The 226,244-nt window shown below is 70.8% G+C and carries 216 protein-coding genes, 1 tRNA gene, 3 rRNA genes, 1 pseudogene and 1 riboswitch (2 of these 222 cut by a window edge); of the genes and pseudogenes, 104 read left to right on the plus strand and 117 right to left on the minus strand.

The annotated features are described in order from the left end of the window. Positions 1-390: the final stretch of a phosphate acyltransferase PlsX gene (plsX, locus tag HNR23_RS18995; RefSeq protein WP_281381848.1), read on the plus strand. It extends 702 nt beyond the left edge of the window; only the last 390 of its 1,092 coding nucleotides appear in the window; the start codon falls outside the window, past its left edge; it ends in the stop codon at positions 388-390. A 59-nt stretch (positions 391-449) separates the two neighbouring features. On the opposite strand, the gene HNR23_RS19000 is transcribed toward plsX, so the two are convergent. Beyond that, on the minus strand, positions 450-1,556 hold the full coding sequence (locus tag HNR23_RS19000; RefSeq protein ID WP_184077325.1) for an oxidoreductase: 1,107 nt from the start codon (positions 1,554-1,556) through the stop codon (positions 450-452). 141 nt (positions 1,557-1,697) lie between these two features. On the opposite strand from HNR23_RS19000, the gene HNR23_RS19005 reads away from it, so the two are divergent. Further along, positions 1,698-2,072 (plus strand): ArsR/SmtB family transcription factor, encoded by a 375-nt coding sequence (locus HNR23_RS19005; protein WP_184077327.1) that lies wholly within the window; start codon positions 1,698-1,700, stop codon positions 2,070-2,072. A gap of 162 nt (positions 2,073-2,234) precedes the next feature. Further along, positions 2,235-3,512: a hypothetical protein gene (locus tag HNR23_RS19010; protein WP_184077329.1), complete on the plus strand. Its 1,278-nt coding sequence runs from the start codon at positions 2,235-2,237 to the stop codon at positions 3,510-3,512. 1 nt (position 3,513) lies between these two features. On the opposite strand, the gene HNR23_RS19015 is transcribed toward HNR23_RS19010, so the two are convergent. The 3 genes from HNR23_RS19015 to HNR23_RS19025 all read right to left on the minus strand — a co-directional run bounded on the left by HNR23_RS19015 (position 3,514) and on the right by HNR23_RS19025 (position 5,673). Continuing rightward, a complete protein-coding gene (locus HNR23_RS19015) occupies positions 3,514-4,065 on the minus strand; it encodes a TetR/AcrR family transcriptional regulator (protein ID WP_184077331.1) in 552 nt (183 codons plus the stop codon). Next, positions 4,065-4,586: an SRPBCC domain-containing protein gene (locus tag HNR23_RS19020; protein ID WP_184077332.1), complete on the minus strand. Its 522-nt coding sequence runs from the start codon at positions 4,584-4,586 to the stop codon at positions 4,065-4,067. The genes HNR23_RS19015 and HNR23_RS19020 overlap by 1 nt, the downstream gene beginning before the upstream one ends. Positions 4,587-4,665: 79 nt before the next feature. Then, positions 4,666-5,673, minus strand: a complete 1,008-nt coding sequence (locus HNR23_RS19025; protein ID WP_184077334.1) for a helix-turn-helix transcriptional regulator — start codon at positions 5,671-5,673, stop codon at positions 4,666-4,668. Positions 5,674-5,782: 109 nt separating this feature from the next. Here HNR23_RS19025 and HNR23_RS19030 point away from each other — a divergent pair, with 109 nt between their 5' ends. Next, positions 5,783-6,208, plus strand: coding sequence for a DUF3224 domain-containing protein (locus tag HNR23_RS19030; protein ID WP_184077336.1), 426 nt, complete (start codon positions 5,783-5,785; stop codon positions 6,206-6,208). Between the two features lie 187 nt (positions 6,209-6,395). After that, positions 6,396-7,118, plus strand: coding sequence for an SDR family oxidoreductase (locus tag HNR23_RS19035; protein ID WP_184077338.1), 723 nt, complete (start codon positions 6,396-6,398; stop codon positions 7,116-7,118). A gap of 13 nt (positions 7,119-7,131) precedes the next feature. On the opposite strand, the gene HNR23_RS19040 is transcribed toward HNR23_RS19035, so the two are convergent. Then, a complete protein-coding gene (locus HNR23_RS19040; protein WP_184077340.1) occupies positions 7,132-7,551 on the minus strand; it encodes a thiol-disulfide oxidoreductase DCC family protein in 420 nt (139 codons plus the stop codon). Beyond that, on the minus strand, positions 7,548-8,048 hold the full coding sequence (locus HNR23_RS19045) for a DoxX family membrane protein (RefSeq protein WP_184077342.1): 501 nt from the start codon (positions 8,046-8,048) through the stop codon (positions 7,548-7,550). The genes HNR23_RS19040 and HNR23_RS19045 overlap by 4 nt, the downstream gene beginning before the upstream one ends. 230 nt (positions 8,049-8,278) lie before the next feature. Between HNR23_RS19045 and argS the strand changes: the two genes are divergently transcribed. From argS to HNR23_RS26955, 5 genes are all read left to right on the plus strand, one after another. Next, a complete protein-coding gene (gene argS / locus HNR23_RS19050; RefSeq protein ID WP_184077344.1) occupies positions 8,279-10,015 on the plus strand; it encodes an arginine--tRNA ligase in 1,737 nt (578 codons plus the stop codon). A 905-nt stretch (positions 10,016-10,920) separates the two neighbouring features. Next, positions 10,921-11,574 carry a YqcI/YcgG family protein gene (locus HNR23_RS19055; protein ID WP_184077346.1) on the plus strand — a complete coding sequence of 218 codons (654 nt, stop codon included), beginning with the start codon at positions 10,921-10,923 and terminating at the stop codon, positions 11,572-11,574. Positions 11,575-11,582: 8 nt separating this feature from the next. After that, on the plus strand, positions 11,583-11,951 hold the full coding sequence (locus HNR23_RS19060) for a hypothetical protein (RefSeq protein WP_246421805.1): 369 nt from the start codon (positions 11,583-11,585) through the stop codon (positions 11,949-11,951). Beyond that, positions 11,941-13,188 (plus strand): MFS transporter, encoded by a 1,248-nt coding sequence (locus HNR23_RS19065; RefSeq protein WP_184077348.1) that lies wholly within the window; start codon positions 11,941-11,943, stop codon positions 13,186-13,188. Before HNR23_RS19060 ends, HNR23_RS19065 begins: the two co-directional genes overlap by 11 nt. Next, the gene (locus HNR23_RS26955) at positions 13,157-14,464 is read left to right on the plus strand and encodes an ATP-grasp domain-containing protein (RefSeq protein ID WP_184077350.1); all 1,308 of its coding nucleotides are present in this window, start codon (positions 13,157-13,159) and stop codon (positions 14,462-14,464) included. Before HNR23_RS19065 ends, HNR23_RS26955 begins: the two co-directional genes overlap by 32 nt. On the opposite strand, the gene HNR23_RS19075 is transcribed toward HNR23_RS26955, so the two are convergent. From HNR23_RS19075 to HNR23_RS19090, 4 genes are all read right to left on the minus strand, one after another. Then, a complete protein-coding gene (locus tag HNR23_RS19075) occupies positions 14,461-15,063 on the minus strand; it encodes a prolipoprotein diacylglyceryl transferase (RefSeq protein ID WP_184077352.1) in 603 nt (200 codons plus the stop codon). The genes HNR23_RS26955 and HNR23_RS19075 overlap by 4 nt on opposite strands. A gap of 273 nt (positions 15,064-15,336) precedes the next feature. After that, positions 15,337-15,924: a hypothetical protein gene (locus tag HNR23_RS19080; protein ID WP_184077354.1), complete on the minus strand. Its 588-nt coding sequence runs from the start codon at positions 15,922-15,924 to the stop codon at positions 15,337-15,339. A 427-nt stretch (positions 15,925-16,351) separates the two neighbouring features. Further along, positions 16,352-17,260 carry a ribokinase gene (gene rbsK, locus HNR23_RS19085; RefSeq protein WP_184077356.1) on the minus strand — a complete coding sequence of 303 codons (909 nt, stop codon included), beginning with the start codon at positions 17,258-17,260 and terminating at the stop codon, positions 16,352-16,354. Positions 17,261-17,300: 40 nt separating this feature from the next. Next, positions 17,301-18,104, minus strand: a complete 804-nt coding sequence (locus HNR23_RS19090; protein WP_184077358.1) for an exodeoxyribonuclease III — start codon at positions 18,102-18,104, stop codon at positions 17,301-17,303. A 346-nt stretch (positions 18,105-18,450) separates the two neighbouring features. On the opposite strand from HNR23_RS19090, the gene HNR23_RS19095 reads away from it, so the two are divergent. The 4 genes from HNR23_RS19095 to HNR23_RS19110 all read left to right on the plus strand — a co-directional run bounded on the left by HNR23_RS19095 (position 18,451) and on the right by HNR23_RS19110 (position 24,367). Next, entirely contained in the window at positions 18,451-19,362 is a 912-nt protein-coding gene (locus HNR23_RS19095; RefSeq protein WP_246421806.1) for a response regulator transcription factor, read from the plus strand. 65 nt (positions 19,363-19,427) lie between these two features. After that, on the plus strand, positions 19,428-20,849 hold the full coding sequence (locus HNR23_RS19100; protein WP_184077360.1) for a sensor histidine kinase: 1,422 nt from the start codon (positions 19,428-19,430) through the stop codon (positions 20,847-20,849). Positions 20,850-21,091: 242 nt separating this feature from the next. Next, positions 21,092-23,029 (plus strand): acyl-CoA dehydrogenase family protein, encoded by a 1,938-nt coding sequence (locus HNR23_RS19105; RefSeq protein WP_184077362.1) that lies wholly within the window; start codon positions 21,092-21,094, stop codon positions 23,027-23,029. Positions 23,030-23,152: 123 nt separating this feature from the next. Further along, complete coding sequence (locus HNR23_RS19110) at positions 23,153-24,367, plus strand: winged helix-turn-helix domain-containing protein (RefSeq protein ID WP_184077364.1); 1,215 nt, start codon at positions 23,153-23,155, stop codon at positions 24,365-24,367. A gap of 18 nt (positions 24,368-24,385) precedes the next feature. Here HNR23_RS19110 and HNR23_RS19115 read toward each other — a convergent pair whose 3' ends face one another. Together HNR23_RS19115 and HNR23_RS19120 are read right to left on the minus strand one after the other, a co-directional pair. Next, complete coding sequence (locus HNR23_RS19115; RefSeq protein ID WP_184077366.1) at positions 24,386-25,528, minus strand: acetyl-CoA C-acetyltransferase; 1,143 nt, start codon at positions 25,526-25,528, stop codon at positions 24,386-24,388. A 117-nt stretch (positions 25,529-25,645) separates the two neighbouring features. Beyond that, positions 25,646-27,694 (minus strand): MFS transporter, encoded by a 2,049-nt coding sequence (locus tag HNR23_RS19120; protein WP_184077368.1) that lies wholly within the window; start codon positions 27,692-27,694, stop codon positions 25,646-25,648. 213 nt (positions 27,695-27,907) lie between these two features. Between HNR23_RS19120 and HNR23_RS19125 the strand changes: the two genes are divergently transcribed. Continuing rightward, positions 27,908-29,050, plus strand: a complete 1,143-nt coding sequence (locus HNR23_RS19125) for an acyl-CoA dehydrogenase family protein (protein WP_184077370.1) — start codon at positions 27,908-27,910, stop codon at positions 29,048-29,050. A gap of 40 nt (positions 29,051-29,090) precedes the next feature. Further along, a complete protein-coding gene (locus HNR23_RS19130; RefSeq protein WP_184077372.1) occupies positions 29,091-29,276 on the plus strand; it encodes a hypothetical protein in 186 nt (61 codons plus the stop codon). 328 nt (positions 29,277-29,604) lie between these two features. On the opposite strand, the gene HNR23_RS19135 is transcribed toward HNR23_RS19130, so the two are convergent. The 3 genes from HNR23_RS19135 to pdxH form a co-directional block, all read right to left on the minus strand. Further along, positions 29,605-31,866: a SpoIIE family protein phosphatase gene (locus HNR23_RS19135; RefSeq protein WP_184077373.1), complete on the minus strand. Its 2,262-nt coding sequence runs from the start codon at positions 31,864-31,866 to the stop codon at positions 29,605-29,607. A 196-nt stretch (positions 31,867-32,062) separates the two neighbouring features. Then, positions 32,063-32,773 carry a metal-dependent transcriptional regulator gene (locus HNR23_RS19140; RefSeq protein ID WP_184077374.1) on the minus strand — a complete coding sequence of 237 codons (711 nt, stop codon included), beginning with the start codon at positions 32,771-32,773 and terminating at the stop codon, positions 32,063-32,065. Between the two features lie 349 nt (positions 32,774-33,122). Continuing rightward, the gene (gene pdxH / locus HNR23_RS19145; protein ID WP_184077376.1) at positions 33,123-33,788 is read right to left on the minus strand and encodes a pyridoxamine 5'-phosphate oxidase; all 666 of its coding nucleotides are present in this window, start codon (positions 33,786-33,788) and stop codon (positions 33,123-33,125) included. A gap of 143 nt (positions 33,789-33,931) precedes the next feature. Here pdxH and HNR23_RS19150 point away from each other — a divergent pair, with 143 nt between their 5' ends. The 4 genes from HNR23_RS19150 (at position 33,932) to HNR23_RS19165 (ending at position 38,257) form a co-directional block, all read left to right on the plus strand. Further along, on the plus strand, positions 33,932-35,038 hold the full coding sequence (locus tag HNR23_RS19150) for a citrate synthase 2 (RefSeq protein WP_184077378.1): 1,107 nt from the start codon (positions 33,932-33,934) through the stop codon (positions 35,036-35,038). A 208-nt stretch (positions 35,039-35,246) separates the two neighbouring features. Continuing rightward, positions 35,247-36,380: a phosphoserine transaminase gene (gene serC / locus HNR23_RS19155; protein WP_184077380.1), complete on the plus strand. Its 1,134-nt coding sequence runs from the start codon at positions 35,247-35,249 to the stop codon at positions 36,378-36,380. A 107-nt stretch (positions 36,381-36,487) separates the two neighbouring features. Beyond that, positions 36,488-37,483 carry a glycerophosphodiester phosphodiesterase family protein gene (locus HNR23_RS19160; protein WP_184077382.1) on the plus strand — a complete coding sequence of 332 codons (996 nt, stop codon included), beginning with the start codon at positions 36,488-36,490 and terminating at the stop codon, positions 37,481-37,483. A gap of 186 nt (positions 37,484-37,669) precedes the next feature. Then, on the plus strand, positions 37,670-38,257 hold the full coding sequence (locus tag HNR23_RS19165; RefSeq protein WP_184077384.1) for a Uma2 family endonuclease: 588 nt from the start codon (positions 37,670-37,672) through the stop codon (positions 38,255-38,257). A gap of 15 nt (positions 38,258-38,272) precedes the next feature. Here HNR23_RS19165 and HNR23_RS19170 read toward each other — a convergent pair whose 3' ends face one another. Beyond that, entirely contained in the window at positions 38,273-39,331 is a 1,059-nt protein-coding gene (locus tag HNR23_RS19170; RefSeq protein WP_184077386.1) for an SdiA-regulated/phytase-like domain-containing protein, read from the minus strand. Positions 39,332-39,431: 100 nt separating this feature from the next. On the opposite strand from HNR23_RS19170, the gene HNR23_RS19175 reads away from it, so the two are divergent. Next, positions 39,432-40,157, plus strand: a complete 726-nt coding sequence (locus HNR23_RS19175) for a 3-keto-5-aminohexanoate cleavage protein (RefSeq protein WP_184077388.1) — start codon at positions 39,432-39,434, stop codon at positions 40,155-40,157. Between the two features lie 240 nt (positions 40,158-40,397). Here HNR23_RS19175 and thpR read toward each other — a convergent pair whose 3' ends face one another. The 4 genes from thpR to HNR23_RS19195 form a co-directional block, all read right to left on the minus strand. After that, positions 40,398-40,946 (minus strand): RNA 2',3'-cyclic phosphodiesterase, encoded by a 549-nt coding sequence (gene thpR / locus HNR23_RS19180; RefSeq protein WP_184077390.1) that lies wholly within the window; start codon positions 40,944-40,946, stop codon positions 40,398-40,400. 111 nt (positions 40,947-41,057) lie between these two features. Then, positions 41,058-42,326 (minus strand): MFS transporter, encoded by a 1,269-nt coding sequence (locus HNR23_RS19185; protein WP_184080596.1) that lies wholly within the window; start codon positions 42,324-42,326, stop codon positions 41,058-41,060. Between the two features lie 155 nt (positions 42,327-42,481). Further along, on the minus strand, positions 42,482-42,931 hold the full coding sequence (locus HNR23_RS19190; protein WP_184077392.1) for a MarR family winged helix-turn-helix transcriptional regulator: 450 nt from the start codon (positions 42,929-42,931) through the stop codon (positions 42,482-42,484). A gap of 75 nt (positions 42,932-43,006) precedes the next feature. Next, complete coding sequence (locus tag HNR23_RS19195; RefSeq protein WP_184077394.1) at positions 43,007-44,494, minus strand: solute carrier family 23 protein; 1,488 nt, start codon at positions 44,492-44,494, stop codon at positions 43,007-43,009. Between the two features lie 187 nt (positions 44,495-44,681). On the opposite strand from HNR23_RS19195, the gene HNR23_RS19200 reads away from it, so the two are divergent. Both HNR23_RS19200 and HNR23_RS19205 read left to right on the plus strand, forming a co-directional pair. Beyond that, on the plus strand, positions 44,682-45,011 hold the full coding sequence (locus HNR23_RS19200) for a DUF2530 domain-containing protein (RefSeq protein ID WP_343070620.1): 330 nt from the start codon (positions 44,682-44,684) through the stop codon (positions 45,009-45,011). Positions 45,012-45,054: 43 nt separating this feature from the next. Then, positions 45,055-46,563, plus strand: coding sequence for a DUF7059 domain-containing protein (locus HNR23_RS19205; RefSeq protein WP_184077396.1), 1,509 nt, complete (start codon positions 45,055-45,057; stop codon positions 46,561-46,563). 111 nt (positions 46,564-46,674) lie between these two features. Here the strand turns inward: HNR23_RS19205 and HNR23_RS19210 are convergent, their stop codons facing one another. The 4 genes from HNR23_RS19210 to HNR23_RS19225 form a co-directional block, all read right to left on the minus strand. After that, positions 46,675-49,767, minus strand: coding sequence for a sacsin N-terminal ATP-binding-like domain-containing protein (locus HNR23_RS19210; RefSeq protein ID WP_184077398.1), 3,093 nt, complete (start codon positions 49,765-49,767; stop codon positions 46,675-46,677). A gap of 99 nt (positions 49,768-49,866) precedes the next feature. Then, positions 49,867-50,616: a DUF3027 domain-containing protein gene (locus HNR23_RS19215; RefSeq protein ID WP_184077400.1), complete on the minus strand. Its 750-nt coding sequence runs from the start codon at positions 50,614-50,616 to the stop codon at positions 49,867-49,869. Between the two features lie 309 nt (positions 50,617-50,925). After that, positions 50,926-51,309, minus strand: a complete 384-nt coding sequence (locus tag HNR23_RS27270; RefSeq protein WP_184077402.1) for a cold shock domain-containing protein — start codon at positions 51,307-51,309, stop codon at positions 50,926-50,928. 540 nt (positions 51,310-51,849) lie between these two features. Next, complete coding sequence (locus tag HNR23_RS19225) at positions 51,850-52,668, minus strand: HAAS signaling domain-containing protein (RefSeq protein ID WP_184077404.1); 819 nt, start codon at positions 52,666-52,668, stop codon at positions 51,850-51,852. 189 nt (positions 52,669-52,857) lie between these two features. Here HNR23_RS19225 and HNR23_RS19230 point away from each other — a divergent pair, with 189 nt between their 5' ends. The 4 genes from HNR23_RS19230 (at position 52,858) to HNR23_RS19245 (ending at position 57,148) form a co-directional block, all read left to right on the plus strand. After that, positions 52,858-55,305 (plus strand): helicase-associated domain-containing protein, encoded by a 2,448-nt coding sequence (locus tag HNR23_RS19230; protein ID WP_184077406.1) that lies wholly within the window; start codon positions 52,858-52,860, stop codon positions 55,303-55,305. Positions 55,306-55,517: 212 nt separating this feature from the next. Further along, positions 55,518-55,934, plus strand: coding sequence for a CD225/dispanin family protein (locus HNR23_RS19235; RefSeq protein WP_184077408.1), 417 nt, complete (start codon positions 55,518-55,520; stop codon positions 55,932-55,934). Between the two features lie 101 nt (positions 55,935-56,035). Then, a complete protein-coding gene (locus HNR23_RS26965) occupies positions 56,036-56,605 on the plus strand; it encodes a hypothetical protein (protein ID WP_246421807.1) in 570 nt (189 codons plus the stop codon). A 123-nt stretch (positions 56,606-56,728) separates the two neighbouring features. Further along, positions 56,729-57,148, plus strand: a complete 420-nt coding sequence (locus HNR23_RS19245) for a hypothetical protein (protein WP_184077410.1) — start codon at positions 56,729-56,731, stop codon at positions 57,146-57,148. A gap of 34 nt (positions 57,149-57,182) precedes the next feature. Here the strand turns inward: HNR23_RS19245 and HNR23_RS19250 are convergent, their stop codons facing one another. Both HNR23_RS19250 and HNR23_RS19255 read right to left on the minus strand, forming a co-directional pair. Beyond that, positions 57,183-57,794, minus strand: a complete 612-nt coding sequence (locus tag HNR23_RS19250; RefSeq protein ID WP_184077412.1) for a TetR family transcriptional regulator C-terminal domain-containing protein — start codon at positions 57,792-57,794, stop codon at positions 57,183-57,185. A 96-nt stretch (positions 57,795-57,890) separates the two neighbouring features. Next, positions 57,891-58,946, minus strand: a complete 1,056-nt coding sequence (locus HNR23_RS19255; protein WP_221308176.1) for an agmatine deiminase family protein — start codon at positions 58,944-58,946, stop codon at positions 57,891-57,893. A gap of 303 nt (positions 58,947-59,249) precedes the next feature. Between HNR23_RS19255 and HNR23_RS19260 the strand changes: the two genes are divergently transcribed. Then, entirely contained in the window at positions 59,250-60,896 is a 1,647-nt protein-coding gene (locus tag HNR23_RS19260) for a DNA repair helicase XPB (RefSeq protein ID WP_184077416.1), read from the plus strand. Positions 60,897-60,968: 72 nt separating this feature from the next. Here the strand turns inward: HNR23_RS19260 and HNR23_RS19265 are convergent, their stop codons facing one another. Beyond that, a complete protein-coding gene (locus HNR23_RS19265) occupies positions 60,969-61,205 on the minus strand; it encodes a hypothetical protein (protein WP_184077418.1) in 237 nt (78 codons plus the stop codon). 182 nt (positions 61,206-61,387) lie between these two features. On the opposite strand from HNR23_RS19265, the gene HNR23_RS19270 reads away from it, so the two are divergent. Together HNR23_RS19270 and HNR23_RS19275 are read left to right on the plus strand one after the other, a co-directional pair. Next, the gene (locus HNR23_RS19270; RefSeq protein ID WP_184077420.1) at positions 61,388-62,377 is read left to right on the plus strand and encodes a R2-like ligand-binding oxidase; all 990 of its coding nucleotides are present in this window, start codon (positions 61,388-61,390) and stop codon (positions 62,375-62,377) included. Between the two features lie 66 nt (positions 62,378-62,443). Next, a complete protein-coding gene (locus tag HNR23_RS19275; RefSeq protein ID WP_184077422.1) occupies positions 62,444-62,872 on the plus strand; it encodes an NUDIX hydrolase in 429 nt (142 codons plus the stop codon). A 121-nt stretch (positions 62,873-62,993) separates the two neighbouring features. On the opposite strand, the gene HNR23_RS19280 is transcribed toward HNR23_RS19275, so the two are convergent. The 3 genes from HNR23_RS19280 to HNR23_RS19290 form a co-directional block, all read right to left on the minus strand. Then, positions 62,994-63,950, minus strand: coding sequence for a CPBP family intramembrane glutamic endopeptidase (locus HNR23_RS19280; RefSeq protein WP_184077424.1), 957 nt, complete (start codon positions 63,948-63,950; stop codon positions 62,994-62,996). Next, positions 63,943-64,674, minus strand: coding sequence for a phytanoyl-CoA dioxygenase family protein (locus HNR23_RS19285; RefSeq protein WP_184077426.1), 732 nt, complete (start codon positions 64,672-64,674; stop codon positions 63,943-63,945). The genes HNR23_RS19280 and HNR23_RS19285 overlap by 8 nt, the downstream gene beginning before the upstream one ends. A gap of 68 nt (positions 64,675-64,742) precedes the next feature. Further along, positions 64,743-65,360, minus strand: coding sequence for a TetR/AcrR family transcriptional regulator (locus tag HNR23_RS19290; RefSeq protein ID WP_184077428.1), 618 nt, complete (start codon positions 65,358-65,360; stop codon positions 64,743-64,745). Positions 65,361-65,512: 152 nt separating this feature from the next. Between HNR23_RS19290 and HNR23_RS19295 the strand changes: the two genes are divergently transcribed. Both HNR23_RS19295 and HNR23_RS19300 read left to right on the plus strand, forming a co-directional pair. Further along, positions 65,513-67,324 carry an ABC transporter transmembrane domain-containing protein gene (locus tag HNR23_RS19295; protein WP_184077430.1) on the plus strand — a complete coding sequence of 604 codons (1,812 nt, stop codon included), beginning with the start codon at positions 65,513-65,515 and terminating at the stop codon, positions 67,322-67,324. Then, positions 67,321-69,171 carry an ABC transporter ATP-binding protein gene (locus HNR23_RS19300; protein ID WP_184077432.1) on the plus strand — a complete coding sequence of 617 codons (1,851 nt, stop codon included), beginning with the start codon at positions 67,321-67,323 and terminating at the stop codon, positions 69,169-69,171. Before HNR23_RS19295 ends, HNR23_RS19300 begins: the two co-directional genes overlap by 4 nt. A gap of 66 nt (positions 69,172-69,237) precedes the next feature. Here the strand turns inward: HNR23_RS19300 and HNR23_RS19305 are convergent, their stop codons facing one another. Together HNR23_RS19305 and HNR23_RS19310 are read right to left on the minus strand one after the other, a co-directional pair. Further along, positions 69,238-69,570: a DUF397 domain-containing protein gene (locus tag HNR23_RS19305; protein WP_184077434.1), complete on the minus strand. Its 333-nt coding sequence runs from the start codon at positions 69,568-69,570 to the stop codon at positions 69,238-69,240. A gap of 18 nt (positions 69,571-69,588) precedes the next feature. Beyond that, the gene (locus tag HNR23_RS19310) at positions 69,589-70,464 is read right to left on the minus strand and encodes a helix-turn-helix domain-containing protein (RefSeq protein ID WP_221308177.1); all 876 of its coding nucleotides are present in this window, start codon (positions 70,462-70,464) and stop codon (positions 69,589-69,591) included. Positions 70,465-70,591: 127 nt separating this feature from the next. On the opposite strand from HNR23_RS19310, the gene HNR23_RS19315 reads away from it, so the two are divergent. Then, positions 70,592-71,056, plus strand: a complete 465-nt coding sequence (locus HNR23_RS19315; RefSeq protein ID WP_221308178.1) for an ATP-binding protein — start codon at positions 70,592-70,594, stop codon at positions 71,054-71,056. Positions 71,057-71,273: 217 nt separating this feature from the next. Further along, the gene (locus HNR23_RS19320) at positions 71,274-71,624 is read left to right on the plus strand and encodes a hypothetical protein (RefSeq protein WP_184077436.1); all 351 of its coding nucleotides are present in this window, start codon (positions 71,274-71,276) and stop codon (positions 71,622-71,624) included. On the opposite strand, the gene cyaB is transcribed toward HNR23_RS19320, so the two are convergent. From cyaB to HNR23_RS19340, 4 genes are read right to left on the minus strand one after another with little or no spacing between them, the layout of a single operon-like run. Then, positions 71,604-72,323, minus strand: a complete 720-nt coding sequence (gene cyaB, locus HNR23_RS19325) for a class IV adenylate cyclase (protein ID WP_184077438.1) — start codon at positions 72,321-72,323, stop codon at positions 71,604-71,606. The genes HNR23_RS19320 and cyaB overlap by 21 nt on opposite strands. Positions 72,324-72,329: 6 nt before the next feature. Next, positions 72,330-72,560 carry a hypothetical protein gene (locus HNR23_RS19330; RefSeq protein ID WP_184077440.1) on the minus strand — a complete coding sequence of 77 codons (231 nt, stop codon included), beginning with the start codon at positions 72,558-72,560 and terminating at the stop codon, positions 72,330-72,332. A 44-nt stretch (positions 72,561-72,604) separates the two neighbouring features. Then, positions 72,605-72,829, minus strand: a complete 225-nt coding sequence (locus HNR23_RS19335) for a hypothetical protein (protein ID WP_184077442.1) — start codon at positions 72,827-72,829, stop codon at positions 72,605-72,607. Beyond that, positions 72,826-72,996, minus strand: a complete 171-nt coding sequence (locus HNR23_RS19340) for a hypothetical protein (RefSeq protein ID WP_184077444.1) — start codon at positions 72,994-72,996, stop codon at positions 72,826-72,828. The genes HNR23_RS19335 and HNR23_RS19340 overlap by 4 nt, the downstream gene beginning before the upstream one ends. A gap of 100 nt (positions 72,997-73,096) precedes the next feature. Here HNR23_RS19340 and HNR23_RS19345 point away from each other — a divergent pair, with 100 nt between their 5' ends. The 3 genes from HNR23_RS19345 to HNR23_RS27665 all read left to right on the plus strand — a co-directional run bounded on the left by HNR23_RS19345 (position 73,097) and on the right by HNR23_RS27665 (position 75,400). Beyond that, the gene (locus tag HNR23_RS19345) at positions 73,097-74,431 is read left to right on the plus strand and encodes a transcriptional regulator (protein WP_184077446.1); all 1,335 of its coding nucleotides are present in this window, start codon (positions 73,097-73,099) and stop codon (positions 74,429-74,431) included. 41 nt (positions 74,432-74,472) lie between these two features. Continuing rightward, positions 74,473-75,003: an NUDIX domain-containing protein gene (locus HNR23_RS19350; protein ID WP_184077448.1), complete on the plus strand. Its 531-nt coding sequence runs from the start codon at positions 74,473-74,475 to the stop codon at positions 75,001-75,003. Positions 75,004-75,112: 109 nt separating this feature from the next. Continuing rightward, the gene (locus HNR23_RS27665; RefSeq protein WP_394353827.1) at positions 75,113-75,400 is read left to right on the plus strand and encodes a hypothetical protein; all 288 of its coding nucleotides are present in this window, start codon (positions 75,113-75,115) and stop codon (positions 75,398-75,400) included. Here HNR23_RS27665 and HNR23_RS19360 read toward each other — a convergent pair. The 3 genes from HNR23_RS19360 to HNR23_RS19370 all read right to left on the minus strand — a co-directional run bounded on the left by HNR23_RS19360 (position 75,298) and on the right by HNR23_RS19370 (position 76,705). Next, a complete protein-coding gene (locus tag HNR23_RS19360) occupies positions 75,298-75,777 on the minus strand; it encodes a helix-turn-helix domain-containing protein (RefSeq protein WP_343070621.1) in 480 nt (159 codons plus the stop codon). The two genes, HNR23_RS27665 and HNR23_RS19360, sit on opposite strands and share 103 nt — an antisense overlap. Positions 75,778-75,792: 15 nt before the next feature. Then, the gene (locus HNR23_RS19365; RefSeq protein WP_184077452.1) at positions 75,793-76,317 is read right to left on the minus strand and encodes a flavoprotein; all 525 of its coding nucleotides are present in this window, start codon (positions 76,315-76,317) and stop codon (positions 75,793-75,795) included. A 79-nt stretch (positions 76,318-76,396) separates the two neighbouring features. Beyond that, the gene (locus HNR23_RS19370) at positions 76,397-76,705 is read right to left on the minus strand and encodes a nucleoside triphosphate pyrophosphohydrolase (protein ID WP_184077454.1); all 309 of its coding nucleotides are present in this window, start codon (positions 76,703-76,705) and stop codon (positions 76,397-76,399) included. Positions 76,706-76,911: 206 nt separating this feature from the next. On the opposite strand from HNR23_RS19370, the gene HNR23_RS19375 reads away from it, so the two are divergent. Then, positions 76,912-77,274, plus strand: a complete 363-nt coding sequence (locus HNR23_RS19375) for a helix-turn-helix domain-containing transcriptional regulator (RefSeq protein WP_184077456.1) — start codon at positions 76,912-76,914, stop codon at positions 77,272-77,274. A 32-nt stretch (positions 77,275-77,306) separates the two neighbouring features. Here the strand turns inward: HNR23_RS19375 and HNR23_RS19380 are convergent, their stop codons facing one another. From HNR23_RS19380 to thrC, 7 genes are all read right to left on the minus strand, one after another. Then, positions 77,307-77,771 carry a hypothetical protein gene (locus HNR23_RS19380; protein WP_221308179.1) on the minus strand — a complete coding sequence of 155 codons (465 nt, stop codon included), beginning with the start codon at positions 77,769-77,771 and terminating at the stop codon, positions 77,307-77,309. An 848-nt stretch (positions 77,772-78,619) separates the two neighbouring features. Next, entirely contained in the window at positions 78,620-80,137 is a 1,518-nt protein-coding gene (locus HNR23_RS19385) for a condensation domain-containing protein (protein ID WP_184077458.1), read from the minus strand. Between the two features lie 2 nt (positions 80,138-80,139). After that, entirely contained in the window at positions 80,140-81,570 is a 1,431-nt protein-coding gene (locus HNR23_RS19390) for a condensation domain-containing protein (protein WP_184077460.1), read from the minus strand. Continuing rightward, a complete protein-coding gene (locus tag HNR23_RS19395) occupies positions 81,564-83,081 on the minus strand; it encodes a condensation domain-containing protein (RefSeq protein ID WP_184077462.1) in 1,518 nt (505 codons plus the stop codon). Before HNR23_RS19395 ends, HNR23_RS19390 begins: the two co-directional genes overlap by 7 nt. A gap of 460 nt (positions 83,082-83,541) precedes the next feature. Continuing rightward, positions 83,542-85,167: a chaperonin GroEL gene (groL, locus tag HNR23_RS19400; RefSeq protein WP_184077464.1), complete on the minus strand. Its 1,626-nt coding sequence runs from the start codon at positions 85,165-85,167 to the stop codon at positions 83,542-83,544. A gap of 332 nt (positions 85,168-85,499) precedes the next feature. Continuing rightward, entirely contained in the window at positions 85,500-85,778 is a 279-nt protein-coding gene (locus tag HNR23_RS19405) for a MoaD/ThiS family protein (protein ID WP_184077466.1), read from the minus strand. A gap of 98 nt (positions 85,779-85,876) precedes the next feature. Continuing rightward, positions 85,877-87,145: a threonine synthase gene (gene thrC, locus HNR23_RS19410; protein WP_184077468.1), complete on the minus strand. Its 1,269-nt coding sequence runs from the start codon at positions 87,143-87,145 to the stop codon at positions 85,877-85,879. Positions 87,146-87,158: 13 nt separating this feature from the next. After that, positions 87,159-87,302, minus strand: a riboswitch (SAM riboswitch). Positions 87,303-87,784: 482 nt separating this feature from the next. On the opposite strand from thrC, the gene HNR23_RS19415 reads away from it, so the two are divergent. Then, positions 87,785-89,224: a trehalose-6-phosphate synthase gene (locus HNR23_RS19415; RefSeq protein WP_184080610.1), complete on the plus strand. Its 1,440-nt coding sequence runs from the start codon at positions 87,785-87,787 to the stop codon at positions 89,222-89,224. Between the two features lie 85 nt (positions 89,225-89,309). Here HNR23_RS19415 and HNR23_RS19420 read toward each other — a convergent pair whose 3' ends face one another. Next, positions 89,310-89,924, minus strand: coding sequence for a GrpB family protein (locus HNR23_RS19420; protein WP_184077470.1), 615 nt, complete (start codon positions 89,922-89,924; stop codon positions 89,310-89,312). A gap of 79 nt (positions 89,925-90,003) precedes the next feature. Continuing rightward, the gene (locus tag HNR23_RS19425; RefSeq protein ID WP_184077472.1) at positions 90,004-91,284 is read right to left on the minus strand and encodes a S8 family peptidase; all 1,281 of its coding nucleotides are present in this window, start codon (positions 91,282-91,284) and stop codon (positions 90,004-90,006) included. Between the two features lie 309 nt (positions 91,285-91,593). Here HNR23_RS19425 and HNR23_RS19430 point away from each other — a divergent pair, with 309 nt between their 5' ends. The 7 genes from HNR23_RS19430 to HNR23_RS19460 all read left to right on the plus strand — a co-directional run bounded on the left by HNR23_RS19430 (position 91,594) and on the right by HNR23_RS19460 (position 99,977). After that, positions 91,594-91,917, plus strand: coding sequence for a DUF3263 domain-containing protein (locus HNR23_RS19430; protein WP_184077474.1), 324 nt, complete (start codon positions 91,594-91,596; stop codon positions 91,915-91,917). A gap of 100 nt (positions 91,918-92,017) precedes the next feature. Beyond that, the gene (gene otsB / locus HNR23_RS19435; RefSeq protein ID WP_184077476.1) at positions 92,018-92,851 is read left to right on the plus strand and encodes a trehalose-phosphatase; all 834 of its coding nucleotides are present in this window, start codon (positions 92,018-92,020) and stop codon (positions 92,849-92,851) included. Positions 92,852-92,994: 143 nt separating this feature from the next. Beyond that, positions 92,995-97,005 (plus strand): type VII secretion protein EccCa, encoded by a 4,011-nt coding sequence (gene eccCa, locus HNR23_RS19440; RefSeq protein WP_184077478.1) that lies wholly within the window; start codon positions 92,995-92,997, stop codon positions 97,003-97,005. Next, complete coding sequence (locus HNR23_RS19445) at positions 97,002-97,433, plus strand: hypothetical protein (RefSeq protein WP_184077480.1); 432 nt, start codon at positions 97,002-97,004, stop codon at positions 97,431-97,433. Before eccCa ends, HNR23_RS19445 begins: the two co-directional genes overlap by 4 nt. Next, positions 97,430-98,479, plus strand: a complete 1,050-nt coding sequence (locus HNR23_RS19450; protein WP_184077482.1) for a DUF6177 family protein — start codon at positions 97,430-97,432, stop codon at positions 98,477-98,479. Before HNR23_RS19445 ends, HNR23_RS19450 begins: the two co-directional genes overlap by 4 nt. 130 nt (positions 98,480-98,609) lie before the next feature. After that, a complete protein-coding gene (locus HNR23_RS19455; RefSeq protein WP_343070622.1) occupies positions 98,610-99,515 on the plus strand; it encodes a helix-turn-helix transcriptional regulator in 906 nt (301 codons plus the stop codon). A 156-nt stretch (positions 99,516-99,671) separates the two neighbouring features. After that, positions 99,672-99,977, plus strand: coding sequence for a putative quinol monooxygenase (locus tag HNR23_RS19460; RefSeq protein ID WP_184077484.1), 306 nt, complete (start codon positions 99,672-99,674; stop codon positions 99,975-99,977). 231 nt (positions 99,978-100,208) lie between these two features. On the opposite strand, the gene HNR23_RS19465 is transcribed toward HNR23_RS19460, so the two are convergent. The 3 genes from HNR23_RS19465 to HNR23_RS19475 form a co-directional block, all read right to left on the minus strand. After that, the gene (locus HNR23_RS19465; protein ID WP_246421809.1) at positions 100,209-100,769 is read right to left on the minus strand and encodes an RDD family protein; all 561 of its coding nucleotides are present in this window, start codon (positions 100,767-100,769) and stop codon (positions 100,209-100,211) included. A gap of 241 nt (positions 100,770-101,010) precedes the next feature. Continuing rightward, positions 101,011-101,649, minus strand: coding sequence for a response regulator (locus HNR23_RS19470; protein WP_184077489.1), 639 nt, complete (start codon positions 101,647-101,649; stop codon positions 101,011-101,013). Then, the gene (locus HNR23_RS19475) at positions 101,646-102,920 is read right to left on the minus strand and encodes a sensor histidine kinase (RefSeq protein WP_184077491.1); all 1,275 of its coding nucleotides are present in this window, start codon (positions 102,918-102,920) and stop codon (positions 101,646-101,648) included. Before HNR23_RS19475 ends, HNR23_RS19470 begins: the two co-directional genes overlap by 4 nt. Positions 102,921-103,150: 230 nt before the next feature. On the opposite strand from HNR23_RS19475, the gene HNR23_RS19480 reads away from it, so the two are divergent. The 4 genes from HNR23_RS19480 to HNR23_RS19495 all read left to right on the plus strand — a co-directional run bounded on the left by HNR23_RS19480 (position 103,151) and on the right by HNR23_RS19495 (position 106,058). Then, entirely contained in the window at positions 103,151-104,260 is a 1,110-nt protein-coding gene (locus tag HNR23_RS19480; RefSeq protein ID WP_184077493.1) for an FtsX-like permease family protein, read from the plus strand. Then, the gene (locus HNR23_RS19485) at positions 104,257-104,967 is read left to right on the plus strand and encodes an ABC transporter ATP-binding protein (protein WP_184077495.1); all 711 of its coding nucleotides are present in this window, start codon (positions 104,257-104,259) and stop codon (positions 104,965-104,967) included. The genes HNR23_RS19480 and HNR23_RS19485 overlap by 4 nt, the downstream gene beginning before the upstream one ends. A 181-nt stretch (positions 104,968-105,148) precedes the next feature. Further along, on the plus strand, positions 105,149-105,790 hold the full coding sequence (locus HNR23_RS19490) for a hypothetical protein (RefSeq protein WP_184077498.1): 642 nt from the start codon (positions 105,149-105,151) through the stop codon (positions 105,788-105,790). A gap of 124 nt (positions 105,791-105,914) precedes the next feature. Next, complete coding sequence (locus HNR23_RS19495) at positions 105,915-106,058, plus strand: hypothetical protein (RefSeq protein ID WP_184077500.1); 144 nt, start codon at positions 105,915-105,917, stop codon at positions 106,056-106,058. A 94-nt stretch (positions 106,059-106,152) separates the two neighbouring features. Here HNR23_RS19495 and HNR23_RS19500 read toward each other — a convergent pair whose 3' ends face one another. Genes HNR23_RS19500 through HNR23_RS19510 form a run of 3 tightly spaced genes read right to left on the minus strand, consistent with a single transcriptional unit; the run spans position 106,153 to position 106,720 of the window. Next, positions 106,153-106,371: a hypothetical protein gene (locus tag HNR23_RS19500; RefSeq protein ID WP_184077502.1), complete on the minus strand. Its 219-nt coding sequence runs from the start codon at positions 106,369-106,371 to the stop codon at positions 106,153-106,155. Beyond that, entirely contained in the window at positions 106,368-106,583 is a 216-nt protein-coding gene (locus tag HNR23_RS19505; protein WP_184077504.1) for a hypothetical protein, read from the minus strand. The genes HNR23_RS19500 and HNR23_RS19505 overlap by 4 nt, the downstream gene beginning before the upstream one ends. Beyond that, entirely contained in the window at positions 106,583-106,720 is a 138-nt protein-coding gene (locus HNR23_RS19510; protein WP_184077506.1) for a hypothetical protein, read from the minus strand. Before HNR23_RS19510 ends, HNR23_RS19505 begins: the two co-directional genes overlap by 1 nt. 164 nt (positions 106,721-106,884) lie before the next feature. On the opposite strand from HNR23_RS19510, the gene HNR23_RS19515 reads away from it, so the two are divergent. Then, entirely contained in the window at positions 106,885-108,015 is a 1,131-nt protein-coding gene (locus HNR23_RS19515) for a helix-turn-helix domain-containing protein (protein WP_184077508.1), read from the plus strand. A 135-nt stretch (positions 108,016-108,150) separates the two neighbouring features. On the opposite strand, the gene HNR23_RS19520 is transcribed toward HNR23_RS19515, so the two are convergent. From HNR23_RS19520 to HNR23_RS19530, 3 genes are read right to left on the minus strand one after another with little or no spacing between them, the layout of a single operon-like run. Continuing rightward, entirely contained in the window at positions 108,151-108,615 is a 465-nt protein-coding gene (locus tag HNR23_RS19520) for a hypothetical protein (RefSeq protein ID WP_184077510.1), read from the minus strand. 8 nt (positions 108,616-108,623) lie between these two features. Then, entirely contained in the window at positions 108,624-111,107 is a 2,484-nt protein-coding gene (locus tag HNR23_RS27565) for a DNA/RNA non-specific endonuclease (protein WP_184077512.1), read from the minus strand. Between the two features lie 43 nt (positions 111,108-111,150). Further along, positions 111,151-111,519, minus strand: a complete 369-nt coding sequence (locus HNR23_RS19530) for a DUF6507 family protein (protein ID WP_184077514.1) — start codon at positions 111,517-111,519, stop codon at positions 111,151-111,153. Between the two features lie 832 nt (positions 111,520-112,351). Between HNR23_RS19530 and HNR23_RS19535 the strand changes: the two genes are divergently transcribed. From HNR23_RS19535 to HNR23_RS19560, 6 genes and pseudogenes are all read left to right on the plus strand, one after another. After that, positions 112,352-112,687, plus strand: a complete 336-nt coding sequence (locus HNR23_RS19535) for a hypothetical protein (RefSeq protein ID WP_184077516.1) — start codon at positions 112,352-112,354, stop codon at positions 112,685-112,687. A 64-nt stretch (positions 112,688-112,751) separates the two neighbouring features. Further along, entirely contained in the window at positions 112,752-113,057 is a 306-nt protein-coding gene (locus HNR23_RS19540; protein WP_184077518.1) for a pore-forming ESAT-6 family protein, read from the plus strand. A 234-nt stretch (positions 113,058-113,291) separates the two neighbouring features. After that, positions 113,292-114,320, plus strand: a pseudogene (locus tag HNR23_RS19545) (TNT domain-containing protein); the annotation flags it as partial. Positions 114,321-114,524: 204 nt separating this feature from the next. Next, complete coding sequence (gene eccD, locus HNR23_RS19550) at positions 114,525-115,850, plus strand: type VII secretion integral membrane protein EccD (protein WP_184077522.1); 1,326 nt, start codon at positions 114,525-114,527, stop codon at positions 115,848-115,850. 67 nt (positions 115,851-115,917) lie between these two features. Continuing rightward, positions 115,918-116,826, plus strand: coding sequence for a MinD/ParA family ATP-binding protein (locus HNR23_RS19555; RefSeq protein WP_184077524.1), 909 nt, complete (start codon positions 115,918-115,920; stop codon positions 116,824-116,826). Positions 116,827-116,881: 55 nt separating this feature from the next. After that, a complete protein-coding gene (locus HNR23_RS19560; RefSeq protein ID WP_184077526.1) occupies positions 116,882-117,160 on the plus strand; it encodes a hypothetical protein in 279 nt (92 codons plus the stop codon). Between the two features lie 84 nt (positions 117,161-117,244). Here the strand turns inward: HNR23_RS19560 and HNR23_RS19565 are convergent, their stop codons facing one another. Next, positions 117,245-118,504: a hypothetical protein gene (locus tag HNR23_RS19565; RefSeq protein WP_184077527.1), complete on the minus strand. Its 1,260-nt coding sequence runs from the start codon at positions 118,502-118,504 to the stop codon at positions 117,245-117,247. 342 nt (positions 118,505-118,846) lie between these two features. Between HNR23_RS19565 and HNR23_RS19570 the strand changes: the two genes are divergently transcribed. Then, positions 118,847-119,092 carry a hypothetical protein gene (locus HNR23_RS19570; RefSeq protein ID WP_184077529.1) on the plus strand — a complete coding sequence of 82 codons (246 nt, stop codon included), beginning with the start codon at positions 118,847-118,849 and terminating at the stop codon, positions 119,090-119,092. Positions 119,093-120,101: 1,009 nt separating this feature from the next. After that, positions 120,102-120,521, plus strand: a complete 420-nt coding sequence (locus HNR23_RS26975; protein WP_184077531.1) for a TIGR03668 family PPOX class F420-dependent oxidoreductase — start codon at positions 120,102-120,104, stop codon at positions 120,519-120,521. Between the two features lie 99 nt (positions 120,522-120,620). On the opposite strand, the gene HNR23_RS19580 is transcribed toward HNR23_RS26975, so the two are convergent. Continuing rightward, positions 120,621-120,803 (minus strand): DUF397 domain-containing protein, encoded by a 183-nt coding sequence (locus HNR23_RS19580; RefSeq protein ID WP_184077533.1) that lies wholly within the window; start codon positions 120,801-120,803, stop codon positions 120,621-120,623. After that, the gene (locus HNR23_RS19585) at positions 120,787-121,602 is read right to left on the minus strand and encodes a helix-turn-helix domain-containing protein (RefSeq protein WP_184077535.1); all 816 of its coding nucleotides are present in this window, start codon (positions 121,600-121,602) and stop codon (positions 120,787-120,789) included. The genes HNR23_RS19580 and HNR23_RS19585 overlap by 17 nt, the downstream gene beginning before the upstream one ends. Before the next feature lie 200 nt (positions 121,603-121,802). Here HNR23_RS19585 and HNR23_RS27280 point away from each other — a divergent pair, with 200 nt between their 5' ends. After that, on the plus strand, positions 121,803-121,925 hold the full coding sequence (locus HNR23_RS27280; RefSeq protein WP_281381850.1) for a hypothetical protein: 123 nt from the start codon (positions 121,803-121,805) through the stop codon (positions 121,923-121,925). Further along, positions 121,922-122,365 (plus strand): hypothetical protein, encoded by a 444-nt coding sequence (locus tag HNR23_RS19590; RefSeq protein WP_184077537.1) that lies wholly within the window; start codon positions 121,922-121,924, stop codon positions 122,363-122,365. Before HNR23_RS27280 ends, HNR23_RS19590 begins: the two co-directional genes overlap by 4 nt. A 146-nt stretch (positions 122,366-122,511) precedes the next feature. On the opposite strand, the gene HNR23_RS19595 is transcribed toward HNR23_RS19590, so the two are convergent. From HNR23_RS19595 to cysS, 3 genes are all read right to left on the minus strand, one after another. Beyond that, positions 122,512-122,584: transfer RNA gene (locus HNR23_RS19595), tRNA-Thr, on the minus strand. 40 nt (positions 122,585-122,624) lie between these two features. Further along, on the minus strand, positions 122,625-123,611 hold the full coding sequence (gene rlmB / locus HNR23_RS19600; RefSeq protein WP_184077539.1) for a 23S rRNA (guanosine(2251)-2'-O)-methyltransferase RlmB: 987 nt from the start codon (positions 123,609-123,611) through the stop codon (positions 122,625-122,627). 162 nt (positions 123,612-123,773) lie between these two features. Continuing rightward, on the minus strand, positions 123,774-125,177 hold the full coding sequence (gene cysS / locus HNR23_RS19605) for a cysteine--tRNA ligase (RefSeq protein ID WP_184077541.1): 1,404 nt from the start codon (positions 125,175-125,177) through the stop codon (positions 123,774-123,776). A 318-nt stretch (positions 125,178-125,495) separates the two neighbouring features. On the opposite strand from cysS, the gene HNR23_RS19610 reads away from it, so the two are divergent. Further along, entirely contained in the window at positions 125,496-127,352 is a 1,857-nt protein-coding gene (locus HNR23_RS19610) for a hypothetical protein (protein WP_184077543.1), read from the plus strand. A 108-nt stretch (positions 127,353-127,460) separates the two neighbouring features. Here the strand turns inward: HNR23_RS19610 and ispF are convergent, their stop codons facing one another. From ispF to phoU, 3 genes are all read right to left on the minus strand, one after another. Beyond that, a complete protein-coding gene (gene ispF / locus HNR23_RS19615) occupies positions 127,461-127,934 on the minus strand; it encodes a 2-C-methyl-D-erythritol 2,4-cyclodiphosphate synthase (protein ID WP_184080613.1) in 474 nt (157 codons plus the stop codon). 36 nt (positions 127,935-127,970) lie between these two features. Beyond that, the gene (locus HNR23_RS19620) at positions 127,971-128,453 is read right to left on the minus strand and encodes a CarD family transcriptional regulator (protein ID WP_184077545.1); all 483 of its coding nucleotides are present in this window, start codon (positions 128,451-128,453) and stop codon (positions 127,971-127,973) included. Between the two features lie 421 nt (positions 128,454-128,874). Then, positions 128,875-129,537: a phosphate signaling complex protein PhoU gene (gene phoU / locus HNR23_RS19625; protein WP_184077547.1), complete on the minus strand. Its 663-nt coding sequence runs from the start codon at positions 129,535-129,537 to the stop codon at positions 128,875-128,877. Positions 129,538-129,660: 123 nt separating this feature from the next. Here phoU and HNR23_RS19630 point away from each other — a divergent pair, with 123 nt between their 5' ends. After that, on the plus strand, positions 129,661-130,836 hold the full coding sequence (locus HNR23_RS19630; RefSeq protein WP_394353789.1) for a sensor histidine kinase: 1,176 nt from the start codon (positions 129,661-129,663) through the stop codon (positions 130,834-130,836). Further along, positions 130,833-131,531: a winged helix-turn-helix domain-containing protein gene (locus HNR23_RS19635; RefSeq protein ID WP_184077549.1), complete on the plus strand. Its 699-nt coding sequence runs from the start codon at positions 130,833-130,835 to the stop codon at positions 131,529-131,531. The genes HNR23_RS19630 and HNR23_RS19635 overlap by 4 nt, the downstream gene beginning before the upstream one ends. A gap of 85 nt (positions 131,532-131,616) precedes the next feature. Here the strand turns inward: HNR23_RS19635 and dtd are convergent, their stop codons facing one another. Both dtd and HNR23_RS19645 read right to left on the minus strand, forming a co-directional pair. Beyond that, positions 131,617-132,042, minus strand: a complete 426-nt coding sequence (gene dtd, locus HNR23_RS19640; protein WP_184077551.1) for a D-aminoacyl-tRNA deacylase — start codon at positions 132,040-132,042, stop codon at positions 131,617-131,619. 22 nt (positions 132,043-132,064) lie between these two features. After that, positions 132,065-133,858, minus strand: a complete 1,794-nt coding sequence (locus HNR23_RS19645) for a DUF2207 domain-containing protein (protein ID WP_184077553.1) — start codon at positions 133,856-133,858, stop codon at positions 132,065-132,067. A gap of 197 nt (positions 133,859-134,055) precedes the next feature. On the opposite strand from HNR23_RS19645, the gene HNR23_RS19650 reads away from it, so the two are divergent. The 3 genes from HNR23_RS19650 to HNR23_RS19660 all read left to right on the plus strand — a co-directional run bounded on the left by HNR23_RS19650 (position 134,056) and on the right by HNR23_RS19660 (position 138,496). Continuing rightward, entirely contained in the window at positions 134,056-135,018 is a 963-nt protein-coding gene (locus tag HNR23_RS19650; protein ID WP_246421810.1) for a neutral zinc metallopeptidase, read from the plus strand. 81 nt (positions 135,019-135,099) lie between these two features. Further along, a complete protein-coding gene (locus HNR23_RS19655) occupies positions 135,100-136,047 on the plus strand; it encodes a neutral zinc metallopeptidase (RefSeq protein WP_246422385.1) in 948 nt (315 codons plus the stop codon). Positions 136,048-136,132: 85 nt separating this feature from the next. Further along, positions 136,133-138,496 (plus strand): hypothetical protein, encoded by a 2,364-nt coding sequence (locus HNR23_RS19660; protein ID WP_184077555.1) that lies wholly within the window; start codon positions 136,133-136,135, stop codon positions 138,494-138,496. On the opposite strand, the gene HNR23_RS19665 is transcribed toward HNR23_RS19660, so the two are convergent. The 3 genes from HNR23_RS19665 to HNR23_RS19675 all read right to left on the minus strand — a co-directional run bounded on the left by HNR23_RS19665 (position 138,419) and on the right by HNR23_RS19675 (position 140,195). Then, the gene (locus tag HNR23_RS19665; protein ID WP_184077557.1) at positions 138,419-138,724 is read right to left on the minus strand and encodes a DUF2516 family protein; all 306 of its coding nucleotides are present in this window, start codon (positions 138,722-138,724) and stop codon (positions 138,419-138,421) included. The genes HNR23_RS19660 and HNR23_RS19665 overlap by 78 nt on opposite strands. A gap of 156 nt (positions 138,725-138,880) precedes the next feature. After that, on the minus strand, positions 138,881-139,822 hold the full coding sequence (locus HNR23_RS19670) for a M56 family metallopeptidase (RefSeq protein WP_184077559.1): 942 nt from the start codon (positions 139,820-139,822) through the stop codon (positions 138,881-138,883). Between the two features lie 4 nt (positions 139,823-139,826). Then, entirely contained in the window at positions 139,827-140,195 is a 369-nt protein-coding gene (locus HNR23_RS19675) for a BlaI/MecI/CopY family transcriptional regulator (protein WP_184077561.1), read from the minus strand. 201 nt (positions 140,196-140,396) lie between these two features. Here HNR23_RS19675 and HNR23_RS19680 point away from each other — a divergent pair, with 201 nt between their 5' ends. From HNR23_RS19680 to HNR23_RS19700, 5 genes are all read left to right on the plus strand, one after another. Beyond that, on the plus strand, positions 140,397-140,924 hold the full coding sequence (locus HNR23_RS19680) for an O-acetyl-ADP-ribose deacetylase (RefSeq protein WP_184077563.1): 528 nt from the start codon (positions 140,397-140,399) through the stop codon (positions 140,922-140,924). Positions 140,925-141,112: 188 nt separating this feature from the next. After that, positions 141,113-142,105: an alpha/beta hydrolase-fold protein gene (locus HNR23_RS19685; protein ID WP_184077565.1), complete on the plus strand. Its 993-nt coding sequence runs from the start codon at positions 141,113-141,115 to the stop codon at positions 142,103-142,105. A gap of 183 nt (positions 142,106-142,288) precedes the next feature. Further along, entirely contained in the window at positions 142,289-143,587 is a 1,299-nt protein-coding gene (mshA, locus tag HNR23_RS19690; RefSeq protein ID WP_343070625.1) for a D-inositol-3-phosphate glycosyltransferase, read from the plus strand. Positions 143,588-143,677: 90 nt separating this feature from the next. Beyond that, positions 143,678-144,187, plus strand: a complete 510-nt coding sequence (locus tag HNR23_RS19695) for a YbjN domain-containing protein (RefSeq protein ID WP_184077569.1) — start codon at positions 143,678-143,680, stop codon at positions 144,185-144,187. Between the two features lie 74 nt (positions 144,188-144,261). Next, positions 144,262-145,008, plus strand: coding sequence for a phosphoglyceromutase (locus tag HNR23_RS19700; RefSeq protein ID WP_184077571.1), 747 nt, complete (start codon positions 144,262-144,264; stop codon positions 145,006-145,008). Positions 145,009-145,150: 142 nt separating this feature from the next. On the opposite strand, the gene HNR23_RS19705 is transcribed toward HNR23_RS19700, so the two are convergent. Then, entirely contained in the window at positions 145,151-145,513 is a 363-nt protein-coding gene (locus HNR23_RS19705; RefSeq protein WP_184077573.1) for a DsrE family protein, read from the minus strand. A gap of 80 nt (positions 145,514-145,593) precedes the next feature. Beyond that, positions 145,594-146,370 carry a GIDE domain-containing protein gene (locus HNR23_RS19710; protein ID WP_184077575.1) on the minus strand — a complete coding sequence of 259 codons (777 nt, stop codon included), beginning with the start codon at positions 146,368-146,370 and terminating at the stop codon, positions 145,594-145,596. 439 nt (positions 146,371-146,809) lie between these two features. On the opposite strand from HNR23_RS19710, the gene HNR23_RS19715 reads away from it, so the two are divergent. From HNR23_RS19715 to HNR23_RS26980, 4 genes are all read left to right on the plus strand, one after another. Next, positions 146,810-147,349: a nitrobindin family protein gene (locus tag HNR23_RS19715; protein ID WP_184077577.1), complete on the plus strand. Its 540-nt coding sequence runs from the start codon at positions 146,810-146,812 to the stop codon at positions 147,347-147,349. 351 nt (positions 147,350-147,700) lie between these two features. Then, complete coding sequence (locus tag HNR23_RS19720) at positions 147,701-148,183, plus strand: Fur family transcriptional regulator (RefSeq protein ID WP_184077579.1); 483 nt, start codon at positions 147,701-147,703, stop codon at positions 148,181-148,183. 10 nt (positions 148,184-148,193) lie between these two features. Then, on the plus strand, positions 148,194-149,225 hold the full coding sequence (gene ygfZ, locus HNR23_RS19725) for a CAF17-like 4Fe-4S cluster assembly/insertion protein YgfZ (RefSeq protein WP_184077581.1): 1,032 nt from the start codon (positions 148,194-148,196) through the stop codon (positions 149,223-149,225). Positions 149,226-149,623: 398 nt separating this feature from the next. Then, complete coding sequence (locus tag HNR23_RS26980) at positions 149,624-150,415, plus strand: GIDE domain-containing protein (protein ID WP_184077582.1); 792 nt, start codon at positions 149,624-149,626, stop codon at positions 150,413-150,415. Positions 150,416-150,463: 48 nt separating this feature from the next. On the opposite strand, the gene HNR23_RS19735 is transcribed toward HNR23_RS26980, so the two are convergent. The 10 genes from HNR23_RS19735 to HNR23_RS19775 form a co-directional block, all read right to left on the minus strand. Continuing rightward, entirely contained in the window at positions 150,464-151,174 is a 711-nt protein-coding gene (locus HNR23_RS19735) for a type 1 glutamine amidotransferase (RefSeq protein ID WP_184077584.1), read from the minus strand. Between the two features lie 12 nt (positions 151,175-151,186). Then, on the minus strand, positions 151,187-152,443 hold the full coding sequence (locus HNR23_RS19740; RefSeq protein ID WP_184077586.1) for a MurT ligase domain-containing protein: 1,257 nt from the start codon (positions 152,441-152,443) through the stop codon (positions 151,187-151,189). Between the two features lie 329 nt (positions 152,444-152,772). Continuing rightward, a complete protein-coding gene (locus tag HNR23_RS19745) occupies positions 152,773-154,860 on the minus strand; it encodes a hypothetical protein (protein WP_184077588.1) in 2,088 nt (695 codons plus the stop codon). 292 nt (positions 154,861-155,152) lie between these two features. After that, positions 155,153-155,461: a DUF1416 domain-containing protein gene (locus tag HNR23_RS26985; RefSeq protein WP_184077590.1), complete on the minus strand. Its 309-nt coding sequence runs from the start codon at positions 155,459-155,461 to the stop codon at positions 155,153-155,155. After that, entirely contained in the window at positions 155,458-156,297 is an 840-nt protein-coding gene (locus tag HNR23_RS19755; protein WP_184077592.1) for a sulfurtransferase, read from the minus strand. Before HNR23_RS19755 ends, HNR23_RS26985 begins: the two co-directional genes overlap by 4 nt. A 105-nt stretch (positions 156,298-156,402) precedes the next feature. Beyond that, positions 156,403-156,825, minus strand: a complete 423-nt coding sequence (locus tag HNR23_RS19760) for a DUF4395 domain-containing protein (protein WP_184077594.1) — start codon at positions 156,823-156,825, stop codon at positions 156,403-156,405. 136 nt (positions 156,826-156,961) lie between these two features. Further along, positions 156,962-157,087, minus strand: coding sequence for a putative leader peptide (locus tag HNR23_RS27670; RefSeq protein ID WP_394353790.1), 126 nt, complete (start codon positions 157,085-157,087; stop codon positions 156,962-156,964). Positions 157,088-157,104: 17 nt separating this feature from the next. Further along, entirely contained in the window at positions 157,105-157,449 is a 345-nt protein-coding gene (locus HNR23_RS19765; protein WP_246422400.1) for a TlpA family protein disulfide reductase, read from the minus strand. Between the two features lie 102 nt (positions 157,450-157,551). Beyond that, complete coding sequence (locus tag HNR23_RS19770; protein WP_184077598.1) at positions 157,552-158,250, minus strand: LmeA family phospholipid-binding protein; 699 nt, start codon at positions 158,248-158,250, stop codon at positions 157,552-157,554. A gap of 285 nt (positions 158,251-158,535) precedes the next feature. Next, on the minus strand, positions 158,536-159,768 hold the full coding sequence (locus tag HNR23_RS19775; protein WP_184077600.1) for an antibiotic biosynthesis monooxygenase: 1,233 nt from the start codon (positions 159,766-159,768) through the stop codon (positions 158,536-158,538). A 185-nt stretch (positions 159,769-159,953) separates the two neighbouring features. Here HNR23_RS19775 and HNR23_RS19780 point away from each other — a divergent pair, with 185 nt between their 5' ends. Continuing rightward, the gene (locus HNR23_RS19780; protein ID WP_184077602.1) at positions 159,954-160,787 is read left to right on the plus strand and encodes an HAD family hydrolase; all 834 of its coding nucleotides are present in this window, start codon (positions 159,954-159,956) and stop codon (positions 160,785-160,787) included. A gap of 14 nt (positions 160,788-160,801) precedes the next feature. On the opposite strand, the gene HNR23_RS19785 is transcribed toward HNR23_RS19780, so the two are convergent. The 5 genes from HNR23_RS19785 to hemL all read right to left on the minus strand — a co-directional run bounded on the left by HNR23_RS19785 (position 160,802) and on the right by hemL (position 165,349). Continuing rightward, on the minus strand, positions 160,802-161,842 hold the full coding sequence (locus HNR23_RS19785; protein WP_184077604.1) for an NAD-dependent epimerase/dehydratase family protein: 1,041 nt from the start codon (positions 161,840-161,842) through the stop codon (positions 160,802-160,804). A 104-nt stretch (positions 161,843-161,946) separates the two neighbouring features. Beyond that, positions 161,947-162,045 (minus strand): 30S ribosomal protein bS22, encoded by a 99-nt coding sequence (locus HNR23_RS19790; RefSeq protein WP_017621272.1) that lies wholly within the window; start codon positions 162,043-162,045, stop codon positions 161,947-161,949. 273 nt (positions 162,046-162,318) lie between these two features. Further along, on the minus strand, positions 162,319-162,954 hold the full coding sequence (locus HNR23_RS19795) for a histidine phosphatase family protein (RefSeq protein ID WP_184077606.1): 636 nt from the start codon (positions 162,952-162,954) through the stop codon (positions 162,319-162,321). A gap of 18 nt (positions 162,955-162,972) precedes the next feature. Further along, entirely contained in the window at positions 162,973-163,932 is a 960-nt protein-coding gene (locus HNR23_RS19800) for a LysR family transcriptional regulator (protein ID WP_184077608.1), read from the minus strand. A gap of 121 nt (positions 163,933-164,053) precedes the next feature. Further along, the gene (gene hemL / locus HNR23_RS19805; RefSeq protein WP_184077610.1) at positions 164,054-165,349 is read right to left on the minus strand and encodes a glutamate-1-semialdehyde 2,1-aminomutase; all 1,296 of its coding nucleotides are present in this window, start codon (positions 165,347-165,349) and stop codon (positions 164,054-164,056) included. Positions 165,350-165,532: 183 nt separating this feature from the next. Between hemL and rraA the strand changes: the two genes are divergently transcribed. Beyond that, complete coding sequence (gene rraA, locus HNR23_RS19810) at positions 165,533-166,021, plus strand: ribonuclease E activity regulator RraA (RefSeq protein WP_184077612.1); 489 nt, start codon at positions 165,533-165,535, stop codon at positions 166,019-166,021. Positions 166,022-166,141: 120 nt separating this feature from the next. Here rraA and HNR23_RS19815 read toward each other — a convergent pair whose 3' ends face one another. From HNR23_RS19815 to HNR23_RS19850, 8 genes are all read right to left on the minus strand, one after another. Further along, positions 166,142-166,801: a bifunctional DNA primase/polymerase gene (locus tag HNR23_RS19815; protein WP_184077614.1), complete on the minus strand. Its 660-nt coding sequence runs from the start codon at positions 166,799-166,801 to the stop codon at positions 166,142-166,144. 96 nt (positions 166,802-166,897) lie between these two features. Next, on the minus strand, positions 166,898-167,881 hold the full coding sequence (gene hemB / locus HNR23_RS19820; RefSeq protein ID WP_184077616.1) for a porphobilinogen synthase: 984 nt from the start codon (positions 167,879-167,881) through the stop codon (positions 166,898-166,900). 59 nt (positions 167,882-167,940) lie between these two features. After that, positions 167,941-169,593 carry a uroporphyrinogen-III synthase gene (locus HNR23_RS19825; protein WP_184077618.1) on the minus strand — a complete coding sequence of 551 codons (1,653 nt, stop codon included), beginning with the start codon at positions 169,591-169,593 and terminating at the stop codon, positions 167,941-167,943. A 149-nt stretch (positions 169,594-169,742) separates the two neighbouring features. Further along, complete coding sequence (hemC, locus tag HNR23_RS19830; protein ID WP_184077620.1) at positions 169,743-170,696, minus strand: hydroxymethylbilane synthase; 954 nt, start codon at positions 170,694-170,696, stop codon at positions 169,743-169,745. Continuing rightward, positions 170,693-172,525 carry a glutamyl-tRNA reductase gene (locus HNR23_RS19835; protein WP_184077622.1) on the minus strand — a complete coding sequence of 611 codons (1,833 nt, stop codon included), beginning with the start codon at positions 172,523-172,525 and terminating at the stop codon, positions 170,693-170,695. Before HNR23_RS19835 ends, hemC begins: the two co-directional genes overlap by 4 nt. A gap of 75 nt (positions 172,526-172,600) precedes the next feature. Then, positions 172,601-173,299, minus strand: a complete 699-nt coding sequence (locus tag HNR23_RS19840; RefSeq protein WP_184080622.1) for a redox-sensing transcriptional repressor Rex — start codon at positions 173,297-173,299, stop codon at positions 172,601-172,603. A 265-nt stretch (positions 173,300-173,564) separates the two neighbouring features. Beyond that, on the minus strand, positions 173,565-173,834 hold the full coding sequence (locus HNR23_RS19845) for a glutaredoxin family protein (RefSeq protein WP_184077624.1): 270 nt from the start codon (positions 173,832-173,834) through the stop codon (positions 173,565-173,567). Between the two features lie 49 nt (positions 173,835-173,883). Next, the gene (locus HNR23_RS19850; RefSeq protein ID WP_184077626.1) at positions 173,884-174,144 is read right to left on the minus strand and encodes a MoaD/ThiS family protein; all 261 of its coding nucleotides are present in this window, start codon (positions 174,142-174,144) and stop codon (positions 173,884-173,886) included. Positions 174,145-174,259: 115 nt separating this feature from the next. Between HNR23_RS19850 and HNR23_RS19855 the strand changes: the two genes are divergently transcribed. The 8 genes from HNR23_RS19855 to HNR23_RS19890 all read left to right on the plus strand — a co-directional run bounded on the left by HNR23_RS19855 (position 174,260) and on the right by HNR23_RS19890 (position 183,576). Next, a complete protein-coding gene (locus tag HNR23_RS19855) occupies positions 174,260-175,054 on the plus strand; it encodes a winged helix-turn-helix transcriptional regulator (protein WP_184077628.1) in 795 nt (264 codons plus the stop codon). Between the two features lie 291 nt (positions 175,055-175,345). Then, on the plus strand, positions 175,346-176,485 hold the full coding sequence (locus HNR23_RS19860; protein ID WP_184077630.1) for a hypothetical protein: 1,140 nt from the start codon (positions 175,346-175,348) through the stop codon (positions 176,483-176,485). A gap of 313 nt (positions 176,486-176,798) precedes the next feature. Beyond that, the gene (gene mshD, locus HNR23_RS19865; protein ID WP_184077632.1) at positions 176,799-177,791 is read left to right on the plus strand and encodes a mycothiol synthase; all 993 of its coding nucleotides are present in this window, start codon (positions 176,799-176,801) and stop codon (positions 177,789-177,791) included. Positions 177,792-178,111: 320 nt separating this feature from the next. Next, on the plus strand, positions 178,112-179,227 hold the full coding sequence (gene pstS / locus HNR23_RS19870) for a phosphate ABC transporter substrate-binding protein PstS (RefSeq protein ID WP_184077634.1): 1,116 nt from the start codon (positions 178,112-178,114) through the stop codon (positions 179,225-179,227). Positions 179,228-179,486: 259 nt separating this feature from the next. After that, on the plus strand, positions 179,487-180,467 hold the full coding sequence (pstC, locus tag HNR23_RS19875) for a phosphate ABC transporter permease subunit PstC (protein ID WP_184077636.1): 981 nt from the start codon (positions 179,487-179,489) through the stop codon (positions 180,465-180,467). Continuing rightward, positions 180,468-181,562, plus strand: a complete 1,095-nt coding sequence (gene pstA, locus HNR23_RS19880; protein ID WP_184077638.1) for a phosphate ABC transporter permease PstA — start codon at positions 180,468-180,470, stop codon at positions 181,560-181,562. A gap of 71 nt (positions 181,563-181,633) precedes the next feature. Continuing rightward, a complete protein-coding gene (gene pstB / locus HNR23_RS19885) occupies positions 181,634-182,413 on the plus strand; it encodes a phosphate ABC transporter ATP-binding protein PstB (RefSeq protein ID WP_184077640.1) in 780 nt (259 codons plus the stop codon). An 827-nt stretch (positions 182,414-183,240) separates the two neighbouring features. Next, positions 183,241-183,576, plus strand: coding sequence for a serine protease inhibitor (locus HNR23_RS19890; RefSeq protein WP_184077642.1), 336 nt, complete (start codon positions 183,241-183,243; stop codon positions 183,574-183,576). 293 nt (positions 183,577-183,869) lie between these two features. Here the strand turns inward: HNR23_RS19890 and HNR23_RS19895 are convergent, their stop codons facing one another. Beyond that, a complete protein-coding gene (locus tag HNR23_RS19895; protein ID WP_184077644.1) occupies positions 183,870-184,487 on the minus strand; it encodes a DUF47 family protein in 618 nt (205 codons plus the stop codon). Between the two features lie 643 nt (positions 184,488-185,130). Between HNR23_RS19895 and HNR23_RS19900 the strand changes: the two genes are divergently transcribed. From HNR23_RS19900 to purM, 3 genes are all read left to right on the plus strand, one after another. Next, a complete protein-coding gene (locus HNR23_RS19900) occupies positions 185,131-185,598 on the plus strand; it encodes a sterol carrier family protein (protein WP_184077646.1) in 468 nt (155 codons plus the stop codon). 82 nt (positions 185,599-185,680) lie between these two features. After that, the gene (purF, locus tag HNR23_RS19905) at positions 185,681-187,168 is read left to right on the plus strand and encodes an amidophosphoribosyltransferase (RefSeq protein WP_184077648.1); all 1,488 of its coding nucleotides are present in this window, start codon (positions 185,681-185,683) and stop codon (positions 187,166-187,168) included. A 96-nt stretch (positions 187,169-187,264) separates the two neighbouring features. Further along, on the plus strand, positions 187,265-188,320 hold the full coding sequence (gene purM / locus HNR23_RS19910; RefSeq protein ID WP_184077650.1) for a phosphoribosylformylglycinamidine cyclo-ligase: 1,056 nt from the start codon (positions 187,265-187,267) through the stop codon (positions 188,318-188,320). A gap of 155 nt (positions 188,321-188,475) precedes the next feature. Here purM and HNR23_RS19915 read toward each other — a convergent pair whose 3' ends face one another. Continuing rightward, a complete protein-coding gene (locus HNR23_RS19915) occupies positions 188,476-188,757 on the minus strand; it encodes a DUF3073 domain-containing protein (RefSeq protein ID WP_184077652.1) in 282 nt (93 codons plus the stop codon). 407 nt (positions 188,758-189,164) lie between these two features. On the opposite strand from HNR23_RS19915, the gene HNR23_RS19920 reads away from it, so the two are divergent. Continuing rightward, positions 189,165-190,094: a hypothetical protein gene (locus HNR23_RS19920; protein ID WP_246421811.1), complete on the plus strand. Its 930-nt coding sequence runs from the start codon at positions 189,165-189,167 to the stop codon at positions 190,092-190,094. 683 nt (positions 190,095-190,777) lie between these two features. After that, positions 190,778-190,981, plus strand: a complete 204-nt coding sequence (gene bldC, locus HNR23_RS19925; protein WP_017621302.1) for a developmental transcriptional regulator BldC — start codon at positions 190,778-190,780, stop codon at positions 190,979-190,981. A 312-nt stretch (positions 190,982-191,293) separates the two neighbouring features. Here bldC and HNR23_RS19930 read toward each other — a convergent pair whose 3' ends face one another. The 3 genes from HNR23_RS19930 to HNR23_RS19940 are packed head-to-tail and all read right to left on the minus strand — an operon-like array spanning position 191,294 to position 193,851. Further along, entirely contained in the window at positions 191,294-192,112 is an 819-nt protein-coding gene (locus HNR23_RS19930; protein ID WP_184077654.1) for an ABC transporter ATP-binding protein, read from the minus strand. Positions 192,113-192,145: 33 nt separating this feature from the next. After that, entirely contained in the window at positions 192,146-192,949 is an 804-nt protein-coding gene (locus tag HNR23_RS19935; protein ID WP_343070626.1) for an ATP-binding cassette domain-containing protein, read from the minus strand. After that, positions 192,946-193,851 (minus strand): ABC transporter permease, encoded by a 906-nt coding sequence (locus HNR23_RS19940; protein ID WP_343070627.1) that lies wholly within the window; start codon positions 193,849-193,851, stop codon positions 192,946-192,948. Before HNR23_RS19940 ends, HNR23_RS19935 begins: the two co-directional genes overlap by 4 nt. Before the next feature lie 371 nt (positions 193,852-194,222). Here HNR23_RS19940 and HNR23_RS19945 point away from each other — a divergent pair, with 371 nt between their 5' ends. Continuing rightward, positions 194,223-195,509 carry an ROK family transcriptional regulator gene (locus HNR23_RS19945; protein WP_343070628.1) on the plus strand — a complete coding sequence of 429 codons (1,287 nt, stop codon included), beginning with the start codon at positions 194,223-194,225 and terminating at the stop codon, positions 195,507-195,509. Positions 195,510-195,548: 39 nt separating this feature from the next. On the opposite strand, the gene HNR23_RS19950 is transcribed toward HNR23_RS19945, so the two are convergent. Both HNR23_RS19950 and HNR23_RS19955 read right to left on the minus strand, forming a co-directional pair. Then, a complete protein-coding gene (locus tag HNR23_RS19950) occupies positions 195,549-196,811 on the minus strand; it encodes an RNA polymerase sigma factor (RefSeq protein ID WP_343070629.1) in 1,263 nt (420 codons plus the stop codon). Further along, positions 196,808-197,161, minus strand: coding sequence for a YciI family protein (locus HNR23_RS19955; protein WP_184077660.1), 354 nt, complete (start codon positions 197,159-197,161; stop codon positions 196,808-196,810). Before HNR23_RS19955 ends, HNR23_RS19950 begins: the two co-directional genes overlap by 4 nt. Before the next feature lie 189 nt (positions 197,162-197,350). On the opposite strand from HNR23_RS19955, the gene HNR23_RS19960 reads away from it, so the two are divergent. Together HNR23_RS19960 and HNR23_RS19965 are read left to right on the plus strand one after the other, a co-directional pair. Next, positions 197,351-197,755 (plus strand): DUF6463 family protein, encoded by a 405-nt coding sequence (locus HNR23_RS19960; protein WP_184077662.1) that lies wholly within the window; start codon positions 197,351-197,353, stop codon positions 197,753-197,755. Between the two features lie 140 nt (positions 197,756-197,895). Continuing rightward, on the plus strand, positions 197,896-198,363 hold the full coding sequence (locus tag HNR23_RS19965; protein WP_184077664.1) for a DoxX family protein: 468 nt from the start codon (positions 197,896-197,898) through the stop codon (positions 198,361-198,363). Between the two features lie 47 nt (positions 198,364-198,410). Here the strand turns inward: HNR23_RS19965 and HNR23_RS19970 are convergent, their stop codons facing one another. Further along, the gene (locus HNR23_RS19970) at positions 198,411-198,743 is read right to left on the minus strand and encodes a putative quinol monooxygenase (protein ID WP_184077666.1); all 333 of its coding nucleotides are present in this window, start codon (positions 198,741-198,743) and stop codon (positions 198,411-198,413) included. Positions 198,744-198,959: 216 nt separating this feature from the next. On the opposite strand from HNR23_RS19970, the gene HNR23_RS19975 reads away from it, so the two are divergent. Both HNR23_RS19975 and HNR23_RS19980 read left to right on the plus strand, forming a co-directional pair. After that, the gene (locus HNR23_RS19975; RefSeq protein WP_184077668.1) at positions 198,960-199,415 is read left to right on the plus strand and encodes a MarR family winged helix-turn-helix transcriptional regulator; all 456 of its coding nucleotides are present in this window, start codon (positions 198,960-198,962) and stop codon (positions 199,413-199,415) included. A gap of 630 nt (positions 199,416-200,045) precedes the next feature. Continuing rightward, positions 200,046-200,306 (plus strand): GntR family transcriptional regulator, encoded by a 261-nt coding sequence (locus tag HNR23_RS19980; RefSeq protein ID WP_184077670.1) that lies wholly within the window; start codon positions 200,046-200,048, stop codon positions 200,304-200,306. A 734-nt stretch (positions 200,307-201,040) separates the two neighbouring features. Here HNR23_RS19980 and rrf read toward each other — a convergent pair. The 6 genes from rrf to HNR23_RS20010 form a co-directional block, all read right to left on the minus strand. Further along, positions 201,041-201,156: ribosomal RNA gene (rrf, locus tag HNR23_RS19985) — 5S ribosomal RNA — on the minus strand. A gap of 168 nt (positions 201,157-201,324) precedes the next feature. Beyond that, positions 201,325-204,427, minus strand: a 23S ribosomal RNA gene (locus tag HNR23_RS19990). Positions 204,428-204,811: 384 nt separating this feature from the next. Further along, positions 204,812-206,346 (minus strand): 16S ribosomal RNA (locus tag HNR23_RS19995). The 16S, 23S and 5S rRNA genes sit together here, the layout of an rRNA operon. Positions 206,347-206,975: 629 nt before the next feature. Beyond that, positions 206,976-208,064: an ABC transporter permease gene (locus HNR23_RS20000; RefSeq protein ID WP_221308183.1), complete on the minus strand. Its 1,089-nt coding sequence runs from the start codon at positions 208,062-208,064 to the stop codon at positions 206,976-206,978. 9 nt (positions 208,065-208,073) lie between these two features. After that, positions 208,074-209,651, minus strand: a complete 1,578-nt coding sequence (locus tag HNR23_RS20005; protein ID WP_184077672.1) for an ABC transporter substrate-binding protein — start codon at positions 209,649-209,651, stop codon at positions 208,074-208,076. Positions 209,652-209,740: 89 nt separating this feature from the next. Then, positions 209,741-210,103 carry a DUF1232 domain-containing protein gene (locus tag HNR23_RS20010; RefSeq protein ID WP_184077674.1) on the minus strand — a complete coding sequence of 121 codons (363 nt, stop codon included), beginning with the start codon at positions 210,101-210,103 and terminating at the stop codon, positions 209,741-209,743. 165 nt (positions 210,104-210,268) lie between these two features. On the opposite strand from HNR23_RS20010, the gene HNR23_RS20015 reads away from it, so the two are divergent. Genes HNR23_RS20015 through HNR23_RS20025 form a run of 3 tightly spaced genes read left to right on the plus strand, consistent with a single transcriptional unit; the run spans position 210,269 to position 212,534 of the window. Beyond that, entirely contained in the window at positions 210,269-211,180 is a 912-nt protein-coding gene (locus HNR23_RS20015; protein ID WP_246421812.1) for an N-acetylmuramoyl-L-alanine amidase, read from the plus strand. 51 nt (positions 211,181-211,231) lie between these two features. Continuing rightward, the gene (locus HNR23_RS20020; RefSeq protein ID WP_184077676.1) at positions 211,232-211,789 is read left to right on the plus strand and encodes a DivIVA domain-containing protein; all 558 of its coding nucleotides are present in this window, start codon (positions 211,232-211,234) and stop codon (positions 211,787-211,789) included. A 34-nt stretch (positions 211,790-211,823) separates the two neighbouring features. Continuing rightward, positions 211,824-212,534, plus strand: a complete 711-nt coding sequence (locus tag HNR23_RS20025) for a DivIVA domain-containing protein (protein WP_184077678.1) — start codon at positions 211,824-211,826, stop codon at positions 212,532-212,534. A 15-nt stretch (positions 212,535-212,549) separates the two neighbouring features. On the opposite strand, the gene HNR23_RS20030 is transcribed toward HNR23_RS20025, so the two are convergent. Then, complete coding sequence (locus tag HNR23_RS20030; RefSeq protein WP_184077680.1) at positions 212,550-213,200, minus strand: TetR/AcrR family transcriptional regulator; 651 nt, start codon at positions 213,198-213,200, stop codon at positions 212,550-212,552. Positions 213,201-213,493: 293 nt separating this feature from the next. Here HNR23_RS20030 and HNR23_RS20035 point away from each other — a divergent pair, with 293 nt between their 5' ends. From HNR23_RS20035 to HNR23_RS20045, 3 genes are all read left to right on the plus strand, one after another. After that, the gene (locus tag HNR23_RS20035) at positions 213,494-213,745 is read left to right on the plus strand and encodes a DUF6504 family protein (protein ID WP_184077682.1); all 252 of its coding nucleotides are present in this window, start codon (positions 213,494-213,496) and stop codon (positions 213,743-213,745) included. A 234-nt stretch (positions 213,746-213,979) separates the two neighbouring features. Beyond that, positions 213,980-214,660, plus strand: a complete 681-nt coding sequence (locus HNR23_RS20040) for a response regulator transcription factor (RefSeq protein ID WP_184077684.1) — start codon at positions 213,980-213,982, stop codon at positions 214,658-214,660. A 3-nt stretch (positions 214,661-214,663) separates the two neighbouring features. After that, positions 214,664-216,163, plus strand: coding sequence for an ATP-binding protein (locus HNR23_RS20045; RefSeq protein WP_184077686.1), 1,500 nt, complete (start codon positions 214,664-214,666; stop codon positions 216,161-216,163). 11 nt (positions 216,164-216,174) lie between these two features. Here HNR23_RS20045 and HNR23_RS20050 read toward each other — a convergent pair whose 3' ends face one another. Beyond that, positions 216,175-217,095 (minus strand): TAXI family TRAP transporter solute-binding subunit, encoded by a 921-nt coding sequence (locus HNR23_RS20050; protein ID WP_343070630.1) that lies wholly within the window; start codon positions 217,093-217,095, stop codon positions 216,175-216,177. Positions 217,096-217,427: 332 nt separating this feature from the next. Between HNR23_RS20050 and HNR23_RS20055 the strand changes: the two genes are divergently transcribed. Continuing rightward, positions 217,428-218,957, plus strand: a complete 1,530-nt coding sequence (locus HNR23_RS20055; RefSeq protein WP_184077688.1) for an SLC13 family permease — start codon at positions 217,428-217,430, stop codon at positions 218,955-218,957. Between the two features lie 333 nt (positions 218,958-219,290). Continuing rightward, positions 219,291-220,838, plus strand: coding sequence for an SLC13 family permease (locus HNR23_RS20060; RefSeq protein WP_184077690.1), 1,548 nt, complete (start codon positions 219,291-219,293; stop codon positions 220,836-220,838). A 33-nt stretch (positions 220,839-220,871) separates the two neighbouring features. Here HNR23_RS20060 and HNR23_RS20065 read toward each other — a convergent pair whose 3' ends face one another. The 5 genes from HNR23_RS20065 to HNR23_RS20085 form a co-directional block, all read right to left on the minus strand. After that, positions 220,872-221,363, minus strand: a complete 492-nt coding sequence (locus HNR23_RS20065) for an NUDIX hydrolase (protein ID WP_184077692.1) — start codon at positions 221,361-221,363, stop codon at positions 220,872-220,874. 166 nt (positions 221,364-221,529) lie between these two features. Beyond that, positions 221,530-221,901 (minus strand): anti-sigma factor antagonist, encoded by a 372-nt coding sequence (locus HNR23_RS20070; RefSeq protein ID WP_184077694.1) that lies wholly within the window; start codon positions 221,899-221,901, stop codon positions 221,530-221,532. A gap of 312 nt (positions 221,902-222,213) precedes the next feature. Further along, entirely contained in the window at positions 222,214-223,245 is a 1,032-nt protein-coding gene (meaB, locus tag HNR23_RS20075; protein ID WP_184077696.1) for a methylmalonyl Co-A mutase-associated GTPase MeaB, read from the minus strand. Beyond that, on the minus strand, positions 223,242-225,464 hold the full coding sequence (scpA, locus tag HNR23_RS20080; RefSeq protein WP_184077698.1) for a methylmalonyl-CoA mutase: 2,223 nt from the start codon (positions 225,462-225,464) through the stop codon (positions 223,242-223,244). Before scpA ends, meaB begins: the two co-directional genes overlap by 4 nt. Next, on the minus strand, positions 225,461-226,244 hold the 3' end of the coding sequence (locus tag HNR23_RS20085) for a methylmalonyl-CoA mutase family protein (RefSeq protein ID WP_184077700.1). It continues 1,166 nt past the right edge of the window; 784 of the gene's 1,950 nt are visible here — the last part of the coding sequence; the start codon falls outside the window, past its right edge; it ends in the stop codon at positions 225,461-225,463. The genes scpA and HNR23_RS20085 overlap by 4 nt, the downstream gene beginning before the upstream one ends.

The following is a 226,244-nucleotide window of genomic DNA, read 5'->3' on the forward strand; positions in this document are numbered from 1 at the left end:
GGCGAGGTGGACGTAGTGGTCACCGACGGGTTCACCGGCAACGTCGCCCTGAAGTCGATCGAAGGGGCGGTCGGCTTCGCCTTCGACACCATCCAGGAGGCGCTGACCTCCAGCCGCCTCGCCAAGGCGGGCACGCTGCTGCAGCGGCGCGCCCTGCGCGAGCTGAGCGAGCGCTTCGACAGCGACACCTACGGCGGCGCGGTGCTACTGGGGCTCAACGGCACCGTGGTCATCGCCCACGGCGCCAGCAGCGCACGCGGCATCGAACGTGCCTGCCTGCTGGCGGCCGATCTGGCCGGCGGCCGGATCGTCGACCAGGTGCGCCGCCGCCTGCACGCCCCCTCGCGCCCGCACGGTTGGCTGCACCGGCTCAGCCACGCCGACGAGTAGCCGAGCAGGCGTACGGCGGCGCCGCCGGCCTTCGCCGGCGCCGCCGTACGCCCTTCGTGTCAGCCGCGGCGCCGGACGGCATGACCGTACTGGTCCGGCCAGCGCGGCTCGGCGCCGAGCTCGGCGGCGGCGCGCTGCGGCCAGTAGGGGTCGCGTAGCAGCTCGCGGCCGAGCAGGACGGCGTCGGCCCGGCCGGAGGCGACGATGTCCTCGGCCTGCCGCGGCTCGGTGATCAGGCCGACGGCGCCGGTCGCGAGCCCGGTCGCGTCGCGGACCTGGGCGGCGAAGGGGACCTGGTAGCCGGGCTCCACCGGGATCCGGGCGTCGGGCACCATGCCGCCGGTGGACACGTCGAGCAGGTCGACGCCGCGTGCCTGGAGTTCCTTGGCCAGCCGGACCGTGTCCTGCGCGGTCCAGCCGTCGCGGACGTCCTCGGGGTTCTCCGACAGCCAGTCCGTGGCAGAGGTCCGGAAGAACACCGGAAGGTGGTCGGGCCACACCTCGCGGACGGCCTCGACGACCTCCAGCGGGAACCGCAGGCGGTTCTCGAAGCTGCCGCCGTAGGCGTCGGTGCGGTGGTTGGCGGCCGGGGAGAGGAAGGAGTTGATCAGGTAGCCGTGGGCGCCGTGCACCTCCACCACGTCGAATCCGGCGGCCAGCGCGCGCCGGGCCGAGTCGGCGAAGTCGCGGACGAGCTCGCCGATCTCCGCCTCGGTCAGGGCGTGGGGATCGGGCAGGCCGGGGAACGCCTCGGCGGTGGGGCCGACGGTCCGCCAGCCGCCCTCGGGCCCGGGCAGGTGGCGGTCGCCCAGCCAGGGCTTGTCGGTCGAGGCCTTGCGTCCGGCGTGGGCGAGCTGAATGGCCGGCACCGACCCGTAGTCGCGGATGGCGGCGGTGACGCGGGCGAACGCGTGCTGCTGGCGGTCGTTCCACAGGCCCAGGTCCCACGGGCTGATGCGGCCGTCGGGCCGCACGCCCGTGGCCTCGACCATCACCAGTCCGGCGCCCCCGGCGGCGCGGGCGGCCAGGTGGGTGAGGTGGAAGTCCGTGGGGGCGCCGGTCTCCGGCCCCTCGGGGGCCGCCGAGTACATGCACATGGGGGACATCCAGACGCGGTTGGGGATGTCGAGCGACCGCAGGGTCACAGGGGTGAACAGCGCACTCACCGGTGGTCTCCTCGTTGCCAGGAATCAGGGCCGGCCCGGAGCGGCCGACGACTAGTACGGTAAACGACGTACTACGAGGCTTGTCAAACTACGACGCTATTCGTACTTTGTGCAGTGAGTCCCGACGCACGGAGGTCACCCATGCCCACCCCCGACCGGACCTCCGCGTCCGGCCGCCGGTCGGCCCATCCGAACCGGGAGGACATCCGGCTGGAGTCCGTGCTGCACGCGCTGGCCGACCCCATCCGGCTGCGCATCGTGAGCGAACTCGCGGACGGCCACACCGAGATGGCCTGCATCGCCTTCGACCTGCCGGTGAGCAAGTCGACGTGCACCCACCACTTCCGGGTGCTGCGCGAGGCGGGCGTCATCCGCCAGCACTACGAGGGAACGGCCCGCATGAGCCGACTACGCGCCGACGATCTGGAGGCGCTCTTCCCGGGCCTCCTCCCCGCGGTCCTGCAGGCCCACCGCCGCACCGCGGCACGGGCGGACCGGCCGCACCGGGCGGACTGACCGCCTCGGGCCGCCCCCCTCGCGATGGTCATGGCGTCCGGCAGGACGAAACGGACCGAATCGCCACCTGGCGCCATGCTCATCCTCGGGAGGGAACCCATGCCCCCTGCTTTTCCAGACCGGCGCAGGTCGCCGTGGAGGACGGCGGCCGCCGTCCTGTCCGTGCTCCTGGCAGTGGCGTCGACGACCATCGTCGGGCTGTCGACGATCCGGTCCTACACCCCCTCTCCCCTCTCTCGGCCCGTGTCGGAGGGGGTGACCGATGCCCCTGTGCGGCTCGCCTTTCTTCGATCGGAATTGGAGTCCGGTGGCGGGGAGCGGATGCAGGCGCTGTTCCCCGAGGGCTACTTCTTCACCCATGCCCTGTACGGCCTGAGCTGGATCAACGTGGCCCGGCTGGATCGCGGGTACGGTGATCGGGCGCTCCAGGAAGCCCGCTGGGCGCTGGCCCGGTTGGAGTCGCCGGCGGGCACCGGGCCGTTCCCGACCGACGCCGAACCCGCCTACGGGGTGTTCCACGCGGGGTGGACCGCCTGGCTGCGTGGACGGATCGTCGAGCTGGCCGGTGGTCCCGAGCAAGCGCCGGACGAGGCCGCAGCGCTCCGCGCCGATGCCGAGGAGCTTCGGGACGCATTCGACGACGCGCTCGACTCCGGAACGCCTTACCTCGCCGCCTACCCCGGTCAGTCGTGGCCGGTGGACAGCGTCGTAGCGGTGGCTGCGCTGGAGCTCGATGACCGACTCCACGGATCGTTCGTACATGCCGACACCGTCAGAGCCTGGACGCACGCCGTCCAGGCTCGGCTCGACCCCGTGACCGGGCTCATCCCCCACCGGGTCGACGCCGGGACCGGCGAACCGATCCAGGGCGCGCGGGGCAGTTCGCAGGCCCTGCTCCTCCGCTTCCTGGCCGAGATCGACCCGGAGTGGGCCGCCGCGGACTACCGCACGTTCCGGTCCCTCTTCACCTCGGACGTCGGCATGCTGCCCGGCGTCCGCGAGTACCCCCGCGACGACGACTCCCCTGGCGATATCGACTCCGGTCCACTCATCTACGGGCTGTCGGCATCCGCGAGTACCGTGGCACTCGGCAACGCGATCCTCTTCTATGACAAGCCGACCGCCGACGCGCTGACCGGCTTCGCCGAGGCCACCGGCATGGCCGTCGAGTCGGGAGGTCGACGCTTCTACCTCGGGGGCGCGGTGCCGGTCGGTGACGCGTTCATGGTGTGGTCGCTCACCGCGCTGGGCGAATCTGCAGGCGTGTCCGCCGATACCGGGATGAACCCCACCAGCGAGACACCCGGGTGGTGGCGCGTTCCCTGGCATGTCGGCACCGGCGCCGTGCTCGTGCTGCTGTGGTCGGCGGCGTTCTACGCCTGGCGGCCCCGTATCCGGCGCCGGCCCCTCCCGGGTGCGGCAGGGGCGTCCGCGCCGTGACCTACATGTCCGCTCCGGCCCCGCCACCGCGGAAAGCCGCGCTTCCGGTCTCCCAGGTGCGATCGAGGTCGGAGCCGGCCGGGAAGCGGCCGTCGATCTCCAGGATCACCATGCCGTGCGCGAACGCCCACAGCGCCTGAGCCTGCTCGGGGTCACCGGTGAGGAGGAAGAAGGGCTTGCCCGACCAGTCTTCGAGGCCGGGGGCGAGCCGCTCGCGGGGCAGGGGGCCGGTGGTGGCCAGCCGGTAGAGGTTGGGTGTGGTGAGGGCGTGTGCGCGGTAGGTCCGCAGAACGGCGCCGAAGGGGTCCGGTTCCTGCAGGGCCGCGTGCAGCGCTTCACCCATCTCCGCCAGGCCCTGCTCGATGAGTGCGGCTTCGAGCGCCGCCTTGTCGGGGATGTGCTTGTACAGCGATGGCGCCCGGATGCCGAGCCGAGCGGCGAGCGCACGCAGCGTCAGGGCGTCGCGCCCCTCCTCTTCGAGAAGGCCTCGGGCCTCCACGACGATCCGTGCCGCTCGCGCGGTGAGGGGTGTGCGCTGGGGGTGCTCGCTCATCAGGGGGTCAATCGGGGCATCGTCTCAACGCGCTGCTTCAGTGCCGAATTCATCGCGGTGAAGTCGGCTTCGACGTCGAGCGCACGGCGGGCGAGCGGCACGGCGACACCGGTGAACATCTCGCCGTGGATGAGCCTGGCGCGTCCGTCTCCCGCCTCCTCGATGAGGAAGTAGTGCTCGCCGTCCACGAGTCCGGGGATGCCGAACCGCCCGAGCCAGCGCAGTTCGCGCCCTGCTTCGGCCACCAGGACCGTGGGTTCGAAGACGGTGACGCGCCCGCCGGACGACAGCTCCACCCTCAGCCGCCGCCCCGCCTCGATCTCTCCCTCCGCCCGCACGATGAACGGATTCCACTCCGGGTGGGCGCCGAAGTCGGTGAGCACTTCCCAGACGTCATCGGGCGAGGCGTCGATCTCCACCTCGGTGCGGATGCCGTACGGACGGAGCCGGCTGGCGAGGTAGAGCCCGATGCCCGCGACGAGCAGGAGCGCGGCGGGCAGCGCCAGGATGAGCCGAACCATGGTGAACCCCCGAAGCTAACGTTGTTAGCCCAAGCCTAGGCTAACAACGTTAGCCCGACAAGGCCCCCATGGCCTCCGCCTACGCCACCCCGTAGCGACGCGCCAGCCGCTCCACTGCGGCCGCAACCGCCTCCCGCAGTTCCGGGGGGCCGAGCACGTCGGCCTCGGTTCCGAGTCGGAGCAGGTCGGACACGGCGACGGGTCGACTTTCGACCGGCAGCTCGACCCGCACCCAGCCGTCCCCATCGGGGGGTCCGGCACCGTCCACGGCCTGTCGGCCCACGGCCCCGAACTGCACGGGGAGCAGACGCAGCGCCCGCGGCGAGACGCGCAGCAGGGCGGTTCCCTGGTAGCGCGTCGCTTCGAGCCGCCGGGTCGATTCCGCCCAGTGAGCGGCCAGGTCGAAACCGTCCGGTCGCTCGAACCGCTCCCCTGTGTCCTCCAGAGAGATCATCCGCGAGACACGATAGGTGCGAACGACGGCCCCGGCGGCGGTCGCGGCGCCTCCCTCCGGGCCGCCACCCTCCACATGCGCCACCAGGTACCAGATTCCGCCCTTGAGAACGAGGCCGAGCGGACGCAGCTCCCGGTGCACCTCACCGCGCCATCGGCGATAGTGGGCTCGCAGGACGCGCTGCTCCCACACCGCCTCGGCCGCCTGAGCCAGGAGCGGCACCGGGTCGGCCTCCCGGAACCATGCCGGCGCGTCGAGGTGGAAGCGCTCCCGCACCCGCTGCGCCCGCTCCCCCAGCTCGGCGGGCAGGGCGGCCTGCAGCTTCAGCCGGGCCGCGGCCAGTTCCGCACCGAGCCCCAGATCGGCGGCGGGGCCCGGAACGCCCCCGAGGAAGAGCGACCCCGCCTCCGCCCCCGTGAGGCCGGTGAGTCGGGTGCGGTAGCCGCCCATCAGGCGATACCCACCCAGTGGACCGCGGTCGGCGTAGACGGGAACGCCCGCCGCTCCCAGCGCTTCGACGTCGCGGTAGACCGTGCGGACGGAGACCTCCAACTCCTCGGCCAGCTGAGGAGCGGTCATGTGGCCGCGGTTCTGGAGCAGGAGGAGCAGGGACAGCAGGCGGTCGGCACGCATGGATCCATTGTCCTTCCGTACCTGACAGGAGGTGTCACGTACAGGACCGAGATTGTCCACCACAGCCCGCCGCGCGGACCCGCCGCGCGACCGAGGGGAAGGAATCCTCATGCAGTACGCACACACGACCTCCGGCGGATTCGGCTTCGCGAACTGGGAGGAGCAGACCATCGGCCGGCACGACCGCCCTGCCGGGGATGGCCCGAAGCTCGCACACGCCTCCGTCACCAACACCTTCTCCGGCGGTATCGAGGCGCAGGACACCACCTGCGGCTACACGATCACCTACCTGACGGAGACGACCGGGACGTTCACCGGCTCCGAGCTCGTCCACGGGACCGTCGACGGCCGGAACGGCGCATTCATCCTCGCGGAACACGGCTCCTTCGACGCCGACGGAAAGGTGCACTGCACCTTCGACGTCGTCGCCGGCTCCGCCACCGGGGAGCTGACCGGCCTGCGCGGCACGGGACGCTTCACCGCCCACCACGGGAAGCCGTCCACCCGCTACACGTTCGATTACAGCCTCGGCTGACGCCGCGGCGGACCTGCGAGGCGGGAGGGGGCAGCCGCGGACCGTTCGAAGACGAGCCGGTGGGCGGCTACCAAGTCGCCGATACTCGGCGTAATGCCACGTCCTCCACCGATGCCCGCATGCCTTTCCCGAAGCCATGCCTTTTCGTTCTTGTGGGGGTGAGAAAGCGCTCCCTAGCATGGCCCACATGGCGAAATCGCTGACGGTGATCACGGGGGCGAGTTCCGGGATCGGGGCGGCGACCGCGCGGGCGTTCGCGGGGGCGGGGCATCCGCTGCTGCTGCTCGCGCGGCGGGTGGGGCGGATGCGCGAGCTCGATCTGCCCAAGGCGATCTGCCGGGCCGTGGATGTCACCGACCGCTCCGCCGTGACGGCGGCCGTCAAGGAGGCCGAGGACACCTACGGCCCGGCCGACGTCCTCGTCAACAACGCGGGCGTGATGCTCAACGGCCCCGCGGCCGCTCAGGACCCCGGCGAGTGGGACCGGATGATCGACATCAACGTCCGCGGCCTGCTCAACGGCGTATACGCCGTCCTCCCCGGGATGGTGGAGCGGCGGCACGGCACCATCATCAACGTCAGTTCGATCGCCGGGCGCAAGGCGCTCCCCGGGAGTGCGGTGTACTGCGCCACCAAGCACGCCGTCCACGCCTCGTCGGAGGCGATCCGAGCCGAGGCCGCGCCCCACGACGTCCGGGTCATCGTGATCTCCCCCGGCTACGTGGACACCGAACTCAGCTCCCACATCACCGACCCGGACGTGCGCGCGGCCTACCAGGCGCAGGAGGCCGCCCTCGAAGGCGGGCTCACCGCGACCACCGTCGCCGACGCGATCCTCTACGCTTACCGCCAGCCGCACGACGTGTGTATCCGCGAAATCGCACTAGCGGCCACCGGGCAGACGGTCTGACCCGAACGGCCGACTACCCTGGTGCGCCACGCGCCCCCGGACGCTCCGCCGGCGGCAGCCGACAGGCCGGAGTGGCGCCGGGCAGCCGGTACCGGTTCGCCGCGATGCGACGGTACCCCCACACCGCCGCCGACCGGATGACCGGCAGCTTCATCGCGCCCCCGAGGAGCGGCCACGGGCGGCGGGCGTGCCGGAACACCTCGGCGACGGCGTCGGCGCCACCCTCGACCCTGCCGGACGGCTCCACCCACAGCACCTCGTGCGCGGCCCGTTCCTCGCTCACCCCCAGCCGGACCAGGTCCGCCTCCTGCCAGGGAATGAGGTCGGCCCGCACCGGCAACCGCTCGGCCAGGCGGACGGTACGGGTGCAGAAGCCGCAGTCGCCGTCATAGACGAGCATCGGGGCGGCAGCGGTCCTACCCTCGCCGGTCATGCCCGCACCCGCTGCTCCGTACCGCCGAACCGGCGCGGCGCGGCCGGCAGCCGCGCCGGGGCGAGGATTCCGACCACGCGGTGCCAGTCCCAGCACAGCAGGTAGACCGTGCCGAGCAGCAGGAGAGAGGTGACGGTCGGAGTTCCCGCACCGAAGTCGAGTGTGGTGGTCACGATCACGATGCCGATGCTGATCGGGAGGTAGACCAGCGCTCCGAGCGCGGCGGTGCGCGGTACGAGTAGCAGCACCGCCGCGACCACCTGGCACAGGCCGATGGCGAAGTACAGCGCGCCGAAGTGGTCGTAGAGGGCGTCGAACATGAGGCTGACCTCGCCGATGTCCTCCTTGGTGAACCGGTCGCCCATGATCTTCCGGTAGCCCGAGGGCAGGAACGCCAGCGCCAGCATGATGCGCACGAACCACGTGTAGTAGTGCAGAAACGCGATTCGGCGGACGCGCGCGTGTATCTCGCCGAGCCGGTCGAGCAACCTGTCCATGGGCATCACCGTTCGGTCCGTGGTCGTCGGGGGCGTGGCGGCAGCCTCGACCCTCCCCCGGTTCCCCCGGTTTCACATCCCCCACCGGAATGGTTCGTGGGCACACCAAGGATGGGCGGGTTTCGGGCGCTCCCCCGACCTAAGTCGGTGGTCCGCCGCCGTCCCGATACGCCCACCAGGGCGAATCCGAGCCGCCCGTGCCAGTGACGCGAGGTCGGTAGGCTTGGGGGATGGCCGACCCGCAGGAAGTTCTCGCGCAACGGGTCCGATCCGCACTCGCCGCCGCCTTCGGCGACGAGTTCGCTGAGACCGACCCCGTCATCCGTCCCTCACAGTTCGCCGACTACCAGGCCAACGCCGCGCTGGCGCTCGCCAAGCGCCTGGGCCGAAAGCCGCGCGATGTCGCCTCCGCGATCGAGGAGCGACTGGACGTCGATGACGTGTGCCGAGAGGTCGAGATCAGCGGGCCCGGCTTCATCAACCTGACTCTGCGCGACGACTGGATCGCCGCCCAGACGCAGGCGGTTCTCGGCGACCCGCGGCTCGGTGTCGCGACGCAGCAGCGGCAGAACATCCCCATCGACTACTCCGCGCCGAACGTGGCCAAGGAGATGCACGTCGGCCACCTGCGCACCACCGTGGTGGGCGACGCACTGGCCCGCATCCTGGGGTTCCTCGGGCACAACGTCATCCGGCAGAACCACATCGGCGACTGGGGTACGCCGTTCGGCATGCTCATCGAGCACCTGCTCGACTGCGGTGAGCACTCCGCCGAGGCCGACCTCCTCAAGACCGACCCGAACGCCTTCTACCAGGCGGCCAAGGCCAAGTTCGACGCCTCGGAGGAGTTCGCGACCCGCGCCCGCAGCCGCGTCGTGCTGATCCAGAGCGGCGACGACGAGACGCTGCGCCTGTGGCGGGAGCTCGTCGACCTGTCGAAGATCTACTTCAACAAGGTGTACTCGACGCTCGATGTCACGCTCACCGACGACGACCTCGCCGGCGAGAGCACCTACAACGACATGCTCCCCGAGATCTGTGCCGCGCTGGAGCGCCAGGGCATCGCCGAGGTCAGCGAGGGCGCGCTGTGCGTGTTCCTCGACGGCTACACCGGGCGGGAGGGCAAGCCGGTCCCGCTGATCATCCGCAAGAGCGACGGCGGGTACGGCTACGCCACCAGCGACCTGGCCACCGTGAAGTACCGGGTCGAGGAGCTGAAGGCCGACCGCATCCTCTACGTGGTCGGCGCCCCGCAGAACCTGCACTTCCGCATGGTGTGGGACACCGCGCGCAAGGCCGGCTGGGTGCCCGACGAGGTCGAGACGACCCACGTGCAGATCGGCAACGTGCTGGGCGAGGACCACAAGATCCTGCGCACGCGCAGCGGCAAGTCGATCCGGCTGATGGAGCTGCTCGACGAGGCGGTCGAACGCGCCACGCGGGTCGTCGCGGAGAACCGCCCCGACCTGGATGAGGAGACACGCGCCCGGATCGCCCGCGAGGTCGGTATCGGCGCGGTGAAGTACGCCGACCTGTCGGTGTCGCACGACAGCGAGTACGTGTTCGACTTCGACCGCATGCTGGCGCTCAACGGCAACACCGGCCCGTACCTGCAGTACGCGCAGGCGCGGATCCGGTCGATCTTCCGCAAGGGCGGGGTGACGCCGGAGGAGGCCGCGGCGGGCACCATCACGGTGACCCAGCCGGCCGAGCGCGACCTCGCGCTCGCGCTTCTCGGCTTCGCCCCGACGGTCCAGCAGGTCGGCGAAACCCTGGAGCCGCACCGGCTGTGCGCCTACCTGTTCGACCTGGCGCAGAGCTTCACGACGTTCTACGACCAGTGCCCGGTCCTGAAGGCCGAGAACGCCGAACTGCGCGCCTCCCGGCTGGCCCTGACCGCGGCCACCCTGCGCACCCTGGTCCAGGGCCTGGACGTGCTGGGCGTTCGCGCACCGGAGCAGATGTGACACGGAAGCGCGCAGTGCGCGGATAACGCGCCTCCCCGACCGCACCGACGGCGGAAACGGCATGGCAGGAGGGGTGGCCCCGGATTCCGGGGCCACCCCTCCTGCCATTCGACGCTGCGTGTTGCCATTGCTCCGGCGTGCCCCACATTCCAAACGCGGGCGGTGACGATCCCCTTTACCACACGCGCGCATCCACCGTGTCCTCACACCCGCAGGACGACCCCCTCAGCCCTTGCCCCGGGAAAGAGACCCGGCACGACCGGGGATAACAAGCGATCAGCAGAGTCGAAAACAGAACATGGCCAGATACGGCCACCGCGGAATTAATGTGACAGGCGTCTTACTGAATCACAGACTCCCTCCATCCCACCTCCGCCTCTTTGCTTACAGCACTCCCCTGACCCGCCGATATCACCTCGTTGTTAAAGCCCACTTTAAAAGACCTTTGCCATACCCACCTTAAACAAGGAACTCGGTGGAGGCTTGACCGAAGAGTGGGGTTCGCGCTAGTCTTCTTTTCGCGCCATTCAGGACCTCAGATATCCGCAGCACCGAACGCGGATACGCCAAGGGAATACGAGATAAAGAGGGACTGAACACGAAGGCTTCCGGACGCCAACCGAATGTGGCGCTCGACGCCCCTCCGCAGGCGCACCCCTCAGCCCGACACCGGGCAGAAGTCCAATATTTGATTCAGTGTGTTTACACAGCTTCGTGACATAGGCCGAACATATCCCACCCCCCACCGGCCACGTCTATGAACACATGCAGGGGGTAATCCTTCCATGCCTTTATGCCTCGAACCAGGGCCCGCCCGCCTCGATGTGCTCCTCGTACCGCCGGGCTCCTCGCCCTTTCCACGCGGCTCGTGGGAGACGGCATCGATCCTGGAATTCGAAAACAGGATGCTCGACCCAACGGACAAATTCCCATGCATCTTCGGCGTCGACGCCGTCGCCCGCAAGACGCTGCGCTATGGGTTCGTCCGGAGCGGAGACCACGCCGACCAACTCGCCGACACCCTCAGATCCTTCACCGCTGTCTGCGAAGATCTGGGTAAGAGAACGTCGCTCGTCGTCTTCTTCGAATCCTGGGAGGCCGAAGAGCGCTCCCACGCGGGCTACTACGAAGAATTCTGGAACCTGCTTCGCGAGACTTCTGAGCGCGACACGCTCCCGTGGCCGGAAGAGCACGCCGTCGACACCGACGATCCCAGATTCGAATTCTGCTTCAACGGCGTGCCCATGTTCGTGGTGGCCAACACCGATCTGCACACTCATCGGCGCAGCCGCGCCTTCGACCGTGTGGCCATCACCTTCCAGCCTCGTTTCGTCTTCGATGACATCAAGCCGAACACGAAGAACGGCGACAATGCCCGGAATATCATCCGCGACAGAATCAGGACGTACGACAGTGCGCCCCTGACGAAGATGCTGGGAAACTATGGTGACCCGGCCAACAAAGAATGGCGCCAGTACTACCTGGATGACGGCAGCGACACGATATCGGCGGGCCGGTGTCCGGTCTCGTTCAACACCGGGGGGAGCGACCTGGCATGACCCTTCCGTTGGTTCTGGACGAAGGCAGGCTCAGCGTGTCCGAGGCCGCGTCTCGGCACCTCCCCGAACAAGGCGGAATCGAGCTTCAGCGAGACCGCCCCGCAAAGGTGCACTCCTGGCACAGCCATGCGGTCCACGAAACACTCGTGGTCCTCGAAGGTTCGATGGTGCTGGAGTATGTGGTCGCCGACGGCGATGAACGGACGATCCGGTTCGGCGAGGTCGGCGCCGGCGCCCGGATCGAGCTCCCCGCCCGCACCATTCACCAGTCGACCGCCGGCCAGGACGGCTGCGTCTACTTCATCATCCCCGAAGGCGGGAAAGCCGCAGTGACGACGAAGTACAGCGACCCGATCAGGGCGACCAGTGAAGATTAGTCTCAGTACCGTACGCCAGTTTCCGGCGCAGGTCTGGATCGTCTCCCTTGCTACGCTGCTGAACCGGTCCGTCGGGTTTCTGGCCCTGTTCTCCGCGATCTTCTTTCAATCGTTCGAGGTCAGCGCCAACACCATCACCCTCGCGCTGTTCGCCGTAGGGGTGGCCGGGGTGCTCGGGGCGGTGGCGGGAGGCCGGATCGCCGAAAGGGTGGGGTCCGCACAGGTTCTGGTGATCGGCTCGCTGGTCAACGTGCCGCTACTGGTCATGCTCGCCCTGTTCGCCGACGACATCACGGTGTCGATCCTCGTCGCCGCCGTGAGTGTCGCGGTGTCGCAGTCCTTCGTCGGGCCGTCAGCGACGCTGATCACCGACTCGGGCTACAAGGGCCCGACCGTCACCGCGTTCGCGTTCTACCGGATCTTCCTCAACGTCGGATCGATCGTCGCTCCCGCCATCGCCGGAATCCTCGGCTTCGTCGATTTCCGACTGCTGTTCCTGCTCTCCGCCGCGGGCTCGCTGGCGGCATTCGCGGTGCTCTTCTTCTCCCGGAACAGGCTCGGCGAGGTGGCGCACACAGCCCGCGAGGGCGAGGCCGAAGCGGCGGGCGGGCAGGAGGGTGCCGCTCCAGCAACCGACTCCTCCGCGATGCGCCGGGCACGGCTGTGGACCGTCATCGCCGTCTTCGGCGTCACGATCGCCATCTACGCGCAGCACCAGAGCGGGATACCGCTGTCGGTCCAGCGGTTGGACAACGGCGACCGGCTCTACGCCCTTCTGCTGCTGATCAACCCGATCATCATCGTGCTGACCGAACTCCCCTTGAGCACGGTCACCGCGAAGTTCAAGTGGAGCCACGCCTACGCGTTGGGCGTGTTCGCCACCGCCGTCGGCCTCGCCGTCTGCGGGCTCGCGAGCAGCTGGGCCGTCTGCATCGCCGCGTTCGTCGTCTTCTCCCTCGGCGAGGCCGTGTTCGCGCCGCTGGCCAACGCGTCCGTGGCTCGGCTGGCCCGCCCCCGGGAGAACGCCCGTTACCAGGGGTACCTGTCGGCCGCCCAATCGGCGGGCATCGCCCTGGGTCCCGGAATCGGGGCTTGGGGTGTACTACACGACCGGTCGCTGTTCTGGGTTGTCGTCATCGTCCTCGGCGCCGTGCTGGCCGCGGCGTCGGTATTCGCAGGCATGAGTAGTGCAAGGAGTTCCTCCAGTGGGAAGCAGCACATCAAAACGGCGGCCTGAGTCCGTTCTCGTCGTCGACCCCGTGAGTTCCGGGGCGCTGTACGCGACGCTGCTGGGGGAGGCGGGGATCCCCGTCATCCTCCTGGACACCGAACGCGCCCGCGTCGGGGGACTGCGAACGGAGGCCACCCCCGGCGCCCTCGACTTCGAGCACGACTTCGGCGGTTCCCCCGACCGCCTCCGCGCCTACTGTGTCGACAACGCGGTCGGCTACGTCGTGGCCGGATCGGAGTCCGGTGTCGGGCTGTGCGATTTCCTCCGGGCATCGCTACCAGACTGCCCGGCCAACGACTCACGGGATTCGCGTCGGCGGTGGGACAAGCAGTCGATGTTCGCCGCGCTGGCCGCCGACGGAGTCCCGTGTCTGCAGACGACCGCGATAGCCGCCGGGCAAATCCCGGACATCGACGAGGCGGCGCTCCTCGTCGCGGACGCGCCCGTGGTGGTGAAGCCGTCGATCGGCGCCGGGTCGGTCGGCGTCCGCATGGTCGCGGCCCCCTGCGAGCTGGTCGACGCCGTACGGTCGATCACGACTGCCCCCGGCTTCTTCGGCGACTCTCCCAACGCGCTGGTCCAAGAGCTCTACCCGCACCCGCAGACCGAGTACGTGGTGGACACGTTCTCCCACGACGGGATCCACGAGGTGCTGGGGATCAACCGCTACGACAAGCGCGTCTCGGCCGACGGTGACTTCGTCTACGAGCGGATCACCTGGCTGGCGGCGGACGAGCCCCCGGCCTCCGTCCTCTGCGACTACGCCGGGGCCGTCCTGGACGCACTGGGGGTGCGCGTTGGCGCCGGGCACATGGAGGTCATGTACAACCCAGAGGTCGGTCCCCGGCTGATCGACTTCGGGGCTCGGGCGCACGGCGCCGGACAGCCGCTGAAGACCTTCAGGCTGACCGGGACGTCCCACATTCACCGCGAGTGCGAGTACATCGCGCACATCGTGGCCGGTCGGCCACTGTCGGACACCGGCGGCAGGTACACCCTGCCGCAGCGCGGCGGAATCATCTTCTTCAACCTCGACCGGCCGACGCGGTGCCGGGCCCGGCCGAGCGAGGCCCGGCTCACGGCTCTGCCGGGTGTCCTGGACGTGACGGTCAACGCGGCGGCGGGAGCGGAGTACCCGGCGACCCGCTCACTGCTCGACTCGCTCGCGCTCGGGCTCGCGTTCATCGCCGCCGATACCCGACAGGAACTGGACGACCGCTGTCGTCGGGTGCGGTCGGAGTTCGAGGCCGCCTTCCGGGGGCGCGAACCGCACCCCGTCTAGCAGAACAACCACCAGGTGGTGCAGCGACCGCCGTCGGCCCCGTCGTCGTCGGTGGGGGCGGGGTCGGCGTCGTGTCCGGAGCCCGGGCCCGGTCCGGAGTCGTCCCTTCCGGAGGCGGGGGCGGGGGCGACGGGGGTTTCGGGGTTCGGCGGCTGCGTGGAGTCGACGGCCGACTCCTCCGACCGGGTCGTTTCCGGCTGCTGCGGGGCGGAGCCCGCGGGGGCGTCCCTGGACGGATCCGGGGAGGAGTCCGGCGCGGAATCCGGCTCGACCGGGTCGGAGGAGTCGTCGGCCGGCTTCTCGCCCTCCACCTCGGCCGTGCCGTCGACCTTGAGGACGCCGGGGTCGGCGGAGGGGTCGGTGGCGCCGCGGCCCTCCTCGTTCCCCTGCAGTTCGGAGATCGACGCGTCCCGAGGAGCGGCGTCGCGCCCCGGTCCGTTGGCCGTGGGGGCGAAGTCGAGGGCGGCCAGCACCGCGCCGAAGAAGAGCAGGACCATGGTCAGCAGGCCGCCGCCCGCCAGCAGCATGCCGTTTCTCCGTCGTTCCAGCTGCCGCTCGCGCAGTAGGGCGCTGCGCGACCGTGGGAGATCATCGATCATGAGCATCGCAGACTTCTCGATGGGGGGGAGGCGTCCGGCGCTCCGAGGCGTCTTCCTCGGGCACTGTCGGACACCTATCGGGCAGTCTCCGGCGTTCGGCCGCGGCCATTGGAGCGCGCCGCGGACGGCCTGGGCACCTGATACGGCCCACACCGCTCACTCGTCCGCGGGGAAGCCGAAGCGCGCGGGCACCGAGCAGCCCACGACTCTCGACCGACATACCGGTGTTCCCGGTATACCGCACTTCGAGGCGTGTTGTCCTGGAGAAAGCCGTTATTGTCCGGGGTTGGCGCCACCGGAGGGCTCGGGGTCCGGTTCCGGGTCGGGCCCCGGCCCCGGACTCGGGTCGGGCTGGGGCGGCCTGTCGGGGTCGGGCCGCTCCGGGCGGTCGGGGCGCTGTGTGGGGGTCGTGGTCTTCTCCGACCTGGTCGGCCGGGGGCCGTCCGCCTCCCGCTCCCGTCCCCCGCGCTCAGCGGTCTCCTGGCGCGCGCCGGAAGAGGACGTCCCGCGGTCGCCTCCCGCAGTGCCCTCGGAGCCCGACCTGTCCTCATCACCGCCGTCATCGCCGTGAACGCCTTCGGAGCCGACACTGGCGTGCGCCGATGCCTCGGCCGGGCCGCCGCTCCTGCCTCCGCCGCCCTTCCCGGAGGCCGACAGGGGACCGTCCGGCGCGGGCGGGTCGTCCACCCGGACTTCGGGTTCGGCGGAGGAGCCCGCCGACACCAGCGCCGCGCCGCCGCCGACCAGGCCGACCGCTGCCAGGCCGACCGCGACCAGCACCAGCCTGCGCTTGCGCCGACGCTCCGCACGGCGCCGCGCGGTCCGGGACGGGCTCTCGGGCCCGGGATGATCACCGCTCATAGGGGTCGCAGATCTCTCGATGGGGGCCACCTGCCGACCGCGGCTCCGCCGCGGGCACCAGGACTTCCGGTCGGTGGCCCCCTGGTCCTCAACCGGACCTCAGGGGAGACACCTCCGCAGCACTGTAGATAAACATCGAATAACCCACATCCCCCCATGGCCGACGAATCTCCCGAAAACCCCTCTGGCTACCAGGTCTCACATTTGGCGTGTGACGAACACAACACCCAGAGAGTGACTAAAGACCCTTTTCAACCACATCCCAGGATGCAATCGGATGCCCAATGAGAAATGCGGCGGGTCGCCACCGACCCACCGCATGGACCAGGTACCCCCGCATCGGCGAAAGGGGTATCGCCGGAAAAGAAAAGGAACACCGAAAGCAACTAATCAGACGAAGCGGTCACTGCCCCGCCCCGTCCGCCGCCTATCCGGCGACGAACGCGTCGATCTCCGCGCGGTTGGGCATCGACGTCGCCGCACCCTGGCGCTGCACCGACAGCGCGGCCGCCGCCGAGGCGAAGCGCAGGGCGTCCGCGGGCTCGCGGCCCTCGGCGCGGGCGACGGCGAACGCACCGCAGAAGGTGTCGCCCGCCGCCGTGGTGTCGACCGGCGTCACCCGGTGGGCCGACGCCGTGACCGGCTGCTCACCGCGCCGACCGTAGATCGAGCCGTCCTCGCCCAGGGTGATGATGGCCTCCGGCACCCGGCGCAGCAGCACGCCCAGCGCGCGGCGCGGGTCGGTCTCCCCGGTGATGGCGGCGGCCTCGTGCTGGTTGGGCACGATCAGGTCGACGGAGTCGAGCAGCTCGTCGGGCAGGTCGCGCGCCGGCGCCGGGGTGAGGACCGTCGGCACGCCCAGCCCGCGCCCGGCGCGGGCTGCCGCGATCACGCCCTCCATCGGCAGCTCCAGCTGCAGCAGGAGCGCGGCCGCGCCCTCGATCTGCCGCTCGTCGCCGGGACGCAGCGAGGTCACCGTGCCGTTGGCGCCGGGCACCACGATGATGCGGTTGGCGCCGCTGCCCTCGACGACGATGTGCGCGATGCCGGAGGACCCCGCCTCCATGCGCAGTCCCGACACGTCGACACCGGTCTCCACCAGGTTGCTGCGCAGCTGCGTACCGAACGGGTCGTCGCCCACGGCGCCGAGGAACGAGACGTCGCCCCCCGCCCGCGCCGCCGCGACCGCCTGGTTGGCCCCCTTGCCGCCGGGGACCTCGCGGAACGCCGTCCCGCTGACCGTCTCCCCGCTGGCCGGGGCCACGTCCACGTAGGCGACGAGGTCCATGTTGATACTGCCGAATACCGCGATCCGCGGCGCTGCTGATCCAGTCACGGAAGGAACGTTACCGACCCCGGAGGCCACCTGGGATCTCTCAGGTCGCCGACGGGGCGTCGAGGTCGACGATGACCGGGGCGTGGTCGGAGGCGCCCTTGCCTTTGCGTTCGTCGCGGTCGATCCTGGCGTCGGAGACGCGGGCGGCCAGAGCCGGGGACAGGAGGGCGAAGTCGATGCGCATGCCCTTCTTCTTCGGGAAGGACAGGCCCTGGTAGTCCCAGAAGGTGTAGACGCCCGGTCCGGGGGCGTGCGCGCGGACGACCTCGGCGAAGCCGGTGTCGACCAGGGCGGTGAACGCCTCGCGCTCGGCCTTGGTGACGTGCGTCTTGCCCTCGAACTCGGCCATGTCCCACACGTCGTCGTCCTGCGGGGCCACGTTGAAGTCGCCGCACAGCGCGATCCGGGCGGCGGGGTCGTCCGCCAGCCGCTGCGCGCCGAACCGGCGCAGCTTCTCCAGCCAGTCCAGCTTGTAGGCGTAGTGCGGGTCGTCGATTTCGCGCCCGTTGGGCACGTACAGGCTCCACACCTGGGCGCCGTCGCAGGTGGCGCCGATGGCCCTGGCCTCCGCCGCGGCGGGTTCGCCCCACCCGGGCTGGTCCGGGAAGCCGATCCGCACGTCCTCCAGGCCGACCCGCGAGGCGATGGCGACACCGTTCCACTGCGACAGCCCGTGGTGGGCGACCTCGTACCCGAGGTCGGTGAAGACGCTCGCCGGGAACTGCTCGTCGCGGCATTTCGTTTCCTGGATGGCGACGACGTCGACATCGCTGCGCTCCAGCCAGGCGGCGACCCGCTCGGCTCGCGCCCGGATACTGTTCACGTTCCACGTAGCAATTCGCACACCGCCAGGCTAACGCCACCTGACGACATGCGGAGGCGGCCGGCGCAGGCGGGCCCGGGAACGGCGGACGGATCCGAACCTGCAGTGGAACGAGGTCTCGGTGTGGCCGTCCTCCACACCGAGACCTCTCCGCACGTCCCTCGGCACGCTCACCGCGAACCTCGGTCCGCCACGTCAAATGTGACGTCCGCCGCTGTGGTCCGGTTCGCTTCTTCGCGCGGAATCTCACCCCGGAGCCGGGCGATCGCCCAGCGTGACGCAGGTGGAGCGGTGAAGGCCCCGACGCCCTGGGGCATCATGGGGACTCAAGTCCGCTGGGGCCCGCGCCCCATCTCCGAGGTGACACATGACCGAGGCCACGACACACCCCCACGTGCTCGTGATCGACGACGAGCCGAACATCCGCGAACTCGTCCAGGCCGCCCTGCGATTCCACAACTTCAGCGTCAGCACCGCCGGAACCGGCGGCGACGGCCTCGCCCTGGTGCGCGAGCGCCACCCCGACCTCATCCTGCTCGACGTCATGCTGCCCGACATCAGCGGCTTCGAGATCTGCCAGCGGCTGCGGCACGCCGGCGACAACGTGCCCGTCATCTACCTGACGGCCCGCGACACGCCCTCCGACACCGTCACCGGGCTGTCGCTGGGCGGCGACGACTACGTCACCAAGCCGTTCTCCGTGGAGGCGCTCATCGCCCGCATCCACGCGCTGCTGCGCCGGACCCGCCGCGAGGAGACCGCGGCGACCGAGGCGACGCGCGACGAACACGGGGTCCTGCGCGTCGCCGACCTCGAACTCAACGAGCGGACCTGGGGTGTGCGCCGGGCCGGCGTGCCCGTGGAGCTGTCGCCCACCGAGTTCCGCCTGCTCGCCTACATGATGAACCACGCGGGCCGGATCCTCACCCGCGCGCAGCTGCTGGAGAACGTGTGGGGCTGGGACTACGCCGGGCAGTCCCAGATCGTCGAGACCTACGTGAGCTACCTGCGGCGCAAGCTCGACCCGCTCGGCCCGGCCCTCATCCACACCAAGCGCGGCGTCGGCTACTCCATCCGCGTGCCCAAGGCGGAGGTGTACGCCCCTGCCGGTTCGCAGCGGCCGCCGGAGCGGCAGCGCAGACGTGGGAGGAGGCGGGGCAGGGACCGGCAGGAGGCACCGCGGGAGGCGCGGCCGGACGCCGGTGGGCCTCCGCGCGCCGCGGAGGCCGGGGCCGACACGCCCGAGGCCCCCGGCACCGCCGACGGCACCGGCGCCTGACCCCCCGCACCCGACCGACCGGACCCGACCTTCCGACGCCGACGAGCAGGAATACGGACCATCAGATGCTGCACTCAGTGCCCGGCGGAACGCTGCGCGCGCGGCTGCTCATCGGGCTGCTCGGCGTCACCGGCGCCGGCCTGCTGCTCACCTGTGTCGTCGGCTTCCTGACCCTGCGGACCTTCATCACCGAGCGGCTCGACGCACAGCTGGTGCTGGCCGCCGAGCGCGCCATGGTGCGGCTCGACAACGACATCCCGCCGGTGGGCGTGGACGCGCCCAGTTCCTCCCCCTACATCGTGGTGCTGCTCGACCCCCGCACCGGCGAGGTCCGACAGGTGTTCGGCGACGCCATGCGCGAGGACGTGGTGCTCGACCGCATCGACGCGATGCCGCTGGACGAGCTGACCGCCCACGCCGCCGACGCCGAGATCTTCGATCTGGAGGGCGGCGACACCTCGGTGCCGCCGCACCGGGCGACCGTGCGGCTGCGCCCTGACGCGATCCTGGTCGCCGGCGTTCCGACCAACGACCGCGAGGAGTACTCCTGGCAGCTGGTGCTCACCCAGCTGATCACCGCGGCCCTGCTGCTGACCGGCCTCGCGCTGGCCGGACGCTGGCTGATCGTGCGCGGCCTGGAGCCGCTCAGCCGGATGGCGACGACCGCCGACCGGATCAGCACGGGCTCCGACCTCTCGGCGCGGATGCCGGGATCGGACTCCTCCAGCGAGGCGGGGCGCCTGGCCGCGGCGATCAACACGATGCTGCGGCGGCTGGAACACGCCTTCGACGCACAGCGGGCCTCGGAGCAGCGGGTGCGGGCGTTCGCCGCCGATGCCTCCCACGAGCTGCGCACGCCGCTGACGACCATCCTCGGCTACGCGGAGCTGTACCGGCAGGGGGCGATTCCCGACGCGGAGCTGCCCGAGGCGATGGGGCGGGTGGAGAACGAGGCGGCGCGGATGAGCCGCCTGGTCGCCGAGCTGCTGGAGCTGGCCCGGCTGGACCGGGTCGGCTCGCTGCAGCTGGGGCGGGCCGACCTGGCGGCGGTGATCCGGGGCATGGTCGACGACGCGCGCACGCTGGAGCCCGAGCGCGAGATATCCCTGGAGGCCCCCGCGGAGCTGTGGTGCGATGTGGACGAGGCGCGGATCTGCCAGGTGGTGGCCAACCTGCTGGGCAACGTCCGCGACCACACGCCCCCCGGTACCGCCGCGCGGGTGCGGCTGGAGGGGCGCGAGGCCGAGGGCGTCGCCGTGCTCCGGGTGAGCGACGAGGGCCCGGGGATGGGCGAGGAGGACCTGCGGCGGGCTTTCGACCGCTTCTACCGTGGCAACCGGGAGCCGGGCGGCGGCAGCGGGCTGGGGCTGGCGATCGTGCACGCCATCGCGGTCGCCCACGATGGCCGCGTCGACATCGCCGCGGAGCCCGGAGGGGGGACCGCGGTCACGGTGCGGTTCCCGCTGCGGCAGGCCGCGGAGGAGTGAGCGCGGCCGCGAGGGAGCGGACGGTATCGGTCGCCTCCGGCTCGGAGAACCCCCGGTGTGGATGCTTCAGGCTCTCTACCGGCGGGTAATAACGTGATGTACGCCACGCCCGACACCCGGTGACGGCCCGTGGCGACCCAGACAGACGCACACGTATCCGGCTCCACCGCGCAGGAACGCCGACCGCAGCAACGGTGCGACGGCCCGCTGCGCGTGGCCCCCCGTGATGAGGTGATCCCCGTATGACCGCGGTGAACCCCGACGTCAGCACCGAGCGCGTCGACGAACGGCAGTCCCGAGCGGTCGCCGAGGCCGCGCGAGAGAAGGAGTGGCGCCGACCGAGCTTCGGCAAGGAGCTGTACCTCGGCCGCCTCCGCCTCGACCTGGTCCACCCCTACCCACGGCCCGACGCCGACGCGGAGCGCGCCGGCGAGGAGTTCCTGGCCCGGCTGCGCGCGTTCTGCGCCACCATCGACGCCCAGCGCATCGAGCGCGAGGAGTGCATCCCCGACGAGGTCATGCGCGGCCTGATGGACCTGGGGGCGCTGGGCATGAAGATCCCGCAGGCCTACGGCGGGCTCGGGCTGAGCCAGGTGTACTACAACCGCGCGCTCATGCTCGTCGGCTCCGTCTCCCCGGCCATCGGCGCCCTGCTCTCGGCGCACCAGTCGATCGGGGTGCCGCAGCCGGTCAAGATGTTCGGCACCGAGGAGCAGAAGCAGCGCTTCCTGCCGCGCTGCGCCACCACCGACATCAGCGCGTTCCTGCTGACCGAACCCGACGTCGGCAGCGACCCGGCGCGCCTGCGCGCCACCGCCACCCCCACCGAGGACGGCGAGGCCTACCTCCTCGACGGCGTCAAGCTGTGGACGACCAACGGTGTCGTCGCCGACCTGCTCGTGGTCATGGCCCGGGTCCCCAAGGGCAACGGCCACCGCGGCGGTATCACCGCGTTCGTGGTCGAGGGAGCCTCCGAAGGCATCACCGTGGAGCACCGCAACCGGTTCATGGGCCTGAAGGGCCTGGAGAACGGCGTGACCCGGTTCCACCGGGTACGCGTCCCCGCCGCCAACCGGATCGGGGAGGAGGGCCAGGGCCTCAAGGTCGCGCTCACCACCCTCAACACCGGGCGGCTCTCCCTGCCCGCGATGTGCGTGTCCTCCGGGAAGTGGGCCACCAAGATCGCCCGCGAGTGGGCGCGCGAGCGCGTGCAGTGGGGGCGGCCGGTCGGTGAGCACGAGGAGGTCGCCAAGAAGATCTCCTTCATCGCGGCCACCACCTATGCCATGGAGGCGATGCTGGAACTGGCCTCGCAGCTCGCCGACGACGAGCGCAACGACATCCGGTTGGAAGCCGCCATCGCCAAGCTGTGGGCCTCCGAGATGGCCTACAAGGTCGCCGACGAGCTCGTGCAGGTCCGCGGCGGCCGCGGCTTCGAGACCGCGGACTCGCTGGCCGCACGCGGCGAGCGCGGGATCCCCGCCGAGCAGATCCTCCGCGACCTGCGGATCAACCGGATCTTCGAGGGCTCCACCGAGATCATGCACCTGTTCATCGCCCGCGAGGCCGTCGACGCCCACCTCGCGGTGGCCGGGGACATCATCGACCCCGAGGCCGACAACGCGACCAAGGCCAAGGCCTTCGCGCGGGCCGGGGGCTTCTACGCCTCCTGGTTCCCCACGCTGATCGTCGGCCAGGGGCAGAACCCCGGGTCCTTCGGCGAGTTCGGCCCCCTGGCCGCGCACCTGCGGTTCGTCGAGCGCAACGCGCGCAAGCTGGCCCGCTCCACCTTCTACGGCATGTCGCGCTGGCAGGGCGGGCTGCAGACCAAGGAGGGCTTCCTCTCCCGGGTCGTGGACATCGGCGCCGAGCTGTTCGCGATGGCCTCCGTCGTCCTGCGCGCCCACAGCGACGGCCGTGAGTACCCCGACCGCAGGCAGAGCGCCCACGAGCTGGCCGACACGTTCTGCCACCAGGCCCGGCTGCGCGTCGACCGGCTCTTCACCGAGCTGTGGTCCAACACCGACGGCATCGACGGCAAACTCAGCCGCCGCCTGCTCAAGGACCACTACGCCTGGATGGAGGAGGGCATCCTCGACCCGTCCGTCCCGGGCCCACTGATCGCCGCCGCCGACCCGGGCCCCTCCACGAAGGACAACGTCCACCGCAAGATGGGCTGACCGCGGTTCACTCCCCGACGGTGATCACGGCGACGGGCACCGATTCGTCGGTCGTGTTCCGCCGTTCGCCGTGATCATCACAGCGGGTGGCGTGCGGGGGGCGGCGGCACTACGTTAGTACGCATGTACGACGCCTCCCCCGCGCCTCACCCCCGCCGCGCTTCCGCCCTCACCCTCGCCCAGGCCCGCCGGGTGGCCCTGGCGGCGCAGGGGTTCGCCGACCGCAGACCCGCGGGAGCCGTCACCGCACGGCACCTGCAGCGGGTGATCGACCGGGTCGGCGTCCTCCAGATCGACAGTGTGAACGTCCTGTCCCGCAGCCACTACCTGCCCGTGTTCGCGCGCCTCGGTTCCTACGACCGCGCGCTGCTCGACCGGGCGGCCACACGGCGCGGCGGGCGGCTCGTGGAGTACTGGGCGCACGAGGCGAGCCTCATCCCGCCCGCGACACACCGGCTGCTGCGCTGGCGGATGCGGAACGCGGGCGATGAGGCGTGGAGTCCCATGCGCAAGGTCGCCACCGGCCACCCGGAGCTGGTGAAGGCGGTCCGCGAAGAGGTCGAGCGCATCGGACCGGCCACCTCGCGGGAGATCGAGCGGGCACTGGAACACGACGCCCCGCGCTCCACGGAGCACTGGGGCTGGAACTGGTCGCTGGTCAAGCAGGCACTGGAGTACCTCTTCTGGTGCGGCGAGGTCACCGCCGACGGCCGCACCGCACAGTTCGAGCGCCGCTACGACCTGCCCGGGCGCGTGCTGCCCGCCGAGGTGGCCGACGCCCCCGACCCCGACCCGGGCGACGCCCGCCGCGAGCTCATGGCCATCGCCGCCCGCGCGCACGGCGTGGCCACCGAGCAGTGCCTACGCGACTACTTCCGGCTGAAGGCCGCGCCCGCGCGGGCCGCCCTGGCCGACCTCGTCGACGCCGGAGAGCTGGTCCCGGTCACCGTGGAGGGCTGGCGGCGCCCCGCCTACCTGCACCGCGACGCCCGCGTGCCGCGACGTGTGGACGCCCGCGCCCTGCTCAGCCCGTTCGACTCGCTGATCTGGGAGCGCGACCGTACCGCGGCCCTGTTCGGCTTCCGCTACCGGCTGGAGATCTACGTCCCGGCCGCCAAGCGCGTCCACGGGTACTACGTGCTGCCGTTCCTGCTCGGCGACCGCCTCGTCGCACGGGTCGACCTCAAGGCCGACCGCAAGGCGGGGCTGCTCCGGGTGCGCCGGACCACCGTGGAGGCCGGGGCGCCACCGGAGACCGCCGACGAGCTCGGCGCCGAGCTGGACCGGATGGCGCAGTGGCTCGGCCTGGACGGCGGCGTCACACACGCCCCGGCCTGACGGGCGGTCGGCGGTGGGTCAGACGCGCTCGATGACGGTGACGTTGGCCTGGCCGCCGCCCTCGCACATGGTCTGCAGGCCGTACCGGCCGCCGGTGCGGCGCAGCTCGTGCACCAGCTTGGTCATCAGGATCGATCCGGTGGCGCCCAGCGGGTGGCCGAGGGCGATGGCACCGCCGTTGGGGTTGACCCGGGCCGGGTCGGCACCGAGCTCCTCGGTCCAGGCCATCGGCACGGGCGCGAACGCCTCGTTGATCTCGGTGACGTCGATGTCGTCGATGGCCAGTCCCGCCTTGTCCAGTGCCGCGCGGGTGGCCGGGATCGGGGCGGTGAGCATGTAGACGGGGTCGTCGCCCATGAGGGAGAGCTGGACGACGCGGGCCAGCGGCGTCAGCCCGTGCCGTTCCACCGCGCGCTCCGAGGCGATCAGCACCGCGCCGGCGCCGACGGAGATCTGGCTGGCGACGGCCGCCGTCAGCTCCCAGCCCTCGCGCAGGGCCTGCAGCCCGGCCATCTTCTCCAGGGTGGTGTCGGGGCGGATGCCCTCGTCCTGGGTCAGACCGGCGAGCGGGGCGATCTCGGCGTCGAAGTAGCCGGCCTCGCGGGCGGCGGCCGCTCTCCGGTGGCTCTCCAGGGCGAAGCGCTCCAGGTCGGCACGCTTGTAACCCCACTTCTCGCACATCAGCTGGGCGCCGCGGAACTGGGAGATCTCCTGCATCCCGTAGCGCTCCAGCCAGCCCTCGCCGAAGAGCTGCAGCCCGTTGTCGAGGGCGAACTGGACGTTGGCGCCCATCGGCACCATGCCCATGTTCTCCACGCCCGAGGCGACGACGAGCTCCTGGGTGCCGGACATGACGCCCTGGGCGGCGAAGTGCACGGCCTGCTGGGAGGAGCCGCACTGGCGGTCGATGGTCACGCCCGCGGTCGTCTCCGGCAGCCCCGCCGAGAGCCAGGCGGTGCGGGCGAGGTCGAGGGCTTGGGGCCCGACCTGGCTGACGCAGCCCATGATGACGTCCTCGACCGCCGCCGGGTCGACGCCGGTGCGCTCGACGAGCTCCTTGAGGACGTGCGCCCCCATGTCGGCCGGATGGATGCCGGCGAGCGCGCCCTTCTTGGTGCCTACCGGCGTGCGAACGGCCCCGACGATGAATGCCTCAGCCACGGTGTCCTCCTGGGGGACCTCGGATGTACGTCTTGAACCGAACCATATTCGGTTTGCGTCCCAGCGCAAGGGGGTGGGGGCCGCTCTACGGCCGATCCACCGCCGGGACCCACCGCTTCACAGCGGCCGGTCGGGGATCGGGTCGCGGACGAGGCGGGCGTCCTGCTCATCGCCGAGGGTGTCGCGGGTCAGCTCCTCCAGCAGGGCGACCAGTTCGCCGTACTCCTGCGCCGCGTACTCCTCCAGCAGGTCGCGCAGGACCGCCCGCTGGGCGTCGTAGAGCCGCCGCGCGGCGTCCCGGCCCCGCGTGTTGAGCTCCCAGACCGCCGGGTCCCCGGTGTCCTCGTGCAGCAGCCCCGCCAGCACCAACTCGTCGCGGACCTGCTCGGTGACGGCGGCCGGGCAGTGCGCGAGCCGCGCCAGCTCCTCCCGGGTGATCGGCCCGGTGGCGGCCAGGTGGGTCAGCGCCCAGCTGCTGCCCGGTGACAGGTCGAGCCCGGCGGCGCGCGCCAGGTCCGCGTAGATCCGCCTGGCACCGCGGGCGTCGGCGACCCGGTGGACCGCCTTCTCCACCCGGTCCAGCGGCCCACGCCCCGTCCACACCGGCGCCACCTGCTCGTCCAGGTCGGGGGCGGCCACCGTGGTGCGCAGGGGGATCTCCTTCAGCATCAGGGCGAGGATGAAGGCGATGACGGCGACCGGGACGGCGGAGAGGAAGACGATGTCGATCGCGTCGGCGTAGGCGATGAGGAACTCGGCCTGGACGGCTCCGGGGAGTCGGTCCACAACCTGTGGATCGGCCTCGATGCCCTCGACGGTGACGCCCGGGGGCAGGCTGATCTCGGCCGACCGGGCGCGCAGGTTGTCGGCGAGCCGCGCGGAGAACACCGACCCGAAGATCGAGGTGCCGAACGCCCCGCCGATCGACCGGGAGAACGTGCCGGCCGACGTGGCCACGCCCAGGTCGCGGTAGTCCGCGGCGTTCTGGATGGCCGTCACGATCACCTGCATCGTCAAGCCCAGGCCCAAACCGAGCAGCAGGAAGTAGGCCCCCATCTCGATGGGGCGCGTGTCCGGCCCGAGCAGGGACAGCAGCGCGAGCGCGACCGCGATGACGGCGCCGCCGAGGATCGGGAACGGCTTGTAGTGCCCGGTCTTGGTGACCAGGAACCCGGTGCCGATCGACGTGGTGAGCATGCCCAGCACCATGGGCACCAGCGCCAGCCCGGAGACCGTCGGCGAGTAGCCGTGCACGACCTGCAGGAAAAGCGGCAGGAAGGCCATCGACCCCATCATCGCGAAGCCGACGCAGAAGCTGATCGCCATGCCCACGCGGATCACCGGCGAGGCGAACAGGCGCAGCGGCAGCACCGGCTCGGCCGCGCGCCGCGCGCTCAGCCACCACAGCACCCCGAGGGCCAGCGCCGCCGCGCCGAGCCCGATGATGACCGGCGAGGACCATGGATAGGTGCTGCCGCCCCAGGACGCCAGCAGCGTGACGCACACGGCGAGCCCGGCGAGGAGCGCGGTGCCGAGGTAGTCGATGCGGCGGCTCACGCGCGCGGAGGTGTCGGCGGGCAGGATCAGGAGCACGATCAGCAGGGCCGCGACCCCGAGGGGGATGTTGATGTAGAACACCCAGCGCCAGGAGAGGTGGTCGACGAAGAACCCGCCGATGAGGGGGCCGGCGACACTCGCCAGCCCGAACGCCGCGCCGATGAAGCCCTGGTAGCGGCCGCGCTCGCGTGGGGAGACGATGTCGCCGATGATCGCCGAGGCGAGGACCATGAGGCCGCCGCCCCCGATGCCCTGCACCGCGCGGAAGAGGATGAGTTCGAGCATGGCCGCCGCGAGCCCGGACAGCGCCGAGCCGACCAGGAAGATCGCGATGCAGCCGAGGAAGATCCACTTGCGGCCGAACTGGTCACCGAGTTTGCCCCACAGGGGTGTGCTGGCGGTGACGGCGAGCAGGTAGGCGGTGACGACCCAGGAAAGGTGGTTGAGCCCGCCCAGGTCGGAGACGATCGTCGGCAGCGCCGTCGCGACGATGGTCTGGTCGAGGGCCGCGAGCAGCACCGCCAGCAGCAGCGCCCCCATGATGGCGAGGACGGCCGGACGCTTCCCGTCCTCCCTGCGCTCGCGGCGCTCCACGGTGTGCGCCGGCATGCTGATCCCCCGTTCAGCATCGAGTTCGCAGCCCGACCCTATGCGGCACCGGATCACCGACCCCGGGAACGACACCTCTTCTTTGCCCTGCGCATACTCGGGCGGCGGCTCGGCACCGCCCGCCCTCTATAAAACCGAACGAGATTCGGTTACCGTGGTGCCCTACCATCCCGTCCCCGCCTGCCGCACTGGCGCGAGCGAAGGAGCGACTCCATGCAGAGGGAACTCTTCGACACCGAACACGACCTCTTCCGCGAATCGGTGGCCGAGTTCCTCCAACGCGAGGTGGCGCCCTACCACCCCCAGTGGGAGAAGGACGGCATCGTCCCGCGCGAGGTCTGGACCGAAGCCGGGAAGGTCGGCCTCCTCGGCCTCGGCGTGCCCGAGGAGTACGGCGGCTCCGGCACCGACGACTTCCGGTTCAACGTCGTCGTCAGCGAGGAGATCTGCCGCGCCCACGCCACCGGCCTCGGATTCGTGCTGCAGAACGACGTGATGGCGCCCTACCTCGTCGGCCTCACCACCGACGAGCAGAAGCGGCGCTGGCTGCCGGGCTTCAGCAGCGGAGAGCTGATCACCGCCATCGCCATGACCGAGCCGGGCGCCGGGAGCGACCTGCAGGGCGTCCAGACCACGGCGGTGCGCGACGGGGACGACTACGTCATCAACGGCCAGAAGACGTTCATCACCAACGGGATCAACTCCGACCTGGTGATCGTGGTCGCCCGGACCCGGCCGGAGGGCGGCGCGCACGGGACCTCGCTGATCGCCGTCGAGCGCGGCACCCCCGGCTTCGAGCGCGGCCGCAACCTGGACAAGATCGGCCTGAAAGCCCAGGACACCGCCGAACTGTTCTTCAGCGACGTGCGCGTCCCCGCCGCCAACCTGATCGGCGAGGAGAACCAGGGCTTCATCCACCTGATGAACAACCTGCCCCAGGAGCGCCTGTCGATCGCGGTGGCCGCGGTGGCGGGGGCCGAGTTCGTACTGGCCGCGACGATCGAGTACTGCAGGGAGCGCACCGCGTTCGGCCGCCCCATCGGCAGGTTCCAGAACACCCGGTTCGTCCTCGCCGAGCTGTCCACCGAGGTCGACATCGCCCGCACCTACGTCGACCGCGCGATCACCCTGCACAACCGGGGGGACCTGTCCGTCGCGGACGCCGCCAAGGCCAAGTGGTGGACCACCGAGCTGGCCAACAAGGTCATGGACCGGTGCCTGCAGTTGCACGGCGGGTATGGGTACATGATGGAGTACCCGGTGGCGAAAGCCTGGCAGGACGCCCGAGTCCAATCGATCTTCGGCGGCACGACCGAGATCATGAAGGAGATCGTGGGGCGCTCGCTGGACCTGTAGCCGCCCCCCCGAACGGGTCTCGGTGAAAGGGTCACATCGCATGGCGGACGCAGCTGCGGCGAGCGGCGCGTGGGACGGCTTGATCGTCCTCGGTCTCCTGGTCCTCCTCCTCGTCCTGGGCGTGCGCAAGCTCCGCCCCCGCGTCCACATCCCCTGGACCACCGGCGGGATCGTGGTGTTCTTCATCTTCTTGTGCCTGCTGTTGTGGGCGTGGTCCTGGCGCTGACACGGGGGTCGAAGGGGGTCGCCCCCCTGGGCCAACACAGCATCTTCTTGTGCCTGCTGTTGTGGGCGTGGTCCTGGCGCTGACACGGGGGTCGAAGGGGGTCGCCCCCCTGGACCGACACAGCATCTTCTTGTGCCTGCTGTTGTGGGCGTGGTCCTGGCGCTGACGCCACCTTGCCGTTGATCTCGGGGGTATCGACCTCATCTCGCAGCGGATTCGGTCGATACGCCCGAGATCGACGGAGGGATAGGGGCGGGCAACAGGGATGATGGGACCTCAGGTGGGCTGCGCCGACTCGCGGATCAGCCGGGGCCGGGTCCTCTTCCTGCTATTCGCCTTTCAGGGGGATCTCGAACCACACGGCCTTGCCGTCGGGGGTGGGGCGCGAGCCCCATCTGGACGCCAACTGGTCCACGAGGTAGAGGCCTCTGCCGCCCTCGTCGTCGGCGCCCGCGCTGCGGATGCGCGGCAGGCGCAGGTCGTGGTCGAACACCTCGACCCACACCGACGACGCTCCCCGCCTCAGCCGCAGCAGGAAGCGGCGCTTCTCGTCGTCCTGTGTCGTGGAACCGTCGCCCTCCTGGACCTCTTCCAGCAGGTCGGACCAGTCCTCGTCGAACTCGTCGAGCCCCATCGCACCGCCGTGGGCGAAGGGGAGACCGGAGTCCTTGACGCCTTCGGGCGTGAACTCCCGGTGCACCGGAGGAGGCGTCGCGTGGATGACGACGTTGGTGACGATCTCGGACACCAGCAGGCAGGCCAGCTCGGCCTGGTCGCGGTCCATGCCCCAGCTGCGGAACGTGCTGGCCGCGAGGTGCCGGGCCTCGCCGACAGTGGGGGGCTCGGCGACGAACCAGCCCTCCTGGATGGCCAGCTCCTCGGGGTGGGTGCGGACCACGAGCAGCGCGGTGTCGTCGTCGATCTCCCCCGGCACCGCCGTGACGGCGGTCTCCGCGATCTGCTCGACCCCCTTGTCGGCCACGGCCCGCACTCGCTCCACCAGCAGGGTCAGTGAGCGGTGCAGGTTGACCGTGCCGCCCACCGGACGGCGGTCGACCAGGCCGTCGGTGTAGAGCAGCAGGGTGGCGCCGGGCGGCAGGGTGACATCGGCCTGATGGTAGATCGCGTCCTCGAAGGGGGCACCCCGGTGTTTGACGCCCAGCAGCGTGTCGGAGACCTCCAGGGCCAGCTCCGATACCTGGCCGTCGCTGATGAGCAGCGGCGCCTGGTGCCCGGCATTGGCATAGGACAGCGACCGCGACCACGCGTCGTAGACCATGTAGAGGCAGCTGACACTGGGCACCCAGGTGCCGCCGTCGCCGTCGGGACGGCCCAGGCGGCGCACCCACTCGTCCAGCTCGCGCAGGATGTCGGCGGGTTCCCGGTCGGCCTGGGCGAAGGCGCGCAGGGCGGCACGCAGCTGGCCCATGACCGCGGCGGCGTGCGGGCCGCGGCCCTCGACGTCGCCCACGACCATGCCGACCCGGCCCGCCGAGAGCGGGATGACGTCGTAGAAGTCGCCGCCGACCTGGGTCTGGATGCCGTGGCCGTGGGCCTCCAGCGGTTTGGCCGGGACGTAGCGGTGCGCGATGGACAGGCCGTCGAACCGCGGGAAGGAACTGGGCAGCAGGCTGTTCTGGAAGGCCAGCGCGGTGCTGCGCTCCTCCTCGAACAGGCGGGCGTTGTCGATGGCGAGAGCCACCCGTGAGGCGATGGCGCCGACCAGGTCGCGGTCGAAGCCGCCGTAGCTCGTCTTCTCGCGGGGGGACAGGCGGGAGAGGGCGAGCGTGAGCACACCCAGGAGTTCACCGCGGGCGCGCAGAGGCGCCGCGATGGCCGATGTCATCCCCACCTGCTCGGCGACCTGGGCGGAGCGCTCCCCGGCGACGTCCACCGGGTAGATCCGGTCGGTGACGACCTGGGTCTGCAGGGTCCGCATCGCTTCGTAGACGAAGTGCCGATCGGGATATCGGACCTCTTCACCTACGTCGAACCAGGTGCCCGGGGGCGGGGTCCAGCCCTCGGCGTGCACGGACACGCGCCGGACCAGGCGGTCGTGGTCGAAGAGGTCGAGGAAGCAGTGGTCGGCGAACTGCGGCACCAGGATCTCGGCGACCGCCTTCACCGTGGTGTCGAACTCCAGCGAGCTGGCCAGGCGGCTGCCCACCCGGTCGAGCAACCCGTACTGATCCTCCACCCGCCCGTAACGCATGGCCTCGGTGGCGAACCAGACGACGCCCTCGATCGCCCCGGAGTCGTGCCGCAGCGGCACCGCCTGGGAGCGCAGGTGGATCCAGGTGGAGTCGGAGCGCAGGACGGCGAAGGTGCCCTCCCACGTCTCACCCTTGAGGACGCGGCGGGCGAGCTGGGCGGCGCGCTCTTGGTCGGCCTCGTGCACGCCCAGGTCGATGAGGGAGATGCCGAGGAGGTCGCGATCGTCGGCGAATCCGAGGAGTTCGCGGGCGAAGGTGTTCCAGTACAGGAGGTGGCCGTGTCGGTCGGCCACGAAGACGGCGACCTGCGCCTGTTCGAAGACCTCGGCCCCGGAGAGCGCGCCATCGTCGTAGAAGGCTTCCCCCCACCGCTTCATACAGCAGCCACCTTGCCGTCATGGACCGTCTTCACGATGCCCTGCGCGATCCACATCGCCCCTGCGGGACGGACGGATGAGAGATCATGCCGACCGGCCCCGGCCATGGCATGAGCATAGCCCCCGCACGGAGAAGTCCGCTGAACAACGCGACATTCCGGCATCGCGGGACACCATGGGGCACCCCGCGACGTAGTTACGGCTTGGCGACGAAGATGTGGCCGGCGATGTGCCGATCCAGTTCGCTGCGCTCGCCATCCCTCTCGCTACCACCAATCACGCGCACGCCCTCATCGCCGAGCAGAAGCGTCACTTCCTTTCCGGGTTGTACCCCGGCACGCTTCAGATCGAGCATCACATCGGTGTCGCTCTGCAGCTGCTCGCTGATCCGGCGGACCGTCACCCTCGTCGCGGTGCCGTTGGCGACGTCCAGCATCGGCACGATCGAGTCGTCGGTGAAGGGCTCGGGAGCGTAGTCCTCCAGGCCGAGTTCGTCCAGCCCGGGGATGGGGTTTCCGTGGGGGCAGACCGAGGGCGCGTTGAGCAGCTGCACCAGGCGCTCCTCGACGGCCTCGGAGATCACGTGCTCCCAGCGGCAGGCCTCGACGTGCACTTCCTCCCAGGGCAGGCCGATGACGTCGACGAGCAGGCGCTCGGCCAGCCGGTGCTTGCGCATGACGTGCGTCGCGAGCTTACGGCCTTCGGGGGTCATGACCAGATGGCGGTCGTTCTCGACACGGAGCAGGCCGTCGCGCTCCATGCGGGCGACTGTCTGACTGACCGTGGGGCCACTCTGCTGGAGACGCTCGGCGATCCGCGCCCGAAGCGGCACGATGCCTTCCTCTTCGAGCTCGAAGATCGTGCGGAGGTACATCTCCGTGGTGTCGATAAGCCCGTGTGCGGTCAAGGCTCTCCCTCCCATCGTGGGCCCGTTGAGAGTTGACAACGGTAGAACTCTCAACACGGGCCAGCGGCGGCGGATTCCGTGGGCGGAAGACCCGATCCACGAGTCCATCGACCTGCCCGTGCGCCCCTGGCCGCGGGAGCGGCCACCGATGGTTACATCATAGCGTGGCGGGCGACACGCCGATTCCACCTGGTGTGCCATCGTCCACGGCCGGACGCGGGGCCGCAGGTCCTGGCACCCGGGCGATCCGGCGCCGGCCGCCGTGCCTCCCGGACCACCCTCCGCCCCCGGGTCCACCCCGGACCCCGCGGGCACCTCTCGGCGTCCCGTGGCTCCCCGTGCCCGGCCGCTACGGCGAGAGGCGCTCGACCTCCCACGTGCCGTCGGCGGGCTCGCCCCCGACCAGCACGTAGCGGAACCGGTCGTGCATCCGGTCCGGGCTCCCCCGCCAGAACTCCATCTCCACCGGGTGGACGCGGTAGCCGCCCCAGTAGGCCGGCCGGGGCACCTCCACGTCCTCGGGCCACGCGCGGCTGAGCCGCTCGTAGCGCTCGTCGAGCTCGGCCCGCCCCCTGACCGGGGACGACTGCTGCTCGCTCACCCACGCCCCGATCTGCGAGCCGCGCGGCCGGGACCGGAAGTAGCGGTCGTTCTCCTCGTCGTCGAGGCGCTCGACGCCGCCCATGATCATGACCTGGCGCGCCATCTGGTGCCAGGGGAAGACCACGGACACGCGCGGCTCCACGTCCAGGGCGCGGCCTTTTCGTGAGCGGTAGTTGGTGAAGAAGCGCAGACCGGAACTGTCGTAGCCCTTCATGAGGACCGTGCGCCCCCGGGGCGCGCCCGACGGCTCGACGGTCGACAGGATCATCGCGTTGGGCTCGGCCAATCCGGATCCGTGCACCTGGGAGAACCAGATGTGAAACTGCTCCATGGGGTGCGCGGCGAGGTCGGCGAGGCGGAGTGGTGAACGTCCATAGGATTCGCGCAGCTCAGCAGGGTCACAATGGTTCACAGTGAAGCATCTTCACACGAGCTTGGGGGTAGGCGCCACCCATAGGGACCCGTACTCGACACCTCATCTGCCATCGCACATCCCCTACCGGCTCAATGGACGGACCTGCGGTCCGCCGGGCCGAGGATACGGAGGAACCCGGTATGTCGGACTTCAGACCCGGGCTCGAAGGAGTTCTGGCGTTCGAGACCGAAATCGCCGAACCCGACAGGGAAGGCGGTGCCCTTCGGTACCGCGGCGTCGACATCGAGAACCTCGTCGGGCGGGTGAGCTTCGGACACGTGTGGGGGCTGCTGGTCGACGACGCCTTCAGCCCCGGGCTTCCCTTCCCCGAACCCGTCGACGACATCGTCGGCACCGGCGACGTGCGCGTCGACGTGCAGAGCACCCTGGCGACCCTGGCACCGCGCTGGGGGCTCAAACCGCTTCTCGACACCGACGACGCCGAAGCGCGCGACGACCTGGCCCGCGCCTCGTCCACCGCGCTGTCCCTCATCGCGCGATCCGCCCGCGGGGAGGCCCCGCCGGTCCCGCGCGGCCGGATCGAGGAGGGCTCCACGGTCGTCGAGCGGTTCATGATCGAGCTGCGCGGGGAACCGGACCCGCGCCACGTCCGGGCCGTGGACGCCTACTGGACCTCGGCCGCCGAGCACGGCATGAACGCCTCCACCTTCACCGCCCGCTGCATCGCCTCCACCGGTGCCGACGTGGCGGCGGCCCTGTCCGGCGCCGTCGGCGCGATGTCCGGGCCGCTGCACGGCGGCGCCCCGGCACGCGTGCTGCACATGCTGGACGAGACCGAGCGCCTCGGCGACGCGCGGGCCTATGTGCGCGGGGCGCTGGACCGGGGCGAGCGGCTGATGGGCTTCGGCCACCGCGTCTACCGGGCGGAGGACCCGCGGGCACGGGTGCTGCGACGCACCGCGAAGGAGCTCGACGCACCGCGCTTCGAAGTGGCCGCGGCCGTGGAGGAGGCGGCCCTGGAGGAGCTGCACGCCCGCAAACCCGACCGGGTGCTGGCCACCAACGTGGAGTACTGGGCTGCGGTGGTGCTGGACTTCGCCGAGGTGCCGGCGACGCTGTTCACGTCGATGTTCACCTGCGCGCGCACGGCCGGCTGGGCGGCGCACATCCTGGAGCAGAAGCGGACCGGCCGGTTGATCCGGCCCAGCGCCCGCTACGTCGGACCGGGGAACCGCGACGTGGCGGCCGTGCCGGGCGCGCGGGAGGCACTGGCCGCGGGAGCGTGACGGGGCCTTCAGGGCCGACGGCGAAGCACAGAATCGTGAAACGACGGTCGTCCGTCACTTTCCCACACATAATTCCGGGCGGTGAATTCGCTTACCCGCACACCCGTCTTGGAGAAAGCCGACCTTTCCCCCGAACCACCGCACTTCTCCGCCCGGAGCCCCACCCCCTCACCTGCGGCGTGACGACCCCGCCGAGTACCCTGTCCGCGTGACCGAGATTCAGATTCCCGCGAACCTCCTGCCCAAAGACGGACGCTTCGGCTGCGGCCCGTCGAAGGTCCGTCCCGAGCAACTCGACGCCCTCGCCTCCTCCGGCGCGACCTACTTCGGTACCTCCCACCGGCAGAAGCCGGTGAAGTCCCTCGTCGGGCGTGCCCGCTCCGGGCTCGCGGACCTGTTCTCGCTGCCCGAGGGCTACGAGGTGGTCCTCGGCAACGGCGGCACCACCGCGTTCTGGGACATCGCCGCCCACGGCCTGGTCCGGGAGAAGTCCCAGCACCTGTCGTTCGGCGAGTTCTCCTCGAAGTTCGCCAAGGTCACCAAGGGTGCGCCGTGGCTGGCCGAGCCGACCGTCATCACCTCCGACCCGGGCACCCACGGCGAACCGCGCGCCGAGGACGGGGTGGACGCCTACGCGCTCACCCACAACGAGACCTCCACCGGCGTGGCCGCGCCCATCCGCCGCCCGTCGGGCGCCGCCGACGACGCGCTCGTGCTGGTCGACGCCACCAGCGGCGCCGGCGGCCTGCCGGTCGACATCGCCGAGACCGACGTCTACTACTTCGCGCCGCAGAAGTGCTTCGCCGCCGACGGCGGACTGTGGATCGCCGTCATGTCGCCCAAGGCGCTGGCGCGGGTCACCGAGATCGCCGACGGCGGCCGCTACGTCCCGGAGTTCTTCTCCCTGCCGACGGCGATCGACAACTCCCGCAAGGACCAGACCTACAACACCCCGGCCGTCGGCACGCTGCTGCTGCTCGTCGAGCAGCTCGACTGGCTGAACGGGCAGGGCGGGCTGGACTGGGCCGTGCGCCGCACCGCCGAGTCGGCGCAGATCCTCTACGCGTGGGCGGAGAAGTCGTCGTTCGCCACCCCGTTCGTGGCCGACCCGACGCAGCGCTCGCAGGTCGTGGGCACGATCGACTTCAGCGACGACGTGGACGCCGCCGAGGTCGCGGCGACGCTGCGCGCCAACAGCGTCGTCGACACCGAGCCGTACCGCAAGCTCGGCCGCAACCAGCTGCGCATCGGGATGTTCCCGGCCATCGAGCCGTCCGACGTGCAGGCGCTGACGGAGTGCGTCGACCACGTCGTCGGCAGGCTCGGCGGCAAGTTGGCCTGACCGCCGCGGACGGGATAGACATGATGACCGGCCCGGCGACGTCCGGGGCGGTCATCGTCATGTCGGGGTAGATCGGGCCCGCGGGTCCCCAGGGGATGGAATCGGCTGTGCGCAGGAACAAGCAGGAACCCAGCATCAAGATCATTTCGCACCGCGGCGCGTCGGGCCACCGCCCCGAGCACACCCTGGGCTCCTATGAGCTGGGGGCGCGCGTCGGCGGCGACTTCATCGAGATCGACCTGGTCGCCACCAAGGACCACCGCCTGGTCGCGCGGCACGAGCCGGAGATCGGCGGGACCACCGACGTGGCCGACCACCCGGAGTTCGCCGACCGGCGCACGACCAAGGTCATCGACGGCGAGGAGCACACCGGCTGGTTCACCGAGGACTTCACTCTGGATGAGCTCAAGACGCTGCGCGCCACCGAGCGCATCCCCGCCATCCGCCCGGACAACACCGCGCACGACGGCGAGTATGAGATCCCCACCCTGGAGGAGATCATCGGTCTCGCCGAGCGGCTGACCGCCGAGCTCGGCCGCCCGATCGGCATCTACCCGGAGACCAAGCACCCCGAGTACCACGTCTCGGTCGGCCTGGACCTGGAGCCGCCGCTCATCGAGGTCCTGCGCGCCCACGGCCTGGCCGGGCCGAAGCCGGCGGTCCCGGTCTTCCTCCAGTCGTTCGAGGCGGAGAGCCTGAAGAAGCTGGCCGAGACCGAGCTGCCGCTGGTCTTCCTGACCGGCACCGAGGAGCACTGGCAGCGCCACCTCACCCCGGAGGGCCTGGCCGAGGTCGCGACCTTCGCCCACGCCATCGGCCCGAACAAGGACTCCATCATCGGCCGCGACGCCGACGGCAACCTGACCGAGCCCACCACCCTGGTCGACGACGCCCACGCCGCCGGGCTGCTGGTCCACCCCTACACGTTCCGCAGCGAGAACCACTTCCTCCCCGCCGACCTCCGCTCCGGCGACGACCCCACCTCCTACGGCGGCTTCGCGGCCGAGTACGAGCTCTTCTTCGACGCGGGCGTCGACGGCGTCTTCAGCGACCACTCCCGCCACGCCTTCCTCGCCCGCGAGATCTACATGCAGGAGGGGTGACCCGGTTTCGGGACCGGGCGGCGGCCCCGGTCCCGTAGGGGATTTATCCCAAGATCCGTCCGAGGCTCGAACTGCTGACCCGTGCGTTCGCCCAAGCTTGCTTCTATTCTGTGGAAACGACGGGCGAACCGGAGCGGCGTTCATTACGCTTCCGGCTCGGAGGTGAGTGGCGAAATGAGTCTTGCTATGGCGGAAGCCACCCCATACGAGGGGTTCTCGAAGGCCGACCGAATGCTGCGCACCTGGCAAGAGCTGGATGTGCCCGACGGCTGGCGGGCCGAGATCGTCGATGGGAAGATCACCATAATGGCTCCGCCGTCCAAACCTCATAACTTCATCGCGCATCTTCTCCACAGGGCCCTCACGAAGGCAGCGCCTGACGACCTGGGTGTGTTTCAGACTCTCGGTGTGGGGATTCCCGTCCTGGGCGAGGTGTACATTCCGGACCTCGTCGTGATCCCTGAAGACGCCGTCGAGGGAGATCCTTCCAATCCGCACCCTGCGGAGGACGCTCTGCTCGTCGTCGAGATCGTGTCGAAGAGCAGTGCCGACGCCGACCGCAAGAAGAAGCTGTGGGGCTACGCCCACGCGCCTGTGCCGCTCTACCTGCTCATCGACCGCTGGGCAGAAGAAGGACCGGCCGCTTTCCTCTACGAAGACCCCAAGAACGGCGCGTATCTGAAGCGCACCACAGTGAGGTTCGGTGATCCCTTGTACCTCCCGGAACCATTCGACCTGGAGATCGACACCAAGCGGTTCCCCCGGCCCGAGTAGACCGGATCGGCCTCGTCACGTCCTCCGGACCAGGACGATGATGCCCACGATCAGCAGGGCGGCCACCGCGACTCCCGCGCCGATGAGGATTCCCGCGGTGCCTCCGGAGTCGGCTTCGGCGGGCGAGTCGGGGGACGGGGTGTCGGCCCGCTCGGGGTCGGCGGGTGATGGGGACGGGGAGACTGCGTCGGCCAGGGGGACGTACCAGACCGGGCTGTTGTCGCCTTCCGAACCCGCGAGCAGGCCGCTGCCGTCGGGCAGGTAGGTCAGCGACTCCCCCTGCTCCATCTTCGGGAGGGTGATCCGCTCGATGCTGCGGCCGGGGACGCCGTCGGTGGCGTCGTAGAGGGTCGCGCCCCAGTAGGTGCGGATGGCGTACTGGGATCCGTCGGGGGCGAAGGCCGCGTCGGTGGCGTACAGCGGGGCGGAGTCGATGCGGGTGAGGGTGTTGGCGCCGTCCGGGTCGAGGGTCTCCGGGGCCGCGTAGACGCCTCCGGCGATCTCCTTGCTGACGACGTAGAGGCGGTTGTCGCGCGGGTCGATCATCAGGCCCTCGGCGTCGCGCCCGCCATCCTCGTAGGTGAAGGTGAAGGTGGTCGCCTCGACGGTCTGGTCGGTCAGCCGCTCCGGCTCGGGGATCCGGTAGACGCGGATGTTCGGCCAGGCGCCCTGGAAGTTGTCACCGATGTCACCGACGTAGATGGCCGGTTCGCCGTCGTCGCCCACCCCGAGAGAGATGGCCTCCCAGTCGCGCGCCTCGACTCCGGCTCCGGTCAGGGTGACGGTGGCGACCGTGGCGCCGTTCTCGTCGACCGCGTAGATCTCGGCCGGGTAGTCCCCGCTGTCGTTGTGCGTCCACACCACGCCCTCGTGCCGCTGGGAGACCGCCAGGCCACTGGACTCGCGGATGCGCGGGTCCTCCAGACGGAAGCGGATCTCCGACCCCTCGGGGGCACGCTCCGCCGCCTCCTCCGGCGTGACCGGGGGCGCCGGGATGGCGGCGAGTGCGACACCGGGTGTCGCGGAGAGCACCGCGCACACGATGGGGAGGGCGAGCACGGTGCGTTTCCACATGTCCGCTATCTTCCCACCGACCCGGGGTCGCCATGGCTTTGGATGCACGCCTTGTGGGCATGTTCCGCTTACGACATGCGCCCGAGGCGAGAGGAAGACCATGCGAATCGTCGCCTGCCTGAACGGTGACCGCCGTCCGGGTGCGCATCCCGCTCTGCCGATCTCCGCGGACCAGGTCGCCGAGGATGCCCGCGCGGCCGTGGCCAGCGGGGCGGACGAGATCCATGTCCACCCGCGCGACAAGCGGGGCGCCGAAGCACTGGAGCCCCAGGTCCTCACCCCGCTGCTGGAGCGGCTGCGGGCGGCCGTCCCCGACGTGCCGATCAGTGTGACCACCGCCCTGTCCGCCGAGCCGGACCCGTGGCGGCGCTACGACGTGGTGCAGCGCTGGGGCGCGCTGCCGGACTCGGCCACGGTGAACCTGCACGAGCCCGGGTCGGTGGAGGTCGCGCGGCTGCTGATCGACCGCCGGGTGCTGGTGGAGGCCGGTGTGTGGACGGTCGAGGCGGCGCGCATCCTGGCCGCCAGCGGCCTGGCGTCGGAGTTCACCACGGTTCTCATCGAACCGACGCAGGCCACGACGGAGGCGGCGCTGGACAACGCGTCGGCCATCACCCGCATCCTCGACCGCGCCGGGATCAGGCTGCCCCGCCTACTGCACGGGCAGGACGACACGGCCTGGCCGGTGCTCGACGCCGCGATCGAACAGGGCTACGACATCCGCATCGGGCTGGAGGACACCCTGCGCGCCCCGGACGGCGCGGAGGCGGCGGACAACGCCGACCTGGTCTCCCACGCGGTGGCCCGTGTCGCCGCCACGGCCTGACCTCCCGCTCTCCCCCGTTGATCCGGGCGACGTGCACCGACCGCGCGGCGTCTTTCGGTGCACGTCGCCCGGATCAACGCGTGGAGGAGTGGCGGGGGTCAGCCGAGCAGGGAGCCGATCACGACGACGAGCATGATCGCCGCGAGCACAACGGGCAGAAGCCAGCGCTGCTTGCGGTTGTTGGTGAGCATGCTCATGGGTCCGGCCTAACTCGTCACGTGCGGGGTGCGTGGGGTCGTTTCAGCCTAACGGCCATGTGGCGACGGTCCGGTACCGGGGAGAGCCGCCGAGGACGCTGTGCACCAGGTGCACCTCCTCGGCCGTCCAGAACGGAGTCGTCATCGACCGCAGGGAAGAGCGGTGTCGGCTGAAATCGGCGGGTGTGCGGCTGCGCGCGAGGGTGAGGTGCGGCACGTAGGGGCGCCGCTCGACCGGGATCCCGGACTTGCGGGCGGCGCGGCGCAGGTCGGCGGCGAGCCGGCCGAGCGCGCCGACGTCCCCTTCGAAGCCCGCCCACAGCACCCGGGCGCGGGTGTCGTTCCCGGGGAAGGTCCCGGCGCCGCGCACCGCGAGCGACAGCGGTTCGTGCCGCCCGACCTCGGCGGCGATGCGCTTCTCCAGGTCGGCCCTGTGCTCGTCGTCGACCTCGCCGAGAAAGACGAGGGTGAGATGCCAGTCCTCGGGCCGGCTCCAGCGCAGTCCGTCACCGTCGGTGCGGACCGCCGCCGCCGCTCGGGCGACGCGCTCCAGTAGAGCGTCCGGGGGATCGATCGCGAGGAAAAGCCGCATCCGTGACCTCCGCCTGGGGGGTACCGCCGCCCGATTCCGGGCGCTGTTGCCGTCTTTGTTCCCACTGTGCGGGAGAAAGTACGGGGGAAGGCACGGTTGCGGAGGTTTCGGTCAGTGCGACCGGCGGCCGGGCTCCGGGTTCGGTGCCACCCGGACGAACGGGCGGCGGGTGGGGGTCAGACGGAGCCGCAACCGCATGCGCTGCGCCAGCAGCGCGGCGACGGCGAGCACGACCACCAGGCTGACCGCGCCGCCGAGGGCGAGGCCGGTGCGGGGGCCGAACACGTCGGCGAGGACGCCCACGATGGGCGCGCCGACCGGCGTCGTCCCGAGGAAGAAGAGCATGTAGATCGCCATGACCCGGCCGCGCATGGTCGGGTCGACGCTGAGCTGGAAGTGGGCGTTGAGCGAGGTGGTCCACGTCATGAACGCCACACCCATGGGGAAGAGCACCAGGACGAACCCCAGGTAACCGGGCATGAGGGAGGCCACCACCTGCAGCGCGCCGAACACGGCCGCCCCGGCGAGGATGACGCGCAGCCGCGGGTGCTCCCGGCGGGCGGCCAGCAGCGCCCCGGTCAGGGCGCCGACGGCGAGGGCGGCGGCCGCGACGCCGTAGGAGGCGGGGCCGGTCTGGAACTCGTTCTTCGTGATGAGCGCGATCTGGTTCTGCACGTTGGCACCGAAGAGCTGGACCAACGCGGTCATGCCGAGGAGGAGCAGCAGGTCGCGGCGGCCGAGGATGTAGGCCAACCCCTCGCGGGTCTGGCCCTTGGCGCGCGGAACCGACTCGGTGACGTGCAGTTCGGCGGGGCGCATCCTGGCCAGGCCGAAGATCACCCCGGCGAACGACACCGCGTTGACGAGGAAGACCACGCCGCTGCCGACTGCGGCGATCATCAGCCCGGCGATGGCGGGCCCGGCGACCCGGCCCAGTTGGAAGCTGGCGCTGTTGAGGGCGACGGCGTTGGGCAGGTCGCGGCGGCCGACCATCTCCTCGACGAAGGTCTGCCGCGCGGGGTTGTCCAGCACGGTGACCAGGCCAAGGCCGAGGGCGAAGAGGTAGACGTGCCACACCTGGACGTGGCCGGCGACGGTGAGGGCGCCGAGCCCCAGGGCGAGCAGGCCCATGGCGGCCTGGGTGGCGATGAGCAGGCGGCGCTTGGACATGCGGTCGACGAGTGTCCCGCCCCACAGGCCCAGCAGCAGCATCGGCAGGAACTGCAGTGCGGTGGTGATGCCGAGCGCGACGCCGCTGCCGCCGCTGAGCGAGAGCACCAGCCAGTCCTGGGCGATGCGCTGCATCCAGGTACCGGTGTTGGAGACGACCTGGCCGTAGGCGAACAGCCGGTAGTTGCGGACGGCCAGCGAGCGGAACATCCCGGTGCGGGGGCCGGGGTCGGCGGCCGCCTCCGCGCCCGCGCCACTGCCCTGGGGGCGGGGTAACCGGGCCTCGTCCGCCGTCTCGGCGGCCGAACCGGAGTCGCCGCCCTCACCCGTGACCGCCGACCCGGATCCCCCTTCCGGCCCGGCGGTCACGCCTGGCTCAGGCGTTCCAGGATCCGCGCGGCCCTGCGCAGCGTCTCCTTGTCCTCCGGGGGCAGTTCGGCGAGGCGCCGCGCCAGCCACACCTCGCGGCTGCGCTGGTCCTCCCGCACCACGTCCCGCCCCGCGTCGGTGAGGTCCACCAGCTGCTGGCGCCGGTCGTCCGGGTGGGGCGTCCGGCGTACCAGCGAGCGCGCCTCCAGCGCCGCGATGATCCGCGTCATCGACGGCGGCTGCACCTTCTCGTGTTCGGCCAGCGCACCCGGCGTCATCTGCCCGTAGCGTGCCAGCGCGAACAGCACGGCGCTCTGCCCGAGCGACAGGCTCGTGTCCGGCCGCTGCGCCCGCAGCCGCCGGGCCAGCCGCCCCACGGCCACCCGCAGCACCGCCGCCAACCCCGCGTCGGTCCTGGTCTGCTGGGAGAGAGGTGATCGATTCATTAGCATCACTCATTACCTTTGCTAACGATATCCCCTCGCGTGCTATTTCCCCCGACACGGCCGGGACGCGGGCACCTACAGCCCGAGGAGGGCGCTGAAGGGCGCCTCGGCGAAGTGGATGACGAAGATGGCGACCACGATCCACAGCAGCGGGCTCAGTTCGCGCCAGCGGCCCTGGACGAGGCGGATGAAGGCGAAGGCGATGAAGGCCGCGCCGATGCCGTTGGCGATCGAGTAGGTGTAGGGCATCACCACGATCGCGAGGAAGGCCGGGATGCCGATGCCCAGGTCGGTGAAGTCGATCCTGGTGACCTGGGTCATCATCATGAAGCCGACCACGACCAGCACCGGGGTGGCCGCCTCGAAGGGGACGAGGCCGACCAGCGGGGTGAAGAACATGGCGACGAAGAACAGCCCGCCGGTGACCATCGGGGCGATCCCGGTGCGCGCGCCCTCGCCGACACCCGCCGCCGATTCGGCGTAGACCGTGTTGACCGACGCCGAGCCGACGCCGCCGAGGATCGTGCCCATCGCGTCGACGACGAGGACCTCGCGGGTGCGCTTCATGTTGCCGTGCTCGTCGGTCAGCCCGGCCTGGTTGGCGACGCCGACCATGGTGCCCATCGTGTCGAAGAAGTCGGCCAGCAGCAGGGTGAACAGCAGCATGACCACGGTGACGACGCCCGCGTTCGCCCAGCTGCCGAGCAGGTCGAAGTTGCCCACCAGGCTCAGGTCCGGCATGGAGACCAGGTCGCCGAGGGAGGTGGGGAGCGCGGGGACCGTGAGCGACCAGCCCGTCTCATCGACGACCGTGCCGTCCGGACCCACGCGCGGGCCGATGCCGCGCAGCACCTCCAGCGCGATGCCCAGGGCGGTCGCGAAGGCGATGCCGATGAGCAGGGCGCCCCTGACCCGGCGCACGATCAGCCCGATCGTCAGCAGCAGCCCCACCACGAACACCAGCACCGGCCAGCCGTCCAGGCCGTCCACACCGAGCTGCAGCGGGGTGCCCTCGCCCGGGCGCACGAAACCGGCGTTGACGAAGCCGATCAGGGCGAGGAACAGGCCCACACCGACGGAGATCGCGCACTTCAGGTCGCCGGGGATCATCGCGAACACGGCGGCCCGGAACCCGGTGAGGACCAGGACCAGCAGGATGACGCCCTCGATGATCAGCAGGCCCATGACGTCGGCCCAGGTCATCACGGGGGCCAGGACGTAGGCGACGATCGCATTGAGGCCCATGCCCGCCGCGATCGCGAACGGGTAGCGGCTGACGACTCCCATGAGCACGCACACGACGCCGGCGACCAGCGCGGTCACCGCCGCGACCTGAGGGATGCCCAGGGTGTCGCCGTTCTTGTCCGGCGCGGTGCCGATGATCAGCGGGTTGAGGACGACGATGTAGGCCATGGCGAAGAAGGTCGCCATGCCCCCGCGGACCTCCCGGGCGAAGTTCGATCCCCGGGCCGACACCTCGAAGTAGGAGTCGAGGCGCGCCTTGAACCCGCCGCCGTGCGCGGAGGGTGACTCTTCTGCTGTGGATCTGGACGGTGCGTTCACGCGGTTGAACCTGCCGTGTTCCGATTAAGTCGAGAAGTTCGCCCTGTTTTGGGCAAGTTACGAGGTCAGCGTAGTTGAAGCTTCGCACGACTTCGGCACCCGGCGGCGCCCCTGCATTCAGAGAAACCTACGAACACCCGGGTTTCGCTGCGGCGGGTGCGACCGGCCGATCGATTAGCCTGAAACCGTGCGTAAACCCCGTCAGCCCGACCCCGACGTCATGGAGAGTGACTACCGCGTACCCACGGCCATCGGCACCGTGGCGTGGGTGGTCGCCCTCGTCGTGCTGGTCGCGATGGGCGACGACCTGCCCGGCGACGAACGCTGGTGGATCTGGGTGTGCGTGGTCGGCATCGTCCTGGGCGTGTTCGCCTTCCTCTACATCCCCCGCCTGCTCCGCAAACGCCAGGAGGCCGAAGAACGCGGTGCGGCCAAGCGCCGCGAGCGCGAGGAGCAGCAGGGTCGACCCGCGCAGGACCCGGCGGGACCGGACTCCACGCGCCCCGACCACCCCTGAACAGGCATGATCGCCGACCCGCGCGATCCCCGATAATGGGCAGGTGTCTGAATCGCCGCACCTCTTCCCGCGCCGCCTCGCCGACCGCCTGCGCCGGACCCTGATCGACGCCGACTACACCGTCTCCGGCGTCCGCGACCGGCTCGGCGACACCGCCGCCCGTGCGCTCGCCCGCGAGCAGTTGGTGCCGGCCCTGCGCGCCACCGGCGGCGAGGAACGGCTGGGCATGCTGCTGCGCCTGTGGTGGCTGCAGGAGCCGATCCCGGAGAAGGCCGCACGCGGCATCCTCCCGGTCGAAGAACTCGTCGCCACCGGGCTGCTGGCCGTGCGCGGCGACGAGGTACGCGCCCTGGTGCACCTGAGCCCCTGGGAGATCGACGAGGGGCAGGGCGGCGACGCCGCGCCGCGCGCCGGCTACGTGGTCTCCGACCCGACCGTGCGCCCCGGCCAGGGCAGCCCCCACTCCGACCACGTGGTGGGCGCCGGCGGGGCCTCGGCCACCCTGTCGGAACTGATCGTGGACGGACCCGTGGACCGGGCGCTGGACCTCGGCACCGGCTGCGGTGTCCAGGCCCTGCACCTGGCCGGCCGCGCCTCCGAGGTCGTCGCGACCGACGTCAACCCGCGCGCCCTGCGCCTCGCCGAGATCAGCTGCGCCCTGTCCGGCCTGGACAACGTGCGCATGCGCGAGGGGTCGCTCTACACCCCGGTCACCGGGCAGCGGTTCGACCTGATCGTGTCCAACCCGCCGTTCGTCATCACCCCGGACTCGGCCCGCTACACCTACCGCGAGTCCGACCTCGACGGGGACGCGGTGTGCGCGGAGATCATCCGCCAGGCGCCCGACCACCTCACCGACGGCGGGTGGATCCAGATCCTGGCGAACTGGCTGCACGTCAAGGACGAGGACTGGCGCGACCGCGTGGGCGGATGGGTCACCGGCACCGGCTGCTCGGGCTGGGTGGTCCAACGCGATGTGCAGGACCCGGCGGAGTACGTGGAGCTGTGGCTGCGTGACTCCTGCGAGCACGGCACCCCCGAGTACACCCGACGCTACGACGCCTGGCTGGACTACTTCGAGCGGGAGGGCGTCACGGGTATCGGCTTCGGCTGGATCTCGGTGCGCAACGACGCCGCCCAGGACGCCGCCGTGCGCGTCGAGGAGCTACGCCACGAGATCGAGCAGCCGGTCGGCCGCTACCTGCCCGACGTGGTCGACGGCGCGATGACCGCGCGCCGCCTGACCGACGCGGCGCTGCTGTCGGCGCACGTCGCACTCGCACCCGACGTCGTCGAGGAGCGGATCGGCGTGCCCGGCGCGCCCGACCCGGAGAAGATCCTGCTGCGGCAGCGCGGCGGCCTGCGCCGAGTGGCCCAGGTCGGCACGGTCGAGGCCGCCCTGGCCAGCGTCTGCGACGGCACCATGCCGGTGGGGCCACTCCTGGACGCGATCGCCGAACTCACCGACCAGGATCCGGCGGCCGTCCGCGCCCGCACCCCCGACGTGCTGCGCTCCCTGATCACCGAGGGCTTCTTCCGCGTCGCCCGCTGACCCCGCCCCGCCCCGCCTCCGCACCGTTGATCTCGGAGATATCGGGGTGAAAACCGACGCTGAGACCGCGATATCTCCATCTCCGAGATCAACGGAAGGCGGGGTGCGGGCTCAGTCGAGGTCGGACTCGGCGAGCAGGGCGGGCGCCTCGGCAGGGGCGCGGAGGACGGCGGCGATGAGGTGGCGCTGCGGCCAGCGGTCGGCGGTCCAGCACAGGGCGCGGGCCAGGCCGTCGGTGGTGGAGGCGTGTAGGGAGCCGCCGGTGCACCGCCACTCCACGCCGACGCCGTCGACGAGGAGTTCGTCGTGGTGCAGGTAGGTGTGCACCTCCGCGTCGAGGAAGAGGGCGACCTCCTCTGGCACCGGGCGGATCTCGCCCGCCGAGGTGACGCTGCCCGCGACCACCTCGCTGGCCAGGGCGATGTCCAGGACGTCGGCCATCGCGACCGCGTGCTCGGCCGGGACGAGGACGACGGGCCGGTCCGCCAGGAGCGGCAGCAGGTCGGGCGCGTCGACGACCGCGGTCTCCTCCGGGTCGGCGACCACGATCGCGCCGCCGCGCACCGCCCGCACCCGCTCGGGCGGGGAAACGTGGTCGGGGTCGACCGTGGCGATCGCCGTCCAGATCTCGCGCAGTGCCTGCCGCTCGACATGGCGCTTCGGGTCGGCCAGGCGTTCCAGCAGGTCGTCGGGGCCGTCCGGTTCGGCCATCAGCCCCTCCAAGCCGGCCCGGACGCCGATCGCCCTGGCGAAGGCCGGGTCCAGGCCGTCGGGGGCGGGGTCGTACAGCCCCTGCAGGGCGGGGTCGGCGTCGCGGGTACGCAGCTCCACCGGGCAGCGCCCGTCGAGCAGCGCGCCGGTGCGCAGCCACCAGGCCGTGTAGGAGGGGATGTCGACCACCCGGCCGTCGGCGCCCAGCACCCGGGCCGGTTCGGTCACCGCGGCGCGGGTGCCCGGCCCGGCCAGCAGCTCCAGCGCCTGCGGCCAGCGGTCCTCACGGACGAACTCCAGGTCGGCGACGCCGACGAGCTCGGGCACGACCGGCGGGACGTCGGTGCCGCCCACCCGCTCGGCGGCCTCCTCCGCCCACTCCTCCAGGCCGTCCAGCGGAAGGTCGCCGTGGTCGAGCGCCCCGCCCAGGGTGATGTCCTCGGCCCGCACGAGGTGGAAGGAGTCGAGCACGCCGACGGCGCGCAGCGCGTCGGACCCGTGGCGCGCCACCGCTTCGGCGGCGACGACCCCGAAGGGCGCGTCGTCGGTGAGGATGTCCAGCAGCGGGCTGTCGGGCAGCAGCAGCTCACCGGCGACCGAGTAGCCGCCCTCGTCGTCCGGGAGGGCGAGCTCGGCCAGCCAGGGTTCGTCGGCACTGGTGATCCCTGCCGCCGTCACCAGTTCGAGTACGGCGGCCGCGATCGCCTCGGGGTCGTCGGCCTCCAGGGAGTTCTCCACGGCGGCGCGCGTCTGCGCGTCGGTGAGCACCGCGGCCTCGTTGGCCTCGACGGCGCCGAGCCGGGTCAGCAGCGGGTCGACGGCCTCGGGGTGCACGATGCGCAGGCCGAGCGGGTCCAGGGTGTGCCGGTCGGCCCCGACGGCCTCCTCGGCGCCGTACAGGTCGGAGAGGTCGCCGACGGGGACGAGCAGCGAGCGCGGACCGCGCACCCGTCGGCCGTCGGCCAGCGGAACCGGCAGCGCCCCCAGGTCGCCCAGGTCGGCGCCCTGCCGCCCGGCGGCGCGCAGTGCCGCGTACAGCCGCGCCCACCAGCTCGGTTCGCGGTCGAGGTCGGCGAGCAGGTCGGCGAGTTCGGCAAGGCCGACGCGGCGCACCCGCAGCTGGGTCAGGCCGGGGTGGCGCGGGTTCCAGTGGCCGGGGAGCGCGGTGCGCACCAGTTCGCCGACCACGGCGGTGACCTCCGTACCGCCTTCCAAGAGGACGGCGTCGCGCGGGCGCACGGGTTCGCCCTCGCTGGTGCGGAGGAAGGGGGTGTCGGGCAGGGTCTTGGCGACATGGGCGCGGAATCCGGCGTCGAACTCGCTGCGGCCCAGTGCGGCGGCGGGGACGAGGTCCAGGGCGGCGCGGGCGTCGAAGGCGCAGAGCAGTTCGCAGTAGGCCTCGGCCGCCTCGCCGGTGAGCATCTCGGTGGCCGGGCCGGGGGCGATGCGGCGGCGGTCGGGCGAGAGCGGGAAGGTCCCGATGAGCAGGGCGGGCAGGTCGAGCCCGTCGTCGCTGGGGGTGGGCGCGTGCACGACCCGCCGCACCCCGGCGGGGAGGTCGGCGACGTGGCCGTCGGGGGTCACGGCGGCGGCCCAGGTCAGCGTCCAGTCGAGGCGGGCGCGCTCCTCGGTGGGGCGGTCGGCGAGCAGGGACGGCTCGGCGCGGCCGGTGCGGGTGGCGGTGCGCCAGCGGGTGGCGTGCTCCCCGGCGCCGTCGCGGACGCGGGTCAGCACCTCGCCCGGTGCCGTGCCGGGCTCGGTCTCGCGGGTGAGCACGCGCTCGCCGTCCCCGGTCTCGATGCGCACCTCGGCGAGGTCGGGGAGGGCCAGCAGCAGGGCCTCGCCGGTCTCTGCCAGCTGGGCGGCGAGCCGGTCGCGGGCGTCGTCGTCGCGCAGCACGAGGGTGGCGGCGGTGTCGTATCCCTCGGGGACGACGGCGTCGCAGCCGAAGGGGAGCCGGAGCAGCGGCACCTGCTCGCCGCGCCGCTCGAACTCCTCTGCGAGCCCGGTGCGGGCGCGGCCGGGTTCGAGGAGGAGGGCGCGGACCTCTGTACGGGCCTGGTCGCGGTCGAAGCGGACCGCTCCGTCACGGGAGGCCACGGTGACGTCGTCGCTGACGGCGACCACGGCGGAGAAACCGACGCCGAAGCGCCCGGTGGCGGACTCGGCACCGGTTTCGTCGCGTTTGGCCGAGGCGCGCAGCGTGGCCAGGGACTCCACCCCGGCGGCGGTGAGCGGGGCGCCGGTGTTGGCCGCGGTGAACCGGTGGTCGCCCAACCGCAGCAGGAGGCGGCCGGGCGTGCCGGCGCGGCGGGCGGCGTCGGCGGCGTTCTGCGCGAGTTCCACGACGACGCGGTCGCGGTAGCCGCCGAGCGCGTAGTCTTCCTCGGCGTTGGCGTCCTCGCGGAAGCGCGACGGTGCGTCGGCCCAGCCATCGAGGACACGTCGGCGAAGTTCGGCGGTGCCGAACGGGTCGTCCGATGTCCGGGACATGAATCAACCTCTTAAGAGTCGGTGCGGCACTACGGTACGCGACCGATGGGGCGTTCTCGAAAGAGGTTTCGGCCCGAGGATGCGCGGGTGGGCGGGTGCTCAGCTCTCCGAGGAGACCAGCTCCAGCTCGGTGGTGTCGTCGAAGACGATGTGGTCGTAGCCCAGCTCGTCGACGACGGGCGCGGCGGGGTCGGGGCGGGGGGCGGGTCGCGCGGCCTCGGAGTGGGCGCCGCAGCCGTGGTCGAGCGAGACGACCCTGCCGTCGTCGGGCGCGAACTCGTTGGTGCAGACCCCGAACATCTGCCGCAGCTCACCGGCGAGCGGGGTCATGAAGCCGCAGGTGGCGCACTTGGCCGGGGCGGAGGAGGCGATCGGGCTGCGCGGCCCGGCGTCGCCGTTGTACCAGCGCTCGGCGGCGGACTCACGGCCGTGCTCCGACAGGACGCGCACCCGGCCCAGGCCGAGCTCCCAGACCATCTGGTGGTCGGCGCCCTCCTCGTCGAGTTCGTCCTCGGGCACCTGGGCGTAGCCGGGCATCAGGCGCGGGTCGTCGGCCTCGGTGGGCAGCAGGTCGCCGACGCCGAGGTCACCCGGGCGCAGGCGCTCCTTCCAGGGCACCCACTCCGGAGCGATCAGTGCCTCGGCACCGGGGAGCAGCACGGCTTCGTTGACCGTGACGGTCTTGGCGCGCGAGGCGCGGACCACGGTCACCGCGTAGTTCCAGCCGGGGTAGGCAGGGTCGAGGCAGTCGAAGACATGGGTGACGAGGCGGTCACCCTCGACCTGCGCGGCGAGGTGTTCGCCGACCCACTCCGGGCGCCCGATCTCGGCGGCCACGGAGCGGGCCATGTCGACCGCTTCGATACAGGCCTTGTCTGGTGTGGGAGAACGACGGCTACGGCTCACGGTTCCATTTTCGCTGATTGCGGCTACCGACTTGACCATGACACCGATCGATAGTCGACCGTTACGTCGGCTTGGGGGCGTCATGGCACGCCCCGCCGCCGAAAAAGTGGCGGGGGTCACCGCCGGGATCGGGCTGACGGCGCTCCGGCCGCGGGGTGGGGTGGGGGTCGGGTCCGGGCGTGCGTCGGCGTGTCGGCCGCCTTCCGCCGTGCCCGACCCGCCGCGGCCGAAGGCTCCGTCAGCCCGTGGGGGTCAGGCCTCCAGGTCGTCGGCGACGACGCGGAGGACCTGGGCGATCTTCGCCGCTTCGCGGCGCTCGGGGTGCTTGCCCCGGCGGTAGGAGGTGGAGACGCCGTCGAGGAGCTTGATGAGGTCCTCGACGATGACCACCATCTCGTCCGGCTTCTTACGGAGGGTCTTGGAGACCGACCGGGGTGCGTCGAGGAGTTTCACCTGGAGCGCTTGGGCTCCCTTGCGGCCTTCGACGACACCGAATTCCACGCGCTGCCCGGGGCGCAGGGAGGTGGCCCCTTGCGGCAGCGCGGAGGAATGCACGAAGACCTCACCGCCGTCATCTCGGGTGAGAAAACCGAAACCCTTGTCGCTGTCGTACCACTTGACCTTGCCGGTGGGCACGTGTGTGACCTCACGCTCTCGCCGTCGGACCAATGAGAAGGAGGCCGTGCGGGATCGGCCGCGTTCAGCACCGAATGTCCGCTTGGCCTCCTTGCCCCCTATCTTCCCATAGGGGCCTTTTAAGGCTAGTGCCCACGGAGCGTATCGAGCGAGAGACTTACTAGCGCGAAAAGCCGCAAACCACCACAAAGAAACGGACGGGTTCGGCCGAATCCGGCCATCCTCAGTGTGACGGCGCGTCCGCGCGATCGAACATACGAGAGGCCCGGACGCGGATCTCCGGGCCTCTCCATTGACAACGATCCCCGTCGCCGCTGGTTGCGGAGTTATGGGACGGGACCCGGCGGGACCAGGATGCCGCCAATGCCGATGACGCCGAGCGCCGATGTCGCCGCATGAGCGTCGATCGCGCCCGCAACCCGGACCAAACCGGAACGGAACGCATGGACATCATTACCCGACGTCTCACCTGTCACTCTTAGAAATGCGCAGGTCAACCACGATATTCCAGAGGATTTGCCGGGCGATGACCCAAGGGTGCTACGACGCATCGACGCCCCGGAGCAGCCGCACGGCCAGATACAGCCCGCACGCCACCGCCGCTACACGCAATCCGATCACCCCCGTGCTCAGCAGCGACCCCATGATCACCTGGTCCACGTAGGGCGCCTCGCCCTGCCACAGCACCATGCCCACCACCGTCGCGGCGATCGGCACCGCCACCGCGATCCACTGGTCGCGGCGCGCCCACACCCGGCTCAGCACCACCAGCACCGCGCCGACCGGCCACAGCAGCGAAATCGCGCCGATCAGGCCCGTGCACAGATAGATGACGACGGTGAACGCCTCGGCAGGGTTGTGCCGCACCCGGTCGAACGGCCCCGGCCCCGTGCCGCCGTTCGCGCGCCGCCGCCGGGCGGAGCGGCCACTCGACGCACCGCGCAGCAACCCGCGGTCCGGCCCACCGCGCCACGGCGGCGGCTCCCGGTGGACCCGGTGCTCGGGCATCGGCCGCTTGGACCCCGCCCAGAGCACCTGATCGCCGTCCCCGTCGCCACCGCCGCCGGCACCGTTCCCGTTCCCACCGGCCGTGCCGTTGCCGTTTCCGGCTCCGTTTCCGTTCCCGTCCTCCCGACAGGCTCGGTCGACCACGTCCTCCGGGTCACCGAACTGGCGCAGGACCTTCCGCACCTCCTCCGGGCTACGCGCCCCGGCCGCGGCACATGCCGCGTTGATCCGCGAGCGCAGGTCGCCGATGAACGCGACACGCCGCCGATGGGGGAGCCGCCCGTAGGCGGCTTCACCGACATCCGCGAGGTACGCCAGCACCACCTGTTCCGCACGCTCCGGCTCAGTCATACGCCTCATGGTGCCCCAAGATCGCCCATTCTCCGGGGGAAACTCAAGTGCCCATCGGCGCCCTCGCCGCCCCACCGGCCCAGGGTTCCGGTCCGCACCGCGGGCGGCCCGCCCCACGCGCCCCACGGGCGGGACACCCGGTCCGCACCGCCGGGTCGCGGCCCCGCGCATGGCATAGCGTGAAGAGCGATGATCGACGACGCCGATACGGGGCGCTCGGCCGACGGGCGGCTCCCCACCTTCACCTCGTGGCTGCGGGACCGCTCCGACACCGAGCTGGCCGCTCTGTTCGAAGCGCGCCCCGACCTCATCACCCCGGTCCCCGCCGACATCGGCGCGCTGGCCGCACGCGCCGCTTCCCGACCCGCCGTCCTGCGCGTCCTCGACCGGCTCGACCGCTTCACCCTCAACGTCCTCGAAGGCCTGGTCGCACTCGGCGACGACCGTGCGGGCACCGCCCCCGGCGTCGACCGCGACCGGCTCGCCGCCGCGCTGAACGCACCCGGCAAGCGGCTCGACGAGGCACTGGCCACCCTGCACCGCACCGCCCTGGTGTGGGAGGACGGCGCACGGCTCCGCCCCCTCACCGTGCTGCGCGACATCCTCACCCGGCCGGCCGGGCTCGGCCCGCCGCTGCGCCACCTGCTCGCCGGGCGGCCCGCCGACCGGTTGGACCGGCTCGCGGCCACCCTCGGCCTGCCCACCGGCCACACCGGCGCCGGCGACCCGGCCTCGCGCATCGCCGCGGCCGCCACCCCCGATCGGATCACCGAGCTCATCGCCGACGCCGGAGCACGCGCCCGCGAGGTACTGGACCGGCTCGCGTGGGGACCCCCGGACGGCACGGTGTCATCGGCGGCCTCCCGCGACGTGGACGCGGCCACCGCCGCCTCCCCCGTCGACCGCCTGCTCGCCCGCGGTCTGCTGGTCGCCACCGGGCCCGACACCGTCACCCTCCCTCGGGAGGTGGGGCTGGCGCTGCGCGAGGGGCGGCCGTTCCACCCGATCGAAGCCGACCCGCCGCCGCTCACCGGCCCCCCGATCGACCCCGACCGCGCCACACGGGCCGCAGCCGGCCAGGCGTTCACCGTGATCCGCTCGGTCGAGGAACTGCTGGAGCGCTGGGCCGAGGACCCGCCGGGCGTGCTGCGCAACGGCGGCCTGGGCGTCCGCGACCTGCGCCGGGCCGCCCAGAGCCTGGACACCGACGAGCCGACCGCCGCGCTGCTCATCGAGACCGCGCACGCCGCCGGGCTGCTGGCCGCCGACGCCGAGGTGGGCGGTGAGTGGCTGCCCACCCCCGGCTACGACCTGTGGCGCCGCTCCGCACCCGAACGGCGCTGGCTGCGGCTGGCCGAGGCGTGGCTCCGCTCCACCCGGGTGGCCGGGCTGAGCGCGTCGGCGGACGCCCGCGGCCGGTCGCGCAACGTCCTCGGTGAGGGCCTGGACCGCCGCTCGGCCCCCGAGGTCCGCCGCGACGTCCTGCACGCGCTCGCCGCCGCCCCCGAGGAGACCGCACCCACCCCCGACGCGGTGACCGCGTACCTGGCCTGGCTGCGCCCGCGCCGCCAGAGCCCGGCCACGGCCGGCCTCATCGACATCACCCTGCGGGAGGCGGCACTGCTCGGCTGCACCGGGCGCGGTGCCATCGCCCCGCACACGCGGGCGCTGCTGGAGGAGGCCGCCGACCAGGACACCCCCGTCGCCGAGCGGGACCACTCGCGCGCCGCCGACCTGCTCGGCGCCGAGCTGCCCGCCCCGCTGGAGCACATCCTGGTCCAGGGCGACCTCACCGCCGTGGCCCCCGGCCCCCTCGTCTGGGACCTGGCCCGGGAGCTGGCGCTGGCCGCCGACGTCGAGTCGACCGGCGGCGCCACCGTGTACCGGTTCACCGACGCCTCCATCCGCCGCGCCCTGGACGCGGGGCGCGGTGCCGCCGACATCACCGCTCTGCTGGAGCGCCACTCCCAGACCCCGCTGCCCCAGGCGCTGCGCTACCTCATCGACGACGTCGCCCGCCGGCACGGCCGGCTGCGCGTCGGCACCGCGTCGAGCTACCTGCGCTGCGACGAGCCGACGGTGCTCGACGAACTGCTCGGCGACCGCCGCACCGCCGACCTGATGCTGGTACGGCTGGCGCCCACCGTCGTGGCCTCCCGCACGGCCCGCGCGACCCTGCTGGACCGGCTGACCGATCTGGGCTACCACCCGGTGCCCGAGGACACCACCGGCGCGGTGCGGCTGAGCGGGCCGGAGGAACGCCGGGCGGAGGACCGCCGGCCGGCCCGCGAGTTCGACGAGCCCGCACCCGTGGGCCCCGCACTGCGGATGGCCGCGGTGCGGGCGGTGCGGGCCGGGGACGAGGCCGCGACGGCGGTGCGCCGCCCCGTCCCGGCTCCGGACGCCGCTCCCCCGCGCTCCGCCACCTCCGCCACGCTCGCCGCGCTCACGGCCGCCACGGAGCAGGGGCGCCGCGTGTGGATCGGCTACCTGGACACCGACGGCCGCGCGAGCAGCCGCATCGTGGAACCCGCCCGGATCGACGGGGGCTACATGACGGGCTACGACGCGACGCGCGCCGCGGTGCACCGGTTCGCCGTCCACCGCATCACCGGCGTGGCCGACCTGGACACCTGACCCTCCCCGCGCCCTTCTTCCATTGATCGACCGGATATCGACCGAATTCTCGCCGGTATTCGGTCGATCTCCCCGAGATCATCGGAGAATCCGGGGATCCGGCATTGGGGGAAGGGCGGTCGTTGCGTAGGTTGAGCCTGGCGCCGAGGGCGGTACACATGGGGGCGGCGCCGTGGCCGACGGATTCGCGGAGTAGGGACGGGACGACATCGATGAGCAACCAGTCGCTGCCGCCGGGGGCCTCCTCACCCCGGGACGACGACCGGCCGGACCGGGCGCGCGGCCGCGGGCACGAGGCTGTGTCGGCGGTGCGGGACGACGGTCGAGCGCATCGGCCGACGGCGGGGGGCGGGGCGAGCAGCTCCACCATGGCCCTCATCCTGCACGCCATGACGTTCCTGTGCTGCGCCAACTGGATCTTCGGCGTGATCGGGATCGTGTTCGCGGTCCGCGCGGCGCACAAGCGCGACCAGGGCCGCTACCTGGAGGCCGAGACGCTGACCCGCTACTCCTGGTACTGCCTGGGGGCCGCGGCCGTCATGTTCACGGTCATGCTGGTGCTGTCCCTGTGGATCCTCACCCAGGCGGGCTCCTGGGTGGAGGGCATCGCCCCGGTGCCCAACTGGTAAGCGGCTACCCTTCGTTGATCTCGGGGATATCGGGGTAAAAATCGGCCGTGAGACCCCGATATCTCCGAGATCAACGAAGGGACGGGGAGCGGAGGGAGACGATGGACGAGCAGTGGCCGCGGGTGCCGCGGTACTGGGACGCCCCTGCGGGGGCGGGGCCGTGGGACCGGGCCGACCGGAGCGGTGGCCACCCCGGCGGCGGCAACGGGTCCGGGTCCGGCGCCTGGGCGCCCCCGGCCGCACCTCCCGCGGCGCCGGCACCGCTGCCGCCGTCCGCGGCGTACCCGGGATACCCGGCGCCCCCCTGGCCTGCCGCCCACCCGGCGCACGCCCACCCCCGCTTCGAGCCGCCGGGCGTCCCCGCGGCGCCGCATTGCCACGGTCCGGCTCCGTGCGGCCCTCCGGCCCGCGTGGGGAGCGCCGTGGCCGCCCTCGTCGGCGCGATCCTCACCCTGGTGTTCCCGATATTCTTCCTCGTGGTCGGTGAGCCCCTGCTCTTCCTGCTGATGAACATCCCGGGCATCGTCCTGGGGATCCTGGGGCTGACCAAGACCGCCGACCCCGCCGAGGTCGAACGCTCCATCGGACACACCTGGGCGTGCACGCTCGCCTACATCGCCCTGGTGGTCATCATCGCCTCCTGGATGTTCGCCCCCGTCGGTACGGTGTGAGGCCCCACCTCTGGCCGGAATCGGCCGCAGCCGCCCGCAACCGGTCGGCCCTCTTCACCGTCGAAGTACGACCGGGTGCGCAAGCGCGGCCCGCCCCTGACGATCCCCGGAGGTTGCACGACGATGAGCGCACAGTGGCCCGACCCCCAACAGGGGCACTGGAACAGGCCGACCGGCGGCTATGAGCCGCAGGCGGGCGGCCAGCCCGGCACGGGGTGGGGGCAGGCCTCTCCACACCCCGCCTACCCGCCGCCCTACATGCCCGGCTACCCAGCGCCCTACCCCGGTGGCGGGCCGGTCGAGGAGCCGCCGAGCACCGGCGGCCTGGTCGGCGCCATGATCGTCGCGGTCGTGACCGCCATGCTCTGCAGCGGCACCAACCTCGTCGGAATCGTCCTCGGCGCGATCGCCCTGGCCAAGCGCACCTCGGAGCCCGCTGAGGCCCGCAAACTCACCAAGTACACGTGGATCTGCAACTGGATTCACATCGGCATCCTCCTGCTCGTCATCGGATTCTTCGCCGTCGTGATCGCCTTCGCCTGACCCCCGGTCGTCCCGCCCGGGGCCGGGGGCCGGATCACAGGGCGTCGACGGCGTCGCGCAGCACGGCGTGCGCGGCCTCCGTGGTCATCACCCCGGCGAGCCATCGGGCACCGACCCCCTCGACCAGGGCGGTCAGCCGCTCCGCCGTCGTCTCCGGGTCCGTTCCGGCGGGGATGCTGCCGTCGCGTCGGCCGTCGCGGATGATCTCGGCCAGGTCGGCGTTCCATCGGCGGGTGGACTCCGCGACGAGGGGACGCAGCGACTCGTCGAAGACGGCCGCCGCGCACATCTCGCCCCAGACCGCGGAGTTCGCGCGGACTTCGGGGGTGTCCTGGACCTCCCGGAGGACGACCTCGCGCAGGAGGTCGGCGGCGGGGCGGTCCCACCCGTCCCCGTCCCCGTCCCCGCCGGCCAGCGGATCGGTGTAGCGGTCGGCGCGCTCGTTCACGTGGGCCATGGCCCCGGCCAGCAGGCCGCGCCGGTTCTTGAAGTGGTAGTAGATGAGCGCGGTGGAGGTCCCCGCCTCCTCGGCGACCTGCTCCACGCGCAGCCCGCGGACCCCGCGCCGCGCGATCACCCTGCAGGTCGCGTCGAGCAGGGCCCGCCGCTTATCCGACTTGTCCAGCTTGTCCGATGCGTCGTTCACGGTTCCATCCTTACCGGACCGCACCCCCGCCGCGACCGCGGCCAACGGCCGGGGGCCGCGGTGCGGCAGGGGTGCGGCAGGGGTGCGGCGGCGAGGTCAGCGGTCGGACACCGGGAGCTGCTGGGTGGAGCAGTGGATGCCCCCACCGCCTTCGGCCAGGGAGTCGATCCGCACCTGGCGGACCTCCCGGTCCGCGTGCAGGTCCCCGATGATCCCGGCGGCGCGGTCGTCGGCCTCCCGGTCACCGAAGGCGGGCATGACGACCGCGCCGTTGGCGACGTAGTAGTTGATGTACGACGGCAGGAACGCCTCGCCCACATCGCCGATCCGGCGCGGGTCGGCCTCGGGGAGGTCGATGACGTCCGGCCTCCGCCCCTCGGCGTCGGCGGCCTCGGACAGCACTGCGAACGCCTCGTCCTCACAGCGCGTCCACACCTCGTCGGACGCGTCGGGCACGGAGCGGTTCAGCAGTACGACACCCGGCCGCGCGAACCTGGCGAGGCTGTCGATGTGCGCGTCGGTGACATCCGCGCCCGCGACCCCGGCGAGCCACACGACCGTGCGCACACCCAGGACACGGCGCAGTTCCGCCTCGATCTCGTCCCGGCTCATGCCCGGGTTGCGGTTGGGGTTGACCCAGGAGCTCTCGGTGGCCATCAGCGTGCCCTCACCGTCGATCTCGATGGCACCGCCCTCACCGACGATGGACGCCCGCACCCGGGGGACGCCGATCTCCTCCAGCAGCCGACGCGCGACCGCGCCGTCGTCGTCGTGGTCCTGCTTGCCGCCCCAGCCGTTGAACCCGAAGTCGATTCCGACGAGGCCGTCGGAGCCATGGACGAAGGTCGGACCGCTGTCGCGGACCCAGAGGTCGTCCACGGGCAGGGGCAGGACCTCCACGCCCGAGCCGCAGGCCCGCCGCGCGTCGTCCGCCTGCTCGGGGCGGGCGAGCATGGTCACCGGCTCGAAGTCGGCGATCGCGCGGGCGATGCGGGCGATGTCGGCGCGGACGCCGGGGATCAGCTCCTCCCAGTACGGCGCGCCGGCCGGCCAGGCCATGAACGTCCGCTCGTGCGGCGTCCGCTCGGAGGGCATGGTGTACGCGGCGTCGCCGGCGCCGCCCCCCGTGGTTCCACTGTTGTCGGCCGGCATTGCGGCTCCCCTTTCCCCGTCGGACCCCGCGCACCCGCCGAGGAGCACGGCGCCCCCGGCAAGTGCTCCGAAACGCAGCAGGTCACGGCGCGGCGGTGCGAAGTCCGGCATGTTCACTTCCCCTTTCGGCGTCCGGACGCTCCGGACATCCTGACTGAATTTTCAGTCAGGATCGAGTGTATACGCTTCCCGGGGTGGCGCAACCCTGTCGCGCGCATACCCTGGGTGACGGGCCCGGCCCGCGACGTGCGCACACCGCACCGAGGTCGCCCCGCCCCTTCCGATCACCTCTGCGAGGTACGCGTGTCCTGCCTGATCGTCCAGTCCGACAAGACCCTGCTGCTCGAAGTCGACCACGACCTGGCCGACGCGTGCCGACGCGCCATCGCGCCCTTCGCCGAGCTGGAACGGGCACCCGAGCACGTGCACACCTACCGGATCACCCCGCTGGCGCTGTGGAACGCGCGCGCCGCCGGGCACGACGCCGAGCAGGTCGTCGACGCCCTGATCGAGTACGCGCGCTACCCCGTCCCGCACTCGCTGCTGGTCGACATCGCCGAGACGATGGACCGCTACGGGCGGCTGCGGCTGCTCTCCCACCCCGCCCACGGACTGGTGCTGCACGCCCTGGACCAGGCGGTGCTGGAGGAGGTCGTACGCGCCAGGAAGATCAAGGGCATGCTCGGCGAGCGGATCGAGCCCGACACCGTGGCCGTGCACCCCAGCGAGCGCGGAAACCTCAAGCAGGCCCTTCTCAAGCTGGGCTGGCCGGCCGAGGACGGCGCCGGGTACGTCGACGGCGAAGCCCACGCCATCGGCCTCGCCGAAGACGGCTGGACACTGCGCGACTACCAGCGCGAGGCGGCCGACGGCTTCCACTCCGGCGGGTCGGGCGTCGTGGTGCTTCCCTGCGGCGCCGGGAAGACGCTCGTCGGCGCGGCGGCCATGTCGCTGGCCAAGGCCACCACGCTGATCCTCGTCACCAACACCGTCTCGGTGCACCAGTGGCGCGACGAACTGCTGCGGCGCACCACGCTCACCGAGGACGAGATCGGTGAGTACTCCGGCACCCGCAAGGAGGTCCGGCCGGTCACCATCGCCACCTACCAGGTGATGGCGGCACGCAGGAAGGGCGTCTACAGCCACCTGGAGCTGTTCGACGCGCGCGACTGGGGCCTGATCATCTACGACGAGGTGCACCTGCTCCCGGCCCCGATCTTCCGGATGACCGCCGACCTGCAGGCACGCCGCCGCCTCGGCCTGACCGCCACGCTGGTGCGCGAGGACGGCCGCGAGGGCGACGTGTTCTCGCTGATCGGCCCCAAGCGCTACGACGCGCCGTGGAAGGAGATGGAGAACCAGGGCTGGATCGCCCCGGCCGAATGTGTGGAGGTCCGGGTCGACCTCGCGGAATCCGAGCGGCTGGCCTACGCGACCGCCGAACCCGAGGACAAGTACCGGTTCTGCTCCTCCACCTCCGCCAAGACGGCGGTGGTCCGGGAGCTGGTGCGGCGGCACGAGGGCGAGCAGACCCTCGTCATCGGCTCCTACATCGACCAGCTCGACGAACTCGGCGCGGAGCTCGACGCGCCGGTGATCAAAGGCGAGACACGGGTGAAGGAGCGCGAACGGCTGTTCGACGCGTTCCGCGCCGGGGAACTCCGCACCCTGGTGGTGTCCAAGGTCGCCAACTTCTCGATCGACCTGCCCGAGGCCGGGGTGGCCATCCAGGTGTCGGGGTCGTTCGGCTCCCGCCAGGAGGAGGCGCAGCGGCTCGGCCGACTGCTGCGCCCCAAGTCCGACGCACGCAGCGCCCGCTTCTACGCGGTCGTCGCCCGCGACACCCTCGACCAGGACTACGCGGCACACCGCCAACGTTTCCTCGCCGAGCAGGGCTACGCCTATCGGATCATGGACGCCGGAGACGTCCTCGCCGGCGAGGAGATCTGACCGCGCGCGGGCCCGCGCGCCCGGACGGCCGCAGCACCGGCGGGATCAGCCCGGCGGGGCCACCCGGCGGGGTCAGAACGAGGGCAGCCCGCCCAGCACGTAAGTGAACCCGGCGACGCCCCAGGCGATGAGGGCGTAGACGAGCGTCCGCGCGCGCAGCTCGGAGTTCCTGCGCATCGCGGGTGTGACGAAGGCGGCGACCATGAGGATCATCGCGAGCATCGCGGGGATCAGCGACGCCACGGCGAAGAGCTGCATCTGCGCGACGCACTCGGTGTAGTTGTCGCCGCTCAGCTCGCCACAGAACAACGGTTCTCCCGGTTCGAGGGTCGAAGGGCCCCGGTCGGCCGCCCGGTGGACGGCACCATATCGACGGTACCGTTTCGGCGGTGTGATCGGCGCCGATGCGTTCTGCGGGTGCGCCCGCCCTTTACAGTCCGCCGGTGCGCGCCGCATCGTGGAAGGTCCGGAGCCATCCTGGAGGTACCCCCATGGCCGACCATCCCGTACCCGCGCCCGCCGAACCCTACCGCGACGGCTTCCACTCCCTGCGTTCGGGCGGACTGAACTGGGGCTCCCTGCCACTGCGGCTGTTCGCGAAAGGCAACGCGAAGTTCTGGGACCCCGCCGACATCGACCTGAGCCGCGACGCCGAGGACTGGCAGGCGCTCAGCGGCGAGACCAGGACCCGCGTCCTGCGCCTGTGCGCGCAGTTCGTGGCCGGCGAGGAGGCCGTCACCTCCGACATCCGGCCGTTCATCGGTGCGATGGCCGCCGAAGGGCGCATCGGCGACGAGATGTACCTGACCCAGTTCGCGTTCGAGGAGGCCAGGCACGTCCAGGCCTTCCGGTTGTGGTTGGACGCGCTGGGGGTGACCGACGACCTGCATGCCTATGTCGACGCCAACCCCGGCTACTGCGCGCTGTTCTACGAGGAGCTCCCCGGGGCGCTGCGAGCCCTGGAGCGCGACCCCAGCCCCCGCAACCAGGTCCGCGCGTCGGTCACCTACAACCACGTCATCGAGGGCTCGCTGGCGCTGACCGGCTACTACGCCTGGAACCACCTGTGCCGGGCGCGCGGCATCTTCCCCGGGATGCGCAGGATCATCCGGCACATCGGCGACGACGAGCGCCGCCACATGGCGTGGGGCACCTTCACGTGCCGGCGCCACGTGGCCGCCGACGACGCCAACTGGCAGGTGATCGCCGACCGGCTGGAAGAGCTGATGCCGCACCTGATCAAGACGGTCGGGCGCCGCGCGGAGGAGATCGTCGGCCCGGAGGAGCAGAGGTACGAGCTGCCCGACGGCGAACTGCAGCGCTACGCCGACGACCGGGCCCGGCGCCGCCTGGGCGCCATCGAGACCGCCCGCGGGGTCCCGCTCTCCCGCATCGACACCGACGCCTCACCGGAGGAACTGGAGGAGCGCTTCGGCGAGGAGGACCGGGCCGTGATGGAAGGGCTGGCCGGGCCGGGCTGACGGCGTCGCAACCGCCCCATCCGACGTGCCAGGGGGCGGTCGGAGCGGTCGTCTAGGGTGTTCGCCATGGGAACACCAGTGCCATCCGCTTCGCCCGCGCCGGTCATCGACGCCATCGCGTGGGTACACGTGCGCGACGGGCGCCTGCTGTGCGCGCGGACGCACGGCCGGGAGCTCTTCTACCTGCCCGGCGGCAAGCCGGAGCCCGGGGAGAGCCCCGAGGCCGCGGTGACGCGCGAGGTCGAGGAGGAAGTCTCGGTGGCGCTGCGCCCCGGCACGATCCGGCCGTTCACGGTGGTCGACGAGCTGGCCGACGGCTACCCCGAGGGCACCCGGGTCCGGCTGTCCTGCTACGTCGCCGAGCACGACGGCGATCCGGTCCCGACCAACGAGATCGCCGAGCTGGCCTGGCTCGACAGCGCCGGCCGGTCCCGCTGCGCCCCGGCCGTGCGGCGGGTCATCGACGAGCTCGCCGACCGGGGCCTGGTCGGCTGATCCCCCTCTCCCCCGAGATCATCAGGGGGAGAGGCGCGGGTGGAGGGCCGGAGGTACGTGGCGGTGCCGACGCCGCCGGCGCGCGACGCCGGCACGCCACTCCCCTGAGGCTCCGTCCCCCTCAGGGCTCCCGGTCGGGTTCTGGGGTGCGCCAGTTCACGGGCGCGGGGTGGGCGAGCTGGTAGAGCAGCACGGCGAGGCCGCAGGGCAGGAACGCGAACGCGATCAGCAACAGCGGCAGCGGGTCGCCGACGGCGAACTGGCCGTGCGCATCCGTGGCCAGCAGGACCTGGGCGGCGACCTGGAAGGACAGGTGGAAACCCACACAGGCCCACGTGTTGCCGCTGACCACGCGGATGCAGCCGAGGACGATCCCCACCGCGAGAAGCACCAGGAAGCGGGCGAGGCCGATGGGCTCGTCACCCAGGACGCCCCACAGCACGGCGCCGAACAGGCTGAACAGCACCGCCTGGGCGAGCACCGCGGCGCCCGGCCGCATCGCGGTCATGAGGTTGCGCTGCAGGTACCCGCGGAAGACCAGCTCCTCTGGCAGGGCCTCGTAGAACAGCACGAGGACGGCCAGCACCACGATGAACAGCAGCGCCTCGGGCACCGAGGTGAGCAGGGTGATGCGCGTCCAGCCGAACGCCACGCACACCGCGGTGCCCACGGCGGCCGGCACCGACCAGACGGCCATCCCCAGCAGCAGGTGCCGCCATCCCTCACGCAGTGGGGTGAGGCCGAGGCCGCTCCACGGGCGCCGGTCGAGGTGGCGGCGCGCCAGCACGACCATCGGAATGGCGACCAGGCTGACCAGCGCCGCCGACAGCGCGTGCCCGGCGAGGCTGTAGCCCGGCCCGGTGACCGTGCGGACCACCCACCCCACCAGCGGCCACAGCAGGGTCGCGGCGACGGCCACGGCCGCCACCCGCCAGACCAGGTCGGGCGGTCGGCCGAAGGAGAGGGCGGAGAGCGGCGGGGGCGGTTCGGGGAGGCGGGGGTCGCCGCTGTGTGCCCCTGCCCCGTCCGCCGCACCGGACGGGGCTCCGGGCCGGGGCGCTGCGCGCCGTTCACTCATGAAGCGCTCCTGTGATCAGGGGGAAGTCCGCTCCGCCGAGGGGATGGCCGACCGTCAGGCCGAGCGGGTCGGTAACCGGGTCGGGGCGCCCGTTGTACGTGGCGTCCGCCGCCATGTATCTCGCGCTCAGCACGATGCGCGGTTCCGTGGTCGTGTTGCCGTTCGCCCAGCGGACCGTGCGGGCGCTGTGGAAGACGGCGTCGCCCGCGGCCAGCGGCAGCGTGACCGAGGGTCCGCGCAGGACCGGAACGATGCCGAGGTCCCGGTGCGAGCCGGGGATGAAGGAGAGGCAGCCGCGCTCCGGAGGGATGTCGGAGAGGGCGACCCAGGCGGTGATCGTCTCCGCCGAGTCGTAAGGGTCGTAGGGGGCGTCGCTGTAGCGCACGGTCGGCCTGCCGCACTCCGGCTCCTGGTAGAGGAAGCAGCCGCTGAACAGGCGCATCGCCCGCCCCGTGAGAGCGGAGGCCGACTCCCCCAGCGGGCCCAGGACGAGGTCGCGCAGGGTCCCCTCGGAGCGCCAGTCGCCGGCGCCGCGCAGGACGGTCATGCCCCGCTGGTCCCACCGCGGTTCGGCTTCGTACCGGTAGGCCTCCCACGCGGCCCCGCGCGCGTGGATGAGGGACTCGCCGTACAGCAGGCGGGGGACACGGACGACCCCTGCCTTCCGGTAGTCGGTGATGTCGGCTTCGAGCAGGGTGGTGAACGGGTGTCGTTCGACTCGCACGACGGTCTCTCCTCTCGGGATGGCGTCCGCGGTCGGTCGGATGTGCCCGGAAGCGCGCCGGTCCGGCGTCACTTTCGGATCGCGAGGTCGAAGAGGGTGATCAGCTCGGCCGTATAGGCCTTCAGGTCCAGGTCGGGGTTTCTCGCCCACTGGTCGAGCGCCCCCTCGATGCCCTGCCGGACGGTGACCGCGACGACCCGGGGATCGAAGTCGCGGAACTCCCCGTTCTCCTGTCCCTTGCTCAGGAGATCCTGGAGGACCGTGACCGTCTCCTCCCATTTCTGGGCGAACCGCGGCTTCCCGTCGCTCGTACGGTGGCCGTCGACGATGGACGCCATGGCCAGGTACCGGGTCCGGTTCGCTCCCCAGTAGTCGAGCTCCACCTCCATGTGGACGTGCAGCCGCTCGGTCTCGGTGCGCGCGGACGCCAGCCGGGGCTCGATGAGTGCCCAGCCGTCGTCGAAGATCTGCGTCACGACCTGTTCGAGCAGGTCGTCCTTGCCCGCGAAGTGGTAGGAGATGACGCTCTTGCTGATGCCCGCGTGCTGAGCGATGCGGGCCAGTGACGCCTGCGCGTATCCCACCTCGGCGACGGTCTCGGTCGCCGCCTTGATGATCTGCACCCGACGGGCGGCCTCGATGAAGGGGTTGCGTTTTCGGCCGACCGCACTGATTTTCGGCTGCATGGCGCAAAGATAGGCCGATCGGCCTACGCGCGGCAAGGGGATAGCCGACTTCGGCCAGACCGCGATCTCCCCAGATCAGCAGGGATTCGCTGCTTCCCGCAGGTAAAAAACCTCTGGCGCCGGACACTCTCCCGTGGATAACCTGCGACGCTGTGCGAGCCCTTCCCGAACGCGATCCAGGAACCCCCGACCACCGATCGGCCGGGCGGTACCTGCTCTGGCTGGCGCGCAGGCAGTGGTGGCCGCTGGCCGTCGCCGCGGTCTACCTCACCGTCTACATGTCCCTCCAGGCGCTGCACCCGGTCGTTCTCGGGGCCGCCGTGGACGACGGGCTGGCTTCGGGTGACCCGGAGCGGCTGCTGCTGTGGGGCGCGGCGCTGCTCGCCATGAGCGTCGGAATCGCGCTCCTCATCACCCCGACCCACCGCGCCGAGGCGTTCAACTGGTACGCCTCCGCCTACCGCACCGTCCAGGTGGTGACGCGGAGGTCGGCGCACCTTGGCGCCACGCTCACCCGGCGGCTGCCGACCGGCGAGGTCGTCGCCGTAGGCACCACCGACATCGACGACATCGGCGAGATGTTCGAGCGGGTCGCCCGGCTCGCCTCCGCCGTCCTCACCATCGCCCTGGTCAGCGCGCTGATGCTGTGGTCATCGGTGCAGATGGGGCTGGCCGTCCTCATCGGGGTGCCGCTGATCGTGCTGTGCTCGGGCCCCCTCCTGCGCCCCCTGCACCGGCGCGAGTCCCGACAGCGCGACCTCCAGGCCGCGGTCGCGACCCGCGCCACCGACATCGTCGCCGGGCTGCGCGTCCTGCGGGGAATCGGCGGCGAGCGGGTGTCGGAGACCCGCTACACCGCCGAGTCCCAGCGCGCCCGCGCCGCCGGCGTCCACGTCGGCTGGCTGACGGCGGCACTCCACGCGCTCCAGGTCCTCCTGCCCGGCCTGCTGATGGCCGGGATCATCTGGCTCGGTGCCCGCCTCGCCCTCGCGGGCGAGATCACCCCCGGCCAGCTGGTGACCTTCTACGGCTACACGGCGTTCCTGATGATCCCCGTGAGCGATCTGATGCGCACGACGAACTTCATCGTCAGCGCACACGTGTCCGCCCGGCGGATCGTCCGGATCCTGTCCCTCCCCCACGACCTCCCCGAACCCGAACAGCCCGCTGACGCCCCCGACGGGCCCGTCGACCTGCACGACGCGGGCAGCGGAGTCACCGTCCGGGCCGACCGCCTCACCGGCATCGCCTGTACCGACATGGAACAGGCGACGCTGATCGCCGACCGGCTCGGCCGCTACCACGACGACCCCGACTCCGACGTGACCATGCGCCCCGCAGCGGCCGGAGGGCCGGACGGGGCCGCGAGCCCCACCCGGCTCCGGGACCTGCCGCTGGACCACGTCCGCCGGCGCATCCTCGTCGCCGCCAACGGCGCGGTGCTATTCTCCGGGCCCCTGCGCGGCGAGCTCTCCCCCGACGGCGGGGCCACGGACGAACGCATCCACGCGGCCGTCCGCACCGCCTGCGCCGACGACATCGTCGATGCGCTGCCCGGGGGGCTGGACGGTCACGTGGCCGACCACGGCCGCGAGTTCTCCGGCGGTCAGCAGCAGCGGCTCCGGCTGGCCCGCGCCCTGCTCGCCGACCCCGATGTGCTGATCCTGCTCGAACCGGCCTCGGCCGTCGACGCGCACACCGAGTCGGCCATCGCCGGCCGACTCGGCGCGGCGCGGCAGGGCCGCACGACCGCCGTGCTGACGACCAGCCCGCTCCTCCTCGACCGCACCGACCACGTGGTCTTCGTCGACGGCGGGCGGGTCGTGGCCGAGGGGACACACCGCGAGCTGCTGCGCACGGAGCCGCGGTACGCGCGGACGGTGCTCCGCTCCGCGGCGGACGACGACGGCGACACCCCCGCCACCGGCAGGGCCGTCCCGGCAAGCGCAGGAGAGAGCAGATGACCGCCACGACCACCGGCGCCGCCGAGGACCACCAGGGTGCGGCCCCGCACACACCGGACCGGCCCCACCGCGAGATCCTGCCCATCACCGACTCCGCCCACGTGCGCCGACGGCTGGCGGCGGCGGGCCGCACGCACTGGCGCATCCTCGTTTCGATCGTCGCGCTGCACGCGGTCGCCGCCATCGCGGGGCTGGCCGCGCCCTGGCTGCTCGGCACCATCATCGACGCCGTCCGGGACGGCACCACCGCCGCGCGCATCGACCTCACGGTCGCGCTGATCGCGGTGGCGGTGCTGGTGCACGCCGCGTTCACCTACGGATCGGTCGCCCAGGCGATCCGATTCGGCGAAGGCTTCCTCGCCGAGCTGCGCGAGGACTTCATGCGCGCCGTCCTGCGCCTTCCCCTGGCGAAGGTGGAGCGTGCCGGGACCGGCGACCTCGTCACCCGCACCGGCCGCGACATCGGCCACCTGGCACACGTGGTGCGCTACTCCCTGCCCGAGACCATCATCGCGGTGGTCACCTGCACCCTGACGATCGCCGCCATCGGTGCCGTGCACCCCCTGCTCCTGCTGCCCGCGCTCACGTCGGTCCCGGTGTTCTGGCTGGGCACCCGGTGGTACCTGCGGCGCGCACCGCGGGGCTACGACCGGGAGCTGGCCACCTACGGCGACCTGACCCAGGGGATGACCGACACGGTGGAGGGCGCGCACACCATCGAGGCCCTGCGCCGCGCCGAGCGCATGACCGCCCGCGGCGACGCGAACATCTCCCGCGCGTACGCCGCCGAGCGCTACACGCTCTGGCTGCGGTCGGTCTGGTTCCCGATCCTGGACTTCGGCTACGGGCTGCCGGTGGCCGCCACCTTCCTCATGGGCGGCTGGCTCTACACCCAGGACGTCGTGACGCTGGGCCAGGCCACCGCCGCGACCCTGTTCACGACCCAACTCATCCAGCCGCTCGACCGGCTGATCATGCAGCTCGACTCCCTGATGTACGGCTTCGCGGCGATGCGGCGGCTCCTCGGTGTCCGGCTCGCCTCATCGGAGCACCCGGCCACCGGACACGACACCGCGACCGCGGCGGCGGCGTCACCCGCGCGGGTCACGGCGGCGGCCGCAGCGGTCGAACTCCGCGACGTCCGCTTCGCCTACCGCCCGGACCAGGAGGTGCTGCACGGCGTCGACCTCGCGCTGCGGCCGGGCGAGCGGCTGGCCATGGTCGGCCCCAGCGGCGCGGGCAAGTCGACCCTGGGCAAGCTGATCGCCGGAATCCACGGCCCGACCTCTGGCACCGTTCTCGTCGATGGGACGGACCTGGCCGCCCTGCCCGCCCACGAACAGCGGAGCCGGGTCGTGCTGGTCACCCAGGAGACGCACGTGTTCGGCGACACCCTCGGCGAGAACGTGGCCCTGGCCCGCGAAGGCGACGTCACCGCCGAGGAGATCTGGGCGGCCCTGGAGGCGGTCGACGCCGCGGACTGGGTCCGCGACCTGCCCGAGGGCCTGGACACCCGGGTCGGCACCGGCGCACTCGAACTCGACCCGGCCCACACCCAGCAGCTGGCCCTGGCCCGCCTGGTCCTGGCCGACCCCCGGGTCCTGATCCTGGACGAGGCCACCTCCCTGATCGACCCCGGCGCCGCCCGCCGCCTGGAACGGTCGCTCAACGGAGTGCTGGAAGGCCGCACGGTCGTCGCCATCGCCCACCGTCTCCACACCGCCCACGACGCCGACCGCATCGCCGTGGTCGAGAACGGCGGCATCACGGAACTGGGCACCCACGACGAACTCCTCGCCCGCAACGGCTCGTACGCCTCCCTCTGGCGCACCTGGCACGGCGAGTAACCCCGATAACCCCAAGCAAAAGGTCGGGGCGGGATCTCCCCCGCCCCGACCTCCATGACCGAATCGTCAGCGGCCGAGCCCGCCGGCCTTCACGATCTGGAGGAAGGCCGACCACTCACCAGCGCCAAAGGCCAGGTGCCCCAGACCTCGATGCATCGAATCACGCACCGCCGTAGCGATGCCAAGATCTGCCACCTCAATGCAGTTGTTGCCAGTACCGCTGTGGCTGCTCTTGCGAAAGTGCGCCCGAACCTGCGCAACCTCAAGGCAGTTCTGCTGAGCCGTACTGTGGCTGCTCTTGCGGAAGTCGGGAGGAAGGTGAGCAACCTCGACGCAGGCGCCTCCTGCGTTGCTGTAGCTGGACTTACGCCATCCAGCCTCAGGCACTCGAAGCGTCACGGTGCAGGCACCTCCACATCATGCGAAGTCTCTCATCACGCGGGCGATGAAATCCTTGGACTTGACATCTGACAACGCAGATGATTGCAAATGGTCAAATACCAGATTATACCGGGCAACATCTTCCGCGGATTCGAGGTGCTGGCTACTCGTGAGGTCTTCGATGTAGACCACATCAGGATCCGACTGCTCGGGAAAGCTGAGGATCGCAAACGACGTCCCGAGGGAGGCGTGTCCTCCTTCCGCGAAGGGCAGTACCTGAACTGTGACTTCGCGGAGTTCCGACAGCTCCAAGATGTGTTCGAGCTGTTTGCCGAATGCCTGCCTACCTCCGACGGGGCGGTGCAGGACCGCCTCGTCAAGGATCGCCCACAGCCGCAGCGGAATCTCCCTGGTCAAGAGCTTTTGGCGCTCAAGCCGAGCCTGAACCTGCTCCTCGATGCGCTCAGGCGGCACTTCCGGGCGCGCTGCAAGCAGGACTCCCTTGGAGTACTCCTCCGTCTGCAGCAGTCCTGTTACCAGCTGGTTGTCATACCCAAAGACCGACGCGGCCTCATTCTCCAAGCCCACATAGCGCTCAAACCAGGGTGGAATGGCGCCCTGCTCGAACGTCTGCCACCACCCCTTGAGCTTGGACTCTCGTGAGAGCGTGACGAGCGCCTCGGCCTCTTCATTGCTGGCCCCATAGATCTGGAGGAGCAGCCGGAGATCACGCGGCTTGATACTCCGGCGGCCGTTCTCGACGCGGCTCAGCCATGAAGCATCGCACTCTGCCGATTCAGCCACCTGGCTGAGCGTCATCCCTGCGTCTTTGCGCAGCCGCCGCATCTCCATGCCCAGCCGTCGACGCCGCGCAGTCGGGCTCGCTGCCGCCATGCCTCTTGCCTCCGTCATGCCATCAGGGTACGTCGCTGACTTTCTTTGGCAAAATGTCTTTGACAACTTGCCAAGCGTCCGAAGCTGTCCAATACTGACAGTGTGCCGACGCTCACACCACCTCGTCGGTGGAATGGAGAGATCCATGCCAATCTCTGCCCAGCACAGCCCTCGGACCGACGTAACGACTCTCTTCCTCCCCGGCCTGCGGCTTGGTGAGGTCCGGACCGCCCGCGACTGTGTCGCCTGGGTCCTGTCCAGCGAGGATCCCGACACCCGATCGACTGCACAGCTACTGACCAGCGAACTCGCGTCCAACGCGCTCATCCACGGCGACGTCCGCAACGCCGCCTGCCCCAAGACCGGGCTGCTGGCCGAGCCGCGCCCGTTCTCCGTCACGGTGGACCTGCTCGCCCGGGAGATCAGCGTCCTTGTCTGCGGCCGGGGCGCACGCCGCGTAGCCCCGCGCCCCAAGCGCAACCGCGCCTGGAACGAAACCGGCCGAGGCCTGCTCTGGGTCGAAGCCCTCTCCGCCGCCTGGGGCACCTACGGCGACCACGTCTCCCGCACCGTGTGGTTCACCCTCACCCGCGCGCCCGCCCTGGGCTGACGCCACACACGACAAGACCGCCCCGGCCCTAAGGCAAGTAGGGCCGGAGCGGCCGCCACAGAACCTACCCCACAGGCGCCGCCGCCCGCTTCCGGCAATGGAGGGGAAGAGCGGGCCCGGCCGGCGCCGCCCAAGAAGGGGTGCCCGCCCCGGAACGAGAGGCCGGGCGGGCACCCCGCCCACGAACAGCCACGAACACCCCCCAAGGAGCAACCCCATGCGCACCCCACAGCAGCAGCGGCCCGCCCCACCCACGGCCAGGCCCACGCGCTCACGCCGCTACCGGCCCTACGCCTCGGCACCCCCACCGGCCACCAAGCCCGACCGCTCGCGCCTCCCCGGCCCCGGCCGCCACGCGCGGCAGCCCGTCCCCTCTCACCCGGCGCTCCAGGCCTGGTCCCGCAGACCGGAAAACCACCGCGCATACACCGCCTACAAGCACCGCACCCTCAACGAAACCGCCGGCCAGACCCGCTCGCTCTTCACCATCTGCGAGCAACTCCCCTACTCCTGCGCCATCATCGGCGCCATGCTCCTGACCCACCTCCTAGGCCTCCTGGGGTGGTGACGCCAGCGGTTCCTCTGTTGATCTCGGCGAAGTGCACCGAATATCGGCGATCATTCGGTGCACTTCGCCGAGATCAACAGAGGGCTGGGAGGGGCGTCCCGTTGAAAGAAGATGAAGGCCAGCCGGCCAAGCTCGCACGGATCGGGCCATAGCGAGATCGCGGTAGGGAAGGTCGACGGCGGGAAACCCCGTGAGGCCAAGCCCGCGCTCGATCTCCTCCAAGAGTTCCCTCCCGTCCGCGGCCTCACTGCGCAGCACCTCCACCTCGGCGAAGATGCCGACGTTGTCGACCACGTCGATTGCGACAGTGAGGCCGGGAGTGTGTGGGTGCCGGTAGAGGGTCCTCCGCTTGGCCACCGTGACCAGGTGAACCATGCCCAGCGCAGCAAGGAGCCGTCCGGCCGCGTCCGCCTGCCCGTCTCCCAGTGCCACGTTCGTCTCCCGCTTGGCGATCACATCGCCAGCGGAGTGTGTCACGGCCGTCGTCGGCGGTTCGTAGGTGACCTCAGCGGATGCTCCGTTGCGCCGGATCCTCAGGCACTCCACCGTCTCCATGAAGTCCACATCGGGACGGCTGTAGTAGTCGTCGGTCTCCACCACCGGCCCCGATGCGTGCCACCCGGCTTCGGACAAGTGCCGCCGCACGGATTCCTCAGCGGTTCCGATCTCCCGCTTTCGCTCGATCTCGACCAGGTCCATCCCGCCTCAAATCCTGTCGCTGATCACCGAGTGCACCCTCGCTGTGTTCTGCTCGGTGCACACCTGCTGTACCGCCGCCATCGCCTCAGTCAATGCTGCGGCGTCCGACAACGGAACGCTGCTGAACAGAACCATCTGCTTGGCGTCGAGTAGCGGGGCAGCGAGGCTCTTTCGCCCGTAACGGTTGTAGTACCTGCGCTCCTCGGTGAGCACGTCATCAGAGGCGCGCGGCATCATCGCCGGAGAGGCGGCGGGTGCGGTGAGAAACCGGCCTCGGAGGGTCAGGTCTGGGGGCCGGCGTAAATCCGATCGCTCGGCGGGGGGCGCCGGGCCGGGTTCTCCAGCTGCCGCACGAACGCGTCCACGTCATCCAGGTCCTCAACGATGGGCGCCAAGCCAGGGTCAGTGGGATCGGCAGACCAGTGGTATCGGCTCCGGTAGATCCGATACTGCCCGCCGTAGGTGGCACGCAGCCACTCCTCGACGGCGCCATGATCGGTGGTCACTGGCCCGCCCGCGGCGGCCGGGCGGCGTTGCGCTGGCCTTGGCACAGCACGTCCTGCACGTCGAACCGAGCGGCCGGGACCACGGCGTCGGGTGCTGTGACCTCTTGCGGGTAGCGCTCACGCCTCTCCTCAGAGAGGGTGTCGACGGAAGTACTTCGGCCATCCATGCCCTCAGGGATATCGTCGGGTCACCGATCACCGGCAGGGCGTGATCACACAGGCGTGTGGGACCGCTTTCACGCGGGGTGTGAATCGAGAGGCACCGAAATGACCGAGCCAAATATTCTCCTGGCCGGCCTCATCGAGGAGGCAGGAATCTCCAACGCAGGGCTCGCTTCCCGGGTGAACCGCGTGCTCAGAACACGTTACGACCACACCGCCGTCGCCCGCTGGATCCGGGACCATGCCACTCCACGCGGCCGGGCACCGCAAGTCATCTGCGATGTCCTGACCCAACGGCTCGGCAGGACGATCACCATGAGCGACATAGGGATGGGCCGCGGCGCCGCGTCCGGGAACGCCAGCGACCTCGGCGCCGTCGCCACCCGGACCGCAGCCATGTGGCGCCGAGACGCCCGCCACGAGTCCTTCCTGAAGGACGCCCGGCCCGTGGGCGGAGCGGCGGTGATCATGCCGCTGTTCGAATGGGAGAACCCTCCCGGCGACCTCGACGTATCGGGCTCCGGCCGAACTTCCATTGGCATCCGGGACGTCAACCGCCTCCACACAGCCCGCCACCGCTACGAGGAGATGTACCGCCGCGCGGGCGGTATTCCGGTCCGACCTCGGCTGGCGCGCTTCCTGGCGGAGCAGGTCACACCGATGCTGTCGGCCTCCTTCTCCGACGCAACCGGGCGGCGCCTCTACCGCACCGTCGGGTCTCTCACGGCGCTCGCAGGCATTTGCGCCTATGACGCGCCCCGTCAAGCGCTGGCGCAACGCTACTTCCTGTCCGCCCTGCGGATGGCCAAGGCCTCGGCGGACCGCCGCTTCGGCGCCTACGTCGTTGCGCTGCTCGCGAACCAAGCCATGGCCGCTGCGGAGTACCGGCTGGTCATCCAGTACTGCGAGACGGCTCTGCGTGCGGCAGGGCCCGACCTCACTCCGGCGCTGGTCTCCGACCTGTGCACCATGCAGGCCCGTGCCTATGCGCGACTCGGCGACCAGCGCTCCTGCCACGCCCAGATGGCGCGATCGGAGTCCATGTCCGGGCGGATCCGCATAGAGGAGGAACCCGAGGAGACCTCGTATGTCCAGCCTGGTCTGGTCGAGACGCAGCACTCCGAGGCGCTGCGGCAGCTCGGCGACCTTGGCGCGGCCGAGGAATACGCGGATGAGGCGGTGCGCACTGGCGGCCAGGCGCACCTTCGCGGCCAGGTGCACCGGTATGCCGGGCTCGCGGTAATCAGGGCGCAGCGCGGCCGGGTGCACGAGGCGGTGGAGCCGGCCAGGGAAATGCTGGCACGGGTGCGTGGGATGGAGTCGGACAGGTTGCAAGACCGGGTGCACCAGGTGCGCCGGGCGATTGCCGGTCGCAGTCGTGATCCGGAGGTACGCGAGTTCGCTGAGCAGGCCGATGAGGAACTTCGGCTGGGATTGTGATGTCCTGGGACGCGACACCGCCGTCTCCGGGGAGCTGCCGCATGCGCTGGACTGTCCACTCCGAGCAGCCGCTGTACACCGACCGGTGGCTGGACATCCGCCTTGCCGACGTGGAGATCACCGGCGGTCGGCACCTGGAGCATCGGCTGATCCGCACCGACCCCGGGGCGGGCGCCGTCGTCATGAACGACCGCGACGAGGTCCTGTTGGAGTGGCGGCATCGGTTCATTCCGGACACGTGGGGCTACGAGATCCCGATCGGCGGCGTCCACCCCGGTGAGCACCCGGCCGCCGCGGCGGCCCGGGAGGTCGAGGAAGAAACCGGGTGGCGGCCCGGTCCGCTACGGCCCCTCATCTACACGCAGCCGACCCCCGGCATCAGCGACAGCGAGCACCACATCTTCTTCGCTGACACCGCCGAGCACGTCGGCGACCCGGCCGAGGACTGGGAAGCCGAGCGCATCGAGTGGGTACCGCTCCCCCACATACCGAAGCTAGTCACCGAACGCAAAATCGTGTCGGGAACCACGCTGACCGCCCTGCTGTATGTGTATGGGACAGGACGCCCGTAGTGGCGTGCCGTTGAGACCAACGACCTCGGTAGGCCCCGCGCAGGCAGGGATGCAGGGGGCACACGCGAACTCGGGATTTCTGGGATCAAGGGCTATGGGCACAGTCACCATGGAGCAGCTCCGAAGTCGCCTCGCGCAGGTGATCGGGCGGGTGATGGACGGCGGTACGTCAGCAGCCGTGACCCGGGATGGGACGGTCGCCGCTGTACTCATCTCGCCGGGCGGCTACGAGGACCTCAGGCGCCTGCGTGATGAGCGCGATCGCAGAGTTGTGCTCGAACGTCGCGCCGCGGCTCAGGCCCACCCCAGTCGCATGGTCGCGTTCGACTCCGCGAGAAGATATCGCCCTACATTCCCCCAGATCACGAGGGGAAGCCAGCGCCCCACCTCGTTGTAGCGGGTGGCCTGGTAAGCCGCATAGGTGTGGTCAGCCTCGGCGCGCAGGCGGGCGACGTCGATGGGATGCTCGCCGCGGGATTCCTCGACGATGGTTTCCAGGCTGGTGTAGCGCATCATGGCGCGCTCGATCTCGCGTGCTGCCGTGTAGCGCACCTCGCTGTCTGGGGCCTCGGTGCCGGTCAGGTCCGTGATGTCCAGACGGAGAACGTGGGCCATGCGGGTGAGGACGCTGTGGGCATCAATGTCGCGCTTGCCGCGCTCGACCTGGGACAGCCAGGATTCAGAGCGTCCGACGAGCCCGGCAAGCGCAGCTTGGGAGAGGCCGCGGCGGCGCCGGGCGCGGCGGATGATCTGGCCTCGCATGGCTGCGTCCACGTTCGGCCTCCTCGCCTAGTGGGAGGTGGCCACGGAGCGGAGGGTGGTGACGACCTCGGCCCACGTGGGCATACGGGCCTCGTAGGGGGCGTGAGGGTCGTGCAGCACCGTGACGGCTGGCATGGACCGCAGCACGTCAAGAGAGCGCTGAAAGGCCGGGTGGTCGGCGAGTTGGGGTTTGCACTGCGGCACGACGACGGTGGGGACGCGGTAGCCGACCATCTCGCACAGCAGCCCGATAGCGAAGTTGTCGGCATGGCCGTTGGCGAACTTGTTGGTCGAGTTGAAGGTGAGCGGGCAGGCGAGGACCGCATCCGCAGGCGGCAGCGGCTTTCCGGTCCCCGGCATCCGGTACTCAACGCGCACCCGCTCCCTGGTGAGCTCCGCGAGCTGGTCCGGATCGTGGAACCGCACCCCGGTCGGAGTCGACAGCACCATGATTCGCCAACCATCGGCCTGGAGGACCTTGACCAACTCAGGCACGCCTTCGGGGGCAGGAGCACCTGAGACCACAAGGCAGAGCGTCGACGCCGTCACCATGAGGGCAGTGTAGAAGCGGGCATCGGGGGTGCAGGGCCATGCCTGTCACGAAGCGACCCCCCGTCAGCTGCACCGTCGGTCAGCGGTTGCCGTGCCAGATGAACCGCCCAGTGAAAGCTCCGCGCTCGTCGGCCTTGGCCTGGCGCACCCTCTCCACGCCGTCCGCGCCGCGACCGTGAACCGCCGCCAAAGCGTGGACGACCTCCATAATGTCGGCCAGCTCCTCGACCGCTTGCGGCCCGTCGGCCTCCAGGTACTCGGCGACCTCCTCTTCGAGCTTGCGGCGTAGTTCGCGGACGTACTCCTCGTGCGCTGCCACGGTGATCACTGGCTCGGCACTATCGGCCCGAATGATGCCGGGGATACGGTCGCGCACCAGCTTCGGCATGGGTCACTCCCAGCTCAGACCGAGTCCGGACTCCTTCCGGACCTCCCATGTCGCCAGGACGATACCTAGTGCCAGCTACCGCCGCAGGGCCTCTCAACGAATCGGACTCACCCCGATCAACCTGGGAGGCTTGCTCGGGTGTTGCATAAATGCAACGGTCGTGCTGGAATGATAGGGCCCCACCAGGAAGGATGAGGTCGATCGTCATGCACAGCGCCTTCTGGGACGACCACAAGCGCGACCTGAGCGACCCTGAGTACGCCCGTGAGTTCGCCGCCGAGTCCGCCCGCGTGCGCACCATTGACACGATCATCAACGCCATCGACGACGCGCGCGTGGCCGCAGGGATGAGCAAAGCCGAGCTCGCCCGCGCGATCGGCTCCGATGCCGCTGTGGTGCGCCGCCTTCTGTCGTCGTCCAAGGCGAATCCGACGCTCGGCACACTCGCCGAGGTGGCCGCCGCTCTCGGCATGAAGGTCGTCCTGGAGCCCATGACACCTGAAGAGCGAGAAGCCGTCACCAAGCCGATGACCCAAGGCGGGAAGTCCCAGCAAGTCATCTCGGCTTGAGGAGTAGCCCACTGCCCGCCAGCCGCGTCCGCTCACCCGATGGGACGCGGCTGTTGGCTGAAGTAGTCCTTCCCGAGCAGGAGTACGGCCGCGTAGTCGGAGTCCGGCAAGGTCGTACGAAATGCCTTCGTGCGCCCGTCCACGAGCACGAGCAACGGCTTGTCGACCCCCTTGGCTTCGTAGTCGAGCAGGCAGAACACCCGATAGTGCGTACGATTCGGCGGGCCGTCTACGCGAATCTCGAACCACCCTGTCATGGATCCGCGCATGGCCTCCCAGTAGCCGCCGCCCGCAAAGCGCATTGGCGGAGCTTGAGCTACCGCAATCGCGGCACTACGGATGCGAGCACGGATCGTCGCCGGTACTGAGTTCAAGTACTCCTGAGCGGGCATCGTTCCGTCTGGCGCGCGATAGAACACGATGTCGTGCTCATCGGTAGGCTGCGGGCCGGTACGGATCGCGGTCCTCTTATTCCGCCCCCTGCGCTTGGATGTCACGGGCCATACCGTAGCGACCTTCGTCATCATCCTCGCATTCCTCACTGCTCCCGTGAGGCCGAAGCACCTTTTTCGGGCACGGTGAATTCTCGATCAGACGATCCGATGTTCTGCCGAACAAGGGGCCGACGGCCAATGGGGCAGGGAAGGCGCGATCCAGGGATTCGATCCCCCGGCGTTCGGGGACGCTGGGGTGTCGGGCGCCCTGATTTGTCGCATAGAACCGCCCGAAAACACGGGATTCCGCTTTGCGTGAGGGGGATTCCGAAACACGGAAGGAATCGGCAGCCCTCAACCACATTTCGCCGATGACCATGGGGGCGCATCTGATCATGCCCGTTTCGCCCTAAGAATTCCCATGGTCATTGCACAGGAGGGTTCCGGGCCGCGCCTTTCCGCCACAAGGGAGTGCTCCACCTTGCGGACAACAGCGGCGCCCCACCCCCTTCCACCCTCGCCGCCGCTTCTCCAGCAGAGCAGCGGCCAGCCACCCGCGGACAAAGCCGCCATCACGCTACTCAGCAAAGGACCCAGCGCCCCGCAACCCGCACTATGGTGAACACAGCCGCAGTGCAGCCACCGAGGCCATGTCACAGGAAAATAACGCCCCGCATCGTCCCAGGTCACGAACTGTAAGCCCCGCGCAGGCGGGGATGGACCGCTCCGGCGAGCTTCGGCCCTGGTCAAGAACCAGTAAGCCCCGCGCGGGGATGGACCGAGCGCGATGACCTCGTCGGCGTCGGCTTCCAGGTAGGCCCCGCGCAGGCGGGGATGGACCGCCCACCCCGCTGGATGACGACGATTTCGCGCGGTAGGCCCCGCGCAGGTGGGGGTGGGCGGATCCGTGTTTACGAGGCGGAGATGGTGCCGCGGTAAGGCCCGCGCGTGTGGGTGGTCATCGCTTCTCCCAGGGCGTCGGCGAAGGAGAGGACGGTGGCTTCTGCCGCTGGGGTGGCCGGGTAGCGGGAGCGGAGGAACAGGCCCTCGTGGGTGCGGGAGATCCAGAACTGGGCGTCGTCGGCGACGGTGACGGCGCTGAGGTGGTGGGCGTTGGCCGGGGCGAAGTCGTCGGAGCCCGGGAAGCGGCGGTAGTCAACGAACGAGAGCATGAAGACGTCGTCGCGGGTGCGGGTGAACTCGTCGCCCAGGGCCGCCAGGACGTGGGCGACCGGGCGGCGGGCCAGGTCGAGGGCAGTGCGGAAGCCTGTTCTGGCGGCGTGGAGGCGGGTGGTGAACGCGGAGAGGGCCGCCGACTCGGCCGATTCCTCCCCTTCTGGCGCATCCGCGGATTCCAGCGCTTCCTCCGATTCCGCTGGTCGGCCGGGGCCGCTGCCCCCCGTGATGTCGAGGGTGAGTGGGGCGACCGTGGTGAACCAGCCGATGGCGTTGGTCCACCGCTCCTCGTGGCGGGTGTGCAGGGGTACGCACAGGCGGAGTTCGTCGCCTGGGCCGAGGCGGTGGGCGGCCTCGCCCACGGTGGCCAGGACGCCGGAGAACAGGCTGCCGCCCGCGTCCCGGCATGCCCGTTCGAAGGCGTCGGCGGCCCGGTCGTCCAGGAGGCGGCGGGTGTCGGTGCCCTGGGGGTGGCGTTCCCCCGGGGCCAGGCCCAGGTCGAGGGGGAACGACGGGGTGGTGCCGCCGCACGCGGCGAAGAAGTCGGCCCAGCGGCGGATGAGTGGGTCGTCGCGTGTGGGTGGGGACGCCACGACCTCCTGTTCCAGGGCGCAGAAGTCCACGTAGCTGCCGACCGCGGGCAGGTCGGGCTCGCTTCCGGCGGCGACGGCGCGGTAGCACGCGCCCAGCTCGCGGACGGCGATGGCCAGGGAGTAGGCGTCCACGTTGCAGTGGTCGAACCCGCAGAACACGGTGGCGCTGCCGGGTCGGAGGACGACCGCGAACAGGTAGGAGGGCCAGGAGAGGGCGCGGCACGCCTCGTCGAGTCGCTTGGCGACATAAGCGCGGAGGGCGTCCGTTGTGGTGTAGTCGCCTACTTCCCGGGGTTCCAGGTCGAAGGCCTCTGCGGGGAGGACGAAGCGCTCGATCGCCTCCCCGTCCGGCGCCGGGCGGAAGCCGCTGCGCAGGGTTTCATGGCGGCGGACCCAGTGGACGAAGGCCTGCCTCAGGGCTTCCGGGCAGATGGCACGGCTCGATCCGAGGTCGCCCTCGAAGTCGAACGCGCAGGCCAGCCAGTGGCGCGGCCCGTCGTGCTGGCGGCGCTCCGTCTCCAGGTGGAACCGCTGGTTGAGCGAGGGCGGCACCGGGGAGGCGGGCGTGCCGTCGGCGGCGGTGAGCGTCGCCGCCGACGGCACGAACTCGATGACCCGGCCGGGCGCCGGGTCGTAGCGGTCCAGCGTGGTGACCCGCACGTCTACTCCGCCGGGTCGCCCGCTGCCGCTGCCGCCACCCGCTCGCCGAGCGGGTAGTCGCCGTTCTGCGCGATCTCCCGGAACACGTGGCGCAGGCGCTCCAGGAAGATCGGGATGTTCTTGCGGGCCTTCTCGGTGTCCGGGTACTTGGTGTTGAGGAAGGTGCGGTCCCAGCCCCGGTTCAGCCACATGGACACCTCCCGGGTCTCCCCGGGCCCGGCCAGCACGTGCAGGTTGGCGCCCGGCCAGTCCGCTGACGCCGGGGCGTGGCGGATGTCGAGGTAGGACACCATCGGCGGGGCCGCTCCGGGGACGGACTGGGCGGTGAGCTCCGGGTAGAGCTCGGTGACGCGGGGCATTGGGACCCCGATCATGGAGCGGGCCGTCTCGAAGGCGCGCTGCGCCTCCGCGATCACCTCGGTGAAGCTCTTGAGCCCGGCGACCTGGAAGGTGATCGGTACGACGTTGACGAACCACCCCTGGGCGCCGAACCAGCGCGCCTCGTCGCGGGTCTGCATGACGGTGAGGCCGCGGTAGGCCTCGGTGCCGTTCAGTTCGAGCCCGCAGATGCCGAGCGCGGCGAACATCCCGGCGGTGAACCCGCCCCCGCCCGCCTTGCACACCTGGGAGAACACGTCCGCCTCGACCGGGGTGAACACGTCCTCCTCGATGAAGATCGCGGGGTAGGTCTCGCCCGGCTCGGTGCCGAGGTCCAGTGGGACCGTCCGGTCGCCCCCGCCCTGCCAGAAGTCCACCCAGCGGTCGACACCCGGCGTCTCCGGCCCGATGTGCGCCAGCCGCTCCCGTTCCACCCCGCAGTAGTCGACGTACGAGCCGACGCTGGGCAGCCCGTGGTCGACCCCCTCCAGTTCGGCCTCATAGAGGGCGCGGAGCTCGGCGAACACCAGCATCAGCGACACCCCGTCGCAGTGGGCGTGGTCGACCGCGTAGACGATGGTGGAGGTGGTCTCGCGGACGATCGCGGTCATCGCGAACGGCGGCCACTGCATCGGGTTGACCGAGGTGTCCAGGCGGTTGCGCACATGGGCGCGGATCGCGGCGGGCTCCTCGACCACGCCCTGGGACACCGGGCGGATCGCCAGCTTGTCCGGGGGCATGGCGTAGCGCTTCAGCCCGCTGTCGTCCGCGGCGAACCAGGTCAGCAGCGTGGGGTGGCGGCGCGCCCACGTCTCCAGGGCGGCGGCCATGGCGTCGGTGTCCAGGCGGCCGGGCAGGTCGAAGGCGATGCACACCCACGGCGTGGTCGGGCGCTCCGCGGCCTGGTTGGCCAGCCACAGGCGGGTGTGGTGCTGCTGGATCCAGGACGGCGGTTCGGGGTGCTCGCTCCACCCGGTTCCGGCGGTGTCCTGTACCTCGAACTCGACCAGCTCACCGGGCTCGGGGCTGTACTCGACGATCTTCGTCATCAGCATGATGCGGCCTCCATGTCGGCGGTCACCGGGTGGGCTCCGGCGGCGGGTTGCGGGGATGCGGTGAGCTCCCCGCCGTCGGCGACGCGTTTCATCTGCGCCGCCGCGTTGTCGATGTAGAGTCGTGCGGCCGTGGCGCGGTTACCGACGGCCGGGTAGCGGAAGCTGACCCGCGTGCCGTCGAACCCGCGGTTGATCCACAGGTAGACCTCGTGCGGGTGGTGGCTGCGGCTGCGCAGGGTGTGCATCCGCCACTCCTTCCAGTAGCGCGCGCCGGGCGTCAGCCGCATGTCGACGTAGGACACGACGAACCGCGGCTCCAGCTCGGCGCCGAGCAGTTCGACCACCCGGGCGAAGGGGACCTCCGACAGCGGCTTGGCCGCCTTGACCGCGTCCGCGGCGCCCGTGAGCACCTTCGGGAAGGTGTCGGGTCCTGCGACGGGGAAGTGGACCGGTGCCAGGCCCACGTACCAGCCGAGCGAGCGCGCCCACTTGGGGTGGTTGCGGGTGTGGAAGATGGTCAGTGCCCGGAACTCGTCCTGGCCGAGGCTTTCCCGCCCGGCGAGGCCCAGGCAGGTGAGGATCCCGGCCAGCGGCGACCCCCCGCTCTTGCGGCAGGCGGCGTCGAAGGCCGTGGCCTGCTCCGCGTCGAGGATGAGTTCGTCCCCGCTGAGCTGCGGCGCCGTCATGTCGTCGTACAGGGCCGGGTCGTCGTAGTCCGCGTAGTCCTCGTACCCGCCCTCGACCCCGCCCTCGACCAGCCGGGCCGCCGGGAACTCGGGCAGCTTCCACCCGTTGGCCGCGAGGAAGTCCCGCCACCGGGTGACGGCCTCGTGGTCGGAGTCGACCTCGGCGGCGGCCGACCGCTCGATGTGCGAGAAGTCCAGGTAGCTGCCGACGTCCGTGGGGTCGGGCCGGGAGCCCACCACGGCGGCCGCGTACAGCCAGCGGATCTCCTGGGCGATCAGGAGGATCGAGTAGCCGTCGACGTTGGAGTGGTCGAAGCCGAGGCACACGGTGGTGGAGCCGGCCCGCGAGATCGTGGCGCAGGCGTAGGCCGGCCAGGCCAGCGGGTCGGTCTCCCGGTCGAAGAAGGACTCGAGCCGCTCGGTCAGCTGGGCGGTGTCGGTGTAGTCGCCGACGGGTGTCCCGCACAGTTCGACCTCGCCCTTGGCGAGCGTGACGCGGGTGATGCGGTCCCCGTCGACGCGCAGCCCGCTGCGCAGCGTCTCATGCTGGTCGATCCAGGTGAGAAGGGCGGTGCGGAACGCCTCCGGGTCGAGGCGGCCCGGCAGGTCGAAGACGGTGGCGAGCCAGGACGGCGACGCGCGGCCCCGGCTGACGCCGGCCAGGCGGCCGCGCACGTGGGCTTCCTGAACGTAGGAGGGCGGCCGTTCGTCGGTCCTCCATCGGCTCCCGTCCGGCCCACCCCAGGGCCGCCACTCGGTCAGCGCGCCCGGTTCGACGTCGATATCAGAAATCTCGGTGAACTTCATTTGGCCCCCGGTTGCCATGCAGGAACGATAGCAAAGAAACCCAAAAGAAAAACCAATGGAATGGCATCCACCGAAGGAAGACGTCGCGGTCCGATACCGCACGTCGGCCTACATCGACAACCGTCGACATAGCCGCATGAGGAGGACATCGCCCGAGGTCAGGGGACTTGCGAGACATCAGATCCACGGGAATTCACGCCGCCGCAATACGTCGTTAACGCGACGGATGCTCATTCACGTGGATCAAATAAGACCCACATCGTTGGGGGCACCTTCGGACAGCGATATCCGGAAAAAGACCTTTTTCGGGTGACGCTGCCCGCCCGATGTTAGTAGGAGATAAGTCGGATTTCATCCTTTTCTCAGAGTTGCCCGCGTCACACGCTTGCGAACACGCGAAAGGGCGGCCCCCGCAAGGGGGACCGCCCGATCGTCGCAGGCTGGTGACGCGTACCTGGACGCCAGAACCCGTGGGTCCTTAGAAGTCCATGCCGCCCATGCCGGCGTCCGGAGCGGCCGGGGCGGCCTTCTCCGGCTTCTCGGCGATGACGGCCTCGGTGGTCAGGAACAGACCGGCGATGGAGGCCGCGTTCTGCAGCGCGGAGCGGGTGACCTTGGTCGGGTCGATGACGCCGTCCTTGAACAGGTCGGTGTACTCGCCCGTGGCGGCGTTGAGGCCGACACCGGCGTCGAGGCCCTTGACCTTCTCCGCGACGACGCCGCCGTTGAGGCCGGCGTTGACCGCGATCTGCTTCAGCGGCTCCTCGATGGAGCGGCGGACGATGTCGGCGCCGATGGCCTCGTCGCCGGACAGGTCCAGCTTCTCGAAGGCCGGGACACCCGCCTGCAGCAGCGCGACGCCACCGCCGGGCAGGATGCCCTCCTCGACCGCGGCCTTGGCGTTGCGGACGGCGTCCTCGATGCGGTGCTTGCGCTCCTTGAGCTCCACCTCGGTGGCGGCACCGGCCTTGATGACGGCGACGCCGCCGGCCAGACGCGCGAGGCGCTCCTGCAGCTTCTCGCGGTCGTAGTCGGAGTCGGTGCGCTCGATCTCGTTGCGGATCTCGTTGACACGGCCGGCGATGGCGGTGGCGTCGCCGGCGCCGTCGACGATGGTGGTCTCGTCCTTGGTGACGACGACCTTGCGGGCGCGGCCGAGCATGTCGAGCTCGGTGTTCTCCAGCTTGAGGCCGACCTCCTCGGTGATGACCTGGCCGCCGGTCAGCACGGCGATGTCGCCGAGCTGGGCCTTGCGGCGGTCACCGAAGCCCGGGGCCTTGACGGCGACGGACTTGAAGGTGCCGCGGATCTTGTTGACGACGAGCGTCTGCAGCGCGCCGCCCTCAAGGTCCTCGGCGATGACCATCAGCGGACGGCCGGCCTGCAGGACCTTCTCCACGACGGGGAGGAACTCGTTGTTGTTCGAGATCTTGGAGTTGACGATGAGGATGTAGGGGTCCTCAAGGACCGTCTCCATGCGCTCAAGGTCGGTGGCGAAGTAGGGCGAGATGTAGCCCTTGTCGAAGCGCATGCCCTCGGCGAGTTCGAGCTCCAGACCGAAGGTCTGGCCCTCCTCGACGGTGATGACGCCTTCCTTGCCGACCTTGTCCATCGCCTCGGCGATGACCTCGCCGATCTGGGCGTCGCTGGCGGAGATGGAGGCGGTGGAGGCGATCTGCTCCTTGGTCTCCACGTCCTTGGACAGCTTGGCCAGCTCCTCGCTGATGCGGGAGACGGCGGTCTCGATGCCGCGCTTCAGGCCGACCGGGTTGGCGCCGGCGGCGACGTTGCGCAGACCCTCGCGCACCAGCGCCTGGGCCAGCACGGTGGCGGTGGTGGTGCCGTCACCCGCGACGTCGTCGGTCTTCTTGGCGACCTCCTTGACGAGCTCGGCGCCGATCTTCTCCCACGGGTCTTCGAGCTCGATCTCCTTGGCGATGGAGACACCATCGTTGGTGATGGTCGGGGCGCCCCACTTCTTCTCAAGGACGACGTTGCGGCCCTTGGGGCCGAGCGTCACCTTGACGGCGTCAGCAAGCGTGTTCATGCCACGTTCGAGGCCGCGCCGGGCTTCCTCGTCGAACGCGATCAGTTTGGCTGCCATAGAGTTCTAGTCCTCCCGTGACCGGGCTGATACGCGAGGGAACGAGCCGACGCCCGCGACGGACGACCGCGGCTTCTCCCCGGCAACCCGACTGCCGGAGACCGCGGCCTCATCGTCTCGATCCTGACTTAGCACTCATGATCCCAGAGTGCTAACGCTCCTTTTTTAGCACTCGGGCCGGTTGAGTGCAAACGACTCAGCGAAGTTGTGGAAGCTCGGCTACCCGCAGGTCAATAGGGGTTTCACGGCCCCGACCAGCCCCCGGAGAGGCACGAAAACCGCGCCCGCCGAAGGGGTTGGCAGGCGCGGTTTCCTGGGACGACGCGAAGGAGCTAGCAGCCCCCGGCGACCGCCGGGATGATCGAGATCTGCACCCCATTGGCGGTGGCGGTCGCCAGCCCGTCGGCGAAGCGGACGTCCTCGTCGCCCACGTACACGTTGACGAACCGGCGGATCTTGCCGGAATCGTCGAGGATGCGCGCCTGGATGCCCGGGTAGTTGGCCTCCAGGTCGGCGAGGACGTCGGCGAGAGTGGCGCCCTCGGCACTCACCTCGGCGGCGTCCTTGGTGTAGCTGCGGAGAATGGTCGGCACGCGGACACTGACGCTCATGGCTGCGAAGTACTCCTGACGGGTGCGGGGTGGGTCGTGGGTCGCGGATCGGCGGCTGTGGTCGGCGGGCGGCCGCGGTCGGCCGCGGGTCGGCCGGGTCAGAGCAGCCCGGCGTCCTTGAACGCGTCCAGGGACGGCTTGATGGTCGCGGTGACGCCGGAGTCCACGGCGTTCAACGTCTTGAGTCCGTCGCCGGTGTTCAGCACGACGGTCTCGGCGCCCGGGTCGAGCACGCCCTCGGCGGCCAGCTTGCGCAGCACGCCGGTCGTCACGCCGCCGGCGGTCTCGGCGAAGATGCCCTCGGTGCGGGCCAGCAGCTTGATGGCGTCGACGACCTCGGCGTCGCTCACGTGCGCCACCGCCCCACCGGTGCGAGCGCAGATGTCGAGGACGTAGGGGCCGTCGGCGGGGTTGCCGATCGCCAGCGACTTGGCGATGGTGTCGGGCTTGACCGGCTGGATGACGTCGTGCCCGCGTTCCCAGGCCCGGGCGACCGGGGAGCAGCCGGTGGCCTGCGCGCCGAAGACCTTGTAGGGGCGGTCCTCCACCAGGCCCAGCGCGATGAGCTCGCGGAAGCCCTTGTCGATCTTGGTGAGCTGGGATCCCGAGGCGATCGGGATGACGATCTGCTCCGGCAGCCGCCAGCCCAGCTGTTCGGCGATCTCGTAGGCCAGCGTCTTGGAGCCCTCGGCGTAGTAGGGGCGCAGGTTGACGTTGACGAAGCCCCAGTCCTCACCGGCGCTGTCGCCGATGAGCTCGGAGCAGAAGCGGTTGACGTCGTCGTAGTGGCCGTCGAGGGCCACGACCTTGCCGCCGTAGACGGCGGCCATGACCACCTTGCCCTCCTCCAGCCCGGCCGGGATGAACACGCACGAGTCGAATCCGGCGCGGGCGGCGGCGGCGCCGACCGCCCCGGCCAGGTTGCCGGTGGACGAGCAGGACAGCGTGCGGAAGCCGAACGTGCGCGCGGCCTCGACGGCGATGGCCACCACACGGTCCTTGAAGGAGTGCGTGGGGTTGCCGGAGTCGTCCTTGACGTGCACCGAGCGCAGCCCGAGTTCGGCGGCCAGCCGGTCCGCCCGGACGAGCGGGGTCAGGCCGGGGTTCATGTTGGGTAGCGAGGCGACATCGGCCGGGACGGGCAGCAGGTCGGCGTAGCGCCAGATGTTCTTGGGGCCGCGCTCGATGGACGCGCGTGTGACGGTGCCGAAGTCGTAGGCGATCTCCAGCGGGCCGAAACAGAACTCACACGCGAAGCGCGGGCCGAGGTCGTAGCGTTCCTCGCACTCCCGGCAGGACAGCGCGACGGCGGGGCCGAAGGAGCGGGCGGTGGCGGCGGCTTCGGGTTCGGCGGCGGTAATCGCCATGGCGAGGCGTCTCCCCTCATCTTTCCCGTCGACCGATCTGGCCACGGGCCGGAGTTGGCACCTGCCTCGGCCGCCTCGCGGGTCACAGCGAGAAGTACGCACCGAGATGGTTGCCGGGGCTTCGCAGGGCCGGTCCCTCCACCCCTCTGGATGAGCAATATGAAGTTGTCATGAAGTTGTCGACGGACCCGGTGGGGATCCGTTGGTCACTGTAACCGACGGACATGCGGCGTTTCCATGGGGGGTGACGTGTATTACACGAATCCGCTCACATCGTGAGACGCCGCGTCCACCGCAACTCGCTCGACACCTTCCGACCTGTGGGTTCACCCCATAGCCCGCCCGCCGCTCCCGACACCGGGCCTCGGAGGGAAAGCACCGGCCAGGGACATCCGGGGGGAAACTTCCGGAATTCGGGCAGGGCCGGGAGCGGGTTTGCGCCCCGCCGACACTGGCGAGACCTAGGGACGTCCGCGGGCGGCCGCCCTCGACCACGACCACCCGTTGCATCATGGTCCTGCACCGACGCAAGCTTTCCGATATCTGTACATTCGCACGTTTAGCCGAGTTTCAGTCCGTTTCGTACGATTCGCTCAAGCTCTTCCGTTTACACTGTTCGCGCGAGAGGTGGTTGATCAGGTGGACAAGGCGCAGATCCTCGTCGCTTCCAACAGGGGGCCGGTGTCCTTCTCGGTCAATGCCGACGGATCCCTCGACTACCGGCGCGGAGGCGGAGGCCTGGTCTCCGGCCTGAGTTCCGTCGCGGCCGAGACCGACACCCTGTGGGTGTGCGCCGCGCTCTCCGACGCCGACCGCCGGGCCGCGGCCGGTGCGCCCGACGCCCGACTGGACAAAGGCGGCTTCGACCTCGGCGGCATGCGCGTACGGATGCTGGACATCCCGCCGGACGTCTTCACAAGCGCCTACACCTCGGTGGCCAACTCCACCCTCTGGTTCGTCCAGCACCTGCTCTACGACACCCCGAACAAGCCCGCCTTCGGTGCCGAGTTCCGCGCCCAGTGGGCCGACTACCGCGCCTACAACGCCGCCTTCGCCGAGGCCCTGCTCACCGGCGCGGCCGACAACGCGCGGGTGGCCGTGCAGGACTACCACCTGGCCCTCGTGCCGCGGATCCTCCGCGGGCGCCGCCCCGACCTGCGCATCGCGCACTTCTCGCACACCCCCTGGGCGCCGCCGGAGTACTTCCGCCTGCTGCCCACCGACATCGGCCGCGAGCTGCTGGAGGGCATGCTCGGCGCCGACCACCTCGGCTTCCTCAGCCGACGCTGGGCCGACGCCTTCCTGCGCTGCTGCGAGACCTTCCTGCGCAGCGACGTCGACTGGGCCAAGCGCACCGTCGAGTACGGCGGCCGGGTGATCCACGTCGGTGTGCACCCGCTCGGCGCGGACGCCGACGGCCTGCGCGAACGCGCCGCGGCCCCGGACGTGGCCGACCGGCGCACCGCCCTGCGCGAGCGCGTCGGCGACACCCTGCTGGTCGTCCGCGTCGACCGCACCGAGCTGTCCAAGAACATCGTCCGCGGCCTGGAGGCCTACCGCGAGCTGCTGGCCACCCGTCCGGAGTGGCGGGGCCGGGTCACCCACCTCGCCTTCGCCTACCCCAGCCGCGGGGACGTCCCGGAGTACCGCGAGTACACCGAGGCGGTGCGGCGCGTCGCCAAGGAGATCAACGACGAGTTCGGCACCGCCGAGTGGACCCCGCTGATCCTGGAGGTCAACGACGATTACCCGCGCTCCCTGGCCGCTTACCAGCTCGCCGACGTGCTGCTGGTCAACCCCATCCGCGACGGGATGAACCTGGTCGCCAAGGAGGGGCCGGTGCTGTCCCACGACGGCTGCGCGCTGGTGCTGTCCACCGAGGCCGGCGCCGCCGACGAACTGGGCGCCGACGCCCTGCTGGTCAACCCCTACGACGTCTCCGAGACAGCGGAGGCCCTGCACACCGGCCTGGCCATGTCGGCCGCGGAGCGCCGCTCCCGCTGCGACCGCCTGGTGGAGAGCGCGACCGCCATGCCTCCGCAGCGCTGGTTCGCCGAACAGCTCCGAGCGATCGCCTGACCGGCCGGCGGCGGACCGGTCGTCCTGCGGCCGTGGCCCGGCGGCTGAACCGCCGGGCCACGGCACCCGCACCCGCTCCGCGGGGTCAGGACTTCCGCTCGGCCATGGCGCGGGCGATGATCTCCTCGACTACCTGCGACTTCGCGTCGGCGTAGTCCTGGATGTCGTCCCACGTCCGGTCGCTCAGTTCACGCTTGACCCGCTCGTAGGCCTCGCGCTCGGCGGGATGGGCGCGCAGCCGGTCGCGGAACGCCAGCAACCGGTCGGGCTCGGGCGAGCCGACCGTGAAGACGTGCAGGTTGATGTTGACGTCGGGCCCCTTGAGCACCCGGTGCTCGTGCCAGTCCGGCTCGCGGATGACCAGCACATACCCGGCCTTCTCCAGGTCGGGCACATAGGCGTCCTCATCCGCGGCGTCGGCGAGGAGCATCAGCATGTCGACGCACGGCTTGGCGGCCAGGCCGGGCACCGACGTCGAACCGACGTGCTCCAGGCGCAGCACCCGCTCTCCCAGGACCTCGCGGATCCGCTCCGCCTCGCGCTCGAACAGGAAAGGCCACTTGGGGTCGTAGTCGTCGAGCCGGACGCGGCCGTCGATCAGGTTGCGGGACACGCGGTCGCGGTCGATCACCGGGTCGCCGCGTTCGGGCAGCGGCGGGGAGTCCGGGGAACGGCCGGGAGGGGTCTCATCAGGCGACATGCCGAAAGCCTTCAGGTCCCGCCTCCGCACGTCAAGGCTTCGGCCGGCTTTCGGGACGCACGGCCGCGCGCCCCGCCGCTCAGCGCCTGCGGCGCGACCCCCGGCGCCGACGCCCGGTGCCCGCCGTCTCACCCTCCGTCTCCTTGGCCTGCTGCCGCCGCCACTGCTCGGCCGCCTCCTCGGAGTCGGGGTCGGGCCGGAGATCGTAGGGGTTGACCATCGACCGGCGCAGCATCACCACGCCCACGACCAGCAGGCTCAGCAGCAGCACACCGGTGCCGGCCCACAGCGTCCACGCCGGGACCGGGAATTCGTCGCCGGTCTGCCCGGCCAACTCCTCGTCGAACAGCGGGACGTCCTCGGCCGTCCCCGTCGACGCCGACATCGCGCCGGGCGCGTTCAGCACGCCGCCCGACTCCGCGCCCTTGACCAGCGCCTCGGCGACCTGGTCCGGCAGCAGCTGCGGGTGCTCGGCACGGACCAGCGCGGCCGTGCCCGCGGCGAACGCGGCGGCCGCGTCGTCGCCGCTCATCTCGGTGTAGCCGGTGCCGACGTCCAGCGTCTCGACGTCCCGGCCGGGCGCGATCAGCCCGGCCGCCGAACGCCCGCCGCCGTCCTGGGCCTCGTCCGCAGCGCCCTCCTGTGCGTCGCCGCCCGCCGGGCGCAGCTGCCGGTCGGCCGCGCCGACCGCGAGCACGCCCTCCGACTCCGCCGGGTACCCGCCGTCGGCCGGGACGACGACCAGCGTGCCGGTGCGGACCGCGTGGTCGATGGCCTCGCGCACGCCCGCGTCGGCGGCGGCGCCCCCCATTCCCGCGGGCAGTGCGATGACCTGCGCGCCCTCGTCCACGGAGTAGCGGATCCCCCGCTGCAGCGCCGTGTCGGGGGCGACACCGCCGGCGTCCGCGCCGTCCCGCTGCACGCGCACCGACAGCAGCTGCGCCTCTGGCGCGACACCGAGCATCCCGCCGTCGTGTTCCTGTCCGTGCCCGCGCGCCCCGATGATCCCGGCCCGACCGGTGCCGGAGGCGCCGAAGGGATCGCCGGCCTCCTCGCCGTCCTCGTCCGCGGTGAAGTCGGTGCCGATGGTGACGCTGCCGCGGAAGTCCGGGTGGTCGCCGTCGACGCCGGTGCCCAGCACCGCGACCACGACGCCGCCGCCCGAGGTCTGCTCCCACACCTCCGGTGCACCGACGGCGTCCAGGCCCCACTGCTCGGGGCGCAGGTCGGCGACCGTATCGGCTGCGGCGGGTGCCGCGGCGGTCAGCTGGGCCGCCAGGACGGCCGCGCACGCTCCCAGCGCAACGGGCGTGCCGGTGGTGTTCGGGCGCGTCGGGCGCGTCGGGCGCGTCGGGCGCATGTGTACCGTCCCCCTGATGACATGTCGTGGATCGCGCACGTGGCCTCCGCGGTGCGGACGAGCGGTGGCAATTCTGCCACGTGGAGGCCGCGGGGCGGGGGTGGGCCCGTGACGCCTCGTGCGCGCTCCCGGCCCCTGCGGGTGCCCGTGGGGAGCGGGATCGCCCGCGGCACAGGAGTAGCGATCGGGCGCCGACTTCCAAAGGTCAGGGAAGTGTGACCCCCAGGGTGAGTCCTCCCGGATCCCCTCTTCCGTTCCACTGCGGACTCGCTACCATGAGTCGCGCCTATCCGGACGAGGAGGCGCCCAATGTCAGATCCCGGTCCATTCGATGAACTACCGTCCGTTTTCCCGGCGGAGACGGCGGCATCCTCCGGTGGACCCGAACTCGCCGACCGCGAACAGCGGATCCTCGCCTTCGAGCGCCAGTGGTGGAAGCTCGAAGGCTCCAAGGAGCAGGCCATCCGCGATGAGTTCGGCTTCTCCCCCACCCGCTACTACCAACTTCTCAACGGTCTGGTGGACCGCCCCGAAGCGCTCGCCTTCGACCCCATGACCGTGAAGCGGCTCCGCCGCCTGCGCGCCAACCGGCGCCGCCAGCGGACCGCCCGCATGCTGGGCATCCAGCTCTAGCCGACGCACCGCCACGGGCCCGGCACTCCTCCCCTCCCCCGCCCGCTCCGCGGACGCCGGAACGCCCGCCATCGACGCCCCGCGAAAGGCCCAGGCCGCAATGACCGTCCCACGCCCGCACACCGCCGAGGGCGCCGCCGCACTGGACCGGCTGCTCGCCGAGCCGTCCACCGCGGTCCTCGCCTTCGACTTCGACGGCACGCTGGCCCCCATCGTCGCCGACCCGCGCGACGCCCGCGCCTACCCCGGTGTCACCACCGAGCTGGCGCGCCTGTCCCCCCTTGTCGCGTCGGTCGTGATCATCACGGGGCGACCGGCCGGGCTGGCGGTGGAGTACGGGGGGCTGGACGGCGTGGACGGCGTCGTCGTCCTCGGGCAGTACGGGCGCGAACGCTGGGAGGCCGGCCGCTTGGAGGCGCCCGAGCCGCCTCCCGGCGTGCGGCTCGTCCGCGACGAACTCCCGGAGCTGCTCCGGCGCCACGACGCCCCCGAGGGCACCTGGATCGAGGACAAGGGGCACGCCCTGGCGGTACACACCCGCCGCACCCCCGCCCCGGAGGCGGCCCTGACCCTGCTGCGCGGCCCCCTGACCGAGCTGGCCGAGCGCGCCGAGCTGACCGTCGAGCCCGGCCGGATGGTGATCGAGCTGCGCCCGCCCGGCATGGACAAGGGCGCGGCCCTGACCCGCTTCGTGACCGAGCGCGGCGCCGCGTCGGTGCTGTACGCCGGTGACGACCTGGGCGACCTGGCCGCCTTCGACGCGGTCGCCGCGCTCCGCGGCGCGGGCGTCGCCGGCCTGACCGTGTGCAGCGGCTCCGACGAGGTCACCGCCCTGGCCGACCGCGCCGACCTGGTCGTCGACGGCCCGCCGGGCGTCGCCGCGCTCCTCGGCTCGCTGCGCGCCGCACTGGAGTCCGCACCTCCGCGCGGCTGAGAACCCGTCCTCTCGGGCCCCGCCGCCCCGGGACGCGCCGCGTGCGCGGTCCACAACCGGCCGGGACAGGGGCGGCTCGCCGCCGCCCGCCGTCACCGACGGGGACTAGGATCTGTGCGGTCTGTCCTGAGAGGAGTGCGAAGGTGACGATCCGTATCGTGCATCGCCCGGCCCGGACCGTCCACCCGCCTCCCCGGCAGGAACCGCACGAGGTCGAGGCTCCCCCGACACTCCCCGACGGCAATGCGCAGACCAGCCCGCTGATGACCATCCTTCCGATGGTCGGCATGATGGGTTCGCTGACGATCATGATGGTGCTGCGCAACCCGGCCTTCATGGCGATCGGGGCGCTGGTGCTCGTGGTCGCGGCGCTGGCCGCCGTCGGCATGCTGTTCTCGCGCCGCGGCCAGGCCGCCCGGCAGCGCCGCAACCAGCGGGAGCTCTACCTCGAATACCTGGAGGAGCTGCGGGAGGACCTGAGCCGCTGGGAGCGGGAGACCCGGTCGCACGCCCGTCGGCTCGACCCGCCGCCCGAGGCGCTGTACGACGCCGTGCACGACCCCACCCGGCTGTGGGAGCGCCGCCGCCGGGACCGCGACTTCCTCCGGGTCCGCGTCGGCACCGGCGTCACGCCCGGCCGCCTGCTGCGGCTCGCGGAGAAGGGCACCGCGCTGGCCCCCACCGACCCCTTCATGGCCTCCGAGGCCAGGGGCGCGATCCGCCGCTTCGAGAAGATCCCGGAGATGCCGCTCACCGTCCCGTTGGACATGGTGGGCGACATCAGCGTCATCGGCGAGCGCGCGGACGTGCTGCGGCTGATGCGGGCGCTGCTCGCCCAGCTCGGTGTCTTCCACGCGCCCGAGGACGTCGCGCTGGCCGTGGCGCACCCGACCTCCCGCGCCGAGGACTGGGACTGGGTGAAGTGGCTGCCCCAGGCACTGGACCCCCGGCGCCGCGACGGCGGCGTCAACGCACGGCTCATCGCCCCCACCCCGGCCGAGTTGGGCGCGCTGCTCTCCGACGAGCTGCGCTCGCGCAACGACTTCGCGGCCGAGGTGCGGCGCGGCATGGGCAAGCGCGAGGCGTACCGGATGATGCGGCGCCTGGTCGTCGTCCACGACACCCACGGCCAGGTCGCCACCGAGCTGGCCCGACCCGACGAGGCGGTCCCGCCCTCCGCCCTCGGCGCGACCGTGATCCACCTGGTGGCCGACCAGGTGTCCGAGCCGGGCGACGTGAGCATCCGGCTGACGGTCTCCGGCGACGAGGTCCGGATGGAGGACCTGCGCGCCGACGACCCGCCCGTCCTGACCGGAACCGTGGACGACGTCCCCGCGGCCACCCTCGCCGGGCTGGCGCGGATGCTCGCCCCGCTGCGCCTCTCCCGGGAGTCCGTCGAGGAAGCCGCTGCCGAGGGCGGCGGCGTCGACTTCCCGACGATGATGGGCGTGAGCGACCCCGGCGACATGGACGTCGCACGGCTGTGGGCGCCGCGCAGCGAACGCTCCTTCCTCCGCGTCCCCATCGGCGTCGACGACCTGGGGCAACCGGTCGTCCTCGACCTCAAGGAGGCGGCGCAGCTCGGCATGGGGCCGCACGGGCTGTGCGTCGGCGCCACCGGCTCGGGCAAGAGCGAGATGCTGCGGACACTGGTGACGGCCCTGGCCGCGGCGCACCCGCCCGAGGACGTCAGCATGGTGCTGGTCGACTACAAGGGCGGCGCCACGTTCGCGCCTTTCGCGGACCTGCCGCACGTCGCCGGGGTCATCACCAACCTGGAGGACGACGCCGCGCTGATCGAGCGCGCGTACGCGAGCCTGTCGGGCGAGGTGCAGCGCCGCCAGCAGGTGCTGCGCGACGCCGGGAACGTTGCGGGGATCGGCGACTACGCCCACAGGCGGCGGCACGACCCGAGCCTGCCGCCGCTGCCGCACCTGCTGGTGATCATCGACGAGTTCGGCGAGCTGCTGACCGCCCGGCCGGACTTCATCGAGCTGTTCCTGTCCATCGGGCGGATCGGCCGCAGCATCGGCGTGCACCTGCTGCTGTCCAGCCAGCGGATCGAGGGCGGCAAACTGCGCGGGCTCGACACCTACCTCTCCTACCGGCTGGGGCTGCGCACCTTCTCCGAGGAGGAGAGCCGCACCGTTCTGGACACCCCCGACGCGTTCCACCTGCCGTCGATGCCCGGCTTCGGGTACCTCAAGGTCGACACCACCGTCTACCAGAGGTTCAAGGCGGGCTACGTCTCCGGCGCCTACCATGGCCCGGTCGCCGCCGAGGCGGAGGCCGAGCGCGAGAAGGCCCCGCCGGTGCGCGTTTACACCGCCTACAACACCGGCGATGAGCCGACGGCGGAGCCGCAGCCCGCCGCGGGCGGCGACGAGGACGCTCCGCTGCCCCGGCGCACCACCGGGCCGACCCTGCTGGACGTGATGGTGGGGCAGCTGGCCCGGCACGGCGAACCGACCCGCGGCGTCTGGCTGCCGCCGCTGCCCTCCGCCACCACCCTGGACGCGGTCACCGGCCCGGCCCGCGACGGCGGCGCCGGGATGCGGCTTCCGCTGCCCGAGGACATGCGCCCGCTCCAGGTGCCCGTGGGCCTGCTGGACGACGCCGCCAAGCAGTGGCAGGGGCTGTGGACGATCGATCTGACGGAGTCGGGCGGCCACCTCGCCGTCATCGGCGGCCCGCAGACCGGCAAGACCACGCTGCTGCGCACCATGGCGCTGTCCCTGGCGCTGACCCACACCCCCGGCCAGGTGGCGCTGTACGCGCTCGATCTGGTCGGCGGGGGCCTGCAGGCGCTGTCGGGGCTGCCGCACGTCGGCGGCGTGGCCGGACGCACCGACGCCGAGCGGGTGCGGCGCACCGTCGAGGAGGTCCACGGGATGCTGGAGCGCCGCCAGGAGGTGTTCCGGGAGCGCGGCATCGACTCCATCCAGCAGCTGCGGCGGATGCACGCCCGCGGGGAGGTGCCCGAGCTGCCGTGCGCCGACGTAGTGCTGTGCGTCGACGGGTTCGGGGCGCTCCGCAGCGACTTCGACGAGGTCGACCACATGGTCTCCGACCTGCTGCAGCGCGGCGGCGGGTACGGCGTCCACGTGGTCGCGGCGATGCTGCGCTGGAACGACGTGCGGATCGCCATGCAGTCGAATTTCGGGAGCAAGGTGGAGCTGCGGCTCAACGACCCCACCGACTCGTCGGTGGACCGCAAGCTCGCCGAGACGATGAGCGCCGAGACGCCGGGGCGGGCGCTGACCGACGGCAAGCTCTTCGGCCAGGTGGCGCTGCCCCGCGTCGACGGCCGGGCCGACGACCGGGACCTGGGCGAGGTCGTGGAGAAGACGGCGCGGGAGATCGGCGGGGCGTGGCGCGGGCCGGGCGCCCCCAGGGTGCGCGTGCTGCCGCACCGCCTGCCGGCGCGGACCCTGCCCGGGGCCGCGGCCGAGCCCCGCCTCGTCCCCATCGGTGTGGACGAGCGGGCGCTGGAGCCGGTCCTGCTCGACCTGTTCGACCACGACCAGAACCTGCTGGTGCTGGGCGACGGCGAGTGCGGCAAGACCAACCTGCTGCGCCTCATCGCCGAGGGGCTGATGGCGCGCTACAGCTCCACGGAGCTGGTGTTCGCCGTGATGGACCCGCGGCGGACCCTGCGCGAGGTGGTGCCCGAGCCCTACCTGGGCGGGTACGCCAGCAGCGCGCGGGTGTGCGCGGGGCTGGCCACGGGGGTGTCCCAGGAACTGGAGGGGCGCCTGCCCGACGAGGCCGCCGCCCAGCACGAAAGAACGGAGATCACCGGCCCCCGCATCGTCGTCCTGGCCGACGACTACGACGTGCTCACCACCGCCGGCCAGAAGCCGCTGTCGGCGTTCGTCCCGTTCGTGTCGAGCGGCCGCGACATCGGGCTGCACTTCGTGGTGGCCCGCCGCGTGGCCGGGGCGGGGCGCGGGCTGTACGACCCGCTGGTCCAGTCCATACGCGAGATCGGCACCAGCGCCGTGCTCATGTCGGGCGACCGGAGCGAGGGCCAGCTCTTCCCCCGCGTGTACGCCGACCGCCGGCCCCCGGGCCGCGGCCGCTGGCTCCGCCGTGGAGAGTCCCCGCGCCTCATGCAGACCGCCATCCTGGAATCGGACAGGGAGCACCATTGACCTACGACGTGGTCGCACTGGTCAGAAAGGACCCGGACATGCGGGCGCTGATCGACGCGATGGTGGAGGCCGGGCCCGAACTGCGGGTGCGCGGGGCCGGGGGTGGCGCGGTGGTGCAGCTGCGCGACGACGACGGCACCCCGCTGGTGAGTATCGAGGCCGCGCAGCGGGTGGACGTGCCCGGCGAGGTGGAGCGGCTGCTGGGGGCCGAGACGGCTGCGTGCATGCCCGATCCGTGCTGGTGGGTGGAGGTGCGGGCGTCTCGGGGGACCGACGGGACGGCTGCCGGGGTCGACACGGCGGGGCTCGCCCACCGCTTCGCCGACGGCCTGGTCGGCAGCCTCGGCGGAACCGTCTGGTCGGCACACCCCCGGCCGACCGCCCGCCGCCGCGACGCGAGAGACGAGAGGAACGAGGACGCACGGTGACCATCCACCCCGCGGTCGATCTCGCCACCGACCGGACGGTCCTCGTCTACCAGGACCGGCCCGTGGTGCCCCTCTCCTCCTGGCTGGCCGACGCCATGGCGACCTTCGCCGAGGAGGGGCGCGGGCTGCAGGTGGTGACCCCGGCCGCGTCGCGCCTCACCTTCCCGCTCCGCTCCCTGCTGAGCCGACCGCAGGCCCGGTGGGTCGTCGCCGAGCCCGACGGCTCCGGCGGCCACTACGACGGCCTCACCGGTACGCGTCTGGTCTGGGACGACACCGCGGGCTACGTCCCGGCGGCGGCGCCCGAGGCCCCGGCCGCGCCCGTCGGTGGCACCGCCCCGAGCGACCTCTCCCCCGCGTTCCTCCAGCGGCCCGCCGCACTCGGCGCCCACCTGATCATCGACGTCACCGCGGTGCACCCCGCCACCGACGAGCTCCTCCTCGGGGCGGTGGCCGAGGCCCTGGCCCGCGCCTTCACCGGGGCCGACCCGGGCGGCTGGGGCACCAGCGAACCCGCCCTGAACGTGTGGGACCGCGCGGCCCTCACCGCGACGTGCCGCCGCCGCGCGCCCCAGCCGACCTGGTTCGCCTTCGTCGGCCCCGGCGGAGGCACACGCCCGTGCATCGGCACGCAGCGCGTCTCCCGGGTGACCTCCGGAGTGAAGGAGAAGGTCACCTTCGCGGTCGCCTATGCCGAGGACGAGCCCCCGGCCCTGCACCGGCTGGAGGACACCGTCGGCGACCTCGCCCACCGGGGCGTCCTGCGCACCCTGACCGCCCACCGGCTCCCGGGCCGCCCCGACCTGACCTACGAGCCGCGCACCCCGTCCGCCGCCACCCCGGTCGGCCTCGCGCTCGGTCCCGGCGCCGTCACCGAGGCGGGCATGGACCACGTCCTGGAGTCCCCGGTCTCGGGCCACCTGATGGGCCGGCGCGAACAGCCCGCCGTCTGGTTCCCGTTCGGCGACGGCACCACCCCCGAGAGCCGGCAGGCGTTCACCCGCCTGATGCGCCACCTCGGAGCGGAGGGCCCGCCGACCGTTTAGCCCTCGGCGGTGCCCACGCGCCTCGGCACGGTCGGATCCGCGGCGGTCCGGTCGGCCGACAGGCCGACCCGGCGGCGACCGGGCCGCGCGAGCGGGCATTCTCGCTACCCTTACCCCTTGACCTCGGCCGGTGGAACACCTGGACCTGGTCGCCGACCAGCGGTCATTGTTGAATCAGGGGGTGCGAGGGGTGGACCGGCAAGAGGAGTTGCGGGAGTTCCTCAGATCACGGCGAGCACGTCTCCGGCCCGAAGATGCCGGGCTGACCCGGAGTTCGGGGTTCAGCGGGCGCCGCCGGGTTCCGGGGCTGCGCCGTGAGGAGCTGGCCCAGCTGGCCGGGGTCAGCATCGACTACTACGTGCGCCTGGAGCAGGGACGCGCAGGACAGGCCTCCCCGGAGGTGCTCGACGCCGTCGCGAAAGCGCTGCAGCTGGACGCGTTCGAGCGGGCGCACCTGTACGCGCTGGTGCGCGGCGAAGACGTCCCGCCGTCCGGCGAACACCGGCAGGAGATCCGCCCTGGGGTGCGGGCCCTCCTGGATGCCCTCGAAAACGTACCGGCGTACGTGGTGGGGCGCCGCCTGGAGATCCTCGCCTGGAACGAACTCGCGCGCATCCTGATCGCCGACTTCCCGGCGCTGTCGCACCGAGAGCGCAACCTCGCCCGCCTCACGTTCTTGGACCCCTCGGCCCAGCAGCGCTACATCCGATGGCAGGAGAAGGCCGAGGACACCGTCGCGTTCGTGCGGCTGGACGCCGGCCGCCACCCCGACGACCCGGAGCTGGCGCAGCTGATCGAGGAGCTGAGCTCACAGAGCGAGGACTTCCGGCGCATGTGGTCCGAACACGACGTACGGGATATCACCCACGGCCCCAAACCTCTCTACCACCCGCTGGTCGGCGTCCTGCAGGTGTCGTTCGAGACATTGCAGCTTCCCGATGAGCCGGACCAGGCCGTGGTGGTCTATCTGCCCGAACCGGGAACCTCGGCGGCCGCCGACCTGCGGCTGCTGGCGGCCGAGTACACCGCCTCCTGACAGGGGTAATGCCGTTACCAGGACGGCCGATGCTAGGAGTCCCTTTCATCGGAGAACCTCGGCCTGTGCAGCCGGGTGTTCTCCCTGCAAAGTGGTCGTAGTCGCTGAGGACATCAGCCGACGAAAAGCAGGAATCGACCACTGAGGGGATTCACCATGACGTACCACGTGCTCGTCCAGTTCGACGTTCCGCCGAGCAAGCGCGAGGACTTCGTCGCCGCCGGCCTGTTCGACGCCGAGGGGTCACTGGCCAATGAGCCGGGAACCCTGCGCTTCGAGGTCATCCGCGATGAGAACAACCCCAACCGCTTCTACCTGGACGAGGTCTACACCTCGCGTGAGGCGTTCGAGGAGCACTGCTACAACCCGACCATCGAGAAGTTCTACGAGATGGTCGACTCCTACGCCTACGGCCCCACCTTCCTGTTCAAGGGAGAGCGCGCCGAGCCGCGGTCGAGCTGACCCGGTGCCGCGCCCCTGCCCTGCCCGTTCCCCGGGCCGGGCAGGGGCGGCGTCGACCGGTCGGAGTGGCACACGTCCGGGTGCGGCGCAGTGTCGGCGGCCACCCCGGGAACCGGTCGTCCGGGTCCCGTTCGGCGACCGGACCGCCTCCGAGAGCCGGCAGGCGTTCACCCGCCCGATGCGCCACCCCACCCCGTTTCCGGGCGACCCGCGCAACGGTCGCTACATCGGTCACCCGGCGCGGCCGGGAGGGACCTGTCCTGGGTAGCCGTGGGCGTAGTGCGGCGGCATCGGGGCGGGGGCCACCCCGCGCACCTGGACGACGCGGGTTCCCGCCGCCTTGTCGTGAATCGCCTGCTGGTAGGGCTGGTCCCACAGCGGCCACAGGTAGTCCAGCAGTGCGCCCACCCAGACGAACCCCAGCAGCATCCGGACGAACTGGCGGAGGGCCGACGCACCGAGCGACGGCGGTTCGCCGGTGCGCACCGAGATCGCCTTGATCCCCATCATCTTCTTGCCGAGCGTCTGGCCACTGCTGGCGTGCATCAACCAGAAATAGGAGAAGGAGGCGAATAGCGCGACAAGGAGCATGATCAGAAAGGCAACCATCATTTCCGGCGTATCCTCCGCCGGCTTGCCACCGGCATCGAGGATCTCGATGGAAAAGAACACGCCGGGGTAGAAGATCAGAGCGAAGATGCTCGCGCCGATGAGCCCGTCCACGATCCAGGCGACGGCGCGCACGCCCCAGCTCGCGGGCGGCGGCCAGGGGGCCGCGGGCTGCTGGTACATCGGCGGGTAGTAGCCCGGGGCGGCAGGGTAACCGGGAGGCGGACCGTAGCCCGAGGGAGCCCCGTAGCCGCCGTTCGGGGGCGGGTACGGCTGCTGGGCATAGTGAGGGGAGCTCATTCGACCGGGTCTTTCGTGACACATCGGAATCAGGGGACCACAGATTCTTACACGAATGCGCACATTTTCCGCAGCACTCCCCTGCCCGCCGTGTCGCAGCGTCGCCGCCGTCGGCGGCGGCCGCTCAGCGCGGCCGCAGGATGCCGCGTTCCAGGGCCGTGGAGATCGCCGCCGTGCGGTTGTCGACGCCCAGCTTGTCGTAGATGTGCACCAGGTGGGTCTTGACCGTGGCCTCGCTGATGAACAGCTCCCGGGAGATCGCCCGGTTCGACAGTCCACGCGCCAGCAACCCGAGGATTTCGATCTCGCGCGCGCTGAGCGCGGGACGCGGCGAGCGCAGGCGGCCGAGCAGTCGGGCTGCCACGTTCGGGGCGAGGGCGGTCTCGCCGCGCGCCGCCGCCGCGACGGCCTGGCACAGCTGCTCGGGTGGGGCGTCCTTGAGCATGTAGCCGGTGGCGCCCGCCTCGACGGCGGCGAGGATGTCGGCGTCGCTGTCGTAGGTGGTGACGACCAGCACCGGCGGCGCGCCCCGCCGCTCGCTGATCGCCCGGGTCGCGGTCACGCCGTCCATGCCCTGCCCCATCTGCAGGTCCATGAGGACGACGTCGACCGGGGTGGTGTCGAGGACGGCCAGCGCCTCGCGCCCGTCGGCGGCTTCGGCCACCACCTCCATGTCCTCGCGCTCGTCGAACATCGCGCGCAGCCCGCGCCGCACCACCGGGTGGTCGTCGACGAGCAGGAGGCGCAGGCGGCCCTCGGTCACGCTTCTCCCTCTCCTTCGGCGTTCTCGGCCGACAGCGGCAGGGCCACCGCGACCGCCGTGCCCTCGCCCGGGGCCGACTCGATCTGCAGGCGGCCACCGAGCGCGGCGATGCGGTCGCGCAGCCCCCGCATCCCGTATCCGGTGCCGTCCGGGCGGGAGCGCTCGACGCCCGCCGGGTCGAACCCGCGCCCGTCGTCGAAGACGTCCAGCGTGACCTCGCTGCCCAGGTAGGCGAGTGTGACCACGGCCGTGCCCGCGCCCGAGTGCGCCGCGACGTTGGCGAGGCTGGCCTGCGCCGCCCGCAGCAGCGCCACCTCGTAGTCGGCCGGGAGCGGTACGGCGTCCCCCTCGACCCGGCACCGGCAGTCGATCCCGCTCTCGGTGGCGACGCGCGAGCACAGCCGCCGCAGTGCCTCGGCCAACGACCCCCCGGACAGCGCGGGCGGGGCGGTGAGCCCGCGCACGAAACCGCGGGCCTCGTCCAGGTTCTCGGCGGCGGCCGCGCGGGCCTCGGAGATGCGGTCGAGCGCGGCGTCGGGGTCGGTGCGCACCGTGCCCTCCGCCGACCGCAGCAGCAGCACGATGCTGGAGAGCCCCTGGGCCAGGGTGTCGTGGATCTCGCGGGCCAGCCGCTCGCGCTCGGCGAGCACCCCGGCGCGGTGCTGCGACTCGGCGAGTTCGCCCCGGGTGCGCCGCAGGTCCTCGATCAGCCGCCGCCGCTGCTCGCTCTCCGCGTACAGCGCCGCGTACCCGAGCGCGATCACCACCGCGAAGACCGCGCCCAGCGTCGGCCCCAGCACCATCCCCACCGAGATGTCGCGGGCGTGCAGGGCCTGGGCGGTGATGACCGCCCCGGTGATCACGGCGACCGCCAGCACCGCGTGGAAGCGGCCCAGCAGGTGCAGGTGGAGGAAGAACAGCGGGAAGGCGAGCCAGGAGAAGTCCGGGCTGATCAGCAGCAGCACCGCCCACAGCGCGGTGACCAGCGCGAGCCACACCCGCGCGGCGGAGCGGGCCGACAGGCGGCGCAGCAGACCGGCGGGCCGTCGGCGCAGCACCAGCGGGCCGGACACGTACACCGCGGCGAGTACCGCGGCGCCGAACAGTGCCGCCCAGCTCCAGTGCCCGGCCTCCTGGACGGTGAACAGGCGCAGCGCCGCGATACCGAGAAGAACGAAGAACGCCGCGTGCAGGCACGCCCGCAGCACCGCGAGCACGGTCGCGGTGCCCGCGCTGAACGTGGCGAACGGCGCCTGGTGAGCGGTGTCCATCCTTCTCACGTTAGGCCGCCCGCGCCCCACCGGCATCAACCGAACGGTTGATGCCGCGATCAACCGTCCTGCTCCGCGGAACCATCCGTCGCCCCGATGGAATCCGCACGCCCGAGCGCCATCGTGGACAGAGTGCCCGAGCCTCCCCTCCCCCCGCGCACTGCTCGGCCCGCACCCGAACCGCAACCGCAACCGCAACCGCAACCGAGATCGAAGTCGAGGCACCCGCCGTGTTCGTAGCCATCCGTGACATCCGCTTCGCCAAGGGGCGGTTCGCGCTGATGGGCTCGGTCGTCGCCCTCATCACCCTGCTGGTCGTCCTGCTGTCGGGGCTGACCGCGGGGCTCGCCGACGAGTCCGTCTCCGCCGTCGACCGCCTGCCCGCCGACCGGATCGCCTTCGGCGCCGCCGGGGACTCCGCACCCGAAGAATCGTTCGCGGACAGCTCGGTCACCACCCACCAGGTCGACACCTGGGCCGCGGCCGACGGCGTCGACTGGGCCGAACCGCTCGGCATCACCCCGACCCGTCTGGAAGCACCCGACGGCTCCACCGTGGCCGCGACCGTGTTCGCCGCGCGGCCGGGCGGCCGCCTCGCTCCCAGTGGGACCGCGGACGACGGCCTGGTCATCGGTCGGAAACTCGCCGATGAGAAGGGGCTGGAGGTCGGCGACACCCTGCACCTGGGCGACGCCGAGCTCGCCGTCACCCGTATCGGGCCGGACTCCAGCTACAGCCACACCCCGGTGGTGTGGACGTCGCTGGACACGTGGCGCTCGTCGGCCGCAGCGGGGCGGAGCGCGGACGACGCCCCCGCAGGCACCGTGGTCGCGGTCGGCACCGACGGCGCGGGGGCCGACGCACCCGACGCCGACGCGATCGCCGCCATCGACTCGGACGCCGGCACCGTCTCGGCCACCCGGTCCGACAGCCGGTCGGCGGTCGGCGCGTTCTCCTCGGAGAACGGGTCGCTGCTGATGATCCAGGGCTTCCTGTACGCCATCTCCGCGCTGGTCGTCGGCGCGTTCCTGACCGTGTGGACGATCCAGCGGTCGGGGGACATCGCCATCCTCAAGGCCCTCGGCGGCTCCACCGGCTACCTGCTGCGCGACGCCCTGGCCCAGGCGCTGATGGTGCTGCTGGCGGGCGCGGGCGCCGGCGGGCTGGCCGGGCTCGGGGTGGGGATGCTGGCCGAGCGCGTCGTCCCGTTCTCGCTGTCGGCCGCCACCACCGCGCTGCCCGTGGCGGCGATGGTCGCCCTCGGCATGCTCGGGGCGGTGCTGTCCGTCCGCCGTATCACCTCCGTCGACCCGCTGACCGCCCTTGGAGGCGTCCGATGAGCATCGCACTGACCGACATCGTGCTGACCTACCCCGACGGAGACTCCACCGTCACCGCGCTGGACCACGTGTCACTGGAGGCGCGGCCGGGCGAGCTGCACGCCATCGTGGGACCGTCGGGATCGGGCAAGTCGAGCCTGCTGGCGGTCGCCTCGACGCTCATCCGCCCGGACTCGGGCAGCGTCCGGATCGACGGCACCGAGGCCGCGGAGCTGTCGCCCGCCGAGCGGAGCCGGCTGCGGATGAACCGCGTCGGCATCGTCTTCCAACAGCCCAACCTCGTGTCCTCGCTGACCGCTGCCGAGCAGCTGCTGGTCACCGACCACATGCGGGGGCGGCCGGTCCGGTCCCACCGGGCGGCGGCCGAGCGCCTGCTGGCGGTCGTCGGCCTGGACGGCAAGCAGCACCGGCGCCCGGCCCAGCTGTCGGGCGGCGAACGCCAACGCGTCAACATCGCCCGCGCCCTCACCGGCGACCCGCGCGTCCTGCTGGTGGACGAGCCCACCGCCGCTCTCGACCACGACCGCGGAGCCCGGATCATGGACCTGCTCGCCGAGATCACCACCGAGTACAGGGTGGCCACGTTCGTCGTCACCCACGACACCGAGTACCTGGACCGCGCCGACACGGTCTCCACCATGCGCGACGGCCGGCTGACCACCACTGGTGGCGCCCCCCGCCCGGAGAGATCGGGCGCCGCGGTCTGATCCTCGTGGTCGACCGCTCCGGCGACGGTGTGGCCGCTACCGGCCACACCGTTCGAAACCCCAGGCCAGCCCCGCTCCTCAGGCACATCGAGTACCGAGAGTGCGCACATGGCCGCGGTTCACGTCGGCGGAGACATATACATTCGTCCGGTTACCCGAACCGACCCCCAGGAGACGTTCCGTGCACCCCGAACATCCTGACCCGGCGACTCCCCCACCGGCACCGCCCTACGGACCGCCGAACCCCACCCCCCACGGCTCCTACCCGGCACCCCCACCGCAGGCCGCCTACCAGCAGCACCCGCACATGGGGCACCCTCATCCGAGCTACCACCCCGCGCATGCGGCCGCACCGTACGGGACTCCCCACTGGCGCTACCCCGCCAACCTCAAGCCGCCCGGGACCGTGACCGCAGCCCGGGTCCTGATGTTCATCCAGGGAGCCCTCACGCTAGGCGGGGCACTCCTGGCGTTCATCGCCTCGCTCGTCGGCGGCAGTCAGGCGATACCCGGGTCGGACGACGCGAGTCTCGCGCTCTTCGTCGGGGCCATCGGCGCCGTCGGCCTTCTCATGGGGGCCGCATCGATCACCCTCGGCGTGCTCGCCGGCAAGCGATCGACACGCGTCATGTGGACGATCGCGGGCTACCACGCGCTGCTCGTAGCACTCGCCATCAGCGCCATCGTCATGGAGCCCAGGAATCCCAACGCCCTCCTGGTACTCACCACCGACAGCCTCATTCTCGGCTTCACCCTGAGCAAGACGTCCCGGCTCTACTACCAGTCGGGTAAGGCAAACCCCGGCACCAACGTGGTTCCGTAGGACCAGGCCCGCCACAGCCTGGGGCGGGAACCCCCGGCCGCGCCGCTACCGGTTGACCGTCGAACCCCGCCCCCTACGGCTCCTATCCGGCTCCTCCACCGCAGCTCTCACAACCGTCGGCGCCGTGATCGCCGCTGTCGGCTCGATCATCGTCGAAAACCAGGCCACCCTCCTGATTCTCGTCCTCTACATCCTGATCATCTCCTTCACCCTCACCAAGGATTCTCGGGCGTACTACCTGTCGGGAACGACCCAGCGTGATCATTAACGTCGACTGACACACGCCGGCCCCGGGGGGATGGGTTCGGGCACGTCCCGCGCGCCCCACCAGGTCAACCGGGATGGGGCGCGCGGGGGCCTGCCTACTCGAAGGGCGACCTCCAGACGATCGGCGCCTGCGGGCTCTTCGCCGGGGTGACGGCGACGACCGTGAGGCGTTCGCACCGCGGACAGGTCGCGCTGAGGATCGCGCGCCCGTCCAGGGTGTAGCCGCGCTGGACGACCGGGGCGCCCATGGCGTCGGCCAACGCCCGCAACCTGGCGGGGTCGCCGACGTCCTTGATCTCACACCAGGTGGTCATCGCCCGCCCCCGTCCAACCGGTTGAGCAGCCGCGCGGCGGCGGTGGTGGAGAGCCCGCATTCGCCGACGAGCGCGCGGAAGACCTCCCCGCGCGACGCCCGAAGACGGATCACGTAGCCCAGGTGGCGGGCGGTGTAGCGCTGTAGAAACGGCAACTCGGGGTTGCAGGTCACGGTGATGTCACCGATCACGACCCGGACGGCGGAGGTCATCACACGACCTCCCGTGCCCTCAGCGCGACCAGCCCCGCGAACTTCCGAAACCGGCGGTCCTCGACGGCGCGCCGACGCTCCAACGCGGTCACATAGGGGCGAATCCGGCGGCTCCGCCGGGATGACAAGATGGACACGTCTCACTCCTCTACCGAGTGGGGCCAAGCCCCGGGGCCGTGCCAGCGGTCGCCGGGGTCCTGTCCGTCCATCCTTCGCGTCGGCGAAAACCGGGCGACAGTGTGACCGTGTTGCCTACTCTGGAAACGGCAACGGTCAACACCTCCCGGGAGCGTTATCGCCCATGACCGAATTCGGGAACCTCGCACGCCGCACCATGGAAGACCACGGTTGGTCACTACGTGCTCTTGCCCGCGAGGTGAACTACGACGCCGGGTACCTCTCGCGCGTTCTATCCGGAAAGCGGCGCCCCTCAGCCGGTCTTGCGCGGGCTCTCGACAGAAGGCTCAGCGCCGACGGCGCCCTGATCGCAGCGGCGAAAGCTGCTGAACCGTCGGCCCCGGTCACCGATCCGGCGAACGGGGCCACCGACGAGATCGCTCACATGCGCGCCGCAGTTGACCACCTCGTTGCCCATGACAGCCGCTACGGAGGAGACGAGATTGCCCCCGCCGCCGTGCGGGTCTGGCGGAGCGGACACCGTCAGCTCGACAGCGGCACCATTCCCGAACAGCGACAACAGGACTTTCTTGCTGCAGTCGCCGAAATGGCCGAAGTGGCCGGCTGGCTGCTGTTCGACGCTGACCGGCAGGACGCTTCCAGGACAGCCACGCTCGAAGCCCATATGCTCGCGCGCCACGCCGGTGATCGCTCGATGGAGCGCTTCGCACTGACGAACCTCGCCATGCAGGACGTTGAGGTCAACCGTCCTGGAGAAGCATTGAGGATCGCGGACGAGCTCCTGTCCGAGCCTCGAATTCCACCCCGTGTCGCCCTACTGGCACGCATCCGCCGGGGACGAGCACTCGCCTGCGTCGGAGAACGGCGCCGCGCCTTAGACGAGCTCGGCGCCGCACGGGCAGGACTTGAGGACTCGATCAGCGCCCGGGACCCAGCATGGACGTGGTGGGTCAACGACTGCGAATTGAGCGGCCACGAGGGTGAGGCGCTGCTTGTACTGGGAGATACCGCCGCCGCACTGCCGAAGCTGGAGCGTGCCGCCGAGCTGTCGGCCGTGTTCCGCAGGAACGGCCGAGGCAGCCTCTATTACCAGGTGTCTTTAGTGCAGGGGTACGCGGCGGCTCACGCATGGAGAGAGTGCGGAATAGCCCTTGAGGCCCTCCCACCAGCACTGGAGTCAGTCAGCTCCGGCCGCAACCGCCGCCGACTCCGATTCGCAGTCCGCACCATCACCCGCGATCCCGAAACCCCGCTGTGGCTGTCGGACCTGGCCCGGGACGTAGCAGCCGCGTAGGCGAACCGGAGACGAGAAAGCTAAATATTCCGACGAAACGGAAATGGCGAGATACATTCCCATGATCACCGAAGGGTGTCGACCAGAGGCCTGCCAGAGTCCTCCTCTGCGGCAACGTGACGGTGTGACATGGATTCAATCGGCCAGCTCGCCACCCGCAACGTTCTCAAGCTTCCTCACCACCCAGTCGGGGATATACTTCTTCTCTCTTGGAAACAGTGTAAGATCCAGTGCAAAGTAGTTGTCAGGCAGAGGAAGATCTTCCCTTAGTTCGCGATCATAGTTGTACTCAGCCTTGAACCGGCCATCGCGCATGACTACGATGCCCATCGCGTACCACGATCCCTTGCCGGGCTCGTACATCCCCCGCTTAAGATCACGTACCAACTTACCGATAGAATTCGGGATGGACATCACGTTGTCCACCACGCCCCCGTCCTCCAAAAGCGTCGGCGCACTTTCTTGCTGGAAGATTGCAACGTTGATGCTGTTGTAGGACGCTTCAACCCACCCTTCGGGTGCGACAGACGCGACGCCTTGAGCGATCTCCGTGAGAACTTCGTGAACCTGTGCTGGATTCAGCTTCTCATACTCTGGCACTACTCCTCCTAGGTGAGCGGTGGCACATTCTCGTATGTTCGCTTTTTGGGTGTTCCGTCAATTACATATTTGACAGTTATACTCTCTGGGCTATTCATGTTTCCGCTGTAGTCCAGCTCTATCTCAACGTCGACTTTCTTCGGGGGGATCGGGGGATCTGCGTCCGGCCTTCCCTTTAGTGCATCCGCCCACTCTCGCTCAAGTACGCGGAAACTATCCTCGATGGTCGCCTTTCTCCCATCAACCCGAGAAATATCTCGGTTGATGTACTCGGTCATGGGGACGAGATTGACAAGTTCACCCGGACCACCGAACATGCGGGCAATCAGGTGTCCGGGGTTCCAGGTGACGTCCTTGTACTGGGCAACATCAGCCGGAGTGAGGACTCTCCCAACTCTCTCCTGGGCCGTAGAAAGGATCTGCTCATTTTCCTTCCTGTACACGTTCTCAAAATCCTCTTTCCCCAGCCTCTTGGATCGGCGCTCACTTCCGGGGTCACGGATCCCGTCATCAAGAGAGATCTCTCCGGAGACTGATACCGTCCTGGCTTGGGAGTCGGTTTTGAACGTGAATTTGCCGTCGACCTCATATGTCATGTTCGGGCGGGGATTCGCGAGCTCGATGTTCGAGCCCGGGGATCTTGCCGAGGAGATGGAATCCGTCTGGACCTTGACGACCTTGCCGTCATGGCCCGTGACGAAGATTCCTCGGTCGACACCCCCCTCGTCCACAACACGGTAGCTCGTGTTCGGCGCAAGCTTGCCGCGATCGTCGAAGACCTCGCCGACCTTTGGAGTGAGGTCAGTGGGGATGGGGGACCGGTGGCCTCCAGTTGCGGGCCCTGTCTCCCGTCCACCATTACCGACGCCGCCAGACGCATCGGAGAGTCCGGACCCTCCTTGGCCACGCCCAGTACCTCCCAGGGGGCTGAGGGATGACCCGAAGTCCCCACTACTGGTGTTCGAGTGGCGGCCTGAGCCGGGTGAATCCGCCCCTGCGGCCCCGAAGGTGGACGCGCGACCGCTTCCCGGACTGTCGGAGGATGAGTAGAGACCACCGCCTCCGCCATGGCCGCCGCCGGAGGCAGCGGGGCCCATGTCGCTGTTGCGGGCTGTTGCTCCGGCGCCGACGAGTTCGCTGTGGCGTTCGCGGGACAGGTCCCTCATGGCGGCGTCGAGGTCGCCGCCGTTGTTCTTGACCAGTTCTTCCAGGCGGGAGATGTCGCGCTGGACCTCGGTGGTGGCCCGGTCCGGGGTGGCGGTGGCCTCCCGGGGCGGGGCAGGCGTGTCTGAGGTGTCCTCGCGGCGGGTGCCGGACCCGGCGGATTCCTGGGGGTGGGGTGCGGGTGATCTGCTGCCTGGAGTCTGGGCGGGTGCCGGGGATGCGGGCCGCTGGCTCCCGGAGGGGCTGGGTTCTCCGCCGTCGCTGCCGGAAGTGCCGTGCCCACTGCCGGTGGAGGGGCCGCGGCCGCTGCCGGTCGAAGGGCCGTGGCCGCCGACAGGAGGAGAGGCAGGGGTGCGGCCGCCCGCGCCCGGTGAGAAGTCCGGGGTGGACGGGGTCGTGGGGGTGGGGGTCTTCCACCGTCCGGGGGACGGCGAATCAGAGGTGGGGGTGAAGGAGCCTCCGCCGGGCTTCCACTTGGCCGCGATGTTGGCGGCCGAGGTCAGGACGCGCGATGCCCCCCGCACCAGCCCCACACCTCCGGCAGCCACACCGACCGCGGTGATCCCGGTGGTCGCAACCGTGTAGCCGGGCGCGTCGTCCCACTGGCTCCAGCCGGTCAGGCCGTCGGCTACACCCCACCACGCCTCGCGGGCCAAGCCCTCCTGGTCGCGCCACTCGGCACCGAGCCCCACACCGCTGCCGTGGACCCTGTTCTTGCCCAGCAGGGCCATGTAGCCCGCGTAGGTCTCATCGGCGTGGGTTACAACGTTGCCCTTCCACTCATCGAAGGACTCCACCCCCCAGCCGTCATCGGTGTAGAACCCCGAGGCGTAGGCGAGCGACACCGCCGCTTCCCACTGCCCGCCCAGGGTTGCGTCCCAGGCCCCCCGCAGGAAGTCCATGTCCGCCTTGACCGACTCCTGGAACCAGTTGAGGTCCGGCTCAGCGGGAGCACCCCAGGGCATCGGTGCGTCCTCGGGGATCTCCTCGACACCGTGGGCGCGCTTGTTGCCGCGGATGATCTCGCCGTTGTCGGCGACGAACTCCGGCCCGCCGTACAGGTCGGTGATCTTGTTGGCGCACTCCCGCTCCGCGGCCTGGTAGGCCACCACCGCAGAGTCGATGTCGGCTTTGAGCTGGTTGTGCTCCTCGACCAGGTCGTCATCGCTCTTCCAGTCGGTGCAGCCGTTGTCCAGGCTGAACTGGTAGGCCTGGGAGCGCAGGGCTTCCAGCTTCTTCTTCAGCTTGCGGGCCGTCTCGGCGAAGGCGGTCAGCGCGTCGGCGACGGTGGCCAGGTCGCCGCTGATGTCCTCGCCCCGGGTGGCCACGGGGTTGATGGCCGCCAGCAGCTGCTCGGATTCGGGTGCGGGGTTACCGGAGCTCGGCGCCCTTGGGGCGGTTCAGGCCCGGGTCCTCGACGAACCCGGCGTTGGCCTGGGCCTCGGCGGCCATTTCGAGGTTGCCGTTCATGTAGGCCACGACCGCGCCGCTGCAGCCGTTGACGGCACTGGCGGTCTTGGCCGCCATCGCGCCCATGTCGGCGGAGCAGAAGCCGAAGAACCCCCGCAGGGCGATGCCGATCGGTTCGCTGGCCGCTTTGGCGGCCGCGGTCTCCATGTTCTTGCCGACCGCGGTGATCTCACCGGTCAGGCCCTCGGTGCCCGCCTCGTCGCCCAGGTGCCCGGAGACGCTCTTGAGCACGCCGCCCACACCGTCGGGGTTGATGTCCCACGAGCTCACCGTTCTCGTCCTCCCGTGCGGATGCGTGGATAGGTGAAACCGACACGCCTGCTTACTGCTCGCCCGATTACGACTACCGAACGGTAGCGACAGTTCCGAATCGACGGGAACACGGCCGTGGCCGACTCCGGCCACGAGCTGTCGGAGACATCGATCGGGCGTCGACATGGGTCACTGTGGTGTTCGCTGAACCCATTTACATCGTGTGACCTGGCGATTCACCCGGTGGAAGGGGAATCATCAGGGCTCGTCGCGGGTCGGTTTCGTCGGGGCGACGCCGAAAAACGGTCAGCTCGGAAGCTCGGCGGCGGGGGTTCGGCGGCACGTTGGCCGAAACCGGTCGTCTTTCGGTCGCGGGCGGCGAGCTGCTCCATCAGGATCGCGATCGATTCCCCCGACCGAGCTGCATCGCCGGTGACATCGCCGGTCAGGCGGGCTGCTGCCGTTCTGATACCGGCTACCGGCCCCATGGCTGCGGGGGAGTCGGGTGTGCCGGAGGACACACCCCTCCCGGATTCCGTATCCTCCGCCGAAGATGATTCTCCGGGCTCCCAATCACCCGGGTCTACCTGCGAAAACTTCATCGATCCCTCACCCGTACAGCGTGCTCTGCCGAATCCGGACAGCTCCGATTGTCGGCATTATGCCTATGCTTGACGACGCACGGTAAGAACCGCTGTATTAATTACGGTCATGCCCGCTGCGCCACATCAGCGGCCCGCTGGACGCGTTCAGTCCCCCGCGTCGGCGGTCGGCCGAGCGCAGCACGTCGGCGCCCCCGCAGCCGGGCGCCTCCCCCAAGACCGATGGACGACGAGGAACGGGTGAAGAGATGTCACGTTGGGACTTCGGCGACCAGACCCTGACGACCCTGGCCCGCAGCACCTCGGGGTCGACCGACGAACTCAGCGACCTGATCAAGCAGCTCATCCAGGCGGCCGAGCCGCTGTCCGGGAAGTTCAACGGCGCCGGCAAGGCCGCCTTCGACTCGTTCAAGGCCCGCGCCGACCAGATCACCGCCGACCTCAACGCCGGCCTCGGCTCCATCAATGAGGGCCAGGTCGGCATGCAGACCGCTTTCTCCAGCGGCAACCAGGCGATGGCCGACGACGCCCAGCGCAACATGTCGGCGGCCAACTTCGACGCCGCGAAGTTCCGCACCGCCTGACCCCGGGCCCCACCCCACCCGGCCCCACCGACGTCACCGTGTCCCAAGGAGTTGAGTTCCCTCGATGAGCGGCAACGGACGCAACAGCTACGACCTCGGCGCCTCGCAGGAGTCCCAGACCAACATCCACACCGTCATGGCACGGCTGGAGTCCATCATCGGCGATCACGACGTCGACGTCAGCACCGCCATGGCCGACTTCGAGGCGACCGGTGTCTCCGACGAGTACAGCGCCAAGGAACTGAAGTGGCACAACGCGGGCAACGAGGTCCGCGACATCATCCGGCTCGTCCGCGAGACCCTGGAGACCAACGACGGCACCGCGCAGTCCACGCTCGGCCGCGCCAGCGCCGCGGTCCAGGGCATCTGACGACACCTCCGCACCCGTCGAATCCCTGGTCAGGACGTCGCCGATGTGCGGCGTACCGGAAGGTCTGCGAGGATCGGGTTTCAGTCGATGCACGTACGGGAGGGGCGCCCGCTCGACCGGCGGGCGCCCCTCCCGTTCCGCGCGCTTCCCCCCGCGGCGCGCCCCTGACCGCGCACCGATGGACCCCCGCGCCGGCCGCCCCGCCGCGCCCCGAGGCCTCGAAGGGAGTCTGAGATGGCACGCGACTACGACAGCCAGCTGTTGGAGTCGACCGCCGTGCGCCGCAAACGGCTCCGCGAAGCCGTCTTCTTCGGCCCCCAGCGCACCCGCCGACGCCTCGACGAGAACATCGGCAAGATCATCGCCAGCCTGGTCGTGTCCGCCGTCATCTGCGCCGGAACGGTCGGCTGGTCGTTCCTGCAGAGCCAGCTCAAGAACCAGAAGGAAGAGCAGGAGCAGCAGGCCGCCGGCCCCGACGCCGCCACCGCGCCACTCCCCGCCGAATGGCTCGGCACCGAGGTCACCTTCCCCATGCTGCGTGAGGAGCTCGACCGCGCCCACGTCCCGCCGGGCCTCTACGTCCTCCCCGGAGACGAACGCCCCACCCCCGACCAGGCCTCCAGCTACTACCTGCTGACCGAGGAAGGCGAGGGCGAGGACGGCTACTCCGTCGGCATCGTCGAGTTCTCCCAGGGCCGCACCGGCGCGGAGTTCCGCACCGAGGACGAGGCCGCCCGCTGGCTCTACCTGGAGCTCGTACCGGGCACCTCCGACCCGCGGGCCCTGAGCGACGAGGAGGAGCAGCAGGCGTCGGAGCAGACCGGCGAACTCGTCGCGTCGGCCCGGGAGAGGATCGACGGGCGCGTCGGCGGACCGAGCCGGGTGACCCTCGAACCGGGCCAGGTGGTGGACGCCTACGGCCAGGAGAGCGGGTCACTCCTCTTCCCCGACGGAACCCCGTTCTCCGAGCGCGGGCTGCCCGCGTCCGTCCGGCGCGCCGCGGGCGACGCCGGCAGCGGCAGCGGCAGCGGCAGCGGCACGGGGTTCGACGCGGCCGCGGGCGCCGACGCCTACCACCGCTACCGGGTCGCCTACCCCTTCCAGGTACAGGCGTCACTCGCCCCGGCCGAGGGCGGCGACCCGGGCGGGGGCGTCCGCTTCCGGGTCACCGCCGACGGGTTCGCCCAGCCGCCCCAGCTGCCGAGTATCCGCTGGCTCGTGGCCAACGGCTACCTGGAGCGCGTCACGGTCACGGGCCTTCCCAGCGACCGCCCTGCCTCTCCCCCACCGTCCCCGTCACCCTCCCCCTCTCCACTCGTGTCGCCGGAGGCGTCCGCACCGCCGTCCCCGGCGCCGCCCGCCTCCCCCGACCCGTCCGAGCCCGCCGCCTCCGCCGCGCCCGCTTCCGCCTCCGGTGGCGGCCGGGACTGAGACGACCACCCGCAGAGAACGATTGGACACGTCCCCATGACCACGTGGAGCCGGGTCACCCTCGTCGGTGAGCGGCGCAGGGTCGACGCCGTCCTGCCCGCCGAGGAGCCGATCGGCTCGCTCATGCCGGAGCTGCTCCGCCTCCTCGGCGACCCGGTGCGCACCCCGGCCGTGCCCCTGCACCTCACCACCGCTGCCGGCGACTTCCTCGATGGCGGCTCCACCCTGGCCGACAAGGACATCGCCGATGGCGCCGTGCTCCGCGTCGTCCGCGCCGACGACCCGCTGCCGGCGCCGGTCGTGCACGAGGTGCCCGAGGCGGTGGGGGCCGCCCTGGACGACCACGCGGGCCGGTGGGGGTCGGCGGCGGCCCGGTGGACCGCCACGGCCGTGTCGATCGCGCTGTGCCTGGCGGTCGGTGCCGTGGTCTGGAGCGTCACCGGCGACCGGACGGGCGTGATCGCGCTCGCCGCCATCGCGCTCCTACTCGCGGGGGCGGGGGCGGCGCTCGGCCCGTTCTGGCGCGAACCACTGGGCACCGCGCTGTCCATCGGCGGCGGGGCCGTGGCCGCGCTCGCCGTCTGGCACGCCGCCGACCTCTACACCTGGCCCGGCTGGGCGCGCTGGTGCGGGCTGGCGGTCGTGGCCGCGCTCCTGGTCATCGGCCTCGGCCTCACCTCGCGGCTGGGGCGGGGAGGTCTCGTCGGCGGTGGGGTCGCCCTGGCGCTTGCGCTGCTGTGGGCGGGGGCCGCGGTCTTCGGCCTCGGCTTCGCCCGCTCCTCCATCCTGGGCGCTGTGGCATGCGTCGTCCTGCTGGGGCTCATCCTGCGGCTCGCACTGACCTTCTCCGGGCTGACCATGCTCGACGACCGGCGCAGCGAGGGATCGGTCGTGGCCAGTGCGGACGTGCGCAGCGCGCTGGCCAACGCCCACACCGGCATGGTGGTGTCGACGGCGGCGGTCGCGCTGTCCGCCGCCGTGGCCGGGTTCGGTCTGACGACGGACCTCGACGCCTGGACCACCACGCTGACCGTGCTGCTCGCGGTCGTCGTGGGCAGCCGGTCCCGGATGTTTCCACTCGTCACGCAGAAGGTCCCGCTGGTGGGGGCCACGGTCGCGATCGTTGTGGCGTTCGCGGCGGCACTGCCGGGCCACGCGCCGTGGGGTGCCGCGGCAGCGGTCGGCCTCCTGGTGGCGAGCCTGGGTGTCCCGCTCGTGGTGCTGACGACCGATCCGCCCGCCCACATGCGGGCGCGGCTCCGCCGGGTCACCGACCGGATCGAAGCGGTGGCGATCGTCGTGTTCATTCCGGTGGCCATCGGAGCGCTCGGGACCTACGAGCGGCTGCTGGCCACCTTCTAGGTGATGGGGTCGATCCCGGCGACCGCGGAGGACCGCGGGGGCGGCACGCAGGCAAGGGCAGGGTGAGATGAACGAGCGAACGGAGCCGCCGGGTGCCGGGGCCATGACCGCAGGGGGCCGCCACGGGGACTCGCTGCTGCGCAGGGTCGGCCGCGGCGTCCTGGTGCCCTTCCAGCCGTCGGACCGGGCCCTGTCGGCGATCGAGCTCGGCGGGGCCCTGCAGCAGACCATCACCACCAGCCGCAGGATCGTGGTGAGCCGGCCGCGCGCCGGGGCGGGCGAGAGTACGGTGACCGCGCTGCTGGCCACCGTGTTCGCGCACTACCGCAACGACCGTGTGCTGACCATGGACATCACCCCCGGGTCGGACGCCCTTGCGCGGCGCCTCGGCGTCCGGCCGGAGTCCTCGCTAGGGGATCTGGAGCGCGGCGAAGCCGACCCGGACTCGTTCGACGAGCTGGCACCGTACCTGACCGCGGTCCGCGACCGGCTGTGGATGCTCCCAGGTGTGCAGAACGGCCGCCGGGACGGGGTCGACGGCCAGGCCTTCCACCGGACGCTGCTGCCACTCACCCGGTTCTTCGGGATCACGCTGATCGACCGGGGTGCCGACGTCTTCGACGGCTTCAACCGGGCGGCGCAGGCCAGCGCGCACGCCCACGTTCTGGTGGCCCCGGCGACGCGGGAGGGGGCGGTGAGCATCGCGCGGGCGTTCGACTGGATGACCGCGAACGGCAACGCGGCGCTCCCGGCCGACATCGTGGTGGTCTTCGTGGAACAGGCTCCGGGCGAGGATCCGACCTTCGACGCCGCCGGCGCCGCCGATATCCTGCGCAGGAGCGGCGCTGCGGTCGTGCGGCTCGGCTACGACCGCCATCTGGCCGCGACGTCGGCGTTCGACCCGCGGCGGATCGCCGCCGCCACCCGGACCGCAGCGGCGCGGATCGCGCTGGAGGCGCTGCGCCGCGCACTGTGAGCATCGGCGCCGAGCGGTGTCCGCCGTCGCCCCGACCCCGAGGAGGTGGGAGTCCATGCAGAACCATCCCCGGCCGACCGTCCGGGCCGACCCGGCCTCCGACCCCGCCCGTGCCTTCCTCGAAGGCGGCGACCGCCCGGCCCCGCCCCCGCAGCCCGCACCTCGGCCCAAGCCGTCACCCCCGCCGCGAACGGCCCAGGCCCCGCAGACGCCCCCAGCAACCGGGGAACCCACCTACGAGCAGCTGCTCAACGCCCTCCCCGCCCTCCCACCCTCCCGCTGGGGCCGCGCCCTCCACCACCTCACCGGAGGCCGACTTCGCCCGGGCGCGTGACCCGCGACAGGAGCAGGCGCAAGGTGGCCCGTCATCTGCGGTCCGCGCCGGGCGAAGCCTCGCCTGCCGCTCGCTTCCGCCGGATCAGGCCCCTTCCAGCCGCGGCGGCGAGTAGAGAACTTCCTCGTCGAGGAGAGGCGTCCACTCAGGACACCATTCCGGGGCGCGGCGGGCCATCTCTTCGCGGAGGCAGCCGACCGGCGCGGTGGCGTTGAAGCGGTTGTCCGCCGGTTCCCACCAGGGCCAGTGGTCGTAGGCCCGCTCGACGACCTCGCCCTCGGGGGTGACGGCGACGCGGAGGTAGAACCACCGCCCCCGCTCCGGGTGCGCTTCCGCTCCCCTCAGCCGATCGAGGAGGCGGAACATGTCGAAACCGGCGTCCACCATTCGCCCCGACGCGTCCTGGACACCCATGCTGGAGCCGCGCCCGGTGACGGTCGCGGTAAGCGTCGCCACCCCGTCGGCCGCCACCGCGCAGCCGCGCACGGCGTCGACGAGAGCCCGCAGCTCCTCCGAGTCCTGCGGGGTCGGGCGGTCCAGCTCCCGGGCAGCGCGCATCGCCTCGCCGACGCGCAGCCCCCACTCCGTGCCGCTGATCTTCCGGACGCGACGCTCCGCCGGGCGCCCCCTCCCCGCAGGCAGGTGCGGCCGCTCGGCACCCGCGGTGAGTCCCGCACGCCGAGCCACCTCCAGTGCGGCCGGTACGCCCGGTCGTTCGCCGTCGATCAGCTCCAGCACCACTGCCAGCGCCTGGCTGTCGACCGTGCCCTCGGCGGCGCGGCGCATCAGCTCCCGGCCCCGGGACAGCGCCGCATCCTCATCGAACTCTTCGTCTTCTCCGTCTTCTGCGTCGGCTTCCTCCAGGTAGGCGTGGTCGAGAAACTCGCGGACCTCATCCACGGCTCGCTCAATCGACGAGATCCGCTCAACGAGCATTCCGAGCCCGTCGTCGTCAACGCCGTCGGGGTAGGGGACCCTGCTCCACACGGCCCCGTCCCACCAGTAGAGGAAGCCGACCGGTTCGCGGTCCTCATAGTCGGCGAGCCACTCCCACGGCAGCCAGTCCGGGCCGCCCGCGAGGAAGTCGATGGGGGTCGGGTGGAAGTCGTAGGTGTCGCTGCACTCGTGGTCGTGTCCGACGAGGACGGCCCGGCCTCCCTCGATCCGGACCAGGGACCACTCGTTTCCACCGCCGTCGTCGAAGTGCAGAACCTCGTCCTCCACCGCGAAGATCGCCCATTCATCACGAATCCCGGCACCCAGTGCGGCAAGTGCCGCGCCATGGGACCACAGCATCTCCACCGGCGGCAGGTCCTCGGGGCGTCCGGGGCGGTGGAACTTCATGTGCAATGTCCTCTTCCCACATCGCCGATCAGGGGGCCGCCCTGCCACCTTCGGGTGACGAGGCGGATCGTGCGGGTCCCTTCCTACCTCCCATTGAGGACAAAGGGATCCAGACATCGCCTCTGGGCACCAGCGGCCACGGTTCAGGACAATGACACCGACGGTTCGACGGTCGTGATCGGGGTTGTTTCACGAGATCGCTCCCGTAACGGCACGTATCCGACCGGGACATGAACTGTTACATCCCAAGTCCGCGCGAACCGGCTACCCGCTTCATCGCCGCGTGTAATCCTTATGGCACCGCTCATACACGAGCCGTTGTCGGCGTTAGGAGTGGCCACCATGTACTGTCCTCATCCCCCGCAGGTTCAGGCCGTCATCGTCAAGGACGGGGTCGCCAGCATCCACGTGACCGGGTGTCTCCCCCGTGAGGTCGGCTTCGCCGACCCCTGGCATCTGAACCAGATCATCCGCAACACCAAGATCGAGGTGGGCGACACCAACCCCCGGCTCGACTTCTGTCCCAAGTGCACCGCGTGGAACGACCCGGGTACGGCCAAGTGCACACTGTGCGGCCATCCGCTCTGAGACAGGACCGCCGCGTTGATCCGCCCTGACCCGCCCTGACCCGCTCTGACGCGCTCGCTCCGCGGTGGCGGCGGTGCTGGGCATTACCGTCCTTGTGGGCTAGGCGGGACCGCCTGACCGGCACCGACCGAGAGATCCAAGAAGCCGCCAAGTCCCTCGCCGACGGCCCCCACGGTCGCCCACCTTTTCCCTGCTTGCCCGCGGCCACCCGAATGTCCGCAAAGACACCCACCGCCCCCGCCGTCGCCGTCCGACGAGGACTGAGTAGTTCGGCCGCTTCCGGCCAGTCCCATGACTGACGGGCCTGTCATGCGGCTGAGTACATAGCGGGGGTCGGAGGGGTCCGCTGGGCGGCCTTGTCGGCGGTCTCGCGCGGGGTGTTCTGGGGAAAAGCGGCAGCGACGGCGGTCGTGGCCTGGGCCGGCGGTCGTCGTGCGGGTGGGCGTGGGGCCGGGCCTGCACAGATCGGTGCCCCCTTCTCCGTTGATCTCGGAGATATTGGGGTCAAAATCGACCGTGAGACCCCACTATCTCCGAGATCAACGGAGAAGGAGGATTCCCGCGCCCGGCAGCCCCTCCCGCGATGACCATGGGATTCAATCGGGCAAAACGGACGCCGCCAGATGCCAGCCCATGATCATCTTCGGGGAGGCCGCGGGCTCCCGGTTCGCGGAAAGCACTGCACGCGAAGCGGAACTCCGGGCTGCCGACCGGGTCCCAGGCGCCGACCTCCTCGCCCGCAACCGCCCGCAGGATCCGAAAGAGAACCGGACAGCGCTTTCCCACCTCCTTCTCCGTTGATCTCGGCGAAGGCCCCCACCGCTGGCCCGGCCCCACGCCCACCCGCACGACGACCGCCGGCCCAGGCCACTACCGCCGTCGCTGCCGCTTTTCCCACAGAACACCCCGCGCGAGACCGCCGACAAGACCGCCCAGCAGACCCCTCGTGCGCCGCCGTCGTCCGTCCCTCCGCTATAGGGGCTGCTCCCCGTGGGTAGATGTCGGAGTTGTGACGCGCTGGACTTCGGAGTACGCCCGGGAGCGGTTCGCATCGGGCCGGGTGGCGCGGCTTGCCACGGTTGATGCACACGGGCAGCCCCACCTCGTCCCGGTCACCTTTGCGGTGTTCGCCGACGCGGTCGTCATCGCCATCGACCACAAGCCGAAGTCCACGAGGGACGTGAAGCGGTTGGCGAATATCGAGGCCAACCCGCTCGTGTCGCTTCTCGTCGATGAGTACAGCGACTACTGGGAGCGGCTCTGGTGGGCACGGGCCGACGGTTCCGCCCGTATCGAGTACTCCGGGGAAACCTGGGAGACGGCGCGTGATCACCTCGCCCGCCGCTACCCGCAGTACCGCGAGCAGCCCCCGGACGGGCCCATCATCCTGGTGACGGTGCAGCGCTGGTCAGGCTGGTCGTTCAGGTAGCCGAGGCCCGACGTGGCGGGGCGCACGCTGGAGTTTCCGAGGACGTGAGAATGCCCCGGCACCTGATCGGCTCGGGGCATTCGGTCGGGGGCTGACCGGCTACAGGCGGTCGCGCTTCACGTCGGTCAGGAACGCGCGCCACTCGGCAGCGTCGAAGGTCAGATGGCCGAGCTCACGATTCTGCGAGTCGCGGACTTTGGTCGCCAGGCCCTCAGAGACTTCGACGCACTTCGCGCCGTCAGGTGAGTGCGAGGACGTGTGCCACTCACGGACTGATCTCATCTCTTATCTTCTCCATCACTCGTACAGACTCAGCGGGCGACCACGCCCAAGCCTGAAGATCGGCCCAAACCGCCTCAAGGCGCCGAATCTCAGAAGCATCCGCAATGACGGTATTACCCGACATGTGCTCCACATGAGCCATGGAGGGGCGGTCAGTGAACTTCAGGATCCTGAACCCTCCAGACAGTGCCGGATGTGCTCGAAGGTCACCTGGAAGTACCTGGAGCCGGACGGCTCTAGACCCAGCCGCATCGATCAGGTGAGAAACCTGAGCGGCCATGATCCCTTCGTCGCCCATCACACGGCGGATGGCCACCTCGTCGACCACGGCCCGAAGAAACGGTCCGCCTGGCGCGGTTAGCCGTCCTCTGCGCTGCCGCTTGGCCTTCACAACCCCCTCAACGGTATCCGGTGAATCCAGAGGGAGCCCAGCCCTCACCACTGTCCGCGCATACTCATCGATCTGCAGCAGACCAGGCACGAGAACCGGGTGAAACATGAGTATCTCGGACGCGCGCCGCTCGGCGGGCTGGTCCTTGTGGTACCAGTCTGGTTCAGCGTCGGAGCGCACGGCTCGCGCCCACTGCTGCATCAGAGAGCCTTTCGCCGCCAATGCCTCATCCAGTCGTTCGGCTGTGACACGTTGAACGGCTCGGACACCGCGCTCTTGCTTGACCAGCATCGATACAGACACATCAGCCGCTTTGGCGGCGTGCGCGGTGGTGAGCCCGCGCTCTTTACGTAGACGTCGTACTTCGGCACCGAAGGTGACCCATGCGGGCCGGGGGGTCTCCGCCATACGTCGATGTTGGCACACGGTTGGTACATCTACGCACCGAATCGACCCAGTACCTTCCCGGGTTTGTATTTCGCCTCCACCAAGACGAACAAGCGATTCATGCTCGTGGAGTAGGTACTCACATCCAAGTACCTGAACGACGAAGCCCTCGCGACGCGGGCGTGTGTCCGAGGGCATGGCCAACAGATCTAGGAGCTCTGTTGACGATGCACACCCTACTGCGACGACCTCCGCGCGTTCGCCCCTACGTCCTGGCCATCGAGTATCGGCGGGCACGGCAGGCCGCCGCGTTTCGGCTGTTCCGGGTGGAGGTGTCGGGATGAACGGGCCGCTGAGGACCTGGACGGTGGCCTCCCGCAAGGAGCTGGAGGCCTGGGCGCGGTATCACGGCACCACCGTCGCCATCGCCGAGCAGGCCTGGGACCACATCACCTACCGGGCCGAGGCCGTCGATCGCGACGGCACCCGCTTCCGGTGCACCTACCGGGAGCAGATCCCGCCCCGGGTGGCTGGCAAGCGGCGCGCCCACACCTACACCGTGACCATGTTCCACGGGCCCGGCGGCGCCTCCTGCTACCACGTTCGTGAGGTCACTCCTGAGCCCGGCGCGGGCGACGACCCCGCCCGGCTGGCCGAACTGCTCGCCGCCGCCGAGATCCAGCACGAGCGCCGCGCGCTGTGCGGGGCCAGTGTGGAGAACCTGACGGTGCTGACGACGGAGCGGACCTATCCGGCTGACGGGCCAGAGCGGGTGAGGGTCTGATGGTCCTCCCTCGCTGACCACTCCCTCATCGGTCGTCCGGCTCTGCAGAGGGGAAGCGGCGGGGACAGGGACGGACGGCCGCACATGACAGGGCCCGCCTGGAGGGATCCAGGCGGGCCCTGTCGACGAATGTGTCTCTCACCGAGAGCCGGCGAGGGGACTTGAACCCCTAACCTATCGCTTACAAGGCGATTGCTCTGCCAATTGAGCTACGCCGGCCGGTGTGCGTGACACCCAGTCGAATGGTACCGGTTTCCGGCTACTCCCCGGACGCCTCCGAGGCCCGGCGGCGGGCGACCTCGTAGAGGGACACTCCCGCGGCGACCGACGCGTTGAGGGATTCCGCGCCCGTGATGGGGATGCTGGCGATCGCGTCGCAGGTCTCGCGGACGAGGCGGGACAGCCCCTTGCCCTCCGAGCCCACCACGACCACGATCGGGCCGGTGGCCAGGTCGAGGTCGTCCAGCCGCACGTCGCCGTCGGCGTCGAGGCCGACCACGAACAGGCCCGCCTTCTTGTACTCCTCCAGTGCCCGCGTCAGGTTGGTCGCCTGCGCGACCGGGAGGCGCGCCAGCGTGCCGGCCGAGGTCTTCCACGCCGTCATGGTGACGCCCGCCGCACGCCGCTCCGGGATCAGCAGCCCGTTCGCGCCGAACGCGGCCGCCGAACGCGCGATGGCGCCGAGGTTGTGCGGGTCGGTCACCCCGTCCAGCGCCACGATGAGCGCGGGCTCATCGGCGCCCAGGGCGGCCTCCAGCAGGTCGCTGTGGTGCCAGTAGCGGTACGGCTTCACCCGCAGCGCGATGCCCTGGTGCGCGGCGCCCGGCTGTCCGTTGCTCTCGCAGCGGCGGTCCAGCTCGGCGCGGTTCACCTCCACGATGTCCACCCCGGCGTCGCCCGCCAGCCGCGCCGCCTCGGTGACGCGGTCGTCGGAGTCGAGGCTGTTGAGCATGAACAGGCGCGTGGCCGGCACCCCGGCGCGCAGCGCCTCGACCACGGGGTTGCGCCCGATCAGCAGCTCCGACACGGCCGGACCGTCCTGGCGCGCGCGTCCGGCGCCTTCGCCGCGCGCGCCCGCCGGGCGCTGCGCCTGCGTCGCCTGGGCCTTCTTGGCCGCGCGCCGCTGCTTGCCCTCGTACCAGTGCCGCTCCTGGGCCGGAAGCGTGCCCTTCTTGCCCTCAAGCGAGCGGCGGCCCTTGCCTCCGCTGCCCTTGGTCGGGCCCTTCTTGCTCTTCTTCGCCGGCATGAACGCCGCCTCCCCCTCGCGTCTCTTCGCACGCGTGCATGCCGGAACCCGTGGTGGTCCCGTCAGGTGTGGTTTTCGTGGTTTCGGATGATGTGGCCTACTGCCCATGGTGCCGCATGGCCGCGACCGGCCCGGCCGACCTCTGCCGGGCCCGCCTGCCGGCTAGTCGCGGCGCAGCTCCCAGCGGGGGCCGTGCGGGGTGTCCTCCACCGAGATCCCCGCCTGCGAGAGCCGGTCGCGGATCTCGTCGGCCGCCGCGTAATCCTTGCGCACCCGTGCCGCCTGGCGCTGCTCCAGGGCCACCGCGACGAGCGCGTCGACGACCTCGCGCAGCCCGGTGTCCTCTGCCCCCGCCCACTGCGCGGAGAGCGGGTCCAGGCCCAGGACGTCGAGCATCGTCCGCAGTTCGGCGGCGAGTTCGGAGACGCGCTCCTTGCGCCCCTCGGACAGTGCCGAGTTCCCCTCGCGCACGTGGCCGTGGATGATCGCCAGCGCCTGGGAGACGCCGAGGTCGTCGTCGAGCGCCGACGCGAACTCCGCCGGGACGCTCGGCGCCGGCTCCACGTCCCCGACGACCTCGGTCGCCCGGGTGAGGAAGCCCTCGATCCGCTGGTAGGCGGCGGCCGCCTCGCGCAGCGCCTCGTCGGAGTAGTCGATGACCGAGCGGTAGTGCGCCTGGCCGAGGTAGTAGCGCAGCTCGACCGGCCGCACCTTGCGCACCATCTCCGGGATCAGCAGCGAGTTCCCGAGCGACTTGCTCATCTTCTCACCGCCCATCGTCAGCAGGCCGTTGTGCAGCCAGTACCGGGCGAACCCGTCACCGGCCGCCTGCGACTGGGCGATCTCGTTCTCATGGTGCGGGAAGACCAGGTCCAGACCGCCGCCGTGGATGTCGAAGGTCGGGCCGAGGTACTCGGTGGCCATGGCCGAGCACTCCAGGTGCCAGCCCGGCCGACCGCGCCCCCACGGTGTGTCCCAGCTCGGTTCGCCGGGCCGGGCGCCCTTCCACAGCGCGAAGTCGCGCGGGTCGCGCTTGTCGCGGTCGCAGTCGGTGTCCGCCGCACCGCGCATCTGGTCGACCTTCTGGTTGGACAGTGCCCCGTACTCGGGGAACGACAGCACGTCGAAGTAGACGTCGCCCGAGCCGTCGCCGGCGGCGTAGGCGTGCCCGGTGTCGATCAGTCGGCGCATCAGCTCGATCATCTGCGGCACGTGCCCGGTGGCGCGCGGCTCGACGGTCGGCGGCAGGCAGCCCAGGATGTCGTAGGCCCAGCCGAACGCGCGCTGGTTGCGCTCGCTGACCTCCCACCAGGGGACGCCTTCCTCGTGCGCGACGCGGATGATCTTGTCGTCGATGTCGGTGACGTTGCGGCACAGCGTCACCGAGAAGCCCTTGTGGGTGAGCCAGCGCCGGAGTATGTCGAAGTTCACACCGGAGCGCACGTGCCCGATGTGCGGCGGCGCCTGCACCGTGGCACCACACAGGTACAGCGAGACACACCCCTCGTGCAGGGGGGTGAAATCGCGGACCTCGCGGGCTCGGGTGTCATAGAAGCGCAGACTCACAGTGCCAGGGTAGCCGTTTCGCGACCGTCCGGGGCCGCCGTCCGGCATCCCGCTGACCTCTGTCCACGTCCGGTCACCCCCGCCCCGGAGCCCCGCACCGCCCCCGAGAATTGGACGTGCCTTAATTCCCGACCTTGTGTCCGAAGAAACCGAGGCATTCCCCACTCCCGGTCACCCATCCGTCACCCGAGCCCGCATAATCCGCGACGAACTGGACCGTTTTCATTTCGCAACGGCGCCGGCGTCCGATCTGGATCCGGCCACTTCCGGGCAGATCCTCGTGTCGGCGGTGTTCACTGGACTACCCTTCTGCGCACGATGGCCGTTAAACCCTCCTCCGAATCCACCGGTCCGCGCCTCGCGCCCGAACCGGCCGGCACCGGTTCCCCGCTCCCCGCCATCGCCCTGACGGGGGTCGGGGTACTGCTGATCGCCGCTTCCGCCGTTCTGCTGTCCTACAACGGCATCTACCAGATCGCGCTGCTCGGCGGCATCGAGCCGCGCTACGCCCACCTGTACCCGGCGGGCTTCACACTGCTGCTCCTGATGTCGTTCGGGGCCAGCTACCTGCTGCGAGCCGCGCCGCGACCGCGCCGCCTGTGGGCCGACGCGCTGATCCTCGCCCTGATCCTGCTGGCGGCGGGCGCGAGCGCGCTGCACGCCACCGGAACCGCGATGCCCAAGGGGCTGGTCGTCGTCGCCGTCGCCGCGACGCCGTGGCTCGCGCTGCTCGTCGCCTTCCGCGTCTTCATGTGGGTCTACATGCACCTGCGCGGCGAGGGCGACGACGAGCCCCGACCCGCGGCGGCGCCGCGTCCCCGGCGCCCCGTGCCGCCGCCCGAGGCGACCGTGCCCGCGGCCCCGGTCGCGCGGGACGAGCCCGCTGCGGCCGACGTCGAGACGACCGCTCCGATCTCGCCGCCGGCGGCGCCGCAGCGGATCCACGGCGCCGCCGAACACGAGGAGGGCGACGAGGACAGACCGAGGAAGGCGCGCCGGGCGCAGACTCGGCGTCGCGAGCCCTCGCTGCTCTGGCCCCGCTCACATGGCGAACCGCAGGCGGGAAGGCGCGAGGAGAAGGCCGCCGAGGAGGAGGCTGCGCAGCCGCCCGCCGAGAAGACCGGGGTGAGGCCCGCGGGCGGTACCGACGCGACGGCGACGCCGGTGGCAGGCGTACACCTGCTGCGTCCGGTGGAAACCGCTGACGGACCGGAGAAGGCCGGGCCCGCCGCCGACCCCGCCACCGAGCATGAGGCCGCCGCCGAGCCGATGTCGGCGGACGAAGCAGGGCCGACGGACGAGGCGCGAGGTCCTGCGGCGGCCGAGCTGGCCGAGCCGCCCGAGCCGAACGAGACAGCCGAGGCGGCCGCACGGAAGGGTGCGGTCGGGCGGGAGAGCGCTGCGGAGCCGTCGGTCGCGGAGGCTGCGCCGACCGCGGATCCGGTGCCGCCGTCGGCGCCGCAGGCTCCCGAGGCGGTCGCTGAGCCCGCCGACCGGGCGGATGAGAAGGCTCCGGCCGACGGCCGGGGCGCCCATGACGCCGGGGGTGCGCAAGGCGAGCGGGACGAGTGGGCCGACAAGGCGGACGCGATCGAGGCGATCCGCCGGGCCGAGGAGGCCCGCGAGGCCGCGATCCGCGCGGAGGAGGCACGGGCCGAGCAGCAGGCGGCGCAGGCCGGGCGGGCGACCGCGGACGCGGTCGACGCCGCGGACGGCCCCGGCGCTCCGGTTCTGCCCCGGCGCACGCCCGGCAGCGGCAATCCGATCAAGCTGGCGGCCGAGCCCACGCCTGTTCCCCGGCCGGCGGAGGGGCGCACGGCACCGGGCGCCGCCGACCCCGCCGTCGTTCCGCAGGCCGCGGAGGGCGACGACGGCTTCCCCCACGACATCGTCCCGGCCGACCCCACGAGCGACGAGGCCGAGAGCGTCGCCGTGCGGACGGCACGTGCCGATCATGGGCGGCGGGGCGACCAGAGCGGGCGAGGGGATGCGGAGGCGTCCTACCTGCCGGACGACGCATCCGACCCGGATGACACCGGCGAGGAGGAGCGCGCCCCCATCGGGAAGCGCCCGATGGTGCTCAAGCCCCGGCGGCAGCCGATGTCCGCGTTCCCGTTCCCGGCCGACCCGCCGTCCCGCTCGGTGCGCAGCGAGCCCACGCCGCCGCAGGACTGACCGGGGCGACGGAATCGGCTCCGACGCATCTCGCGGCCACACGTTGCGGGGCGGACCTTCGAGTCGAAGGTCCGCCCCGCAACGTGTGGCCGCGAGGATCGGAGTGGTTCAGGCGTCCAGCGGAACGCACAGGGCCGTGGCGACGGCCGCGAGGCCCTCGCCCCGGCCGGTGAGCCCCAGGCCGTCGGTGGTCGTCGCCGACACCGTGACGGGGGCGCCAGCGGCGTCCGAGAGGACCTTCTCGGCCTCCTGGCGGCGCGGCGCGAACTTCGGCCGGTTGCCGATGACCTGCACCGCGATGTTGCCGATCTCGAAGCCCGCGGCGCGGACCCGGGCCGCGGCCTCGCTGAGCAGGGCGACGCCGGAGGCACCCTTCCAGCGTGGGTCGGAGGTGCCGAACTGGGCGCCGAGGTCGCCGATCCCGGCCGCGGAGAACAGAGCGTCACACGCGGCGTGCGCTGCGACGTCTCCGTCGGAATGGCCGCTCATGCCGTCCTCACCCGGCCATTCCAGGCCTGCGAGGAAAAGGACGCGTCCTGGCATAAATGGGTGGACGTCGGTTCCGACGCCCACCCTAGGCATTTTCAGCATGAATGCAGTGGTTCTTCGTGGCCTTTATTAATTGGTGAGGACTTCGTCGAGGAGAGCTTCGGCCTTGTCCTCGTTGGTCTTTTCCGCGAGAGCGAGTTCACTGACCAGTATCTGCCTGGCCTTTGCGAGCATTCGCTTCTCGCCGGCCGAGAGGCCGCGCTCCTTGTCGCGCCGCCAGAGGTCGCGGACGACCTCGGCCACCTTGTTGACGTCGCCGGAGGCAAGCTTCTCCAGGTTCGCCTTGTAGCGCCGCGACCAGTTGGTGGGCTCTTCGGTGTGCGGTGCGCGCAGCACCTCGAAGACCCGGTCCAGGCCTTCCTGGCCCACCACGTCGCGAACACCGACATCCTGGGCGTTCTCGGCAGGCACGCGTACCGTGAGATCACCCTTGTCGACCCTCAGAACGAGGTAGGTCCTATCCTCACCCTTAATGGTGCGAGTCTCGATCGCCTCAATACGAGCAGCCCCATGATGGGGGTAGACAACGGTGTCGCCGACCTTGAAAGTCATGTGACAAGTACCCCTTCCGCTACCACAAGGGTACCATGAATCTGTGACTTAACGTACCTATTCCGTTTGCGTACGTGCAGGTCAGCGGCACTTTTCGGGGCTTGACAAAGTGCGCCGGAGGTGCTTCCGGCACCCGAGGAAACCGTTCCGGACGCGCGTTCTCGCTGGCCAAGGCCGACCGCAGTACCTACCCAGAGTAACCGCTCGGGGCCGCCGAAGGAGCCGGAAAAAGTCGCGGAAGGTTCCGCCGAAGGTCCCGAATCGCCGCCGGACAAGGCCCCGAGCATCGCAAAGTGATCTTCGCCACTCGACGCGGCCGCGGCCCGCCGGTGCGGGCGCGATCGTCGGCCGCCTTCCGGTGAGCGAGCGGCCGTGCGGGGCCCGCCGGGCACGCCCTGGGGCGCGTTCCGCGGATCGTGTCCTACACCTCCGGGTCGTAGTCCTTGGGCTTCTCACCGGTGACCATGTAGACCAGGTTGTCGGCGACGTGCACCGCGTGGTCGCCGAAGCGCTCGTAGAACCGCCCGGCCAGGGTCACGTCCATCGTGGCCTCGACCCCGTGCTCCCAGCCCGGGCGCAGGATGCGCTCCAGCAGCTTGCGGCGCAGACGGTCCATCCGGTCGTCGTCGGCGTCGAGCTCCAGTGCCGTCTCGACGTCGCGGTTGCTGACGACCTCGCCGGCCTTGATGACCAGCAGCTCGGCCTGGTGCCCCATCTCCAGCACGATGGAGCGCAGCTCCGCGGGGATGGCGGAGTCGGGGTGGCGGCGGCGCGCGATCTTGGCGATGTGCACCGCGTGGTCGCCCATCCGCTCCAGGTCACCGGCCATGTGCAGCGCGGTGATGATGGTGCGCAGGTCCTGGGCGACCGGCTGCTGCCGGGCCATCAGGTCGAACGCGCTCTTCTCGATCTCCTCGTCGAGGCGGTTGAGTTCGTCGTCTCCGGAGATGACTTCCTGGGCGGCGTTGATGTCGGCGTCGAGCAGCGCCGTCGTCGCGCGCGCGATGGCGTGCCGTGCCAGCCGGGTCATCTCGACGAGCCGGTCGCCTAGAGCGTCGAGCTCTTCATGGTAGGTGTCGCGCATGGTTCACATCGTCCCAGGTGGTAGCTGAATCACTGCGGAAGGATCGGTGAATAATCGCAGAATCTAGGTTGTAACACATGGTCATTCGGGTAAAGCCCGGATCCGCCCGTTTACGATCGAATCGTGCAAGGAGAACTGCTGGCCACGATCGCCGGGATCGTGGGGCTCCTGGTCGGCCTCGCCGCCGGGCTCGCCCTCCGAACCGGAGCGTCGCGCCGCGGCACGCCCGAGCCGGCCCACTCCTCGGAGCTGCCGCCGGGCATCGCCGAGGTGCTCGCGGCCCTGCCCTCGTCCGCCGTGGTCCTCGACCCCGCCGACCGCGTGCTGCGGGCGAGCTCGGCCGCGCGCGCCTTCGGTATCGTGCGCGGCGAGGAACTGGTCATCGGCGACCTGCTGGCCCTGGCCCGGCGGGTGCGCCGGGATGGCGTCATCCGCGAGACCGAGATCGAGGTCGCCGTTCGCAAGTTCGGTCCCGACGCTACCTCGTTCGCCGTCCGTGTCGCTCCGCTCGGCGGCACCGGCCTCATCCTGGTCCTGGCCGAGGACCAGACCGAGCGCCGCCGTGTCGAGGCGGTCCGCCGCGACTTCGTCGCCAACATCAGCCACGAGCTGAAGACCCCGGTGGGCGCGCTGTCGCTGCTCGCCGAGACGGTGGCCGACGCCAGCGACGACCCCGAGGCCGTGCGCCGCTTCACCGGCCGCATGCAGCAGGAGGCCGCCCGGCTGACCAGCGTCATCCAGGACCTGATCACGCTCTCGCGGATCCAGGGCGCCGAACCGATGACCGAGCCCAGCCGGGTCGATGTCACCGCGGTGGTCGAGGAGGCCCTCGACGCGGTGCGCATGGCCGCCGACGCCAAGGAGATCGAGCTGGTCTCCAGCGGCACCGAGGACATCTCCGTGATGGGCGACGAGGGGCTGCTCGTCACCGCCATGCGCAACCTCGTGGCGAACGCCGTCGCATATAGTCCGGAGCGCACCCGGGTATCAGTCTCCGCTGATGCAACCGAGACGATGGTCGAGATCGGCGTCGCCGACCAGGGGATCGGTATCCCGCCCCAGGACCTGGAGCGGATCTTCGAGCGGTTCTACCGGGTCGACGCGGCACGCAGCCGCGCCACCGGCGGGACCGGGCTCGGGCTGGCCATCGTCAAACACATCATGACGCACCACCGCGGTGAAGTGACCGTGTGGAGCAAGGAGGGCTCGGGGTCGACGTTCACACTGCGTCTGCCCCGGCCGCACACCCGCGAGCGGACGGGCTCGGGGGAACCCACCTATCGGGAGGCAGCACAGTGACGCGTGTACTTGTCGTTGAGGACGAGGAATCCTACAGCGATGCCCTGTCGTACATGCTGCGCAAGGAGGGCTTCGAGGTCGCGGTGGCGTCGACGGGGACGGTCGCCCTGGACACGTTCGACCGCACCGGCGCCGACCTGGTGCTGCTCGATCTGATGCTGCCGGGACTGCCCGGCACCGAGGTGTGCCGGACCCTGCGCCAGAAGTCCAACGTCCCGGTCATCATGCTCACGGCCAAGGACAGCGAGATCGACAAGGTCGTCGGTCTGGAGCTGGGCGCCGACGACTATGTGACCAAGCCGTTCTCCTCGCGCGAGCTCGTGGCCCGCATCCGGGCGGTGCTGCGCCGACGCGGTGAGGACGACAGCGCCGCACTGCCCACCGCGCTGGAGGTCGGCCCGGTCCGCATGGACGTGGAGCGGCACGTGGTGACGGTGCGCGGCGAGAACGTGCAGCTGCCGCTCAAGGAGTTCGAGCTGCTGGAGGTGCTGCTCCGCAACGCGGGGCGGGTGCTGACCCGCATGCAGCTGATCGACCGGGTCTGGGGCGCCGACTACGTGGGTGACACCAAGACGCTGGACGTGCACGTCAAGCGGCTGCGCGCGAAGATCGAGGCCGACCCCGGCAACCCTCGGTTCATCGTGACCGTCCGCGGCCTCGGGTACAAGTTCGAGCCCGGCGCCGCCGACGAGTAGCCGGCCGCTCTCCGTGATCTCGGGGCTGTCGACCGCGTCCCCCCGGTACGCGGTCGACAGCCCCGAGATCGGCCACGGAGCCGGCTCAGACGTCGAGGAGGACGGTGAAGGGGCCCTCGTTGGTGAGGGTCACCGACATCCGGGCGCCGAAGACACCGGTGGCGACCTCCGCTCCCAGTTCGCGGAGCTCCTTGACGACGGCGCCGACCAGCGGTTCGGCCACCGGTCCCGGCGCCGCCGCCTGCCAGGTGGGGCGCCTCCCCTTGCGGGCGTCGCCGTACAGCGTGAACTGGCTGATGACCAGGAGCGGTGCGCCGATGTCGGAGCAGGACCTCTCGTCCTCCAGGATCCGCAGCTTCCACAGTTTCGCGGCGAGCCTGCGCGCCTCGGCTTCGGTGTCGTCATGGGTGACGCCGACCAGAGCCAGTAGCCCGGGCCGGTCGATCTCGCCGACGACGGCACCGTCGACCGTCACCGACGCGTGGGCGACGCGCTGCACGACCGATCGCACCGCTGTCCCTGCCTTTCTGCTGTCACACGAGGTTCCGGAACTGGCGGGCGTTGGAGATGACCCCCGCCAGGGTCAGGGTGAACGTCTTGATGGAGTCGGCGAAGTCCGCCAGCGTCCAGTCGTCGGGCCCGACGTACCACGGCAGCGCGTCGCCCTGCATCTCCTCGGTGCCGGCCGAAGCGAGGATGCCGGCCCACCGCTCGACGTTGTCGAAGATCATCGCGTAGGGCAGGTACCGGGAGAACAGCCGGACCCGCTGGCCCGGTGGGACGCCGCCGGTGTCGGCGCCGAGCAGGTAGGCGCGGAAGCCCAGGGTGTGCGCGTAGACGGTGCTGCCCAACGCCGTCTTGGCCGGCATGTACTGCGCGCCGACGGTGACGGCGGCTCCGGCGATGACCACGGCCAGCCCGGTGAACGCGGCGGTGGTGAAGATCGCGAGCAGCACGGTGAGGACGACGCCCGCGGCGGTAAGGCCGATGCCGACCGTGGCCCAGCTGCTGCGCTCGACGTTGGGCCGGTTGGCGAACCACTTGAGCCGCACCATGTCGCGGTAGAGCTCGTCGCGGACGTCGGTGAGCCGGTCGGCGAAACCGCTGCGCCCCAGCTCGGAGAGTTTCACCTGGTGCCACTGGTGGAACAGGGCGTCGAGCAGCTTGCGCTCGTAGGGCAGCAGGGCGTCGTCGGCGGGGGCGGGGTTCTGCTCCAGCCTCCAGTCGACGGGTGAGAACTGGGCGTGCGGCAGCTCGCGGATGGTGAGGTGCCCGCGCACCGCGAGGTCGACGACGGTGGCGGTGAGGTCGACGACGTTGACCTGCTCGTCGATGAGTGTGCCGATCTGCCCCGGGTGGACGTCGTCGGGCGGGTGGAAGCGGACGCCGCCGGGCTCGCCGACGCCGGGTTGCAGTGGGGCGTGGTCGCCTGCCGCGGCGTGCACGCGCACGGCGCGCTCGTCGCGGCCGCGGATGCGGATCAGCGTGATGAGGCCGCCGACGAGGACCACCAGCAGCACCCCGAAGATGCTCGTGGTCCAGGGGGTGATGGCGAACGCCGAGCTCAGCGACCAGCTGCGGTCCAGCACGGGGTCGCCGGGCGCTGTCCCGGCGGGGTAGCCGACGGCGATGTCGAGCCGTTCCCCGGGTGCGAGGTCGGCCTGCAGGAAGCGCGCCACCAGTGCCTGGTGGCCGCCCATGTCGGAGGAGGTGCAGTAGATGGAGCTGCGCTGCTCCCCGGCGGCACACGACAGCGCGACGGGCGGCCGGGGCGCGTCGACGACCACGTTGGTCTCGGCGACGGGGGCGCTGTAGCCGCCGACGGCCGTCCACCCCAGCTCGACGCCCTGGCCGACCTCGTCCATGACGCCGCGCACCTGGTAGCGCAGGACGACGGTGGTGGTGCCGTCGGGGTCGAACCGGACGTCGGTGGTGGAGCGGTGTTCGTCGACGGCGAGTTCGACGGCGGTGCCGTCGGCGGTCTCGGCGGTGATCCCGTCGATCCGGTAGAGCCGGTCGTTGTCCTCGTCATAGGGTTCGCGGGTGGCGAACGTGCGGGTGAACCCCTCCGGAGGGGTGTCGCCGAAGGAGAGGGTCTCCCTGCCGTGCAGGACACCGTGGTCGTCGAGGCGGAGCGAGACGTTGTTGACGATGCGGTCGTCGCGCTCGGAGGGGACGACGGCGTGGTTGGGCGGCGCGGTCGAGGGCTGCGACTGGCTCGGCGCCGCGGCTGCGGGTGCGGGTGCGAGAAGGGCGGCGGCACCCATGCCGACCGCCGCCACGGCTGCGGCGGTGCGCGCCGGGCGCATGATCCGAACCCACCACATGGCGAGTGAGCCTATCCGCTCGGTTCGACCGGCGTGATACCGGCCGGTCACGGATTGGGGACGGGAAGCGGCACATCACCGCCATACCCGTCATAATCGTTCGGGTCGGGCGCGACTTCTCGCGCCCGACCTGCTGTCGGCGGGGATGGCGGGCGCACCGCCGACAGCTCCGGAACGGCTGAGGGGGTGGATCGGCGTTGGCCACGGCGAGCACGAGCGCACGCCCGGACGGCGTGCGGGGGCGCGAATCCCGGCGCTACGAGCTGCCGGAATACGCGCGCGCCCGGCGGCGGCGACTCAACCCGGTGGTGACGATGGTGCTGCTCACCGGCCTGTCGGCGATCGGCCTGGCCGGTTTCGTCAGCGTGTCGGCGGTGTTCGCCGACTCCGGGCGGCCCGCCGCCGGTGCCGTGGCAGGTCCCCCGGCCGGGGGCGGCGCGGTCGCCGAGGGTCCCGCGGTCCTCACCGACAACCCGCTGTACGAGGGCGGCGCCCTGACCGAGGTGGCGTGCCCCGCTCCCGACCTGGACCCCGATGACCCGGAGTCGATGGCCGCGTTCCTGCACGAGATGACCGACTGCCTCGACGAGGCGTGGAGCGAGGAGTTCGCCGGGACGGACCTGCCGTTCGAGAACCCCAGCCGGATCTACTGGTACGCGGCCGGGCAGAGCCCGTGCGGCAACTTCCCGGCCGAGGGCACGGCAGCGTTCTACTGCCAGGCCAACAAGGGCCTCTACCTCGGTGTCGAGGACATCGTGCGCAACTCCGGCGACAGCCGCCACCCCGAGGCCTACACGTTCCTGCTGAGCCACGAGTACGCGCACCACGTGCAGGGCGAGGCGGGGATCCTGGGCTACTACCACAGCGCGCGCAGCCGCCAGGACAGTGCGCAGGACCGCCACCTGATGACGCGCCGCAGCGAGCTGCAGGCCAACTGCCTGGGCGGCGCGTTCCTGAACTCGGTCGGCCGCACCTTCCCGATCACCGACCGCGAGCGTGCGAATATCCTCGAAGACGCCGAGCGCCGCGGTGACTACACCCCGGGCGACCGCACGCACGGCTCACCCGAGAACGGCGGGATGTGGACCGCGCACGGCATGGACCTGGGCGATCCGGCCGCGTGCAACACCTGGATCGCCCGAGAGGACCTGGTCGAATGACGGCGGACGAACGTGGAACCGGGCTGGGATGACCAGGACCCGGTCGGCCGGGGTGCCACAGGGCGCCTCGGCGGGTGGCTCCTGCCCGGCCGCCGCCCGGCGCTGTACGCGGCGCTCACCGTCTTCGTGCTGGCGCTGACCGCACTCGCGTGGAACGCGACCACCGGCGTGCCCGAGTCGGCCGGGACAGGTGAGGCGGGCGCACCTCCGTACTCCGGCTCGGCCCCGGGAGACACGGGAGACACGGGCGACACGGGCGACCTGCGCGGCACCCCCGAGGCGGGCGTGGCCGACGCGCGGCGCCCGGCGGGGAAGGCGGCCCTGGTCGCCAACCCGCTGTACGACACCGGGCGGCTCTCGCCGCTGCCGTGTCCCGCCCCCGAACTCGACGTCGACGACCCGGACTCCGTGGAGGGCTTCCTCAACACGATGGCCGACTGCCTGGACGACGTGTGGGGCCGTCAGTTCGACCGGGCGGGGATCCCCTTTCACCCGCCGCGGCGGTTCTTCTGGCGCGAGCCGGGCACCAGCCCGTGCCGCGACTACCCGTCGGCCGCCGGGGCGTTCTACTGCCGGGCCGACACCGGTATCTACATCGGTGTGACCGACGTCGTGAAGAAGTGGAACGAGGCCGAGGACGGCGTCGTCTACGCGTCGCTGATCGCCCACGAGTACGGCCACCACGTGCAGGGCGAGTCGGGGCTGCTGGAGTACTACCACGAACGGCGCGGCCAGGAGGATGATCGCGACGCGCAGAACACCTGGACCCGCAAGAGCGAGCTGCAGGCCAACTGCTTCGCCGGGGCGTTCCTCGGCTCTGTGCGGGTCACCTATCCGCTCACCGACGCCGACCGCGCGACGGTCCTGGAGGACGCCAAGGCCACCGCCGACCGCGAGAACGGGCCCGAGGACGAGCGCACCCACGGGTCGGCGAGGAACAGCCGCTACTGGCTGGAGGAGGGGCTGACCGGCCAGAGCCCGGGCCACTGCAACACGTGGGCGGAACAGGACGAGGGACTACTCCAGTAACGGCGCCCACAGACGGCTCCGCAACGCTCCGAAAGGACGCTTCTGAGCCGTCTCATTCTCGACCGAACATGTGAAAATCGGAACCATGCCGGATGAGCGCGCGGTCGAACTGCGCATCCACGGGGTCAGTGGCGGAGAAGCCGAAGAGCTCCTCGACGTCGAGCCGGCGATGCGCGTGTCCGGCGACGGATTGGCCGGGTTCTTCCGGTGGCGGCGCAAACCCGACACCGAGATGGAGGACGGCGTCCCCCGGGAGATCTTCGCCTGGGGCAACCTGACCTCCGGTCGCGCCTCGCGCGCCCTGTGGCTGCTCCTGCTGCCCTTCACACTGGTCAACATGGCCTACTGGATGCGCCCCGGGCGGCCCGACGACCGCCCCGGCCTCCTGTGCCGCCTCGCCGACGCCGGCTACGGGCTCTCGGTGCGGCTGCTCGCGCTGAGCCTCACCGTGCTGCTCACTCTGGGCGCCGCCGGGGTGGGGATGGACCTCGTGGCCTGGCAGTGCTCCGGCTACGGCGAGAGGTGCGCCGAGCTGCGCCCGCTACTCGGCTTCCTGTCCGCACCCGAGGCGCCGATGGCGGAGCCCGGCCGCGCGCTGGCGATCGGGGCGCTGCTCCCGCTCGCGGTGGTGGCGCTGCTGTGGCGGCTCTCCCGGCGGACCGAGAGCGTCTACGAGGTCGTCGAACCGCCCTACAAGCCCGTTCACCGGCGGGTGGCGCCGCTCAGCGACCCGGAGTTCTGGCAGAACAGCCTGACCATGGGGCGGCTGCGTTCGGCACATGTCGCCGCGGCCGTGGCCGCCGTGACCACACTGCTGCTGGCGCCCGCGCTCGGCTACGACCGCGTCGGCGGCACGACCGCGGCGGTCACGGTCGGCACGGTCCTGTCCGTCCTGCTCGCCGCCACGTTCAGCTTGAGCTCGCTGTGCGTCCTCATCCCCGGGACCGACCCGCGGTGGAACGGGTTCGCCGACCGGTTCTGCCGGGTACTGCGCGACATCGCACTGGCCCTGCTCGCCGCCACACTGGTCTACGTGCTCCTGCCGCGCCCGGGGTGGGCGGCCGAGGGCCGCCTGCCCGGGTTCGGCATCGGCCTCAACATGCTGTTCGTCGCGCAGTGCGCGCTGGGCGTCCTGCTGCTGGTCTGCGCGGTCGTGCTGTACCGGGCCCGCCCCGCGCACACCGACATCGCGATGCGCGGCGTCGCCGGTCCGACCGCAGCCGCGCTCGGCACGCTGCTCGGGGGCGTCTTCACCGCCGCCGTCGTCTTCCAGGCCGCCGGGCTGCTGGGCGGCTGCTACTACCCGGGCGCCGAGGAGACCGGCTGCATCCCGCTGCGCGCCCCGGGCGCGTTCGCCTGGCTGCAGCTCGCCTTCACCATGGAGGCGGTGATCGCACTGGCCGCGGGGGCCGTGCTGTGGCGGGTGATGCGCGCCCGTACCCGGCGGGAGACCGACGTCGTGGCCGCGCTCTACCAGCGCGACCCGGCTCTGCGGCGGACCCGCCACCTGGCCGCCGCCCGCACCCTCGGCGGCGCCACCGAGACACTGGCCGCCGTCATCGCGGCGTTCCTGCTGCCGGTGGCCGCGCTGATCCTGCTGGTCGGCTACTCGATGCTGACCGGACGGCTGTCGGTGGGGCCGGACACCGCAGGCGACCCGGCCATGGCGGTCTCGGGCGCGACCGGGTGGATCCAGGTCACGGTCACGGCCATGGTGACGGTCGGGTCGTGGCTGGGCGGACTGCTGCTCGTGGCACTGGTGGTGGTCGGCGGCAGCGCCTACCGCGACCAGCCGACGCGTCAGGTGGTCGGCGTGCTGTGGGACATCGGGACGTTCTGGCCGCGCGCCGCCCACCCGTTGGCGCCGCCCTCGTACGCCGAGCGCGCGGTGCCGCAGCTGGTGGCCCGCGTCGCCGGGAAGACCGCCCGAGGGATCGGGGTGGTGCTGTCCGGGCACTCCCAGGGGTCGGTGCTGGCGGCGGCGACGGCCTGGCAGCTACCGGCCCGGTGCCGCCCGCACGTCGTGCTCCTCACCCACGGCTCCCCGCTGTACCGGCTCTACGCCCGCTACTTCCCCGCCTACTTCGGCCCGCGCGCCCTGGGCGACCTGGACGGCCGTGTGGAGCACTGGCGGAACCTGTGGCGCGCCACCGACCCCATCGGCGGCCCGATCGAGGTGGAGCGCGACGGCGAGCCGCGGTCCGTCGGGTTCGCCGAGCCGATCCCCGACCCGCGCCACTACGACCCGAGGGAGGGTGAGGCGCTGCCGCCGCCCGTGCTCGGCCACTCCTTCTACACCCGCGACCCCGCCTATGCCGAGGCGGCGCTGGCGGCCGTCAGACGCGTGGCGCGCCACCCCGCGGTCGAGCGGCTACCACGGCCCGTAGGGCCCGTCGTTGCGGCCGATCCCACGCACCGCCGGGCGGACGTCGAGCAGGAAGATCAGTGAGGCGACCAGGGCGAGGAAGGTGAAGAAGCCGTAGGCGGACAGCGCCGCACTCAGGGAGATGAACACGCCGACGCCGAGGATCCCCACCCACAGGCCCTTGGTCTGCTTGTCCATCGCGGGGTAGGCCTGTGCGGGGACGCGCAGCGCCTCGATGAACGCGTACAGGGTCGTGACGAAGATCGCGATGTAGATGATCTGCCAGACGAAACCGATCGAACTGCCGAGCACGAGCCGCTCCGAACCATTGACGTGACGATGGGATCCCCGGCCGGAAGGGGAACCGCCTTCTCCCCGATACAACGCGGACCGCGTCCGGATCGTGCCCGCGCCGTCTCGGCCCCGCCGAGCCGCCCGGGTACCGGACCTTACGCCACGCTAGCGCGCTCACATGGGCAGATGCCACAGCCCCATGGTGGTGAGCATCAGCACCGAGGCCGAGCCGAGCACGGCTGCGGTGGCCCGGCGCGACAGCTCGCCGACCGGGTTGAGCAGGCGCGAGACACGGGCGACGACCTCGGGCTGGTCGGCGACGGCGGCCAGCGCCCCCGCCGGGACCTGGCCGGAACCCGACGTGCCGAACCGGACCAGCGCCATCGCCAGCTGCTTGGGCGAGCGCTCCCGGCCGGCCTGGTCGTCGGCGCACATCTCGATGAGCAGGGCGACCGAGCTGTAGTAGGTCTCGACCAGCTTCACGTGCGGGAACGCGCGCTTGAGCGAGGAGAACGGGAGCAGGACGAGATCGTGGCGCTGGCGCAGGTGGGCGTGCTCGTGGGCGATCACCGCGGCGAGCTCGTCGCGGCCCAGCACGCGCAGCGCGCCGGCGCTGATGACCACCTGGGAGCGCAGCACGCCGGGAAGGCAGTACGCGGCCGCCGCCGGGTGGTCGACGATGCGGGCGCCGGGAACCTCGGGGTCGTCGCGGGCGACCAGGCCCAGCAGGTCGTGGTGGCGCCGCCGGGTCCGCAGCACCTGCACGAAGGAGGCGACCAGCCCGCAGAACAGCAGGGTGGTCAGGCCGAACGCCAGCACGATCGCCGCGATCTGCGCGGAGCCGAAGGTGGTCCCGGCGATCACGGACAGGTACAGGCCGTGCGAGGCGGCGTCGTGGAACAGGGAGATGAGGCCACCGAAGACCCCGCGCTCATAGGGGGCGAGACCGAACGCGAGCAGCGCGCCGATCGTGGAGATGCCCCAGGCCAGCCCCAGCGCCTGCCATGCGATGACGGCGACGTAGGGGCCGCGGACGGGCCACGATGCGTGTCTGAGGCGTGCCGCCGCGATGAGACAGCCGACCGCGATGACGGTGAGCAAAGCGGCACTGACCATACGGCTACGTCCTTGGCTCGTCGAGATCCGCTTCCGCGAGCGCGCGGCGAAGCGCTTCGGCCTCGTCGCCGCTCATGGACCGCACGAAGGCCGCCAGGGCGGCGTCGCGGTCGCCGGTCTCGCCAAGCGCGTCGTACATCAGCTCCGAGACGTAGCTCTCCCGGCTGGCCGCCGGGCGGTAGCGCCACGCGCGCCCCTCCCTGTCGCGGGAGACGACGCCCTTCTTGGCGAGTCGGTCGAGCACCGTCATCACCGTGGTGTGGGCTAGGTCGCGATCGGCGAGGGCCCGACCCACTTCACGCACTGTCAACGGCTCGTCCTGTGCCCACAGTACATCCATCACCGCGCGTTCAAGGTCTCCGAGCCGATTCATAGCCCCAAGTCTACCGTCGGTAGTACTACACCACGTCGCACCCCGCGGATAGATCCCTATCGCCTTTTTCGCCGGAGGATCGGAACGCGTCTCCCTCGCCCCGCGCACCCCGGCCACCCCCGCTTTCCCCTGATTAACGTGACGGAGAGAGGGCATCGACTACACAGAGGAGTCGAGGGGGACTCCGCGAGGAGGCCGACCGTGGACATCGAGCTGGTGCAGGGCGACATCACCGAGCAGGAGGTCGACGCGGTCGTGAACGCGGCCAACTCCTCCCTGCTCGGCGGCGGGGGCGTGGACGGCGCCATCCACCGAAAGGGCGGGCCGGAGATCCTCGCCGAGTGCCGGGTGCTGCGCGCCTCCTCATACGTGAACGGGCTCCCGGCCGGACAGGCCGTGGCGACGACGGCCGGGCGGCTGCCGGCCCGGTGGGTCATCCACACCGTCGGGCCCGTCCACAGCGCCGAGGAGGACAGATCCGAGGTGCTCGCCTCCTGCTTCCGCGCGTCGCTGCGGGTCGCCGAGTCGCTCGGAGCGCACAGCGTCGCCTTCCCCGCGATCTCCACCGGCGCCTTCGGCTGGCCCGCCGACGACGCCGCCCGCATCGCCCTGCGCACCGTCCGCGACACGCTGACCACCGTGGACGAGGTACGTTTCGTTCTCTCCGACACCGACGTCTACGCGGCGTTCGAGCGTGCGGCCACCGAGGACCACCCGACGGATCACTAGCCCGCGGTCCGACTTCGGCCCGTGGCCGGAATCCCGCCGTCCCACACTGGGTCCCGCACCCCATCGACTACATTTGGTAGCCCGACGCCTACCCTTCGACGCCCCGGCGCGGAGGCGCGGCGCCGGACCGCCCCGACCCCCCGATGCGGACGGGCATCGGAACCATCCCCACTCCCTAGGATCTCGGTGTGTTCACGACCTTCTCCCGCAGGACCCTGATCCTGGTGTCGTCGTCGCTCGTCGTCGCGCTCGCGGGCACCCTCGCCGCGTTCCGGGTCACCGAGTCGCACACCGGTGAGCTGCCCCCGGCGGCCGCACCCGCCACCGCGGCCGACACCGACGCGCAGAGCATCGGCCCGGCCCTCAACTCCCGACCCGGCGAGGTCGCCGTCTGCACCGAACCCGGCGAGGACGAGATCCTCACCGTCCCCGACCCCGGCGCCCCCGACGACGGACGGCCCATCTGGGTCCGCCGCCCACCCGGACCGGACAGCGCCGACCTGCCCGTCCTCTACCTGCTGCACGGGTCCACCGGCACGCACCGGTCCATCATGGAGGCCGACGCCGGGCCGCTGCTCGACGAGGAGATGTGCCGCAGCGGCGTGGAGTTCGTCATCGCCGCGCCCTTCGGTCAGGAGATCGGCGGCGCCGACACCGAGTGGGGCGACGCCGTCGACGGCAGCTTCCAGATCGAGACGTTCGTGACGCAGAAGGCGATCGAGGCCGTCGAGGGCGACCACCGCCGCCCCCGCTCACTGCGCGCGATCGGCGGCTTCTCCATGGGCGGCTACGGGGCGGCGGCCATCCCCCTGCGCCACCCCGAGCTCTACTCCCAGGCCATCAGCTGGGCCGGATACTTCCGGGTCGACGACCCGAGCGGCACGTTCGGCGACGATCCCGCGACCGTCGCGGCCGACCACGCCCCCGACCGGCTGCTCGACGACCCCGACGTCCACGACATCCGCTTCATGCTCATCGAGGGCACCGACGACCGCACCCCGCTACAGGAGGGCAGCATCCACGGCGAGGCGCGCCGCTTCGAGCGACTGCTCGAAGAGCGCGACATGACCGTGCGCACCTCCTTCCCCGAGGGCGACCACGACTTCGACACCTGGACCGGGACCTTCCCCGAAGCCGTCGACTTCCTCGTCGAACAGTGGGCAGCCCCGGACCGGACGTAAACGCGACCCCGCCCGCACGCGGCGCCCTGCCCGGCCCCCATCATGGGATGGCTGGGCGCACATCACGTCGGCGGCCGGGAACACCCCCCGCCGCCCCCGGTGTTGTGCGAGGCGGGCACGGCCGGCAGCAGAGGGGGACGAGCAACAGTGGTCGCGGACGTTCGAGGGGTGTGTCAGCCCGGGGTGGCACCCGCGGAACCCGAGTACGGGGAGCCTGTGCTGCCCCGCCGGGTCGCGACCGTCAGCCTGCACACCTCCCCGCTCGAACAGCCCGGCACCGGCGACGCCGGCGGCATGAACGTCTACGTCGTCGAGGTCGCCAAGCGGCTCGCCGAGCGCGGCGTCGCCGTCGACGTCTTCACCCGCGCCACCCGCCCCGACCAGCCGCCCGAGGTCGAGATGGCGCCCGGGGTCACCGTCCGGCACGTCCCCGCAGGGCCGTTCGGCGCACTGGACAAGCAGGCGCTGGCCCACTACCTGTGCCCGTTCATCTTCGGCGTCCTGCGCACCGAGGCCCGCAACGCGCCGGGCCACTACGACCTCGTCCACGGCCACTACTGGTTGTCCGGCCGCGCCGGGCTCGCCGCCGCGCACCGCTGGGGCGTGCCCATGGTGCAGTCGATGCACACGCTGGCCCGCGTCAAGAACCTCGCGCTGGCCCGGGGCGACACCCCCGAGCCCGAGGCGCGGGTGCGCGGCGAGGACCACCTCGTCCGGCAGGCCGACCACCTGGTGGCCAACACCGCCGACGAAGCCGCCCAGCTCGCCGCCCACTACGGCGCCGACCCGGCCCGGATCAGCACCGTGGCGCCCGGAGTCGACCTGGACATGTTCACCCCCGGCCCGCGCGCCGAAGCGCTGCGCCGCATCGGCCTCTCGCCCGACACCGAACTGCTGCTGTTCGTCGGCCGCGTGCAGCGGCTCAAGGCGCCCGATGTGCTGCTGCGCGCCGCCGCGGAGCTGCTGCTGCGCGACCCCGCCCTGCGCGACCGGCTCGTGGTCGCGGTCGTCGGCGGCCAGTCCGGCGCCGATGTCGCCGAGCCGCGCCGCCTCGCCGAGCTCGCCCGGTCACTGGGGATCGCCGACGTGGTGCGGATGGAGCCGCCGCGCTCGCGTGCGGCGCTGGCCGACTACTACCGAGCGGCCACCGCGACCGTGGTCCCGTCGCACTCGGAGTCCTTCGGCCTGGTCGCCGTCGAGTCCGAGGCGTGCGGTACCCCCGTCGTCGCGGCGCGGGTGGGCGGCCTGCCCACGGCAGTGCGCGACGGCGTGTCCGGCGTGCTCGTCGACGGTCACGATCCCGCCGACTACGCGCGGGTGCTGCACCGCTTGATCGCCGAACGGCCGTGGCGCGACGCCCTGGGCGCCGCCGGGGTGGGCCACGCCGCTACGCTGAGCTGGTCGGCGACGGTGGACGGGCTGCTGGACGTCTACCGTGGGACGCTGGTCACCGAGCGGCTTCCGGTCGCGGCCTGCCAGTAGCCCCGCCGACCGGCGCCGCGGCGGACGCCCGGAGGGCCGGCCCGCGCCCCAGGGACACCGACACCGCTACCGCTACCGACAAGGGACACCATGCCGACGCAGGAGCAGGCCGACGCCATCGCCGCGATCGAGACCGCCGTCAAGGAGGCGGACCTCGACGCGGAGCGCCCGCGCCCCGAGGCGTTCCTGGTCGCCCTCCCCGGTCTGCGCAAGCTCAAGACGCTGGTCTGGCTCCACGTCGGGGCGCACAGCCTGCTGGTGAAGACGTTCTTCTGCCGCCGCCCGGACGAGAACGAGGGCGTGTTCTACCGCTGGCTGGCCCAGCTGAACGCGGACATGTACGGGATGGCGTTCTCCGCCGACGAGCACGGCGACGTCTACATCTCCGGCCGGATCCCGCTGTCCGCGGTCACCCCGCACGAGGTGGACCGGCTGCTGGGCTGCGTGCTGACCTACTCGGACGAGAACTTCAACGCCGCCCTGGAGCGCGGGTTCGCCTCGGCCATCCGCAAGGAGTGGGCCTGGCGCGAGAGCAGCGGGTACAGCCTGCGCAACCTGGAGGCGTTCCGGCATCTGATCGAGAGCCCCGGCCCCGGCTGACCCGCCGGGGAGGTGGTGGCCGAACCCGGCGCCCGAGGTCAGGGCGCTGTCGGCGACTCGCTAGGCTGGCCGGCATGGGGACTCTGGTTCTGCTTCGACACGGCGAAAGTGTCTGGAACGCCGAAGGACTGTTCACCGGCTGGGTGGACGTCGATCTTTCCGCCACGGGCGAGGAGGAGGCGCGCAGGGGCGGCAAGCTGCTGCGTGAGGCCGACCTCCGCCCCGACATCGTGCACACGTCGCTGCTCAAGCGCGCGATCCGCACCGCCAGCCTCGCCCTGGAGGAGGCCGACCTGCACTGGCTTCCGGTGCGGCGGACCTGGCGGCTGAACGAGCGCCACTACGGCGCGCTGCAGGGCAAGGACAAGGCCCAGACGCGCGAGGAGTACGGCGACGAGCAGTTCATGGTCTGGCGCCGCTCCTATGACACGCCCCCGCCGCCGATCGCCGACGGCGACACCTACTCCCAGGCCGGCGACCGCCGCTACGCCCAGCTCCCCGAGGAGCTGATGCCGCGCACGGAGTGCCTGGCCGACGTGGTCGACCGGATGCTGCCGTACTGGTACGACGAGATCGTGCCGGACCTGGCCGCGGGGCGCACCGTCCTGGTGGCGGCGCACGGCAACTCGCTGCGCGCGCTGGTCAAGCACCTGGACGGGATCGACGACGCGACCATCTCCGGGCTGAACATCCCGACGGGCATCCCGCTGGTCTACGAGCTCAACGACGACTTCACCCCGCGCAAGAGCGGCGGCGAGTACCTCGACCCCGAGGCCGCCAAGGCCGCGATCGAGGCCGTGAAGAACCAGGGCAAGAAGTAGGCGCGCCGAACGACCGCCCGGTGAAGGCCCGCACCCCGCGCCGGGGCGCGGGCCTTCACCGTTGATGTCGGGGCGCCGGGGTGTCCCGGGCGATCTCGACCCCGGTATCTCCGAGTTCAGCGGAGAAGGGGGAGGGGTGCGGTCAGTAGACGAGGGCCTGGACGCCGTCGTCGGTCGCCTCTTCGACGAAGGTGGGGGCTCCGGCGATGCGGACGCCGGCGATCAGGTCGTCCCCGGTGAGGTCGCGACGGGCGGCGCACTGGGTGCAGACGGTGACCCGGCCACCGGCCAGCACCCCCGCCAGCAGGTCGGCCAGTGGCGGGGAGTGCGGCAGTGAGAAGGCCGCCGCACGGCCGGGGACGGCGAACCAGGAGGCTTCACCGGTGAGCCAGAGCGACACGTCGACACCGCTGGCCACCGCCGCGGCCGCGACCGTGAACGCCTGATTGCACCGCTCCGGGGCATCCTCACCGGACGTGGCCTTGATCACCAATGAGCGACTCATGGGGCAAGAGTAGTCCCGCGCCGCCTGCGGCCGGGAGCGGCCCCGGAACGGGTGCTGCTGCGCGCCCCCTCGATCGGCCCTCAGGCTCCGGCCAGGACCAGGAGCACACCGGTGCAGGCGGTGACGACGGCGCTGCCACTGAGCAGCAGGGCGTCGGTGGCACGGTGGGCGGAGGGGGCTTCGGGGCGGTCGGTGCCCTGTTCGATGCGGAGGCGGCCGTCGAGCGGGGCGGTGATCACCGGGCGGCCGTCGCGGATCTCCAGGCGGCCGTGCACGACGATCGGGTCGCCGGGGCGCAGCACCCACTCGCGGTACTCGAACTCGATGGTCTCGCCGCGGAACAGCCCGGAGATCCGGCTCTTGACCCGCGGCAGCAGGTCGTCGGCGGGGGCCGGGACACCCGGTTGCGGGCGCCCGACGACGCGCTGCAGGCACATGTGGGCTCCGGACAGCGCGGCGTCCTCGGGGTCGATCAGGACCGGCCGATCCTCACCACTGCTCCCCGGGCCGACGATCCCGAACAGCTCGGTGGAACCGTAGTCGGCGATGGAGTCGGAGGCGCGCTCGCGGTCGCGCTCGGTGGTCTCGGCGTTGCGGGTCAGCGCCCAGTAGTGGCGGAGCACCTCGTGGCCGTGCCAGACGCACTCCGCACTGGCCAGGCCCGACTCGATGACGCCGCCGGGGCCGGGTACGGCGGTGCCGGAGACGGTGACCAGCCGACCGGCACACGTGGCCAGCGCACGCGGGCGCGCCTCGGCGATGCCGCGCTGCAGCGACCACCTGCGCACCGCCCGGAAGGCCAGGGGTGCCAGGATCGCGGCGCCGATCAGCAGCACTACCCCGATCGCCAGCAACACGGGCCGCCTCTTTTCTGTGACTCGCCGTCCACGATGTGTCGTGGCACCGGCATCTTCTTTACCAGGTTCCGCGGGGGCGGACGTAGCGGCGGATTCCCGCTAGCGCTCCGGTTCGCGGCCGATTTCCCAGGTCGGGGACGAACACTGTTGATACCCGACGCGAACGACAGAACCGTAAATTACAGATTGATAACACGCCGGAAGCGGGAAGACAAGCCGTGTCCGGGCACATCGCCCCCGCCGCGGGGCGATCCCGGTGGTGGGTCGCGCGTCGACCGTATCGGGTGGCCTCGGGTCGGTAGGGGCGATCTCCACCGGACGGGCGTCACACCCTCACCAGCAACGGACTCCGACAGCCGACGATTCGGTCGGGGCGGCGGGGGACCCGCCGCCCCGGCGTGCACCGGTCACCCCCGGAGCGCGGCTACGCTCGGGGATTATGCAGTCTGAGGTGCACCCCGATCTTGAGAAGCTGTCGTTCCTGATCGGTCGCTGGGAAGGTGTCGGCGTCGCCGGCTACCCGGGCATGGACGAGTTCCAGTTCGGCCAGGAGATCGAGTTCACGCACGACGGAGAGCCGTACCTGAACTACCGCAGCCGCGTATGGCGGATCAAGGAGGACGGCTCGCTCGGCGACTTCGTGACCTCCGAGTCCGGCTTCTGGCGGATCCGGCCCTCGGACGCGGAGCAGGGCGGAGAGCCGTCCCCCGGCACTCCGGCGATCCATCTGGAGGTGCTCATCTCGCACCCCGAGGGCTACACCGAGGTCTACCTCGGCAACATCTTCGCCAACCGCGTGGAGATGTCCACCGACGCGGTGCTGCGCACCGAGACGGGCAAGCACGTCACGGCCGGGCACCGGCTCTACGGCCTGTTCGGGGACAACCGCGAGACGCTGGGCTACGCGTGGGACGTGGCCGCGAGCGGCCACGACCTGCGCTCCTACATGTCGGCACAGCTGAAGCAGGCCGCGACGTAGCCGCATCGGCCGAGAACGGCGATGCCCGCGTCGGGCCGGGACCCCGATGCGGGCATGACGGATCCCCGGGCGCTTCCCTCCGCTGTACGGCGGGGCCGGCAGGACAAGGTCCGGCTGCCCGGGGATCCGGGTGTCCACATTGGATTCGCCAGGGCGATCCGATTTCTCGTGTCGCCCTAGCGGGCGGACACCTCGCGAGTCCTAAGAGCATTCACTGTCAGGACCACCTCCTTTCCTGCGTGAGTCCGACGTTATGCGCGGTGCGCTCGGCCAGGCAAGTACTTTTTCGCCGCGCCGGGGCGGCTTCCGTCAGTGGCGGGCGTCACCCCGCCACCGCCTAGACTCGGAGGCATGTCGCACCCAACCTGGCGCGAAGAGCTGCGTGCCCGCGGCTACCGCGTGACCCCGCAGCGGCAGCTGGTGCTCGAAGCCGTCCGGGAACTGGAACACGCCACCCCCGACGCCATCTGCACCGAAGTGCAGAAGACCGCGGCCGGGCTCAACCTCTCCACCGTCTACCGGACCCTCGACGTGCTGGAGAAGGTCGGGTTGATCACACACACCCACCTCGGACCGGGCGCCCCCGCCTACCACCTCGCCGAGGAGGCCGACCACCTACACGTGGTGTGCCGGGACTGCGGCGAGGTCACCGACACCGCCCTCGACTTCGCCGACTCGCTGGTGGAACGGCTGCGCCGGGACATCGGCTTCGAGGCCGACGCCCGCCACCTCACCGTGGTCGGGCGCTGCCGCGGGTGCCGCTCACCCGCCGTCGACTCGGAGACGGAGCGGGGCAGGCTGAGCGGCGCGGACATCGGCGCCGACACGGCATAGGCTCGGGGGTATGACTTCGCCGCTGTTGACGCGCGCCGGGGCCGTCGCCGCAGAGTCCCCCGACGCCGACGTCGCCGCACACTATGGGGAGCCCGCCCAGGAGGGCCGGGCGCTCGACGGGTCCGCCGGATGGATCGACCGCTCCAACCGCGGTGTCGTCCGGGTGACCGGCCCCGACCGCCTGAGCTGGCTGCACAGCCTCACCAGCCAGTACCTGGACGGCATCGCGCCGGGCACCGCCACCGAGGCCCTGGTTCTGGACACCAAGGGGCACATCCGGTTCCACCTGTCGGTTCTCGACGACGGCACGGCCGTGTGGGCGCACACCGAGCCGGGTGCCGCGGCCGACCTGGCCGCGTTCCTCGACTCCATGCGGTTCATGCTGCGCGTGGAAGTGGAGGACCTCTCCCCCGACCGCCGGGTGCTCACCCTGGCCGGCCCCGACCTGGAGAAGGCGCTGGCGGCCGCCGCCGACCGGCTGGGCGACGACGCCCCGGTGCGGCATACAGGGGACGAGGCCGACCTGTTCCTGCCGGCCGACTCGCTCGCCCCTGTGGCCGACGCGCTGACCGCCGCCGGAGTCCGCCCGGTGGGGATGTGGGCCTACGAGGCGCGGCGCATCGCCGGGCACCGCCCCCGGCTCGGGCTGGACACCGACCATCGCAGCATCCCGCACGAGATGAACTGGATCGGCAGCGCCGTCCACCTGGAGAAGGGCTGCTACCCGGGTCAGGAGACCGTCGCCCGGGTGCACAATCTGGGCCGCCCACCGCGCCGCCTGGTGCTGCTGCACCTGGACGGCACCGCCGAGCGCCTGCCCGCGCGGGGGGCACCTGTCGAGCTCGACGGCCGCGCCGTGGGCACCGCGGGTTCCTCCGCCCGGCACCACGAGCTCGGGCCGATCGCGCTCGGGCTGCTGAAGCGCAACGTCCCGGTCGATGCCGACTTCACCGTTGACGGCATCGCCGCCGCCCAGGAGGTCATCGTCTCCCCGGACACCGGCGCCAACGCCCGGATCAGCCTCAGGCGGCGCCCCGCGTGAATCCCCGGTGGAGGCGGGCAGCCCGGCGGGCTGCCCGCCTCCACCGGGAAAACACCTGGTCACCTGCTTGTGAGCGGGCGGCCGCAAACGGACACGACCCTTGGGCCGGGCATCGCACCGGCCCTATCCTTGTATGTATGTGCGTTCGATCACTTCCGCGAACCGGGGAACGGTGTCCCGCATCTCACTGTTGACCGGGCCACCGCCAGGGGAGGCTCCGCCATGGGCTGGGAACAGGACAGAGCGCGTTACCCAGGACCTTTCTTAGCGAAACCTGTACACCCCGAATCATTGCCCGACGGCTTCTACCAGGGATACAGATGGATTCGGTACTGGTCGGTAGGTCGACGACCAGCCGGAACAGTCAGTGATTCTCATCGGTTCACGAGGACGACACCGTGGATGGAATAGCCCCGACACTCCAGCTGATCGCGCTGGCCCTGGTCGGCTTCAGCGCCTTCCTGTGGCTACGCGCGGTGAAGGCCCACCGGCACCGCCGACGGATCGAACAGACCCCCGCCTACACGGCGGGCGGTCTGCAGGCGTGCCAGCGGCTGCCCGTGCGGGCCGAGATCAACGCGACCGCCGCGGAGGGGCCGGAGGGCCTGCTCACCGCTCCCTACTCGCAGACCCCGTGTGTCTGGTTCCGGGTGGAGATCACCCACCACCACTACCGGGAGGATCGCGGGCCGGGCGACCGCCTTGAGGTGGAGCGGCTCTTCGCCCTGCACTCCCACGAACCCTTCACGCTGGTCGACGAGACCGGCAGCGTGCTGTGCGCCCCCGACTGGGCCGACGTCGACGACGCCGAGATCAGCATCGACGAGTTCATCGCCAGCGAGAAGCCGCCGAGTGACATCCTCTCCCCCGCCCAGCTGGCCGCGGTGGGTGAAGGGACCGACCGGAAGAAGTGCACGAGCACCACGGTGCTCGGCCCCGCCGCACTCATCCCGGGCTGCACCTACAAGGAGTGGGTCATCCGCCCCGGGCAGGAGCTGTTCGTCGGCGGCCTGATCCGCCGCGACGACGACGGCGCCGTGGTGATCGAGGGCACCGAGGAGGAGCCGGTCAACATCTCCACCCACACCGAAGAGGAGCAGATCAGCGCGGACTGGAACAAGGAGCTGGTCGGGTTCGGGCTGCTGCCCGTCTCCCTGATCCTGCTCGCCACGCTGCTGATCCTGCTGTAGGGGGAGAGCGGTGCCGCGTCGTCGGCACCGCTCTCCGGCAGGTTCCGGCTACAGCGCTGCGGCGAGCCGCTCCTCGTGCAGCCGCTCGCCCCAGGACGGATCCAGCGGCGGGATCTGCCCGACACGCCACCGCAGCAGCAGGTCGGCCAGGGCGGGGTTGCGCGGGAGCGCGGGGCCGTGCAGGTAGGTGCCCAGGATCTGGCCCTGGTAGGCACCCTCGGTCCGGCCGTCGTTTCCGACGCCCGTCACGACCTGCGACAGGGGTGTGGCCGACGCCCCGATGGCGGTGCGGCCCTGGTGGTTCTCGAATCCGGTGATCCGCCCGACCCCCAGCGCCGGGTCGACGTCGGCCACGATCTCGCCGACACCCCGGGTTTCGCCGCGGCCGCTACGGATGTCCATGATCCCCACACCCGGCAGCGGATTGTCGGCGTCGTCGCCGTAGGTCTCGCCGATGATCTGGTAACCCGCGCAGACCGAGAAGACGCAGGCGCCGCGCTCCGCCGCCCGCTTGAGGCCGCCGTCGGCGCGCAGCCGCTCGGCCGCGAGGATCTGCGGCCGGTCCTCGCCTCCGCCCAGCAGGTAGATGTCGCCCTCGGCCGGGACCGGATCGCTGGAGTGCACGTGCACCTCCTCGACCGGGATTCCGCGCAGCTCGGCGCGGCGGCGCAGCACCAGCACGTTGCCCTTGTCGCCGTAGGTGCTGAGCAGGTCGGGATAGATCCAGACGATGCGCAGGGCGCTGCTGGAGTCACTCATGGGGTCCCCCTCCTACTGCACACGGCCGTAGGCCGTGCGGATCTGCTGGAAGGCCGTGTAGTTGGCGATGACGTCGACCATGGTGATACCGGACTGCTCCGACTTGAGCCGGGTGACGACATCGCCGACAGTGTCGGCGATCTCGAACGGCACGCCGTCGGTCTCCAGCCGCAGCGCCAGGTCGGTGCGGCGCTCACCCATGACGAACACGCGCCGCCCACGCAGCACCGTGTAGTCGACGTCCCACAGCCACGAGGTGTCCTTGCCGTCGGGGATCTGCGCGTTGACGGACAGGAGCACCGGCACGTGCGGCCGGCTGAGGACGGCGAACGACTCCAGCCACCCGGCCGGGTTCTTCGCGAGCAGCAGCCGCACCTCGACGCCGTCGGTGACGACGGACGTGTAGCGCCCGGCCACCGAGCGGATCTCACGCAGCCGCGGCAGCGACTGCTTGGGGTGGATTCCATAGGCGGCGGCGGTGGCCATGGCAATGGCCGCGTTGGCACGGTTGGCGTCACCGGGCAGGCCGAGCTCCAGCCGCATCGGCTGCCCGTTGGAGTCGGTGACCGTGTCGTTGTCGTTGTCGACCGCCCAGGTGGCCTCCGGGCGGCGCAGGCCGCACTCAGGGCACTCCCAGTGCGGGTCGGGATCGCGCTTGAGGTGGCCACCGCACTCCGGGCAGCACCAGGAGTCCTCCTTCCAGCGCTGGCCCGCCGCCACCCAGGTGGCGTGCCGCGCGCCCAGGCCCGCCCACGCGACGAGGGGGTCGTCGGCGTTGGCGACGACGTGTGCCTCGCTGCGGCTCAGCGCGTCGCGCCACTTCTTGGCGAGGAGGTTGATCTCCGAGGCGCGGTCCATCTGGTCGCGGCTCAGGTTCATCAGCACGACGACGGCCGGGTTGGTCTGCCGCAGCACCTGCGGCAGGTACTTCTCATCGACCTCAAGGACGCCGTTGCGGGCCTCCGGCGAGTTCGCCAGGGCGGTGATGTGGCCGGTCGGCATGTTCGCGCCGTGCTCGTTGGTCGCGATGTCGCCGAGTTCGCGCAGCGCCGACGCGATCAGCCGGGTCGTCGTGGTCTTGCCGTTGGTCGCGCTGACCAGCGTCAGCCTTCGCCCGCGGGCGAGCTTGGCGAGCAGATCCGGCTCGACCTTGAGCGCGACCCGGCCGCCGATGACGGAACCGTCGCCGCGCCCGGTGGCCCGGGACAGCGTGGCCGCGCCCTTGCCCAAGACCGCGGCCAGTTGGGCGCGCAAGGGAAGTTCGCTCATGATCCCCACTAGATTGCTGCTGGAGGTGGCTGCCGGTGAGGCAGTTGGGAAAAGACGCCTGGTGCCAGGGCATGTCGGGCGGGTCAGGGATTCCTCCGCACGGCCGCCGAGGGCGGCGCTCGCCGCACCGCACCGGTCACACCGACCTGCCGTCCGCGCCCTGGGCGACGCCTCCTAAGCCTATTGCCCCTGGCCTCCAACGGGACCCAAAGGGGATGCGGAGGCCTGGTGGGCACCCGTTTCCGTCGTCGGCGGGCGCACGCCCGGGCCCCCAGGTCGGCCCGGTCGAACGTCGCCCGGCCGGGCCGACGGGACTGCGGTCGGGGCCGTCAGGTGACCTTGCGCCAATCGAGTCGCTCGGGCGGCGGACCGACGTTGGAGCGCGGCGCCGGCCGGGTGCGCACGTCATGCCCCGCCGGTTCTGCCGCTTCTGCCGACCCGGCGGCCTCCGGGTGGTCGGCTGCCGCTCCGCCGGGCTCCTCCACCGTGCTGAGGGAGGCCGTGGGCAGGGCCAGGATGCCCGGGTTGGCGTCGGCGAGCACCGGCCCGTCCGCTCCGGGCACGACCATCGCCGTCGGCGGAAGGGTGCGCAGGCCGTGGCCGTCGACCGGGTAGCCGCTGACCGGCGCGGCGCCGTCGGCCTCGCCGATCTCGGTGGCCTGGGTGGTCGCGCGGCCCCACACGGAGGCCACGCGGATGTGGCGGACCAGGTCGAGCGGCGGGACCGGCGGGGCCGCGGTGCGCACCGGAACCGGAGCCGTGACGCCCTCGCCGTCCTCCGCCAGGTAACCCCCGCCCACGGCGTCGTTCAGCGCCTCGCCGATGACCTCGGTGAGCTGGTGCATCGGGAGCCGCGCCGGGGCCGGTTCCGCGTGCCCGTCGGCCGTCGCCGGGAGGTCGGTGCCGGAGGCGGCCTCCACGGCCGCTCCGGCGGCGGCCGAGTCCGCCACCCGGCCGGTGGCCAGCCATGAGGCGGCGCGCGCCGCGGAGGCGGAGGTGGGCTGGCGCATCAGCACCGGGAAGACCCCGTGGGCGGCGAGGCGGTGCGCCGTGCGCTCGCCGACCTCGCGCAGCATCAGCACCAGCCCGGCGCCGGACCAGGTGGCCGCGCCGACCAGCCGGTCGACCTCCGCTGCCGGGAGGGCGTCGGCACCGCAGACCACGATGGTGTTGGCCCACGGCTGCAGCGGCCGACGGGCGATCTCGGGGCCACGCGCGCGCAGTTCGAGCAGTTCGCGCAGGGCGGCGACCGCGTAGGTGCCGTACACGCGCGCCGCGACGTCCCCCGATGCCCGGTCCGTGGCGATCACCTTGAACTGGGCGTAGGGTTCGTCGCCGCAGCGTGTGCCGATGCCTTCGAAGGGGGCTATGCGGCGTTCCAGCTCCCACGCCCGCTCCATGACGGACCTGTCGCTGCCGCACGTGCCGCCGCCGCACCGCTCGCGGATCTCGGCGCGCTGTTCCGGGCTGAGCAGCTTCAGTGCGGGGTCGCCGCCGCCGGCGGCGGCGCCGTCCCCGGGCTCACTCAGCGCGCGCAGGCCGCCGATGAGCGCGGACACGCTCGCGCCGGGACCGATGACGTCGAGGATCCGGAGCAGCAGCATCTCGTCGATCTCGATGTCGGCCTTGGGGTCCAGAGCACAGGACACCGAGGAGAGGATCCGCGCGCGCTGCGAACCGTCGAGGTCGGTACCCAGGTGGAGCCGCTGCAGGTCGGCGGGGAGGACGCGGACACGCGGGGTGATACCGGCCCGCTTGACGAGCGCCATCAGGTCCGCGGCCAGGGCACGGCCGGAGAGGTCCACGACGGTGAGGTCGCGTCCGCAGCGCAGCCGCGAGGCGCCGATGGTGGTGAGCAGCGCCGACCATCCGGCCTCGGTGCCTCCGGCGACCACCACGGTCCCGGTGTCGTCGGGCACCCGGACGCCGTACCAGCGCGGCTGCGCCTCGAAGGCGCGCTTGCGGGCCTGCCATTCGGCGTACAGGCGGGCGTGCTCCTCCTGACGATCGCGCAGCTCGGCTTCGCGCCGCTCCTGTACCTCGGCCAGCCGCTCCTCCTCTCGGCGCAGCCGATCGGCCATCACCTGGCGGCTCTGCACCAGGGCGACCAGGAGGGGCGCCGCCATGGCCAGGCAGGCCAGGCACAGGCCCAGGGCGAGCAGGCCGGGGAGGATACGCAGCGGCCACAGGGCGACGCAGACGAGGGCCACCAGGGTCAGCGCGGCCAGAAGGGCCCGCAGGGGGAGGTTGGTGCGCGCCTCCAGGCGGCGCTGGGCGGCGCGCCACTCGTCGGTGACGGCGGCCCGGTCGGGCGGCGCGGGGCGGCGGGGAGCCGGCCCCGGGTCGGGGACCTGCAGTTCATGTCGCCATCCGATATAGGTCAGCCCGGTCTGTACTCCGAAACGAGGGGCCGCCACCGCCGAGCACCTCCTGCCCTCCTGCCCGGCGCCGGGGCCCCGGGGTCATCGGGATGGGTACGGGGGAATCGTTTCAGGCGGTAGCCGAGTTGTCACCACCCCATCGGATTTCGCGCGGCCGGTAATGCGCAGGGTGGGCAGGACGATACCGGTGGCGAGAAGCCCGGGCCCGCGGAGGAGGTCCTCCGCGGGCCCGGGCACATACCACCGATCGGCCGGTGTCCGATCGGCCGGTGTCCGATCGGGCGGTGTCCGATCGGGCGGTGTCCGATCGGGCGGGGGTCGGACCGGGTCAGGCCTCGACCTTCAGGTCGATGACCTTGCCGACCTCGGCCTGGACCGCGTACTCGGCGGTGAAGCCCTGCGAGGCGAGCACGCGGACCTTCCAGTCCCCATCGGCGGCGAAGAAGCGGAACGTTCCCTCGTCGCCGGTGGCGACCTCACCGGCGAAGTCGCCGGAGGTGTTGAGCAGCCGTGCATAGGCACCGCGCAGCGGGGCGCCGTCGCGGGTCACGACGCCCTGGATCACCGCCTGGTCGCCGGCGTCCACGTCGGCCAGTGCGACGCCGCCGACCGGCGCGCCGCATCCCTTGTCACTCACTTGGCCTCCCCGAGTTCGATCGGCACGCCCACCAGCGAGCCGTATTCGGTCCACGATCCGTCGTAGTTCTTCACGTTGTCCAGACCGAGCAGCTCGTGCAGGGCGAACCAGGTGTGCGACGAGCGCTCGCCGATGCGGCAGTAGGCGATGATGTCCTTGTTCAGGTCCACCCCGGCCTCGGTGTAGAGCTCGCGGAGCTCTTCGTCGGACTTGAACGTGCCGTCCTCGTTGGCGGTCTTGGCCCACGGGATGTTGCGGGCGGTCGGGATGTGGCCCGGCCGCTGCGAGGTCTCCTGCGGCAGGTGCGCGGGCGCCAGCAGGCGGCCCACGAACTCGTCGGGAGAGCGGACGTCCACCAGGTCCTTGGTACCGATGGCGCTCACGACCTCGTCGCGGAACGCCCGGATCGAGGTGTCCTGGTCCTGGGCCTTGTAGTCGGTCACGGCCCGCTCCGGCACGGCCTCCACCAGTTCGCGGGAGTCGAGCTCCCACTTCTTGCGGCCGCCGTCGAGCAGCCGCACCTTCTGGTGCCCGTAGAGGCGGAAGTACCAGTAGGCGTAGGCGGCGAACCAGTTGTTGTTGCCGCCGTAGAGGACGACGGTGTCGTCGTTGGAGATGCCGCGCTCGGAGAGGAGTTTCTCGAAGCCGGTCTTGTCGATGAAGTCGCGCCGGACCGGGTCCTGGAGGTCCTTCTTCCAGTCGATCTTGATGGCGTTGGGGATGTGCCCCTTGTCGTAGGCCGAGGTGTCCTCGTCGACCTCCACGAGAACGACATCAGGGTCGTTCAGGTGAGCCTCCACCCAGTCGGCGTCCACAAGGACGTCGGAGCGGCTCATGGGGATCCTCCTCATTGCTCGTTGCTGCGTGCTGTGTGTTGTCAGTCCGTCTCTACCCACGGACCGGTGTGATCCGTCCCCGCGGAGGGTGCCGCTGCCACGCCGTCAGGCGGCCCTGCCCGGGAGGGGCAGGCGGCGGAGCAGCAGGTACATCTCGCAGCCCAGGCAGAAGCCGAAGGCGGCGTTGAGGAATGCGGCGAAGAGAGCGAAGGCCGTGGCGGTGATCCCGAGCCAGGCACCGACGAACAGGTAGCCGAGCAGCCCCACGAGGGCGAAGGCCAGCCCCACCCCCTGGGCGAAGCGCGGCGGGGCCGCGTCCTCCAGCTCCTCCGGGGCACCGATGCGGGGGCGCACGACGCGGGCGAAGAGGCGGGCGTAGGGCGAGTTGCGGACGCCGAAGACCACGGCGACGGCGAACGCCAGCGCCTGAAGGGCCAGTAGCCACGCGCTACCGGTGATCAGGACGAGGGCGAGAACGACGGTGGTGAGTACGGCGGCGAATCGCTGTCCGCGGGGGTCGACCTGCATGGTGGGCTTCCCAGCTGCGTGAGCGGTGCTGTTCGGGGGCCGAGAGGCGGTGGCCTGTGCCGTCGTCCGTGGTCGCGGAGGTCGGGCGGGCCGGATTCCGGGGCAGGGGCGCACGGGGGCGCCACGGAGTTCCGCTCTAGCGGGAAGCGCGACAGAGTGCGGCGGCGACGCGGCAGAAGTCCACGGCGCGTCGCTTCGTCAAAAGCGCATCTGTCGGAGAGGTCACGCTGACGATCGTACGGGCTGGATCCGCCGATGTCACGAGTGGGGCGAATCACATCAACGATCGTCAGGCCGTCCGTCGATCGCGTGCCCGAGCGCCGCGATCACGTCCGCCTTGCGCGGCAGACCGCCGGCGCGGCGGACGATCCGGCCCTCGGCGTCCAGGACGAGGACGGTGGGCGTACGCAGGATGTCGAGCCGTCGGACCAGGTCGAGCCGGGACTCGGCGTCGATCTCCACGTGGACGACGCCCTCGACCATCGCGGTGACGTCGCCGAGCACCCGCCGCGTCGCGCGGCACGGCTGGCAGAAGGCGGTGGAGAACTGCACGAGCGTGGCCCGCTCCCCGGGTTCGGCGCCGATGTCGTCGGCCGTCAGGACCATCGTGTCGACCGTGCTCATCCGTCCGTTGCTCCGCTTCCACAGCACACCGGCCAGCGTCCCCACGGCGAGGGTCACCGCGACCGCCGCCCCGCCGACCAGCTGCTCCGGCCCCATGGGCGGCTACCGGTCCCCCGCGGCGCCGACGAGTCGGACGTCGGTGGCGTGGGCCGACACCTGCACGCCGTTGGGCAGCGCCTCGATCTCGGTGACCTGCAGGTCGAACGGCATCGGCGGGACCTGGAAGCCCACGGTCAGCCGCTCCTCGACCACCGGGCCGAGGTCGATGGGGAGCTCCCTGATCTGGACGTTGCGCGGGGTCACGTTGATGACGTCGCCGTCGATGGACACCTCCAGGTCGGCCGACACCTCCTCGCTGATGCCGCCGGGCAGCGCGAGGTCGCCGGACATCCGCGGCTTGCCGTCCTGGTTCTCGATGACGATGCCCTGCGGCAGCCGCGACTGCAGCTCGCTGTAGGGCAGCATCACCGTGGCGTCGGCGGAGCGGGCGACGACGCTCGGCTCGGACATCAGGTCGGCGATGGGCGCCTCGACGTCGCGCGCGGTGATGTCGAGACGGTCGAAGTTGACGTCGTTGATCGTCATCGCACCGGTGACGATGTTGATCTCGGAGTACTCCCCGCCGATCGCCTGGGTGAGGAACGGGAACCCGCCGATGGTGACCTCGGGCTCCGAGGCCATCTCGTACTGCTGGCTCACACGCTTGGCGATCTCGTTCTGCGCGGCGGAGTGCAGCCCGCGGTCGGCGACCACGATCATCACCAGCAGGAAGATCAGGATGAAGACGAGAAACTTACGCATCGGGCTTCCAGCACGCTCCCGTTAGTCCGAACTCGGCGGCCCGGGGAAGGATTCGGGGCCGGCGAGCACACATCAGCGGCGCCGCAGGCGCCCAGGCTGACAGGTCGACGAGAAGGAAGCGTACTTCACCCGACCCCGTCCCCCGGTTTCCGGTGGGGGACCCCGGCCCGTTTCCCGCCGCCCGGATCAGGTCGTTCGGCCCGCCCTCATCCGGGTGCCGCCGACCGTTCGCCTGCCGTTCGCCACTGCGCCCCGCCCGCCTGCGCTCCGGGGGCTCCGCGCCGCTCAGCGCGGCATCAGCATGTCCGCGAGGTTGTCGTTGGCCGAGGCGCCCGACAGCGAGAGTTCGATCACGTTGGTGGCCACGACGTGCGGCGAGCTGCGCCGCTGGAACTCCATCACGTGCGGCTGCTGCTCGTGCTCCTCGATGGCGAGCTGGTCGCGGTAGATGGCGTAGACGATGCGCTGCTGCGGCGCGCTGGGCACGGTGTGGGCGGCGAACAGCAGCGTGTCCGGTTCCCGGTGGGCGACCTCGTCGACGACCTCGTCAGCGCAGTCGTCGAAGGCGTCGGCATGGCCTTCGGCCAGCGTGTAGATGGTGATGATGCCGCGCAGCCGGGACGGCTGGCGCGCGGGTCCCGCCGGTTCGTCCTCGTAGTCGTCGTACTCGTCGTCATAGCCGTCGTCGAAGCCGTCGGCATCGGCCCTCGTGCGGCGCCTGCCCCACACGCCGTCCTCCTGTGGATCGCGGATGTCGTCGAAGCCCTGCTCGTCCTCGTCGTGGTCGGCGTCGGAGTCCTCGGGCGGCTCCTCGGAGCGGCGGCGGCCGCCGCGCCCCCGACCGCGGCCACGGCGCTCTCTGGGCGGCTTCTGCGAGCGCACCAGGGCGGCCCACAGCGAGCCCACGGCCCCCAGCATCATGAGCTGGCCGAGCATGCTCAGCCCGAAGCGGGCCACCAGGATCTCCAGCACGACCGCGAGGGCGACCAGGCCGATCACCGACAGCCGGTGCTGGGCGAACCGCGGGCGGTCCCGCATCCGCCGTGCCGCCACGATCGCGCACGCGAGCAGGGCCAGCACGGCGAACGTGTGCACCAGGGTCAGTACCGAGCGGGGGATGAGGTCGTAGTGGTCGGCCAGGGCCGGGTAGCTGCCGTCGTAGCGGCCGCGCAGCTGGTCCAGGGTGAGCACCACCAGTGGCACGACGGTCAGCGTCGTCACCACCAGGCGGGTTCCGAATCGGGCGCGCGGTGACTCGACCGCGTACTCGACCGCCCCCCACGCCGCCATCAGCGGCCCGATCAGCGCGACGCCGATCTGGAAGATCCGGAAGGTCACGTCGGAGAAGTCCAGGAGCGCCCCGGGGAAGGCGGCGCTCAGCGCGATCGCGACGCCGACGGACGACGCGACCCACGCACCCGTGTGGACCTGCGGGTCCCGCTGCGTACGCGCGATCAGCGCAGCGGTGGCGCTCCAGGCCACCAGTGCGCAGACGAATGCCAGTCCTACCTCGACCATCCCGCTAATAATGCTGCACATTCACCCCCGGTTGTGCACACGACGCGGGTTTCACAGCTCCGACTTGCGTGGTTTCAAGGGAATAAGCGGCCGATGTCCGAATTGAGATGTGAGTTAGCTCACCCGGAGTGATGTCGTGTTCCCGTTCCGGACGTCGCACCGGCGGGGGACCGTAGGCTCAAGACATGTGGGCCAATATCCGACCCGACGAGAATGGCGGTGATGCCGCCATTGCCCGGCGCGGCGCGGCCTTCTTCGACGTCGACAACACCCTGATGCGCGGGGCGTCGATCTACTACTTCGCGCGCGGACTCGCCGCCCGTGACCTGTTCACCACGCGCGACCTGCTCCGGTTCGCCTGGGGCCAGGCGGTCTTCCGGCTCAGCGGCAACGAGCGGCCCCAGCACATCCACGCCGCTCGCGAGGCCGCGCTCGCGTTCGTCGCCGGTCACGCCGTCGACGACCTGGTGTCGCTGTGCGAGGAGATCTACGACGAGACCATGTCGGACCGGATCTGGGAGGGCGCACGCCGCCTGGTCCGCCGCCACCTCGACGCCGGGCAGAGTGTCTGGCTGGTCACCGCGACCCCGGTGGAGCTGGCCGACATCATCAGGCGCAGGCTCGGTCTGACCGGGGCGCTGGGCACCGTCGCCGAGACCGTCGACGGGGTGTACACGGGGCGGCTCGTGGGCGACCTCATGCACGGACCGGCCAAGGCCGACGCGATCCGCGGCCTGGCCCGGCGCGAAGGCCTGGACCTGTCGGTCTCCTCCGCCTATAGCGACTCCTACAACGATCTGCCGCTGCTGTCGCTCGTCGGCCACCCCAACGCGGTCAACCCCGACGACGCCCTGCGCGAGCACGCCGCATCCCAGGGGTGGCCGGTCCACGAGTTCCGCAGGCACCGCGCGAAGCTGCGCGTGGGGGTTCCCGCCGCCGTGGCGGGGGCGGTCGGCGGTGCGGTCGCCGTGGGCATGCTCCGCCGCCGGAGGAACGGCGCCGCGGCCCCGAGGCCCTGAGAAGGGCCGGGGGTTCAGGAGCGCCCGACCGCGGCGCGGACACGGTGGATCATCGGGCCGCGGCGGCCCGCACGCTCACGCCCGCGGCCGTTCTTCGGACGGCCGCCGCCGATGCCGCGTTCGGCGAGGAAGGCCTCGAAGGTCTCCTGCGAGGTGTAGGAGGGCGACCAGCCCACGGTGCGCTGGAGCTTGCTGACGTCCAGGACGCGGTCGGTGCACAGCAACCTCAGCTGCTCGGGCGAGTAGTCGATCCGGCCGCGGCGGACGAGCCCGCGCAGCACCCGCAGGCCGCGCTCGGGCATGGCCACGCCCGGGCGCCCGGCACGGCGCAGGCATGCCGACAGGGGGATGGCGCCGGGGGCGGCGACGTTGAAGACGCCGTCGCCGTCGCCGACCGCCATCAGGCGCAGCGCCTCCACGGCATCGTCCTCGTGGATGAACTGCAGCCGGGGATCGTAGCCGCGGACCGTGGGCACCACCCGGAGCCCGAAGTAGCGGGCGAGCGGGGTCTCCATCGAGGGGCCGATGACGTTGGCGAAGCGCAGGACGGCCACCGACACGTCCGGACGGCGGCGGGCCAGGTGGCGGGTGTGCCGTTCCACCTCCGCGGCGTCCTGGGCGTAGGCGGACCGCGGGATGTCGCGGGCCTGGAGGTCCTCGGTGTAGAGCTCCTCGGCGGGCGGGGCGGTCCCGTAGACGGCCGCGCTGGAGCGCACCACCAGCCGCCGCACGGTCGTGGACCGCTGGCAGGCGGCCAGCAGCTGCATGGTGCCCAGAACGTGGTTGGCCTGCGACTCCGCCCGTCCCTCGGCGCCCCCCGGCGCCGTGGTGAGGCCGAGGTGCAGGACCGTGTCCGCGCCGGACTCCCGGACGACCCTGCTCACGCTGTCGTCGTGCAGGTCCGCAGCCACGTACTCGACCCGTCCCGGCGCGTATCCGGGGGGAGCGGGATCGACACCGACGACCCGGTCGACACCGGGATCGTCGACCAGTTTTTCCGCTACCCGGGCGCCCAGGTGGCGGGAGACCCCGGTGACAAGTACGACTCGGCCCATGACAACACGCCTCGAAGTATTGGGTACGCGTGAAAGGTGGGGGGTGTCTCCGCGTCGGCCACGGCCGTCATCCGGCCGGCCGGCGTCGGCGGAGAGGCACGAACCTACTTCTTGTTGCGGCGCGCGATGCGAGTCCTCTTGAGAAGCTTGCGGTGCTTCTTCTTCGCCATGCGCTTACGGCGCTTCTTGATGACGGAACCCATACGGATCACCTCTCGCCAACGGTTGCAGAGAACACGACAGCCCACCCGGCCCGCGTCCACCTGAACGCGGTGCGGACCACTGGGTGCCATCGAGGGGGATACGACGCGGCGTCCCGCCGGAGCGCCTGGAGGCAGACTCACCGGGCGGCAGGCATGCCGCACCTCCGCATGGAACGGAGGGCGACGTATACGCCGCACCCAACGAGCTAGCCTACCCGCTCGTGCCAATCCTCGAACGCACAGCCGCCCCTCCCTTATTCCCGGTGCACCCCGCTACGCACCGGGGACGCCCGGCCCCGAACCGTACAGAGAGGCCGCGGGCTCGCAGTACCCGACGCTGACCAACCGCTGGTCCTCGAACGTCAGAGACGTCACGCTGGCGAGCTCGCACTGGCGGCGGTCGGGCCGGTGCCACAGCCGCTTGTGCTCGGCCGCACGGCGCACCGTCCAGATCGGCAGCTGGTGGCTGACACACACCGCCTCGCGGCCCCACGCCTCCTTGCGCACGACCTTGACGACGTCGACCATGCGGGCCGCGATCTCCCGGTAGGCCTCCCCCCACGACGGCCGGAAGGGGTTGTACAGCCGCCGCGCGATGCCGGGCCGGACCAGGGCGTTCCGGTCGACGCGCATGCCCTGCAGCGAGTTGGCCGCCTCGATCAGCCGGTCGTCGAGCCGCACGGGCAGGCCGAAGCGGTCCGCCAGTGGCTCGGCGGTCTCCTGGGTGCGCTCCAGGGGCGAGGAGTACAGGGCGGCGATGTCCCGGTCGGCGAACCAGTCCGCCGCGAGGTCGGCCATCCGGCTGCCGGTCTGGCTGAGGTGGAAGTCCGGCAGCCGCCCGTAGAGGATCCCCTCGGGGTTGTGCACTTCACCGTGCCGGAGCAGGTGGACGACGGTGGTCGTGGGCATGTGTGCGACCGCTTCCCTTCATGCTTCTTCCGGTGCTGACGGCGTCGCGCGCGAGGCGGCGTGCACCTCAACGGTATCGGTCACCACGTCGGACGCGGTGCGCAGGGCGTCCAGCATGGCCTGGACCGCGGGGCGGCGCCCCGCCTCCCGCCGCCACACCGCATACACGCTGCGCACCATGACCGGGCGCACGGGCACCGTCACCACGTCGGGGGACGGGCGCCCGCGGCCCAGCCGGGGCAGCAGCGCCAGCCCCAGCCCGGCCGACACCAGCGCCAGCTGGGTGGGGTATTCGTCGCTGTAGTGGGCGATCCGCGGCTCCACGCCCTGGCGGCGCAGCGTGTCGGCGAGCCAGTCGTAGCAGAGGGTGCCGCGCGGGGAGGAGATCCACGGGTCGCCGGCCAGCTCGGACAGCTCCACGTCCGCGCGCCCCGCCAGCGGGTGCGCGGCCGGCATCGCGACCTCGGCCGGATCGTCGAACAGGTGGGCACGCTCGATACCCTCGGGGATCGGCAGCGGCGATCCGTACCGGTCCTGCACGACCGCCAGGTCGCTCTCCCCGCGCAGCACCTGCGACTGGGACGCCGGAGGGTCGCACTCGATGAGCGTGACGGTGAGCCGCGGGTGGCGCCGCGCCGTGTCGACCAGCACCCGGGGCATCAGGCCGCGCGCCGCCGTGGGGAACGCGGCCACCCGCAGCGGTCCGACGACGCCGCCCCGCTGCGCCTCCAGGTCCGCCTCGGCCTCGGTGATCAGTTCGAGGATCCGGTCGGCGTGCTGGACCAGCACGTGGGCGGCGTCGGTGAGCCGGACGCCGCGCCCGTTGCGCTCCAGCAGCTGCGCGGAGGTCTCCCGCTCCAGCTTGGTGATCTGCTGGGAGACCGCCGAGGTGGTGATGCCGAGGACCTCGGCGGCCGCACTCACCGACCCGTACTGGGCGATGGTGGACAGGGCGCGCAGCCGGTCGATATCCAACATCCCCACATGGTAAAGCTCCGGTTAACGGTCGATCGGCGATTCGCGTAGAAACCCTTCGTTCTGGATCGCTGCCCCGCCGAGTGGCGCGGAACGGCACGGGACCGAACCGGCCCGCCGCCCGTCAGGCACCGGCCTCCGCAGCGGCACGCGCGGCCCGCGGCAGCGCCGAGACCACCCGGTCGACGGCCGCGTCGTCGTGGGCCGCGGAGAAGAACCACGCCTCGAACGCCGCGGGCGGCAGGTAGACGCCCTGGTCCAGCATCGCGTGGAAGAACGCGGCGAACGCCTGCGTGTTCTGCGCCCGCGCCCCGTCGAAGTCGGTGACCTCGTCCTCGGTGAAGAACACCGTGAAGAGGTTGCCGCCGCGCTGGATCCGGTGCGGCACCCCGGCCGCGCTCAGCTCCTTGCCCGCCGCCTCGGCGACCTGCGCCGACACCCGGTCGATGTGCGCGTAGACGTCGGGGGTCGCATTGCGCAGCGTCGCCAGCCCGGCCGCCGTCGCCAGCGGGTTCCCCGACAGCGTCCCGGCCTGGTAGACGGGCCCCGAGGGGGCCAGCTGGTCCATGAGGTCGGCACGGCCGCCGAACGCCGCCGCGGGCAGCCCGCCGCCCATCACCTTGCCGAACGTCATCAGGTCGGGGGTGACACCCTCCAGGCCGAACCAGCCCGAGGCGCTGACCCGGAAACCGGTGAGGACCTCGTCGAGCACCAGCAGCGCGCCGTGCTTCGCGGTGATCTCCTTCAGGCGGGCGTTGAAGGAGTCCTTCGGCGGCACGATGCCCATGTTGGCCGGGCACGCCTCGGCGATCACGCAGGCGATGTCGTCGCCCGACTCGGCGAAGGCCCGCTCCACCGCGGCGATGTCGTTGTAGGGCAGCACCAGCGTGTCGGCGGCGCTCGCCCCGGTGACGCCCGGAGAGTCCGGCAGAGCGAACGTCGCCACCCCCGACCCGGCCGCGGCCAGCAGGGCGTCGACGTGCCCGTGGTAGTTCCCGGCGAACTTGACCACCTTGCTGCGGCCGGTGGCGCCGCGCGCCAGCCGGATGGCCGACATGGTGGCCTCGGTCCCGGAGTTGACCAGCCGCACCTTCTCCACCGGGGTGCGCGCGACGATCTCCTCGGCCAGCTCCACCTCCCCCGGCGTCGGCGCGCCATACGAGGTGCCCTGGCGCGCGGCGCCGCTGAGCGCCTCCGTCACCGCGGGGTGTGCGTGCCCGAGGATCAGCGGACCCCAGGAGCAGATGAGGTCGACATAGGTGATGCCGTCGACGTCGGTGAGGTAGGGGCCGCTCCCCGAGGCCATGAAGGGCGGGGTGCCCCCCACCGCGCCGAACGCGCGGACGGGAGAGTTCACCGCCCCCGGCACGACCGCGCCGGCTCGTTGGAACAGCTCATCGGAAATCGTATGCGTAGCCACGCCCCCAGTGTCGCACCTGGCCGACACGGTGGATTCCCCAGACCCGCCGCGCGCATCACGGCCGCGGTTGTTAGTTTCGATTCCACACCGGCACCACCGGCACTGTCGGCCGGCACCGACCACCGAGACAGACCACCGACGTTCAGCACCCCGCCGACACCGTCCACAGACCCAGGGGGACCCATGTCCGAGTTCGCCACCGCCGACCTCATCGACGCGCACGGGGACGCGATCGCCACCTGCGAGACCCAGTTCCGCCGGTTCGGCGGGCGCGCCCGGTTCCACGGCCCGATCGCCACGATCAAGTGCCACGAGGACAACGCCATGGTCAAGGAGCAGCTCAACCAGCCCGGCGAGGGCTGGGTGCTGGTCGTCGACGGCGGCGGCTCGCTGCGCACGGCCCTGATGGGCGACCTGATCGCCCAGGCGGCCTTCGACAACGGCTGGGCCGGCGTCGTCATCAACGGCGCGGTGCGCGACACGGCCACGCTGGCCAAGCTCGACCTCGGCATCAAGGCCCTGGGCAGCACCCCGCGCAAATCCAGCAAGGCCGGCGCCGGCGTCCTCGACGGCCCGGTGTCCTTCGGCGGCGTGGTGTTCACCCCGGAGAGCTGGCTCTACAGCGACGAGGACGGCATCGTCGTCAGCGACAGCCGACTGGACCTGCCGTAGCGCGACCGGAAAGCGCTTCCCCGCCCCTCCTCCGTTGATCTCGGAGATAGTGGGGTCACCTGGCCGATTTTTACCCCGATATCTCCGAGATCAACGGAGGAGGGGGTGCCTGGGGCCAGGTCAGGCCGAGGTGAACTCCTCGCAGGCGTCGGAGAGGATGTCGAGAACCGCGAGGGGGTCCGGCAGGCCGGTGGGGTGGGAGTCCGGACGGGGGGCGCGGATCCAGGAGGCCGGGGTGCCCGAGGGCAGGGGCGAGGGTGGGGCCAGGACGTAGCTGTCCCGGCAGTGCCAGCGCAGGCCCGGGGTGTCGGAGACGGACTCGGGGACGCAGTCGAGGTGGCACGACCACCACTCGTCCTCGTCCACGGGCGACCGGGTGGCCACGAAGAACAGGTGGCGGCCCTCGACCGCGGCGACCGGGCCGGACGCCATGTCCATGCTGTCCATGCGGGCGAGCGCCAGCACTCCGGCGCCCGCGGGGATGTCGAACACGTCGAAGACGCGGCCGGTGGGCAGGATGATGTTGGCCGCCGGAGTCGTCGTCCACCAGTGGCGGATGGTCTCCGGGTCGACGGTCGACTCCATGCCCCAAGCCGCCGAAACCGGGTGCGCGCCCGGGTCGGGACAGCCGATGCGGTCGCAGCCGCACGCGCGCCCGCCCATCAGGGAAGGCTGGGCGCCCCGGCACACCGGCCAGCCCAGGGACGCGTAGTTCAGAGCCGCGCCCATCATGTCGCCCAGCGCGTGGCGGCGCTTCCGCCGCTGGATCACATCGGCCATGGGTTCCCTCCCCTGATCGTGTCGGTCGTGTCGGTACTGTCGCGACTTCCCGACCTCGACCTGGGCGACCGGGAAGCGGTGGCGTTCGCTGTCCCGTCAGCGCAGGAGGCGCGCGGCCTCCGTCGCCCAATAGGTGAGGATCTGCGCGGCACCGGCGCGCCGGAAACCGAGCAGGGACTCCATGATCGCACGTTCGCGGTCGATCCAGCCATTGCGCGCGGCCGCCTCGATCATCGCGTACTCGCCGCTGACCTGGTAAGCCGATACCGGGACGTCGACCCGGTCGGCGATCCTGGCGATGATGTCGAGGTAGGCCAGGCCCGGTTTGACCATGACCATGTCGGCGCCCTCGGCGAGGTCCAGTTCGACCTCGCGCAGCGCCTCGCGCGCGTTGGCCGGGTCCTGCTGGTAGCCGGTCCGGTCACCGAACCGCGGCGCGCCCTCGGCGGCCTCCCGGAACGGCCCGTAGAACGCCGACGCGTATTTGGCGGCATAGGCCAGGATCACGACGTCGGTGTACCCGGCCCGATCGAGCGCCGCACGGATCGCGCCGACCTGGCCGTCCTGCATCCCGCTGGGCCCCACCACCTGCGCACCGGCCGCGGCCTGGGCGGTGGCGACGGAGGCGTAGCGCTCCAGGGTGGCGTCGTTGTCGACCTCGTGGGTGGGGGTGAGCACGCCGCAGTGGCCGTGCGCGGTGTACTCGCACAGGCACAGGTCGGCCATGATCACCATGTCGTCGCCCAGGTCGGCCGACAGGTCGCGCAGCGCCCGCTGCACGATCCCGCCCGGGTCGTCGGCGGCCGCCCCCCGGTCGTCCTTGAACTCCGGGATGCCGAACACCATCAGCCCGCCCACGCCGGCCTCCGCGGCCTCCTGGGCCGCCTTGCGCATGCTGTCCCGGGTGTGCTGGACGACGCCCGGCATCGACTCGACCGGGTTGGGCTCCTCGATGCCCTCCTTCACGAACATCGGAAGGATCAGCTCCTCCGGCCGCAACCGCGTCTCCGCGACCAGGCGGCGCAGCGCGGGTGTGCGGCGCAGCCGGCGGGGGCGGGCGGCGGGATAGCGAGCGGACATCTGGCGACACTCCCTTGTGCGGCAGGGTGCGGGTGGTCTCGTGGCGGGCGGGCGCGGCGCTACATCGTCTTGCGCCGTCGGCCGCGGCGCTTCTGGCTGGGCTTGAGCACCGGCTTGCCCGCGGCCAGCGCCTCGGCCCGCTGAGCCGCACCGTACTCCGACAGGGCGGCCGCCAGGGCGGAAACCGAGGTTTTCGGTGCGACGACATCGACGCGCAGGCCGAACTCCTCCGCGGTCTTGGCGGTCTCCGGGCCGATCACCGCGATGACCGTGGTGTTGTGCGGCTTCCCGGCGATGCCCACGAGGTTGCGGACCGTGGAGGACGAGGTGAACAGCACCGCGTCGAACCCGCCACCCTTGATGGCCTCGCGGATCGGGGCGGGCGGCGGCGCGGCGCGCACGGTCCGGTAGGCGGTGACGTCGTCGACCTCCCACCCCAGGTCGGCCAGGCCGGCGGCGAGCGTCTCGGTCGCGATGTCGGCGCGCGGCAGCAGCACCCGCTCGATCGGGTCGAGTTCGGCGTCATAGGGCGGCCACACCTCGACCAGCCCGGCGCCGGACTGCTGGTCGACGGGCGGTGCCAGGTCCGGCTGGATACCGAACTCGCGCAGCGCGGCGGCGGTCTGCTCGCCGACGGCGGCGACCTTCACACCGGCGAACGCGCGCGCGTCCAAACCGTAGGACTCGAACCGCTCCCGGATCGCCTTGACGGCGTTGACCGAGGTGAACGCCACCCACTGGTAGCGGCCGGTGACCAGTCCGCGCACGGCCCGCTCCATCTGCTGCGGGGTCCGCGGCGGCTCGACGGAGATCGTGGGCACCGACTCGGGGACGGCCCCGTAACCGCGCAGCTGGTCGGCCAGCCCGGCGGCCTGCTCCTTGGTGCGCGGGACCAGCACCCGCCAGCCGAACAGCGGGCGCGACTCGAACCACGACAGGTCCGGCTGCCCGGCCACCCCGGGGCCGACGACCAGCGTCGCGGGAGAGGTCACGTTGTTGCCCTTGGCGTCGGCGGCCTTGATGTCGGCGGTGAGGCGGCCGAGCGTGGAGACGACCGAACTCTGCTCGGTGGTGCTGCCCATGCGGGTGACGGCGACAGGGGTGTCGGCCGGGCGTCCGCCCGCGATCAGTGCTTTGCACAACCGGTCATAGCCGGGGCCGGCGTGCCCCGGGTCGTCGTCGGGGATCTCCGGGCCCAGGACGACGAGGGTCCCGCCGTCGTCCTCGGGCAGCCGCTCCAGGTCGAAGCCGGCGGCGCGGGCGTTGACGACGTGCAGGTCGCTGACCCCCTCGGGCATCAGCGGGATCCCCGCGTAGCCGGGGACGGCGGTCACGGCCGACAGACCCGGCACGACCTCGCACTCGATCCCGGCCCTGCGGCAGGCCGCGACGAGCTCCCCGCCGCGGCAGCCCACCAGCGGGTCCCCGCTGTAGAGCCGGACCACCCGGCTGCCCTCGCGGGCGTGGTTGACGGCGAGCGCGTTGATGTCGCCGCCGCACTCCTCGGCTTCGAGCACCGTCACGTCGTCGCGACAGCGCTTGAGCAGGGCGGCCCGGTGCTTGGCCAGCTCGGGTCCGGGCTCCCGGACGGTGATGACGACGTCGGCCTCGTCGAGCAGCGCGGCGGCCCGCAGCGTCAGCAGCTCCGCCCCGCCCGGTCCTGCCCCGACGATGGCGACGTGGCCGCGGCGCGGCTCCGTGGGCTGATTCACCTTGAACCTCCGAGGATGCCCCGGACGTCACGCCCGAGGAGGAATCCGACCCCTGCCCGCGAGAGCAGGGACCCCCGTGCTTCTGTCTGGGGCGTAGTCAATGTGCGCTCGCTCCTTGGTCTGTCGGCCACCGCGTTCTCCCACCGGTGCTACCTGTGCTCCTCCGCGGCCGCGGCCACGATCCGGTCGGCTCCCTCCGCGATCATCTCGCGGGCGAGCTGGCGGCCGAGGCGTTCGGCCGCCGCGACCGTGATGTCGGGGCCGTCCAGCGCGACGGCGCGCTCGCGGCGCACCGCCGCCGTGCCGTCGGGGGCCACCACCGCGGCGCGCAGCCGCAGCAGGCCGTCGTGGTACTCGGCGTAGGCGCCGACCGGGGCGGCACAGCCCGCCTCCAGCTCGGCGAGCACGGTCCGCTCGGCCGTCACCGACATGCGGGTGGGCTTGTGGTCGACGGCGGCGAGGTAGTCGAGGTCGCGCTCGGCGCGGTCGATGCCGCACTCGACGGCAAGCGCGCCCTGGCCGGGCGCCGGCAGCACCTGGGACGGTTCGAAGACGTCGGTGACGTCGTCGACGCGGCCGACCCGGACCAGCCCGGCGTAGGCGAGCACGACGGCGTCCAGCTCTCCGGAGGCGACCTTGCCCAGCCGGGTCTCGGCGTTGCCGCGGATCGGTACGAAGCGCAGGTCCGGGCGGAGCGCCGCGAGCTGGGCGACGCGCCGCGGCGAGCCCGTGCCGACGGTGGCACCGCTCGGCAGGTCGGCGAACTTGAGTCCGTCGCGTGCGCACAGGGCGTCGCGCGGGTCGTCCCGCTCGGTGATGGCGGCCAGTGTCAGTCCGCCGGCCGGGGCCGTGGGCAGATCCTTCAGCGAGTGCACCGCGAAGTCGATGTTCCCGGCCAGCAGCTCGTCGCGCAGCGCGTTGACGAACACCCCGGTCCCGCCGAGCTGGGTCAGGTGCGCCTTGGTGACGTCGCCGAAGCTCGTGATCAGGACCAGCTCGATGGGGATGCCGGTGCGGTCGGTGAGCGTATCGGCCACCTGCTGGGACTGCGTGGTGGCCATGGTGCTGCGACGGGTGCCGAGCCGTGCGGGCACGGAGGTCATGACTGCTTCGTCTCCCCTGCGGTGTGCGGTGCTGTGCTCAGGGCGTCGTGTCCCGCCGCCTCGGATGCCGCCGTGTCCAGGCCGAACAACTCGCGCAGCGCCGCCTCGTAGGAGTCGCCGTCGGGGCCCGCCGCGAGTTCCTTGACGCGCACGGTGGGCTGGTGCAGCAGCTTGTCCGCGACGCGGCGCAGCGCGTGGGTGACCTCGCCGCGGGTCCTGTCGTCCAGGTGGGGCAGGCGGCCCTCCAGCCGGGAGAGCTCGCTGTCGACGACCTGGCGGGCCTTGCTGCGCAGCGCGACGACGGTCGGGGCGACCAGTTCGGCACGGCGCACGGCCTGGTACTCGGCGACCTCCTCGGCGACGATGTCGCGGACGACGGAGATCGCTCCGGATCGGCCGGAGACGTCGTCGGCGCCTTCGGCCGCGGCCCTACGGAGGTCCTCGATGTCGACCAGGCGGACACCCGGGATCCCGCGCACGGCCTCGTCGATGTCGCGGGGGAGGGCGAGGTCGAGGAAGACGAGAGGACGGCCGGAAGGGCGAACCGACGAGCGAGCGGAGTCGTCGATGCCATCCGCCGAAGGCCGCACCGCATCGGCGCCGGAGCCGAGCGAGGAGGAGAGCCCGACCAGAGGCGGAGAAGGGCGAACCGACGAGCGAGCGGAGTCGTCGATGCCATCCGCCGAAGGCCGCACCGCATCGGCGCCGGAGCCGAGCGAGGAGGAGAGCCCGACCAGAGGCGGAGAAGGGCGAACCGACGAGCGAGCGGAGTCGTCGATGCCATCCGCCGAAGGCCGCACCGCATCGGCGCCGGAGCCGAGCGAGGAGGAGAGCCCGACCAAGGGAGCGCAGTCCGTCGTCTCTCCTAGGGCGCCGGTCACGTCGGCGGCGGTCAGCACCAGGCCTTGGGCGCCCGTGCAGGAGATGACCAGGTCGACGTGGGGCAGGACCTCGGCGGCGTCCTCGAAGGGGACGGCGCGGCTCCGGATGGGCTCGTAGGCCTCGGTGAGGCACTCGGCGAGGCGGGCGGCGCGTTCGAAGGTGCGGTTGGCGACGATGACCGTGCTCGCGCCCTGGCGGGCCACGGTGTTGGCGGCCAGCGCGCTCATCGACCCGGCGCCCAGTACCAGGACCCGCGCGCCGGTGAGGACCTGCGGCTGCGGGACGGAGGCCGCGACGTCGGCGGTCGGTTCGGCGAGCGTCTCGCCGCCGCCCACGGGGCAGCGCGCGATGGCGTCGGAGGCGGTGGCCGCGCCGGACCCGGTGTCGGGGGCGATCCGGGTGGAGCCGAAGGGGCCGAAGTGCCGGCCGGCGACCACGAGGCCGAGGCCGACCATGTCGGCGCCGGCGTGGTCAAGGTGGGTCTCGGTGTGCGCGCGCTTGCCGACGCGCAGCGCCCGCTGTCCGAGGTCGTTGAGGACGCGGCCGATGGTGCCGCTGTGCTGGGCGTCCTTGATGGCGTTGCGCACCTGGCCGAGGATCTGGCCCTCGCCGACCACCATGGAGTCGAGCCCGCAGGTGACGGAGAAGAGGTGCTGGACGGCGCGCTCCTCGTAGTGCACGTAGGCGTGCTCGGTGAGCTCGGCCAGGGAGACGCCGGTGTGCCAGGAGAGGATCTCGGTGATGGCGGCGACGCCCGGGTGGAACTTCTCGACGTCGGCGTAGATCTCCGTGCGGTTGCACGTGGAGACCATCAGAACCTCGTTGACGGCCGCGGCGTTCGCCATCTCGGCCATGACCTTGAGCCGGGTCTGGCCGTCGAGAGCGGCACGCTCCAGCAGAGCCACCGGCGAGCTCCGGTGACTCAGCCCTACGGCGAGGACACTCATCTGCACTCCAATGCGGGGGTTACCGCCACGCTCCGTACTTGCATGACGGGCTCGTCCACTGGCCGGACGTGCCTGTCATCCCAGGCCTTCGGCCGCTTCGATCCACTCCGCTCGCCCCTGGCCGCCGTTCTTCCGCTGCTCGTGGAAGGCGAGGATCTGCAGTTCGATGGACAAATCGACCTTACGCACATCGACGCCGGGAGGCACATTCAGCACCACCGGTGCGAAATTCAGCACACTGGTGACGCCGGCCTCCACGAGGCGGTCGCACACTCCCTGGGCGGCCGCGGCGGGCGTCGCGATGACGCCGATGGAGACCTTCTCCATCTTGACGGTCTCTTCCAGGGTGTCGATGTGCCGCACCGAGAGACCTGCCACTTCCCTGCCGACGACCGAGGTGTCGGCGTCGAGCACCGCCGCTATGCGGAACCCGCGGGTGCCGAATCCCCCATAGTTGGCCAATGCGCGCCCGAGGTTGCCTATTCCGACGATGGCCACCGACCAGTCCTTGGTGAGACCAAGCTCACGCGATATCTGGTAGATGAGGTACTCGACGTCATAGCCCACTCCGCGCGTCCCGTAGGAGCCCAGGTACGACAGGTCCTTGCGGAGCTTCGCCGAGTTGACACCCGCGGCGGTCGCCAGCCCCTCGGAGGAGACGGTCGGCGTGCCGGCGTCGCTGAGCGACTGCAGGGCACGCAGATAGACCGGCAGCCGGGCGACTGTCGCCTCCGGGATTCCCCGCTCCCGGGGACGTGGCGTAGGAGGGGTCACGGGCGTGTGCTCCAGGGCGTCGATCGACGGAGTGCTCAGGTGCGGGCCGACACAGGTCCGTTGCTCCTCACGAGCGCGCGGCACTCATCGAGATCCCGGCCGGAATGGATTTGGAGCCTAAGATTACGCCCTTGTGAATGTAGGCACAAAGTAGGGTCGCCTTTACCGCTACGATCTCGCGGCCGACATGCGGGAACGCTCGAAAGCCCGCAGCGGTCGGGCTTCGCCCGCGGGCGACCGTACGGCGGCGGTGCGCGGGCCGGGGTCAGGACAGGGCGGCACGGAGGCGCTTCTCGCTCACCCGCCAGAAGTCGTGCCGGGCGCCGTCGATGAACGTCACCGGGATCTTGTCCCAGTACTCGTCCTTCTCCTCCTGCGGCGCCTCGGTGAGGTCGCGCACCTCGTAGCGCGCCCCCAGGTCGGCGGCGACCCGCCGGATGACCTCCAGGGCCTCGTCACACAGGTGGCAGCCCGGTTTGCCGAGCATGGTGATCGTGTGCGCGGCGCCGCCCGCCGCATCCGCACCGTCGTCCATCGGCCGTCCCCTCATTCCTCTCGTCGCCTCCGGCTCGCTCCGGCGGCGCTCACCCTCCCGCGAAGGGCGGGAGCACCTCGATCACGCCGCCCTCGGTGAGCCGCACCAGGCTGTGGTCGCGCCGACCCACGGGCTGCTCGTCCACCAGGAACGACGACCGTTCCAGGACGCGCAGCAGCGGGTCGTCGGCGGACCGCCCGGCGCGCACCGCGTCCAGCGCCTGGGCCAGGTTCTCGGCCCGGTAGGTCTCCTCGCCGGTCCCCGCGGCGTCCTTGGCCGCCGCCCAGTACCGGATGATTCCGCTCACCATCGATTGATTATCCTTGAAGGTCTCGGAGGCGATTCATCTAGTCGAGATCTATTCTTCACCGGGGGCAACGGCGCCTTCGATCACCCGCCTCGCGCGGGGTCACGGGATGGGACGCATGAGCCACCTGCTGCTACTGACGAACTCGAACGAACCGTCGGATCACGTGCTGCCGGCCCTGGGCCTGCTCCTCCACTCGGTGCGCGTGGCGCCGGCCGAAGCCGGCGCCCTCCTCGTCTCGGGTGGGGACCGCGCCGGGAGCGCCCCGGTGGACGCCATTCTGGTAGATGCCCGCACCGACCTCGTGGCGGCCCGCAACTTCTGCCGCCTGCTCGACACGACGGGGCTGGACTGCCCGCTGATCGCCGTCCTCACCGAAGGCGGTGTCGCCGCGCTCACCCACGACTGGCAGGTCGACGACTTCCTGCTCACGACCGCCGGCCCCGCCGAGGTCGAGGCGCGGCTGCGGCTGGCGGTCGGCCAGGCCGACGCCGGGCCCGACGATCCCGACGAGATCCGCCGCGGGGACCTGGTCATCGATGAGGCCACCTACATCGCGCGGCTGCGCGGGCGCATCCTCGACCTCACGTTCAAGGAGTTCGAGCTGCTGAAGTTCCTGGCCCAGCATCCGGGGCGGGTGTTCAGCCGCGCCCAGCTGCTGCAGGAAGTGTGGGGATACGACTATTTCGGCGGCACGCGCACGATCGACGTGCATGTCCGGCGCCTTCGGGCGAAACTGGGCAGCGAGTACGAATCGCTCATCGGTACCGTCCGCAACGTCGGCTACCGGTTCGTTCCCGACACCGCCGCCGCCCGGCAGGGAGGCGAGGACTCGACCCCGACTGGTGAGGGCGAGGCGGCGGAGGAGCCGGAGAACGGGCCCCGTCGGCGTTCGGCGTCGGCCCGGCGCTGACCGCCCGCGTCGGCCGGACGGCGCCACCGCATTCACCGCGCCTGCAAGATCCACTGCATCACCACCGGGATCTTTTCCGGAACGGGACCGCCGGTCCGCGACCCCGTGATCACGTGTGCGCCGAACGCGTTCGGTTGCACTATGACTACGGGGTCTCGTGGTGGCGGCGACGAGCCCCTAGGATGCTGGGGCGGCCGGAAACACCGGCGGTGGGTGTCCGCGGTGACCGCAATTGCGGGGCGTTCACGGCAGCCGGGTGAGCGACGGGTGACTGCGAGGAGGCCATTGCCCATGCTGAGCGGTAGCGGTAAGGACGGCAGAACGCCCCGGACGTCCCTGCGCGCCGTCGCGGCCGTCCCCATCGGCACACTGTTCATCGGTTCGACGCTGGTCGCCCTGGCCTCCCCCGTGTCCGCCGCCACCGTGCCACCGGGATCCGGTCCGCCGCAGTCCCCTCCGGCCGAACGACTGCTTCCCGAGGCCGCCGGACTCCGCCCGTCGGTGACGCTGGCCCCCGAGAAACTCACCGTCGAGCCGGGCACGACCGCGACGCTGGACCTCCGGGTCGAGCGGTCATCCGACCACCCTGACATCGGGTTCTGCCTGTACGACCTGCGCGCGGACAGCGGCTTCGGCGTCAGCGGGCAGGACGCGTCGACCGCTCCCGCCTCCGCGAAGGCCAGTGCGACACCGGCGAAATCGGTCACCGTCACCGCCATGGTCGACTACGTCGCCGTACGCGAGGGCACCGACTGCTCCCTGGTCGAGGACGTACCGCGGGAGACCGCCAGATCCGCGCCGGTGCGTGTGGAGGTCGTCGCGCCCGACCCCACGCCCTCACCCGACCCGACACCGTCTCCCGACCCCACGCCTTCCCCGGACCCGACCCCCTCCCCGGACCCCACCACGTCGCCGGATCCCACCAAGCCGCCGGAGAAGCCCGGTACCCCGTCGAAGAAGCCGGGCTCCCCTGGCGGGAGCACACCGCCGAAGAACGACGGGTCGAAGCCGCCGAGCAGCAAGAAGCCCTCCGCTCCGTCGTCCGGATCAACGCGCTCCCCCGGCACGCCGTCGCCGGACCGCAGCGGATCGGCTCCGCGCCCCGCGCCGCCGCACAGCCCGGTGGCCACCCGCCCGTCCGGCCCGGACGGCGACGACCGCCCGCCGCTGCCGACGGGCGCCGCCGACCTGCCGGAGCTGGACGGCCCCGGATCCCCCCAGGACCTGGCCGACCTGCCCACGGTCGAGCCGGGCGAGGGGGACGACGAGGGCACCACGATCGCCGCGGGCGACACCGACGTGTCGTCGTCCGTCACTCCGTTGGTGATGATCCTGTTCCTGCTGCTCCTGCTCTTCCTGTCGGCCCCGCTGAGCCCGTTCCGCCGGGTGCGCACGGGCACCGGCTACATGGGCCGCCGCCGCAAGACCTGACCGGTGGGCACCGCGCCGCTCAGGGGCGGCGCGGCCGGTGTTTCGGCCCTCCCCGAAACACGCCGGAAAGGTCTTCTCGGCCCCGACGGATGTGGACTAACGTCGCAGCGGATCGCCCCCCTCCACCCTCACGGGTGATCCGGCACAGGCCGGGCCTGTCCGGCGACGACCTTCCGGACCACGATGGTCGCGCACTCGGACTGATCCGCCGGACAGGCCCCGGGCGAGTGCCGCGGATGCGTTCCCGTCGGGCGGTCCGCCCCTGCGGCCGCCGACCGGAACCGATCCGCCGAACACGCCCTAGGCTTTCGGTATGAGCTTTGTGCACATCACCGGACGGTTGGAGAGCGACGAGGCGGCGGCGGTGATCGCCCTCGCCGAGGCGGCGCACGATCATGACGGCGTCGCTCCGCTGTCCGAGCAGACGCTGCTGCGGGTGCGGCACGGCGCGGCGCCGGGGACCACGCGCTTCCACCTCATCTTCGAGGAGACCGGGAGCCGCCCGGCGACGCTGGCCGGGTTCGCCTACACGGAGCGCGGCCCCGGTGAGCCGGACTCCGCCGAGGTCGTCGTCCTCCCCAACCGGCGCCGCCGCGGCCACGGGGCCACCCTGCTGCGCTCTCTGGTCGAGGACGCCGGCCCCGACGGGGTCCGCGTGTGGGCGCATGGACGGTCGGAGGGCGCGGTCGCCCTGGCGCGGTCGTTCGGCTGGACGCAGGTGCGCGGGCTGCTGAAAATGAGGCTGCGGCTGCGCGGTGACGGCGCGGCCGAATCCGTCCCCTCCGAGCAGGTGCTGCCCGAGCGTCCGCTTCCGGAGCCGGTGCTGTCCGACGCCGTGGCCGATCGGCTGGTCATCCGCACCTTCCGGGTCGGCGCCGACGAGTCGGCGTGGTTGAAGGCCAACGCCGCCGCGTTCGCCGACCACCCGGAGCAGGGCGGTGTCACCCTCGACGACCTGCGGCAGCGAGAGGCCGAAGCCTGGTTCGACCCCGAGGGCTTCTTCGTCGCCGAGGAGACCGAGACGGGCGCGATCGCCGGGTTCCACTGGACGAAGACGCACGCCGACGGCGCCGGGCTGACCGACGGCGAGCCGGTGGGCGAGGTCTATGTCGTGGGGGTCGACCCCGCCTGGCAGGGCACCGGCCTCGGCCGTGCGCTCACCCTCGTCGGCCTGCACCACCTGCGCGACCGCGGGCTGCCGTGGGTGCTGTTGTACGTCGATGAGGAGAACCGCGCGGCGGTGGGGCTGTACGAGTCGCTCGGGTTCACCCTGTGGGACGCCGATGTGATGTACGCCGCTCCCTGAGGGCCGCGCGCGCCGCCACCGTCCCCGCGATCCCCGTCACCCCTCTGACCTGCGGGCCCGCGCACATGGCGTGGCCGCACCGAGCCCGCCGGTGATCTTCGCAGGTCACCGGCGGCCGACGGGCCGGAGATCAGGGTGGTTAACCGCACATCCATCGCCCCATTGCCGTTTCTTACGCCACCGTGGCGCCCTCGTTCACTCTCCGTTCACCCTTCCTGGAACGGCTGGTCACCTCACCTGCCTAACTTCACAGTCGGCGGGGCCCTTCGGACGGGACCTGTCCAGCCAAGACGAAGGTCCACAGGAAGGACACCGGAGCTGTGAAGCTCTCCAAGTACGGCAAGTTCGCGGGGCTCGCCCTCGCCGGTTCCCTCGCACTTTCGGCTTGTGGCAGCGACCAGGCGGTCGGCGGCGGCGACGGCTCCGCCGCCGCGGACATCGACTGCGTCGACGGCGGCGGTACCCTCGCCGGCGCCGGATCCAGCGCCCAGGAGAACGCCATGGCGGCGTGGAAGGCGGCCTACGAGGGCGCCTGCGGCGACACCACGGTCAACTACGACGCGGTCGGCTCGGGCGCCGGCCGCTCCCAGTTCATCGACGGTGCCGTGGCCTTCGGCGGCTCCGACTCGGCCCTGGACGAAGACGAGACCCGGCAGGCCACCGAGCAGCGCTGCAACGGCTCCGAGGTCGTGAACCTCCCCGCCTACATCGCCCCCATCGCCGTCGCGTTCAACCTGGACGGGATCGACAGCCTCAACCTCAAGCCCGAGGTCATCGGCGAGATCTTCGACCAGAAGATCACCGAGTGGAACGACGAGAAGATCGCCGCGGACAACCCCGACGTCGACCTCCCCGACGCGAAGATCGTCCCGGTGAACCGCTCCGACAAGTCCGGCACCACCGAGAACTTCACCGCCTACCTGTCCGAGGCCGCCGGAGACGCCTGGCCGCACGAGGCCGACGGCGACTGGCCCATCGACCCGGTGGAGGCCGGCCAGGGCTCCTCGGGTGTGGTCTCGGCCATCCAGGCCGGCGAGGGCACCATCGGCTACGTCGACGCCTCGCACGTCGGCGGCTTGGGCACCGCAGCGGTGGGCGTCGGCGACGAGTTCGTCTCCTACAGCCCCGAGGCCGCGGCCGCGATCGTGGACGCCTCCCCCGAGCGGGAGGGCAACACCGACAACGACCACGCCATCGACCTCGACTACCTGACCAAGGAGGCCGACGCCTACCCGATCGTGCTCGTCGCCTACGAGGTCGCCTGCATGGAGTACGACGACGCCAAGGACGCCGAGCTGGTGAAGTCCTTCCTGTCCTACGTCGTCAGCGAGGCCGGCCAGCAGGCCGCCGCCGACGAGACGGGGTCGGCCCCGATCTCCTCGGAGACCCGGGACAAGCTCCAGGCCACCATCGACAAGATCTCCGCGGGCGCCTGATCAGCGCGCCGCAGACCGCCGCAGGGGCGGGGCTCACACCCACGGGTGCGGGCCCTGCCCTTCACGGCGTTGTGCGGCCGGCCGCTCCCGGCCGCCGCGCCCCGTTCACACCGCACCCGGCACGGCATGGTCAAAGCCCTCGTATGAAACCCGCACAATGTAACGGGCCCTGTCAGCCCACGTCAGGACACCACGGAACGGGGTCGGTCGCCGAAGTGACCTCGACCACCACCGTGACCGATCTCGACCGGAGTCTCACATGACCACCACGGACGCGGACACGTCCGCGGCGGCCCCGCCGCCCAAGGGGACGCCCCAGGGGAAACGCCGTGTCGGCGACGTCGTCTTCGCCAACACCGCACGTGGGTCAGGGCTCCTGATCCTGCTCATCCTCGCGGGGGTCGCGGCCTTCCTGCTCTTCCAGTCCTGGGACTCGCTGCAGGCCAACACCGCCAACTTCTTCACCACCACCGAGTGGAACGCCAGCACCCGCACCGACCCCGCGTTCGGTGTGGCGGCCCTGGCCTTCGGCACCGTACTCGCCGCGGCGATCGCGCTGCTGCTGGCGACCCCGGTGGCCATCGGCATCGCGCTGTTCATCGTCTACTACGCACCGCGCCGCCTCGCCGCGATCCTCGGCTACATCGTGGACCTGCTGGCGGCCATCCCCAGCGTCGTCTACGGCCTGTGGGGCGTGGGCTACCTCGTCTTCCAACTGGAGCCCGCCTACCGGCTGCTGGAGCAGTACCTGGGCTGGATCCCGCTGTTCCAGGGGCCGGTGTCGACCACCGGTCGGACCATGCTGAGCGCCGGGATCGTGCTGGCGGTGATGATCCTGCCGATCATCACGGCCATGTCCCGCGACGTCTTCCACCAGGTCCCCCAGGCGCACCGGGAGGCGGCACTGGCGCTGGGCTCCACGCGCTGGGAGATGATCCGCATGGCGGTGCTGCCCTATGGCCGCCCCGGCATCATCGGCGGCGCCATGCTCGGCCTGGGTCGAGCACTCGGCGAGACCATGGCGGTGGCGATGATCCTCTCACCGGCCCTCGTCATCTCCCCGTTCCTGCTGCAGAGCGGCAACCAGACCATCGCGGCGCACATCGCGCTGCAGTACCCGGAGGCCACCGGCTACGGCGTGTCCGCGCTGATCGCGGCCGGCCTGGTGCTCTTCGCGATCACCCTGGTCGTCAACATGGGTGCGCGCTTCATCGTCGCGCGGCGCAAGGAGTTCTCCTAAATGACCACCACGAGAAACGCGCCTTCCACCGGTGCCGCCGGTGAGGGCCCGCAGCTGAAGCAGCCCGCGCTGACGACGGGGGCGCTGCCGCGCTATGCCCCGCCGGCGCTGCTCGCCGGTGTGGCGGTGGTGGTCGGCGGCGCGCAGTTCGCGCTCGACACGTTCCACCCGGCCTCGTTCGCGGTCCTGTCCGCCCTGACCTACCTGGTGCTGATCGGCATCGCATCGAGTGTGGTCGAAAACGGGCGCAAGGCCAAGGACCGGCTGGTCACCGGGCTCGTCTACTGCTGCTTCGCGATCGCGATCGTCCCGCTGCTCTCGCTGCTGTTCACCGTGCTGGTCAACGGCCTGGAGCGGTTCGACGGCTACTTCCTCACCGTCTCGATGAACGGTGTCCTGCCGAGCATGGACGCGGGCGGCGTCTACCACGCCATCGTCGGCACCATCGCGATCACCGGCTTCGCCGCGCTGATCTCCATCCCGATCGGCCTGATGACCGCCATCTACCTGGTGGAGTACGGGCGCGGCCGGCTCAAGCAGGCCATCACCTTCTTCGTGGACGTGATGACGGGCATCCCGTCGATCGTCGCCGGCCTGTTCGTGGTGGCGCTGTGGATGATGCTCTTCGGCCCCGGCAAGACCAACGGCGCGGCGGGCGCGATCGCACTGTCGGTGCTGATGATCCCGGTGGTGGTGCGCTCCAGCGAGGAGATGCTGAAGCTGGTGCCGAGCGAGCTGCGCGAGGCCTCCTATGCCCTGGGCGTGCCCAAGTGGCTGACCATCGTCAAGGTCGTGCTGCCGACCGCCATCGCCGGGCTGACCACGGGAATCATGCTGGCGCTGGCGCGCGTTATCGGGGAGACGGCCCCGCTGGTCCTCACTGCGGGTATCGCGGCCGACAAGATCAGCTGGAACCTCTTCGACGGGCAGATGATGAGCCTCCCGGTCTTCATCTACCAGCAGGTCCGCATGGGAACCGACGAGGCCTACGCCCGGGCGTGGGCAGCGGCGCTCACGCTGATCCTGATCGTGATGCTGCTCTTCCTCGGTGCCCGACTGATCTCCCGCTTCTTCGCGCCGAAGCTCGGGCGATGAGCGCCGACTCGACCCGGCGACCAGCCACCCAGCGACCCGACAGCTCCACCTGACCGACCAGAGGACTTCCAGTGGCCAAGAGAATCGACGTCTCCGGACTCCACGTCTACTACGGTGACTTCCTCGCCGTCGAGGACGTGTCGATGACCATCGAGCCCCGCTCGGTGACCGCGTTCATCGGCTCCTCCGGATGCGGAAAGTCGACCTTCCTCCGCACGCTCAACCGCATGCACGAGGTGACCCCCGGCGCCCGGGTCGAGGGCAAGGTCATGCTCGACGACCAGGACATCTACGCCCCGGAGGTCGACCCGGTGGCGGTACGCCGCGAGATCGGCATGGTCTTTCAGCGGCCCAACCCCTTCCCGACCATGTCGATCTACGACAACGTGATCGCCGGCGCCAAGCTGAACAACCAGCGGCTGAGCAAGAACGTCGCCGACGAGATCGTGGAGCGCTCCCTGCTCGGCGCCAACCTCTGGGACGAGGTCAAGGACCGCCTCAACCGCCCCGGCGCGGGCCTGTCGGGCGGTCAGCAGCAGCGGCTGTGCATCGCGCGCGCGATCGCGGTCGAGCCGGCGGTGCTGCTGATGGACGAGCCCTGTTCGGCGCTCGACCCGATCTCGACCCTGGCGATCGAGGACCTGATCTCCAAGCTCAAGGAGAACTTCACGATCGTCATCGTGACCCACAACATGCAGCAGGCGGCCCGCGTCAGCGACCAGACGGCCTTCTTCAACCTCGCTGGCACCGGCAAGCCGGGCAAGCTGATCGAGATGGACGAGACCAACAAGATCTTCACCAAGCCGGAGAAGAAGGAGACCGAGAACTACATCACCGGTCGATTCGGCTAGGAGTCCTCAGAGGCGCGCGGAGACTCGCGCACGCGGGCGGTGGGGCCTGGAGTGCCCCCACCGCCCGCTGTCGTTCGGGGACGCCCGGGAGCCCCCTCCCCGCCCCGGTAGGACGCCCGGACCTCCGCGGACACCCGGGCGCATTTTTCCACCGACATCAATGCCCTATGGTGCACCTTTCCTGCGATCAATGCCATTAACTTCGCAGCACAGCGGCGCCACCATTGATTCGACACCCGGCGATCCGCGCATCTTTTCCTGATCCTGTTCGGAATAGGCGCACCCCACACCGTGTGAAGAAGCTCACTCGTTGGCGCGTAAACCATTCTCCGACTTCGCGAACGCGGCGCAAGGAACACATGTCCTCCGCGCCTGGGAACTACGACCCCAAGGCAAGGGGACCATCGCCGACCATCGTTATCGATCTGTTGTTCTTGGATCGCCGGGACGAATATTTGCAGTTCAGAGCAGGTCGGAACGTGCAGTGCATGTGCCGATCTCCTCCGTTCTTCCACCGGAGATCCATTCTTCTCCGGGGCGCCCGGCCCCCGGGAACGGCGGCCCGCAGAACCCTCCGGCAAGCCCGCGAGCTGCGCATTCGACGCCCCGCGAAGCCCCGTGCACACGTTCGTCCATTTTCAACGAATTACGCCGCGAACCGGAAACACGACCGTTACATTAAGCGCCCGACCAGCACTTACACCGGCCCGCCGGTAAACATTCGGCGACGCGCGCCGCCCCCGCAATAGGCGCGTAATCGCCCGCCGACTTTCGGTGCTACATTCTGTGGCGTCCTTTGCAATCACAAGTTGAAAGGAATGGTCGCCATGAAGCGCGTCACCGTTGCCGCGTTCGTTCTCGCCTCCGCCACGAGCCTGGGGGTCGGGATTCCGGCAGTCGCCAGCGCCGCGGTCGCTGACAAGGCCGCTCCCGAGCAGCGCGCCGCGTCGTTCTGCCAGGGCAAGCAGGAATGGCCCGAGCTGGCCGGTATGCCGGCCAAGGCCGCCAAGGAGATCATCGAGCGGGAGAACCCCTACGTCACGGCCCGGATCCTGCCCGAGGGAAGCCCCGTGACCCTGGACTTCCGGTGTGACCGCGTGTGGCTGTTCCACAAGGTCGACAGCCCGCAGCTGCTGCTGGCCCACACGCCGCGCGTCGGTTGACACCACGGACGCACCGACGTCCTCCCCTTCGGACCCCGGGAATGCGAGGGCCCCGCGCGTAGTGGGGACTCCGTGGGACGCACCGTGCCCACGGGACGCGGTTCCCCGGTGCGAGGGCATCCGAGCAGCGGAATCGCCCCTCACCGGGAGAAGTCGGCCCGAGCACCCGGCCCGGACCCGGATCCGGTCGACCGGATCCACCGCGCGGAAACCGCCGCGGTCGCCCCGGCCCAGAACGTCGACGCCCGCACCGGGCCACAGACGAGGGTGGTGACCGCGGCGGCGCCGTAGGGTCAGGACTCCTTCACCACGATGCTCTCCACCGTGTTGGCCACGTGCTCGAACGCGTCGGCCGCGGCCTCCAGCTCCTCGATGACGTCCTTGAGTTTGAGGACGGTGAGGGCGTCGTACTCACCGCTGAACAGGCGGGCCAGCAGCCGCCGGTAGATCTGGTCGGCCTGGTTCTCCAACTGGTTGATCTCGATCCAGTACCGCGTGAGGTCCTTCATCGAACGCAGCCGTGGCATGGCCTCGGCCGTCAGCTCAGCCGCCCGCTCCAGCACCTCGACCTGGTCGATGATGCCCTTGGGGAGACGGTCCAGCCCGTAGAGGCCGATGAGGTCGACCGCCGCGTCCATGGAGTCCATGACGTCGTCCAAGCTTGAGGCCAGCCGGTAGATGTCCTCGCGGTCGAACGGGGGCATGAAGCTCTGGTTCAGCCGCCGCATGATGGCGTGGGTGCGCTCATCCCCGGCGTGCTCGCAGGCGCGCATCTTCTCGCTGATGGCATCACGGTCGGCGCCGTCACTGATCAGTTCCACCAGCAGACGCGCCGCGATAACCAGGTTGTTCGCCGAGTCGGCGAACATCTCGTAGTAGCTGTCATCGCGCGGAGTCAGGCGCAGACGCACATCTATCTCCTGAAGTGCGGTGGTCGTCCGTGTGGGATGTTACGGGCACCGATCGGGCGAACGGGCCTACGGTCGGGTACGGGCACAACCGCTCGACGCCCCTTCGCGGCGTCCCCGGGGGGCGCTCCACTCCTTGTTCACCTGAAATCCGGCATTGACCACTGAAAACCCATGTCGCAGAGTCATTCATCCTAACCGTCCCGACTCGGATGGACCCGGACCCCTGCCACACCGATGCCACACCGACCGACCGACGGACGGCGGCGAACGTCGCGAACAGGACGTAGGCCACAGGGGAACGTCGGCTCCGACATGGTCTGTGAGATCCCTCCCCCTGGTCGGTACCCGGCATTCACCACCGTGTCGCATCGAGTTCCCACATCCGACAGTTTCGGTGCAAGTCACCCTCAGGGCAACCGCCCATGCCCGACGGCACCGCACTTCATCACCGAGAAGCCCGCATCCACCGGCGATCCGCGCCGGCGAACCACTCTGCCGGACCGGGCCGAACGGGGCCGGCACGTCCTAGGGCGTATTCGACGGATCATTCCCGGCTCGCGGCCACCGGAACGACGCTCGCTGCGCCGGACGGCCGCTCGCTCAGGAGGAAAGCATCCGCCAAACACGCCCTAGGCTCATGTACATGCCAGCCAAGCCCGGCCCCGCCCAACGGCGTAGCGCCGCCCTGCGCGACGCCCTCGACGCCCAACTCTCGGCGCTCGGTGAGGACCCCTACGCCGGGTCCGACCGACCGGCCGAGGTGCTGGCCGCCTGCGCCGAGGCCGTGCTGCGCGCCCGCGATGCCGGGCGGGCCCCGCAGCGGGCCGCGGTGCGCGCCGCCGTCCGCGGCACCCTCGCCGAACTCGCCGAACGCGCCCCCGGGCACAGCCTGGAGGTGCGGGTTCCGCCGTTCGGTGCGGTGCAGGCGATCGAGGGCCCCCGGCACACCCGCGGCACCCCGCCCGGCGTCGTCGAGACCGACTCGCTCACCTGGCTCGACCTGGCCCTCGGCCGCACGGACTGGGCGGACGCGGTGGCCGCGCACCGGGTGTCGGCCAGCGGTGTCCGCGCCGACCTCGCCCCGCTGCTGCCGCTGTGGCCGGCCCCCTGACCCCGGACTCCCACCTCAGCACGGTTTTTACGGCCCGAGGCGACCCTGCCTGACCCGCCCCCGGTGATCAGGCACTAAGCTGATGAACGTGGCGCAATCCGACGGCCGGCTCTCCATGGACCTCGATCCCATCGATCCCCTCGAACGAGGCCCGCAGGACGCCTGCGGGGTATTCGGGGTCTGGGCGCCCGGCGAAGAAGTCAGCAAGCTCACCTATTTCGGCCTCTACGCGCTGCAGCACCGCGGCCAAGAGTCCGCCGGCATCGCCCTGAGCGACGGCGAGCGCATCCTCGTCTACAAGGACATGGGACTGGTCTCCCAGGTCTTCAACGAGGCGACGCTCGACTCGCTCCGCGGGCACCTGGCCATCGGCCACTGCCGCTACTCCACGACCGGGTCCCCCGTGTGGGAGAACGCGCAGCCGACCTTCTATACGGCACGCGACGGGGGTCTCGCCCTCGGCCACAACGGCAACCTGATCAACACGCCGGAGCTCGCGGCGATGCTGCCGAGCGACCGGCTCGGCGCCACCACCGACACCGAGGTGCTGACCAACCTCCTCGCCGAGAGCGGCCGCGCCATGGAGGAGGCCGCCCTCGACCTGCTGCCGCGGGTACAGGGGGCGTTCTCGCTCGTCTTCATGGACGAGAAGACGCTGTACGCGGCCCGCGACCCGCAGGGCATCCGCCCGTTCGTGCTCGGGCGCCTGGAGAGCGGCGGCTGGGCCGTGGCCAGCGAGACCGCCGCCCTCGACATCGTCGGCGCCACCATGGTCCGCGAGATCGAGCCCGGCGAGCTGATCACCATCGACGAGCGCGGTGTGCGCTCGATGCGCTTCGCGGAAGCCGCACCCAAGGGCTGCCTCTTCGAGTACGTGTACCTGGCCCGCCCCGACACCACCATCGCCGGGCGCAGCGTCAACTCCGCCCGTGTGGAGGTGGGCCGCCGCCTGGCCAAGGAGCACCCGGTCGAGGCCGACCTGGTCATCCCGGTCCCGGAGTCCGGAACCCCGGCGGCGGTCGGCTACGCGGAGGGCAGCGGCATCCCCTTCGCCCAGGGGCTGGTGAAGAACTCCTACGTGGGCCGCACGTTCATCCAGCCGAGCCAGACACTGCGCCAGCTCGGCATCCGGCTCAAGCTCAATCCGCTGCGCGAGGTCATCGAGGGCAAGCGGCTGGTGGTCGTCGACGACTCCATCGTGCGCGGCAACACACAGCGCGCGCTGGTGCGGATGCTGCGCGAGGCCGGCGCGGCCGAGGTGCACGTGCGCATCTCCAGCCCGCCGGTGCTGTGGCCCTGCTACTACGGCGTCGACTTCGCCACCAAGGCCGAGCTGATCGCCGGGAACCTGAGCACCGAGGAGATCCGCGCGTCCATCGACGCCGACTCGCTTGCCTACATCGCGCTGGACGAGCTCATCGCGGCCACACAGGTGCCCAAGAGCCGGCTCTGCCGCGCCTGCTTCGACGGTGTCTACCCCATCGAGGTCGACGAGGACTCCCGCGGTAAGTACCTGCTGGAGAAGTCCTGCGGTTCCAAGCCGCTGACGACGGCCGCGGGCGCACAGTAGAGACCCTCCGCCCCGTGGGAGGTCCCCTCCCGCGGGGCGGCCGTCCCGCCGCCGCGGCGCCGGGGCACACAGCCGAGCACAGTTGAGAGGTTTCGCGTGGCAGAGGGTGCCAACACCACACCGGCCTACGCCGCCGCCGGTGTCGACATCGCCGCCGGTGAGCGTGCGGTTGACCTGATGAAGCGGCACGTGGCGCGCACCCGGCGGCCGGAGCAGGTGACCGACGCCAGCGGCTTCGCCGGGCTGTTCCGCCTGGACGTCGCGAAGTACCGGGCTCCGGTGCTGGCCACCTCCACCGACGGGGTGGGCACCAAGGTGCTGCTGGCCCAGCAGCTGGACCGGCACGACACCATCGGCATCGACCTGGTCGGGATGGTGGTCGACGACCTCGTGGTCAGCGGCGCCGAACCGCTGTTCATGACCGACTACATCGCCTGCGGCGCGGTGGTGCCCGAGCGCATCGCCGAGATCGTCGGCGGCATCGCCGAGGGCTGCCACCAGGCGGGGTGCGCGCTGATCGGGGGCGAGACCGCCGAGCACCCGGGGGCGATGGAGCCCGACGAGTACGATCTCGCGGGTGCGGGCACCGGCGTCGTCGAGGCCGACGCGGTCCTGGGTCCCGACCGCGTGCGGGAGGGGGACGCGGTCATCGCGATGGCGTCTTCAGGCCTGCACTCCAACGGGTACTCGCTGGTCCGTCACGTGGTCGACCGGGCCGATCTGGACCTGCACGCGTACGTCGACGAGCTGGGCGGGGTACTGGGCGAGGTGCTGCTGACCCCCACGCGCGTCTACGCCAAGGACTGCATGGCGCTGACGGCCGGGGCGGAGGTGCACGCCTTCTCCCACATCACCGGCGGCGGGCTGGCCGCCAACCTGGCGCGCTCACTGCCGGACGGCGTCGACATCACCATCGACCGCGCGAACTGGACGCCCCACCCGGTGTTCTCCTACATCGCCGAGCAGGGCGGCATCTCACGGGAGGACATGGAGGCCACGTTCAACATGGGCGTGGGCATGGTCGCGATCGTCTCGGCCGACTCGGCCGACGCCGCTCTCGCCGTGCTGGCGGAGCGCGGGCTGACCGCGTGGACCATGGGAACGGTGGCCCCGGGATCCGGGCAGGTGCGACTCGTCGGTGAGCACGGCTGACGCGGCGCGCGCAGGGTTTTCCGCGCACACAGATATAGCCGGTCCGACCCACCTGAGGCGGCTCGGACCGGCTATATCTGCCTGCGTATCAGCGGAACCCGGTGATGCGGATGTTGCGCGTTCACTCCGACTGCGTGCGCAGCGGGAGCGGCGGCTCAGCGGTAGCTGTCCGACCGCTCAGAGCGCTCGGAGTCGTCCTCCGAGGACTCGTCATCGGTCGGGTACTTGTCCGCGTAGTCCGCATAACGGTCGACCAGGTCGTCGTATGGGTCCCCATAGGTGGAATCCGTCGGCTCCGAGTACCGGTCCGGACTCCCCGTATTGCCCTCAGCGACACCCAGCTCCGACCGCAGCCTGTCAAGGTCGGTCCCGCCGGAGCTGTACTTCAGCCTCCGAGCGACCTTCTGCTGCTTGGCCTTGGCTCGGCCGCGCCCCATTGGCTCGACCCCCTCAACGATTGGGTTTGGCGAAACCCCAGATCACTAGCAAAACCGCACTGCCGGGCTGACGGCCGTCATCGCACTGACGACAGGCGCCAGCTTACGTACGGATACAACCGTACCCGGTCTGGGACCAACCTGCCTACGCCGCCCTTGGTTAACAGGCCGCACGGCACACCACCCGGACGCTCCACAGCGCCGCACCGGGCGTGTCACGGTCCCCTTTAGGACCATTGTCCCCCGAGGACACCATCCATGGCGAGTGGGCACACGGGGAACGGCCGGAGGCGACGTCGTCCCGGATCAAAGTACCCGAGATCACCCGACTCCGACTTCCCCGGCGGGCGTGTGCGGCCCGCCTCCGACCGCGGACTATGACGTCCGATCTTGTATGCCACCATTCGATGGTGCTTCCTTACACCGCCTACCTCCGCGTCTACCAGCCTGTCACCGCGCTGCCGCGCCGGGAGCAGGCGTACTGGAGGACGTATGCCGAGTCCTCCGCGAACACCGGACGCGCCGAGGCGCTGGCGGCCGAGCACGCCGACACGGTCCACCGGCTGGTGGCCACGCCGCCGGTCCTCGCCCCGGAGCGGGAGAGCAGGGACGCCTACGTGCGTGTGTGGGGCGGAGGCGTCTACGTCTGCCCGTGGCAGACGCGGCTGCGCTCGTGGCTGGCGGTGCGCGAGTTCCGGTCGGCCACTCCCGCACGGATCAGCGCGGCGTTCGTCCCCGAGCCCGTCGCCCTGGCCGCAGAGGAGGCCTTCCAGCGCTGGCGCGACCAGGGCGAGCCGCTGCGTACCCACATCCTCACCAGTACCTGGGGCATCCCCCTTCCCTGGTTCGCTCCGTTCGCCGCCGGGGAGCGCCGGCTGGTGCTGGACGCGGGGCCGGATCCGGCCACGGCGCGCGGCGATGCCGGGGTGAACGCGCGCTCGTCCGCCGCCGGGGCCGACCGGACCGAGGCGCTCCCCGGGACGCAGCCGGGCCGCGCGCTGGTCTACGTCACCGAGACGGCCACGGCCCGCCGCCGCCTGGAGCACGTGATCGGGGTGCTGGAGGCGCGGCTGGGCGAGAGCGCGGCGCTGGGCGCGGGCAGGCGGCTGGAGGACTGGCTGTCGGGGATCGCCCACCCGGGTTCGCTGCTGGAGCTGGACTACGGCGGCCTGGTGCACCTCATGGACGACGACGAGCTGCGCGACGACGAGTCGGTGGCCGAGGTCGCGGCGGCCATCACCGGGCTGGAGACGGGCAACGAGGAGCTCACCGTGGCCATGTACCAGAGGGTGACGCAGCGGTGGAAGTCGATGCAGGCCCTGGAGCACGCCAACTGAGCGTCATGTTTCCACCACGGAGAACGTGAATCCGCGTCACGTTACCTGGTCACACGTCGAATCGGGGTCGAACCTGGTGTACCAGGTTTCTCCGCGATGTCGACCGACGTTTTCGCATCTCATGAAGGTCGCACACGGGACAACCCTCACAGTTGGCCCCAACTTTGCCAAAACTGGGCATACCAGCCGATAGAGATCGGCATAGACTGTGTTCGTCGCACTACAGAGCGCACTCTGAGTAACCGGAACCCCGTGCCACGCCGAGGATGTGCGTGTCGCAGGAGAGCAGTCGATGAGAGTAGTCATAGGCACCGGTCGCACCGCACGGGCCCGCGAAAGCCCTCGTCAGAAGCGCTGAGCGCAGAGCCGCACATCGTGGCGGCCCCCATTTCAGACGTGACCCTCTAACACTTTCGGCTCTCCGGATCGAGAAAAACAGGGCCGGAGAACGAAGTTTTGACCGAATAGGCCCCATGCCACTATACGTGGCGCTAGAATCACTCAGCGTGACGCACCACAGGGCGACTTTTAAGCTCCCAACCAACAAAGTCGCGTTAAGTGGTCGCACAATCACCTCGGGTGATGCCAATATAGACCCTTGAGGGAAATATTGGACATCCGGGCCAAGCGCCAGGATAAAGGCTCAGGATCGGCACACAGATCCAGGAGGAGAGGCCGTACACATGTCAACTCGCACGCCCGAGGCGGAGCCCCTGTTGACCCCTGCTGAGGTTGCCACCATGTTCCGCGTGGACCCCAAGACCGTCACGCGCTGGGCGAAGGCGGGCAAGCTGACCTCGATTCGGACCCTGGGGGGACATCGCCGCTACCGGGAGACCGAGGTTCGCGCTCTGCTGGCGGGCATCCCCAACCAGCGCTCGGAGTGATCTCCCCCGGCTTGTGCCGACATACGGGGGGATCAGAACGGGGAGACGCGCGTCTTCCCCGGTCAGCGAGGGCGGGACGCCGCAACGTTCCGCCCTCGGCCCTGTCCTACGGGGCGACGCCGTTCGGGTCCCCGCGATGATCCGGTGGCTGAGCCACGCCGCATCGCTCGGCGTATTCCGGCTCACCCGCTGACGATCACCGCGGGGACCCGAACGAACACCGCGACACCACGACACGCTCCGCCGGGAACAGCAGAGTCCGCCGAGAACCGCGGACCGCGGCCCACCCACCCGGAGCCCCCACCGCCCGATTCACAGCGCAGGGGTCGCCTCCACCAGCCGCCGCAGAGCGGGGCCACCGCCGTCCAGGTCATCGGCGGGGAGGTCGTCCACCACCCGCCCGTCCTCCAGTACGATCACCCGCTCCGCCATCCGACGAGCGATCCGCAGATCGTGCGTGACCAGAATCAGCGCCCGGCGCCGACCGGTATCCCCACCACCATCGCAGCCACGCGCGCTCGCACCGCACGCGCCGCCCATCCGCTGCGCGGCGATGACGTCCAGTACCCGCTCCTGCGCCAGCACGTCCAACCCGCTGGTCGGCTCGTCCGCCAGCAGCACGTCGGGGGCCACCGCCAAGGCGCGCGCGACCGCGACCCGCTGGCGCTCACCGCCCGACATCGCCGCGGGCCGCCGTGCCATCAGCCCTGGATCGAGGCCGACCCGCGCGAACAGCGCCGCCACGGCCGCACCCGTATCCCCCGTGTCCGCTCCCCCCAGCGCCTCCGCGACCACGTCCCCGGCGAGATAGCGCGGGTCGAACGAGGTCAGCGCGTCCTGGGGGACCCACCCGAAGCGCCGCCGCACCGCCCGGCGCTCCCGCTCCGGTGCACGCCACACGTCGTCCACCCCGCCCACACGCAGCGTCCCGCGGTGCGGACGGTCCAGCCCCGCCACCACCCCGACCAGCGTCGACTTCCCCGACCCGCTGCGGCCGACGACCGCCACCGACTCCCCCGCCGCGATGTCCAGGTCGACGTCACGCAGCGCGGCCACCCGCCGGCGCCGCCCGCCGAGCGTGCGGCACACCCCCCGCAGCGAGATCAGCGCGCCCCCGTCACCCCGCGACATCACACACCCCGTCGCCCCACTCCTCCGCCGAGATCAACGGTGTACCTCGCTGTCGGACGAAAGCCCGCTGGCGCGGACCAGGTCGGCGGTGAACGGGTGCCGCGGCCGCAGTAGGACCTCGACCGACGGCCCGCTCTCCACGATCCGGCCCCCGTCGAGCACGGCCAACCGGTCGGCCCATCGGCCCGTGACGGCGAGATCGTGCGTGATGAGCAGGACCGCCCGGCGCCCCGCCCGAGCCCAGGCGCGCAGGATGTCCAGCACCCCCGCCTGGGTCACCGGGTCCAGCGCCGAGGTGACCTCGTCGGCGATGAGCAGCCGCGGGTCGAGCACGCAGGCCAGCGCCAGCGCGACCCGCTGCGCCTGGCCGCCCGACAGCTCGGACGGGTAGGCCGCCCACAGCCGCTCTGAACCGGCCAGCCCGGCCTGGCGCAGCGCGGCCGTCCCCCGCTCGCGCCGGTGCGCACGGGGGATACCGTGCGCCTTCAGCGTCTCCAGCAGGTGCCCGCCCACGGTGACCGTGGGATTGAGCGCCGCCCGGGACTCCTGGAAGGCGTAGCCGAGCGCCGGGCCGCGCAGCCGCCGCAGCCGGTGCCGCGGCAGTCCCAGCAGTTCCACGGCCTGCCCGTGGCCGCAATCCAGCCGCGCCTCGCCCGACGCCGCCGCGCCGTCCGGAAGCAGGCCGGCGACCGCCCGCGCGGTGAGGCTCTTGCCGCTACCGCTGCGCCCGGCCAGCGCGGTGATCTCACCGGGAGCCAGCGCAAGGTCGAGCCCGTCGACGACGCGCCGGCCCGCGACGTCGATCGTCAGTCCGGAGAGGGTCAGTACGTCGCTCACCAGATCCTCCCGTGCGCCCCGCCGCGCCGGTCCAGGCCGGTCGCGATGATGTTGACGGCGATGATCGTGACCACGATGGCCGCCGCGGGCAGCGCCACCGTGTACCACTGCCCGGTCAGCAGGTGCGAGCGCGCGTCGGTGAGCAGGTTGCCCCAGCTCGGCGTGTTCGGCGGGATGCCCACCCCCAGAAAGCTCAGCGTCGACTCGGTGAGGATCGCGTGCCCCACCTCGAACGCCGCGATGGAGGCGATCGGCGGAACGGCATTGGGCACCAGGTGGCGCAGGACGACACGGCGCCGCGAGAAGCCCAGCGAGTAGGCGGCCCGGATGAAGGGCCGCTCGCGCAGCGCCGCGATCTCGGCCCGCGCGATGAGCGCGACGGGCATCCACGCGGTCAGCACGATGGCCCCCACCACGGTCACCACCGATGCCCCGGCGACCGCGGCCAGGGCCAGCGCCACCAGCATCATCGGCAGCGCGAGCAGCGCGTCGGCGGACCGGGTGATGAGCGCGTCGAGCCAGCGGGGCCCGACGGCGGCCAGGGCACCGAGTGCGGTCCCGGCGACGACCGTGACGGCACCGGCGACCAGGCCGACCACCAGGGACAGCCGGGCGCCGTACAGCATGCGCGCATAGAGGTCGCGGCCGAGCATGTCGGTGCCGAGCGGGTGCCCGGGCGACCCGGGCGGCAGTGAGACGGCGTCGGTGTCGGTGGCGATCGGATCGTGCACGGTCAGCCAGGGGGCGAAGAGCGCGGCCAGCCCCATGAGGGCGAGCACGGCCACGGCCGCCCACATCGCGGCCCGCTCTCCTCGCATGCTGAGCGGCATACGCACGGCGAGGATGCCGCGGGGTCCACCGGCGGTACCGTCGACCGGGCGCGCCCCCTGGCTCGTCTTCACCGCCCGGACGCCCCCTCGCCTCACCGCCACTTATCGCAAAGAATTCGCAACCAGCCGCATCCTATGCTCCGCCCGCGGCCGCCGCCGACCCGGTACGACTCGACGGCACACAGGTCGCGGCGGAGACGTGGGACCACGCAGGTGGGCCGGTGGGCCGGTGGGCCGGTGGGCCGGTGGGCAGCACCGCCGGAGCACACCCCTCCGCCGACACCCCGTACTTTGGTAGTTACGGAATGCGCAAACCGCAGCGCACGCGGCGTCCGAGCCGGCGCCACACCCGACCCGGCACCCCTCCGGGCACCGGGCGGCCGGACAACGGGGCGCGACCGCGATCGGCCACGGCGATCACAGGAACGGAGTGTCGAGACCACGTGTCGAGCGTGAACAGCAGACCCACCGGATTCCAGGCGGTGCGCGAGAACAACCTCGGCGTGGTGCTCCGCGCCGTCCGCGCCCTCGCCCCCTGCTCGCGCGCGGCCATCGCCGCCGCCACCGGGCTGAACAAGACCACCGTCTCCAGCCTCGTGGCCGACCTCATCTCGCGGGGGCTGGTCCGCGAGATCGGCGAGTCCACCGAACGCCGCGTGGGGCGCCCCGGGGTGATGCTCGCCCTCGACGACCGGACCATCACCGCCGTCGGGCTGGAGGTGAACGTCGACTACCTGGCCGTCGTCGCCGTCGACCTGGTCGAGCATGAACTGCTCACCCGGCACATCCCCTTCGACGCCCGGTCGGCCGGGCCGAAGGCGTGCACGCGGCGGATCGCCCAGGTCATGGCCGAGGTGATGGCGGACCCCGCACTGGCGGGCCGGGGCGTCATCGGGGTGAGCGTCGCGGTCCCCGGACTCATCGACGCGCCCTCGGGCACCGTCACCCGCGCGCCGAACCTGAGGTGGCACGACACCCCGTTGCGCGACCGGCTGACCCGGCTGATGGAGGAGGCCGAACTGCCGGCGGCGCCGGTCCTCGTCGACAACGACGCCAACCTCGGCGCGGTCGCCGAGTACCGCTGCGGGCACCTCGCCCGCACCCCCGACCTCGTCTACATCACCGGCGAGGTCGGCATCGGCAGCGGCATCCTCTCCGACGGCCGCCTGCTGCGCGGCTCCACCGGCTTCGCGGGCGAGATCGGGCACATCCCGCTGCTGGACGGCGGGCCGGAGTGCGGCTGCGGCCGACGCGGCTGCCTGGAGGCGCTCGCGGGCATCGAACCGATCCTGCGCGCCGCCGTCCCCGACCTCGTCCCCCGCGGGCCGCTGTCGGGTGAAGGCATCGCCCACCTGGTCGCGGTCGCGGTGGAGCGGGCGGAGGCCGGCGACGCCACCTCGCGGGACGCCCTGCGCACGGCCGGCGGCTGGCTCGGGCGGGGGGCCGCCGCCGTCGTCGACATCGTCAACCCGGCGGCGGTCGTCCTCGGCGGGTACTTCGTCCCCATGGGGCCGTGGCTCCTGCCGACGTGCCGCGCCGCCCTCCACGAGATCGCCGTCGCCCCCGGCGCGGGCGGCTGCCGGGTCGAGGCCTCGTCCCTCGGCCTCAGCGCCGCGGCCCGCGGCGGCGCCGTCGCCATGATCGACGCCCTGGAAAGCGGGCGTCTCCCGCTGCCGGCCGCACGGTCCGACGCCGATCGCGAAGGCGCACGCTCCTCCGCCTCACGGTAGCCGTCAGGTCCGGTGCCACCGGGCGGGTCCGCGGTGGCTTCATCCATCCCCGGATCCGGGCTCCCCGTCCGCGAACCGTGCGCGGGCGACGCGCAGGAAATCGCGCTCGGCCGCGTTCTCGGAGCGGTCGATCGCCGCGTCGTAGGCCTGCGCCGCATCGGCGACGCGCCCCAGGCGGTACAGCAGGTCGGCGCGGATCGCGTGGAACAGGTGGTGCCGGTCGAGGTCGGAGGCGAGGGCGTCGACGAGGCCGAGGGCCGCCTCCGGCCCGTCGACCTCGGCCACCGCGACGGCGCGGTGCAGCGCCACGACGGGGGTCGGGGTGAGGGCGTGGAGCTGGTCGTACAAGAGGCGGATCTGCGACCAGTCCGTGGCGGCCGCGGTCGGCGCGTCGCTGTGTACGGCGTTGATCGCGGCCTGGATCTGGTACGGGCCGGGACGATCGCGGCGGAGGCACGCGCGGACGATGGCCTGGCCCTCGGCGACGAGGTCGCGGTCCCAGCGGCCGCGGTCCTGGTCCGCGAGCCGCACGAGGGCCCCGTCGGGCCCGGTACGGGCGGGGCGCCGCGCCTCGGTCAGCAGCATCAGCGCCAACAGTCCCATGACCTCCGGTTCGTCGGGCATGAGCTCGGCCAGGAGCCGACCGAGGCGGATGGCCTCCGCGCACAGGTCCGCGCGGACGAGCCGGTCGCCCGAGCCGGCCGTGTGGCCTTCGGTGAAGACGAGGTAGACGACGGCGAGCACCGCACGGAGGCGGCCGGGGAGGTCGGCCTCCTTCGGCACGCGGTAGGGGATGCGTGCGTCGCGGATCTTGGCTTTGGCCCGGACCAGGCGCTGGGCCATGGTGGGTTCGGGGACGAGGAACGCGCGGGCGATCTCGGCGGTGGTGAGTCCACCGAGGAGGCGGAGGGTCAGGGCCACCCGGGCGGCGGGCGCGAGCGCGGGGTGGCAGCAGGTGAAGATCAGGCGCAGCCGGTCGTCGCGCACCGGACCCTCCTCCTGGGGTACGTCGTCCGCATGCAGCACGGCGGCCTGCGCGTAGCGGTCCTGCCGGGAGGCCTCCCGACGCAGCCGGTCGATGACGCGGTTGCGGGCGGTGGTGATGATCCACCCGGCCGGGCTCGGTGGGAGCCCGGCCGACGGCCAGCGCCGGACCGCCTCGGTGAAGGCGTCCTGGACCGCCTCCTCGGCGACGTCGATGTCACCGAAGGTGCGGACCAGGACGGCGACGGCGCGCCCCCGCTCCTCGCGGAACACGCGCTCGACCTCCGCCGCGGCCGTCGGAGTCGAGCCGGAGGTCACCCGCAGCGCCCTTCGCGCACCGGCCTGACCTCGATCGGGAGGGTCATGGCGCGGGCGAGCTTGCGGCCCCATTCGAGGGCGGCGTCGAGGTCAGGGGCCTGGATGACGGTGAAGCCGCCGATGAACTCCTTGCCCTCGACATACGGCCCGTCGGTGGTGAGCACGTCCTCGTCCTTGAGCCGCAGAACGGTCGCGGTCCCCGGCAGGTGCAGCCCGCACCCGAACACCCAGACACCGGCCCTCCGCATCTCCTCGTCGACGGCCTCCACCTGCTCCATGATCGGATCCAGGACCTCCGGCGGCGGAGGGGCGCCCTCGGGCTGGTAGATGGTGAGCATGTACTGCTGCATGGCCGTTCCTCCCAGGTTCGGCGCCGGACCGGTTCCGGCTTCCTACCCTCTACACGAACGGCTTCGGCCCGAATCGACACTCTGACACGACGAGGCGGAAAAACGTCGGGGATCGTCGCGGCGACCAGGCGGAGCATCGGATGGGTACCCCGCCCGACCCGGTCCGCGAACCGCGCTTACGGTGGCGTCATGATCTCGCGCTCACCGAGACGGTGTTCACCCGGACTACGTTCACCCGGCCGATGGGTCCAGGCTCTTGCGGGCCTCCATCTCGCGACCGGCGTCATCCTCTATCGCAGGCAGGTCACCGATATCGCCGCTGACGGGGTCGTCGCCACGGTCCCCGACTGGGGCGATCGTGCGACCGCCTTCTGGTTCCTCGCCGGCGCGCCGCTGTTGTGGACGTCCGGGCGCCTGCTCCGCTCCGCGGAGGCCAACGGCGACGCCCGCGCACAGTGCGTCGGCGGCGCCGCCCTCGCCGCGACCGGTGCGGTGGGTGCGGCGGCGATGCCCGTCAGCGGTTTCTGGGCGGTCGCCGCCTTGGGCACCTGGTCGTGGGTGCAGGGGCGTCGGGCGCCCCGCTGCCACACCTGACACCCCGGTCGCGCAGGACCGACATCGACGACCAGGCGGGAAGTCCCGATTCCGGTCAGGGGCTCTGGCCGACGCATCCGACGCGTGCCACGATGGCGGTCACCGCGTGCTATCGATCGGACACGAACGGCGGGACCGCCATGAGCCACGCAACCGGCACCGCCGACACGCTGCGCCAGGCCTGGGTGGTGCGCGACGCGCCCCCGGCCGTGATCCTGGTCCGCCTCATGGCCGGAGCGGTGTTCGTCTCCGAGGGAACCCAGAAGTTCCTGTACCCCGCCGACCTGGGGCCCGGCCGCTTCGCCGCGGAGACGCCGCTGCCCGCCCCGGAGTTCTTCGCCTACAGCGCGGCGGTGTTCGAGATCGGCTGCGGGCTGCTGCTCATCCTCGGGCTGTTCACCCGGCCGGCCACCCTGCCGCTGCTCACGATCATGGGCGGGGCACTGCTCTTCACCAAGCTTCCCCTCCTGCTGGACGAGGGTTTCTGGATCGCCGCCCACCAGGCCCGGACGGACTCGCTCCTGCTGTTCAGCCTGGTGTTCCTACTCCTGGTGGGCGCGGGCCGGTGGTCGCTGGACCACCGGTTCTTCCCGCGTCACGATTCCTAGCCGGTCGGCTTTCCTCGGCCCGGGGCGATCTCAGTCCCGGGGCGATCTCAGTCCCGGGGCGAGACGGCCATCTCGCCGAGTTCGGACCAGTCGTCCTGCGGGATCGTCGCGTTGACGATCTTCGGGGTCTCGGCAAGGTACGGCGGCAGCGTCTTCCTCGCGTTCGTGAAGTGCTCGGACTGCACGTGCGTGGCACCGGCCTCGTCGTCGCGGAAGGCCTCGACGAGCACGTACTCGTGCGGGTCCTCGACACTGCGCGACCAGTCGAACCAGAGGCACCCCGGCTCACTCCGCGTCGCCTCGGTGAACTCGCGGGCGATCTCCGGCCAGCGGTCCGCGTGCTCGGGCAGGATGCGCCACTTAGCGGTAATGAAAATCATGGGACTCCTCAATCAACACGGCCCCGATCAGGGCCACCATCGATCCTAAGAGCGAGCGCAGCGGCCACAGGTGCACCGTCGACGCGACACGTCCCACATTCCACCGGCGATCCGGCCGAAGGCGAGAACCACTTTCCGCGGTTTTGACCTTAACCTTGATTGGGGTTTTAGGTTCGTCCTCACCAGCTGAGAACCATGAACGGTGAGGACAGGACAATGGAGTACTCGCACAGCGACGCCGAACTGCTCGACCAGCCCATCGGCTACTGGGCTTGGGCGGCCCACAGCGCAGTCGTCGACCATATTCGCGCCGGCCTGGCGGAGTTCGGCATCTCCCAACCCCAGTACTGGATCATGAACCAGGTCCGCAGCGGCAGGAACGGCCGCACCCGCGAGGAGATCACGGAGATCCTCAAGGGCTACCTGGACGCGGGCGCGACGCTCGGCCCGGAGTTCGACGCGCTCTTCGACAAAGGCCTGGTCTCAATCGACGATGAGCAGCGCCTGTGGACGACCGCGGAGGGCGAAGCCGTCTACCAGCGCTGCGTGGAACGCCAGGATGCCCTGAAAGGAGTCAGACACGACGGCGTCACGGACGCCGAGTACCTCACCACTCTCAAGGTCCTCCAGCGGATGATCCACAACGTCGGAGGAGAAGCCTGGCACGAGTAGAAGGCATCCCTCCCCGCAATGACCACGGACACTGACCGCGCGAAACCGGCATCCGCCGATGCGCTCCCGTGACGTCATCGCTGAGGTGGGCGGCGATGAGGTGCAGGCCCGGCCATTCGTCCGCCACCGCTTCCACGTCATCGAGGCCCATGCGGCCCACCCGGCCCGTGGCGAAGCAGGTGTCCGGCACCAGCCGAGTCGGTGACGTGGTAGCCCAGCGCCGGGGCCGTGTGTTCCATGAGAAGGGCTCGAATGGTGTAGCCGTCTGCGGAGCACGCGCGAGAACCCCACCCGACTCACCGCACCGGGTGGGGTTCGGCCTGACCGGTCGATCTCCCGGCCAGGGCATCGGCATTCGGGTGGAGCGCCGGTGCGCCACACGCCGTCGCCGACCTCGTCGTACTTGGCGGAGAAGAATTCGGCCGACGTCAGCGAGCGCGGGCGGCCGGCACGAAGCGGCGGGTTCTCCAGGTCGGAAAGGAAGACGTTGATGTCGGGCTGGACGACCGTGGGCGCGTGATCGGCGTCCCGGTCGTGGGCGACCGCGACCCACAGGTGCTCGGTCCGCCGGATGGCCCACCCCCGCAGAAGCAAGGGCGACCTGGACCGCTGATGCCGAGGCTCATCATCATGAGCGTCGATTCGGATGGGCCCGAACCGATCTATCGGCAGATCGCTGCTGTCATCACAGGTCGCATCGCCGACGGGACCTACGCGCCGAACAGACTGGTCCCCTCCGAAGCAGCCGTGTGCGAAGAGTTCGGCGTCTCGCGCCGAACCGCCCGGTCGGCATACCAGGTGCTCGCCGAACAGGGGCTCGTGGTCACGGCCCCGGGCAAGGGGACCTATGTCGCCCCACGGCAGGGGAGCAGCAAGGGCAAAGAGCACTAGCCACTGGCAGGAGCACGACCCTAGCTCGTTTGGGCATGGGCGCGGCGCTGGGGCTGGCGGGGGTCTGCCGGGCGGCCTCGCCGACGGTCCCCCTGGGGACGTCCTGCAGGAAAAGCGGCACCGAGGACGGAGCGGGCTCGGGGCTACCGACCGCCTGACGGGTGGACGGATGGCCGGGCCAGCGGTGGGGGCCTTCACCGCAGACGGGCCCCGGCTCCGCACACAAAAGCAGCAGCGACGAGGAGGAGAGGGGAGGGCGCCCCTTCCCACCCCCGGGATGCGCCTTCTTCCGATGATCTCGGGAAAAGGGTTCGAATTCTCGCCGGAATTCCAACCGTTCTCCCGAGATCATCGGAGACAGGGGCGGGAAAGCGCTTTCCGGCGGCCTTTTAGGCCCGGTGGGCGGTTGCGGGCGCGCGGAGCAGCTGCCGGGGCCCACCCGGAAACCCGACCTTCCGCCTCCCCGCGTTGATCTCGGGGATATCGGGGTGAAAACCGGGCGGGATACCCCGATATCCCCGAGATCAACGAAAGAAGACCCAGCCCGGGGCGGCAAGGACGCCCTCCCCTCTCCTCCTCGCCGCTGCTTCTGCGTACGGCCCCAGAACCGGACAACGGAGACCGCCCCACACCACCGAGAAGGCCACCCACGGGTTCACACAATCACAAACACAAACAACAAAAAAGTGGAGGGCCACCCCCACAAAAGGGGGCAACCCTCCACCTCAAAGAATGCGCGGCGGCGACCTACTCTCCCACCCCACCACAGGGCAGTACCATCAGCGCAGGAGGGCTTAACGACCGGGTTCGGAATGAGACCGGGTGTTTCCCCTCCGCCAAAACCACCGCAACCCTCAACCACCACCAACAGGAACAACCCCGCCAGCGTGGAAAACCAGGGCCGCAACAGCGGCACAATATGAAAAAACAAACGATTCGTGTGCGATCTTCGCCAACCACCCCACCACCCACAAGCGGTGAAAGAAGTCGATAGTGTGCGCGAGCACCCAGCATCTGCGGTGGACAAGCCCTCGGCCGATTAGTACCGGTCAGCTCCACCCCTCACAAGGCTTCCACACCCGGCCTATCAACCCAGTCGTCTACTGGGAGCCTTACCCCCTTCACAGGGGCGGGAGACCTCATCTCGAAGCAGGCTTCCCACTTAGATGCTTTCAGCGGTTATCCCTCCCGAACGTAGCCAACCAGCCATGCTCCTGGCGGAACAACTGGCACACCAGAGGTTCGTCCGTCCCGGTCCTCTCGTACTAGGGACAGCCCTTCACAAGTCTCCAACGCGCACAGCGGATAGGGACCGAACTGTCTCACGACGTTCTAAACCCAGCTCGCGTGCCGCTTTAATGGGCGAACAGCCCAACCCTTGGGACCAACTCCAGCCCCAGGATGCGACGAGCCGACATCGAGGTGCCAAACCATCCCGTCGATACGGACTCTTGGGGAAGATCAGCCTGTTATCCCCGGGGTACCTTTTAGCCGTTGAGCGACACCGCTTCCACACGCCGGTGCCGGATCACTAGTCCCTGCTTTCGCACCTGCTCGACACGTCCGTCTCACAGTCAAGCTCCCTTGTGCACTTACACTCAACACCTGATTGCCAACCAGGCCGAGGGAACCTTTGGGCGCCTCCGTTACCCTTTAGGAGGCAACCGCCCCAGTTAAACTACCCACCAGACACTGTCCCCCACCCGGATCACGGGTGCGGGTTAGATGCCCGAAACAGCCAGAGTGGTATTTCACCAACGCCTCCACCACCACTAGCGTAGCGGCCTCACAGGCTCCCACCTATCCTACACAAACCATCCCAAACACCAATGTCAAGCTATAGTGAAGGTCCCGGGGTCTTTCCGTCCTGCTGCGCGAAACGAGCATCTTTACTCGTAGTGCAATTTCACCGGGCCCATGGTTGAGACAGCGGGGAAGTCGTTACGCCATTCGTGCAGGTCGGAACTTACCCGACAAGGAATTTCGCTACCTTAGGATGGTTATAGTTACCACCGCCGTTTACTGGCGCTTAGATTCCCAGCCTCGACCCCCGAAAGGAATCTAACCGGTCCTCTTAACGTTCCAGCACCGGGCAGGCGTCAGTCCGTATACAGCGTCTTACGACTTCGCACGGACCTGTGTTTTTAATAAACAGTCGCTTCCCCCTGCTATCTGCGACCCCACCCAGCTCCAGAGGAAAACTCCTTCACCAGACAGGGCTCCCCTTCTCCCAAAGTTACGGGGACAATTTGCCGAGTTCCTTAACCATGGTTCACCCGAACGCCTCGGTATTCTCTACCTGACCACCTGCGTCGGTTTAGGGTACGGGCCGCCCACACACTCGCTAGAGGCTTTTCTCGACAGCACGGGATCACTCACTTCACCAAAAACGGCTCGACATCACGCCTCACCCACATAACGAGAGACGGATTTACCTACCTCTCGGGCTACACGCTTATCCCGGGACAACCACCGCCCGGTAGAGCTACCCCACTGCGTCACCCCATCACTTACCTACTACCCTCCTGGGTCCCACGCCTCCACGGAAAAACACCCGAAGGTGAAAAACCGCTTCAGTGGTGGTTAGCATCAAAGGATTCGATACTGGACGCGTGCGAACGGGTACGGGAATATCAACCCGTTATCCATCGACTACGCCTGTCGGCCTCGCCTTAGGCCCCGACTCACCCTGGGCGGATTAACCTGCCCCAGGAACCCTTAGTCAATCGGCGCACACGTTTCTCACGTGTGTCTCGCTACTCATGCCTGCATTCTCACTCGCACACCCTCCACCACACGATCACTCGGCAGCTTCACCGGATGCACGACGCTCCCCTACCAACCAGCACCCAAAGGCACCGGCTCCACAGCTTCGGCGGTGTGCTTAAGCCCCGCTACATTATCGGCGCAGAACCACTTGACCAGTGAGCTATTACGCACTCTTTAAAGGATGGCTGCTTCTAAGCCAACCTCCTGGTTGTCTCAGCAACTCCACAACCTTTCCCACTTAGCACACGCTTAGGGGCCTTAGCTGATGATCTGGGCTGTTTCCCTCTCGACTACGAAGCTTATCCCCCGCAGTCTCACTGCCACGCTCAACTTAACCGGCATTCGGAGTTTAGCTGACCTCAGTAACCTTGTCGGGCCCATCAGCCAACCAGTCGCTCTACCTCCGGCAAGCAACACGCAACGCTGCACCTAAATGCATTTCGGGGAGAACCAGCTATCACGGAGTTTGATTGGCCTTTCACCCCTACCCACAGCTCATCCCCCAGGTTTTCAACCCTGGTGGGTTCGGGCCTCCACGACCTCTTACAGCCGCTTCACCCTGGCCATGGGTAGATCACTCCGCTTCGGGTCTACAGCATGCGACTCAAACGCCCTATTCAGACTCGCTTTCGCTACGGCTACCCCACCCGGGTTAACCTCGCCACACACCATAACTCGCAGGCTCATTCTTCAAAAGGCACGCCATCACCCACACAAAAGCACAGGCTCTGACGGCTTGACAGCACACGGTTTCAGGTACTATTTCACGACCCCTCACCGGGGCACTTTTCACCTTTCCCTCACGGTACTAGTGCACTATCGGTCACCAGGACGTATTCAGGCTTAGCAGGTGGTCCTGCCAGATTCACACGGAATTTCACGGGCTCCGCGCTACTCGGGAGCATGCCCAGCAGCCAGTGCTCTGCCTTCACCTACGGGACTCTCACCCACTCCGGTACCGCTTCCCAACGGATTCAGCTAACAGAACACACAACCACCCCAGGCCGGCAGACCTGAACAGGCACATCCCACAACCCCGCACACGCAACAACTGCCGTCTATCACACGCGCACGGTTTAGCCAACATCCCCTTTCGCTCACCACTACTCAGGGAATCACATATTGTTTTCTCTTCCTGCGGGTACTGAGATGTTTCACTTCCCCGCGTTACCACCAACCGCCCTATACATTCAGGCGGCGGCAACCCGACACAACTCGGGCTAGGTTTCCCCATTCGGACACCCGCGGATCAACGCTCGGTTGACAGCTCCCCGCGGCCTATCGCGGCCTCCCACGTCCTTCATCGGCGCCTGGTGCCAAGGCATCCACCGTATGCCACACATACTTGGCCACCACAGATACAAGATGCTCGCGCACACTATCCACGAATCAAAACACCAGCCACACACCCAACCACAACACCAGACAGCAGCAGCCGGAACCTCCCACCAACTCCACCGGCCAACAACCAGCGAACAAGCAGGACGACCGCAACCCGGGTCTTCATCGGGGTGGCAGCGGGAAGACAACCACACGGTCGCTCCCTCAGACACCCAACAGCGCGCCCACACCCCTCTTCCAAACGGTGCAGGACGTTTGCTTCTCAAAACCCAGCCATCCCAGGCAACCCCGGTCCAGAAAAACCAGACCAGGAACCCGGGTCCACTTCCGAGTCCGCCGACCAATCGGAAAAACCCTGCGAACGCAGGAACCGTCGGCTATCAAAGACTCCTTAGAAAGGAGGTGATCCAGCCGCACCTTCCGGTACGGCTACCTTGTTACGACTTCGTCCCAATCGCCAGCCCCACCTTCACCCACTCCCTCCCACAAGGGGTTAGGCCACAGGTTTCGGGTGTTGCCGACTTTCATGACGTGACGGGCGGTGTGTACAAGGCCCGGGAACGTATTCACCGCGGCAATGCTGATCCGCGATTACTAGCGACTCCACCTTCATGGGGTCGAGTTGCAGACCCCAATCCGAACTGAGACCGGCTTTTAGGGATTCGCTCCGCCTCACGGCATCGCACGCCCACTGTACCGGCCATTGTAGCATGTTTGCAGCCCAAGACATAAGGGGCATGATGACTTGACGTCATCCCCACCTTCCTCCGAGTTGACCCCGGCAGTCTCCCATGAGTCCCCACCACTACGTGCTGGCAACATGGAACAAGGGTTGCGCTCGTTGCGGGACTTAACCCAACATCTCACGACACGAGCTGACGACAGCCATGCACCACCTGTCACCGATCCCCGAAGGACCCGCTATCTCTAACGGATTACCGGTGATGTCAAACCTTGGTAAGGTTCTTCGCGTTGCGTCGAATTAAGCAACATGCTCCGCCGCTTGTGCGGGCCCCCGTCAATTCCTTTGAGTTTTAGCCTTGCGGCCGTACTCCCCAGGCGGGGCGCTTAATGCGTTAGCTACGGCACGGGAACCGTGGAAAGCCCCCACACCTAGCGCCCAACGTTTACGGCGTGGACTACCAGGGTATCTAATCCTGTTCGCTCCCCACGCTTTCGCTCCTCAGCGTCAGGTAAGGCCCAGAGACCCGCCTTCGCCACCGGTGTTCCTCCTGATATCTGCGCATTTCACCGCTACACCAGGAATTCCAGTCTCCCCTACCTACCTCTAGCATGCCCGTATCCACTGCAAAACCAGGGTTGAGCCCCAGCCTTTCACAGCAGACGCGACACACCGCCTACGAGCTCTTTACGCCCAATAATTCCGGACAACGCTCGGACCCTACGTATTACCGCGGCTGCTGGCACGTAGTTAGCCGGTCCTTATTCCCCACCTACCGTCAACCCGAAGAAAACCCCGGGCCTGCGTGAGTGGTAAAAGAGGTTTACAACCCGAAGGCCGTCATCCCCCACGCGGCGTCGCTGCGTCAGGCTTCCGCCCATTGCGCAATATTCCCCACTGCTGCCTCCCGCAGGAGTCTGGGCCGTGTCTCAGTCCCAGTGTGGCCGGTCGCCCTCTCAGGCCGGCTACCCGTAATCGCCTTGGTAGGCCGTTACCCCACCAACAAGCTGATAGGCCGCGAGTCCATCCCCAACCGAAACAACTTTCCACACCCCACCATGCGGAGGGGCGTCGTATCCGGTATTAGACCGCGTTTCCACGGCTTATCCCGGAGTCAGGGGCAGGTTACTCACGTGTTACTCACCCGTTCGCCGCTCGTGTACCCCCGAAAGGGCCTTACCGCTCGACTTGCATGTGTTAAGCACGCCGCCAGCGTTCGTCCTGAGCCAGGATCAAACTCTCCATCAAAGGTCAAACAACCGCACGCACCCGAGGGCGCGGCGGTAAACCTGGAAGAGATAACCCTGACCGACCAGGTATCACCCTGGCCAATCAAAGGAACCCCGAGCACCAACCGGACACCGCAAGGCATCCGTGTGCTCTAAGGGGCCAAAACAAACTTGGCTGAAAGAAAAACAAACACGCGCTGTTGAGTTCTCAAGAAACAACCGCTCATCCCATACAAGCCGATCCGCAAACGATCCTGATCAGGCTTTTCTGTAGAGGCGGTGCTTTCCGCTTTGTTGTGTCTTCACTTTATCAGGTGGGCCCGGAACCGCCAAACCGGCGGGCTTTCCGCATCCCGACCCCGATAAACCGCCCCCGAGGGATTTCCCCGCAGAAGACCACCGGGCACACAGAAGTATGCCGGTCGGATCTTGTGCTTCGAACCCTGCGGACGCGGCCGCCACCACCAGGCCAGGGGCCCAGGAGCGACCGGAGAGAAGACCGCCGCCCCGGGGCGGCGGGAGAACCCGACCGCTTCAAGGCGACTCGGACAACTATAGTCAGCCCCCGCTCGAACACCAACTTGAGGGCGGGTGAGCTGAGACACCCGCGGCTCTCACCGCCCGAAGGCGCAGGTCCTGCGGCCGGGATCAGCTCTGTGGGGCCCCGGACAGGTTCCGGGGATCATCACGGGTGAGGCGGATCCTGGGATCCAGGCGGGCGGTGGCGATCTCGCCGATGAGGTTCGCGATCACCACGATGCCCCCGGTGATCAGCACGACCGCGAGTAGAACCGGGTAGTCCTTGGTCTGAGCCGCATCGAGGGCGAGTCGGCCCAGCCCCGGCCATGCGTAGACGAGCTCGATGGCGTACGCCCCCGCGAGGAGCTGGGCGACGCCGGTGCCGAAGCGCGCGGCGAAGGGGACGAGTCCGGGGCGGAGGATGTGCCGGATTCGCACCGTCCATGTCGGCAGGCCGCGCGCCTCGGCGTTGAGAACGTGGGGGGATCCGCGCACCCGTGCGACCCCTGTCTCCACCAGTCGCACGTAGACACCGAAGTGGTGTCCGAACGTCAGTGCCAACGCGGGCAGTGTCACCGAGGCCGCGACGATGGCGGGGCTGGGCTGCTGTCCCGGCTTCCCGATGCCGCCTGAGGGGAACCAGCCCAGCCAGACGGAGAAGACGAACAGAAGCAGCAGCGCGCCGACGAACCCGGGGATACCCCCCAGGGCGAACATGGCGAGTTGGATCGTGCGGCGCAGCGCGGCGCTGCGGGTCAGCCCGGCGACCAGGCCGATCGCGATCGCGCCGATGAGGCTGCAGACCGTCGCGACGGCGGTGAGCAGCAGGGTCCACGGCAGGGCGTCGGCGATCGCGTCGGCCACGGGCCGGCCGGTCATGTAGGAGTACCCGAGGTCGCCCCGCAGGGCTCCGCCGACCCACTCGGCGTAGCGGACCGGCATCGGTTCGTTCAGCCCCATGACGTCCCGTTGCGCCGCGATGGCGGCTTCGCTGACCGGGCGTCCACCGCTGCGGGCTTCCAGGACCTGGCGCGCGGGGTCGCCGGGGGCGAGGTCGAGCAGGACGAAGCAGAGTACGGACAGCGCGGCGGTGACCATGACCGCGGCGGTGATCCGCCGGATGATGAACCGGGTGATGGCGCTCCTCCTGGTGGCGTGCCCGTACTGCGCCAGGGGCGATGGGGTGACGGATGGGGGCGAGCCGGGAGTCGCCCCCATCCGCTGTTCCTACTTGTCGGCGAACGTCCAGTCTTCGGCATGGGCGAAGAAGCCGTAGCCGTGGTGGGCGAGGGTGCGTTCCTGTAGCCCCTCCAGGTTCGACGGAACGGCGTTGATCGCTTCCAGGTAGGAGACGAACACGAACGGCGGGTCGTCGACGATGGCCTTCTGGAAGTCGGTGTAGGCCTTCTCCCGCGTCTCCTCGTCGCTGGTGCCGCGCCCTTCCTCCAGCGCCTTGTCGACGGCGTCGTCGGCGTAGCTGCCGAGGTTGGAGCCGTCCTCGGCCAGGGCCTCACTGGAGTGGAACGGCCCGTAGAGCGAGCCGTCCGGGTCGTAGGGGGTGCCCCACCCGATGAGGAAGGTCTCCAGCTCCTCCCACTTCACCGCGTCCCTCGGTTCCGGGTCCGCGGTCACGTCGAAGCCCTGGTCACGGAGCTGGGTGGCGAGCACTTCGATCATGGAGGCGCGCAGGCCGTCCTCGGCGAAGGTGGTGAGGTCGAAGGAGACGGGCTCGCCGTCCTTGGCCCAGATGTCGTCGTCGTTCTTCTCGTAGCCGGCGTCGGTCATGATCTCCTCGACCCGTTCGGGGGAGAAGGAGTAGTCGGCGATGTCGGCGTGGAACGGGCTCTTGTCGAGGGGCCCGGTGGCCGGGGAGCCGTACCCGTGCTGGACGCTCTTGATGATGGCGTCGCGGTCGACGGCGTAGTTCATCGCCTGGCGGAGCGCCGGGTCCTCGAACCGGTCGTCGGTCATGTTGAACATGATCGCCCGGTAGTCGGCCGTGGGCCACACCTTGACCGCGATGCCGTCGTCGCCTCCGTTGTCGTCCGAGAACTCCTTGGCCTGCTGCGGCTCCAGGTAGGCGGCGTCGATCTCGCCGTTCTTCAGCCGGATCAGCCGGGTGGCGGCGTCGGGGACGTAGGAGATGGTGATGCCGTCGAGGCCCGGCTCGCCCCCGTAGTAGTCGTCGAAGGCGCTCAGCGAGGCGTACTCGTGCCGCTTCCAAGTGTCCAGTTCGAACGGGCCGGTGCCGATGGGGTGCTCGTTGAAGTCGGGGTCGTCGATCCCGGTGTCGGCGAGGATGTGCTTCGGCAGGATCCCGCTGGAGAGGGTGTCCAGAAGCGCCGGGGTGGGTTCGCTGAGCTCGACGGTGACGTTGTGGTCGTCGTCGGCCGTGACGTTCTCGACGTTGGCGAACTTGTTGCTGGTGACGAGGCCGCCGTCGCGGATCCCCTCGACGGTGAAGACGACGTCGTCGGCGGTGAAGGGCTCGCCGTCGTGCCATGTCACCCCGTCGCGGAGGGTGAAGGTGTAGGTCTGCTCGTCGTCGCTGATCTTCCAGCTCTCGGCCAGGGCCGGGACGATCTCGCCGTCCGCGTCGTGCGCGGTCAGGCCGCGGAAGACCATCTCCGTGACGGGGTCGAGGTGCTCGTCGACCAGGGCGGGGTTCAGCACGTCGGGTTCGTCGCCCAAGGCGTAGGTGAGGATGTCGCCCCCGGCTCCGTCCTCGGGGTCTCCACCGGTACAGGCGGTGGAGAGGAGGATGACGGACGCGCCCAGGGCGAGGAGGGATCGGGACCTCTTCATGTTTCCCCACTAATTGCGAACGATTTGCAATTAGGAACGATACGCGTCGGGCTTCGCGGCCCCGCGGCGAGGTCCGGCGCGGGCGGATGTCAGCCGACGACGCGGCCCTGGACGTAGGGCGTCGAGCCCTCCTCCCATTCCAGGTAGCGCTCGGTCTCCCCCATCAGGCTCGACGTGAGCCACAGTGCGACGCCGATGTCGTCGGCGTAGCCGAGGATCGGGATGAACAGCTCCGGGACGAGGTCGATCGGGGACACGATGTAGGCGACCGCGGCGAGGAACAGCAAGAGTCGCGACGCCGGAAGTTCGGTGTACCGGCCGCGGAGCCGGTTTCCGACCATCCGCGGGATCGCTCCGGCGCGCGCGGCCACCGATGGTTTGCCGGGCTTCGCCCCCTCCTGCACGATCCGCCACGCTGCGGCGCCGGCTGCGGCGCGATTGCTTCTGCGCACGACCTCTCCCCCTTCTCACCTCGGGACATCGCCGATCCCGATCCCGGACACCCTGCCCCGGACGTCAAGATATGACGCGACTCCGCCGAGAGATGTTCCCGAGATCGGGTCGACGAACCGCTAGGTTGTGGTGGAAATCCAGCCCCCGCCGACCCGAGGACCCCGTTGACGACCACGCGTAACGGCCAGGCCGCACCCGAATCGACGCCGCGGGCGCGCCGCGTCTCACTCGCCGCGGTGGCCGGGATCACCGTGCTCGCCGCCACCGCATGCAGCGCGGTCGCCCTGGAAGGTCGGCCCGAGCCGCACATCGCCGACGGCACCGGCGACCGCAAGCCGGGCGGCGAGATCGGGAACGCCACCCCGGAGGACGATGCCCCGGACTCGGACGACGGCAGGAACGCCGCGGCGGGGCCGCTCAACGGCATGACCGTCGTCATCGACCCGGGCCACAACGGGGGCAACGCCGACGCTCCCGACGAGATCAACAGGCTCGTCCCCGCCGGGCCGTCGAAGAAGGAGTGCGACACCGTCGGTTCTGAGACCGACGATGGCTATGCCGAACACGCGTTCACCTGGGACTTCTCTCAGCGGCTGGCCGAGCGGCTGGAAGCGGACGGGGCCACCGTCGTCCTCACCCGCGACGACGACGAAGGCGTCGGCCCCTGTATCGACGAGCGGGCGCGAATCGGCAACGCCGCCGAAGCCGACGCCGCCATCTCGATCCACGCCGACGGCGGCCCGTCGGGAGGGCGCGGCTTCCACCTCATCACCCCGGGAAAGGTGGAGGGCTACACCGAGGACATCGTCGAGCCGTCGCGGCGACTGGCCGAGGAGGTGCGCGCCGCCTACCGCGAGGGGTCGGGGATGCCGTACGCCGACTACCTCGCCACCGACGGCCTGGACGAGCGCACCGATCTCGGCGGTCTCAACCTCTCCACGGTGCCGAAGGTGTTCTTGGAGGCCGGCAACCTGCGCAACGCGTCCGACGCCGCGAAGCTGACGGACGGGGAGTGGCGCGAGGAGGCGGCCGCGGCGGTCGCCGACGGGATCTCCCGCTACCTGCGGCGCGACTGACACCCGCCACCCGGCCGATCCCTCCGGGACGGTGTTGGGCAGGATAGCGGGATGTCCTCCACCCCCTTCGTCCCCGACATTCCGCCGGACGCCGTCGAGTTCGACGTCGTGATGCGCGGATACGACCGCGACCAGGTCATCGGCCTCTTCACCGAGGCGCACACCAGCATCGAGGCGCTTGAGGCAGGAAACTCGAACGACTCCGGCCTCACCGCCGACGACCTGCGCTCCCGCGCCAACGACTTCGATGTCGTGCTGCGCGGATACGACCGCGGCCAGGTCAACTGGATGGTCGAAACCCTGGCCCAGCGTTTGGAGGGCGGGTCCCAGCCCTTCGCCCCGGGGATGGACGACGTCACGTTCAAGGTCGCTCTGCGCGGCTATGCCCGCGACCAGGTCGTGGAGACCATCACCGATGCGGTGACCGGTGTCGAGGCCGTGCAGAACGGAAACCCCCAGGCCACCGCCCTCACCGGGGAGGAACTGCGCGCCCGTGCCGACGGCTTCGACGTCGTGTTCCGTGGTTACGACAAGCGGCAGGTCTCGCTCTGGATCGACCATCTCGCGAACGAACTCGACGCTGCAGCACGCCCGGGCGGTTCGCTCTAAGGCGCTGATCAGGTGAAGCCTGCACAATAGGTACATGGCTCTGACACCTGCGGACATCCGCAACAAGCGGTTCCATGTGGTGCGTTTTCGTCCTGGATACAACGAAGAGGACGTCGACGCGCTCCTGGACCGCGTCGAGGCCACGCTCGTGGCGCTGGAGGGCGGCCCCCGTACCGGGCCGCCGATTACGGCGGAGGAGGTCGAGGGCTCCCGGTTCCGCAGCACCCGGCTGAGTCCCGGCTACAACGAGGACGAAGTCGACGACTTCCTCGACGTCATCGTCGCCGACCTGCGTGCCCGCGGGATGAGCAGCCGTGCGGCCGCAGCGGCGACTCCTGGCGGACAGTACCCGCAGCCGCCGTCGCCCCACGTCGTGCCCCATGCGCCCAGGCCGCCGTCCCCGCCGGGCTCCCCGTACCCGCCGCCCGGGACACCGAGCGTGTACGCGGACACCCCGACCGAGCCGCCGCGGATGACACCACAGGACGTCCGCCGCAAGCAGTTCTCCACGACCCGGCTGACGACCGGCTACAACGAGCAGGAGGTCGACGACTTCCTGGACAGCGCCGAGGTCACCCTGGAGGCGCTCATCAACGGGCGGCCCGAGCGCGCCCTGCTCACCCCGACGCAGGTGGAGCGGGTCAAGTTCGGCACCACGCGTGCCCGGCCCGGGTACGACCCCGCACAGGTCGACGCTTTCCTCGACCTTCTCGCCGAGGAGCTGCGCAGGTACGAGCGCCCCTGAACCGAATCGGCCGCTCTACGGCCGCAGGCTCTGCAGCAGCAGGTCGGCGAAGTGCGCGCCGACGGCGGCGCCGCTGAGCTCGCCGTCCGGGCGGTACCACATGCCCAGGTGGTGGACGGCGCCGAAGTACTGGGTGACGACGATGTCGGCCGGGATGTCGGTGCGGAAGGCGCCGCTCTGCCGCCCCTCCTCGATCATGTCGCGGAACCGCTCGTGGTAGCGGCGCCGCTCCTTGCGTACCTCGCTCTGCCGCTCCGGGGAGAGCATGTGCAGCGACCGCTGGAAGATGACGGTGTCTTCCAGATTTTCCACAGTGGTGTGGACGACGTCGGCCGCCGCCGCCCGCAGGCGCTCCTCGATCGGCCCCTCCGCTTCCGCCAACTCCTCCAACCGACGCGTCTGCATGGCGAGAACCCGCTGGTAGACGGCGAACAGCAGGTCGTCCTTGGACGCGTAGTAGTGGTACATCGCGCCCTTGGTGACCCCGGCCGCCTCGACGATCTCCCGAACGGAGGTGCGCTCATAGCCGCGCTCGGCGAACAGTCGGGTGGCGACGGACAGCAGGCGGTCGGGGACCGAGTCGGGGTGGGACTGCCGCGCGCCCTGCTCCTTCGCGGCGGAGCGGCCTCCGCCGTCCTCCGGGCGCCCGTCCTGCGGCTTCCCCATGCGTCGCCCCGTCTCCCCATCGTCCTGACCAGCCACTTCCAGGATAGGTAGACCGGCCGGTCGGTCTCGCCGCATCGGGCGGTCCGGTGGGACCGGGCCACCCGCCCGACACGCCGGGGGCGCAGCGGTGATGATCGACTCGTTCTTGCGTTCTCGCAGGTCGATGCCGGCGCGTGGGCGAACGTCCCGCGTGGCCCACCCATCCGCTCCCCTGCGCGCCCCTAGGGTGAGAGTCACCGGACTCCGCCGTCGACCTGCCTCCACGTCGAACGTGTGTTCGATAGAATGGCCTGGTGAGTCTCTACAACGAACGGATCGACGTCAGATCGTCCACGGGCGGGCACCCCGCCCTCTTCTCCTGGCGCGGCCGGATGTTCCGGGTCCGCCGCGTCATCGGCACCTGGAACTCCGCTCCCGGGACTCCCGATGCCGACATCCGCCTGGTGCGGGTCGCCGCCGAATCGGACCGCGGCGAGCCCACGATCGCCGACATCACGCTCGACACCGCCACCGCCGACTGGACGATGCGCCGCATGTGGAATTAGGACGTGTTCGGCGGATGCCGTCCGGTCGGTGAGCGGCCGTCCGGGGCCGGGAGTGAGGATTCGATCCGCCGAACACGCCCCGGGGACCCGGCCGTACGAACAGGGCGGTGCCGCTCACCGGGCCGTCCGGGCGGGTCCCCGAGCCCGGTCGCGGCACCCGTCCGACTCTGGCGGGAGCTGCGGCCCGACGGTCGGCCCCGGGGCGCCGACCGCCCCGTTCTACGATGAGCAATCATGCGCATTCTGGTGGTGGAGGACGACGACCGGGTGGCCCGCGGCTTGGTCACCGCGCTCCGCAACGCTTCCTATGACGTCACCCGGGTGGCGACCGCCGAGGCGGCGATGCGCGCCCCCGCGGCCGACGTCGTCCTGCTCGACCTCGGCCTTCCCGACGCCGACGGCATCGATGTGCTCCGCCGCCTGCGCGACCGCCCCCAGACGGCGGTCATCGCCGTCACCGCCCGCGCCGAGGAGCGCGAGCGTGTCCGAGGGCTCCGCAGCGGCGCCGACGACTACGTCGTCAAGCCCTTCGGCATCGCCGAGCTCCTGGCCCGCATCGACGCGGTGCTGCGGCGCACCCGCAGCGCCCGCGCCGGGGCCGGGGGCGATGCTCCGCCACTGCGCCTGGGCGACCTCACCGTGGACGTCGGCGCCCGCCAGGCCGACCTCGCCGGCACCTCGCTCTCCCTCACCCGCAAGGAGTTCGACCTGCTCGCGCTGCTCGCTGTGCGCGCCCCGGCGGTCGTGAGCCGCGAGGCCATCCTCGACCAGGTGTGGGGGTCGGCGTGGGAGTCCTCCTCCCGCACCCTCGACACCCACATCGCCGCCCTGCGCGCCAAACTCACCGGCGGCGTGCGCATCCTGACGGTGCGCGGGGTCGGCTACCGCCTGGTGCCTGCGTCGGGTTCGGCGTAGCCGGTGCTGCGACGGCTGCTGGTCATCCTGGTGCCGCTGGCGTTCCTGCTGGTGGCGGCGCTGTCCCTGCCGCTGGGGACGGTCATGGCACAGAGGGCGACCCAGGAGGTCTACGTCGACCGGCTCAGCGACGTCGGCCGGTTCGCCTCGCTCGGCGACACCGCCATGCGCACCGGGCGGCTCGACGCGTTGGACAGCGAGCTGAAGCGGTACGCGGAGCTGTACGGAACCGATGTCGCCGTGGTCGACCAGGCCGGTGAGATCGTGGCGGCGTCGGCTCCCCCGGAGGATGCCGACCGGCTGCTGGGCGACGACCGCGCGCGGCAGGTGATGGCGCCGGCGTTCGGCGGGTTCCGCCCCGAACCGCCCACGGCGGTGTGGCCGTGGCGGTCCGACCCACTGGTCCTGGCCGAACCCATCGGCCGTGATGCCGAAGTCGCCGGTGTCGTGGTGCTGGTGTCGCCGACCGACCGGCTGCGCACGGCGATCCTGGCCGACTGGGCATGGCTGTCGCTGCTGAGCCTGGTGCCGCTGGCGGGGCTCGCCGCGGCCGCCTGGCCGCTGTCGCGGTGGGTGCTGCGGCCGGTGCAGCGGCTCGACGACGCCACGGCCGCCGTCGCCCAGGGGGACCTGTCGGTGCGGGCGGATGCCGCGGGCGGGCCGCCGGAGCTGCGCCGACTGGCGGGGTCGTTCAACGCGATGGTGGATGCGGTGCAGAAGGCCGTCGAACGGCAGCGGGCCTTCGTGTCCGACGCCTCCCACCAGCTACGCAACCCGCTGGCGAGCCTGCGACTGGCGGTGGAGAACCTGGCCCCCTTCCTGAGCGGCCCGGACGCCCGCGCGGCGCACCGGGACGCGGTGGAGGAGGCCATGTCGATGCACCGGATGCTGAACTCCCTCCTGGCCATGACGCGGATGGAGAGCCTCAGCGGAGCCGAACCGGTGGAGCTGGACACCGTGCTCGACGCCCATGCCGAGCGCTGGCGGGTGCTCGGTGAACAGCGGGGAATCGCGGTCGAGACGCGGGCGCCGGACGGACTGCGGCTGATGGCGCCGCCCGGCGGGCTGGGCAGCGTGCTCGACGAGTTGATGAGCAACGCGACGCGGTTGTCCGGAGGCACGAGGGTGGAGCTGCGGGTCGCGGGGCGTGCGGCCGGGACCGACGGCGCCTCGGATCCGCCGGCCGTGGTCGAACTGCACGTGGCCGACGACGGCGTCGGGCTGACGGAGGCCGAGCGCGCCGAGGCCCTGCGCCGCTTCTGGCGCGCGGCCAAACACCAGAACGTCGAGGGCACCGGGCTCGGCCTGGCCATCTGCGCCGACCTGGTCCGCGGAGCCGGCGGCGAACTGCGCCTGGACTCCGGCCTCCTGCGACCGGACCGGACCGGTCGCGGGCTGGACGTGGTGGTTCGGCTGCCGCTCGCGCCCCCGGTGCAGGAGGATGCCGCCGACGAGGACGGTCCCCGCCGCACGGACGGGGACCCACCGGACGCGTGGCGGTAGGGCGGGGCGGGTCAGACCTTCTGGTCGCGGTACCAGGCCGCGGCGCCCGGGTGGAGGGGAATGGGGCCGGTGGCGATGCCGGTCCGGACGTTGATCTGGGCGGCTTCGGGGCGTCGGGCGGCGATCGCGTCGGCCTGCGTGAAGACGGTGTCGGTGATCGTCCGCACCACGTCGGCGGGGACGTCGCGGCGGGCCAGCAGGACGTTGGGGACCGACAGGGTCGGGCACGGCGGCAGCCCCGGGTAGGCCGTGGCGGGGATGGTGGCCGGGTAGTACGCGCTCGGGTAGGCGTCGGCGAGCCGGTCCGCCTGGCGGTCCAGCGGGATGCAGCGCAGCGGGTGGCGGCGGAGGAGGTCGGTGATGGCGGGGGTGGGGATGCCGGTCAGGGAGAACATCGCGTCGATGTCGCCCTTCCCCAGCGCCCGTGCGGAGGCCGCCTGGTCCAGGCGTACGTCGTCCACGTCGAGGCCGGCCTGTTCGGACAGGCGCAGCATGGTGTATTCGGTCCCGGAACCGGCCGCGCCGAAGGAGACCCGGCTGCCGGCCAGGTCGCCGAAGGCGGTGATCTCGGAGTCCTCGCGCACGATGAGGTGCATGTAGCTGTCGTAGAGGCGGGCGATGGCGGTGACGTCACGGGCGTCGCTGGTGGCCGCGTCCAGGCTGGAGATGGCGAGGTGGGCGCGTTCGTCGTCGAGGAGCCGCAGGTTCTCCGCGGAAGCGCTGGTGGCCAGCACGGTGATCGCGGTCTCGGGCAGCGCGGCGTGCAACTCGTCGGCGAGTGCGCCGCCGATCTCACGGAACACCGCGCCGGGCGGGCCGGTGGCCAGGACGAGTTCCGGGTAGGGCGGATGTCCCCGACGGCTGCACGCGGTCAGGGCCACCGCCAGGGCACCGAGAACGACGGTGCGCCGGTCCGGATGCGCTGGTCCCACATCGGAAGCCTAAAGGAAGGCCCAGGAGATGACCGGGTCCGGCCATTCTCTCGGTACGCCGCGCGTTCAATACCACACTCTTCGTGCGCGAATGTCAGAGGAATCTGAAGTTTCCGCCAATGGCTTGCGTGTTCTGCGCCACATTCCGCAGGCTCCGATGTGAGGAGGCGGAGTCGGCGTGTTCCCGGGCCCCGCGGCATCACGGGGGCGCCGTAGGGGAAGCCGTGTGGGAACGCGCGTGCCGCACCGGCCCGGCTCCCACCGCGCCGGACCGGATCCGTGACCCCGTCTCCGGTCGGTGAGGACCCGATGCGCAAGGAGGCGCCACCACGATGTCGACGTCGCCCGCGGGCAGCAGCGGTGCCCCCGCCTCCGCTCCGGAGCCCGAGCAGGAGGGGGCGGCCTTCCCGGCGGCGAAGGTGGTCGGCCTGGTGGCGGGTCCACTGCTGGCCCTCCTGCTGTTCCTCGCCCTTCCGGACACCCTGTCCGCACCGGGCCGGATCACCGCGGGCATCGCCGCCCTCATGGCGGTGTGGTGGGCCACCGAGGCGCTCCCGCTCCCGGCCACGGCGCTGCTGCCGCTCGTGCTGTTCCCCGTCCTCCTCGGCGCCGACATCAGGGACGTGGCGGCGCCCTACGCCAACGACATCATCTTCCTGTTCATGGGCGGCTTCATGCTCGCCCTGGCGATGCAGCGGTGGAACCTGCACCGGCGTATCGCCCTGACGGTCGTGGCGGCGGTCGGAACCAGCCCCGCGATGCTCATCGCCGGGTTCATGCTGGCCACCGGCTTCCTCACGATGTGGGTCTCGAACACGTCGACGACGATCATGATGCTGCCGATCGGCGTGGCCGTGGTCGCGATGGTGTCCCAGCTGCGCGGCGGCCGGCCCGATGCGAACTTCGCGACCGCGCTGATGCTCGGCATCGCCTACGCCGCGTCCATCGGGTCGGTCGCCACCCTCATCGGCACCCCGCCCAACGCGCTCATGGTCGGCTACCTCGCCGAGACCCACGGCATCAGCGTCGGCTTCGGCCAGTGGATGCTGGTCGGCCTGCCGCTGGCCGCCGTGTTCCTGGTCCTCGCCTGGGTGGTGCTGACCAAGGTGGTCTTCCCCCCGCGCATCACCGCGCTGGACGACGGCCGGGAGCTGATCCGCTCGGAGCTGCGCGCCATGGGCCCGATCTCCCGCGGCGAGCTGCTGGTGCTGCTGGTCTTCGTGAGCGCCGCCCTGGCGTGGGTGGGCATCCCCCTGCTGGCCGACGGCCCCATGGGCGGGGCGCTGCCGTGGCTGGGCGAGATCTCCGACGCCGGGATCGCGATGACCGCGGCCGTCCTGCTCTTCCTGATCCCGGCGGAACGCCGGGCGCGGGTGCGGCTGCTCGACTGGGAAACCGCCGTCAAGCTTCCGTGGGGCATCCTGCTGCTGTTCGGCGGCGGCCTGAGCCTGTCCGCGCAGTTCGGCGAGACGGGGCTGAGCGAGTGGATCGGCTCGGCCGTGGGCGCGCTGAGCACCGTTCCGGTGTGGGTGCTGGTGCTGGCGGTGGCCGCGCTGGTCCTGCTGCTCACCGAGCTGACCAGCAACACCGCGACCGCGGCGACGTTCCTGCCGGTCATGGGCGGGGTCGCGCTCGGCATGGGCATGGACGTGATGGCCCTGGTCGTCCCGGCCGTGCTGGCGTCGTCACTGGCGTTCATGCTGCCGGTGGCGACCCCGCCGAACGCGATCGTGTTCGGCTCGGGGCACGTGACGATCTCCCAGATGCTGCGGGGCGGTGTCTGGCTGAACGTGGTCGCCCTCTTCCTGATCCTGGCCACCATGTACACGCTGGCCGGGCGCATGCTCGGCTTCACCGTGTAGCGCCCGTCGAACCTCCCGGCCGCGGCGCCCGCGCATTCCCCTCCCCTCTGCGCGGGCGCCGCTTTCCGCACCCCGGGCCGGGGCGCCGCCCCCGCCTTCCCCATCACTCCGGCGCTCAGCCGCGTCACCGCCTGTCATGGCATGTCAGGGGAATCTGAAGTCTTGGCTCACACCGTTGCGTGACGCACGTCGCAATCAGCACGATCACCGGCAGGTCCGTCAACGGACATCCGCCGGTAACCGCTCCGTAAATCCGACGTCACCGAGTACCGCACGGCGCGCACCGCGGCGGGTGCCCCCGCGGACCACCAGCCACGCAAGGAGAACCGCTTCATGACAGCCGATACCGGCAACGAACCCGCCGCGGAGCGCGGCAAGCGGGGCCTTCCCGCGCTCACCACCGAGCGGGCGGCCGACCCCGAGCCGTCGAGGGCGAAGCGCGTCGGGCTCGTCCTCGCCCCGCTGCTCGCGGCGGCCGTGTTCCTGCTCCTCCCCGACGCCGTGTCGACGAGCGGAAAGCTCACCGCCGCCATCGCGGCGCTCATGGCCACCCTGTGGGCGACGGAGGCCCTGCCCATCCCCGTCACCGCGCTGCTGCCGCTGGTGCTGTTCCCGGTGTTCGGAATCGCCGAGGTCAAGGACGCCGCGGCGCCCTACGCCAACGACGTCATCTTCCTGTTCATGGGCGGCTTCATGCTCGCCCTGGCGATGCAGAAGTGGAACCTGCACAAGCGGGTGGCGCTGGCGATCGTCGGCGCGGTCGGCACCGACCCGGTTCGGCTGATCGGCGGGTTCATGCTGGCCACGGGCTTCATCACGATGTGGGTGGCCAACACGGCCACGACGATCATGATGCTGCCCATCGCGATCTCGGTGATCACCCTGGTCACGCAGTTGAGGAACGGCCGTACCGACACCAACTTCGCGACCGCGCTGATGCTCGGTGTCGCCTACGCCGCGTCCATCGGGTCGGTCGCCACCCTCATCGGCACCCCGCCCAACGCGCTCATGGTCGGGTACCTCAAGGAGACCTTCGACATCGACGTCGGCTTCGGCCAGTGGATGCTGGTCGGGTTCCCGCTGGCCGCGATCTTCCTCGTGATCGCCTGGGTGGTGCTGACCCGGTTCGTCTACCCGCCGGAGGTCACCTCGCTGGACGGGGCGCAGGACATCATCAAGGGCGAGCTGCGGGACATGGGCCCGATGACACCGACCGAGCGGCGGGTGCTGGGGGTGTTCGTGGCCGCGGCCGCCTCGTGGGTGTTCATCCCACTGCTGGCCGACAGCCCCCTCGTGTCGGTGCTGCCCTGGCTGGACCGCATCACCGACGCGGGGATCGCGATGGCCGTCGCCGTCGCCCTGTTCCTCATCCCCGCCCCGGGGACCCAGGGCGGCAAGCTGCTCGACTGGGAGACCGCGGTCCGGCTGCCGTGGGGCATCCTGCTGCTGTTCGGCGGCGGCCTGACCCTCTCCTCCCAGTTCACCGCGACGGGGCTGAGCGAGTGGATCGGCACCCGCGTCGGTGCCCTGGAGGGCGTGCCGGTGTGGCTGCTGCTGCTGGTCGTGGTCGCCTTGGTGCTGCTGCTCACCGAGCTGACCAGCAACACCGCCACCACCGCCACCTTCCTGCCGGTGCTCGGCGGCGTCGCGCTCGGGATGGACCTGGACGTGATGACGCTGGTCGTCCCGGCCACACTGGCCGCCTCACTGGCGTTCATGCTGCCGGTGGCGACCCCGCCCAACGCGGTGGTCTTCGGCAGCGGGCAGGTCACCATCGGCCAGATGATCAAGGCCGGGGCCTGGCTCAACACCGTCGCCGTGTTCGTGGTGCTGTTCACCATGTACGCGATCGCCGGGTGGGCGTTCGGGATCGCGTTCTGATCCACCGGGCCGGGCGGGCCCGCCCGGCCCGGCTCATCCGCCGGGTGCGGCCGTGCCGGAGTCGAACCAGGCCTCGCCGCGCTCGTGGCTCGCGTGGCGGATGCGGCGCATGACCATCTCGCTCATGGCGGGCAGCTCGTCGGGCGCGAACCACCCGACGTCCAGCGACTCGTCCCCGTCGGCCCGGAGTTCGCCGCCCACGGGGCGGCAGCGGAAGGCGATGTCGAGGATCTGCACCACGTCGCCGTTCTCGTAGGTCCACGGCTGCTCGGTGTGGACGCAGGCCACCCGCTCGGGGACCACGTGGATACCGGTCTCCTCGGCCACCTCGCGGGCGAGCGCGGCCGCGGGCTGCTCGCCGGGTTCCAGAATCCCGCCGGGAGTCCCCCAGCACCCGTCGGAGGCGCGCCGGTGCAGCAGGATGCGGCCGTGGGGGTCGATGACGACACCCGTCACTCCGGTCAGCCACAGCAGCTCGTGCCCCACGTGCTTGCGCAGTCGGAGGATGAACTCGGGTACCGCCATGCCACCCGAGACTACCGTTTCGGCCCGGCCTCCTCCCGGACGCTGTGCTCCGCCCCCTCGGTCGGGTGACGGCGGGCCGGACGGGCGCACACGACATGACGGGCGGACCCGCGTCGGCCGCGGGTCCGCCCGTCATGTCACCGGTCCGACGGGGATGACCGATGGCTCAGCCGGCCTGCTGCTTGGCCTCCAGCGCCTCCATGGCGTTCACGGCGGCGGGCACCGTGTGGTGCACCGGGACCTGGCGGTGCAGGCTCACCAGCCGGACGACCTTGTCGACGCGTTCGTTCGGCGCGGCCAGCGCGAGGCTACCGTTGCGCTCCTTGACGGCGCTGTAGGCCTGGATGACGACGTTCAGACCGCTGGAGTCCATGAAATCCAGGTGCGTGAGATCGAGGATCAGCCAAGGTCCGTGCGTCTCAACGGCGGACAGGACATGCTCTTGGAGGTCGTCAGCGGTCGCGATGTCGAGCTCTCCCTCGACCTTGACGATCACGCTGTGGTTCTCGACCCGGGTACTCAGCCCAAGCCTGTGCACGTTCACTCCTCCCAGCCCCACGTCGATGTGAGGGGCCCCTTTGGGTCAACCATACGGAAATCGGCGAATTCCGGTAGGGGGTCCGGCCACACTGATCCGCGCCGGATCCACCTGTGGATCCGGGGCGGTGTTCGGCACCGTGCTGGCGAGCCCGGGCCGCTGGTTCCCGTAAGTCTCTGAGCACACACGGTATTAGGCGATCGGGCGGACGGGAATGCCGAAGCATGAAGATTTTTTCCGCCACAGGTCATCTCAGACGGGAAAATCCTGTGGCAAGTTTCATGTCCGGTGGTCAGGCGGCCGGGCTCGCCGTCACTCCTCCGGGGACGCGGGGGGCGACGTGCCGGGAGTGCCGGCCGGTCCGTCGACGAACAGCTCCAGCAGCCGCTCGGCCGCCAGGGTCGCGGTGATCTCGCCGGTGCGGACCGCCGACTCCAGCCGCGGCGTGGCCCGCCCCACCCCCGGGTGGCCCCGCAGCCGGTCCATCAGCCGGTCGCGCACCTGCGCCCACATCCACTCGACCTGCTGGCGGCTGCGCTTCTCGGCGAACTCCCCGCTCTCCTCCAGCGTCGCGCGGTGTTCCACCACCGCCCGCCACACCTCGTCCAGCCCCGCACCGGTCATCCCGCTGCACGTCAGCACGGGCGGCCGCCACTCCGCATGGACCGGTTGGAGCAGCCGCAGCGCACGCCCGAGCTCACGGGCGGCCTTGCGGGCGTCGGCCTCGTGCGGGCCGTCGGCCTTGTTCACGGCCACGACGTCGACCAGCTCCAGCACCCCCTTCTTGATGCCCTGGAGCTGGTCGCCGGTACGGGCCAGGGTGAGGAAGCAGAAGCAGTCGACCATCCCGGCGACGGTGACCTCGGACTGGCCGACACCGACCGTCTCCACCAGTACGACGTCGAACCCGGCGGCCTCCATCAGGATCATGGTCTCGCGGGTGGCCCGCGCGACGCCGCCGAGAGTCCCGGCTGTGGGCGAGGGGCGCACGAACGCGTCCGGGTCGACCGCCAGCCGCGCCATCCGCGTCTTGTCACCGAGGATGCTGCCGCCGGTCCGAGTGGAGGAAGGGTCCACCGCCAGCACGGCCACCCGGTGCCCCGCGCCGGTCAGCCGGGTGCCGAGCGCGTCGATGAACGTCGACTTGCCCACGCCCGGCACGCCCGTGATGCCCACCCGGTGCGCCTTCCCGCTGTGCGGGAGCAGTTTCACCAGCAGCTCCTGGGCCAGACCGGCGTGGTCGGCGCGGCGCGACTCCACCAGCGTGATCGCGCGGGCCAGGGTCGGCCGGTGCCCGGCGAGGACGCCCTCGGCGTAGGCGTCGACGTCGATCCCGCGGCTCATCCGCCGTGCCCGCCGTGGCCGAGGGACTCCTCCAACCGGTCCAGCAGACCCAGCGCCGCCTCCGCGATCACCGTTCCGGGCGGGAAGATCGCGGAGGCGCCCGCCGCGTACAGCGCGTCGAAGTCGGCCGGGGGGATGACCCCGCCGACGACGACCATGATGTCCTCGCGGCCGTGCGCGGCCAGCTGCTCGCGCAGCGCGGGGACCAGCGTGAGGTGGCCCGCCGCCAGCGAGGAGACGCCGATGATGTGCACGTCGGCCTCGGCGGCCTGGGCGGCGACCTCCTCCGGCGTCTGGAACAGGGGGCCGACGTCGACGTCGAAGCCGAGGTCGGCGAAGGCCGTCGCGATGACCTTCTGGCCCCGGTCGTGCCCGTCCTGGCCCATCTTGGCGACGAGGATGCGGGGGCGGCGCCCCTCGTTCTCCTCGAATCGCGCGACCCGCTCGGCGATGGTCTCCATACTGTGGGCGGCCTCCGACGACGTTGCGGCCTCTTCGCGGTACACCCCCTGGATGGTACGGATCTGCCCGGAGTGGCGTCGGAACACCTTCTCCATGGCATCCGAGATCTCTCCGACGGTGGCCTTGGCGCGGGCGGCGTCGACGGCCGCGGCCAGCAGGTTGTTCTCCAGGGTGGCGCCGTTCGGCTCGGCGGCCGCGGCGGCGCTGAGGCGGTCGAGCGCGGCCCGCACGGCCTCATCGTCGCGCTCGGCGCGCAGCCGCCGCAGCTTCTCCAGCTGCTCGGCGCGCACCCGGGTGTTGTCGACCTTGAGGACGTCGATCTCGTCGGGGGTGTCGGGGAGGTACTTGTTGACGCCGATGACGGGCTGGCGGCCGGAGTCGATGCGCGCCTGGGTGCGGGCGGCCGCCTCCTCGATGCGCATCTTGGGGATGCCGGCGTCGATGGCGGCGGCCATACCCCCGGCCTCCCCGACCTCGCGGATGTGCGACCAGGCGCGCCGCGCGAGCTCGTAGGTGAGGCGTTCGACGTAGTGGCTGCCGCCCCACGGGTCGATGGCGCGGGTGGTGCCGGACTCCTGCTGCAGCACCAGCTGGGTGTTGCGGGCGATGCGCGCGGAGAAGTCGGTGGGCAGCGCCAGCGCCTCGTCGAGCGCGTTGGTGTGCAGGGACTGGGTGTGGCCCTGGGTGGCGGCCATGGCCTCCACGCAGGTGCGCACGACGTTGTTGAACACGTCCTGCGCGGTCAGCGACCAGCCGGAGGTCTGGCAGTGCGTGCGCAGGGACAGCGACTTGGGGTTCTTCGGCCCGAAGGAGTCGACCAGCTCGGCCCAGAGCAGCCGCGCCGCGCGCAGCTTGGCCACCTCCATGAAGAAGTTCATCCCGATGGCCCAGAAGAACGACAGCCGCGGGGCGAACGCGTCGACGTCCAGCCCGGCCGTGCGCCCGGCCCGGATGTACTCCACGCCGTCGGCCAGGGTGTAGGCCAGTTCCAGGTCGGCCGTGGCCCCGGCCTCCTGCATGTGGTAGCCGGAGATGGAGATGGAGTTGAAGCGCGGCATCCTCTGCGAGGTGAACGCGAAGATGTCGGAGATGATCCGCATGGAGGGCTGCGGCGGGTAGATGTAGGTGTTGCGGACCATGAACTCCTTGAGGATGTCGTTCTGGATGGTCCCCGCCAGCTTCTCGGGCGGCACCCCCTGCTCCTCGGCCGCGACGATGTAGAGGGCCATGACCGGCAGCACCGCGCCGTTCATGGTCATCGAGACGGTCATCCGGTCCAGCGGGATGCCGTCGAAGAGCTGCCGCATGTCGTAGATGGAGTCGATGGCCACGCCCGCCATGCCCACGTCACCGGCCACGCGCGGGTGGTCGGAGTCGTAGCCGCGGTGGGTGGCCAGGTCGAAGGCGACCGACAGGCCCTTCTGCCCGGCCGCGAGGTTGCGCCGGTAGAAGGCGTTGGACTCCTCGGCCGTGGAGAAGCCCGCGTACTGGCGGATGGTCCACGGCTGGTTGACGTACATCGTGGGATAGGGGCCGCGCAGGTAGGGCGCGATTCCGGGGTAGCCGCCGACGAAGCCGAGGCCGTCGCGGTCGGCCGGGGTGTAGAGCGGCTTCACCCCGATACCCTCGGGGGTCTCCCACACCAAGGCGTCGGGGCCCTTGCCCGTGGCGTCGGCCAGGGCCTGCGCCCATGTCTCGGCGTCGGCGCCGGAACCGTCGGGCGTCCCGGGCTCGACGCGGCTGAAGTCCGGAATCATCGGCCCCCACCAACTTCCGTGCACGCCAGCGCGTCGTGCAGGTCCACCAACAGGCTATGCGCGTCGCATCCGGCGAACAGGAACGCGTCCACGCCCGCCGCCGCGTAGCTTTCGTCGGGCTTCCCGGCGAGCAGCACCCGTTCGGCACCCGCCTCCTTCAGTGCGGCGGCCGCGCCCTCGGCCAGCTCGGCGTAGACCTTGTCGCTGGAGCACAGGCAGGCGATGCGCGCCCCGCTCTCGCGGAAGGCGGCCACGGTGTCGGCCACGTCGCCGCCGTCGGCGGCGACTTCGATGCCCCCGGCCTGCAGGAGGTTGGCGGCGAACGTGCTGCGGGCGGTGTGCGCGGCCACGGGTCCCAGCGCCGCGAGGAAGACCCTGGGCCGTCGGCCGGTGGCCGCGAGGCAGGCGTCGGAGCGGTCGCGCAGCGCCTCGAAGTCCTCGGCGTAGCGGTGGCGGGTCAGCGCGGTCGCGGACGTGGGCTCCGCGTCGACGCCGCCGGGTGGGGCGGGGCGCACCGGCCGCGGCTCGGTGAGGTCGGGAAACTCGCTGACGCCGGTGATCGGGTCGCGGCGGTGGGCGATGTTGTCGCGGCGCCGCTGCCACACCTCGTCCACCCGCCGGGCGACCAGGCCGGAGGTGAGCGCGGCCACGATGCCGCCCGCGGCCTCCAGTTCCTGGAAGAAGGACCAGCCGGCCGCGTACAGGTCGGCGGTGAGGCGCTCGACGAAGAAGGACCCTCCGGCGGGGTCGATGACCCGGGCCAGGTGCGCCTCCTCCAGC

It is taken from the genome of Nocardiopsis mwathae (genome assembly GCF_014201195.1).
GTDB lineage: Bacteria > Actinomycetota > Actinomycetes > Streptosporangiales > Streptosporangiaceae > Nocardiopsis_C > Nocardiopsis_C mwathae.

Bases quoted from the DNA above. Each gene is read 5' to 3' on its own strand.
- HNR23_RS19005 (WP_184077327.1), top strand. From the start codon at position 1,698: ATGCCCACCCCCGACCGGACCTCCGCGTCCGGCCGCCGGTCGGCCCAT.
- HNR23_RS19015 (WP_184077331.1), bottom strand. From the start codon at position 4,065: ATGAGCGAGCACCCCCAGCGCACACCCCTCACCGCGCGAGCGGCACGG.
- HNR23_RS19020 (WP_184077332.1), bottom strand. From the start codon at position 4,586: ATGGTTCGGCTCATCCTGGCGCTGCCCGCCGCGCTCCTGCTCGTCGCG.
- HNR23_RS19025 (WP_184077334.1), bottom strand. From the start codon at position 5,673: ATGCGTGCCGACCGCCTGCTGTCCCTGCTCCTCCTGCTCCAGAACCGC.
- HNR23_RS19030 (WP_184077336.1), top strand. From the start codon at position 5,783: ATGCAGTACGCACACACGACCTCCGGCGGATTCGGCTTCGCGAACTGG.
- HNR23_RS19035 (WP_184077338.1), top strand. From the start codon at position 6,396: ATGGCGAAATCGCTGACGGTGATCACGGGGGCGAGTTCCGGGATCGGG.
- HNR23_RS19040 (WP_184077340.1), bottom strand. From the start codon at position 7,551: ATGACCGGCGAGGGTAGGACCGCTGCCGCCCCGATGCTCGTCTATGAC.
- HNR23_RS19045 (WP_184077342.1), bottom strand. From the start codon at position 8,048: ATGGACAGGTTGCTCGACCGGCTCGGCGAGATACACGCGCGCGTCCGC.
- argS (WP_184077344.1), top strand. From the start codon at position 8,279: ATGGCCGACCCGCAGGAAGTTCTCGCGCAACGGGTCCGATCCGCACTC.
- HNR23_RS19055 (WP_184077346.1), top strand. From the start codon at position 10,921: ATGCTCGACCCAACGGACAAATTCCCATGCATCTTCGGCGTCGACGCC.
- HNR23_RS19075 (WP_184077352.1), bottom strand. From the start codon at position 15,063: ATGATCGATGATCTCCCACGGTCGCGCAGCGCCCTACTGCGCGAGCGG.
- HNR23_RS19080 (WP_184077354.1), bottom strand. From the start codon at position 15,924: ATGAGCGGTGATCATCCCGGGCCCGAGAGCCCGTCCCGGACCGCGCGG.
- HNR23_RS19095 (WP_246421806.1), top strand. From the start codon at position 18,451: ATGACCGAGGCCACGACACACCCCCACGTGCTCGTGATCGACGACGAG.
- HNR23_RS19100 (WP_184077360.1), top strand. From the start codon at position 19,428: ATGCTGCACTCAGTGCCCGGCGGAACGCTGCGCGCGCGGCTGCTCATC.
- HNR23_RS19105 (WP_184077362.1), top strand. From the start codon at position 21,092: ATGACCGCGGTGAACCCCGACGTCAGCACCGAGCGCGTCGACGAACGG.
- HNR23_RS19110 (WP_184077364.1), top strand. From the start codon at position 23,153: ATGTACGACGCCTCCCCCGCGCCTCACCCCCGCCGCGCTTCCGCCCTC.
- HNR23_RS19120 (WP_184077368.1), bottom strand. From the start codon at position 27,694: ATGCCGGCGCACACCGTGGAGCGCCGCGAGCGCAGGGAGGACGGGAAG.
- HNR23_RS19125 (WP_184077370.1), top strand. From the start codon at position 27,908: ATGCAGAGGGAACTCTTCGACACCGAACACGACCTCTTCCGCGAATCG.
- HNR23_RS19130 (WP_184077372.1), top strand. From the start codon at position 29,091: ATGGCGGACGCAGCTGCGGCGAGCGGCGCGTGGGACGGCTTGATCGTC.
- HNR23_RS19135 (WP_184077373.1), bottom strand. From the start codon at position 31,866: ATGAAGCGGTGGGGGGAAGCCTTCTACGACGATGGCGCGCTCTCCGGG.
- HNR23_RS19150 (WP_184077378.1), top strand. From the start codon at position 33,932: ATGTCGGACTTCAGACCCGGGCTCGAAGGAGTTCTGGCGTTCGAGACC.
- HNR23_RS19165 (WP_184077384.1), top strand. From the start codon at position 37,670: ATGGCGGAAGCCACCCCATACGAGGGGTTCTCGAAGGCCGACCGAATG.
- HNR23_RS19170 (WP_184077386.1), bottom strand. From the start codon at position 39,331: ATGTGGAAACGCACCGTGCTCGCCCTCCCCATCGTGTGCGCGGTGCTC.
- HNR23_RS19175 (WP_184077388.1), top strand. From the start codon at position 39,432: ATGCGAATCGTCGCCTGCCTGAACGGTGACCGCCGTCCGGGTGCGCAT.
- thpR (WP_184077390.1), bottom strand. From the start codon at position 40,946: ATGCGGCTTTTCCTCGCGATCGATCCCCCGGACGCTCTACTGGAGCGC.
- HNR23_RS19185 (WP_184080596.1), bottom strand. From the start codon at position 42,326: ATGTTCCGCTCGCTGGCCGTCCGCAACTACCGGCTGTTCGCCTACGGC.
- HNR23_RS19190 (WP_184077392.1), bottom strand. From the start codon at position 42,931: ATGAATCGATCACCTCTCTCCCAGCAGACCAGGACCGACGCGGGGTTG.
- HNR23_RS19210 (WP_184077398.1), bottom strand. From the start codon at position 49,767: ATGTCCCGGACATCGGACGACCCGTTCGGCACCGCCGAACTTCGCCGA.
- HNR23_RS19215 (WP_184077400.1), bottom strand. From the start codon at position 50,616: ATGGCCCGCTCCGTGGCCGCCGAGATCGGGCGCCCGGAGTGGGTCGGC.
- HNR23_RS19225 (WP_184077404.1), bottom strand. From the start codon at position 52,668: ATGACTGAGCCGGAGCGTGCGGAACAGGTGGTGCTGGCGTACCTCGCG.
- HNR23_RS19230 (WP_184077406.1), top strand. From the start codon at position 52,858: ATGATCGACGACGCCGATACGGGGCGCTCGGCCGACGGGCGGCTCCCC.
- HNR23_RS19235 (WP_184077408.1), top strand. From the start codon at position 55,518: ATGAGCAACCAGTCGCTGCCGCCGGGGGCCTCCTCACCCCGGGACGAC.
- HNR23_RS26965 (WP_246421807.1), top strand. From the start codon at position 56,036: ATGGACGAGCAGTGGCCGCGGGTGCCGCGGTACTGGGACGCCCCTGCG.
- HNR23_RS19245 (WP_184077410.1), top strand. From the start codon at position 56,729: ATGAGCGCACAGTGGCCCGACCCCCAACAGGGGCACTGGAACAGGCCG.
- HNR23_RS19255 (WP_221308176.1), bottom strand. From the start codon at position 58,946: ATGCCGGCCGACAACAGTGGAACCACGGGGGGCGGCGCCGGCGACGCC.
- HNR23_RS19270 (WP_184077420.1), top strand. From the start codon at position 61,388: ATGGCCGACCATCCCGTACCCGCGCCCGCCGAACCCTACCGCGACGGC.
- HNR23_RS19275 (WP_184077422.1), top strand. From the start codon at position 62,444: ATGGGAACACCAGTGCCATCCGCTTCGCCCGCGCCGGTCATCGACGCC.
- HNR23_RS19280 (WP_184077424.1), bottom strand. From the start codon at position 63,950: ATGAGTGAACGGCGCGCAGCGCCCCGGCCCGGAGCCCCGTCCGGTGCG.
- HNR23_RS19290 (WP_184077428.1), bottom strand. From the start codon at position 65,360: ATGCAGCCGAAAATCAGTGCGGTCGGCCGAAAACGCAACCCCTTCATC.
- HNR23_RS19300 (WP_184077432.1), top strand. From the start codon at position 67,321: ATGACCGCCACGACCACCGGCGCCGCCGAGGACCACCAGGGTGCGGCC.
- HNR23_RS19310 (WP_221308177.1), bottom strand. From the start codon at position 70,464: ATGACGGAGGCAAGAGGCATGGCGGCAGCGAGCCCGACTGCGCGGCGT.
- HNR23_RS19315 (WP_221308178.1), top strand. From the start codon at position 70,592: ATGCCAATCTCTGCCCAGCACAGCCCTCGGACCGACGTAACGACTCTC.
- HNR23_RS19320 (WP_184077436.1), top strand. From the start codon at position 71,274: ATGCGCACCCCACAGCAGCAGCGGCCCGCCCCACCCACGGCCAGGCCC.
- cyaB (WP_184077438.1), bottom strand. From the start codon at position 72,323: ATGGACCTGGTCGAGATCGAGCGAAAGCGGGAGATCGGAACCGCTGAG.
- HNR23_RS19330 (WP_184077440.1), bottom strand. From the start codon at position 72,560: ATGATGCCGCGCGCCTCTGATGACGTGCTCACCGAGGAGCGCAGGTAC.
- HNR23_RS19340 (WP_184077444.1), bottom strand. From the start codon at position 72,996: ATGGATGGCCGAAGTACTTCCGTCGACACCCTCTCTGAGGAGAGGCGT.
- HNR23_RS19345 (WP_184077446.1), top strand. From the start codon at position 73,097: ATGACCGAGCCAAATATTCTCCTGGCCGGCCTCATCGAGGAGGCAGGA.
- HNR23_RS19350 (WP_184077448.1), top strand. From the start codon at position 74,473: ATGCGCTGGACTGTCCACTCCGAGCAGCCGCTGTACACCGACCGGTGG.
- HNR23_RS27665 (WP_394353827.1), top strand. From the start codon at position 75,113: ATGGAGCAGCTCCGAAGTCGCCTCGCGCAGGTGATCGGGCGGGTGATG.
- HNR23_RS19365 (WP_184077452.1), bottom strand. From the start codon at position 76,317: ATGGTGACGGCGTCGACGCTCTGCCTTGTGGTCTCAGGTGCTCCTGCC.
- HNR23_RS19370 (WP_184077454.1), bottom strand. From the start codon at position 76,705: ATGCCGAAGCTGGTGCGCGACCGTATCCCCGGCATCATTCGGGCCGAT.
- HNR23_RS19375 (WP_184077456.1), top strand. From the start codon at position 76,912: ATGCACAGCGCCTTCTGGGACGACCACAAGCGCGACCTGAGCGACCCT.
- HNR23_RS19390 (WP_184077460.1), bottom strand. From the start codon at position 81,570: ATGCTGATGACGAAGATCGTCGAGTACAGCCCCGAGCCCGGTGAGCTG.
- HNR23_RS19395 (WP_184077462.1), bottom strand. From the start codon at position 83,081: ATGGCAACCGGGGGCCAAATGAAGTTCACCGAGATTTCTGATATCGAC.
- groL (WP_184077464.1), bottom strand. From the start codon at position 85,167: ATGGCAGCCAAACTGATCGCGTTCGACGAGGAAGCCCGGCGCGGCCTC.
- HNR23_RS19405 (WP_184077466.1), bottom strand. From the start codon at position 85,778: ATGAGCGTCAGTGTCCGCGTGCCGACCATTCTCCGCAGCTACACCAAG.
- thrC (WP_184077468.1), bottom strand. From the start codon at position 87,145: ATGGCGATTACCGCCGCCGAACCCGAAGCCGCCGCCACCGCCCGCTCC.
- HNR23_RS19420 (WP_184077470.1), bottom strand. From the start codon at position 89,924: ATGTCGCCTGATGAGACCCCTCCCGGCCGTTCCCCGGACTCCCCGCCG.
- HNR23_RS19425 (WP_184077472.1), bottom strand. From the start codon at position 91,284: ATGCGCCCGACGCGCCCGACGCGCCCGACGCGCCCGAACACCACCGGC.
- HNR23_RS19430 (WP_184077474.1), top strand. From the start codon at position 91,594: ATGTCAGATCCCGGTCCATTCGATGAACTACCGTCCGTTTTCCCGGCG.
- otsB (WP_184077476.1), top strand. From the start codon at position 92,018: ATGACCGTCCCACGCCCGCACACCGCCGAGGGCGCCGCCGCACTGGAC.
- HNR23_RS19460 (WP_184077484.1), top strand. From the start codon at position 99,672: ATGACGTACCACGTGCTCGTCCAGTTCGACGTTCCGCCGAGCAAGCGC.
- HNR23_RS19465 (WP_246421809.1), bottom strand. From the start codon at position 100,769: ATGTACCAGCAGCCCGCGGCCCCCTGGCCGCCGCCCGCGAGCTGGGGC.
- HNR23_RS19475 (WP_184077491.1), bottom strand. From the start codon at position 102,920: ATGGACACCGCTCACCAGGCGCCGTTCGCCACGTTCAGCGCGGGCACC.
- HNR23_RS19485 (WP_184077495.1), top strand. From the start codon at position 104,257: ATGAGCATCGCACTGACCGACATCGTGCTGACCTACCCCGACGGAGAC.
- HNR23_RS19500 (WP_184077502.1), bottom strand. From the start codon at position 106,371: ATGACCACCTGGTGTGAGATCAAGGACGTCGGCGACCCCGCCAGGTTG.
- HNR23_RS19505 (WP_184077504.1), bottom strand. From the start codon at position 106,583: ATGACCTCCGCCGTCCGGGTCGTGATCGGTGACATCACCGTGACCTGC.
- HNR23_RS19515 (WP_184077508.1), top strand. From the start codon at position 106,885: ATGACCGAATTCGGGAACCTCGCACGCCGCACCATGGAAGACCACGGT.
- HNR23_RS19535 (WP_184077516.1), top strand. From the start codon at position 112,352: ATGTCACGTTGGGACTTCGGCGACCAGACCCTGACGACCCTGGCCCGC.
- HNR23_RS19540 (WP_184077518.1), top strand. From the start codon at position 112,752: ATGAGCGGCAACGGACGCAACAGCTACGACCTCGGCGCCTCGCAGGAG.
- eccD (WP_184077522.1), top strand. From the start codon at position 114,525: ATGACCACGTGGAGCCGGGTCACCCTCGTCGGTGAGCGGCGCAGGGTC.
- HNR23_RS19555 (WP_184077524.1), top strand. From the start codon at position 115,918: ATGAACGAGCGAACGGAGCCGCCGGGTGCCGGGGCCATGACCGCAGGG.
- HNR23_RS19560 (WP_184077526.1), top strand. From the start codon at position 116,882: ATGCAGAACCATCCCCGGCCGACCGTCCGGGCCGACCCGGCCTCCGAC.
- HNR23_RS19565 (WP_184077527.1), bottom strand. From the start codon at position 118,504: ATGAAGTTCCACCGCCCCGGACGCCCCGAGGACCTGCCGCCGGTGGAG.
- HNR23_RS19570 (WP_184077529.1), top strand. From the start codon at position 118,847: ATGTACTGTCCTCATCCCCCGCAGGTTCAGGCCGTCATCGTCAAGGAC.
- HNR23_RS19580 (WP_184077533.1), bottom strand. From the start codon at position 120,803: ATGAGATCAGTCCGTGAGTGGCACACGTCCTCGCACTCACCTGACGGC.
- HNR23_RS19585 (WP_184077535.1), bottom strand. From the start codon at position 121,602: ATGGCGGAGACCCCCCGGCCCGCATGGGTCACCTTCGGTGCCGAAGTA.
- HNR23_RS19590 (WP_184077537.1), top strand. From the start codon at position 121,922: ATGAACGGGCCGCTGAGGACCTGGACGGTGGCCTCCCGCAAGGAGCTG.
- rlmB (WP_184077539.1), bottom strand. From the start codon at position 123,611: ATGCCGGCGAAGAAGAGCAAGAAGGGCCCGACCAAGGGCAGCGGAGGC.
- HNR23_RS19610 (WP_184077543.1), top strand. From the start codon at position 125,496: ATGGCCGTTAAACCCTCCTCCGAATCCACCGGTCCGCGCCTCGCGCCC.
- ispF (WP_184080613.1), bottom strand. From the start codon at position 127,934: ATGCCTAGGGTGGGCGTCGGAACCGACGTCCACCCATTTATGCCAGGA.
- HNR23_RS19620 (WP_184077545.1), bottom strand. From the start codon at position 128,453: ATGACTTTCAAGGTCGGCGACACCGTTGTCTACCCCCATCATGGGGCT.
- phoU (WP_184077547.1), bottom strand. From the start codon at position 129,537: ATGCGCGACACCTACCATGAAGAGCTCGACGCTCTAGGCGACCGGCTC.
- HNR23_RS19645 (WP_184077553.1), bottom strand. From the start codon at position 133,858: ATGTGGTGGGTTCGGATCATGCGCCCGGCGCGCACCGCCGCAGCCGTG.
- HNR23_RS19660 (WP_184077555.1), top strand. From the start codon at position 136,133: ATGCCGGATGAGCGCGCGGTCGAACTGCGCATCCACGGGGTCAGTGGC.
- HNR23_RS19670 (WP_184077559.1), bottom strand. From the start codon at position 139,822: ATGGTCAGTGCCGCTTTGCTCACCGTCATCGCGGTCGGCTGTCTCATC.
- HNR23_RS19675 (WP_184077561.1), bottom strand. From the start codon at position 140,195: ATGAATCGGCTCGGAGACCTTGAACGCGCGGTGATGGATGTACTGTGG.
- HNR23_RS19695 (WP_184077569.1), top strand. From the start codon at position 143,678: ATGCCGACGCAGGAGCAGGCCGACGCCATCGCCGCGATCGAGACCGCC.
- HNR23_RS19700 (WP_184077571.1), top strand. From the start codon at position 144,262: ATGGGGACTCTGGTTCTGCTTCGACACGGCGAAAGTGTCTGGAACGCC.
- HNR23_RS19705 (WP_184077573.1), bottom strand. From the start codon at position 145,513: ATGAGTCGCTCATTGGTGATCAAGGCCACGTCCGGTGAGGATGCCCCG.
- HNR23_RS19715 (WP_184077577.1), top strand. From the start codon at position 146,810: ATGCAGTCTGAGGTGCACCCCGATCTTGAGAAGCTGTCGTTCCTGATC.
- HNR23_RS19720 (WP_184077579.1), top strand. From the start codon at position 147,701: ATGTCGCACCCAACCTGGCGCGAAGAGCTGCGTGCCCGCGGCTACCGC.
- ygfZ (WP_184077581.1), top strand. From the start codon at position 148,194: ATGACTTCGCCGCTGTTGACGCGCGCCGGGGCCGTCGCCGCAGAGTCC.
- HNR23_RS19735 (WP_184077584.1), bottom strand. From the start codon at position 151,174: ATGAGTGACTCCAGCAGCGCCCTGCGCATCGTCTGGATCTATCCCGAC.
- HNR23_RS19740 (WP_184077586.1), bottom strand. From the start codon at position 152,443: ATGAGCGAACTTCCCTTGCGCGCCCAACTGGCCGCGGTCTTGGGCAAG.
- HNR23_RS19755 (WP_184077592.1), bottom strand. From the start codon at position 156,297: ATGAGCCGCTCCGACGTCCTTGTGGACGCCGACTGGGTGGAGGCTCAC.
- HNR23_RS19760 (WP_184077594.1), bottom strand. From the start codon at position 156,825: ATGCAGGTCGACCCCCGCGGACAGCGATTCGCCGCCGTACTCACCACC.
- HNR23_RS19765 (WP_246422400.1), bottom strand. From the start codon at position 157,449: ATGAGCACGGTCGACACGATGGTCCTGACGGCCGACGACATCGGCGCC.
- HNR23_RS19770 (WP_184077598.1), bottom strand. From the start codon at position 158,250: ATGCGTAAGTTTCTCGTCTTCATCCTGATCTTCCTGCTGGTGATGATC.
- HNR23_RS19775 (WP_184077600.1), bottom strand. From the start codon at position 159,768: ATGGTCGAGGTAGGACTGGCATTCGTCTGCGCACTGGTGGCCTGGAGC.
- HNR23_RS19780 (WP_184077602.1), top strand. From the start codon at position 159,954: ATGTGGGCCAATATCCGACCCGACGAGAATGGCGGTGATGCCGCCATT.
- HNR23_RS19785 (WP_184077604.1), bottom strand. From the start codon at position 161,842: ATGGGCCGAGTCGTACTTGTCACCGGGGTCTCCCGCCACCTGGGCGCC.
- HNR23_RS19790 (WP_017621272.1), bottom strand. From the start codon at position 162,045: ATGGGTTCCGTCATCAAGAAGCGCCGTAAGCGCATGGCGAAGAAGAAG.
- HNR23_RS19795 (WP_184077606.1), bottom strand. From the start codon at position 162,954: ATGCCCACGACCACCGTCGTCCACCTGCTCCGGCACGGTGAAGTGCAC.
- HNR23_RS19800 (WP_184077608.1), bottom strand. From the start codon at position 163,932: ATGTTGGATATCGACCGGCTGCGCGCCCTGTCCACCATCGCCCAGTAC.
- rraA (WP_184077612.1), top strand. From the start codon at position 165,533: ATGTCCGAGTTCGCCACCGCCGACCTCATCGACGCGCACGGGGACGCG.
- HNR23_RS19815 (WP_184077614.1), bottom strand. From the start codon at position 166,801: ATGGCCGATGTGATCCAGCGGCGGAAGCGCCGCCACGCGCTGGGCGAC.
- hemB (WP_184077616.1), bottom strand. From the start codon at position 167,881: ATGTCCGCTCGCTATCCCGCCGCCCGCCCCCGCCGGCTGCGCCGCACA.
- hemC (WP_184077620.1), bottom strand. From the start codon at position 170,696: ATGACCTCCGTGCCCGCACGGCTCGGCACCCGTCGCAGCACCATGGCC.
- HNR23_RS19835 (WP_184077622.1), bottom strand. From the start codon at position 172,525: ATGAGTGTCCTCGCCGTAGGGCTGAGTCACCGGAGCTCGCCGGTGGCT.
- HNR23_RS19845 (WP_184077624.1), bottom strand. From the start codon at position 173,834: ATGGACGACGGTGCGGATGCGGCGGGCGGCGCCGCGCACACGATCACC.
- HNR23_RS19850 (WP_184077626.1), bottom strand. From the start codon at position 174,144: ATGGTGAGCGGAATCATCCGGTACTGGGCGGCGGCCAAGGACGCCGCG.
- HNR23_RS19855 (WP_184077628.1), top strand. From the start codon at position 174,260: ATGAGCCACCTGCTGCTACTGACGAACTCGAACGAACCGTCGGATCAC.
- HNR23_RS19860 (WP_184077630.1), top strand. From the start codon at position 175,346: ATGCTGAGCGGTAGCGGTAAGGACGGCAGAACGCCCCGGACGTCCCTG.
- mshD (WP_184077632.1), top strand. From the start codon at position 176,799: ATGAGCTTTGTGCACATCACCGGACGGTTGGAGAGCGACGAGGCGGCG.
- pstC (WP_184077636.1), top strand. From the start codon at position 179,487: ATGACCACCACGGACGCGGACACGTCCGCGGCGGCCCCGCCGCCCAAG.
- pstA (WP_184077638.1), top strand. From the start codon at position 180,468: ATGACCACCACGAGAAACGCGCCTTCCACCGGTGCCGCCGGTGAGGGC.
- HNR23_RS19890 (WP_184077642.1), top strand. From the start codon at position 183,241: ATGAAGCGCGTCACCGTTGCCGCGTTCGTTCTCGCCTCCGCCACGAGC.
- HNR23_RS19900 (WP_184077646.1), top strand. From the start codon at position 185,131: ATGCCAGCCAAGCCCGGCCCCGCCCAACGGCGTAGCGCCGCCCTGCGC.
- purF (WP_184077648.1), top strand. From the start codon at position 185,681: ATGAACGTGGCGCAATCCGACGGCCGGCTCTCCATGGACCTCGATCCC.
- HNR23_RS19915 (WP_184077652.1), bottom strand. From the start codon at position 188,757: ATGGGGCGCGGCCGAGCCAAGGCCAAGCAGCAGAAGGTCGCTCGGAGG.
- HNR23_RS19920 (WP_246421811.1), top strand. From the start codon at position 189,165: ATGGTGCTTCCTTACACCGCCTACCTCCGCGTCTACCAGCCTGTCACC.
- bldC (WP_017621302.1), top strand. From the start codon at position 190,778: ATGTCAACTCGCACGCCCGAGGCGGAGCCCCTGTTGACCCCTGCTGAG.
- HNR23_RS19930 (WP_184077654.1), bottom strand. From the start codon at position 192,112: ATGTCGCGGGGTGACGGGGGCGCGCTGATCTCGCTGCGGGGGGTGTGC.
- HNR23_RS19955 (WP_184077660.1), bottom strand. From the start codon at position 197,161: ATGCAGCAGTACATGCTCACCATCTACCAGCCCGAGGGCGCCCCTCCG.
- HNR23_RS19960 (WP_184077662.1), top strand. From the start codon at position 197,351: ATGATCTCGCGCTCACCGAGACGGTGTTCACCCGGACTACGTTCACCC.
- HNR23_RS19965 (WP_184077664.1), top strand. From the start codon at position 197,896: ATGAGCCACGCAACCGGCACCGCCGACACGCTGCGCCAGGCCTGGGTG.
- HNR23_RS19970 (WP_184077666.1), bottom strand. From the start codon at position 198,743: ATGATTTTCATTACCGCTAAGTGGCGCATCCTGCCCGAGCACGCGGAC.
- HNR23_RS19975 (WP_184077668.1), top strand. From the start codon at position 198,960: ATGGAGTACTCGCACAGCGACGCCGAACTGCTCGACCAGCCCATCGGC.
- HNR23_RS19980 (WP_184077670.1), top strand. From the start codon at position 200,046: ATGAGCGTCGATTCGGATGGGCCCGAACCGATCTATCGGCAGATCGCT.
- HNR23_RS20000 (WP_221308183.1), bottom strand. From the start codon at position 208,064: ATGGGGGCGACTCCCGGCTCGCCCCCATCCGTCACCCCATCGCCCCTG.
- HNR23_RS20005 (WP_184077672.1), bottom strand. From the start codon at position 209,651: ATGAAGAGGTCCCGATCCCTCCTCGCCCTGGGCGCGTCCGTCATCCTC.
- HNR23_RS20020 (WP_184077676.1), top strand. From the start codon at position 211,232: ATGTCCTCCACCCCCTTCGTCCCCGACATTCCGCCGGACGCCGTCGAG.
- HNR23_RS20025 (WP_184077678.1), top strand. From the start codon at position 211,824: ATGGCTCTGACACCTGCGGACATCCGCAACAAGCGGTTCCATGTGGTG.
- HNR23_RS20030 (WP_184077680.1), bottom strand. From the start codon at position 213,200: ATGGGGAAGCCGCAGGACGGGCGCCCGGAGGACGGCGGAGGCCGCTCC.
- HNR23_RS20040 (WP_184077684.1), top strand. From the start codon at position 213,980: ATGCGCATTCTGGTGGTGGAGGACGACGACCGGGTGGCCCGCGGCTTG.
- HNR23_RS20055 (WP_184077688.1), top strand. From the start codon at position 217,428: ATGTCGACGTCGCCCGCGGGCAGCAGCGGTGCCCCCGCCTCCGCTCCG.
- HNR23_RS20060 (WP_184077690.1), top strand. From the start codon at position 219,291: ATGACAGCCGATACCGGCAACGAACCCGCCGCGGAGCGCGGCAAGCGG.
- HNR23_RS20065 (WP_184077692.1), bottom strand. From the start codon at position 221,363: ATGGCGGTACCCGAGTTCATCCTCCGACTGCGCAAGCACGTGGGGCAC.
- meaB (WP_184077696.1), bottom strand. From the start codon at position 223,245: ATGAGCCGCGGGATCGACGTCGACGCCTACGCCGAGGGCGTCCTCGCC.
- scpA (WP_184077698.1), bottom strand. From the start codon at position 225,464: ATGATTCCGGACTTCAGCCGCGTCGAGCCCGGGACGCCCGACGGTTCC.